This is a genomic window from Rhizobium brockwellii, assembly GCF_000769405.2.
GTDB lineage: Bacteria > Pseudomonadota > Alphaproteobacteria > Rhizobiales > Rhizobiaceae > Rhizobium > Rhizobium brockwellii.
The window spans coordinates 1-230686 of sequence record NZ_CP053440.1 but is presented as its reverse complement, the minus strand read 5'-3'; the positions used below and the strand labels follow the sequence as shown (position 1 = coordinate 230686).

The window sequence follows — 230686 nt, the reverse complement described above, 5'->3', positions numbered from 1 at the left end:
CAATGTCCTGAAGCTCGAAGACGAAGGATGTGGGGTTTTCAAGGTAGAGCAGCTTGGCGCCCGACAGCGCCTTGCGGACCTCGTCGTGGTCGGCGGGATCGACGAAATCCACCGCGACGCCGAGCCTGGCAAGCAGCTTCACCAGAAGGCGGTAGACATCGTTGTAGAGATGGCGGACCGCAACGACCCGGTCGCCTGCCTCAACATGGCTGAGAATTGTCGATGTAATGGCGGCCGTTCCGCTCGAGAAGGCACGTCCGTCCTCCGCGCCCTCGAGGCGGGCGACCAGGAGTTCGAATTCGCGGACCGTCGGATTGTCGCCACGCGAATAGATGTAGTTGCGCGTGCGGCCCGCGAAAACATCCTCCATCGCCTCGTAACTGTCATAGGTGAACAGCGACGTCTGGAAGATCGGCGGAGACACAGCGTTGAATGCCGCGGGATCGACAGGCGTAAAGAGATCGTCAGCGACCGCATGGGCGCCAAGGTCGTGCGGGTTGATCGACTGGTTCATGGTCATCCTCTCATGGACAAAAGCTGGGATATGGACGGATGGAGGTGAGATGGTCGGCGGAGCGCTGCCGGAGCGCACGAAGTGCCCTCACCAGGCAGACGGCCGACAGCAACCCGGTCAGGGCAGAGGCCAGGAACATTGCTGCCAGCAAGCCTGAAAAGCCGAAGAACGGCGGCAGGAGAGCCAGCAGCGGAAACAGAAGATATCCATTCTGCGCCAGACCGATAGCAACCGCCGCTTTCGCTCTGCCCTGAGCCTGGAAGAGGATCAGCACCGTTTGCCGCAGGCCGAACAGCAGAAGCGGAAGATGGGTTGCGACGATCGCTTGCGCCGCGATCCCGATCACCGTCGCATCGTCGGTGAAGAACGAGGCAAGCTCTTCGGAGAAGGCGAGCGCGGTGAGCCCATAGGCGCCACTGACCGCACTTGTAACCACTGTCAGGATGCGGGCTGCCGACAGCACCCGAGCTGTATCGCCTCGACCCCATGCAAAGCTCAGGATCGACTGGGCCCCGAGTGAAATGCCGAGGACGGGGAGTGTTCCCACAGCAAGCAGCCGCAAGGCAATCCCGACGCCGGCGATGCCGGCTTCTCCGTGATAGGTGCCGGCGAGCGATACCATTGCCGCAATCGCGCCTGCGGTTGCGAGACTGGTCAGCGTCGTCGGTGCGCCGACTGCAAGCACAGGTTTGAGATAGCCGATATCTCCCCACCGCCAGCCAAACGTCAGCCGGACCGTCCCAAGTCGCCTGGCGTGGTAAGCAGCATAGATGCAAAGCGCGACGAGCTGGGACAGGATGGTTGCGATTGCAACGCCCTGCAGGCCGAGGCCGAAGCCAAAGATCATGATCGGGTCGAGGATCATGTTCAGCGCAAAGCAGGCGACCAGCGTCCACATGCTGAAGCGAGCATTGCCCTCTGCGATCGCCACGAAATCGAGAATGATCTGCGCCATCGTCAGCGGCACCGAGGCCGCTATGATCATCAGATATTGCTGCGCGAGCGGCTGAAGGGCAGGCGTGGCGCCAAACAGCAGCAAATCTGGAAATGCGTGGATTGCGAGAGCGCTTGCCGCGCCGAAGACGACGCCGGCCGCAAGGCTGATCGAGGCAATGGCGCCGGCCCGGGATCGATTGCCGGCTCCGAGCATCCGCCCGACCTCGGTTGCGACACCGACGCCGATCCCTTCGCCGAAGGCGGCGACGAGCATGAGTACCGGCAGGACGATCATGATCGCCGCGATCTGGTCTTCACCGATCATTCCGACGAAGATCATGTTGATCGTGTGATGGGCGGCGTTGATCGACAGGCCGAACATCGCCGGCAGCCCAAGCCGAAGCAGCAGCCTGAAAAGCTCAGGACTGGCAAGGTCCTCCGGGGCGAGGCGCTGCCGTCTTCGGAAGCTGCCGCTTGCGTCGCTCATGTCGTTCATGATGCCGGCACCCAGAGACGATCGCCGAAGAAACGCTCGCGGCCAAGCATGACCAGGAGCGCCCGCTTATGCGGAAAATCGAAATGCTTGACCTTGGCAAAACCCGAACGGTCGAGGTTGCGGATCTGCTGTTCGTGACTGGCGCGCGGCTCGCCGACGATGCGCTTCGTGCGCGGATCGTCGAGGAAGATGAAATGCATCAGCGAAGGAAGCCATGCGCTGATCCATTTCTTGCCGCGATAACCGGGCTCGCCGATCGCGACATGCCATCCACGATCATAGTCGTCGGCGTCGTAGAAGGGACCGAGCCGGTTCTCTTTCGCCCAATAGACCTCGAAATAGCCGAAGGGAATGTCCGCGAAACTGCCGATCAGCGGCAGGACATGCGGATCAGCGATCCTCTCCTCCAGGATCTCGCGATGTTTGTCGATCGAACCCGCATCCTCCCAGATCGTGTTGACCTGCTCATCGTTCATCCAGCGATGAAATGCTGCAAGATCGGTCTCGGGATCGGCCACCGTGAAGGTGATTTCCCGTTCCAGCCAGGGGATGAAACGCCTGTAGATCGTGCCTTTCGGCTTTGCCGGTCGACGCGGATGATACCGGCCCGCGGTCATCTCCTGCACGGGCGGCAGCGGATAGGACAGCTGCGGCAGCCACAGCGATGGCCATTGCCACAGGATCGCCGAATCGAGCCTTCCGTCGGCATCCGCAATGTGTCTGGGAAGGCTTGCTTGATGCCCTTCGAAGACGACTGAGGTGATCGAGCGATCTTCTGCCGTCACGGCTTCGGCGGCCGCCATAAGAAGCTCCGGCGATTGCACCGGATCGCCATGGTAGAAGGTCACCGACGCGATGCCGGCCTCAACCTCGAATGCGGCTTCGTGGTGGCCGTAAGCGGTCTTGAGGTGGATCAGATTGGGGGCGAGGCTGACGTAGCTGCGCGACTGCAGAGCGCGCCTTTGTTTGACGGCATCGAAATCCATGATGTTCTCCTTGGCCGGTCGGGGGCCGGTCGGGCTTTTGGCGCTGCGAGTATGAAGCGTGCTCTTGTACCGATTTGGTAGAATGACGATCCATCTCCCGCTTGATTTAGGGATAAGCGAAGAAAAAAATTCTCATCAATTTTCTAAACTGCAGCCTGCCGGATCCGTCACTTGCGCATGGCCATCATCACCGCAGGAGCTGCGAATGGATAATCTTGACCCTCACGGCGATCTCTGGATCGCCGTCATCGACACCGAGCGTCGCTACTCGGTCTGGCCGCTGGACAAGCGGATTCCCCTGGGCTGGGAGCCGGCGGGTTTTGCCGGTTCGCGCCAACAATGCCTAGCGCATATTGCTGACGTCTGGGCGGATCCGCGCCCGCTCTCTTTGCGCTCGGCAATCGCCGGCGACGCGCGTCTCTGAAAACGGCTGGATGGCACGGATGAACAAGCAGATCACAAACTTTGCAGATGCCACCCCGACCGATGTCGCAACCGATGCGGTCTTCGAGAGCTTCCCGCTGACGATCGCGCAGAAGCGTATCTGGTCGCTGGAGCAGATCGGCAACGGCACCGTGTTTCCCGACCAGGTTATTTCGCTGCGATTGAGCCCGGCCGTCGGCGTCAAGACCATTGCCGGCGCCTGCCGGGCGCTCGTGGCGCAACATCCGTCGCTTGCCACCCGCTTCCGCAGGCTGGCGGGCGGCCGCGTCGAGCAATACTGCGGCGCATTGACCGCGGTGCCGATCGAGATTGTCGGCGAAGGCGCTGCTCTTGCGGAGGCCGATGCGTTGGCCGCCCAGAAAGCCTTCCGCGACGGGCGCTTCGATCTCCTTGCTGGTCCCCCGGCGCGTGTTCAGATTGTCTTGCTTGCCGATGGGCAGTCGCTTCTGACCATCGTGCTTCATCCCGTGATCTCGGACGATCGCGAGAAGTCTATTCTTGCCAGCTCCCTGACGCGAATTCTCGACGGCGCACCCGCCAGCGAAACGCAGCTGGCCGAAATCTTGGCCGGGACGCGGGAGGCTGAATGGCTGCAGACCGAGCAGGCGCAGGAATCCCTATCCTATTGGCGGAACACGATCGGTCTCGATTATTCGGCCTCGACCTTTCCCACCCGCTTCAACAGCGGCGGGCTGGCAGGTGTGGCTCGCGCTCAACATCGATTTTCGATCGAGCCGGGTCTCTGGGAAAAGCTCGGTCGACATGCGCAGCATAATGGATATCAGGTCGAGCGCGTGCTTCATGCCGCCTTTTGCGCGCTGCTGGCACGCTACAGCGGCAACTATGCTTTGCTGACCGGGCTCCTGATCGCGCGGCCGGAGAGGAAACACCTTGCGAACCGCGGCCGTGCCGAACAGGTCCTTCCCCTCATCCTGTCGCTGAAATCAAAAAGCTCTCTCGACGATGTCATCGCAGCGATCTCATCGGCAACGGAGGAGGGGCTCGCCCAGCTCGTTCCGCTGGAGCGCATCACCCAGGAGCTGGCCGTAGACGAAGCGGCTGCCCAGGAAGCCGTGGTCAAGGCCCTGTTCGAATTCCGCGAGCCGTATTCGATCCCCGGGCACGCAACCAATCTGGAACCGCTGGGCGCGCGCGCCGACAGCGAGCTTTCCCTGGTGATCGAAGCGGGTCTGGATGGGGCCGCATCCGGGCTGATCGATTATGCACAGGATCTCTACGACAGCGCTCTGGTTGGCCGTGTCTCCCGCCATTTCACCCTTGTGCTCGAGCAGATCGTCGCGCGGCCGAATGTGCGGATCAAGGATATCGAACTCGTCGGCAGTGACGAGCTCGACCAGTTGTCGGCGCCCTACGAAGACGAGGTGGTCAACGACGACAGGCCGGTCCACGAGCTGATATCAGTCCATTCACGCCAGACGCCGGAGAAGACGGCGATCGTCTACGGCGACGAGGAATGGAGCCATGGCTGGCTTGAGGCCAACACCAACCGTCTCGCACATCGCTTACGTCAGCTGGGTGTTCGCGCCGAGGTGACGGTCGCCATCTTCATCAAGCGCTCGCCCGAGGCGATCGTCGGGATCCTCGCGACGCTGAAGGCGGGCGGCGCCTATATCCCGGTCGAGCCCGACCACCCGCCGGTCCGCAACCATCACATTCTGCGCGATGGCGGCGTCAAGATCGTTCTGACCCACAGCTGGCTTCGCCATCGGCTGCCGGAAGAGCTCGACACCATTATCCTGGAACTCGACAAGATCGACCTCGACGGCGAGCCGGATACGCCGCTTGATGTGCCGATCCACAAGGATCAGCTCGCCTATGTCATGTACACGTCAGGATCGACGGGATTGCCGAAGGGCGTGGCCGTCGAGCACGGGCCGCTGACGCACCATCTGCAGAACACCTCGCGTGTCTATGGCATGAGTTCGGCCTCCCGCGAGCTGCCGTTCCTGCCTTTCAGCTCAGATGGCGGGCACGAGCGATGGATGAACCCGCTGATGGAGGGCGGCAGTATCATTCTTCCCGACCAGCCGCTGTGGACCCCGGAAGAGACATTGACGGCCATGCGCAAGCACGGCGCCAAAAATGCGAGCATTCCCACAACCTATCTGCAGCAGCTGGCGGAATGGGCCGACATCACCGACGGTGCGCCGCCGATGCGGCTTTACTCCTTCGGCGGCGAGGGGCTGGCGCAGCCGACCTTCGATCTTCTGTCGCGGGCGCTGAAATCGGAATGGCTGATCAACGGCTACGGGCCAACCGAAACCATCATGACGCCGATGGTCTGGAAGGTGAGGGCCGGCACGAAATTCCAGGGGGTCTATGCTCCGCTCGGCCGCGCTGTCGGGTTAAGGCGCGTCTATGTGCTCGACCCCGATCTCAATCCGTGCCCGATCGGCGTGACCGGCGAGCTCTATATCGGCGGCGAAGGTATCGCACGCGGCTACCTCGGCAAGCCGGACACGACGGCGGACCGCTTCATCCCCGATCCGTTCTTCACGGAGGGCGGCCGGCTTTATCGTTCCGGCGACCTGACGCGTTGGCGTGATGACGGGACCGTCGAATTCGTCGGTCGTGTCGACCATCAGGTGAAGCTTCGTGGTTACCGGATCGAACTCGGTGAGATCGAAGCGGCGCTCCTGCAGCAGCCCGGCGTCGGCGAAGCCCTGGTTGTCCTGCGCGATGGCGATGCCGGCGGCGAAAAGGCACTCGTTGCCTACGTCGTTCCCAAGAAAGACGAGACGTTGGACGTCGAGACGATCCGCGCGGGCCTCGAACGCAGCCTGCCATCCTATATGGTGCCGGCTGCGGTGGTCGAACTGGAGAAAATGCCGACCAATCCGAACAGCAAGCTCGATCGATTTGCGCTGCCAGCGCCACAACCGGTCAAACGCACCATCGTCGAGCCGGCGACCGCGCTCGAAGAGGAGGTGCTGGATGTCTGGCGGCAGGTTCTCAAGCTGGAAGCAATCAGCGTCGAGGACAATTTCTTCGCGATCGGCGGCAACTCGCTTGGTGCGATCCGCATCCTTTCGCAGCTGCGGCAGCGCCGGCCGAAAACCCCGCTCACCGTCGCCGATATCTTCAACAATCCGACCGTGCGCTCATTTGCCGGCGTGATGGAGCAGGGTGACCAACGGGATCTGTCAGAGGTGATCGTGCTGCGTGCTTCCGGCGCCAAGCCGCGGCTCTATTGCTTCCCAGGCCTTCTCGTCAGCACCCGCGAATACGTCAAGCTCGTCGACTATCTCGGAGCCGATCAGCCGGCGACCGGCTTCATTTGCCACTCGCTTTCCGAGAAAAAGGCCGTCGGCGCCCCGGTCGAAGAGATCATCGAGAGCTATGTCGACTATATCATGACGCATAGTCACGGAGCGCCCTGCTATTTCCTCGGCTGGTCGTGGGGTGGGCTTCTGGCCTATGAGGCTGCCCGCGCCCTCGGTGATCAGGTCGACGTCAGGATGATGGCGATGGTCGATGTTTGCGACCTCGGATCGGAATTCGCGATCGGCGCAAAGCCGAGGTTCCGGCCGGGCGAGCGCGATGAGCTTCATCGAGATGTGCAGGCATGGCTTGGAAGAACGGCGATGCGTCCCGAATGGGACCGGCTGCTGTCGACGATGGACGCGGATACTTACGACCAGTTCCTGCGCTTTGTCGGCGACGAAAAGGACCCGCTTCCAAACGACGGGCCTGATATCAGCAGCCGCGAGCATACCTTCTGGGTGCTTATCGACAATGCCCTGATCTTCCGCAAGCACCGGCTCGTTCCCCACGATGTGCCGATCTATCCCTGGGCTGCCGACGACAGCCTCAACCGCGGCCTCAACCTGATCGACTGGCGCCGCCTGTCGCCGCGGGCGCGTGCGGCCGAAATCATCACCGGCACCAACCATCTGCACATGATCGGGTCTCCCGCCTTCCACTCAAGGCTTGCCCTGCGTCTCAAGGAAACAGAGAAGGATATCGCATGACCGTCGCTTTTAGCCGCAGGGATGCCGAGCCGCTGGATATTGCTGGCATCGGCATCGGCCCGTCCAATCTGAGCCTCGCCTGCCTGTTCGAGTCGGTGCCCGAGATCGGAAGCCGTTTCTTCGAGCGGCGAGACTCGTTCGACTGGCATCCCGGCATGATGATGCCCGGCGTCGAGCTGCAATCGTCCTTTCTGAAAGACCTCGTCACCCCGGTCCTGCCGACCAGCCGCTGGTCATTCGTCTCCTATCTGGTTGCCCATAAGAGGCTCTACGCTTTCCTGAACGCCAATTATGAGGCCGTCCCCCGGCAGGAGTTTGCACGTTATCTCGCCTGGGTCGCCAACGGCGTGGACGGCCTGCGCTTTGGCACGGAGATCCGCGACGTCGAGCACCGCGACGACCGCTTCTTCCTGCGGTTCGACAATGGGCAGGACGAAGCGCGAAACCTGGTGATCGGCACGGGTTCTTCACCCTTCGTGCCTGACTGGGCAAAACCGTTTCTAGGCGCCGATTGCTTTCACAACAGCGAGGCCAAATCGCGTCTCAGCGATCTCGCCGCCGCCCGCATCGTCGTGGTCGGCGGCGGTCAAAGCGGTGGCGAGGTCGTCGAAGCCCTGCTTACCGATCCCGGTTCCATGACGGAGCTGACATGGATCAGCCGGCGTCATAATTTCGAGCCGATCAACGATACGCCATTTTCGAACCAGGTCTTCTCGCCGGAATACGTGCAGGCCTATCTGAAGCTCGGCGGCGAGCAGAAGCAGGCCGCTTTGAAGAACTCGATCCTGACCAGCGACGGCTTGTCGATTTCGACGATTCACTCGATCTACCGCCGCCTCTATGCCTTGCGTTATCTCGAGCCGAGCGCACTCAATGCCTCTCTGGCGCCCAATCGCGACGTGATTCAGATGGAGCGGAACGGCAATGCCTATCGGCTCATTGTCAGGAACCAATTCGATGGTGGAATCGAGGTGCTTCATGCAGATGCGGTGGTGCTGGCCACCGGCTACCGGTTCCGGTTGCCGGATGCTCTCGGCTCGCTGGGCGAAAGGATAACACTCGACAGAAACGGCTATCCTCTGCTCAATGACGACTACACGATGCAGTGGACGGGTCCGCGGAACAACCGGGTGTTTGCGCAGAATGCGGGGCGCTATTCGCACGGTATCGCCGACTCTCAGCTCAGCCTCGTGGCTTGGCGCAGCGCAACCATCGTCAATACCCTTCTCGGCCGACAGCATTTCGATGCGGAACCCGACAATGGGCAACTGGCCTGGGCGACGGAGACCGCTTCCACAATGCCTCATCAGCTCCGAGCCGGCTATTCGGACGGCATGCTATCGTCCTGAAATAGCCGTGTAGAAATGCCAGGGTGGCCGGATTGAGAGCAGGCAGCCAGCGCAACGACATGCTGGCTGCCGCTTTCGACCAGACGGTGATGCCATCGCCGATCGCAATCGCCGCCATCGACCATGACAGGGATGCCATCCTTCCAGGAAAAGGCAATGTTGCGAGGATCCTCGCGCAGCCCGACGCCGAGTGCCTTCAAATGGCTCTCCTTGAGCGTCCAAAGTGCAATGGCCGTGCGTGCGCGTTCGCGCGCAGGCAATTCCATCAGCCACCGCCGTTCATCTGCACTGCAATAGCTATCCACTGCCGCCTCCTCGATCTCGACGTCGGCGCGTTCACAGTCGATTCCTAGGTGATCACATCCTGAAGCGACAGCGACCGCCACAAGACCGTCAGCATTAGAGAGGCTGAACTGCGGCCTCTCACGCCCCTCAAGCCTCAGCTTGCCGTGCCTGTCCGCGGACAATACGAGCTTGCTCGGCGATGTCCCGGTATGCACGCTCAAAAGCCGCCGTAGCAGATACCGGCCGGCAATGAACGAGGCCCGATCCCGGTCAAACCGGTAGGTCGCGGCTCGCTCCCGTTCATCTTGTGAAAGCGAGGGCATCCAGCGGTTCACGTCGCCTTCGCTCTCGGAATACGGCCAAATAGCGATTTCAATGCCGGCAGGTTGATCTTCAGATTGGGGCATTTTTGCTCGTTGTGGCTGCTATTTCCCTGAATTTTCAGGAACTCTGGGTCGCAGCGCGTTTAATTGATCGCGGAAGTATTGGTCAACTCAGAAGATCTTCGGAAATGAAGCGGGAACATTTTTTAGTTAATACTAAATTATCGAATCCGGTGCGACATTTTGCATCAGCCGGCCCCCGGTCGATCCAAATGCCACTCGTGGAGACTCGCATGAAGCGCCCGAATATCAAACAGGCCCTGATCCTGAAGCTGTCGATCATAAGCTTGTTCATGGTCTGCCTGTCCTATGTCTCGCTGAGCACGATTTCGACACTTCGTGCCAATACCGAGCAGATCGGGACCTTCTGGATGCAGCGGCTTGTGACGGCCCGCGAGATCAAGGATGACTTCCTCGACCTGAAATTGGTCTATGCCCAGTACCTCCTGGAGGATACAGCAGAGGAGCGGAATGTCGGGCAGCAAAAAATCAACGCCGCCGGCGCCGCGCTGGACACGGTTGTCACCAAATACGAAAAAGGTGTCCGCACCGAGCGGGGGCGCGAACTGATCAATCAGATCAAGCCGGAACTCGCCAAATATCGCACGCTGGCAGAGCAAATGATCGCGTCTGAAAATGACGGGAAGACGCCCGAAGCAATCCGTCTCTTCAAGGAAAATATGGAGCCGCAAGCCGAGCTGGTGAACAAGGCGGTGGCGGATCTGGTCGCTTTCATTCTCAGCCAGGCCGAAGGCTTTGTGACCGCGAGCGGTGATTCCGCACAATCCGCTTTCCTGCTGACGGCCGCGATCGCAGGGCTGGCCGTGCTTCTTGCCATAGCCGGCATCTTCTTTGCGATTTCGGGCATCGCCAACCCAATCCGAAGCATCGCTTCCGCCATGAGGCGCTTGTCGGATGGCGATCTTGCCAGTGATATTCCCCATGCCGGTCGCGCCGACGAAGTCGGCGAAATGGCCGGTGCGGTTGAGATCTTTCGTCAGAATGCCCTCAACGTCGTCAGGCTCGAGAAGGAAGCCGCCGAATCCCGCAGCGAGAGCGAGGCCGCGCGCGCCGCAGCCCAGCAGCGCGCCGAACACGAGGCGGAACAGTTGCGCTTTGCGACCACGACTTTGGGCGGAGGTCTCCGGCGGCTTGCAGCAGGCGACATATCCTTCCAGCTTTCGGAGCAATTTGCGGCCGAATATGAAGCCTTGCGCGAAGACTTCAACGCCTCGCTCCGGCAATTGGGTGCGACGATCGGCGCAGTGCTCGAGACGGTGCACAGCATCGATAATGGTACCGGTGAAATTGCATCTGCCGCGCAGGATCTTTCCAAGCGCACCGAACAACAAGCAGCCTCTCTCGAGGAGACGGCTGCAGCCTTGGACGAGATCACGTCGAATGTGACGATGGCGACCAAACGCACCGACGAGGCGCGCAATGTGGCCAAAGAAGCCGATATCAGCGCTCAGCGGTCGGCAACGGTCGTCTCGCAGGCGGAACAGGCCATGCGACGCATCGAAGACAGTTCACAGCAGATTTCGAACATCATTGGTGCAATTGATGAAATCGCCTTCCAGACGAACCTCCTGGCGCTGAACGCCGGCGTTGAAGCCGCCCGTGCGGGAGAGGCGGGCAAAGGTTTTGCCGTGGTCGCCCAGGAGGTCCGCGAGCTTGCCCAGCGGGCAGCTCAAGCCGCTAAGGAAATCAAGGGCTTCATTCAAAAGTCATCGACCGAAGTGGAAAATGGCGTGAAACTGGTTCTCGAAACCGGAACGTCGCTGAAGTCGATCGGTGAGTACGTCGTCCAGATCAACCAACTCATGGATGCGATTGCCACATCGGCGCGCGAGCAGTCGACGGGACTTGCCGAGATCAACACGGCAGTCAATCAGATGGACCAGGCGACCCAGCAAAATGCCGCGATGGTCGAGCAGTCGACGGCTGCCGTTGCCTCATTGTCCTCCGAGGCAGGCCGCCTGCGCGATCTGGTCAACCAGTTTCAATTGGACGGCGACAAAAGCGCGGCGGACGGGCAGCGCAGCGGACGGGCCTTCGAAGGCAACAGGTCAATCCACCTGGTCGCTTCGCGGCGCGTGACGCAAAGATGAAACGCGGCTGACGTCAGATTAGGTGCCGCGGATATTGAACTGGCACCTGGACGATCCTCGGCCCCTCCGAGGCGGGTTGTCCCTCATCATTCCTCGCAACGCATCATCAGCGGCAGCGATATTCTCATATCCCGCCGCATCCTGTAGGGTCGCCGGATCTGCGGCCCTATAGGAAATTTCAGAGCGATCGATGAAGAAAACCTTCAATCCGGCCTCGGTGCGCCGGCCTTTCGGAAATTACAATCACGGCCTGCTGGTGCCGCCCGGCGCAGCGCTTCTGGTCACGTCGGGCCAGCTTGGTATCGGTCTCGACGATGCTGTTCCGAGCGACATCACTGCTCAGGCGGAACTCTGCTTCGAGGCGATCAAAGCGATCCTCGAAGAGGCGGAGATGAGTTTTGCCGATGTGATCCGCATTTCGGGCTTCGTCACCCGCCGCGAGGATTTCCCGGCCTATATGGCCGTGCGGGATCGCTATACGCTCGATCCGAAGCCGGTTTCCACCTTGCTGGTCATCGGTGGCTTTACGCGCCCTGAGTTCCTGGTCGAAGTGGAAGTGACGGCCGCGAAAATATTCTAGAATCGCTCCATCGCGTTTCCGACGCGGGCGAGGAACTTTGCCCGCGTCTCCGACGTGCAATTGTTCATGTCGTAATGGGCGAGGAACGTCACCGGTCTCACCGGATTGATCTGCGCCCTCAGCACGCGCTTGACGATCTTCTTCGGCGGATTGCCGGCTGCAAAGGCCCGGAAGGGCGTTGCGCCATAAGTCAGGACGGCGGCGAGCTTGCGGATGTGGCGCAGCCGCGATTCCACCTTGCCGTTGACCAGTTCGAAGGAAACGCCCGGCAGCCAGACTCGGTCGAAATATCCCTTGAGGATTGCCGGAAAGCCGAAGTTCCAGATCGGGGTGCAGATCACCAGCCCCTCGGCCGCCTTCAACCTTTCGACATGCGGTTCCACCAGCTTCAGATTTTCCGGATAGTCGTGATAGATGAGCCGGTCGCGGCGCGAGAGCACCGGATCGAACTGCTCTTCATAGAGGTCGCAGCCATCCACTGTATGCCCGGCCTTCTCAAGGCTCTCGACGGTCTGCCGGTAAAGCGCCTTGCCGTAACTTTCCTCGACCGGGTGAGAGTGGAGGACGAGAACCCTCATGAAGCCTCCATCAGGGCCGCCAGGCCGGGGAAGAGATAGTTCTTGCCGGCGTTGAAATCGAAATCGGGATTTTCCCACGCGATCATCTTGCCGGGATTGAGCAGGCCCTTCGGATCGGTTTCCTGCTTGAAGGCGAGCTGAACCGCATCGGTGCGCTTCATGCCGCCCTCTTCCAGCGTATAGCGGTGCGGGTTGAAGATCGGGCATCCATTGTCCTGGTGGATCTTGATGATCTCCTCCAGCCGCTCTTCGGTGGTATAACGCACCAGCGGCAGGCCCGAGCACTGGATCTGGCCGTCGAATTTGATGAATTCGAGATGACCCGGCACCTCGTCACCGAAGATCTCCACCATCTTGCGGACCTTGGCGACATGATCGGGTCCCGGATATTGAACCTGCAGATAGGTGAAGCTCGGGTCGACCTTCAGCGCACGCAATGTCGTGTGGTTCCAGGCAAGCTCGTAGGCATGCGGGATGCCGCGCATGCTTTCCACCTTGTCGGAGCGGAACATGATCTCGCCCTTCTGCGCCGCCGTGAAGGCAAGAAAGGCATCCATGGAGTGCGGTGCGATCATCAGCACGACGATCGATTGGCCCTGACGGATGTAGGGCTTGTGGCGGGTGAAATAATCGAAAGGAATGGGAGCGGCGATCGGGGCGATTTCCTTGACGAGGATGCCGTTGCACTTCGCCAGCGCGTCGGAGAAGCGCACCGCTTCCATGAAGTCGTCATAGCCGACGAGCACGTCGACCCAGTCATAGGCAGGTGCAAGCGGCATCTCGATCTCGGTGATGATGCCGTTGGTGCCGTAGGCGTGGCTCACCTTCTGGAGATCCCAGCCGGTGAGATCGAGGACGCGCGGTTCGGCCTCCATGGTGACAACACGCAGGCGCAGGATGTTGCCGAGGTCGCGCAAGCCGCCCCAGGTGATCGAGCCGACGCCGCCCGAGCCGCCGGCGATGAAGCCGCCGACCGTCGCCGTCTGCGCGGTGGAGGGGTGGAATCGCAGCTCCTGGCCGGAATGCGCCTTGGTCTGCTTGTCGAGCTGGGCAAGCACGATGCCCGGTTCGCAGATGACCCGGCCGGGATGGATCTCCTTGATCTTGTCCATGGCTGCAAGGTTCAGCACGATGCCGCCGGAAAGCGGCATGGCCTGGCCGTAATTGCCGGTGCCAGCGCCGCGCGGCGTGACCGGCACGCCATGGGCATAGGCGACCTTCAGCGTTCGAATGACCTCTTCCTCGGTCTTCGGCGTGACGACGAGATCGGCCGTTACATTGTCGAGCTGCGCCTTCAGGATCGGCGAGTACCAATAGAAATCCCGGCTCTTCTGGCGAACAAGCGCGGGATTGTCCTCAACGGCGATGCCCTCGAGTTCCTTTTTGATCTTCTGATAATCGGCCATGTCAGGCTCCAACGACGCTATCGAGTTCACGGTAATCCGGCAGGCTGCGGTCGATCACCTTGCCGCGGCGAAGCACGACGCGGTCAGCCTGGGGACGGGACAGGAATTCACTCCAGCGCCGCGCGCTGAAGAGCACGAGATCGGCCGGATCGCCGGCGGCGATACGGCCCTTGTCCGGTCGTCCGACGATGGCGGCGGGCGAGGTGGTGACGACGCGGGCGGCGGTATCGAGCGGATGGTCGAGATGCAGAATCCGCACGGCCTCGCGGAAGACCTCCACTGGATCGAGATCACCATAGGCGTAGAAGGGGTCACGGGTATTGTCGGATGCGACCGCGGTCGCGACACCGGCGGCGGCCAGCTCCTTGAACAGCGTGACGCCGCGCCAGCGCGGAGTGCGGCCGGGATAGCGATCCTGCAGATACATGTTGCACATCGGCAGTGAGATGACCGCGATACCTGCCTTGGCGACCAACGCGACGGTGCGCGCGGCGGTGTCTTCGTCCTGGCGGGCGAGCGAGCAGCAATGACCGGCGGTCACCTTGCCCTCGAACCCGTTGCGCAGCACGGCCTCGGCAATTGCCTTCAGCGTCTCGGCGCCACGATCATCCGTCTCGTCGACATGCAGATCGACATCCAGGCCCTGCTCCGCGGCAGTCCTGAAGAGCGTGTCGAGCTGCCAGACAAGCTCTGGCCCCATCCGGGTGACGCCGCCAAGCAGGCCGCCGTTCTGTCGGATTGTTGTGACGAGATCGGTAAAGAAGGTGCTGTCTGCCATGGCATCCAGCGGGAAGAGGGCGACCGCCTGCAGCGCGATCCTGTCCTTCCAGGCATCCCGGATTTCGGCAAAAACCTCGAAGGATATGCGATGCTGGGGCGCAAGCGAATCCAGGTGCGTACGGATCAGGCTGGTGCCATGGGCGTAGGCGGAGCGGAGCGAGAATTCCATGCGCCGTTTGACGTCTGCGGCTGACCAGTTGGCCTCCCGGTCGGCCCTGACGGCATCGAGCGCGCCCATGAAGCTGCCGTCGGGATTGGCCTGGCGCGGCCAGATATGGCCCTTGTCGAGATGGGTATGGATATCGGCAAAACACGGCCAGACCATGCCGTCCTTGAGATCGATCCTGGCATAATCAGCGGGTGCGGCGCCCGCAGGCCGGATGGCGGCTATTATGCCGTCGCTGATGACGATATCGACCGTCGCCAGCCCTTCGGTGACCGGCACGCCGACATGCTCGAGGGTGACGGCGGGCACTGTCGCATTGCTCAGCACGAAGCGGGCCGCATTCGGCGGGGATATGAAGGAATAGGTCATCAGTTTTCCCGTTTGATGCTGCTTTCATGCCAGCGATGAAGGCTCAGCCAGGCAATGAGAGTGGTGAGGCCGAAGATCGCTACGCCAAGCATGGAGAGCATCAACAGCGCCGCGAAGAGCCGCGGGATGTTCATCCGGTACTGCGCTTCCAGCAGGCGGAAGGCGAGACCGGAGCCGGCACCGGCGGAGCCCGCGGCAAATTCAGCGACGACGGCGGCGATCAGCGCGAGCCCGCCGCCGATGCGAAGACCGGTCATGAAATAAGGCTGGGCGGCCGGGATCTTCAGATGGATCAACGTCTGCCAGCGCGAGGCGCCATAGAGCTCGAAGAGGTTGATGAGGTTATGATCGACGCTCTTCAGGCCCTGCACCATGTTCGACAGGATCGGGAAGAATGCGACGAGGAAGGCGCAGATCAGCAGCGCGACCTGCGTCGACGGCGCATAGATCAGGATCAGCGGCGAGATGGCGACGATCGGCGTTACCTGCAGGATGACGGCAAGGGGATAGAAGGCAAGCTCGATCCAGCGCGATTGCACCAGGAAGATTGCAAACCCCACACCGCCAATCAGCGCCAGCATCAGCGAGATGAAGGTGATCTTGGTGGTGACCCAGAGGGCCGGCGCAAGCGTCCCCCAATCCGTCACGAAGGCGTTTGCCACAGCGGCCGGTCCTGGCAGGATATAGGGTGGCACGCCGGACAGTTTCACATAGGCGTACCAGACGAGGATCAACAGGGCGATGACGAGGAAGGGGATGGCGATGCGCAGCGCAAGATCGCGGCGCCTTGCGCTTGGTGTACCCTTAACGAGCAGCGGCGATATGTCTGTTTCGTCACTCATCAATGATCCCCTGCCGAATTGATCGCCCCGATCAGCGAATGCGATACCGTTTCGCAGGCCTTGCGGTATTCTTCCGAGGTGCGGTAGTGCGCGTCGCGTTCGAGGCTGGTGATCAGCGGGACGTCAGCGTGCACACGCCCGGGCCTTGCCTTCATCACGACGATGCGGTTCGAGAGATAGGCGGACTCGAAGACCGAATGCGTCACGAAAATCACTGTAATGCCGGTCGCCTTCCACAGCCGCAGCACGTCGTCGTTGAGCTTCTGGCGGGTGATCTCATCGAGCGCGGCGAAAGGCTCGTCCATCAGCAGCAGCTTCGGCTTCGTCACCAGCGCACGGGCGATCGAGACGCGCATCTTCATGCCGCCGGAAAGTTCGCGCGGATAGGCCTTGGCAAAATCCTGAAGGCCGACGGTGGTCAGTACTTCCATGATCTGATCATGCGCGGCTGCCTTCGAAACGCGCCTCAACCTCAGCGGCAGATGGACATTGTCGAACACGTTCTTCCAGGGCATCAACGTCGGCTCCTGGAAGACAAAGCCGATATCGCCCTCCGGCAGACCTCTGGAATTGATGCGCGAACTCGGCCAGTCGATCGTTCCCGAGGTGACATCGCCGAGACCGGCGATGATGCGCAGCGCCGTCGACTTGCCGCAGCCGGAAGGGCCGAGCAGGCTGACGAACTCGCCGCTTTCGACCGTGAGCGACATGTTCGAAAGGGCGACAGTGCCGCTGGAAAAGACCTTCGAAACCGACTGCATGACAACAAGCGGCCGCTTGCGCGTCTCTTTCGGGGATACCGCCTGGGCGTCTGCTGGGAGCATTGCTGTCTCGTTCATGCGGGGAGGATACGGCCCGCCACGTCCTCAATGGCGGACCAGGAGAGCCGTCGGGTCGGTCTACTTCTTCAGTGCCACGCCGGTGCTCTTGCAGACGAACTTCGTCGTAAACGCTTTGGTGTAATCCGTCTCCGGCTTGAAGACCTTGATCGCCACCATCTCGTCGAAGAACGTCTTGTAGTGCGCATCGGTGATGCAGCCGATGCCCTTGTCGAGGCTGTCGCCGGATTCGATGATGCCGTATTCCTTCATCTTGGCGATGGAGTAGGCGAGCTGGCCATCCGTCATTTCAGGATTATCCTTCTTGATCAGTTCGTTCGCCTTGGTGTTGTCGCCGTAGAGATAGTTGTACCAGCCTTCGATCGAAGCATCGACGAAGCGCTGCACGACATCGGGCTTGCCGTCGATCATCGCCTGCGTCGTCGTGATCATCGTCGAATAGGGCGAATAGCCGTTGTCGGCGAGCAGGAAGACCTTCGGCTCGAAGCCTGCCTGCTTCTGGATCTCGTAGGGTTCCGAAGTCAGGTACCCCTGCTGGGCAGAGTCCTTGTCTGCGAGGAAGGGGGCGGGACTGAAGTTATAGGGCTTGTACTGCTCGTCCTTGAAGCCTTTGAAGTTGGCCTTCATCCATTCGAAATAGGTGAGGTAGCCGTCCTTGCTGAGGAACAGCGTTTTCAGCTTGGCGAGATCCTCGAACTTGTCGACGCCGTTGCCTGGATGGGCGATTAGCACCTGCGGATCCTTTTGGAAGATCGCGGCGACATCGACCAGCGGAATGCCCTGTTCGACGGCGGATATCTCGCCCTGCGGGCCGCCCATGTAGAAATCGAGCTTGCCGGAGATCAGCAGAGCGCTGTTTGCAGCATTCGGGCCGCCCTGGACGATGGTGACGTCGAGGCCGTATTTTGCATAGGTGCCGTCGGCAACGGCTTGGTAGAAGCCGCCATGTTCCGCCTGGGCAAGCCAGTTCGTCCCGTAGCTCACCTTGTCGAGGGCAAGCGCCGGCGAGGCGGCGGCAAGCATCGAGGCGAGGCCGAGACAGCTCAGGAATTGCGTCTTCATCAGTGCTTTCAACATGGTCGGCAGTTCCCCTTTTGTGGCCGAGGGAAGCCTTGCTCGGCTCCCTTTTGAGGGAATTTGAGCCATTGCCATGCGCTTTGAAAAGCATCAAAATTCGTTCACATTGATGCCTTTTCGGCATCCCTGGAAAAGCTGAAGATAATTTGTGCGTCCTGCGCAAAATTTATGCATTGGAGAGATCATGTTGCACTCCAGACGCCTTCTTTACATCAACGAGATCGCCCGTTGCGGTTCGATCCGCAAGGCGGCCGCGCGCCTCAACGTGGCGTCTTCGGCGGTCAACAGGCAGATTTTGGCGCTGGAGGAGGAGATCGGGGCGCCGCTTTTCGAGCGGCTGCCGCGTGGCCTGCGGCTGACGGCTGCCGGCGAACTTTGCATCGAACATATCCGGGACGTGCTGAAGAATTACGAGCGCCTCGAGGGGCGCATCCGCAGCCTCAAGATGCAGCAGGCAGGGAAGGTGCGCATGGTGACGACCGTTGGGCTTGCCGCCGGGCCGCTGCCCGAAATCATCGCGCGCTTTCTTTCAGAACATCCGCGCGTCTTCGTCCAGCTGCGCAACGACACCGGCGGCACGACGGCCAGCCCCGTTGTATCCGGCGAAGTGGATATCGGTCTCGGCTTCAACATCCCCGCCACTCCAGGCATCCGCACCCTCGGAAATTTCGATATCCCGATCGGTGTCGTGCTGCCGCCGGGACATCACCTGATCGGCCCCGGGCCGATCAACCTCGCCGATGTCACCCAGGAAAAACTGGTTCTGGCGCAGCCAGGCACCAGCCTGCGCGAGGTGATCAACCTTGCTTTTGCGCGCCTGCCCATCTCGGTCGAGCCGGTGCTGGAAACTAATGCATCGGAGATGCTGAAACAGCTGGTCAAATGCGGCACGGGGCTCACGCTGCTCAATCCGCTCGACGTCATCACCGAATGCCGGCGCGGTGAACTCGTCTTCCGGCCGATTGCCGAGCCGCATGCGCGTTACCAGCAGATGAAGCTGTTTGCGCGCGCCCGCGCGCCCCTCGACGCGGCCACCAGCCTTTTCGTCGAATATCTGCTCGCCGAACTGCTCGGCCTGGTGCAGGAATTGCAGGCCAAGGGTCATATCCCACCCGATGTGAAACCCGCGGCTGAACCTATTTCACATAAAGATTTGAAAGCGGATAGGCCTTGAGGTCCTGGAGCAGCTCGACGAACCCCTTGACCTGATGGCGGCAGATCGCCTCGCCCTTTTCGGCTTTGGCGATCGAGGCATCGCCGACCACGCCGAAGGGATTGAGGTCATGCGCGATCCAGGCCAGCGAATGCGGCGGCAGAGGCTGAAGAAATTTGGACTGCTCCCGCATCCCTTCGGCCTTCGAGGCAAAGTTTTGAGCCTTGTCCATCCGCACCAGTTCGGGGCGGAAGTGCAGCATCAACGACGTCTCGACATCGCCGCCGTGGATGCCGTATTTGCTCTCGTGATCGCTGACCATGCCTTCCGGATGACCGAAACGGCCCCATTGCGTGGAGACCACCGCCATTTGATAGCGCACGCGCAGTTCGCGCGCCACGATGCTCATGATGTCGACATTGCCGCCGTGGGAATTGACGATCACCATCTTCCGCAGCCCGGCTTCGGCAACCTTTGCGCCAATCGCCGTCCAGACGGGGATGAGCAGCTCGGCACTGAGCGACAGCGTGCCGGGGCCGTAGATGTGTTCGTTGGCCTTGCCGATCTCCTGCGTCGGAAGGACCAGCATGTCCAGATCCTCCGGCCGCTGCCTCTTCAGCTCCGCCAGCATGCCGGTCGCGATGGCGACATCCGTTGCGATCGGCAGATGCGGGCCGTGCTGTTCCGTCGAGGCGATGGGCAGAACGGCAATCGTGGTCTCGGGGGAGAGGCCGGCAAAATCATATGTATTGAGCTCATTCCAGTAAAACGGCGTGGGCATGCGGTCTTCCCCTTTCGTCACCTGCTTCGATAGGGAGTAGGGAATAAAGCTAAGCCGGAAAAGCATCATTTTTTGCGCATGGCGCTGCTTTTTTTCGCGCGCATCGGCGGGAGTTACTCCGCCAGCGCTTCAGCATCCAAACCAACTTCATTGAAGTTGTAGCTCGCGGCATCTTATGACCGCGGCCCGGGGAATTCATGAGCCAGATCGATAACCGTATGCAACGGAACGGGCCTAATCAGAGGGCGGAATTGCACTACCTCAGCAGACGGCGTTGACGCGCGCCTATGTCCAACGAGCAAGGTGGAACAGTTCATGCCAAGCCAGACACAACTGGAACTTTCCCGTCGAGATCTACTTATCTCGTCGGCCGCAACGATTGCGGTCACCGGAGCCGTCGCGCCCGCGGCGGCACAGTCCCCAGGAAATGAAATGGCCTATACATCGAAAGTTTCCTTCGCGGTTAACGGTGAGAAGCGCGATCTCGAGGTCGACAACAGAACGTCGCTGCTCGACGCGCTGCGCGAGCACCTGCATCTCACAGGCACGAAAAAGGGATGCGACCACGGCCAATGCGGTGCATGCACCGTCATTGTCGACGGCCACCGCATCAACTCCTGCCTGACGCTGGCGGTCATGCACGAAGGCGATCAAATCACCACGATCGAGGGCCTCGGCCAGCCTGGAAACCTTCATCCGATGCAGACGGCCTTCGTCAAGCATGACGGCTTCCAGTGCGGATACTGCACGCCGGGACAGATCTGTTCCTCCGTGGCAGTGCTCGAAGAGATCAAGGCGAACATACCGAGCCACGTCACCGGCGATCTTACGGCTGAGGCGGCTGTCACTCCGGCCGAGATCCGCGAACGCATGAGCGGCAACATCTGTCGATGCGGCGCCTATTCCAACATTATCGATGCCATTTCGGAAGTCGCGGGGATCAAAGCATGAGAGCCTTCACCTATGAACGTGCCTCGTCCGTCGAGACCGCGGCCAAGGCGGCAGCCTCCAATCCTGAAGCCAAATTCATCGCCGGCGGCACCAACCTCCTCGACCTGATGAAGCTCGAGATCGAAACGCCGACGCATCTGATCGATGTCAACGGTCTCGGCCTCGACAAGATCGAGCCCACGCCGGAGGGCGGGCTGCGCATCGGCGCTTTGGTCCGCAACACCGCTCTTGCAGCTCACGAAATCGTTCGCCGCGACTACGGCCTGCTTTCCAGGGCGCTTGTCGCGGGCGCCTCAGGCCAACTGCGCAACAAGGCGACGACGGCCGGCAACCTCCTGCAGCGCACGCGCTGTCCTTATTTCTACGACCCGAACCAGCCGTGCAACAAGCGGCAGCCGGGCAGCGGCTGTTCCGCCATCGGCGGCTTCAGCCGTCAGCATGCAGTGGTCGGGGTAAGCGAGAGCTGCATCGCCACCCATCCGAGTGACATGGCCATCGCCATGCGGGCGCTCGATGCTGTTGTGGAAACGGTCAAGGCCGACGGCAGTCGTCGCGCGATTGCGATCGCCGACTTTCATCGGTTGCCGGGCGACACGCCTGATATCGAGACCGTTCTTCAGCGCGGCGAGTTCATCACGGCGGTCCTGCTGCCAACACCGATCGGCGGCAAGCACATCTATCGCAAGGTCCGAGACCGCGCCTCCTATGCCTTCGCGCTCGTCTCGGTCGGAGCCGTGATCCAGCCGGATGGAACAGGACGTGTCGCCGTCGGCGGCATCGCCCATAAGCCGTGGCGCATCGAGGCAGCCGAAGCCGAGCTGCCGAAAGGTGCGCGCGCGGCGGCAGACGTCCTTCTTGCCGGCGCCCGTCCGACCGAACAGAACCGTTTCAAGGTGGACCTGGTCGGGCGCACGCTCGCCGCGGTCATTGCCGAAGCAAGGGGTTGAGCCATGCAGTTCGATACGCCAGCGACAACCAACCCGATCGATAATCTGAAGGTTGTCGGTCAGCCGATCCATCGGATCGACGGCCAGCTCAAGACGACCGGCCGAGCGATGTATGCCTATGAGTGGCACGATCCGAATATGCGCTACGCCTATGGTTATCCGGTCGGCGCCGCCATCGCCAAGGGCCGCATCACGTCCATGGACGTTTCCGCCGCCAAAAAGGCTCCGGGTGTGCTTGCCGTGGTGACGACGCTCGACATCGGCGAGCGGAAGAAGGGCAAGTTCAACACCGCCAAGCTTTTCGGTGGCGACGAGGTTCAGCACTATCACCAGGCAATCGCGGTCGTCGTCGCCGAGACCTTCGAGCAGGCACGCGCCGCAGCCTCCCTGGTCAAGGTCGACTACGCCGAGGAAAAAGGCGTGTTCGATCTCGGTCAGGCAAAGGATTCAGCCGTCAAGCCGGATGAGTCGCAGCAGCCCGATACCGCGGTCGGCGACTTCGAGGCTGCCTTCAGGTCAGCTCCCGTCACCGTTGACGCGTCTTACACGACGCCCGACCAGTCTCATGCGATGATGGAGCCGCACGCATCGATCGCAGCCTGGAACGGCGAAGAGGTGACCGTCTGGACCTCCAGCCAGATGATCGACTGGTGGCGCTCCGACCTTGCAACGACGCTCGACATCGACAAGGAGAAGATCCACCTCATGTCGCCCTTCATCGGCGGCGGCTTCGGCGGCAAGCTGTTCCTGCGGGCGGATGCCGTGCTGGCCGTTGTCGGCGCGCGTGCGGTAAAGCGGCCCGTCAAGGTCGCCTTGCCCCGCCCCTTTCTCATGAATAACACCACCCATCGGCCGGCGACGATCCAGCGCATCCGCATCGGAACCGAGCGTGACGGCAAGATAACCGCCATCGCGCACGAAAGCTGGTCAGGCGACCAACCCGGCGGCCAGCTTGAGACCGCCGTCAATCAGACCCGTCTTCTCTATGCAGGGGCGAACCGGATGACCGCGATGCGGCTGGCGACGCTCAACCTCCCGGAGGGGAATGCCATGCGCGCTCCGGGCGAAGCCCCCGGACTGATGGCGCTCGAAATCGCCATCGACGAGATTGCCGAAAAAGTTGGGATCGATCCTGTGCAGTTTCGGATCATCAACGACACGCAGGTCGATCCGGAGAAGCCGCAGCGGCCTTTTTCCCAGCGCAATCTCATCGGCTGCCTCAAGCTCGGCGCAGAGCGGTTTGGCTGGGATGAACGGCGGAAGCCCGGTTCCAGGCGGGACGGCAACTGGCTGGTTGGTATGGGCGTTGCCGCCGCATTCCGCAACAACCTCATGCTTCCTTCCGGAGCAAGGGTAAAGCTCGACCGGGAAGGCGTCGTGACAGTCGAAACCGACATGACCGACATCGGGACGGGCAGCTACACGATCATCGCCCAGACGGCCGCCGAGATGATGGGCGTTGCGATCGACAAGGTCGCCGTCCAACTCGGCGACTCGCGTTTTCCGGTTTCTGCGGGTTCCGGCGGACAGTTCGGTGCGAACTCCTCCACGTCCGGCGTCTACGCAGCCTGTGTCAAGTTGCGTGAGGCCATCGCCAAGAAGCTCGGCTTCAACTCCGAAGACGTCATCTTCGAGAATGGCGCGGTCCGCTCGGGCAATCGTTCGGTGCCTCTTGCCGAGGCCGCCGGTCCGGATGGTCTTGTCGGCGAGGATACGATCAAATGGGGCGAGCTTACCGAGACGCATCAGCAATCGACATTCGGCGCGCACTTCGTGGAGGTCGCTGTCGACATCGCCACTGGGGAAAGCCGGATTCGCAGGATGCTCGCAGTCTGTGCGGCGGGAAGAATCCTCAATCCGATCACCGCCCGCAGCCAGGTCATTGGCGCAATGACGATGGGGGCCGGCGGCGCGCTGTCCGAGGAATTGGCGGTCGACACCCGCCGCGGCTTTTTCGTCAACCACGATCTTGCCAGCTACGAAGTGGCGGTGCATGCCGACATTCCGCACCAGGAGGTGATCTTCATGGACGAGACCGATCCGATGTCCTCGCCGATGAAAGCCAAGGGCGTCGGCGAGCTCGGCCTTTGCGGCGTCGCGGCGGCAATCGCCAACGCCGTCTACAATGCGACCGGCATCAGAGTTCGGCACTATCCGCTGACGCTTGACAAGCTCATCGGCGGCCTGCCGGACGTAGCCTGATGGTCTCGACGGCGGTCCCGAGAGCGGACCGCCGCCACTTCCTGTAGGATTTCCGATGGATCAGACACTTGCGCCCATCACGGCGCCAATTCCCCACAGGGCCTCGTCCACCGACGATCCTGCGGAACTGCTTCGCTTCGCGATGGACGCCCATGGTCTCGGCGCGGCGGCACTTGCGACCCTCGTCGACATTCGAGGCGGCGCTGCGCGTGCGCTCGGCGCTCATATGGCGGTTGCCGCAGACGGGCGGTTCTGCGGCTATGTCTCCGGCGGATGCGTCGAAGCCGCCGTCGCTTCCGAAGCGCTTCTGGCAATGGCGGAAGGACGGGATCGCACGGTCAAGTTCGGCGACGGATCGCCCTTCTTCGACATTGTCCTTCCCTGCGGCGGCGGGATTACCGTCGCAATCCATGTCCTGAAAGATGTCGGCGCTTTGCGCCATGTTCTGAAGCGTCTCGAACGCAGGCAGGCAGCCGGCCTTGCCTATTCGCCAGAGCGGCAGGTGCTCGAAGCGGTAGACCCACTGTCACGGGCGTGCTGGCTCGAGCGAGATTTCCTGAGCGTCTACCGTCCCCGCACCCGCGTCGTCCTTTCCGGGCAGACGATCGAAGCGCAGGCCGTCGCACGACTGGCCGAGGCTTCCGGTTACGACGTGATCGTCAGAGGACAGGGCGAGGGGGGCAGGGTCGCGGCCGACATGATCGACCCCTTCACGGCCGTTGTGCTCCTGCATCATGACCTTGACGCCGAAGCCGCCATTCTCGAGACCGCGCTTCACTCACCCGCCTTTTACATCGGCGCGCTCGGCAGTACCCGGACGCATCATCGGCGTGTCGAGCGATTGACAGCCATGGCTTTCGGAAAGGATGATATCGGTCGCATCAAGGCGCCCATCGGGATGTTCGGCCCGACGCGAGATGCAACCTCGCTCGCCCTGTCGGTTCTGGCTGATATCGCTGCGGCAAGACTGGTGGCTTATGCTTAAGGCGTCGGTCGCGATCGTCATTCTCGCTGCCGGCAAGGCAAGCCGGATGGGTGAGGGCGGGAGGCACAAGCTGCTGGCCGAATTCGACGGCGTGCCGCTCGTGCGGCGGTCGGCATTGACCGCGCTCGGTGCGGATGCAGCCTCCGTCATTGTCGTCACGGGCCATCGCCGGAGCGAGATCGATGCCGCGCTCGATGGGCTCGCTCTGACTTTCGTCGATAATCCCGATTACGCCAGCGGCATGGCGAGCTCGCTCAAAGCAGGATTCTCATCGAGGGACGCTGACAGCGCCGAAGGCATTCTCGTCATGCTCGCCGATATGCCCGGCATTTCCACGACGCATCTCAATGCCCTGATTTCCGCCTTTCGCAATGCGGGCGGCGAGGCCGTCGTGCGCGCCGTTTCGCAGGGCAAGCCCGGCAATCCCGTTATCCTGCCACGTTCTCTGCGTCAGGCAGTCCTCCGGCTTGAAGGCGATGTCGGCGCGCGCGATATCATCGCCACATCAGGCTTGCCTGTGCTCGATGTCGATGTTGGCGATGCAGCCCTGCTCGATGTCGATACGCCGGACGAGGTATTGGCCGCCGGTGGCGCAATGAACTGATGCGCGTAAAATACAGTGAGATGAGGATGATTTGACGCAACGGCTCGAGCTGGATTCTACGCGGCTTTGAATTCGCCACTCTCAGCCGCGGATATGCCAAGCCGTCATTCTTCAGCCAATCGATCAACGCACCGACTTGAATGCCTCTCGCAGTTCCTCAGCGAAAAGCTGGGGCTGTTCCCAGGCGGCGAAGTGACCGCCCATATCGACACGGTGGTAGTAATGGAGCGTGGGGTAGGCCTGCTTGCTCCAACTCTCCGGCGCCTGGTAGATCTCCTTTGGGAATACGCTGATTGCCACCGGGATCTTGATCTCTTTGGTCTTTTGAGCGTCGGAGCTGAAGTTGTTGTTGTTGTTTTCCCAATAGAACCGAGACGAGGATGCCCCAGTGTTGGTCAGCCAGTACAATGTGATGTCATTCAGCATTTCGTCCTTGGAAAAAACGCGCTCGGGAATGCCCTCGCTGTCGCTCCACTGCGCAAATTTTTCGTAGATCCAGGCAGCCAGGCCCGACGGCGAGTCGGAAAGCGAGTAGCCGATCGTCTGCGGACGCGTCACCATCACGGCTCCATAGGCGGCATTCCGGCCGAAGAAGGTGCTCAACGATTCATAGGCATCCCGCTCGGGCGCCGACAGTCCCGCAGGAGCCGGGTCTCCACTGTTGATCGCCTTGGTGAGATTGCCCGGAACGGTCGCCGGCATGTTGAGATGGATACCAAGCAAGCCCTTCGGTGCCTGGCGCGCCAGTGCGTCGGAGATAACGGACCCATGGTCGCCACCCTGGGAAACGTAGTGCGCGTAGCCGAGCCGCTTCATCAGGATGTCCCATGCTCGCGCAACGCGGTCAGGCCCCCAGCCAAGCTCCGTCGGCTTACCCGAAAAGCCGTAGCCGGGGATGGAAGGGATGACGACGTCAAATGCGTCCTCCGCTTTACCGCCATAAGCAGTCGGATCGGTAAGAGGGCCGATCGCCTTGATGAACTCGAAGGTCGAACCCGGCCAACCATGGGTCAGAATGAGCGGCAGGGCGTTGGGATGACGCGATCGCACATGGATGAACTGGATATCGACCCCGTCGATCGTCGTGATGAATTCCGGAAGTGCATTGAGCTCCGCCTCGGCTTTGCGCCAATCGTAATCAGTGCCCCAGTAACGGACCAGATCCTGGATGCGCGAAAGCTGGATGCCTTGCGAGGTGTCGCTCACGGTCTCCTTGTCTGGCCAACGCGTTTCGGCAATGCGCTTGCGCAGATCGTCAAGCTGTGACTGCGGAACGCGGATCTGGAACGGGCGGATCGTTTCGTCGGCCTCGATCGGCGTCGCCGGCCGGTCCGATGTGACGTCGGCGGCACTCGCTGGCACAAGGTAACCGGCTGGGAACAGCAACATCGGTCCAACCGCCATCGCCATTGCTCCGCGGGCAAGCCGGCGCCAGGCGAGAATATTGTCAAACTTCGTCATGAGGCACTCCATGTTCTTGTCGCCCAGGGCGACATTTTGTGACGGAGTGATGTCTGACGGGTCTGCGTATCTGGCATGTTTCAAGAAATGCCAAAAACGTATCAGAGTGTGAGGTGGCGGTTACGCAGGGGCGGGAAAGCGATCGTCAGGGAACGACCCGGGCTCCATGGCGCCCGATCATTGTTGCCTGCGGAGGCTGCCCAGCATAGCCTTGAATCCCGCAACCGCCCGCTTCGAAACCGCCTCCGGATTCTCGGCATTGGCGATCCAAAGCGCCATATGGCTGCTGGCGCCATTGATGAGGCGAGCGGCGGTTTCGGTGTCGATGTCGATGATCTCGCCATCGGTCTTGAGACCGTCGAGGCTGCGGGAGAGGGCGGCGATGCAGCCGGGGGTGTTCTGCCATTGCGAGATATCGCCGAGTACAGCCGGGCCATCGCGAAACATGATGCGCTGGATTTCAGGCTCAAGCGCCATTTCGATATAGGCGGAGCACTCGTCGACAAAGCCCTGCCAGCGCGTGGGAGCGGCGGCCGAGACCTCGTTCAGCCGCTCCGTCATTTCCGCATCGATTTCCATGATCACGGCCTGGAGCAGGCCCCTCTTGTCACCGAAGTGGTGATAGAGGGCCCCGCGCGTCAATCCCGCTTCACCGGTGAAATCGTCCATCGAGGCTTCCGCGTAGCCGATCGTGCCAAAGGCACGCCGCCCGGCTGCGATCAGTTTGCCGCGGGTCTCTGCGATCATCTCCTGGCGCGGTTTACGCATTGGCTTCTCCATTGGCATACGCCGCGTATCTTTTTTATTGACATACGTGGCGTATGCATTATCTAAACACATACGCTCCGTATATAAGTGTTCTATCCGATATCTGGAAGGATCGTCCCATGTCAAATCCGTATAGACAAATATTCGCGGCACCTGGGGCCGAGGGCTTCTCGGTTGCCGGCTTTTTTGCACGCCTTCCCATCGCCATGGCGCCGATCGGCATCGTTGCCATGCTCTCCCAGGCACATGGCGAATATTGGCTGGCGGGCGCCGTGTCGGCGACTTATGCGCTCACCAACGCGATGATCTCACCACAGATTTCGCGAGCGGTCGACCGGCTGGGCCAGACGGCAGTGGTCGTTCCCACAACCATCGTATCCGTGCTGGCGTTCATCGCGCTGATCACCGCGACCAACCAGAACTGGCCGGTGTGGACGCTGTTCGCCTCTGCCTTCCTCGCGGCGGCCATGCCGAGCATTCCGGCGCTGATGCGGGCGCGCTGGACGGAACTCTTTCGCAACCGGCCCGAGCTCAACACGGCCTTCGCGTTCGAAAGTGCCGCGGATGAACTGGTCTATATCTCCGGCGCCTCGCTGTCGGTCGGGCTGGCCGTCGCCTTATTCCCGGAAGCCGGCATGATGGTGAGCACAGCTTTTCTGGCGCTCGGGACAGCCGCCTTCATCGTGCAGCGCGGCACCGAGCCGAAGGTGCGTCATGTCGCCGGCGCGGCTTCGGTTGGCTCCGCGATCCGCCAGCGTCCGGTGCAGATCATCACACTCGCGCTGATCTTCGTCGGCGCGATCTTCGCAACTGCTGAAGTGAGTGTTGTCGCCATCACCAAGGAGCTTGGTCAGCCGAATGCCGCAAGCCTGGTCATCGGTGTCTATGCCCTCGGTTCGTTCCTGGTGGGCTTGACCCTCGGCGCGCTCAATCTGCGCATCCCCTTGCATCGTCAGTTGCTGATCGCTGTTGCGGCCCTCGCACTGACCTCGCTGCCGCTCCTCGTCGCCGGCAGCTCGGTAACTCTGCTTGCTATCGCCGTCTTCGTCAGCGGCATCGCGATCTCGCCGACCTTTATAACGGCCTTCGGACTGATCGAGCGTCGCGTGCCGGAATCGGTGCTGACGGAGGGCGTCACCTGGGTGATGACCGGCATCGGCATCGGCATGGCGCTCGGCGCCTTCGTCACGGGCTGGGTCGTCGACAGCTACGGTCCCCAGAGCGGATTCTGGGTGTCTGCAGCAGCCGGGGCCGCAACCGTCCTTATCATTGCGCTCGGTCAGCGCAAACTCTCGGGAGAGTGCACCGGCGGGGAAGATTGCGCGATGCCGGAACCGGCGCAATAGCAGGGCGGGCGATAGACAGGAGCGACGCAGGAGGGTTCACCGGCCAGCGGTTCGAAACCGTTCAAGGTGAAGGCAGTGGGTCAAGCCGCTTTTCGGGAGAACTCACGAGCTAAGTCGAGGAATGCTCGGACGCCAGCCGATAGATTTCGGCGTCCAGGATAGTATAGGCATAGCCCTGGATACGGCAGCGTCCAATCTTCTAAAACACGAACAACGCGCCCCGCCTCTATGTCCGAGAGAATGTCCTGTTCAAAGAGGTAGCCCACGCCGGCGCTTTCGAGCACAGCAGTCCGCGTAAGGCTGGCCTCATCGAGTGCGATTGGCCCCCGCACGTCTATCTGCACCGGCTCGCCGTCTTTTTCGAACCGCCATCGAAACAAGGAGCCGTCTGGCAGGCGAACACGAATGCACCTGTGATTGAGAAGATCCGGAGGCACCATGGGCTTACCATGTTTCTCGAAATACTCGGGAGACCCAACCACTGCGTGTCGCTGAGGCCGGCCGAGCGAAACGGCAATCATGTCGCTGGGAACGAGGCCTTCAACCCTGACGCCCAGATCGAACCCGTCCTTGACGATATCGACCATTTTACCCTCGGTAACGATATCGACATTCATGTCGGGATAGCGGCGCAGGAACTCCAGCACGAGCGGTGAGATGATGGCGCGCGCCGCAAATGGCGCTGCGTTGATCCTTATCGTTCCAGAAGGGGTCTCGCGGTGGGAGCGCACCAGATCCAGAGCAGCATGGAGATCCTGAAGCGTAGGCCCTACCTGCTGCACAAACAACCGGCCGGCATCCGTCAGCGACACACTGCGGGTGGTGCGGTTGAACAACCGCACGCCAAGTCCCGCCTCGAGCCTGCTTATCGTATGGCTCAACGCGGTCGTGGACATGCCGAGATCAATGGCCGCTGCTCGAAAAGTCCCGCGCCTGGCAATTGCAATGGCCGCTTCAAGTTCTTTCAGGCTGGCTAGCTCCATTGTCCCGACCTGTTCATCATCGCATGCCGGTTTATCCCACTTATTTATGCAATGGTCGAGGGATAAGTATTGATTAGGTTATGAGGAGAACACAATGGATATGCCCGGTATCATAGACACGTACTTTGAAGCAGACCGTCGCAATGACGCGGATGCGCTGCTGGACGCCTTTGCGGTCGAAGCCGTCGTCGAAGACGAAGGAGCGCGCCATCAAGGCGTCGCCGCAATCCGAGTATGGTGGGTGGCTGCGAACAAGGCGGCTCAGTACGTTGCTGAACCTTTGGAATGCACGGTCGACGGTGACAAAGCGCTCCTCCGAGCCAAGGTGAGCGGCCAGTTTCCCGGTAGCCCGGTGATGCTCACCCACGCCTTCACCATCAAGGACGACAGGATCGTCAGGCTGGAGATATTATAATGGCCGACTTTCTCAACCTGAGAGGCAAACGGGCCCTCATTACGGCTGGAACCAAAGGTACTGGTGCCGCGACCGTCAGACTGTTTCGGGAGCTCGGCGCGCAGGTGCTGACAGCCGCTCGGGCCCGTCCGGACAGCCTGTCGGAAGACCTGTTCGTCGAGGCGGACCTGACCACCGAAGAGGGATGTGCAATCGTCGCAGAGGCTACACGGCGGCTCCTTGGCGGCGTCGACGTCATCGTCCATATGCTGGGTGGCTCTTCAGCGGCCGGAGGTGGATTTTCTGCACTGTCGGAAGACGACTGGCATAAGGAGCTGTCGCTCAACCTTTTTCCAGCCGTTCGCCTGGATCGGCAACTGGTTCCGGACATGGTCGCTCAAGGAAACGGTGTGGTGGTGCATGTGACATCCATCCAGAGAGTCCTGCCGCTTCCGGAATCGACGACGGCCTATGCTGCGGCGAAGGCAGCGCTTTCCACTTACAGCAAGGCGATGTCGAAGGAAGTTTCGCGCAAAGGTGTTCGTGTCGTTCGGGTGTCGCCAGGCTGGATCGAAACGGAAGCTTCGGTCCACCTCGCAGAGCGCCTGGCGAAGCAGGCCGGAACAGACCTCGAGGGGGGCAAAAAGATCATCATGGACGGGCTGGGCGGCATTCCGCTGGGGCGTCCGGCAAAGCCGGAAGAGGTCGCAAACCTGATTGCGTTCCTCGCCTCGGACCGGGCTGCATCGATCACCGGTACCGAATATACAATCGATGGGGGGACAGTGCCAACAGCTTAGGCGCCGACATACACGGCAAATCAGGCGGGTGCGTCCCAGCCGCCGATCTGGGAATAGATCGCGTTGCGGAGATGGCGGACGTCGCGGTTCAGAGCGCCCAATTCCTGTGGCGTCTGGGTCGAAGCTGCAAGCAAGGTGTCGCTGAGACAACCAGCCTTGTGCTGTAATGCCCTGCCTTCGTCGGTCAACGCAATCAACACCTGGCGCTCGTTGCTCAGGTTTCTGGTCCTACGCAGCAGGCCGGATACCTCAAGGCGCTTTAGAAGCGGCGTCAGCGTGCTGGATTCCAGGGCAAGGGCATTGGCAATGGCGCCCACCGTCTGCCCATCCTCGCCCCACAGCACGTTGAGCACGAGGTACTGCGGGTACGTCAGGCCCAACTCATCGAGAAGGGGCTTGTAAGCACGCTGGATGGCAATACCAGCAGTGTAAATTGCGTAGCACAATTGGTCGTGCAGAGGGGGCGGGTCGTTATGGCGTGCGGTCATTGTGAGCTCCTGTAGACTCCATATAGCCCATGCTAGAGAGAAATTAAATATCGCGATAAGAATTATCTTGACGCGCAATCCAAAGTCTGCGAGCTTACATATATCGCGATAACAGTTATCGCAATTAACAAGGAGGTAGCCATGATACGCACGACCACCGTAGCCGCAATTGCTGCTGCAGCCTCACTGTCCGCTGCCGCATTGCCGGCGAACGCAGCGGACACTATCTCTCAAGACCAGTCGGTCAGAAACGTTGTGCTTGTCCACGGCGCCTTTGCGGACGGTTCTGGCTGGAAGGGTGTTTACGACAATCTCACCAAGCGCGGCTATCGCGTTGCGATCGTCCAGAACCCGCTGACCTCCCTCGAAGACGACGTTGCCGCCACCAAACGTGCGCTGGAACGGCAGGATGGTCCGGTCATTCTCGTTGGACATTCCTGGGGCGGCACGGTCATCACGGAAGCGGGCATCGACGCAAAGGTTGCTGGCCTCGTCTATGTTTCTGCTCTGTCCCCCGATGCCGGCGAGACAACGGCACAGCAATACCAAGGATTTGCTCCTGCATCGGAATTCGTCATTGAGACCACGAAAGATGGCTTTGGATATGTCAGCCCGGAAAAGCTCAAGGCTGGCTTTGCTCATGACGTCAGCGATGCGGATGTTGCATTCATGAGGGATGCGCAGGTCCCGATCAACATGTCGGCGTTCGGGACGAAGTTGGAAAATGCTGCATGGCGCACCAAGCCGAGCTGGGCCGTCATCGCTACCGAAGACAAGGCATTCGATCAGGCGATGCTGATCCACATGGCAGAGCGCATCAAGGCGAAGATCACCAAGGTTTCGGCAAGCCACGCCCTGTTCATGACGCAGCCGAAGGTGGTGGCCGATACCATTGATCAGGCCGCTAAGGCCGTCTCGGCGAAGAAGCAATGACAGACGTAGCCTCATCGGGACAGTCCGCACTGTCCCGATGACGACGAGCAGGGGCTGTCGAACCGAGCGAGGTCGGGCCGAAACGAGCACATGGAAGGCCGCACGATCTCGGACTGGGATCCATTGCCCGCATTCGCCCCCGGGATCCCCAGCAAATTCGCTATTGTTTTGAATCTATTCACGGAGGTAGTCACGTGAAGCTGAATAGTCATGACCAAAATGCACCCGAAAATCCGCCCATTCCTCAGCGCGAGGTCGGTGCTGTTTTCGACTTCATCGTTTGCGGCGCCGGGTCCAGCGGCTCCGTTGTCGCTGCGCGACTGGCAGAGGATGGGCACGCGAGCGTTCTGCTGCTCGAGGCGGGTGGGGACGATGCGGCCGAAACCGTTACGAACCCTGCGCAGTGGCCGCTCAATCTCGGCTCGAGCCGGGACTGGGGCTTTGTTGGACAACCGACCCCCGGCCTGGACGGACGACGTCTTCCTCTCAGCATGGGCAAGGGGCTCGGTGGCGGTTCGAGCATCAATGTCATGGTGTGGGCCAGAGGACACAAGGGGGACTGGGACCACTTTGCCGCTGAAGCCGGCGATGACGCGTGGGGCTATCAGTCTGTCCTCGGCTACTATCGCCGGATCGAAGATTGGCAGGGCGCTCCGAACCCAACGCGTCGCGGCGTCGGAGGGCCGGCATACGTAGCGCAGCCGCGGGCGCCCCAACCGATCGCAGAGGCCTTGTTGAGTGCGGCATCCACTATCGGCATTCCCGTCTACGATAGCCCGAACGGTGAAATGATGGAGGGACCGGGCGGCGCATCCATCGCTGAACTGCGGATCCGGGATGGCAAGCGGGAGTCTGTCTTTGGATCCTATGTCCGCCCGCTCATGTCGCGCTCGAACCTGACTGTGCTAACCGACGCACTGGTCACGCGGCTCATCTTCGATGGCAAGCGCGTTACGGGGATCGAGGCTCTCGTCGGTGATCAGCGACGTCAATTCATTGCGCGTTGCGAAACGGTACTGTCGCTCGGCGCGATCAACACACCGAAAGTGTTGATGCAGTCGGGCATAGGGCCGGAAGATGATCTGCAAGCCCACGGCATTCCCGTGGTCCAACATTTACCTGGCGTTGGGCGCAATCATCAGGATCACCTCGCATTCGGCTGCACCTGGGCATATCGAAAACCAGAAGCCGTCGGTGGCAGTGGCTGCGAAGCAAAACTCTACTGGAAAAGCGACGCGCGTCTCGCCCAGCCGGACATTCTTCAGTGCCAGCTGGAGTTCGCCGTGCCGTCGCCCATCGAGACGGGTCTCGAAACGCCGGAACATGGCTGGACGATGTTTAACGGCCTCGCCCAGCCGAAAAGCCGTGGTTGGCTTCGGCTCTCCGGCCCCAACGCAAGTGACCCTATCCTCATCGAACCCAATTCGTTGAGCGAACCAGAAGACATGGCTGCTGCCCTGGCCGCGGTGGAGCTATGCCGGGAATTGGGAAATAGCGACGCTTTCAAGCCGTTGGTAACGGCCGAGACTGCTCCGGGCGCGCGCAACAGATCAGGGATGATCGACTTTACCCGGCGTTCGGCGGTCACCTACTGGCATCAATCCTGCACAGCCAAGATGGGACGCGACAGTATGTCGGTGGTCGATAACGAGCTCAAAGTGTACGGTATTGATCGCCTTCGCATCGCAGACTCCTCGATCATGCCTCGCATCACCACCGGCAACACGATGGCGCCTTGTGTTGTCATCGGAGAGCGGGCGGCCGATCTGATCCGGGAAATGCATGGTCTTACGGACTCGAGCGGAGGGTTCAATCAGCCCATATGATGAAGATTTATGTGGAGCTCGGCGGCATACGTGGGCCGCCGAGCTTTTTGTAGTAACGGTTTGTATTGGTTCAAGGCGACCAACCTCACGGCACCTGAGCCCCACTCACGGCGACATAGACCGAATAAACCGACCGCGTCGCCGCGATAAACAGCCGGTTGCGTTGGGGGCCGCCGAAGGTGAGGTTGGCGACGGTCTGCGGTACGCGGATCTTGCCGATCAGCTTGCCCGTCGGGTCGAAGCAATGCACGCCGTCGGCGGCACTTGACCAGAGGTTCCCGTTGACGTCGGTGCGGACGCCGTCTGGGATGCCGTTGTCGATCAGGCAGAAGACGCGGCTGTTCGTGAGCCTGTTGCCGTCGACCACGTCGAAAGCGCGGATGTGACGTGGCAGGCTTTCGTCATGGCTGGCGGCGGAATCCGCCACATAGAGGATCGTCTCGTCGGGCGAGAAGGCGAGGCCGTTCGGCTGGATGAAATCCGTGACGACAGCTGCAAGCGCGCCTGTCGTCGGATCGAGCCGGTAGACGTTGCGCGTCGGTTGCTCCGGCTCGGCGCGAAAACCTTCGTAGTCCGACATGATGCCGTAGGTCGGATCGGTGAACCAGATCGAGCCGTCGGACTTCACCACCACATCGTTCGGCGAATTGAGCCTGGCGCCCTCGAAACGGTCGGCGAGCACGGTGATCAAGCCGTCGACCTCGGTGCGGGTGACGCGGCGCGTCCCATGTTCGCAGGAGATCAGCCGTCCCTGCCGGTCGCGCGTATGGCCGTTGGTGAAGTTGGAGGGTTGGCGATAGACGGAGACGCCGCTCTCGGGCGTCCATCGCAGCATGCGCTGGTTGGGAATGTCGCTCCAGAGCAGCTGGTTCGCATCGTTGAACCAGACGGGACCCTCCGCCCAGCGGCAGCCGGAATAGAGCTCGTCGAGGCCGGCGCTCGTTACGATCATCTGCCGGAAGCGCGGGTCGTGGATTTCGTAGATACTGGCCTCGGCCATGGCGGTCTTTCCGTTTATCGCATGCCTGCCCGGCGACCGCCGGCGAGCATGATGACGCTGATGATGATGAGGCCGGTCATGATCAGGCGAATGCCCGCGCCGAACCCGTAAGTATTGAGCATGGAGACGACCAGGAACATGAAGAGCGATGCGCCCCAGATCCCCGGCACGTTGGAATCGCCGCCGGCGACCGCCGTGCCGCCGATCACGACGACGGCGATCGACATCAGCAGATATTCCGTGCCCATGTTGAGCGCCGCGCCGCCGGAGAAACAGGCGAGCAGATAACCGGCGACCGATGCGAGCACGGCGCAGAAAAGGTAGGTGACGAAACGCGTGCCGTCGACCGGTATGCCTGCCATACGGGCGGCCGGCATGCTCTGGCCGATCGCCGAGATCCAGCGTCCGTAGATCGTCTTCTCGAGCAGGAACCAGGCAAGTAGCGAGATGAGGAATGCGACGATCGCCACATTCGGCACGCCGAGGGTGTTCGACGTGGTGAATTCCGCCAGCACGCTCGGCGGCTTGATGCGCAATCCGCGGTTCGTCCAGATCGCCGCGGACTGGACAATGAAGCTCATGGACAGTGTGGCGATGATCGGCGGAATGCGCAGCGCCTTGATGAGTGCATAATTGCCGAGGCCGACGACAAGGCCGATGATAATGGCGACGAGAAGGCCCGGCAGGATCATGCCGTTTTCGACATTCATCAGCTTCAGCGCCACCGTGCCGGCAAGCGTCATGGTGGCGGGAACCGAAAGATCGATATTGCCGGGACCGAGCGTGATGACGAACATCTGGCCGATGCCGACGATAACCGAGAAGGCCGCGAAGGTGAGGGCTGCCTGCGACAGGCCAAACGTACTGGCGCCGAGCGTCACCATGATCGTCAGGAACCAGACGACAAAGGCGGCAAGCCACGACCAGATCCAGGGTTTGCGGAATAGGCGCAGGAGCGGAGTCATCGGCGTTTCTCTCGCTTCTCCAGGCGGTTCAGCATCAAACGGAGGGCCAGCACGATGATCAGGATCGCGCCCTGAGCCCCGATCTGCCAGTCCGGCGAGATGCGCAGGAAGGACAGGAACGAGCCGGCGAGCGTCAGCGTCAGCGCGCCGATGACGGCGCCGATCGGGGAGACGCGGCCGCCAATGAACTCGCCGCCGCCGAGGATCACGCCGGCGATCGACAGCAGCGTGTAGCGCAGCGCGATATTGGCATCAGCCGAGGTCGTCAGGCCGACAAGGGCGATGCCGGCGAGCACGGCAAAGAGGCCTGCAAGACCGTAGGCGGCAGCGCGCGCCCCGACAATCGACCAGCCGGCGCGCTCGACCGAACGCTGGTTACCGCCAATGCCGCGCATCAGCACGCCGAGCGACGACCGCATGACGAGAAGGTGGGCGACCAAGGCGATGACGATGCTGGCGACAATCGCCATCGGCGCCAGCGGCGGCTTGACGGTCATCAGCCAGCGTACCCAGTCCGGCGCCTGCCCGCCCGGTGCCGGCAGCAGCAATACGGCAAGGCCGCCCCAGACGAAGCTCATGCCGAGGGTCACGACAATGGAGGGCAGGTTGCGCAGATAGATGACGACGCCGAGCGCCGCATAGGTTGCGATCGCGCCTGCAAGGATCAGCACGCCGATCACGGGAGCATCCCGCAGAAAGGTCGCGGTGACGCAGGCGACGAAGCTGACGAAGGCGCCCATCGAGAGATCGAGATCGTTGACCGCCATCACGATCATCTGGGCGATCGTCGCAAGCGCGATCGGCACAGCCAGGTTGAACAGCAAGTTGAGCCCGACATAGCTCATGGCGCGCGGCTGCAGCCAGAAGACGGCGGCAAGCAGCAGCGTCAGCGACAAGGCGGGAATGGCAAGACGCATGGCGTCGGACGACAGCCGGAACGTCATGCGGCGACCCCTTCGAAGGAGGCGGCGATGATATTCGTCTCGTTGACGGCGTCACCGGCGAGTTCGGCCGTGATGCGGCCTTCGCGGAAGACGTAGACGCGGTCGCAAAGGCGGACCTCGTCCATTTCGGTCGAGTACCAGATGAAGGTGCGGCCATGCGCCGCTTCCTCGCGGATGATCGCGTAGACCTCCTGCTTGGTGCCGACATCGACGCCGCGCATCGGGTCGTCCATCAGCACAACTGGCGCGCGCGTCGCCAGCGCGCGGGCAAAGAGTACTTTCTGCTGGTTGCCCCCGGACAGCGACAGGATGCGATTGTCCATATCGGGCGTGCGGATCTCGATCCGCCGCTTCCAGTCGGCGCCCTTTGCCTCTTCTTCGCCCGCGAGGATAAGGCCGCGCCGGGAGAGGTCACCGAGCGAGGCGATGGAGAAGTTGCGCAGGATGCTCCACAGCTCGAAGACGCCGTTGAGGCGGCGGTCGCCGGCGACGAAGGTGACGAGCGGATCGCGCTCAGGCAGCCAGTTGCTGGACTGCGCCGCATGCAGGGCGAGCAGGAGCTCGGTCTGCCCGTGGCCGGCCAGACCGGCTAGACCGATGATTTCGCCCTTGCGCGCCGCAAAGGGAAGCCCCTTCGCTTGATGAGACAGAATGAGCTGGGCGGTGGATTGTTCGCGGGCCGAGCGCTGCTTTGTCTCCTCCTTCGCAACGGTGCCCATCGCTTCGACGAGGCCGTGATGGTCGAAGCCCTGCGCCGGGCGCTCGGCGACAACGCGGCCGTCCTTCATGACGACGATGCGGTCGGCGGTTTCGAGGATCTCGTGCAGTATATGCGAGATGAAGATGACGGACCCGCCCGTGGCGATGAAGCGGCGGACATGGTCGAGCATCTGCCGGGCAAGGCTTGCATCGAGCGACGAGGTCGGTTCGTCGAGGATCACCAGCCGCGGCGCAATGCCTGCGTCGGAAAAGGCCATTGATATCTCGACCATCTGCCGCTCGGCGATCGAAAGATCCCCCACGGTCCGGCTGCTGTCGATGCCGTGGCCGGGAAAGACGGCGTCGAGGCTCGTCTCGATGATTTTTGCGGCGCGCCTGCGCCAACCGAAGCCACCGAGATGGCGGTGCATGATGCGCGTGTTCTCGACGATCGAAAGGTTGGGGCAGAGCGAAAGCTCCTGGAAGACGCACCGCACGCCGCGGGCACGCGCAGCGTTGATGCCATAACGCTCCAGCCGTTCGCCGTCGCTCGCCACACTTCCTTCATGCGGCGTGAGGCCGCCGTTGATGACGCTGACGATGGTGGACTTGCCGGCGCCATTGTGTCCGACGAGCCCGACGCATTCGCCCGACATGACGCGAAGGGTCACGCCATCGAGTGCCCTGACCGCGCCGAAGCTCACCTTGGCACCATCGACGGCGATCACCGCCTTCAAAACGTCATCCATGCTGCCCGCCATGCCTGCTTGCAAAAAATGCCGCGCGGCCATTGACGGCCGCGCGGTCATCGCCGGGAGATTTATTTTGCCGACTCGATGACCTTGATTGCGTCTGCCTGCGTGTATTCCACGTTGGCGACGCCGCCGGCCTGGGTATTGGCGAGGTTGGTTTCGAGATTGTCCTGGTCGATGCGCAGGAAGGGTACGACGAGGTCCTTCTTGACTTGCTTGCCGTCGAGGATCTGCTGCGCCACCCAGAAGGCGAGCGTGGAGACGCCGGGTGCGATGGACACCGACATGGTCTCGTAGCTCTTCGCGTCCTTCTGCTCCTTCCACCACTTCAGTTCGTCTTCGCGGTTGCCCATGATAATGACCGGCATCTTCCGGTCGGTCGCGGCAATCGCTTGTGCAGCGCCATAACCGTCGCCGCCCTGCGTCACCACGCCGGCGATGTCGGGCAGGCTCGGCAGGATGCCGGCAACAGCCTTCTGCGCTACATCCTGCGCCCAGTCTCCATGAACGGAGCCGACAATCTTGAACTGCGGGAACTGCTTGGCGCCGTCGTGAATGCCCGCCGAGATCTCGTCGTCGACGAAGACACCGGCAAGACCGCGGATCTCGAGCAGGTTGCCGCCGGCCGGAAGTTTCTTCGACAGGTATTCGACCTGGCTGCGGCCCATTTCCTTGAAGTCGACCGCGATGCGCCAGGCGCAGGGTTCGGTTACGATGCCGTCGAAGGAAACGACGGTGATGCCGGCGTCGCAGGCTTCCTTGACCGCGCCGTTCAGCGCCGTCGGCGAGGCGGCGTTCAGCACGATGGCGTCATAGCCCTGCAGGATCATGTTCTGGATCTGCGCGGCCTGTTCCGTCGCCTGGTTCTCTGCGGTGGTGAAAGGGTCGGCTGCGGCAACGGTGCCGGCCTTCACGGCTTCGCCCGTCACCTTGCCCCAGCTCGTCAGCATGGCCTGGCGCCACGAATTGCCGGCATAGTTGTTGGAAAGAGCGATTTTCTTGGCCGATGTCTCGGCAAAGGCGGAAACGGGCATCGCGGCGCAAGCAATAGCGGCCGATGCCAGAAGCATCTTACGGATTGTCATGTCTTCCTCCCTGATGATCGCGCTGGTCGGCGGATCGCTTCACTCCTGCCGGCCCAATTGGGTCCGAGTGAAAATTGTTCTTGCACTGAGCTTCCTCCTCTCAGTAAGGGCAGGATGCGGGAGATCGACCGGCCTGTACAGGGGCAAGGCGGCAATCCGTTTGCGGGATTTGCGCAACAAGCTGCGGGTTTACGCAAGACGGCGGCGCGTCCGCGGGCGCTTACTGGAAAGGGGCGCGGCGGGTTGAGGAGCCTGCTGCCGCCTCGGGGAGGAACTGACGATGCTGCATCTCGTACCCGCAGCCATGTTCGACCATTATCTCGGCATTTCCCGGCTGCTCGCGGGCCAGCTCGACTTCCGCTCGGCTATCCGTTCCGTCGCGGCCGAGGTCGCCCATATCATCCCGCACGACCATCTCGATGTCTGCGTGCTGCTTGAGGGCGGCAACTACCACACGGCCTATGAGACGGGCATCGAGACCGCTTGGGGCGGACTTGCCGGCGCGCCTGTTGTCAACAGCCCCATCCGTTCGCTGCTCTGGGGCGAGGTGGATTTTTTGCTGGCGGACGACGCCATGACCGACCCGCGTTTCCACTTCGAGGGCGCGTTTAAGCGGCCGATCGTCGAACAGTCGCTGAGGAGCCGTTTGCATGTGCCGATGAAGGTGCAGGGCACGATCATCGCGGCGCTCTCCTGTTCGTCTCACAGGGCGGGCGTCTATGCGATGGAGGATATCGAACGCGCCCGCATCATCGCCGACCTGCTGACGCCCTATTTCTTTGCGCTGCAGGCGGCCGAACAGGCGCAACGCTCGGCCATTGTCGAGGCGGAGGCCCGCGCCCGCGAGGAGGGTTTGCGGCAAGGTGCGCTGAAGCTTACCGAAGCCCTGGAGCAGGAACGCCAGCGCATCGGCATGGATCTGCACGACCAGACGCTCGCCGACCTGACGCGGCTCGCCCGCCGGATCGATCGGCTGTCGCGCAACGGCGAGGTGGCGCCCGAGACGCTGGAGCCGATCTCCCGTTCCCTGCAGCATTGCATGCAGGATCTGCGGCAGATCATCGAGCAGGCAAAACCCTCCGTGCTCCAGCTCTTCGGCCTTGCCCAGGCGATCGAACATCATCTGGACCGATCGACCCGCGACAGCGGATCGGGCATCGAATGGGGCCTTGTCGACGAGACGCACGGCGCACTGGAGCGACTGGAACCGACCGTCAGCGTCGCGCTGTTTCGGATCGCCCAGGAAGCGATCAACAATGCGGTGCGTCATGCCGCGCCCCTGGCCGTCACGGTGCGGCTTGAGGCCGACGAGGAGCGGCTGTCGATCGAAATCTCCGACGATGGGACCGGGCTCACCAAGGCGCGGGGACGGATCGGCGGCGGCATCGACAATATGAAGACCCGTGCGCGGCTGATTTCGGCGCGGTTCACGACCGGCCCCGGCCACAACAATCGCGGGACTGTGGTGCGCGTCGTGCTACCACTCGTACCAAACGACCCGCCGAGCGGGCCAAACTGAGGAGAAGGGCGCAATGAAGGTTCTGATCGTCGAGGACGACCCGCTGCACCGGTCCTATCTGCACGAGGCGGTCAACGCGGCTCTGCCGGAATGCGATACGGTGATCGAGGCGGAGAACGGAACCGTCGGCGAAAAGCTCGCTCGCGACCACAAGTCGGCGCATATCGTCATGGACCTGCAGATGGCGAACCGCAACGGCATCGAGGCGGCGCGCACCATCTGGAAGGAGCGGCCGGAGACCCGCATCCTGTTCTGGTCGAATTACTCGGACGAGGCTTATGTGCGCGGCGTCTCCCGCATCGTGCCGGATGGCGCCGCCTATGGTTATGTGCTGAAGTCCGCCTCCGACGAGCGGCTGAAGCTTGCGCTACGCTCGATCTTCATCGAGAGCCAGTGCGTCATCGACCGCGAGGTGCGGGGCCTGCAGCAGAAGAGCCTCGGCCAGACGAACGGCTTTACCGATTCCGAATACGAGATCCTCGTCGATATCGCGCTCGGCCTCACCGACCGGGCCATCGCCAAACGTCGGGGCCTGTCGCTGCGCAGCGTGCAGAACCGCCTGCAGCAGCTTTACGACAAGCTCGACGTCTACCAGAGCGCCGGCGACGACCACGAAGACGGCCGCTTCAATCTGCGCGCCCGCGCCGTTACCGTCGCTTTCCTGCGCAAACTCCTGAACTACAGCGCTCTGGAGCGGGCTGAGGCAGAGCTGCAGGAATGGCTTGAGGGAAAGTAGTTCCGGACTTGCGCGGAATGAACGGGGATCAGAGACTTGGTGCGGCCCAGCCGTTCACGGCGCATGAGCCAGCGCGATCGCATCGGCGGCTTCCTCGCAGCGATGGCTGAGCGTGCTGGTCGCCACTCGAATATGACTGCTTGGCAGGACGGAGAATTTGTTGCCCGGGTTGACGGCGATATTGCGTGCGGCGAGCGTCACCATCGCGAATGGTTCGGAGGCGACGGGCACCCAGAGGCACAGGCCCTGGCCTGCCGGTATCGGTATGCCCCGTTCGCCGAGCGCATCGGAAAGAGCGTCCCGCCTCTGCTGATAGATCTCGCGCGCCTCGCCGATAAGCTGCCAGGTTGCCGGATCGCGCAATAGCCAGGCGGCGGCACCTTGCAGGATACGGCTGGTCCAGCCGGCGCTGAAGGAACGGTAAGACTGGATCTGATCGACGATCGGCGCGGAACTCGACAGGACGGCGAGACGCAGATCCGGTCCGAGGCTTTTCGAGAGTGACAGGATATGGATCGTCCGCTCCGCAAATCGGTCGCCCAGCGACTGCGGAGGTGCCGCCGACACGTCGCCGACGCCGTCATCCTCGATGATAAGCGTATCGCTGTCTTCCAGCACATCGCCGAGTTGATCGAGGCGGGATGAACTGACCGTAACGCCGGTCACGGAATGCAGCCGCGGCTGGAACAGGAAAGCCGCCGGACGTTGCCCCAATGCCTCGCGCAGCGAATCCGGCAGGGGGCCTTCGCCGTCACAGGCGACAGGGATGATTTTGACGCCAAGATCTTCCAGAATATCGAGCAGCCGCATCGCGGTCGGATGTTCGATCGCGACCGACGAGCCCGAGGAGACCAGCGCATGCAATATCGTATAGACGGCGTTGTAACCGCCATTGGTGGCCAGAAAGGCTTCCGCCTGATAGGGCCATCGCTCTGAAACGGCGTCCTTCAACTCAGGGACGATCCTGCTGCGCTCATAGCTGTTGAGGTCATCGACGGACGCGCCATAGGCCATTGCTTCGGCGAGGCGCGGAAGAAGTGCTGCATCCGGCCCGGCTAAGGTGAGGTCGAGCACACCTGCCGCATAATTTCCCGAGCTGGCGAGACGTTCCGGCTTGGCGACAAAGCGGTCGCCGCTGACCCAGGTGCCGTTGCGCCCCCGGCCGCTGATGATCTTCTGCCGCCGCAATTCGCTCCAGGCCTCGGAGATCGTTGCCGGACTGACATGCAATTCGTAAGCGATATCGCGGATCGCCGGCAGGCGTGTCCCAATGGGCAGGACACCGGCACGGATCAGCGCGCTGGTTTCGAGAGCGATCCCCCGGATGCTGCGGTCGGCTATTTTTTCGGCAAACCAGGAGGCTTCGACCGAGTCGCCCATTTTTCTCTCACTTTAAATGTTCAATAACGTAATAACATTTGTACTCTATAATTTGAACATTTAATTTGCCCCTCGTCGAGCAATTTTGTGAGTTTTTGCATGCCTGTGACGCTTCGCATCGCCCTCCGGGACTGGGATTACATGACGCCGCTTGTACTCGGTGATGTCAGTTCTTCCCGTCTCGATATCAAAGTCGATCGTGTAGGTACGCTGGTCTCCAGCCTCGCCGATGACGCGGCGCATGACGCCGCGGAAATGTCCTTCAGCCGCTATTCGCAGATGCGTCATGACGGCGATGATCGGGTCATTGGCATGCCGAACTTCATCATGCGTGGCTTCCGCCATCGCTGCATCATCACCGCCAAGGCCAGTCCGATCCGCAAGCTGTCCGATTTGGCCGGAAAGAATATCGGCGTGACCGGCTGGCGTGATTCCGGAAATACCTGGACCCGTGCTGCGTTGCGCCGGGAAGGCGTCGGCGTCGAGGATGCGATGTGGTATGCCGGGCGCCTGACGGAGGCTCATCCGATCGTCGACCGTCTCGATGGTTTTGGACGGCCCGGCCGCATCGAGGCTGCTCCCGGCGAGCGCCCGATGGTCGATCTTTTGCTGGATGGCGGGCTCGATGCCGTGTTCACGCCTTTCATGCCGAAAGGTTTCTTTGATCAGGAATCGCCGCTCCGCCAGGTGCTGGATGATTTCCGCGCCGCTGAAGTCACTTACTTCCACGAAGTCGGCTACATCCCGGGCATGCATCTGATCGGCTTCAAGGCTGATATCGTCCAGGAGCATCCCTGGATCATGGATGAACTCAGCGAGCTGATCGACGAGTCCCAGCGTCTGTGGCTGGAAAAGCGTGAGAAATACGCAGACACCACGCCCTGGATGATCGACGAATTGCGCCGCTGCGCGGCCGACCTGCCGCCGACCTGGAGGGCCAGCGGGCTTGCCGAGAACGAGGCAATGATCGCCGACTTTGCCGAAGAACTTTACGAACAGAAAGTCATGCCGCGCCTTCTGACGCCCGCCGATCTGTTTCCGTGGCACGCCAAGGCGCGATGAACAAGGCCTGGGGAAACTCTTCGCAGGCCTCATCGTTGAACCACCATTTTCGCAAACCAAAAAAAGGGGAATGACATGCATTCGAAACTGATCGCTTCCGCCGCCCTGCTGGGTCTGATGATGACGACTTCGGTCTTCGCTGAGGAAACGGCCGTGCCAAAACAGACCGTCAACGATGCTCTTCACGCCCGCCTGCCGGAGAAGATCCGCACCGACGGCAAGATGATCTCCGTCAACAACGGTTCCTTTCCTCCCTATGAGATCGTCACCGGCACGAAATTGACCGGCGCCAGCGCCGATCTGACCGATGCGATCGGCCAGATGCTCGGCGTTACGATCGAGCACGAAACCGTCAGCGGACTGACCGCATTGCTCGCCGGCATCAATTCCGGCCGATACCAGTTCGCCTTCGGCCCGATCGGTGACTTCAAAACCCGTGAAGAGGCCAATGACTTCGTCGACTGGGTTCAAGAATACGTGGTCTTCTCCGTTCAGAAGGGCAATCCGAAGGCCATCGGTTCGCTCGACAGCGCCTGCGGCAATCGCATTGCTGTCATGGCCGGCGGCTCCGCCGAAAAGGTGATCCAGGCCCAGGTCGAAAAGTGCAAGACGGACGGCAAGCCTGCACTCGAAGTGCAGTCCTATACCGACCAGCCGAGCTCGATCCTGGCGGTCCGCTCCAAACGCGCCGACGCCTTTTTCTCCTCGCAGGCGCCGCTGACCTATTTCGTGTCTCAGGCAAACGGCCAGCTGGAACTGAGCGGCGTCGGCCAGAAGAATGGCTTCGACGACCTCTATCAGGGCGCCGTTGTGCCGAAGGGCTCGCCGCTCGGCCCCGTTCTGCTCGACTCGATCAAGGCGTTGATGGATAACGGCGCCTATGCCGCCATCATGAAGAAGTGGGGTCTTGAGAACAACATGATCAAGCAGCCCGGTCTCAATCTTGGTGGAGCTCTGCCGAAATGAGCAATGACCGCACGACTGCCGTATCGCCGTCTGGCGATGCGGACTTCCGGGATGTTGCTCATGCCCACAAGCCCTTTCAAACGGGCCGGCTCCTCTTGTGGGTGGTCGTGCTCCTGATTGCCGCGAACTTCCTGTGGATCGTCGCCCATAACGAGAATTTCGGCTGGCCTGTTGTCGCGGCCTATTTCTTCGATCCGACTGTCATCAGTGGTCTTTACGTCAGCCTAGGCCTGACAGTGGTCGCGATGGCCATCGGCATCGTGCTCGGCCTCGGACTGGCGATCGCCCGGCTGTCGAATGACCGGCTCGCTCGGTCGCTGGCATCGCTGTTCATCTGGTTCTTTCGCGGCACGCCGCTCCTGGTGCAACTGATCTTCTGGTACAATCTCTCGACCCTCTTTCCCGAACTTTCAATCGCCATTCCGTTTGGTCCGACGCTCGCCAGCTGGGAGACCAATTCGGTCATCACGCCGATGACGGCGGCGATCGTCGGCCTGGCCTTGAACGAAGCGGCCTACATGGCCGAGATCATTCGTGGCGGCCTACTCTCGGTCGATCGTGGCCAGTTCGAGACGGCGGAAGCCTTCGGCATGACCAAGGCGAGAGCGCTGTGGCGGATTATCATTCCTCAGGCGATGCGCTCGATCGTGCCGCCGACGGGCAACCAGCTGATCAGCATGATCAAGGCGACGTCGCTCGTCAGCGTCATCGCCATGGCCGATCTGCTCTATTCCGTCCAGTCGATCTACAATCGCACCTTCGAGATCGTGCCGATGCTGCTGGTCGCCGTCCTCTGGTACTTGCTTATCACTTCCATCCTCAATCTCGGCCAGAGCTATATCGAGGCCTACTACGGCCGCAGCGAACGGCGCAACAATACCGCCGCCGCCAAATCCGAGACCCTTGCCGAGGAGGCAAGCCATTGACCGGTGCCGAAATTGCAAAGCCTCTCGTCAGAGCCCGCAACGTCCACAAGTCCTTCGACCAGCTCGAAGTGTTGAAAGGGATCGACCTCGACGTCATGCCGGGTGAAGTCGTCGTCGTGCTTGGCCCGTCCGGCTCGGGGAAATCGACCTTCCTGCGCTGCATCAACCATCTCGAAGCCATCAACAAGGGGTTCATCGAAGTCGATGGCGAGCAGATCGGCTATCGCCTTCGCAAGGACCGGCTGGAAAAGCTGTCGAGCAACGGGATCGCCAGCCAGCGGCGCAAGATCGGCATGGTGTTCCAGCAGTTCAATCTCTATCCGCATATGACGGTGCTGCAGAACATCGTCGAAGCGCCGATCGGCGTGCACGGCGAAAGCCGCAAGGCCGCGACCGAGAACGCCATGCGGCTTTTGGAGCGGGTCGGCCTGTCGGAAAAGGCGGGTAGCTATCCCCGCCAGCTCTCCGGCGGCCAGCAGCAGCGCGTCGCCATCGCCCGCGCCCTGGCGATCAAGCCGAAGCTGATGCTGTTCGATGAGCCCACCTCGGCGCTCGACCCGGAACTGGTGGGCGAAGTTCTCTCCACCATGCGCGATCTCGCCAAACAGGGCCTGACCATGATCGTCGTGACCCACGAGATCGGTTTCGCCCGTGAGGCAGCCGATCGGGTGGTGTTCATGGACGGCGGCAATGTCGTCGAGATGGGCAAGCCCGAGGATGTCATCGGCAATCCGCAACATCCCCGGACCCAGGCTTTTCTGGCCCGCTTTCTCTGAACTGATGTCAGCTCGCTGCTTCGGCCCCCGGGGCCGGAGCATGGTTCTCGATCAATACTGGATGTTTTCATGCCCACGCTCGACAATGCCTATGCCCGCCTTTCCGATTTCGAAGCCATGGAGGCGGAGCTGAAGGCGACCCGCCGGTACCTGCACGCCCATCCGGAACTCTCCTTCGAAGAAGCGGAAACAGCGCGGTATGTCGCGGAAAAGCTGGAAGGCTGGGGTTATGACGTGACCCGCAATGTCGGCGGTCACGGCGTTGTCGCCCGCCTCAGCGCAGGTAAGGGCAGCAAGGGCATCGCCATCCGCGCCGATATGGATGCGCTGCCGATCGTCGAGGCAACCGGACTTGCCTATGCCAGCGGCACCCCCGGCAAGATGCATGCCTGCGGCCATGACGGCCATACGACCGTGCTGCTCGGCGCAGCCGAATATCTCGCCCGCACCCGCCGCTTCAGCGGCACGGTGACGCTGATCTTCCAACCGGCGGAAGAGGCGGGCAAGAATAGCGGCGCCCAGGCGATGATCGCCGACGGCCTGTTCGAGCGGTTTCCATTCGACGCCATCTTTGGCCTCCACAACCACCCCGGCGCTCCCGAAGGCACCATCCTGCTGCGATCCGGCCCGATGATGGCGGCGTCGGATACAGTCGAGATTACCATCAAGGGCAAAGGCGGCCATGCGTCGCGGCCGCACCTGACCATCGATCCCGTGGTCGTGGCGTGCAACCTCGTCGTCTCGCTGCAGACTATCATCTCGCGCAACCTCGACCCGACCCAGACGGCGGTCATCACCGTCGGCACGATCCATGCCGGCGATGCCGTCAATGTCATTCCTGAGTATGCCAAGCTCGCATTGAGCGTGCGCTCCTTCGAGCCTGGCATTCGCGACCTCCTGCAAGAACGCATCACCAAGCTCGCCCGCGCTGTGGCGGACGGTCATGGTGCTTCGATCGAGATCGACTACGATCGCGGCAATCCCGTCGTCGTCAACTCGCCTGCCGAGACGGATTTCGCCCGGATCGTCGCGGCGGAACTGGTCGGCGAAGACAAGGTCGCGACCTGCCCGCTCATTCCCGGCAGCGAGGATTTCTCGCACTTTCTCGAGCACAAGCCGGGCAGCTTCCTGCGTCTCGGCAACGGCATGAATTCCGCCATCCTGCATAGCCCCACATATGATTTCGCCGATGCCAGCCTGACGGTTGGCGCAGCCATGTGGGCAAGGCTCGCGGAACGCTACCTCCAGGATGACGCGTGAAGTCCCGGTCGCCAGCTTGACCGCGTCGCATTTGGAGCTTGCACTTTCTGTAGCGCAAAAGGATTTTGTAGCGAGAGCATCACTTCAACATCTCTCGCCGCAATCCAGGATGCGCAGCATGATTGCCAACTACAACGACGCCGGCCTCGACTTGTCTTACGATCTCGAATTTTACGCCCTGATGGCGGACAGCTTCGAACGAAGCGTGGGACGCAGCCTGACGCCGGAAGGCCAGGGTGCTGAATGGCTTTACGACCAGTCGCCCGCCGTTGTCCTTGCTCACAACACCGACGCCGATCCGCGCTTTATCTACGCAAACCGCGCCGCCCAGGCCCGTTTTGAATATTCATGGGACGAGTTCATCACTTTGCCATCGCGCCTTTCGGCGGAGGCACCAGATCGCGCGGAACGTGACAGGCTGTTGAATACCGTGGCGGCAAACGGCTTTATCGCCGACTACCGCGGACTTCGCATCGCCAAATCAGGGCGGCGTTTCTATATCGAGAACGCCATCGTCTGGGATCTCGTCGACAGCAGCGGACTCCGTCGCGGTCAGGCTGCGACATTCGGCTCCTGGCAAGACGTGCAGGCGGATTGAGCGCCGGCTGCGGAGACGCCGACGACGCGCCGGATATGTTTCCGCGATTTTACAAACCATGTCGTTTGCCATTTGGTTGCCAAAAAACCATGATTGCGTCACATAGATCGCACATCGACACTCGGCATTAAGAATTGGATCAACGCTGAATGCGCATAGCCTACGTTTTCTTTGGTGCATTTCTTGCAATTGCACAGTCCGCATATGCTGAAGTCGCATCACCGCCTGTTTTGGCGCCGCTAAAGCGACAGGCGCAAGCCGCTGAGTTGAGCGCACAATTTCTTTCGCGGTATAGCTACAAGCCCGTGCCACTCGACGACGCCTTGTCGGCCAGGATCATGGATCAGTTCATCAAGTCACTTGATCCGGACCGCATGCTCTTCCTGCAAGCGGACATCGACAAGTTCATGTCTGACCGCAGCGAGATCGATGATGCGATAGAACGGAAGGACTTGAAGATCCCGTTTGCGATTTTCAACGCCTATGAACAGCGCGTTGTCGACCGCATGAGCTATGCGCGCAGCCTGCTGAAGCAGAGCTTCGATTTCAGTGCGCAGGAAAATTATTCGGTGCTGCGCGATAAAGCGCCGTGGTCGCAGTCTGAAGCCGAGAGCAATGAGCTTTGGCGCAAGCGCGTCAAGAGCGACTGGTTGCGGTTGAAACTCGGCGGCAAAAACGACGCGGCGATTCGCGAAACGCTCGACAAACGCTATGAAAACATACTCGAGCGCGCTTACAAGTTTAAAAGCGACGACGTTTTCCAGTCGTTCATGGATGCCTATTCAACGTCGATCGATCCGCACACGGACTATTTCGGCGCGGCCGCTTCAGCCGACTTCAATGTCTCGATGAAGCTTTCGCTGTTTGGTATCGGTGCTGTACTTCAGGAACGCGACGACTACACGACGATCCGTGAACTCGTGCCTGGCGGGCCGGCGCAGCTGTCCGGCAAGCTCGCGGTCGGAGACCGCATCACCGGCGTTGGTCAAGGCAAGGATGGGGCGATCAAAGAAGTGGTGGGTACGCGCCTTGATGAAGTCGTGCAGATGATACGCGGGAAAAAGGACTCCGTCGTGCGGCTGGACATCCTGCCGGCAGATGCCGGAGCAGATGGCACGCATCGCGTCATCAGCCTGGTGCGCGATAAAATCAGTCTCGACAAGCAGGCTGCCAGGAAGACTGTGCTGTCCGTGAAGGCGGGCGACGCCACGCGTAAAATCGGGATCATCACGCTGCCGGTATTCTATGAGGATTTTGAAGCCAAGCGCAAAGGAGACCAGGATTACAAAAGCGCAAGCCGCGATGTCGCCAAGCTTCTCGACGAACTGAAGGAAGAAAAGGTCGACAGCGTTCTTATTGACCTGCGCAACAATGGCGGCGGTTCATTGGACGAGGCGATTGATTTGACCGGTCTCTTCATCGGCAATGGACCGGTCGTTCAGCAACGTGGCAGCGACGGCAAGATCGAGGTCAAAAGTGCTGAGCTTGCAGCGCCTGTCTGGGCAGGCCCGATGGGTGTCCTGATCAATCGCGGCTCGGCGTCGGCTTCGGAAATTTTTGCCGCGGCAATCCAGGATTACGGTCGAGGCGTGATCGTCGGCGAACCCAGTTTCGGGAAGGGCACCGTTCAGACCGTCGTCGATCTTGACCAGATCGTCCGCAACAGCAAACCCGAGTTCGGAGAGCTGAAAGTGACGATTGCCCAGTTTTTCCGGGTCAACGGCGGTACGACGCAGCTGCGCGGCGTGACGCCTGATATCAGCTTACCGGGACTTTCCGATCCGACGAGCTTCGGCGAGACCAGCTATGACAATGCGCTGCCGTGGGCGCAGATCAAGCCCGCGAACTACACGCCCTCCGACACTGTCTCGACGTTGCTGCCGACATTGCAAAGCCGCCATGATGCGCGGGTTGGAAGCGATCCGGATTTCCAGCGCTTGTTAAAAGACATTGCCGACCTCAAGGCACAGCGCGAGAAAGGGGTTATCTCCCTCAATGAAGCGGAACGTCGCAAAGAAGCGACGGCTCGCGAGAAACGGTTCAAGGATCGAGCGCAAGTAAGCGATGGCGAGGATCCGGGTGGAGATGATGGTCTGGAGGCCGGCGAGCGCAGCCTGAGCGCTGATATTGCCATCGAGAATGCCCGCAAGAACGCAAAAGACGTCCTGCTCGACGAGGCCGCCACCATTCTTGCCGACGAGGCGGATTTGCAGCAAGGCGGGCTAAAGGCAGCCACAAAACAAACGGGAACCACAAACGGAAAATAGTCATCCCGCGGGGGTAGGTCCTGTGACAAAATAACGGGACACGACCTTGTAACGACAATATCGTCGTTTGTCCGGACGCAAGTATGCGCCTGAAGCCTGCGACGCGCAATTGATCGATCGCACCGTCGAGCCGCTTGGTAAGAAAGCGCGAAAGCCATCCACTGGGGTTGCTGCTTGACGCTCCACGCACACGACTTCACACTCGCAGTGTCGAAGGTGAGTCGGACAGACTGTACCGTTTTTTCGCATCCGTTGCTCATCTCAGAGGGAGTTGTCAGCAGGGCCGATTGGTCCACGCGCCGACCGATACCGGCTGGTCGCAAATAGGATCGAGATTGATTGAGCTCGAACTCGCAGCCGCTCCTATTTGCTTGTGAGGTCGCGCCGTGGATAAAGTGCCATCAGCAGTCGATCCTCCTCGCGAAAGTCCGCGTTGGCACCGGAATTTCCCATTGCCGAGGAACCGCTGGTCCCTGCTTTGGCCAGGGCTTTTGATATCCATTTTGCTTCTTGCAGGCACCGTCGTTTCTTACCGTGAAATCCACCGCCTCGAAGATCCGGTCGGCCCCATTGAAAATCGAGCTCTCAATAAGGCTGCCCGATCATCTCGCATCGCCGCCCGCCCTGACCCGGCGGCTCCTTCTCCCCTCCCGCCGGCGTTGATACCGCTGCAGCTGATCGAGGTCCCGAAGCTGGAGTTGGCAAGTCAGTTTCTGCGGATGTGGCGCGTCTCGGGGTCGAACTTTTGCCGTGCTCTTCGAGAGGCCGGCATCGATATGAGCGAATGGAAAGCCGCATCGATGCGCAATCGCAGCTATGAATGTTATTTCCAGCGCATCTACGAACGGGACGAGGTGCGTCCACTCAGCTCGACCTTCCTTAAGGTTCGTGGAGATGAAATGGGCGATATTCTTGAGATCCGCGCCAAGATCATTGGGCCGACGACCGACGCCCAGGGACGTCTCTCCCCGGCCATCCTTCGCATTTTCGAGATCATTGTGAAGCAGGCGTGCTGGCGTGATTTCGAGGATACTCTTGCCTCGATCCAAAACCTTCAAAACGTTGAATACGAACGATTCGGCTCCTATCTCAGCTTCACGCGCGAAGCCGGCGGCGCAAATATCTTCAATTTTGTTCTTGGTCTTAAGGCGACTTCAAATTCGCAGGTGAAGACCAAGTCGTATTTTTCAACTGAGCGCTGGCTCCAAATGCCCGTCGTGCTCCAGCGAGCCTCATCCTCAGGGAGCGCTCGCGAACGTCCATATCAGCCAGCGCTCAATGACGGCGCAAGCACCCGTCACGATCCGAGATCAAGCTGGAACTGCGGCTGAAGCCGCCGAATGCATGGACAGGCCCGGAAAAGAACATATCTTCCAGGGGACCTTCCTTTCTGAAAGTCTCAAACCAAACAGCACGGGCACACATCCATGACCAAAGGCTCCGATCTTCTAGTGGCAGCGCTTGAGAACGAAGGTGTCGACCGAATTTTCGGCATCCCAGGCGAAGAGAACCTCGACGTCGTCGAATCCATCCGAAAGTCGTCGATTGAGCTCGTCCTCACCCGGCATGAACAGGCGGCGGCGTTCATGGCCGCGACCTATGGCCGCTTGACTGGAAAGCCCGGCGTCTGCCTGACGACGCTCGGGCCGGGTGCCCTCAACCTCTCGACGGGTGCCGCATATGCCTTGCTCGGTGCGATGCCGATGGTGATGATCACCGGTCAGAAGGGGATCCTCTCATCCCGCCAGGCACGTTTCCAGGTGGTCGACGTCGTCGCGTCGATGAAGCCGCTGACCAAGCTCGCGAGGCAGATCGTGTCGCCGCAGATGATCCCGACGACGGTCAGGGAGGCGTTCCGCATCGCCCAGGAGGAAAGACCAGGGCCGGTGCATCTGGAGCTTCCGGAAGATATCGCGGCCGAAGAGTGCCCGGAGGTGGCGCTGATTGCGCCGCATCAGCTCGAACTGCCGACGGCAAGCGACGCGGCGCTTAACCGTGCAGCCGCCCTCATCGCCGCGGCCAAACGTCCGCTTCTGATGTTCGGGGCCGCCGCCTCCCGTCCTCGCTCCACCTCCGACATCGCCCAATTCGTGATCCGCACGCGCATCCCGTTCTTCACGACCCAGATGGGGAAGGGAACGGTTCCAGGTGGAACCGAACTTTACATGGGCACCGCCGCGCTGTCGGAGCGGGATTATGTCCATGAGGCCATCGAACAGGCCGACCTCATCATCACGATCGGCCATGATACCATCGAGAAACCGCCGTTCATCATGGGCAAGGCCGGCCCGAAGGTCGTCCATATCGGATATCAGCCGGCGACTGTCGAGCAGGTCTATTTCCCGCAATCCGAGGTCATCGGCGACATCGGCCCTTCGCTGAAGGCGCTGGCCGATCGCCTCGAGGGCAAGCTGCCAAACGCGCAGGCGCTTCTCCATCTCCGGGAGCGCATTCTCGAGCGCATCGCCGCGCGGGCGACAGAGGATCGCTTCACGCCTCAGCGACTGGTCCACGATATAAGAGAAGTGATGCCGCATGACGGCATCCTGGCGCTCGACAACGGCATGTACAAGATCTGGTTCGCGCGGAACTACCGGACGCGGATGGCGAACACGCTGCTGCTCGACAACGCTCTTGCAACGATGGGAGCCGGACTGCCGTCGGCCATGGTTGCCTCGATGCTCTATCCGGAGCGGCGTGTCATGGCGATCTGCGGCGACGGCGGCTTCATGATGAACTCCCAGGAACTCGAGACGGCCGTCCGGCTGAAACTCAACCTCGTCGTTCTTGTCATCGAGGACAATGCTTACGGCATGATCCGCTGGAAGCAGGCGGTGGACGAATTCCCGGATTTCGGGATGACCTTCGGCAATCCCGACTTCGTCAAATATGCCGAATCCTACGGCGCCAGGGGAACCAGGGTCAATGATATCGGCCAGTTCAAAAAGGTTCTCGAAGGCGCGTTCTCCGGAGGTGGCGTCCATCTTGTAAATGTTCCGGTCGACTACTCGGAAAATGAACGCGTGCTGGTGAAGGAGCTTCGTGAACGGCTCCCCGCGATATTGGAGGCCTGAGATGCCGCTTACCATGAAGGTCTATCAGGCGTTCGACCGCGAGCCGATTGCAGACCTGCCGGCAGACGACGCGGCGGCGCTCGAGCGTAAGCTTCAGGTCGCCGCAAAGGCCTTTGCCGATCGCGACGGCTGGCTGCCCGCGCATCAGCGGATGGCAATCCTCAGGAAGGCGTCGGCGCTTCTGCAGGAGAACCGCGATCGCTTTGCGATGATGATCGCCCGCGAAGGCGGCAAACCGCTGACCGACGCAATCATCGAGGTGACGCGCGGGATCGACGGCCTCGTCAACGCGGCAGACGAATTGCGCAATTTCGGCGGCAAGGAAATCCCCATGGGGCTGACTGCGGCCAGCGCGAACCGATGGGCTTTCACCACCAAGGAGCCGATCGGCGTCGTGGCGGCGATATCGGCCTTCAACCATCCGCTCAATCTCATCATCCATCAGATCGCGCCGGCGATAGCGGTCGGTTGCCCTGTGATCGTGAAGCCGGCGGCAACGACGCCAATTTCCTGCATCGAGATCGTCAAGCTATTCTGGGAGGCCGGTCTCGATGAACGCTGGTGCCAGACCCTCATCACTGAGGACAACGCGGTTGCCGAAGCCTTCGCAACCGATCGTCGCGTGGCGTTTTTGAGCTTCATCGGCTCTGCAAAGGTCGGCTGGTACCTCAAGAGCAAGCTGCCGCCGGGCACCCGATGCGCGCTGGAGCATGGCGGAGCGGCACCCGTGATCGTCGATCGCAGCGCCAATGTCGATGCGATCGTCGGGACCATCGTCAAGGGCGGCTATTATCACGCCGGACAGGTCTGCGTGTCGGCCCAGCGCCTCTTCGTGCATGAAGATATTCTGGCTTCCTTCACCAAGGCTCTCGCCGCCAAGGTTGCAGCCCTGCATGTCGGGGATCCAACACTTGCGCAAACCGAGGTAGGGCCGCTCATCCTGCCACGCGAGGCAGACCGCGTCACGACTTGGATCAAGGAGGCGACGGACGCCGGAGCCAGACAGATCGGCGGTGGGCGGATGTCCGAGACGACACTTCTGCCTTCGGTTCTGTTGAACCCGCCTGCCGACGCCAAAGTATCCATGCTCGAGGTCTTCGGACCACTGACCTGCGTCTACGGCTACCGCGAGCTTGACGAAGCAATCCGCATCGCCAACTCGCTGCCTTATGCCTTCCAGGCAAGCGTCTTTTCCGCCGATATCGCGGTTGCTCTCAGGGCGGCGAAACGTCTGGATGCATCGGCCGTACTCGTCAACGACCACACGGCGTTTCGCACCGACTGGATGCCTTTCGCCGGACGCAGACAGTCCGGATACGGGGTCGGCGGCATTCCCTGGACGATGGAAGAGATGGCCGACGACAAGATGGTCGTGTTCAACCAGGTGACTTAGGGCCGAGGCGTCGATCAGCTGTTCGATCGCCATTGGCGGCCAACACCCTTGGATAATAGATGATGCCTTCGCCGACGTGGTCGGTCACCGCGTCTGCATAATTCCTGTACGGCGACGGGATGGGTGTCGTGCACCGCTCAAAATTAGACAAACATTGGATAACCGCTTGCTCGGCCAGGATGGACTTGCCTCGCCCATAGCCTGGAGGCATGGTCTGCCTCGGAACAACGGAATCATAAAACTGCGGACGAGAGGTCTTTGGCCATGCTCGAAAGCTCGCAGCGCATCGCAAACATGGCTGATTAATGTTTTCCTTCCTGCACAGTTCGGACCTGCATATTGGCAAGCGATTTGGCAATCTTCCGGAGGATTTGAGAGGGCGCCTGCGTGAGGCGCGGCATGGCGTCATCGCCAGGCTTGCCGGTGCAGCACGAGAGCAGGGCGCTGGTGTCATCCTGCTCGCCGGCGACACCTTCGATACCGAGACGCCGACGCCTGCCGTGCTTCGGCAAGCGCTTGGCGAGATGGCCCGGAATACACCACTGCGCTGGGTTCTGCTTCCGGGCAACCACGATTCGCTGCTGGCGGATCAGCTCTGGAGCGCGGCGCGCGGCGTGGTGCCCGACAATGTCATTCTGGCGACGGAAGCGGCGCCCCTTCCGCTTGGACCTGATGTCATCCTGCTGCCGGCGCCTTGCACGACCAGGAGGCCGGGCCGCGACCTGACCGAATGGATGACGGGTGCCGCCACGCCGGACGGCGCTATCCGCATCGGCCTCGCCCATGGCCCTATCCAGGAATTTTCCGAGGACGCCACGGCCACCAACGTGATTGCGCCGAACCGCGCGGCGCTGGCCGGCCTAGACTACATGGCGCTCGGCGATTGGCACGGATCGGTGGCGGTGGACGCCAGGACGTATTATAGCGGCGCTCCCGAGCCGGACCGTTTCAAGCATGACCGGCCAGGACAGGCGATGGTCGTTTCGATTGCCGGGCAGGGGGCGATGCCGACAACGACGGCGGTGACGACCGCCAGCTTTTCCTGGCAGACATTGCACCTTCCATTACTGGCATCGGAAGACGGTGTTGAAGCGCTGAAGGCCGCGTTGCCGGAACCGTTCGCCCGGCGACAAACCTTGTTGCGCGTCGCGCTGTCCGGCCGTGCCCGGTTGAACGGGCGGACGGCTATGATCAGCCTGCTGGAGCAGGTCGCGCCGGAATTTGCGCATCTGGAGATCGATTCCGACCTTCTTGGGACCGACTGCGAGAGCGATGATCTCGAGACCATCGACCGAGCCGGTGCGCTTCGCGATGCTGCGGAATTGCTGCTTGCCGAAAGCCTCGACGAGGCCCGTTCCGGCGACGACAGGAACGTGGCGCGCCAAGCGTTGATCCGCCTGTTTTCCTATTGCGAGGCGATCGATCGATGAAACTGACCGCCCTTCGCCTCCACAATGTCAAACGCTTCGCCGGCCGCGGCATATCAGTCGAAGGAATCACCGACGGCGTCAATGTGCTGAGCGCCGCCAACGAACATGGCAAATCAACCTGTTTCGAGGCGCTGCATGCCCTGTTCTTCCAGCCGCACAGCGGCAATCCAAAGAGCGTGCAGATGCTGCGCCCCTATAGCGGCGGCAATCCGATCGTCGAGGCCGATATCACGATCGAAGCCGGCCGCTACCGCCTGACCAAGCAGTTCCATAGCGGACGGCGCGCCAGCGTCACCGATCTCGGCAGCGGCCGGATCGTCGCCCAGGCCGACGAAGCCGAGGCTTTCATCGGCGATCTCATTTCCGGCGGAACCTCCGGCCCGGCAGGCCTGCTCTGGGTGCGCCAGGGCGTCACCGGCATCGAAAATCGCAGCAAGAGCGAGGAAGAGAACGACAAGCGGGTGCGCGAAAGCCTGCTGTCTTCGGTGCAGGGAGAGGTGGAGGCGCTGACGGGCGGACGCCGCATGTCGGCGGTGCTCGAAGCCTGCGAGGACGAACTCAATCGCCTGGTTACAGCAACGCTCCGACCGAAGGCAGGAGGCCGCTTTGCCGCCGCGCTCGATGAGCGTGACCGGTTGCAGGAGGAGGAGGCGCGGCTCGCCAAGGAGGTGGAGATGCTGCACGGCGCACTCGACCGCCGCCGCTCAGTGCAGGCGAGACTCGGCGAACTGGAAAACCCTGATGAGGAGGCGGGCCGAAAGACGGCGATTGCCAATGCCGAGTCGGTGCTCGAAGCCGCTAAACTGCATGACAGGGAACTCAAAGCGCTCGATGCCGAGGCAGCCTTGGCCGCCAGCCGCCGCGATGACGCGCAGCAGGCATTCGACCGCTTCCACACGGCATTGAACCGCAGCGTCGAACTCGCGCGGCGTTTCGCCTTGGCGGAAAAGGAGCTTTCAAATGCAGCCGAGCGACGCACCGCATCGCTTGTTGAAAGCGAGGCTGCAACGGCGGAGGTGCAGGCGGCCGAAGGGGAGGAGCGGTTGAACCGTGAACTGCTTGCGCGGCTGGAGGCAGCGCTACGTTCACGCCACGCCGCCGAGCGTCTGGCCGAGGTCCGTCTGCGTCTCGAACAGGCGGAAGCCGCGCGGCAGCAGATCGAGGACGGAGAGGCGGCGCATGCATTGCTTGCCATTCCAGCCGATGCGATCGAACGGCTTGAAGCGCTGGACATCAAGATCGTCGGCTTGCGCGCAGCCGCCGAAGTCGGCCTTCCCTCACTCAGGATCGATTACCTGAAGGACGTCTCCGGATTGGTAAGCATGGACCGCCAGCCTTTGCATGGGGGCGAGGATAAGAGCTTTGCCGGGATGGCGAGGCTCGACATAGCAGGCGTCGGCACCCTGACCATCCATTCCAGCCGGCAGGTCGATCACAATGGGGCGCTGGAGACCGCGGAAGCCACGCGCCAAACATTGCTTGCCAAGCTCGGTGTCGACAGTCTGCGGACGGCGCGGCAGCGCGATATTGCTGCGCGGAACAAGCAGGAGGAACTGGTGCGGGCGCGCCAGCGGCTCGCCGATCTCGCGCCGAATGGCATTGACGAGCTTCACCTCGACGCCGCACGCTTTGCCGAACTCAGCCAGGGTGCGGTCGAACTCGACGCCGACCCGGAAGAGGTGCGTGCCCGTCTCGCCGATGCGACGCGGCGCATCGAACTGGCGCGCAACCGGGCGCGGGAGGCGTCAGTGATGCGCACGGAAGCAGACGAGGCCACATTGCGCGCGCAGACCGAGCACGCCAGGCTTGGCCAGGAACGCGAGGCCATCGAAGCGGTCATCGGCCCCGAGTCCGGCCGAACTGAATTGCAGCAGGACCTTTTTCTCAAGCTTTCCAGCGCCAAAGAGCAGGTCGATGCTGTCGAACTGCGGGCCGGGCCTTTGCGCAGGGCAGGACGAGACCTCGCAGGCGCAGAGGCTGCCCTTGCCAGGGCGCGCTCGGTCGCCGACGCCGCGGGCCGCGAAATTGCCAGGCTTCGCGAAGAGCTTGCCGATCTCGGCGGTCAGATCCGCACCCGCTCGGACAGTGCGCTGGAAGAAAACTGGTCGGAAACGCGGGATTTTCTGGCAGCGGCGCGCGAGCAGGTGAAGCGTTTCGAAACGGAGGTCGGCGTGCTCGATCGCCTGCGCAAGGTGCTGACGGCGACGCGGGCAGCGGCGCGCGACCTCTATCTCAAGCCGGTCATGAACGAACTCGCCCCGCTGCTCGGCCTGCTGTTCGACGACATCTCGATCACCTTCGACGGCGACACCTTGCTGCCGCAGATCGTGCGCCGCAACGGCCTGGACGAGGATGTCGACCGGCTGAGCGGCGGCATGCGGGAGCAGCTCTCGGTGCTGACCCGCCTTGCATTCGCCCGGCTGCTTGCCCGCGACGGCCGGCCGGCGCCTGTTATCCTCGACGATGCGCTTGTTTATTCCGACGACGACCGGATCGAGCGGATGTTCGATGCGTTGCACCGCCAATCGCGCGACCAGCAGATCCTCGTCTTCTCCTGTCGACAGCGCGCCTTCGCCAAGCTTGGCGGCAACGTGCTCACCATGCAGCCTTGGCAGCCGGATTAGAAGGTTCTACACTCAGGCGGGGACTGCTCCTCGCTCAAGCCATAGATACGCGGCAGCCGTCCAGGAAAAGCCGAGGCCACCGCAGCCTTGGCCGGTGACCGGGTCGAAATATTCGGCAAAACCCTCCGTTTCGATCGCTGTGATGGTGGATCGCCGCAACTCTTCGGCGACATCCGCGTAGCCATTGCGCTTGAGGCCGTCGATCAGTAGCCAATTGATGATCGCCCAGGCGGGACCGCGCCAGTAACGCTTCGGCTCCCAGCTCGCAATGCCAGGCTTCGTCGTCGGAAAGGCGACCTTGAGATCCTTGGACCAGACCTTCATTTCCGAAACCAGCGCTTCGGCAACCTGCCTGTCGAAGTCCAGCGAGAGGAGGGGGATGAAGCCGGCTTGCGTTGCAGCCTCGACATCTTCGCCGGAGATCAGGTCTCGCGAGACAAAGCGGGCAAGGTCCGGCCGCCATTGGGCAATCATCGCCTTGCGGCTGCGGTCGTTGAGGGCGGCGATCTCGATCGCGTCCTCCGTCCGGCCGAGGAGGCGGGCGAGGTGTTCGAGGTCTTCGCCGGCCTTGAGCAGGATGGCGGTCGTCTGGATCTCGGCGACCTTGAAGGACGCCTTTTCCCATTGTTTGGCCGGATCCCAGCCGCAGGCGGCATAGGTATCGACGAGATGAATGAAGCGGCGGTAATCCTCGTCGCGCGGACGCATGTCGGCATCGACATGGCCGGTATCCTTGCGCACCACAGGCGTATCGGTGGTGGTGGGCACGCGGGCGAGCGCGATGTCCCAGGCCGGAGAGTTGTCGCTGCCGCTTTCCCACGGATGTAGAAGCGCGACGAGCCCGGTGCCTTCGGGATCACGGGCGGAATACCACCAGCGATGCCATTTCAGCGCCGCCTCGTAGAGGGGCAGGGTGCGCTCTTCGGCGCCTTTGCCGGCAGCTTCGTGCAGCTTGCGCAGTGCGATCGCGAAGACCGGCGGCTGGGTTATGCCGGAGGTCGGGATCGTATGCTCAGTGCGCCAGACGTTCGGTCCCGGGAAATAGGTTTCGCTCGGCGCGTGGAAGACGATATGCGGGATCATCCCGTCCACCCATTGGCCTTCGACCAGCCGCTCCAGCTCGCGATAGGCGCGATCGATATCGTAGAGCGCGAAGCCCATGGCGACGAAGGCGGAATCCCAGTTCCACTGGAAAGGATAGAGCCGGTCTGTCGGCACCGTATAGCCGCCGCGATCGTTGGCGGCGAGGATACGCTTCGCCTGGTCGATATGCGTGTTCATTCTGGATGCTCCGGTATTCTTAGGCCAAAACGGCCGGAAAAGACTTGCCGCTTTCGGGTGAAAGCCAGGTGATGCGCTTCCGGTCGAGCTTCAGACCGATCGTGTCGCCGCTCTTTACGGTTTCCGAGGCCGGCAGGATGACGCGCACCGGCTGGTCGTGGATCGAGCCGGTCAGAAGCAGGTGCGAGCCCATCGGTTCGGCAACGCGTACCCTCATTTCGAGACCCTGCGGCAGCGGCGCAAGTTCGACGGCTTCGCCGCGCAGGCCCAGGATCACTTCATTGCCGGACCCCTGCGGCGCGGCAAGCTGCTCGGCGCCTGCCGCCACTTGGCTGTTCGTCACCGGCACCTTGATGAAATTCATCGGCGGGTTGCCGATGAAGCCGCCGACGAAACGTGTTGCCGGGTGGTTGTAGATCTCGACCGGATGGCCGACCTGCTCGACCACGCCGCCATGCATGACGGCAATGCGGTCGGAAAGGCCCATCGCTTCGGTCTGGTCGTGGGTGACATAGATCGTCGTGGTCCCTGCCGATTGCAGCACGGTCTTGAGTTCGGTGCGCATTTCGAGGCGGAGCAGCGCGTCGAGGTTCGAAAGCGGCTCGTCCATCAGCAGCACCTTCGGTTCGACGGCAAGGGCGCGAGCAACCGCGACGCGCTGGCGCTGGCCACCGGAAAGCTTGTTCGGGTAGCGGTCGAGATATTGCTCGATATGCAGGAGGCCGGCGGCCTTCTCGACCTGCGCCTTCACTCTGGCGTCGTCGGCCTTCTGCATCCGCAGCCCGAAAGCGACGTTCTCATAGACCGTCATGTGCGGAAAGACGGCGTAGTTCTGGAACACCATCGCAAGGCCGCGATCCTTGGGAGGCAGGCCGATCACCGACTTGTCGCCGATGCGGACATCTCCCGATGTTGCCGTCTCGAGGCCGGCGATGATGCGCAGCAGCGTGGTCTTGCCGCAGCCGGATGGACCGAGCAGCGAGACGAATTCGCCGTCGTTGATCGTCAGCGAGACCTCTTTCAGCGCCTGGAAGGCTCCGAAGCTCTTGCGGATGCGGTCGATGACAATGTTGGCCATATCTCTGGTCCCGTTACTTGGAGGAAATGCCCCAGATCGCGAAGAGGTAGCGCCTGACCGCGAAGATGAAGACAACCGAAGGAAGGATGAGCATCAGCCCCCCGGCAAAACGGTAATGCATCGGGCTTTCCGACAGCACGGTCAGCAGGTAGGCGGTCAGCGTGCGGTTGCGCACCGTCAGCACCGAGGCGGCAAAGACCTCGTTCCACGAGATGACGAAGGCAAAGACCGCGGTTGCTACGATGCCGGGAAGCGCCAAGGGTGCCACTATCTTGAAGAAGGCCTGGATGCGGGTGCAGCCGAACACCCAGGCGGCTTCCTCCAACTCCTTGGGCACGCCGAGGAAAATGCCCTGGGTGACGAGTGCCGCAAAAGGCAGCGCCAGCACCGTATGGATGAGGCCGACGCCGAGGATCGTATCGTAGAGGCCGAGCCGGATGAAAGATACCGTCAGCGGTAATGCCAGGATTGCCAGCGGAAAGGCGCGGGTCAGCAACACCAGCAGGCGGTAGCTGTCCTTGCCGCGGAAATCGTAGCGGGCGAGCGCATAACCGGCCGGCGCGCCGAGCAAGATCGAAAGCGCCACCGTGATGCCGGCTGCCCCCAGCGAATTGAGAAAGGATTGGACGACGCCTTCGGTTTTCAGAAAGAGAATGAAGGGCTCCAGCGACATGCCCGTGGGAAGACCGGTCTTCGGCCAGATGTAGACGCCCTGCCGACCACCAAGCGCGCCGAGTGCCACCAGATAGATCGGCACCAGCACCCAGGCACAGAGTGCGGCGATGCCGCTCCAGAGAAGCCAGCGGCGAGAGGAGACGAAGCCGGCGGCTTTGGGTGTGTCCGCAGCCGTGCTGATTGTATCCGTGGTCATGGCAGGCGCTCCGGGTCGACTTTCAAGGCCTTCAGATAGATGAGCGTGGCGGCAAGCGAGATGATCATGATCAACACCGCGTAGGCGGCGGCAACGCTGTAATTCTGGTTCTGGTTCTGCCAGTTATAGGCCTCGCCGACGAGGACCGGAAAATTGCGCCCGCCGAGCGCATAGACCACCGCAAAGACCTCGAAGGCGAGCACGGTGCGCAGGATCAGCGCCGATTGCAGGGCGGGACGGATCAGCGGCAGCGTGATGCGCCAGAAGCGCGTCCACGGACCCGCGCCGAAGATTTCGGCGGCTTCCTTGAACTCCTTCGGCACCTGGTTGAGACCGGCGACGATGATGACCATGACGATGGCCGTGCCGCGCCAGATTTCGGCAACCGCAATGGCGAGGAAGAGCGCGACCGGCGTCTGGTAGGAGAGCCAGCTTGCCTGCCTGCCGATGATGCCGAGGCCGAAGAGCAGCGAATTCAGATAGCCGGTATTCTGCAGGATCGACAGCCAGACGAGACCGGCGGCGAGATCGGAAATGCCGAGCGGGATCGTCCAGATCCACAGGATCGTCTCACGCCCGCGGCCGACCTTGGCGACCATCGTGCCCATGGCAAGCGCCAAGGCGATCTGCACCGGCACGACCGCGATCGTCAGCAGGAAGGTGTTCTTCACCGAACGGGTGAAATTGATGTCGGTTACCATGCGCTCGGCATTGGCGAGCGATGGCGCGCCATTATCCGACACCGCCAGCCAGATCGTCTGCACCAGCGGCACGACAAACAGCAGTGCCAGGAAGGCGACGGATGGCAGGATCAGCAGATAGGGGATCCAGGGTCGGCTATTGGTCATCGGCTCCCGCCTCGACGAGCAGAGGGTTGAAAGAGCGCCCGGGCATTTCGCCCGGACGCTTCATGGGCAGATTTATTCGACTGGGCAGGGGCCGTCGCTCTTGGCATCGGGCGCCCAGCAGGCAGCTTTCGTATCGGCCATCAGCTTGGCCATTGTCGCGCCTTGGGCCTTCAGGACGTCTGCGACGGGCTCGTTCTGCAGTACGATGCGCTGGAAACTGTCCATATAGACCTTGTTGAACTCGCCGCCTTTGTCGCCGAGGCCGACCGGGAGCAGCGAGATGACCGCGTCCTTGGAAGCCTGGGTGGCCGTGACCGCACCGGCGAGCAGGGCGACGCCGGCATCGAGATCCGGCGGCAGCTTGATGTTGAGGGTCGGGAAGAAGCCGACCTTGGAGGCAGTCAGGAGCTGCGTCTCCGGCATGGAAAGGTGCTCGATGACCTTTTCCGCGCCGGCCTTATCGGGTGCACCCTTCGGAATGGCGAGACCGGCAACGACCGGCATATAGCCGCGGCCCTTCGGACCCGCAGGCGCCGGGAAGACGACATAATCGTCAGGTGCTGCGGAAATAGCATTCTTCAGGCGGGCGATATGGTCCCAGGCGACCATGACTTCGCCGGCAGCCAACGGCTCCTGCATGAAGTCGTAGCTGGTCGAGTTCGGCGTCACATAGGCCCATAGCGCCTTCAGCTTCTCCCAGCCGGCGGCCGCATCGGCACTCTGGAAAGTACGTACGACGCCGCCGGTGAAGGACGGATAGAAATAGCCCTGGAAATAACGCGCCATCAGGCCTTTCGGGCCGGCGGGAAAGCCGATCTGCGGCTGGCCGGTTGCGTCCTGCATATTCTTGCCCCACTCGATCAACTGATCGTAGTTCAGCGCGTTCACGTCGGCGCCGGCAGGCAGGTATTGCAGCGCTTCCTTCTTGGCGGCCATCACATAGGTCGCCTGCATCCACGGGATGTACTGCTGGGTCGACTTGCCGAGCTTGCCGAGGTCGAGCAATGACTGCGGCATGCCGCTCGCTGCCAACTTCTTGGCGAGATCGTCAAGCGGCTCGAGCGTGTCCTTGTCGGCGAGCGGCGAGAGCTCGCCATGCAGTGCACCGACGAGGCTGACGGTGTGCTTGCCGGCCTGGCGCTCGGCTTCCATGCGGACAGCAAACTGCGGCGGCTCCTCGACCACGTAGTCAACCGAGCCGACGTCCTTCAGGAGTTCCTCGCGAACGACGGTCGCCTCCTCGATCGGACGAAGCTGGGTGGATACGAAAACGGTCTGGGCCAGCACCGGCGAGGCGAAGGCCAGCACCGTGGAAGCCAGAATTCCAAATGACATGATATGTTTCATCTTCTCCTCCTTCATTGTTCTTTGTTTGAGATGCACTGCTGTCTATGCCGCCTTGGCGGGACGGCGATGGCTGTCGCGATCGACGAATTCGATCGCGTGAAGCTCCTGGAGTTCTTCGGCAGGTTCGCCGGCAATGGCGCGCAGCAGAAGCGAGGCGAAGTTCGCGCCGAGGTTTTCGCCGGTCATGCGCATGGTCGAGAGCGGCGGGCTTGTGAAGGCGCCCATCGCCAGGTCGTCATGGCCGACAATGCTGATCTGATTGCCGCCATCGACCTCGCGTAGCGCCCGGAGCGCTCCGATCGCCATTTCGTCGGTGGCGCAAACGAGTGCGGTCGGACGCGAGGGTTGGCGCAGAAGTTCGAGTGCGGCGAGATAACCGCCCTGTTCCAACGGCGCGCCTTCGGCGCAGAGGTCGGTCGCAAGGCCGCATTCCTCCATCGCCGCCCGCCAGCCACGGCAGCGATCATGTGCGAAGTAATATTCCTGCGGGCCGGCGATGTGGCCGATACGGCGGTGGCCGGCAGCATGGAAGCGCAGCGTCGCGGCCCGGAAGCCGGCAAAACCGTCGCCGTCGATATAGGGATGGGGCAGCAGGCTTTCCGTGCGGCCGTTGGTGACGAACGGAATGCCGCGCGACTGCAGAAATTCGACGCGCTCGTCCTTCCGTTTGGTGCGGACGAGAAGCATGGCGTCGACGCGGCGGCCATCGACGAAGCGGCGGCAGATGTCGAGTTCGCTCTCGCCACGCGGCACCGGCGCAATCACCAGATTGAGGCCGGCAGCGGCAAGATGTTCGGCACAGCCGGACAGCATATCGAGGAAATGCGGAGGGCCGATATGGCCAGGATCGCTCGGCAGAGTGACGGCAACGAGCTCGGCGCGCTGCCTGCGGAGGCGACGGGCCGAAGCATTCGGCCGGTAGCCGACCTTGTCGGCAGCCTCACGAACCCGTTCGCGCGTGGCGGCCGACACATCGGCATAACCGTCGAGCGCACGCGACACCGTGGTGATCGACAGTCCGAGCGATTGCGCGAGTTGTTTGAGATTAGCCAAGATATTCCTCCCGAAGTGAGAAAAGATTCTCCAAAACGTTTTGGGAGTCAAGCCAAAACGTTTTGGATGTCGTGCCGACGTCGTGCCTATGACCTTCCAACACCAGCAGAGAGCTCGCAGAGATATGCGAAGAGGCAGGCTATTTTCAGCGCAGCCTGGGCGGGACCACTATCTTGTGGATCTGGATACGCTCGGGAAGTTCGCAAAGTAGTTCTGCGTCTCGCTCCAGATGATGAACCTGCCGTGGATCGCCTTTTGTAAACGCGGTCATCGATTCCATATCGGCCCAGTACGAAATTGTCGTGAACCACGTCTCTTCCTCACGGTCTTCGCGCAACAGTTGAACGTCGAGTGCTGTCTTTAGCAGTGGAGGAATTCCCTCCGCGCGGTTGTAGGCTTCATACTCATCAGCGAGTTCCGGCTTCGTGCGGCCACGCCAGATACGAGCTATGGTTGGAACTTTCGTCATGTTCTGCTCCCAGTGACATCTGAATTGAGCAAGCCGACGGCGAGGAAATCCCGCACGAGCGGCAGGGCATCTGGAAAATGTGTCGTCCAAGCCCAATGGAAAGTGCCCCCGATGCGGCGGGGATAACCGAAGGCTTGCTTTGGGCAGCAAGGTGGCTTCGAATGAGCTCTCGCTCAATCGGTAAGCTTGAGTGTTGCCGTAAACTGCGTCCCTTCCAGGCGATTGTATCTCGCCTCGCCATGCAGTTGATTTACGAAGGCTTTGATCAGCCGCGTCCCCATCCCGGCGCTGTCCGATCGGCCATCGAATCCAATCCCGTCGTCAGCGACGGTAAGTTGGGATTCCTCTCCTTCGGTCACGCGCAGCATGACGCGAATGTTTCCGGATGCCCGGCCGTCGAACGCGTATTTCATGCTGTTGGCGATCAACTCGTTGAGCAGGAGGGCAAACGGCGTTGCCTTGTCGGCTGCGATCACGATGTCGTCGATTTCAAAGTCAACGGAAACGCCGCGACCATGGACGTCGACGAGCGTCCTGACGAAGGATGGAATGAATTCTCGAGCAGATATTCCGCTAAACTGGTCGAAGCCGTACATCTGCTCGTGAACTGCGGACATCGCAGAGATCCGCTCATTTAATTTTTGAACGGCCTCCGGTTCAAAACCCTGCAAGCGCAGCAGGGCCATCACCGTCTGCAGGTTGTTCTTCACGCGATGGTGTATCTCGCGCATGAGCGTTTCATTCGATCGCAACGCATCCGCAAGCTGCCTTGTGTGCAATGTGTCCACCTTGATGAGGTTCTGAATCCACAATGCAGCTGCCAATGCGCCGACAAGAGCGAAAGCGACCAGCAAAGCCGCGATTTTGGCATCCTCCCAAAAGGGCTGCATGATCACATGGATATCTGCCGAAGCAATGGCCACAAAAGGGGTGCGTTCGAGGATTCGGTATCCGACCAGGCGGTCTTCGTTGTCGACTGGCGACACGGAGCGATATGTGCCTGATGTCGCCTTCCTCATGTAGTCGGTAAACAGCTTGTGGTTTCGCATATCGACTGGTCCGGCGGGTTCCGGGTATCGGGCGATAAGTTGCCCGTCGCGTCTTATGAGGCTGACAATCGAGTTCTCGCCTATCGCGACCGCGTCCCATATTGGCCTTAGGATGCTCGCGTCGAAGGCAATCACGGCGACGCCGGCGAACACGCCATTTCGTTCGAGCCTGCGGCTGAAGACGAATATCTGCCGCTGGGAAAGGCGGCTGATGATCAGCGGGGACGTATATTCGTCAGCACCGTTTCTGAGCCGAACGAAGTAGTCGCGGTCCGTAACATTGATCGGCCGGATATTGCGATCATTTGAATAGAGCGTTTCTCCATCGGCCCCTATGACATAGGCAGTCGCCTGAGGAGGAAGGTCATAGACGGCAGCGTCGAGATCGCGCACGCGAGCCGGGCCGGGCAAAGATGTACTCGGCCCCAGAGCATCATCAATTCGGTGCAGAGTCTCCCGGGCAAGGGAGTTCAACCAGTTCGCGTTTGCTGCAACAATTTTGGAAGCGGCGCTCACACGCTCATCGCCCCGGCGAACGACTGTCTCGTAGCTGGATATGAGCCAGAGCGACAAAAGGGTGGTCAGTGACAGAAACATCAGCGCGATGATCGCGAGCGATGCTTTTCCTACGGAGCCAACGTATTTATCGCCACCGATCATCTTTTAGGCCAATTTCCATTGTGCGGCGACGGCCAGATGGGGACATTGCAACGCATTCCGAACCATATCCGATAAGCTGATTTCTGACTCTCGAAAATTATGCAGTGCTCACCAACTCGGCGCCCTCAAAGGCACGACTGAGGATTGTATTTCATAATCGTCTTTAGAGAATGACCGTGACATCGGTCAATCTCACTCCGTTCGAGAAGGAGGTCAGAATGGTGGCGAAAACCTTTCGTACCCTGACGCTCGCCACGACAGGTCCTGAACTGATCATTCGGCGTCTATTCGATCAAAATCTAATTAACAGCGTAACCTGATTTGAAAGTCGGTTTGCTAGGCAGGATCTCCTTCCGGGAAGTGACGCCATGATCCTTGAGTTGCAGAATGCCATTCTGGAAATGATTGCCAAAGGGGAACCGCTGGCAGCAACGATCGAGCAACTTTGCCTCAGGGTTGAGGCCGCCGTTCCTGGGATCATCGCTTCGGTGCTGACGTTCGACGGGAGCCGTCTTCACACACTTTCTGGCCCCTCCCTTCCGCCTGACTATTCAGCGGCTGTCGACAATCTTGAAGCCGGTCCCTTTGCCGGCTCCTGCGGCGCTGCCGCCCATTTCGGAGAAGCGGTCGTTGTCACCGATATCGAGACCGATCCTCATTGGCAGGATTTCAAGTCCCTGGTCCTTCCGCTCGGGTTGCGGGCTTGCTGGTCCAGTCCGATCAAGAGCGGCGACCGGGTGATCGGCACTTTCGCCTTCTACTATCGAGACCACCGCGGTCCGAAGGCCGTCGAACGGGACCTCGCCGAGGCTTGTGTCCATCTCTGCACGATCGCCATCGATCGCGAAGAACGGGTGATGGAACGTCAGCGACTGACATACAGCGACGCTATGACTGGACTGTCGAATCGCGCTCGTTTCAACCAGCTTCTCGCCGAAGATCTACCTCGATCCCGGCGCGCCTGGGGCATCTTGCTTGTTGACATCGACAACTTGAAACTCGTGAACGACACGTTCGGGCACGCAGCCGGCGACGCATTGATTCAAGTGGTTGCAGACCGGGTCGCCACGACAGCAGGCGCCAAAAACACCTTTAGGCTCGGTGGAGACGAGTTTGCTGTCATTGTATCGGGCGACAAAGATCTTGATCTGAAGGCGAGGGCGACCGATATCCTCGCAGCACTGTCTTCTCCTTCAACCTGCGACGGTCATGTCGTCTTTCCCGCCGCGACGATTGGCGGCGCGTTGGCTGAGATGGAAACAAACCCTAACCAGACCCGCCAGAACGCCGATGTGGCGCTCTATCATGCGAAAGAACACAACCGCGGCCGGTACGTGCAGCACTATCCCGGCCTGGGCACCGCCCTGACCCGACGCTTCAGGGCGGTTCGCGATGTGGGCGTCGCCCTGGAAGACGATCGGATCGACGCGCATTACCAGCCGATATTGCGTCTGGATACTCGGGAAATTGTCGGTTTCGAAGCCTTGTGTCGAATGACCACGCCTTCCGGCGAAATCATAGCCGCAGCGCATTTCCATGAGGCGACGAAAGACGCCCATATTGCTGCTGAGCTGACTCAACGGATGTTGCTGAGGGTTGCGAGGGACATCCGCAGCTGGCTCGCCCGAGGCCTTCCTCTCCAGCATGTCGGCATCAACCTGTCCGCCGCAGATTTTCGTGGCGGTAATCTGCAAGACAGGCTGTGCCGAATTTTCGGGGAAGCGGAGGTCCCTCTCAAGCATGTCATCCTCGAAGTGACGGAATCGGTTTATCTCGGACAACGGGACTATGTCGTCGCGGACGAGATAAAGGCTCTGCGGTCCAAGGGCTTACGGGTTGCCCTCGACGACTTCGGCACGGGTTACGCATCTTTGACCCACCTGCTGACGGTGCCAGTCGATATCATCAAGATCGACAAGTCCTTCATCGACCGCATGGTGCCGGGCGACGCTGGGACCTTCATCGTTGAGGGCCTGATCGGAATAGCTGACAAGCTAGGAATCCGGGTCGTCGCAGAGGGGATTGAAACAGAATCCCAAGCTGTTCAATTGAGCCAGCTCGGCTGCAAGCTCGGACAGGGCTATCTGTTTTCGAAAGCAGTCGATCGAACGGTTGCCGCGGCCATTTTAGAGCAGCATGGACAACAGCTCAACCAAGACAAGACCCGTGCCGGAGCCCTATAGCCTGAGCGAGGTTTTCGCGCTCGGGCCAGCCCCGGATACCTGAGACAACGCTTGAGTACCAAGATCATTTTGAACGGATCAGAGATGCGAAAACGGATACATGTCAGCCAATTGCGGGTAGGAATGTATGTCGAGGACGTCGAAATCGAGGGGGAAGACAGGACACGCCGGTTCAAACCGTTCCTGATTTCGGCCGCCGGTCAGGTCGAGAGTTTGATGGCAAACCGCCTGATGACTGTTGTTATCGACGTCGGAAAAGGCGCGGATGTCGACTCAGGCGGGGCACAGGACATCGACCGGGCTGCGTTTGACGCCCAGCTTCGTGCCGTGTTTTCGGCAAAGGATATCAAGCAGGCGAGGGAATGCGTCGAGGATACGAGACCGCAGATCCGTCATATGCTTGCCCATGCCAGGATTAAAGCCTCTTTCGCCAGTGATGCGGCAAGCGCAGCCGTGGAGCGGATCATGTCGGCAGCCTTCGACAATGCCGGTGCGCTGATCGCAGTCGCGAAGCTGAAAGAAAAAGATGAGCTGACGTTCCTCCACTCGCTGGCGGTTAGCGCATTGATGATCACCCTAGGGCGCAGCCTCGGTCATGGAGAAGAGGATGTGCGGGTATTGGGACTGGGCGGACTGGTTCACGATCTTGGAAAAATGGCGCTCCCGGACGACATATTGACGAAACCCGGTAAGCTGACGGCCGAGGAAATGGATCTTGTGCGCGGGCATCCTCAGCGGGGATATGAGCTGGTTTCCCATGTCGCCCATGTCCCGAAGCCGGTGCTCGACATCTGTCGCTACCACCACGAAAAGTTCGATGGCTCTGGCTATCCTGGTCGCCTCGCCGGAAAGAAAATCCCTTACGTCGCCCGGCTTGCGGCGATTTGTGACGTTTACGAAGCGCTGACCACCATCAGGCCGTATAAGCGCGCCTTCTCACAAGCAGAGGCGATCAACATGATGATGAATTCGCCGGGCCATTTCGATAGCCAGCTTCTTTCCGCATTCGTGTCAAAAATGGTAATCAGCGGGACGCTCCACTAAAGCCGTACGGCGGTCGCACTGGGGGACCATGGTCAGAAGTGATATTCTGCGGGCAGGGGCGATCTTGCTTTCCGCGATCATCGTTGGTGGCGCGATCCTCATCCGTCCCTCCGATTTTGATCGATGCCTGGCGGTGATTTCCGCCGAGATCTATCGCCGGGACCAAACCGCGACACTGGATCCGCGCGAGGTCGAAGCGCAAGCCGCACGCATCTGCTCAGGTAGTGAGCCGAAATAGGGGAGCACCCAGAGCCATCACGACCAGCACCCAGAGCCATCACGACCTCGTCGGTTTGAATCCCGTCAAGGCGCCGGAGTGTTCTGGGAGTTCACCGCTTCTCGGAAATGACGGGGAGTCGTACCCGTTCGCTCCTTGAAAATCTCGTAGAAGCGACTGCTGGAACCAAACCCGCAGTCAAAACCGATCTGGAGGACCGGATCCTCCGTGTCTGTCAGCAGCTGCATCGCCCGGGCAATCCGATGTCGGGTCAGGTATTCGTTGACTGATATTCCCAGAACCTTTCGGAATGCGTTGTTGGCGGTGCTTGGATGCATGCCCGCAAGCTTGGCGAGATCGGGTACGCTCACCGGATCTGCGTAGCGGGAATTGATGAGGTCGATCAGCAGCTCGACGCGTCGCACCGCGTGGCCAGCCAACGATGTCGGAGAGACATGGGTCAGCGAATTGTCGATTTCAGCATTGTCCAGAATCAGGCGACGTATTCGCAGTCGAACCTCCTCCACGACCAATTTCCGCCTTGCCGCACTGCCGAATTGCCATTCCTTTTCCCATCGCGGGAGTGTCAACGCATCCATCGTTTCCGGATTTTCCTGCGCCAGAAACCTCCCCTGCATGATCGACTGCCTGGCCTTTCTGTTCACCGGCAGACCAAGGAAATCGATAAGGGGGAGATAGAGGCATACGAGCGGCGCATTTTCGGCAACAGCGATCGTCTGATGCGGAATTGCGGCCCAGAATAAAACCAGGCGGCCGGCCTCAACCTGTTCCTGCCTTCCATTGAAAAGGTAGGTCATCTGGCCTGCCATGAGCAGGTTTAATTCAACGTGGTCGTGCCAATGCGGTGCCGCCATCGCATCAGCGATGTGACGCTCGATCAGGAACTCCCCTCGGGATCCAATCCATTCGCCGCGGCTTTGGGTATGTTTCATGTGTCCAAGACTCGAATTCCGGAATTAATAGGCCGATGCCGGGAGGAAATTCTGACCTAGAAGGAGCAATAAGCAATCACAACCGATAGGGAGATTGCAATGCCGAAGATTTGCCTGGTAGGCGCTGGTAGCACCGTTTTTGCCCAGAACATTCTGGGAGACGTCCTGTCCTCGCAGAGAGGCGGCGACTACATCATCAGCCTCTTCGATATCGATCCAGAGCGACTGAAGACGTCAGAGATCGTCGCTCGCCGGATCTGCGAGTCGCTTAAGCTTTCAAGCGTCAGGATCGACGCCACGCTCGAGCGGCGGGAAGCGCTGCGCGGGTCTGATTTCGTGATCCTCATGATGCAGGTCGGTGGCTACAAGCCGGCTACCGTCACGGACTTCGACATTCCAAAAAAATATGGCCTGCGTCAGACGATCGCCGACACTCTTGGCATCGGCGGCATTTTCCGCGGTTTGCGGACGATACCAGTCCTTGAGGCGATCTGCCGAGACATGCAGGAGGTTTGCCCGCGGGCTCTTCTGATGCAGTACGTCAACCCGATGGCCATCAACTGCTGGGCAATCAAGGATCTGGCCCCGGAAATCCGCACCGTCGGCTTGTGTCATAGTGTGCAGCACACCGCCGCGCATCTCGCGCAATGCCTCGGCGAGGACATTGCCGAGGTGAATTACGTTTCGGCTGGGATCAATCACATCGCCTTCTTCCTGAAATATGAGAAAGTTCATAGCGACGGACGGCGGGAAGACCTTTATCCGAGACTGAACGCTCTCGCCGCCAATGGCCGCGTTCCACAGGACGATCGGGTGCGGTTCGATGTGCTCAAACGGCTCGGCCACTTCGTCACCGAATCCAGCGAGCATTTCTCCGAGTATACCTCCTGGTACATCAAGGAGGGACGGGGGGATCTGATCGATCAGCTCAATATTCCCTTGGACGAATACATCCGGCGCTGCGAGGTGCAGATCAAAGAGTGGCATGCCCTGCGCAAGGAACTGGAAGGCGGCAAGCCGATCGAGGTGTGCCGCAGCAATGAATACGCGGCCGGCATCATTCATGCCGCGGTAACCGGCAACCCGGCGCTGATATACGGCAATGTCCCAAACAACGGCCTGATCGAGAATCTGCCCGATGAATGTATCGTGGAAGTGCCTTGCCATGTCGACAGAAACGGAATTCAACCGATCCGGGTCGGTCGGATCCCCTCTCAGCTTTCCGCCGTCATGAACTTGAGCGTTTCCGTGCAGCAGTTGACGGTCGAGGCGGCTCTCACAAAAAACCGCGAGCGCATCTACCAAGCCGCTCTGCTCGATCCGCACACGTCTGCGGAATTGTCTCCAGACCAAATCTGGACCCTTGTCGACGACCTGATCGACGCGCACGGCGATTTGTTGCCGAGATATCAGTGAGATCCCGCGGGTAAGCCAGCTACAAGCACTTGGTGCGGATGGCAGTTCATTCGTTTTAGACGCGCCGTGAATTCTCGGCGCGTCTTTTTCATTTCCAGATTTCATCCAATAAATCAAAAAACGTCAGAAAATTGATTGACACTGATCACTTGAAATGAAAATGTGACCGAAATTGAGAGCGATCGTGAGGGAGGTTTTCGTTGAGCCAGGCAGTCGGAGTGAAGGTCGATCGACTGGATGCCATTCGCAGCCACCTTTACGCGAACGGCTTTTCGACCATCCAGGCGCTTGCCGATGCGATCGGAGCATCGCTTGCCACGGTTCGCAGAGACCTGCAGATCCTCGAGCAGGAGGGCGCCATTGATCGCGTGCATGGTGGAGCGCGCATTGCCGAAGGATCGTCGGTTGAGGTTGCCTTTCAGGAGCGCGAAAAGCGCCATCTATCAGCCAAACGGGCGATTGCCACCACGGCCTACGACCTGCTTCATCCACGTACGGCAATCTTTCTCGACGCGGGAACGACCGTTCTGCAGCTTGCGCGCCTCGTTCGCATCAACCCCATGCCGCTCAGGATATTCACCAACGGCCTGACGGTAGCGCAGGAATTCCTGAATATTCCGAATTTGGAAGTGGTGCTTCTCGGCGGTCAGCTGCGTAGCGAGAATGCGTCGCTTGTCGGACCCCAGGCGGAGGCAATGCTGGAGACATTATGGTTCGACCAGCTCTTTCTTGGCGCCAGCGCCATCAGCTCCGACGGTGCGATTTATAGCGTGGACAGTGCGGAAGCGAGCCTCAACCGGCGCATGCTGGCTCGGTCGGCCAATCGTTTCGTCCTGGCCGATTCCTCGAAATTCGGAACCACGGCGACTTACAAGGTCGCCCCGCTGGACACCGCGAAAGTCATTACCGATTCCGGGCTTTCGCGGCATTGGCGCGAGGAGCTTGTCAATTTCGGCGTCGACGCGACGATCGCCGACCTGAGGGCGAAAGAGTGAGCGACGCGCTGATCCTCGGCATCGACGGTGGCGGAAGCAAGGTGCTGGTTGCCCTCGCGGACAAGCGCGGCCGGATATTGCGGCGTTCCCGCGGCCACGGGGTCAATCCCATGGACAATCCGAATTGGCTCCAGGAGCTGGAGCAGCATCTCCTTCCGTTTCGCGATGAAGGAAATCTGGCGGCCGTCGCCGCAGCGCTGCCCGCCTACGGGGAGGTTGAGCGCCTGTCGGTTCTACAACGGGATGCGATCGAGCGCCTGTTCCCGAACATCCACCGGCGTGTCCTCAACGACGTCGACGCGGCGCACCTTGGTGCCTTTGCGGGCGAGCCGGGCATCCTCATTCTTTCCGGCACGGGTTCAATGGCATGGGCGCGCAACTCTGAAGACCGCTCGGCGCGCACCGGCGGCTGGGGAGATCTCATCGGCGACGAAGGCAGCAGCCATTGGGTCGGGCAGAGGGCGCTTAACCTTGTCAGCCAAAGCTTGGACGGGCGTGCTCCGGCAACAGCTCTCGCAAAGGCCTTGTTTGACCACCTTCGCATCGACCCGAGCAATGCCATGAATGGCCTCGGCGATTGGGCCAGCTCCTTGGCAAACCCACGGGCGGACATTGCAGCAATTTCGGCCCTCGTCGATCAGGTCGCACTTGGCGGCGACAATGGGGCGATCGCGTTGATCGAGCAGGCCGCCGATGAATTGGCGAAGCATCATGAGGCAATTTCCGGCCATTGTGATCCGGATGCCGACTGGACCTATGCCGGCGGTACTTTTTCGAGCCAGCTTCTTTTGAAGGCGCTTGAACGCCGAATTGGCAGGCCTCCGGCTTTGCCGAAACTTCCCCCCATTGGCGGCGCGCTCCTGGCTGCCGCCCAGCTTCTCGACTGGCCGTTAGACGACGGCTGGTTCGGGCAAATCGTGGCAACGGCCGAAGGCGGTGACCGCGCATCCCAGTGAATTGAGCTCAAGAATAATGAAGGATGGGAACATGCATAAATTGATCTTGCCTCTACTTGCATCAGCAGCTCTGGTAATCGCCGTACCCGCTCTTGGCCAGGACGCCAAGCCGCTTGCCGGCCAGTCGATCACGGTGCTCATGCCATCGCCGCAGGGACCGAACATCGCCTCTGACTTCGAGGCCGAAACCGGCATCCACGTCGACCTGCAGACCCTATCGTGGGACGACATCCGCCCGAAGCTGGTGACCGCTTTGGTTGCCGGTACAGCGCCAGCGGATGTGACCGAATTCGATTGGTCCTGGACCGGTCAGTTCAGCGCCGCCGGCTGGTATATGCCGCTCAACGACGTGATCGACGCCGACACGTTGAAAGATATCGGCGTTGCCAAGATCTTCACGGTTGACGGCAAATTATTGGGAATTCCCTACACCAACGACTTCCGGGTGATGCTCGTCAACAAGAAGCATTTCGCGGATGCAGGCATCACCGAGACGCCGAAAACATTGGACGCCCTGGTCGCTGCAGCCAAGAAGATCAAGGAAAAAGGCATTGTCGAGTATCCGATCGGCCTGCCGGTTTCGGCAACCGAAGGCGCGTCAACGAGCTGGTACCTGCTGACCAAGGCCTTCGGTGGCGAACTCTTCGACAAGGACTTCAATCCGCTCTTCACCTCGCCGGATTCGGCTGGTTACAAGGCGCTTGCTTTCGAATTGATGCTTCTCAAGGAAGGGCTGGTCGATCCGGCGTCTACCGGCCTGAAGGACAGCCAGATCAATGAGGGCATGTTCGCGCAGGGCATCACCAGCATCATGATCTCCGGTGAGCCTGGTCGTCTTGGCCAGATGAACGATCCGAAGCAGTCGAAAGTCGCCGGCCAGGTAGAGGCGATCCTCGTGCCGACGGCAAGCGGCGAGACGCGCAGTTTCGGCCTTCCGGAAGCGCTGGCTATTCCAAACGTCTCTACCAACAAGGAGGCGGCGATCGCTTTCGTCAAATGGTTTACCAGCAAGGACTTCCAGAAGAAGAATGCCGTGAACGGCTTCCTGCCGACACGCACTTCGGCGCTTTCCGAACTGAACGAGTCCGGAAAGCTGAACAGCGGTGACGCTCTCGTGGCGCAGTCCAAAACCGTTGAGCCGCTGTTCCCGCAGGGCACGCCGCCTTGGTATCCGCAATTTTCCAGCGGCGTTAACACAGCGATCAACAGCGCTGCCAAGGGACAGATGAGCGTCGACCAGGCGATGGAGGCCATCGCTTCCGCCGCCAAGCAGGCAATGGCGCAATGACCGCTTTGGCCTCCGAAGGGGCCACGAGCAAACGTGGGGTCGGCTTCAACGCCGACGCCACACTCGGCTTGCTGTTGGTGTCGCCCATCGTTCTCACGATGGCAGCTCTGGTCTTCTACCCGATGGGAAGAACCGTCTGGGACAGCCTGCACAGGGTCAACCCCATGCAGGCCGGCACGCCATTCGTCGGTCTGGAGAATTACAGCCGAATGCTGTCGGATGGCCAGCTCGCGACGACCTGGAGCAACACGCTCATGTACGTTGTTCTGGCTGTTGCCGCCGAAACCGTGTTCGGCGTTCTTGCCGCCGCTCTCATCAATCAAATCAAGGTCGGGCGGCAGTGGGTGCTCGCAGCGGTGATCTTGCCCTGGGCGCTGCCCGGCGTTGTGAACTCGGTCATATGGCTTTGGATTTATCAACCGGGCGCGGGCCTGTTGAACGGCATTCTTTCGGCGCTCGGGCTCCCCTTCGAAAATCACGTCTGGTTCAACGATCGCACCAGCGCCATCGTCGCCGTAACGATCGTCCACGTCTGGCGCATGATGCCTTTGACCATCGTCATCGTCCTTGCCGCGATGCAGAGCATCCCTGCGCATCTCTATGAGGCTGCGCGGATCGATGGGGCCACGCGCATTCAGATGTTCGGATGGGTAACCCTTCCGCTGGTTCGCAGTGCGATCGCTGTCGCCATGACCAACGCAACCGTGAACGCTTTCAATCTCTTCGACGAGGCCTGGGTTCTGGCGGGTGCCAGCCTCGAGACCCGACCGGTGCTCGTCCAGATCTACCTCGAAACCTTCCAGAATCTCCGCTTCTCGTATGGCATGGCGCTATCAGTCGTGATCACTCTCGTGTCTCTGCTGATTTCGCTGGTCTACGTCCTTCGTGTCTATCGCAACACACGGTTCGACTGATGAGATCCACCATTGCCTATCGAATGATGATTTGGACCGGTGTCGTCGTCCTGTTGATCTGGTCTTTAGGGCCGATCTACTGGACCATCGCGAGTTCGGTTACTCCAAGCGAAGACTTTTCGACCCGACCGATCAACTTCTTTCCGCAGCACTTTACGCTGGATCACTACTCCCGGCTGCTCGGCATCAATATTGCGCGGATCGGAGGTGTGGAGGTATTCAAACAGTTCCGGGCCGCGTTGCTCAATAGCGTGGTGACCTCAATCGCTGCCACCTTGCTTTGCGTCGCGATATCCTCTCTTGGAGCGTACGCGTTCACCAGGCTTCAGTTTCCTGGCCGGAAAGTGCTTTTTATCGCTGTCGTCGCGACTCTGGCCATTCCTGCCTACGCAGTCTTGATCCCGCTCTATCAGATCATGATTAAGCTGCATCTTGTCGATACCTATGTGGGCGTCTCGCTGATCTATGTCTCGGCCTTCCTGCCCCTGTCGCTATGGCTGCTGCGGAGCGTGTTCGAAGCTCTTCCGATCGCATTGGAAGAGGCGGCGCAACTCGACGGAGCCGGCCGGCTCTACATCTTCTTCAATATCGTCCTGCCGCTGGCCGGACCGGGTCTGACGGCAGCGGCAATCCTTACGTTTCTGGGTGCCTGGGGACAGTATCTCGTACCGCTCATTTTTTCGCCGCAGGCGACGAAGCCGCTAACGGTTCTGATCCCGGAATTCGTAACGAAGAACTTCATCGACTACGGGCTCATCACAGCGAGCGGCTCGATCGCCATCGTCATCCCCGCCCTCGTCGTCATCTTCCTCAACCGTTACCTCGTCAGCGGCCTGTTGGCTGGTTCAGTCAAATAATCGGAGACTTCATGAACACGACCGAAAAAGTCATTTTCGAGCAATTTCCCTACTGGGAGAAGGCGATCGGCTCGAATTCAGCTATCGATAGGGCGGAGCTCCTCGTCTTCGTCGGCTGCGGCACGTCTTTCAATCTTGCACTTTCGCTGGCAGCCTATGCCAATATGGCCGGACGAAGGGCAATCGCGGTGCCCGGCGCCGAATGGCAAAACCGGCCGTCGGCTTTCTGGCCGGAGTGGCGCAACACGCACGTCGTCGCGCTTTCCCGCAGCGGCGAGACGACAGAAACGGTCGCCGCGGCAAAGGCAAGCCGGGCCGCCGGCGCCTTCGTGACGGCGATAACCGTCGAACCGGAAAGCTCTCTGGCGAAAAATTGCGATCGGATGATCGCGGCCGAAACCCATCCGGACGAAGGGATCGTCATGACGGTATCGGCGAGCCTCATGGTCCTTCTCGGTTTGCAGATGATCGGGCAGAAGGTTCCTGCCTCTGTCGTGAATTCGGCCCGCCAGCTTGCGAGCGCTCTCGATGCCGCGCTTCCTGGAATTATCGCCGACCGGTCGCACTTCGTCTTTCTCGGTGGGGGCCCCCTCTTCGGCGTTGCCCTGGAAGGAGCGCTCAAGCTCATGGAAATGAGCCAGATCATGACCCAGGCCTTCCATCCGCTGGAATACCGGCATGGGCCGATCAGCCTCGTCGACGGCAAGACGGTTGCGGTCATGCTGTACAGCTCCGACCAGAGGGAGGCGGAAACGAAACTGGCGGGAGAACTGAGAGAAAAAGGCGCGGTCGTCATCGGTATAGGTGGTCCAGGCGATCTGGAACTCGCCGTTGATGTCGATCTGTCGCTTGCGGGTCTCGTTGTCCTTCCGGCGCTGCAGGTCCTCGGCGAACGGGCCGCGCAGGCTCGGAAAATCGATACGGTCTCTCCCCGTCACCTGACGAAAGTCGTGACGCTCGCATGACGAGGATCGAAGAGAACCGGCAGATCGCGCTGCGAAAGCTTTTCGGCGTCCGAAACCTGCCTTTTCCACATGGCGTCACTTCGGTCTGCTCGGCTCATCCGCTGGTCATCGAGGCAGCCCTTCGGCGTGCCGGCATGGAGCACCGGGCGGTCCTCATCGAAGCCACCTGCAATCAGGTCAATCAGGAAGGCGGCTATACCGCGATGACGCCTGTGGACTTTCGCCGGTTCATCGAGAACGTCGCCGCAGCGACTGATTTTCCAGCCGAACGCATCATTCTGGGAGGCGATCATCTCGGCCCCAACCCATGGAGGACGTTGGCGGCCGAGGAGGCAATGCTGCGCGCTGCGGCTATGGTGACGGCCTATGTCGAGGCAGGGTTCGAAAAGATTCACCTGGACACGTCGATGGGCTGTGCCGGTGAACCGGCGGCGCTCGATGACGAATTGACCGCGGCGCGGGCCGCTCGATTGGCAAAGGCCGCGGAAGAGGCCGCTCTTCGTTCAGGCCGCCGTCCGCCGGTCTATATCATCGGAACTGAGGTGCCGCCTCCAGGTGGCGCAACGCACGCACTCGAAGACATCGAAATTACGCGGGCCGATGCGGCGATGAAAACCCTGGCGGTTCACCGGGCGTCGTTTGCCGAAGCAGGTTTGGCGTCGGCAATGGAGCGGGTCATTGGGATCGTGGTTCAGCCGGGCGTGGAATTTGGCAACACGGACGTGGCGCTCTACAAGCCTGAACGGGCCAAGAGCCTCATTGGTTCGCTGGACGACATGCCCGGCTTGGTTTTCGAAGCACATTCCACCGACTACCAACCGGCCGAAGCCTTGTCTGCTCTCGTTGACGGCGGCTTTGCAATCCTCAAGGTCGGACCAGGGCTGACTTTCGCGCTGCGCGAAGCGCTGTACGGTCTCGATACGATCGCTGATGTACTTGCAGGGAAGACGCCACGAACCGGACTGGTGACGACCATGGAAAAAATCATGGTTGAGCAACCGGCAAGCTGGGCGGGCCACTATGGCGGCAGTCCCGATGCGGAGCGACTGCAACGGCATTTCAGCTATAGCGATCGAATTCGCTATTACTGGCCGGATCCTCGAGCATCCGCCGCAGTCGGCGAATTGTTCAGCCGGCTTCCTGATGAAATTCCCGAAACTCTGATCAGCCAATATCTCGGCCGACTCTATTCTGACGTGGTGTCAAAGCGGGTCGCTCCGAAGGCCCGCGAGCTCTGCCTTGCTGCGATCGACGCGGTATTGGCGCCTTATTCAGCCGCCACGGCAAGCCGATGAGCAATCGACAGCCGTGTCAGACGAGCGGCTGCGTCCCGAAGATATCAACATTCAGCCGGAGAAAATTATGGCGTCAGTAAGTGTGGCGAATGCCCGCAAGAGCTACGGTCACTTCGAAGTTCTGCATGGGGTGGACATTGATATCCAAGACGGCGAATTCGTAATCCTGGTCGGTCCGTCCGGGTGCGGGAAGTCGACATTGTTGCGGATGATCGCCGGCCTCGAAGAGATTTCAGCCGGCCGGATATCGATCGGCAGCAAGGTCGTGAACAATGTCGCGCCAAAAGAACGCGATATCGCGATGGTTTTCCAGTCCTATGCGCTCTACCCCCATCTGACCGTCGAGGCGAATATGGGTTTTTCGCTGAAGCTGGCGAAAGCACCCAAGGAACAGACCAGGCAACGTGTTCGGGAGGCCGCTGAAATTCTCGGGCTCGAGCATCTGCTCGACAGATATCCGAAAAATCTGTCGGGTGGCCAACGCCAACGTGTGGCGATGGGCCGTGCGATCGTCAGAAATCCGCAGGTCTTCCTGTTTGACGAACCATTGTCGAACCTCGACGCAAAGCTGCGGGTGCAGATGCGTTCGGAAATCAAGCAACTGCATCAGCGACTGAAGACAACGACCATTTACGTCACCCACGACCAGATCGAGGCGATGACGATGGCTGATCGGATTGTTGTGATGCGGGACGGCTTCGTCGAGCAGATAGGCTCGCCGCTCGATCTCTACGACCGGCCGGCAAACCTTTTCGTGGCGGGCTTCATCGGTTCGCCGGCGATGAACCTTATTCGAGGCCAGGTCAGTACTTCGGGGCCGCTGGAGTTGATCGTGGATGGCGGAGGTAGGTTGCCGCTGCCGGAAGCAGCGTCATTGGAACGCGGGGCGCAGCTTATCTACGGCATTCGCCCCGAACATCTCACAATCGGACACGGTGCTGTTGCCGCTGAGGTCGTTCTCGTTGAGCCTACCGGTGCTGAGGTCCAGATAACCACGAAGTTTGGCGCCGATCACCTCGTTGCGACCGTAAGAGAACGCCTTGATCTGCGCGCCGGCGATCAGATCGTCGTTGCCCCAGACCTTAGCAAACTGCATCTGTTCGACGCAAAAACCGAAAAGCGGTTGAGGTCCGTCTAACGTGATAATTTTTCCGGACCGGGGGAACGTAACATGCCGACGGGTTCGCTGCAGGTCAGCGTTCAAGGCTGCCAGCGGCGGCAATGATCTCCGCCGCGGTCGGGAAGATGGAGAGGCTGTTCGGTCCGTCGAGCGCCTCGATTTGTGCCCAGCCGATGGTGCCGTTCGCATTGACCAGGAAGTGACCGACGAGTTGGGTAGCGTGGTTCGCGAAGATCGCATGGTCGGCTTCGTCAAGCTCAAACCGGTCCTTGGCGTTGAGTACGGTGTTGGCTTCCATCGGGTGCAGAGGTTTCGGCAACTCGTCCGTGGGGTTGATGCGTGCCGCCTGGAACTGCGCCATCGTTGCGCCATAGGGCCATTCGGGCTGCTCGCAGCTCCCTTCCGGCAGGAACTCGACATGCGGCACACCGTAGGCTCGATGCGTGCGGCAGTCCGGGTCACACAGAAGTGTTATTGGCGTCGGCCGGTGGCGGAAATACAGGCGGGCACGTTCCACCGGCGTGTTGATAACGGCCACGGTCTCCACACCGGCGGCGCGCAGGGTCGGCTGTACGCCGGCAAGCTGTTCTAGCTGGCGTCGGCAGAACGGGCAGTGCAGCCCGCGAAAGAACCCGATCACGAACGGGCGACCGCTCAAGTCGGCGAAAGAGACGATTCCGTCGAAGTTGGCCGTGGCGAGTGCAAAGGCGGGGGCGGTTTCTCCTGGTTGCAGCGGGCGTTTCTGGTCTCCCATGGAATAATTCCTTTGTCGTATCGCCGAGGTGGACGACCGAAATTTAACTATACCACTTGTCGTAAGAAGGCCCAGCGTTCGATGTTGAGATCGCCGAATGTGGTTCGGTATGCCATTTGCCGCTCTGACCGGCGTCGAAGTTGACCCTTTCATTGAACCGCCTGATGTCGTCGAGAGCTTGCCGGTATCGATCGCCGTTCCTATCTTATTTAGAACAGACTAATGGAGCAACGAGATGGCGGAGCTTGTGGCTGAAACTCTATTCGACACGACGATCGAGATCATTCCTCCGGAAGACACAAAAGAACAACCAGAAAGTGCTGCTTGCCTTTGCTGCAAGCGCCGGTGTCGGTGGATGGACGATGACGGCTGCGGCATCTGTGAGGAATGCCTAGCCTCGTGATCGACACAAGAAGGGCACAAGGCGATGGTCATCCGTAGCGCCGGACTTCTGATATACCGGCGCATTTCCAGAGACATCGAAGTCCTTCTCGTCCATCCGGGCGGTCCTTTCTGGGCCAGGAAAGACGAGGCTGCGTGGTCGATCCCGAAGGGGCTGGTCGAGCCTGGAGAAGACGAGCTCGCGGCGGCAATAAGGGAGACTGCCGAAGAGCTGGGTGTAGCAATCGATGGCAGGTTCACACCGTTGGGCGAATATCGACAACCTGGCGGAAAGATAGTTATCGCGTGGTCGATCGAAGCCGATCCGGTACTGGACGTGAATTCGACACAGAGTTCCGAATTTCAAATGGAATGGCCACCGCGGTCAGGCCGGGTAAAGAGCTTTCCGGAGGTCGATCGCGCGGGGTGGTTTTCCCTGTCCGACGCAGCCATAAAGCTCGTGAAAGGGCAGCGATCAATGCTTCCCGGCCTCCTGACACATCTGGAACGATCGGCTCGAAGTTTTTGATTGAGCCGTCATCTCGCTGCACTCATGCGTAAGGTGCGCGGCAGCCATGAGTTGCTTCTGAAGACAACCATCCTATCTGACAATCACCGCCATGTGACTGAAATCGAGAAATTGGAGCTGCGATCCGCCTTGGGCACGCGCGAGGAGACAATCATGAACGGCATTTCCAAAACCCTGAACGACATGACGCTTGTCGAACGCTCGAGCTTGCTCGACACCGTCGCCGACGCCTTGGAAGCAACGGCCGAGGAGGCAGAAGGTGAGGGCGACGCCCGCTTCGTCGCCAACTCCATCTGCGTCGCGAATACGATTCGCGGACTATCCGGCGATCTCACGCCGCGCGATCTGCAGGCGGCCGAGTTGCTCCTCGAGCAGGGCATCATGCTCGTTCACCAGTTCTCGAACCGGGCGAAAACGAACGGAGTGGTCCACTAGCGGGAGGTGAGGGCGGCCCTCTAAGCAATGTGCTGTGTTAGTGTGGACGGCGGCCGATGGATTGAGATAAAGCCGTTAGTCCGCGCTGGGGATAGCGGATGCCGCCGGCCCCTGGTGAGAACGAGTGGTCTCCGCCGCGGCAAAAACCGTGGGCGCGGGAGATTAGCAGACACGCCAGGAAGGCTTTATTTCCAATGGATTGCCGGTTCAACGCGCTTTATCGAATAGCCGATATAGCAGGGTTCACCTTTGTTCGACCAGGAGAAGCGTGATGCAGCCTGGTCGAACAGGCCTTGCCGTATGCATGATGGTGGCCGCCGCTTTTTTAAATAGTCTCGACGCAGTCATCGTACGCTTGCTGGCCGGCGAGGTGCATCCATTGATGATCGGCTTCTTCCGGGCGTTTTTCGGACTTCTTGTCGTCACGCCCTGGATCGTGTCACGGGTCGACCTGAAAGCCTCTCCCTATCGTGTTCTGCATGTCGTGCGCGCGGGTCTGAAGCTTGCCTCACTGGTCGCATTGTTCGTCGCCTTTGCGCACGCGCCACTCGCCGATGCCACGGCAATCAATTTCACCATGCCGATGTTTCTCGTTCTCGGTGCGTGGCTGGTGCTCAAGGAACATGTCGGCATCTCCAGCGTGGGCGGCATTGTCGCAGGTTTTGTCGGCGTCATGATCATCATTCGCCCTGGAGCGTCCGGTTTCGACCAATGGCTGCTTTTTGCGCTGGCAGGAGCGGTTTTGACGGCGGCCAGCCAATTGATGCTGCGGCGGATGGCATTGAGAGATAGTGCCGACCGGCTGGTTGCATGGAATCTGATAGCGACGGTACCGCTTGGCCTGATCGTCATGCTGCCGGTCTGGTCGATGCCGAGCTGGAGCCAACTCGCACTGCTTGCCCTCCAAGGAGCACTCGGCGCACTCAACATGACGCTGATCACGCGTGCCTTCGGCATGGCGACCGCAAGCGTTCTGGCACCGCTCGACTTTCTCCGACTGCCCGTCGTGGCCCTCATGGCCTTCTCATTTTTCGCGGAAGTTCCGGCCGCACAGACGTGGATCGGCGCGGCGGTGATCATCGGCGCCGCCATCATCGGAACCCGCGGCATGACATGGCGACGCAAGCCGCCGGTTGATAAGCCCTGATCATTTTTGGGGTTCACAAAAATTCTAGATGCACTAATATTTCAGTTGTAGTGACTGATTGTGGAGCCGTGCCTATTGCCGAGGGGTATAACAGGCGGCTTCGGCACCGACGAAGACGAGAGATCACGACCCCTATGGGTTTCACTCGGGAGGAGTGGCATGAAGAGTTTCATCGGCAAACGTGCGATCGCCAGTGGCGTATCGCTCGTGGTGCTTATCGTCATCGTGTTCTTCCTCTCCCGGCTGACGGGCGATCCGACCGACCTCTATCTGCCGATCGATGCGACCACCGAAATGCGCCAGCAATTCCGAGAGATGAACGGTTTCAACGATCCGTTGATCATCCAGTTCGGCCGTTATGTCTCGGATCTTGCCCAGGGCAATTTCGGTCAGTCACTGCGACAGGCCCGTCCGGCCATGAATGTCGTGCTGGAGGCCTTCGTCTGGACCTTCTGGCTGGCTGCCATCACCATGGCGCTGGTCACGGTCGCCGCGATCATCATCGGTTCTCTGGCAGCCTTTCGCGTCGGCGGCGTCTTCGACCGTCTTGCCACTTTCTTCTCGCTGATCGGCGCTGCGGCGCCGGATTTCTGGCTGGCCATCGTCGCGATCGTCATTTTCGCCGTTAAACTGCATGTCCTGCCGACATCGGGAACGGGAACTTTCTGGCACTGGGTCCTGCCGGTCAGCGTGCTGTTCATCCGGCCTTTCGGCCTGATCCTGCAGGTGGTCCGCGGCTCGATGATCAGCGTTCTGTCTTCCGCCTATGTGAAGACTGCCCGCGCCAAAGGGGTCCGCTCGAACTCGATCATCTTCATTCACGGACTGCGCAACGCCATGCTGCCGGTGATCACAGTCATCGGCGACCAGGCGGCCGCCATCTTGAACGGTGCCGTCGTCGTCGAGACGGTGTTTGGCTTTCCTGGAATCGGCAAGCTGATGATCGATTCCATCCTGCTTCGCGATTTCGCCGTCGTGCTGGCCGTCATCATGGTCTCGGCACTGGCGATCTTCATCATGAACCTGTTGATCGACATCGCCTATGCGCTGCTCGATCCGCGCATCCGGTATTGAGCGATGACGATGGCCGACACACAAATCCTCGCCGAGAAAAAACCAAGCGGTCCGACCGGGCGCTGGCTGACGATGCTGTGGGCGGACAAGCTCGCTTTTTTCGCGGCTCTGTTCCTCTTGATCGTTCTGCTTTGTGCACTGTTTGGCCCGTTCCTGCTGGAGGCCATCGCCACTAAGCAGAACCTGCGGGGCCGCAACGCGCCGCCCTTCGATATCACCCGCGGATTGCTTTATGTCCTCGGCGCCGATGCGCTGGGCAGGCCGCTTCTTGCCCGCGTTATCGTGGCGGCGCAAAACACCATCCTGGTTGCCGCGGCAGCCGTGCTCGCATCATCCGTTGTCGGTACAGCGCTCGGTCTGGTCGCGGGTTACAGCCGCTCTTCTGCTGCTCAATGGATCATGCGCCTCGGCGACGTCATCATGTCCTTTCCGTCGCTGCTTCTGGCGGTGATCGTGCTCTACATGCTCGAGCCCTCGGTCACCAATATCATCCTCGTCTTGGCGATCACCCGCATTCCCATCTATCTGCGCACCACGCGCGCCGAAGTGCTGGAAGTGCGCGAGCGGATGTTCGTGCACGCGGCGAAGGTCATGGGAGCATCGTATCGACGCATTGTCTTCCATCACATCCTGCCAGTGATCTTCCCCACGCTGGTGACCATCGCGACGCTGGATTTCGCCTTCGTCATGCTGGCGGAATCCTCCCTGTCATTCCTCGGGATCGGCATTCAGGCGCCGGAGATCACCTGGGGTCTCATGGTTGCTCAAGGACGACCCTATCTCACCAATGCCTGGTGGCTTTCCTTCTGGCCCGGCCTTGCAATCATTCTGACGACGCTGTCGCTGAACCTACTGTCGAATTGGCTGCGGATCGCACTCGATCCGACGCAACGCTGGCGCCTTGAAATGAGGGGCAGGAAAAATGGCTGAACATATTTTGGAAGTGCGTGACCTCTCGGTCGAGTTCCACACCGTCGGCGGGACCGTCAAGGCGGTGCAGGATGTCAGCTGGCATCTCGATCGCGGCGAGACGCTGGCGATCCTTGGGGAAAGCGGTTCCGGCAAGTCCGTCTCGGCCTCGGCGATCATGAACCTGATCGACATGCCACCCGGCAAAATCACCAGCGGCACAATTCTCCTCAACGGTCGCGACATGCTGAAAATGACGCCCGAGGAGCGACGTTCGATCAACGGCGCCAAGATCGCCATGATCTTTCAGGACCCGCTCGCCCACCTCAATCCGGTCTATCCGGTCGGCTGGCAAATCACCGAGATGATGACGACGCATGGCCAGTCGGCGGAGCGCGCAGGTGCGAGGGCGCTCGAATTGATCGGGCGCGTCGGCATAAGCGATCCGCAGGCGGCGATGCGAAAATATCCGTTCCAGTTCTCCGGCGGCCAGCGGCAACGCCTGATGATCGCCATGGCGATCGCCTGCAAGCCCGATATCCTGATCGCGGATGAACCCACCACCGCGCTCGACGTGACGGTGCAGGCGCAGGTGCTCGAACTTCTGCAGGAGTTGCAGCAGGAATCCGGCATGGGCCTGTTGCTGATCACCCATGATTTGGGCGTCGTTGCCGAGATCGCCGACCGGGTCGTGGTGATGAATTCCGGCTGCGTCGTCGAAACCGGCAATGCGGCCGAAGTCTATCGCAACCCGCAGAACGCCTATACGAAGAAGTTGATTGCCGCCGCACCCGGGAAAGGTGCGATGGCTCAAGAGCGTGACCGGCAGGGCGAACCGCTGCTGCGCGCAATCGGCTTGAAAAAGAGTTTTGGCGCATTCCAGGCCCTGAAGGGCGTGGACTTCGTCATCATGCCCGGCGAGACGGTTGCCGTTGTCGGCGAGAGCGGTTCCGGCAAGTCGACCCTTGCCCGGGCGATCGTTCGGCTCGACGATCCTCAGGAGGGCCAGGTTCTCTATCGCGGCAACGATCTGCTTGCGATGACCCCGAGAGAAATATTCGGGCTGCGTCGCGATTTGCAGATGGTTTTTCAGGACCCGACGCAGTCCCTCAACCCGCGGATGAGCGTGTTCCGGTTGATTTCCGAGGCCTGGGTCATTCACCCGGATATCCTACCGAAGGCAAGATGGAAGGAGAGAGTGGCCGAGTTGCTGGTCAAGGTCGGCCTGAAACCGGATATGGCCGACCGGTATCCACATCAGTTTTCCGGCGGCCAGCGCCAGCGCATCGCGATTGCCCGTGCGCTCGCGATGGAGCCGAAACTGATCATCTGCGACGAGGCGGTTTCGGCGCTCGACGTGTCGATCCAGGCACAGGTGATTGCCCTGCTTGAGGGCCTGCGTCGCGAATTCGGCCTGTCCTACCTCTTCATTGCGCACGACCTGCCGGTGGTTCGCGATTTCGCCGATCGTGTCATCGTCATGAAGGCCGGCGAGATTGTCGAGGAGGGGCCGGTGGAACAGATCTTCACCGCGCCCTCCCACCCCTACACGCAGGCGCTTCTTGCCGCGAGCCTCGATCCCGATCCGGAGATCCAGGCCACCCGACGCGCCGCCCGCCAACGACAGGAAGGACTCGTTTCCGCATGAAACCCGATGTCATCGTCGCCTATCCGCTCCGGCCCCATCAGATGGCGATGCTGGAGGAGACCTACACGCTGCACCGGCTGGATCTCGTCAAAGGCGAAGAGCGGGATGCTCTCTTGCGGGAAGCCGGCCCGATCGCTTCCGCGCTGGTCTGCAACGGCCATGTGACAATCGACGAAGCCCTGCTTTCGAAATTGCCGGCATTAAAGCTCGCCGCCTGCTCCTCGGCCGGCTACGACCAGATGGACGTCGAGGCGATGACACGGCGCGGCATCAAGCTCACCAACACATCCGAGGTGCTGTGCGACGACGTTGCCGATATGGCACTGCTTCTGATGCTGGCGGCACGCCGGCGCCTGCCGGAAGGCGATCGCTATGTGCGCTCCGGCGATTGGGGAGAGAAGGGCATGATGCCGCTGACGACATCGACGTCTGGCAAGAAGGCCGGGATCGTCGGCCTCGGCCGCATAGGGATGGCGATTGCCAAGCGATGCGAAGCTGTCGGGCTGGCGGTCGGCTATTATGGAAGGACGAAGAAAGCCGGCAACGATTTTGCCTATTTCGACACGCCGGTCAAACTTGCGGACTGGGCCGATATCCTGATCGTCGCGACCCCTGGCGGGCCCTCGACCGAAGGGTTAATTTCGGCGGACGTGCTCAATGCGCTCGGACCGACGGGCAGCTTCATCAACATTGCCCGGGGCACCGTGGTCGACGAGCCGGCCTTGATCAAGGCCTTGCAGGAAAGGCGGATCGCCTCGGCCGGCATCGATGTCTACCTCAACGAACCCAATCCCGATCCGCGCTTCGCAGCGCTCGACAATGTCGTGCTCTATCCCCATCACGCCAGCGGTACCGAGGAAACCCGTGACAGGATGGCGCAATTGACGGTCGACAACCTTGCCGCCTTCTTCGCAGGCAGGCCGTTGCTGACGCCGGTCAATTGACTTCGACAAAACCCGCGGCGCCAGATCAGACGAAGTAGTCGGGGAACTCCTTCCTGAGGTCTTCCACTTTTGCAACGGTGCGGCTGAGATGTTCACGGATCGCGTCGACCGCACCCTGTTCGTCGCGAGCGGCAATCGCATCGATGATAGCGTGGTGCCCATCGAGAATGCTGACGATCTTGCCCTTCTCGGGCAGATGCAGACGACGAATACGCTCGAGATGGCCGGAGCGCTCGCGTATCAACTGGTGGAGGCTGCTGCGCTTGGCGCCTGCGAACAATGTCTGGTGAAAGAGCTCGTCGAGTTCCTGGAAGATCGCGATCTGATCGGCATCGTCGGCGACTGCCGTCTGCATCTTGATGATCGACCGGGCGCGGGTAATGACGCTCGGATCCGGATCCGGATCGGTTGCGAGGCGGCGGCAAACTTCCGTTTCCAGCGCCACGCGAAGGAAATGTGCCTCGTAAATCTGCAGGACGTCGATCCTGGTCACCACAGTGCGGGACTGCGGGTAAATGCGAACCAGCCCCTCCTGTTTGAGAAGCTGCAATGCATCTCGGATCGGAGTCTGGCTGACTTCATAAGTCTCGGTGAGTTCGGTGCGCGACAGCGTGGTGTCCGGCGGCAGCTGAATGGTGATGATGCGCTTTCGCAGATCATCATAGACCCGCTGGACCGTGCTGCCGGCAACGACCGGAAAACCGGGTGCGGTCAGGCCGAATGTGGAGGCGAACTGGGAATTCATGTGAGGCGTCCTTTTCGACTCCATTCATAGCTTTGCACGACCTAATGCACAAGAACGCAAACTTTCCATTGATATATATGTCAAACTAAAATATCAGTTGGTGCAAACGCTGAAATAAGCAAGCGAAAAGGTGGGAGAGAGCCGTGACCGCGAGGAAAACCTACGAGCAATTGCGGTCCGCCCGATGGATGCTACCGGATGATCAGCGCTCGTTCGGCCACCGGTCGCGAACCATGCAGATGGGTTACGCGCCGGAGGACTGGCAGGGAAAGCCGATCATTGCCGTGATCAACACCTGGTCCGATGCCCAGCCGTGCCACATGCATTTCCGGGAACGCGCCGAATGGGTGAAGCGCGGAATTCTTCAGTCGGGCGGTTTCCCCATGGAACTGCCCGCTCTTTCCCTTTCCGAAAACTTCGTCAAGCCAACCACGATGCTCTATCGCAATATGCTGGCGATGGAGACTGAGGAACTGCTGCGCAGCCATCCTGTCGATGGCGCCGTTCTGATGGGTGGCTGCGACAAGACGACACCCGGCCTTGTCATGGGCGCAACCAGCATGGGTATTCCCTTCATTTATCTGCCCGCCGGCCCGATGCTTCGCGGCAACTATGCCGGCAAGACGCTAGGCTCCGGTACCGACGGCTTCAAATATTGGGACGAGCGGCGTGCCGGCACGATCACCCAGGAGGAGTGGCAGGGCATCGAAGGCGGAATCGCCCGCAGCTACGGCCATTGCATGACCATGGGCACGGCGTCGACGATGACGGCGATCGCCGAGGCCATGGGATTGACGCTGCCCGGCGCATCCTCGATCCCGGCAGCCGACGCCAACCACCAGCGCATGTCGGCGGCCTGTGGCCGCCGCATCGTCGATATGGTGTGGGAGGATCTGACGCCGGACCAGATCATCACTCCGGCCGCCGTCGACAACGCGGTCACGGTCGCCATGGCGACCGGTTGCTCCACCAATGCCATCATTCACCTGATCGCCATGGCGCGGCGCGCCGGCGTCCCGCTGGAGCTCGATGATCTCGATCGCATCGGTCGCACGACGCCGGTTCTCGCCAACATCCGGCCTTCCGGTTCGACCTACCTGATGGAGGATTTCTTTTATGCCGGCGGCTTGCGCGCCCTGATGAAACAGCTCGGCGACAAGCTGGATCCCACCGCGATCACCGTTATGGGAAAACCCTTGGTGGATGGTCTCGACCAGGTGAAGATCTACAATGACGACGTTATCCGGCCATTGTCGAACCCGGTCTATCACGAAGGCTCGCTGGCCGTGCTCAAGGGGAACCTCTGTCCCGACGGCGCGGTTATCAAACCGGCGGCCTGCGACCCAAAATTCCATCGCCATTGCGGCCCGGCGCTGGTCGCCGACAGCTATGCGGAGATGAAGAAGATCATCGACGATCCCGACTATCCGCTGACGCCGGACACGGTTCTGGTACTCCGCAATGCCGGCCCCCAGGGCGGACCGGGCATGCCGGAATGGGGCATGATCCCGATGCCGAAGGCGCTGTTGAAGCTCGGCCTGCGCGACATGGTGCGTATCTCGGACGCCCGCATGTCCGGAACCAGTTTCGGTGCCTGCGTGCTGCATGTCGCACCGGAATCTTATGTTGGCGGGCCTTTGGCGCTGCTGAGAACGGGGGACATGGTCGAGCTTGATATTCCGGCACGCAGCCTCAATATGCTGGTTTCCGAAGAAGAGATCACAGCGCGGCGGGCCGCCTGGGTGGCGCCGACGCGGCATTACGAGCGCGGTTACGGCTTTATGTTCTCCGGCCATATCGAGCAGGCCGACAAAGGCTGCGACTTTGATTTCCTGACGACGGAATTCGGTGGCAAGACGCCGGAACCGGCTATCAACTGAGGCACTACGATGTTTGTTCCCGATCGACGTACGATTCCCGCACAGCCACCCAAGGCTGGCTTCGCTGCCGGTCCGTCCAAGCTGGACGCCATCCGATCGGTCACCCTGTCGCTCGTTTACCTGCCTTTGGCGCGGCCGATCAGCGATGCCAAGGTTTTGACGGGCCGGCAGAAGCCGCTGACGCAGGTGGCCTTTCTATTTTGCGAGATCGTCTCCGAGGCCGGCCATAGCGGTCTCGGTTTCAGTTACTCGAAGAGGGCAGGCGGACCTGCCCTTTATGCACATGCCTGCGAGCTTGCCGACAACCTGATCGGCGAAGACCCCAACGATACGGCACGCATCTGGGACAAGCTCTGCTGGGCTGGGGCCTCGGTCGGCCGCTCCGGCATTGCAACACAGGCAATCGCCGCCATCGACATCTGCCTCTGGGACCTGAAGGCGAAACGCGCCGGCCTGCCGCTCGCAAAACTGCTTGGCGCCCATCGCGACAGTGTCGCCTGCTACAACACCTCCGGCGGCTTCCTGTCATCGACCGTCGAGGAAATCCGCGATGCCATCGACCACTCGATCGCTTCCGGCATCGGCGGCATCAAGATCAAGGTCGGACAGCCAGATCCGATGATCGACCTTCGCCGACTTGATGCGGTGACCAGCCATATCGATGGCCGTGTCCCGCTGATGGTCGATGCAAACCAGCAATGGGACCGCACGACGGCGTTGCGCTTCGGCCGGCTGGTCGAACCGCTCAATCTCGAATGGATCGAAGAGCCGCTCGATGCCTATGACGCCGAAGGCCATGCGGCGCTGGCGCGGGAACTTGCCACACCGATCGCCACCGGCGAAATGCTGGCCAGCGCCGACGAGCACATGGCGCTGATCCGGGCCGATGCGGTCGACTTCATTCAGCCAGATGCGCCGCGTGTCGGCGGCATCACGCCCTTTCTGCGCATCTGCACGCACGCCGAGGCGAAACGCATGCGCCTGGCCCCGCATTTCGCCATGGAAATCCATCTGCACCTGGCGGCCGCCTATGCGCATGAGCCGTGGGTAGAGCATTTCGATTGGCTGGCGCCACTGTTTAACGAACAACTTGAGATCAAGGATGGCCGGATGATCGTGCCAGCACGTACGGGGCTCGGTTGCAGCCTAACAGGCAAAGCCCGCGACTGGACCGTGGAAACGTGCAGCTTCGGCGTCTGAATGAGAACGAGGAGAAGGAAATATGAACCCCGCAACCCGTGAAAAACTGATGGGTGTCTCCGTCGCGACGCTTTGTTCGGCGCTGTTCAAGCGCGGCCTGAGAAACCAGACGATCCAGGATGTTCGGCCGGTGCAGCCGAAGGGCCGCAATATGGTCGGACCGGCCTTCACGCTGCGTTACATGCCGGCGCGTGAGGATCGCAATGCGATGAACGTCTTTCGAAACCCGAAACATCCGCAACGGCTTGCCATCGAGACTTGCCCGGAAGGCTCTGTTCTGGTGATGGACAGCCGCAAGGATCCGCGAGCAGCCTCCGCCGGCGACATCCTGATTACTCGCCTGATGATGCGCGGCGGTGGCGGCGTCGTCACGGATGGCGGCTTCCGGGACGCCATGACCATCGGCGGCCTCGATATCCCCGCCTATCACCATCGTCCCTCCAGTCCGACCAACCTGACGCTGCACGAGGCAATCGACATCAATGTGCCGATAGGCTGTGGCGATGTGGCGGTCTTCCCGGGCGACATCATGGTTGGCGACGACGACAGCGTGATCGTCATCCCTGCCGAGATTGCCGACGAGATCGCCGATGAAGCGGTAGAGATGACCGCTTACGAGGATTTCGTCACGGAACGTGTCAAGCAAGGTCACACGATCATCGGCCTCTACCCGGCCACCGACGAAAGCAATCTGACGCTCTTTGCCGAATGGCGGAAGGTGAATGGCCGCTAGAGCATGATGCCGAAAAGTGTGAGCGGTTTTCGGACGACATCATGCTCTAACTATTTAATTTAGAACAGGATCCAGATTTTGGGCAGACCTGGCCTAAAATCATCCTGTTCCAAGGCGGCGCACCTTGGACAACACTTCACGCATCAGGACGGAGCGGGGCTCCGCCGAGGAGAATAACAATGAGCTGGACCCCTTCAGGCAGGCATTTCATCGCCGGCGAGTGGATTGCCGGAACGACGACATTTCAGTCCGAGCCGGCGCATGGGCAGGCACATGACTTTGGTGTCGGCACAACGGAACTGGTCGACCGCGCCTGCCGCGCTGCCGAAGCTGCTTTTGCAGCATTTTCGGCAACGACATGCGAGGAGCGCGCCATTTTCCTCGAGGCAATCGCCGAGGAGATCGACAAGCGCGGCGAGGCCGTCACCCTCATTGGAACGCAGGAAACCGGGCTTCCGGAGGGCCGGCTCAACGGCGAACGCGCTCGCACCACCGGCCAACTCAGACTGTTTGCCGACCATATCCGCAAGGGCGCGCATCTTGACGCCCGCGTCGATGCGGCCCAACCCGATCGGCAACCGGCGCCGCGGCCCGAGATCCGTCTGGTGCAGCGGCCGATCGGCCCGGTCGCCGTCTTCGGCGCTTCGAATTTTCCGCTGGCATTCTCGACGGCCGGCGGCGATACGGCGGCCGCGCTAGCGGCGGGCTGCCCGGTCGTGGTGAAGGGACATTCAGCCCATCCCGGCACAGGTGAGATCATTGCCGAGGCGATTGCAGCCGCTGTCGAGCGCACTGGAATGCCGGCCGGCGTCTTCAGCCTGATCCAGGGCGGCCGTCGTGATGTCGGAACGGCCCTGGTGACGCATCCGGCCATCAAAGCTGTCGGCTTTACCGGCTCGCTTGCCGGCGGTCGTGCGCTCTTTGACCTTTGCGCCCAGCGCCCTGAGCCGATCCCCTTTTTCGGGGAACTCGGCAGCGTTAATCCGATGTTCCTGCTGCCAGCCGCTACCGCTGCCCGGGCAGAGGCGATCGGTTCAGGCTGGGCCGGTTCCCTGACGCTTGGTGCCGGCCAGTTCTGCACCAAACCCGGTATCGCCGTCGTCGTCGACGGGCCGGAGGCGGACAAGTTCACCAGTGCCGCCAAGGCGGCCCTTGAAAAGGTGGCGCCGCAGACGATGCTGACCAACGGCATCGCCACGGCCTATCATGACGGTGCCGACCGGATGCGGGCAAGCAATGCCGTCGCGCCGGTTCTTGCTGCAAAGAGTGCTGGCCGCGACGCAGCGCCGAACCTGTTCGAGACCAACGGCTCGGCCTGGCTTGCCGATCACTCCCTCAGCGAAGAGGTGTTCGGCCCTCTCGGCCTCGTCGTGCGCGTCGACTCGCCTGAAAAGATGCTCGCCCTTGCCGAAAGCTTCCAGGGACAGCTGACCGCGACGATCCATATGGACGACGCCGATCTTGGCCTTGCCCGCGACCTGCTGCCGATCCTCGAAAGGAAGGCTGGTAGATTGCTGGTCAATGGCTTCCCAACCGGCGTCGAGGTTGTCGATTCCATGGTGCATGGCGGACCCTACCCGGCCTCGACCAACTTCGGCGCAACCAGCGTCGGGACCATGTCGATCCGCAGGTTTCTGCGCCCCGTCGCCTACCAGAATTTCCCTGCCGGCCTGTTGCCCCAAGACCTGCGCAACTGAAACCGAGGAGTGCCAAATTGATTGCCCCGACGGTACTTCGCGAGATCATTCGCAACGGCCTGCTGTCTTTTCCCGTCACCCCTTTCGATGCCGAGGACCGGTTTGCCGCCAGGCCGTTTTCAGCGCATCTGGAATGGCTGTCATCGTACCCCGTTGCCGGCCTGATCGTTGCCGGCGGCACCGGTGAGCTATTCTCGCTGACGCCGGGCGAGGTGGTTGAGGTGGTAAAGGTCGCCCGCGCAGTGTCCGGCGATGCGCCTGTTATTGCCGGATGCGGCTACGGCACGCGCATTGCCTGCGACATGGCCCGCGAGATCGAGGCGGCCGGTGGCGACGGCGTTCTTCTGCTGCCGCATTACCTGACTGAGGCGCCGGCAGATGGAATCGCCGCGCGTGTACGGGCTGTCTGCAAGGCCACCAGTATGGGCGTTATCGTTTATAATCGTGGCCAGGCGCGGGTTTCGGCCGAGCAGCTTGCTCAGCTTGCCGACGAATGCCCAAATCTGATCGGCTTCAAGGACGGTACCGGCGATATCGATACGGTGCGCCGTGTCACGATCGCGCTCGGCGACCGCCTTTCCTATATCGGCGGCATGCCGACACACGAACTGTTTGCCCAGGCCTATCGCGGAGCCGGCATGCCGACCTATTCCTCGGCGATCTTCAATTTCGTGCCTGAAACGGCACTGAAATTCCACAAGGCATTCCTCGCCGGCGACGACGCGGCCTGTGAGCAGATGCTGCGCGATTTCTACTATCCCTTCGCCCGCATCCGCGATCGCAAGGCCGGTTATGCGGTATCCGCGGTCAAGGCAGGCGTGCGTTTGCGCGGCTTTGATGCCGGTCCGGTGCGGGCGCCGCTGACGGATCTGACCGACGAGGAAGTCGAAATGATGCGCGAACTGATTGCTTCGGCCAAGTAAAATTTCGCGCGCCAGACAAGGTTGACGGCGCCGCACTTTGGGATCGCCAGAGTTGAAGGTTGTCGCCAACTAGTATATTAGTGCACTTGTGCTTTACTTAGCTATTGAGGAGATGGATGCCGGAGCACCGGAAACGGGACGCAGATCTACTGTGAGGAGCGCCAAGGGCGCATGGGAGGAGAACGAAATGAAACTGCATTTGTTGGCTGCCTGCTTTTCAACAACGGTGCTCACGCTGAGCGGCGGTATGGCGTACGCTCAGGATGCCAAGAGCAACGTCACTATTGTGCTTGCCGAAACCGTCGATGTCGTCGAACCCTGTATGGCAGCGCGCCAGGACGTCGGCCGGGTCATTTCTGAAAACGTCAACGAGATGCTGGTGGAATTCGACTACGTCAACGGCGGCCTCAAACCCCGCCTGGCGACAGAATGGTCGAAGATCGATGACGACACCTGGGAGTTCAAGCTGCGCCCGAATGTCAAATGGCACGATGGCAAGCCGTTCACCGCCAAGGATGTCCAATTCACCATCGAGCGCAACAAGAACAAGAAGCTCAGCTGCGAGACCGGCGGCAAATATTTCGGCGGCACGGAATTCAGCTTCGAAACGCCCGATGCCAACACGATCCGCATTACGACAAAACCGGCGCAGCCGATTCTTCCGCTTCTGATGACGGTGATGGCTGTGGAATCGGCCGAGGCGACACCAGCCGACGAATTCACCCGCCAGCCGATTGGCACCGGCCCTTATACGTTCGACAAATGGGAAATCGGCCAGTCGATCGTGCTGAAGCGCAATCCGGAATATTGGGGGGAGAAACCCCAGGTGGAACAGGCGACCTATCTGTTCCGCTCCGACAGCGCCGTTGCTGCCGCCATGGTCGATGCCGGCGAAGCCGATATCGTTCCGGCCGTATCCGTACAGGATGCCACCAACAAGGAAACCGATTTCGCCTATCCGAATTCGGAGACGACATCGCTGCGCATCGATACGCGCGCAGCACCCCTTAACGACCGGCGCATCCGTGAAGCGATGAACCTTGCCATCGATCGTCAGGCGATGCTCGGAACGTTGTTCCCCGAACAGGCGAAGATCGCGACACAGCTCGTCGTGCCGACCACGATCGGCTACAATGCCGATATCCCCGCCTGGCCCTATGATCCCGAAAAAGCAAAGGAACTTGTCGCAGCAGCGAAAGCGGACGGCGTCCCCGTCGATCAAGAGATCCGCATCATCGGTCGCAACGGGCAATATCCCAACGCCACCGAAGCGATGGAAGCGATGATGGCAATGCTTCAGGAAGTCGGCTTGAACGTAAAGCTCGACATGTATGACGTTTCCGTGTGGAACGGCTACTTCGTTGCACCCTTTGTCGCCGACTCCGGTCCGACGCTGACCCAGTCGCAGCACGATAATGCGACCGGCGACCCCGTCTTCACCGCATTCGTGAAATACGCGACCGACGGCTCGCACTCCATGGTTCGCGATCCCGCCGTCGACGCGCTGATCGCCAAGGCAACGTCTGCCACCGGCGACGAGCGCACGAAACTCTGGAAGGAGCTTTTCGCCAAGGTGAACACCGAAATCATCGCCGACATCCCGATGTTTCACATGGTCGGTTTCACCCGCGTCTCGCCGCGTCTCGACTTCAAGCCGACGATCGCGACGAATTCCGAACTGCAGCTGTCGCAGATCCGCTTCAAGTAAGCCGGTATGCCGCACTTAACCACGGGCCGCCGCAAATAGCGGCCCGTGCTTTCCATGACGTGAGGGAGAATGCCGATGCCCCTGATTGACCGCATTGCCCTGACTCAATTCGCAAAGCAGATATTGACCCGCGCCGGAATGGAGGCCGACAAGGCCGAAACGACTGCCGCCGTCCTGGTGGAAGGCGACATGATCGGCCACGAAACCCATGGCGTCAGCCTTCTGAACTGGTATGTCGAGGCGTTGGATGACGGCTCGCTGGCAAAGTCCGGCAGCTATGAGGTCGTCAATGACCGCGGCGCAGCCTTTGTTTGGGACGGCAAATCCTTGCCCGGTGCATGGCTGCTGACGAAGGCGATCGAGCAGGCCTGCGAACGGGTCGGCGATCATGGCGTCGTCACCGCCGCGATCCGAAACTGCCACCATACCTGCGCTCTTTCAGCCTTCATGCGGCAGGTAACCGACCGGGGCCTCATCGTGCAGCTGTCGGTCTCGCATCCCGCTGCAAGCCGCGTTGCGCCCTATGGCGGCACGAAGCCGCTTCTGACGCCCAACCCGATGGCGGCCGGCTTCCCGACATCTGCGGATCCGATCCTGATCGACGTCTCGGCCTCGATCACCACCACGACCATGACGCAAAACCTGGCGAAGGCCGGCAAGAAATTTCCGGAGGCCTGGGCTGTCACCGCTGCAGGCGAGCCAACCGATGATCCGCGCGAGGTGACGGAACGGGGCGGGACAATGATGCCTCTTGGCGGCCAGTTGAAGGGGCACAAGGGTTTTGGGCTCGGACTGATCGTCGAGTTGCTGGGGCAGGGGCTTTCCGGCAAGGGACGGGCCAACACGCGGTCCGGTGTCTTTTCGCAAAGCGCTTACCTTCAGGTCATCGATCCCGCCTTTTTTGCCGGACTCGATGCCTTTACAGCGCAGTCTGACTTTCTCGCCTCTGCCTGCCGCAGCAATCCTCCCGCGCCCTGGAACAATGGCCCCGTTCGCATGCCGGGCGACAGCGCAGCGCGAAAGCGCCGCTCGGCGCTGGAAGAGGGCGTGCCGGTCGGTGATGCAGCTTGGCAAAAGCTTTGCAAACATGCCGAGATTCTAGGCTTGCCTATTCCCGACGTCGCCGCGTGAGGAACACATCTCTACTTCGAAACTTCTTATCGGTCGCCGCAATGCCCGGTGTCAGGTGCAATCAGATCGGCCAGACCAACAACAGGATCGGCACACTGACGACCACCACAATGAGCGAAAGCGGCAGACCCAGTCGGGCGTAGTCACCAAATCGATATCCGCCCGGTCCCATCACGAGCGTATTGCATTGGTGTCCGATGGGCGTGAGGAAGTCACAGCCGGCTCCAATTGCCACCGCCATCAGAAACGCATCGGGCCTGAAGCCCAGCTTCTCGGCAAAGGTCGCGGCGATCGGGGCCATGACCAGAACCGTCGCTGCGTTGTTCAAAAACGGGGTTACGGCCATGGCCGCAACCAGGATCAGAGCCAAAGCGCCGAAGGGCGGGAGCATTTCGGCGGTGCGCGACAGGAGGTCCGCGATGATGTCGGTGGTCCCTGTGGTCCTGAGCGAGTCGCTGATCGGAATGAGAGCGGCCAGCATGATCAGAATGGGCGCATCGAGATGCTGATAAACTTCCCGCAAGGGAACGGATCCGGTGACCACCATCAGAAAAGCGGCGGCGAAGAACGCTGTCGCAACGGGAATGCCTCCGAAGGCTGTCGCCCCCATCGTTGCCATCAGGATAATGACGGGAATCATGCCGTTGCGGGCGTTGCCGAGCTTCATATCTCGTTCGACCAGCGGCAAACATCCCCATTCGCGAAGAAGATCCGGCAGTTTCTGCAAGTCGCCCTGCAAGACCACGACGTCGCCATTGCGGATCTTGATCTCGCCCAGACGCTCGGTGAAGCGCCTGTCGCGGCGGCTGACGGCAAGAAGGTTGAGTCCGGTATTGTGGAAGAGAGAAACGTCTTTTGCGCTGACGCCGATCAATCGGGAATGTTCGCCAACGATAGCTTCAACAGAACTGATATCTTGGCGTGTCTCGGGCTCGTGTTTACGGTCGGACAGTTGAAGCTTGGCTTCACTGACGATCTTGTCGAGGGCGCTCTGTTCCCCCTCGATAATAAGAAGGTCGCCATCCTTGAGCACCGTGTCGGGAAGGGGCGTTCGTCTTTGGCCGTTGCCACCGATAATCGCAGTCACCATCGCATCGCCGCCCGCCGGCTTCTGCAGCCAGCTGACGGACCGCCCGATCGCCCCTGATGGCGTGGTGACCTTGGCCTCGGTCGTGTAGTTTTTGATCGCCACCGCCTCATCCATCGACGTTTCGACCCGTGATCTTTCAGGCAGCAGCTTGTAGAACAGCGCCAGAAAGACAACGCCGGCTACAGAGAGCGCCAGGCCGACAGGCGTATAGTCAAACATCATGAACGGCTGCCCGGTGATCTCCTCGCGCACCCGGGAAACGATGATGTTTGGCGACGTGCCGATCTGCGTCATAAGCCCTCCGAGCAGAGAGGCGAAAGACATCGGCATCAGGAACATCGACGGTGATACGCGTGATTTCCGGGCCATTTGCACAGCGACCGGGATCATGATCGCCAGCGCACCAATGTTTTTGATGAAAGCCGACAGGGCTGCGACAATGGCAACCAGAATGATCAGCTGCATCCGTGGCCCGCGTCGTTCGGGAGAAAATCTGCGCAAGGCGACATCCATGATCCCCGATCTGGATATCGCCGCACTGACGATGAGCGCGCTGCCGACGATGATAACAATGTCATCGGAAAAGCCGGAAAAAGCATTCTTGGCGGGGACGATGCCGACAATGATTGCAGCGAGAAGGGAGCTTACTGCGACTATATCGTATCGATAACGACCCCACAGGAACGCGCCCATCATCAGCGCGATGATGAATAGAGATAGCCATTGATCAGCGCGCATGTTTGCATCCCGGTGGTAGCAATTAACGTTTGAAGCAAGAGAACGATACGACGAGACGGAGACATTTTTTTCTCGTCTATACCCAGCCGTTTTATCCGCTGACGGCTGGAGGAGCACCCTGATGGAACTTCCAGCCGTCAGGCGGCATTTCGCTGTCGGGGTTACTTTCGGGAACGACCATGGCCAGTGACAAACTATCGACCTATCGGTCGAAGCGCGACTTTCAAAAGACGGCGGAGCCGAGCGGCGATACGCAGCTCGCCCGCAGCAATCGCCGTCGCTTCGTGATCCAGAAACATGATGCCACCCGGCTGCACTACGACCTGCGGCTCGAGCTGGATGGCGTCTTCAAATCCTGGGCGGTCACCAAAGGCCCGTCTCTCGACCCGCACGACAAGCGACTGGCAGTTGAGGTCGAGGATCATCCGCTCGACTATGGCGACTTCGAAGGCACCATTCCGAAAGGTCAGTATGGCGGCGGGACGGTCATGCTCTGGGATCGGGGCTATTGGGAACCGGAAGGAAATAAGAGCCCCGAGCAGGCCCTCGCCAAGGGTGACTTCAAGTTCACCTTGGAAGGCAAACGCCTGCACGGCAGCTTCGTGCTGGTGCGCATGCGCAATGATCGCAACGGCGGCAACCGGACAAATTGGCTGCTCATCAAACACCATGATGAGTTCTCTGTCGAAAATAATGGCGAAGCGATCCTCGAGAAGAACGACACCTCTGTCGCCTCCGGCCGAACCATGGAAATGATTGCCGCCGGCAAGGGACGAAAGCCCAAGCCTTTCATGGTCGAGGGTGGCGACGTTCAGGCTGATGCCGTCTGGGACAGCAATCACGGACTGGCTGCCGAAGAGCGAAAAGAGAACGCCGGAGGCGGTCGGAAATCGAAACCGGCCACAAAAGTCGATCTGCCGGATTTCATTGCGCCGCAGCTCTGCCAGACCCTGGAACGCCCTCCGGCCGGCACCGGCTGGATTCACGAGATCAAGTTCGACGGTTACCGGATCCAGATGCGGGTGCTGGATGGTGAGGCGACGCTGAAGACCAGGAAAGGGCTCGACTGGACGGCCAAATATCCCGAGATCGCCCAGGCGGCATCGACACTGCCCGATGCGATCATCGACGGCGAGATCTGCGCCCTCGACGATCATGGCGTTCCTGATTTCGCGGCCCTGCAGGCGGCCCTTTCGGAAGGCAAGACCGGCGAACTCGTCTATTTCGCCTTCGATCTTCTCTACGAGGGTGGCGACGACCTGCGATCTCTGCCGCTCGTCGAGCGCAAGACGCGGCTTCAAAGCCTTCTGTCCGACGCCGGCGATGATCCGCGCATCCGTTTCGTCGAGCATTTCGACACCGGCGGTGATGCAGTTCTCCGGTCTGCCTGCAAACTCTCGCTGGAAGGCATCGTCTCGAAAGAGGCGGATGCACCCTATCAATCCGGCCGTACCGAAAGCTGGGCGAAGTCGAAATGCCGCGCCGGCCACGAGGTGGTGATCGGCGCCTATGCCAAGACCAACGGGAAATTCCGATCCCTGCTGGTCGGCGTCTACCGCGGCGACCACTTCGTCTATGTCGGCCGCGTCGGCACAGGATATGGCGCGAAGAAGGTTGAAACGCTGCTTCCGAAGTTGAAAGCGCTCGAGACGGCAAAGTCGCCGTTCACCGGCATCGGCGCGCCGAAGAAGGAGGCCGAGGTCACCTGGCTGAAGCCCAAGCTCGTGGCGGAAATCGAATTCGCGGGCTGGACCGCCGACGGTATTGTCCGGCAGGCGGCCTTCAAGGGATTGCGGGACGACAAGCCGGCCAAAGAAGTCAAGGCCGAACGGCCGGCAAAGCCCGCGCAAACTGACGTGCCGCAGCCGGCCATGGAGGCGAAGGCTAGACCCGTCCGCAAAAAAGGCGCCAAGGCGGAGGTCATGGGGGTGCTGATCTCAAACCCGGACAAGCCGCTGTGGCCGGATGCCAATGACGGCAAACCTGTCAGCAAGGAAGAGCTGGCCCGTTACTACGAAGCCGTCGGCTCCTGGCTGATCGAGCACATCAAGGGACGGCCATGTTCCATCATCCGCGCGCCCGACGGGATCGGCGGCGAGCAGTTTTTCCAGCGCCATGCGATGCCCGGCACCTCGAACCTTCTCGAACTGGTCAAGGTTTTCGGCGATAAAAAGCCCTATCTGCAAATCGACCGGGTCGAAGGCTTGGCTGCCGTCGCCCAAATCGGCGCCGTCGAGCTGCACCCCTGGAATTGCGAACCGCATCAGCCTGAGGTGCCCGGCCGGCTCGTCTTCGACCTTGATCCAGGTCCGGACGTGCCATTCTCCGCGGTCGTTTCGGCAGCCCGCGAAATGCGGGACCGTCTCGACGCGCTGGGTCTGATCAGCTTTTGCAAGACGACTGGCGGCAAGGGTCTGCATGTCGTCACGCCACTCGCAGTCAACAAGCGCAAGCCGCTTTCGTGGGCGGAAGCGAAGAGCTTCGCACACGACGTCTGCCAGCAGATGGCGCGCGACAATCCCGATCTCTATCTGATCAAGATGACGAAGAGCCTGAGGAACGGCCGGATCTTCCTCGACTATCTGCGCAATGACCGCATGGCGACGGCCGTGGCGCCTTTGTCACCGCGCGCCCGATCGGGAGCCACCGTCTCCATGCCGCTGACTTGGACGCAGGTCAAATCAGATCTGGACCCCAAGCGCTTCACTATCCGCACCGTTCCGACCCTGCTGTCGAAGTCCACTGCCTGGGAAGATTACGGCGATGGCAAGCGTCCGCTGGAGCAAGCGATCAAACGGCGCGGCAAGGCTTCCAAGGCGGCTTGAGTATCTGAGTGATTTCTCTGCGTGCCGATATTGCCCTTCACGAAATTGCTCCAAATAACTGTGGAATCGATCGAGGACATCCAAGCGTTGACAATCGCTTGCCCCTGAGGTCTACTGGCCCACTTACCGGACCAGCAGACCTCAGGGGGAGGGGATGGCGATGGATGTTCGGGCGATGCTCGAAGACGACGTTGCGACGCTTGGGGGAGCGCCGAAGAAGTCGATGAAAGACTTCGTCGTCCAGAAGATTGCGACCTTCATCGCCACCGGCATCCTCAAAGCCGGCGACCCGCTGCCCAGCGAACGGGAGCTCGCTTCCGCGCTTTCCGTCAGCCGCGAGACCGTCCGCGGCGCGATCCTGATCCTTTCTACGCATGGAATTCTCTCGGTTGCACAAGGGACGCGAACGGTCGTGGCGTCAGAGGATGTCGGCGAATTGGCGGTCCAGACTGCGCGGTATCGCGACATTGCGGCCTACAGTCTTGACCATGTTCACGAGGCGCGGCTGCTGATCGAAGCACAGGTCGTCAGGGCCGCGGCGGTCAAGATGGAGCCGTCGACCCTTGATTATCTCCGCAAGTCGATCGCAGCACAGGAAGCCGCCTGCGACGATCCCGTCCGTTTTTTGATCTGCGACCGAGAATTTCACACCGCTATCTACCGTTCCAGCGGCAATGCGGTGCTGGCCGACATGGCCGCCGATCTCTATTCCTATCTTCTCAGCCACCGAAGGCGCGTCGTATCGCAGCCCGGAACGATCGCCACGAGCATCGCCGATCACCGGTTGATCCTCGCTGGCTTGGAGACGCGGGACCCGGATGCCGCATGCGCGGCCTTCGCGATCCACGAAACCCGTATTTATACGACGACCAAATTACTCTTCTCGTAGTTCGCAGGGAGGCGAAACACGATGCATATTCTCATTATCGGAGCAGGAGGAATGATCGGCCGGAAGCTCGCCGCCACACTGGGGCGCAGCAGTTCCCTCGGCGATCATGCAATCACCCGCCTGACGCTCGCGGATGTCGCGGCTCCGCCGGTGCCGGAAGGCGCCTCCGTGCCGGTGGAGGCACTGGCTGCCGATATTTCCGAAAGCGGCGCAGCGGAAGCCCTGGCGGCTCGCCGGGCCGACGTGATCTTCCATCTCGCCGCGATCGTTTCCGGTGAAGCCGAGCGCAATTTCGACCTCGGCTACAAGGTCAATCTCGACGGCACGCGATTGCTGTTGGAAGCGATCCGCCGGGAAGGAAGCCGCCAAGCCTATGTTCCCCGGTTCGTATTCTCCTCGTCGATCGCGGTCTATGGCTCGCCGTTTCCCGATCCCATTCCCGATGATTATGTGCTCGCACCTCTCACCAGCTACGGAGTCCAGAAGGCGATTTCCGAGCTTCTGCTTGCCGACTATTCGCGGCGCGGCTTTATCGACGGCGTCGGAATCCGGTTGCCGACCATCGTCATCCGGCCGGGTGCGCCGAATGCCGCCGCATCGGGCTTCTTTTCCGGAATCCTGCGTGAACCGCTCGCAGGCCAGCGGGCTGTTCTTCCGGTCGAAGAAACGGTCAAGCACTGGCTGGCAAGCCCGCGTTCCGCCATCAAGTTCCTGATCCATGCGGCCACACTCGACACGGCGGCGCTGGGTGTTCGGCGCACGCTCACCATGCCGGGCGTCGCCGCTACCGTGGCCGACCAGATTGCCGCCTTGCGCCGTGCTGCCGGTCCCGAGGCGGCGGAGTTGATCGATCGTCGCCGCGACGAGGTCATTGAAGGGATCGTCGCCGGATGGCCGAAGTCCTTTACGCCCGAACGCGCGACGCAACTGGGTTTCGTCGCCGAAACCACGGTGGACGAGCTGATCGAGGTCTACCTCGCCGAAGATGCTCCGGGTGCGTCCGGATGAGATTGGGCTGGGCTAAAACCGCCCCATAGGAGGAGAGTATCGCCCGGGCACACCCGCATATGCGGGATTGCAGCGGCAGAAGGACTTGAGAAGATAAGGCCGCCGGCAAGATATACGAAATTACGAATACATAGCATGTAGCGCTCGATTTCTGGGAGGAGTGGGTATGGCAGGCGTTCAATTCGCGGATGTGCGGAAATCATTCGGGGCATTTCCGGTCATCAAAGGCGTCGATATCGACATTGCCGACGGGGAATTCGTGATCCTGGTCGGCCCGTCGGGTTGTGGAAAATCCACTCTTCTGCGGATGCTGGCGGGACTTGAGAATATTTCCGGCGGCGAGATCAAGATCGGCGGGCGCGTGGTCAACACGCTGCCGCCCAAGGACCGCGACATCGCCATGGTGTTCCAGAACTATGCGCTCTATCCGCATATGACGGTACAGGAGAACATGGGCTTCTCGCTGATGCTGAACAAGGCGCCGAAGGCGGAAGCCGAGAAGCGGGTGAAATATGCCGCCGGCATCCTCGGTCTCGACAAATTGCTCGACCGTTATCCGCGCCAGCTATCCGGCGGTCAGCGCCAGCGTGTCGCCATGGGGCGGGCGATCGTCCGCGATCCGGAAGTCTTCCTGTTCGACGAACCGCTATCCAACCTCGATGCGAAGCTGCGCGTCGCCATGCGCGCCGAAATCAAGGAACTGCACCAGCGGCTGAAAACGACGACGGTCTACGTCACCCACGACCAGATCGAGGCCATGACTATGGCCGACAAGATCGTCGTCATGCATGACGGCGTTGTCGAGCAGATCGGCACGCCGCTCGAGCTTTACGACAAGCCGGCCAATCTCTTCGTTGGCGGGTTCATCGGCTCGCCGGCGATGAACATGATCAAGGGCCGGCTCGATCCCGAAAACCCCACAAGTTTCAGGGCATCCGACGGCACTGCGCTCCCGGTCGCCAATCCGCCAGCCGACGCCATCGGCCGCGACCTCGTCTACGGGCTGCGCCCGGAATACATTTTACTCGATGCCAACGGGCTGCCCGGCGAAATCGTGGTGATCGAGCCGACCGGCTACGAGACACATCTTATCCTCAGGCTCGGCGGCAGCGACCTCAGCTGCGTCTTCCGCGAACGCGTCAGCGCGCGGCCGGGCGAGACCCTGCGCGTTGCGATCGACGCCGCGCATGTTCATCTCTTCGATGCCGAGAGCGGCCGAAGATTGACCGACTGACGCCGTCCAGCGGCTGCGCGGGGCGGAGGAGCCCCGTCGCCCGCAGGCCGGCAGCACCCCGTTTCAGGGATGCAAGGACCGACGTTCACCAAGCGGGAGGTGAACGTCGGGGAGTTCGCACCCGCTTTTTGAAGAGGAGGAATATCATGAGTTTTAAGAGACGTGACTTTCTTGCCGCCTCGGCTGCCGTTGCCGGCGCCGCCGGCCTCGGCATCAGGCCGACCTTCGCGCAAGCCGAACCGACCTACACACCGGAAAGCGGCGCCAGCCTGCGGCTGCTACGCTGGACACCTTTCGTCAAGGGCGACGAGGAGGCATGGCTTGCCAACACCAAGAAGTTCACCGAAGCGACCGGCGTCGAGGTGCGCATCGACAAGGAAAGCTGGGAAGATATCCGCCCGAAGGCGGCCGTCGCGGCCAATGTCGGCTCCGGCCCGGACCTCATCATGTGCTGGTTCGATGACGCCCACCAGTATCCCGACAAGCTGGTCGACCTGACCGAACTCGCCAACTATCTCGGCAACAAGTATGGCGGCTGGTATGACGGTGTGAAGGGCTATGCCGCGCGCGGCGACACCTTCATCGCCATGCCGCTGGCGGCAATCGGCAATGCGGTGGTCTATCGCGACACTCACGTGAAGGCAGCCGGCTTCAGCGAGTTCCCGAAAGACACGGCGGGCTTCCTCGAGCTTTGCAAGGCGATGAAAGCCAAGGGTACGCCGGCCGGCTTCCCGCACGGCAAGGCCGTCGGCGACGGCAACAACTACGCCCATTGGCTGCTTTGGAGCCACGGCGGCAAGATGGTCGACGAAGGCGGCAAGGTGACGATCAACAGCCCGGAAACGCTGGCGTCGATCAACTATGCCAAGGAGCTCTATGCGACCTTCATTCCGGGCACGGAAAGCTGGCAGGACGTCAACAACAACCGCGCCTTCCTCGCGGGCCAGGTGTCGCTGATCGCCAACGGCGTCTCGGTCTATTACACGGCCAAGAACGACCCGAAGCTCGCCGAGATCGCCAAGGACATCCGCACGACGAATTTCCCCGTCGGCCCGGTTGGCCAGAGCGTCGAGCTTTTCCAGACGAGCTCACTGCTTCTCTTCAAGCATACGAAGTATCCGGAAGCGGCGAAGGCCTACATCAAGTTCATGATGGAAGCCGACCAGATGAATGCCTGGATCCAGGGCTCAAGCGCCTATTGCTGCCAGCCGCTCAAGGCTTTCGCCAAGAACCCGATCTGGACATCCGATCCGATCCACGCGCCTTATGCACGTGCCTCGGAAAAGCTGCGTCCGAACGGCTATGCCGGCCCACTTGGTTATGCCTCGGCAGCGACCATGGCCGATTACGTTCTGGTCGACATGTATGCGGCCGCCGTCACCGGCCAGATGTCGCCCGAAGATGCGATGAAGGAAGCTGAACGCCGGGCAAACCGCTACTATCGCGTCTGAGCCACGCTTCAAAGCAAGCGGCATGCCGGCTTCGGCGTGCCGCAAGCACCCTGCGAGTTCAAAACGCAATCTGGAGATAAGCAATGTCGATGGTGAATCCGGAGGATAGACGCGGGCCGATCTCTTCGCTCCTGCAGAACAACAATGTGCTCGGCTTCCTGTTCATGTTGCCGGCGGCGGTGTTCCTCGTCTGCTTTCTCACCTATCCGCTGGGGCTCGGCGTCTGGCTCGGCTTCACCGATACGAGGATCGGCCGCGACGGCATCTTCATCGGGCTGGAGAACTACCAGTTCCTGATGGACGACAGCGTCTTCTGGCTGTCGGTCTTCAACACCATTCTCTATACCTCCGTTGCCTCGGTGCTGAAATTCGCGCTCGGCCTCTGGCTGGCGATGCTGCTCAACCAGCATCTGCCGTTCAAATCCTTCTTCCGGGCCATCGTGCTGCTTCCCTGGGTGGTGCCGACGGTGCTTTCGGCGCTGGCCTTCTGGTGGATCTACGATTCCCAGTTCTCGATCATCTCCTGGTCGCTGATGCAGCTCGGGCTGATCAGCGGACCGATCAACTTCCTCGGCGATCCCATCAATGCGCGCATATCCGTCATCGTCGCCAATGTCTGGCGCGGCATTCCCTTCGTGGCGATCTCGCTGCTTGCGGGGCTGCAGACGATTCCGGCGTCGCTGCAGGAGGCCGCCTCGCTCGACGGCGCCACGAACTGGCAGCGTTTCCGCTATGTGACGCTGCCGATGTTGACGCCGATCATCGCCGTTGTGATGACCTTCTCGGTGCTCTTCACCTTTACGGATTTCCAGCTCATCTACGTGCTGACCAAGGGGGGACCCGTCAACGCGACGCATCTGATGGCGACGCTATCCTTCCAGCGCGGCATTCCAGGCGGTCAGCTCGGCGAGGGTGCGGCCATCGCGGTCGCCATGGTGCCCTTCCTGCTCGGCGCCATCATGTTCAGCTTCTTCGGCCTGCAACGGCGCAAATGGCAACAGGGCGGCCAGGATTAGGGTCAGGGTTAGGGAGAGTGACGATGTCGATAAATTCAAACGCCGCCGATCAGGTCGTGACCGACAATGCCGAAGGTATGAGCTATCTGAACCGCCTGCCGCGGCGGATCGTGATGCTCTACCTGCCGATGGCCGTCTTCGTCGTCGTGCTGCTCTTCCCGTTCTACTGGATGGCGATCACCGCGGTGAAACCGAACGATCAGCTGACCGACTACAGCAACTACAGCCCCTTCTGGGTCGTGGGAGCGACGCTCGATCACATCAAATACCTGTTCTTTGAGACATCCTATCCGGGCTGGCTGTGGAACACGATGCTGGTCGCGGTCTGCTCCACGTTCCTTTCGTTGGTGGCGTCAGTCTTCGGGGCCTATGCCATCGAGCGCGTCCGCTTCACAGGCTCCCGTTCGGTCGGCCTCGTCATCTTCCTCGCCTATCTCGTGCCGCCGTCGATCCTCTTCATCCCGCTTGCCTTCATCGTCTTCAAGCTCGGAATCTACGACTCGCGGCTGGCGCTGATCTTCACCTATCCGACCTTCCTCATTCCCTTCTGCACCTGGCTGCTGATGGGCTATTTCCGCTCGATTCCATTCGAGCTGGAGGAAAGCGCGCTGGTGGACGGCGCCAACAGATGGCAGATTCTCACCAAGATCATTCTACCGCTCGCCGTGCCGGGGCTGATTTCGGCTGGCATCTTCGCCTTCACGCTGTCCTGGAACGAATTCATCTATGCGCTGACTTTCATCCAGTCCTCGGAAAACAAAACCATCCCGGTCGGCGTCCTGACCGAACTGGTGCGCGGCGACGTCTTCGAATGGGGGGCACTGATGGCGGGCGCATTGTTCGGCTCGCTCCCGGTGGTCATCCTCTACTCGTTCTTCGTGGACTATTACGTCTCATCGATGACCGGGGCGGTGAAGGAGTGACATTCTACCGCGGACACGCCCTTGCTTCCCGCAGCAACTGGGTGCTACCGGTGCGCAGTAGCAATGATAGGCGTGTCCGCAGCTTAAATGGGATCAGCGGCCGTCCCATCATGTATCGAAACCTCGTCTTGCCGAGATCGAATAATTGTAAATTGCCGCGTAGCTCGTCGATACGAGCAGCGGAAATGCGATGGTCTTGAGTATTTCCGGCGTACCGGTCGCCGCATGGATTGCCACGAGAATGCTGGCTGAGCCGAGACAAGCAATGACAGGCGGCGCCCAAAATCGTGCGGATCCGACGAAGCGCTTTGAAAGCCAGTCGATCACAGATTTCAGGAAAAGCGTCAGGCAGGCGGAAATCGTACCCTGCACTAGGCCGGCATAGAGCGGCAATGGCATGGCGTGCGCGCGATTGGCGAAAACCGCCCAGCTGCCCATTGCCAAAAAGGCGAAGAGAACGTGGACAACGCCGCTGCTGAGAAGCCGGTGGAGTGCATTCGGCATCACATCGACCACCCGTAGCGCACAAGATGGCGCAACAGGGTCAGAGCCTTTTCTTCATCGCGGCGCGCAATATATCGTTGATCCGATCCTGCCAACCAGGGCCATCTTCCTGGAAAAAGGCAAGCACATCACTGTCGATCTTGAGCGAAACAAACTCCTTGGTATTCGGCAGCGCCGGCCGCTCAACAGCCTGTTCCGGCTTCTTCTTCGCGGGTTTGAACAACGCTTCGGCAGCATCCATTGGATTGACAGGTCTGCGGGGAGAGTTTGCCATCGATGTGACTTTCTATTGCCTGTCGGAGCGACATATGAGCGGCATACGGGATGTCGGCCGCTTCGTCGACTATATATCTTGTTTTACGACACGGGGATTTAGCCGACCTGCTCGATCGCCAGCGTGCCGGCGGCAGAAACCACTTGTCCTTGCGCTTCCGGTCGTTCGCCTCGGTGACCGCGTAAAGCCGTCGGCTATGATCGGGAAGCGGCTTCACAAGGTTTGCATTGCCGGCAGGTTCTGGATGCCAGACCTGCCGACAATCTGATCGTCAATCAGCCTTTTTGCGATACAGCAATGTCATGAGCGCGAGGACGCATCCCAAGACTCCGACCGATGCGAAGATGTAGAAGTTCCACTGTGGAGCCAGGCCTGCACCCAGAACCGCGCCGCCGATGGCCGGTCCTATCATGCCGCCGATACGGCCGATGCCGAGCGAGAAGCCAAGGCCGGTTCCGCGGATCTCAACCGGATAGAGGTTTCCAACGAGAACGTTGGCGAGGATCTGCGTACCGATCGTTCCCGTACCGGCGAGTGCGACGAGACCATAGACCTGGAGGCCCTGATCCACCTGCGTCAGCAGCCAGATCGAGCAGGCTCCGAGAAGAAACATGCCTGCCACGACTATTTTGACGTTTCCGCGGTCGGCAATCCTTGCGCCGATCAGGAGGCCGACGGCCGCTCCGAGATTGAGCGTTACGGAGAAGAGCAGGGCAGAACCGATGTCATAGCCCATCTTGTTCATGATGGTCGGAAGCCAGTTGACCATGCCGAATGTGAGCAGAAGCGAACAGAAGTGGATGCCCCACGCATTCAATGTCGGCAGCAGGCGACCTTCGGAAAACAACGAGCGGATGCCGACCTGGCGTGACGCAACGGGCCTGGCTACGGGATTGGGCAGCCCGTACTGGTTTGCGATCTGGTTGGCTTCGGTCTGGCGGTTCTTCGTTGCCAGCCATTCGGGGGACTCGGGGATGAGGCGGATGAAGAAAGGCAGAAGCAGGATCGGTGCACCGCCGATAATCATCAGTGGACGCCATCCGTATTTCTGTATCAGCAGCATTCCGAGGATACCCGAGATGATGCCGCCGGCCAGATAACCGAGAAGAGCAATCGAATAGGCCATTGCCTTCCGTTTCGGCGGAGAAAACTCGATGATCAAAGCGGTTACCGTCGGAAAAAGAGCGCCAAGGCCCAGGCCGGCGAGAAAGCGTGTTCCCTCGAAAGCGAGAAAGTTCGGCGCAAGACCGCTGCCGATCATCATCACGGAAAAGCTCAGCAGACTGCCGATGATGACCTTGCGACGACCTATCCTGTCAGCAAGTGTGCCGGCAACGAGTGCGCCCAGCAACATACCGAACAGGGTGATGGAAGCAGCGCGTCCGACCATGCCCGGCGTCAGGCCCCAACTGGCTTCACCGAGCAACGCCGGCGCGACTGCGCCGTAAACGATCAGGTCGTAGCCGTCGAACAGGATGAGCAGACCGCAAAGGGCGATGATAATATTCGGGCTGCGAACGCGTTCGTTGATAATAGCGAGATCTTGTATGGCCAATTTTCCCTCCCCATACATTTGCGTACAGGAGTACGCTCCTGCCAGCGGCAGGTCCGCGTCGATCCGTGTACAAATCCTCCTGGATCGTTGCCGGCGTGGTTCCTCCCAGCGCCAGACTCACCCGCAAACGGGCCATGTCAAGACAACGATGACACGCTATTAAATACTTGCGAATAAAATATTTGCAACTGCAAACTTTTCAGCTCGCAACTTTTCCCTTTCCGGACATTGCCGGCAGGTTGCTGTGCATGCGACGCAGCGCCTTCTTCAGTGCTGCGACCTCCTCGTCCGACATGTCCTGAACCGCGGTGCGTTCAAGCTCGACGGCAAGCGGCATGAGCCTTTCGGTCAGCGCCTCGCCCTGCGGGGTCAGCCTTACGATGACGATACGGCCATTATCTTCCGGACGTGTTCTCGACACCAGCTTGCGCTTGGCCAGTGTGCCGACGAGGCGCGAAAGCGTCGAAATCTCGACAGAGACGACGTCGGCGAGATCTCCAAGGGTGCTTTCCCGGCGCTCCTTGAGCATGGCCAGAACCCGGTACATCGCCACGCTGAGATTGTCTTCGGCGATTCTCTGCGCGAATACCTCGGCTATCCGCACGCCGGCGCGATTGAGAAGATACGGAACGGAATCGGTAAGTTTGTACATGTCTCTGTCTGCTGGCGGGATTTCGCTTGCTGAGGGCTCTCTCCGACATGCACCTAAATTACCGGAATGACAACACGATTGGCTTTCAGCAGTCGAGAAAGGCTGAGTAAGGCAAGCATTTTCCCGCTCAATTTATAAACTTGCATTGACAATAGTTGCATATGCAATAATCTAAATGCCGAGGAGACACGGGAGGAAATCATGTCTGCCACTGCTGCCCTTGGCATAGCGCCGGCCCCTGCACCCATCAGCGATGCGTTTCGATCGACCATGCGCCGTTTCCCGGCGACGGTGACGGTCATTTCAGCTTGTCGCAACGGTGCGGATCATGGAATGACGGCCACCGCCGTCACATCACTTTCGATGGATCCGCCATCTCTTATAATCTGCCTGAACAATCGCACCTACCTGCATGACATGCTGCTTGAGGTGCCGGAATTCGCAGTCAGCGTTCTGACCGACAGGCAGGCAGCCGTATCGGAAGGGTTCAGCGGCAAGATTGCGCCTGAGCGTCGCTTCGACGCTGCCGATTGGGTTCGCCATGAGCGCGGCATGATGGTGCTGGGCTCCGCTCATGCCTCGGTTGTCTGCCGCCGCATGGGCGCAGTTCCCTACGGAACGCACACGATCTTCATCGGGCAGGTGGTGGATACACGCCATTCCGAAAATACGATCGCGCTGATGTACGAGAATTCGAAATATTGCGCGCCACAGCACGCGCTTCCTGCATCCCAGAACTGAAGGTAGTTCCATGAACAATACAGCCGCCCTGTTTCCCGCCTCGGCGCGGGTCAAGACAGCATGTCTTGCAGATCGCATCGCCCCGGTGCTGGACGAAATCCGTGCCGGCGCCCGCGATACCGAAAAATCCGGTCGTGTGCCGGCGCGCTCTGTCGATCTGCTGCGCTCCGCCGGCTATTTCGATATCGTCAAGCCGGCCCGTTTCGGCGGCGATCAAGGATCGTTTGCCGAGCTTGTCGATGCAAATATCGAGCTGTCGTCGGCCTGCGCCTCCACCGGCTGGGTTGCCGGCCTGCTTTCCGCGCATCAATGGCTCCTCGCCATGTTCGATGAAAGGGTTCAGCAGGAGGTGTGGGGCAGCAATCCGGATGCGCTGCTATGCGGTTCCTATGCGCCGGTCCGCATGGCGGAACGCGTCGAGGGTGGCTTCCGGCTATCCGGCGATTGGGCCTTTGCGAGCGGATGCGAAAATGCCCAATGGGCGCTCTGTGCGGCGATCATTCCGCCAAACGGCGAGGGTGAGCGTCCTGTGCCGGCGTTCCTTCTGGTTCCCGCCGACGACTATACCATCGCCGAGACTTGGGACGTGGTCGGCCTCGCGGGCACCGGCTCAAAAAGCCTGATCCTCAAGGATGTCTTCGTGCCGGAATACCGCATATTGAGCTTTCCGGATGCGACCTCCGGCAGAACGCCGGGCGGACGTGGCTATAAGGGTATCGGCCTTTTCAACATTCCGCTCCTCATGGGGGTTCCGTTCTGCCTCGGCAGCGCCGCCGTCGGTGCGGCGAAGGGCGCACTGGATAGCTATATCGACCAGATCGGGACCCGTGTGACACGTGGTGCAGTTGCCGGTGGCAACAACAAGATCGCGGAGTTTCCGACGATCCAGCTTCGCGTGGCGGAAGCCTCCGCATCCGTGGATGCCGCCCGCGAAATCATTCTGCGTGATATTGCCCGGGCGCAGCAACTAGCCCAGGCCCGCGAGGATGGCACCGGCGAGATCACCGAAGACGATCGGATTCTCGCCCGTCGGAGCCAGTCCTTTGCGGTCAGCCTGGCCCTTCGAGCCGTGGAAGCACTCAATGCGTCGACAGGCGGCCTCGGCCTCCAGATGTCCAACCCCGTCCAGCGTGCATGGCGCGATGCAAATGCCGTCGGGCGCCACATTTCCATGAACTGGGATGCCGTGGGCACCATGGCCGGCCAGCAGCTGCTCGGTCTTCCGCCCAAGGGCCAATTCTGATCCGCCATCCCCATTATTTCGATTCAAGACAGGAAAGAGAGCATATCGTGCAAGGCAAGATCGCGCTTGAAGAACACTTCGCCATTCCCGAGACGCTGCAGGATTCGGCTGGATTCGTGCCGGGCGACTACTGGACGGAACTGTCCGCCCGTCTTCTCGATATCCAGGAAAAGCGTTTGCGGCTGATGGATGCCCACGGCATCGAGAAGATGATCCTGTCGCTGAACGCTCCGGCCGTGCAGGCGATCCCGGATAGGGCAAAGGCCCTGGAGATTTCCCGACGCGCCAACGACTTTCTGGCGGAGCAATGCGTCAAGAACCCGAACCGCTTCCTGGGATTTGCAGCATTGCCCCTGCAGGATCCGGATGCCGCAACACAGGAATTGCAGCGTTGCGTGACGACGATGGGTTTCGTCGGTGCATTGGTCAACGGCTTCTCGCAGGAAGGCGACGGAACGACGCCGCTCTACTACGACCTGCCGCAATACCGACCGTTCTGGGCCGAAGTCGAAAAACTCAATGTTCCCTTCTATCTGCATCCGCGCAACCCGCTGCCGCAGGATAGCCGGATCTATGCTGGCCATTCCTGGTTGATGGGTCCGACATGGGCGTTCGCGCAGGAGACTGCCGTCCATGCGCTGCGCCTGATGGGATCCGGCCTGTTCGACGAACATCCGGCTTTGCGGATCATCGTTGGCCACATGGGCGAGGGACTGCCATATATGATGTGGCGCATCGACAACCGGAATGCGTGGGTCAAGGTGGAAAAGAACTATCCGGCCAAACGCCGCATTGCCGATTATTTCAACGAGAATTTCTACATCACGACGTCGGGGAACTTCCGCACGCAATCGCTGATCGATGCTATGCTGGAAATCGGCGCGGACCGAATTCTGTTCTCAACAGACTGGCCATTCGAGAACATCGACCATGCTGCAAACTGGTTCGACAGCACGACCATCTCCGAAGCCGACCGGCTGAAGATCGGTCGCACCAACGCGGTTTCACTCTTCAAACTCGATCGATAGCATGGTTGCACCTTTCAGATACACGGTCAGCACGGCCCAGGTGATCTTCGGGAGCGGCTCGTTGAACCGTCTCGCCGAGGCGATTGCAGGGCAGGGCGGCAAACGCGCCCTGATCCTTTCGACCCCGCACCAGAAAGCGGAGGCTGAACGCATCGCTGCTTCCCTCGGTCCGCTTGCGGCGGGACTATTCCACGATGCGACGATGCATACGCCGGTCGATGTGACCGAGCGCGCGATGGCGGCCTATAACGCAGCCGGCGCCGACTGCGTCGTCGCGATCGGCGGCGGATCGACGATCGGTCTCGGCAAGGCAATCGCCTATCGCAACGACGCGCCACAAATCGTGGTGGCAACGACCTATGCGGGGTCGGAGGTTACACCGATCCTCGGCCAGACAGAGAACGGGCAGAAGACGACGGTCCGCGGGCCCGGCATCCTGCCCGAAGTGGTGATCTACGACCCTGAATTGACATTAGGATTGCCGGTCAACATCAGCGTCAGCAGCGGGCTCAATGCGATGGCGCATGCGGTCGAAGGTCTCTATGCACAGGATCGCAATCCCATTTCGTCGATGATGGCGGTCGAGGGCTTGCGCGCGCTGAAGCAGGCTTTGCCTCAAATCGTCAATGCCCCTGGGGACATCGAGCCGCGAAGCGAAGCGCTTTACGGTTCCTGGCTGTGCGGCACGGTGCTCGGAGCGGTTGGAATGGCTCTGCATCACAAGCTTTGCCATACGCTGGGCGGTAGCTTCGACCTGCCGCATGCCGAAACCCATGCGGTCATTCTTCCCCATTCTGCTGCCTACAACGCTGAAGCCGCAGCGGATGCGCTAAAGCCCGCTGCCGATCTTTTTGGCGGCTCGCTGGGCAGCAGTCTTTACGATTTTGCCGCTTCGATCGGCGCCCCCGTGGCGCTGCGAGATCTGGGTATGAAGGAAGCCGATCTGGATCATGCAGCGGAACTCGCCGCGCAGAACCCCTACTGGAACCCGCGCCCGATCGAACGGAAAGCGATCCGGGCTTTGTTGCAGAGCGCCTGGGAGGGCGCGCGGCCGCGTTAGTGCTTTAGGAGGATGGCCACGTGCCTGAATATTTCACCGAAGAGAGATCCGTGGAAGCAGTCAACTCGCGGATGGGGCAGGGCGTTGATCCGCGCCTTGCCGAAGTCATGGCGTCGCTCGTCAAGCACCTGCATGCCTTTGCCAAGGATATCAGCCTGACCCAGGAGGAATGGGAGCTGGCCATCGGCTTCCTGACCCGTACCGGCCATCTCTGTCATGATGAGCGGCAGGAGTTCATCCTGCTCAGCGATACGCTGGGTTTGTCGATGCTGGTGGATGCGATCAACAACCGGCGTCCGCCAGGCGCCACGGAAAATACCGTGTTCGGACCGTTCCATGTCGAAGGTGCGCCCGTACGGCAGATGGGTGAAAACATCTCGCTCGACGGCAAGGGCGAGAGCTGTCTCTTCGTCGGGCGGGTGCTGGATCTTGACGGCAATCCGATCGAGGGAGCCCGGATCGATGTATGGTCGGATAATTCCGATGGCTTCTACGACGTCCAGCAGCCGGATATCCAGCCGAAGTGGAACAACCGGGGCATCTTCGTCACCGGCGCAGATGGCGCCTATAGCTTCGTCGGCATAAAGCCGGTTTCCTATCCGATTCCGGATGATGGTCCGGTCGGCCAGATGTTGACGTCCCTCGGCCGCCATCCCTACCGTCCTGCCCATACCCATTACCTAATCACGGCTTCAGGTTATCGGAAGCTGGTCACCCACACTTTTGTCGGCAACGACCCCTATCTGCAATCCGATACGGTGTTTGGCGTCAAAAACAGCCTGGTCGCGCCTTTCGAGCGTGTCGATCGTCCGACGATCTGGCGCTCCGATTTCGATTTCGTGCTGACGCCGTCGGAGAATAGACAATGATCGTCGCCCGCTACGCGATATCCGACCGCGGCAAGGCTGCCGAACGCTCCCGATTGATCGAGGAGCATAGGGCCTATCTGCATGGCGCGGCGATTCGCATCCTGCTGTCCGGACCTTCTGCACCGCCGGCGGAAGGCAAGGGTTCCACCGCAATCGTAATCGCGCAAGTCGAAACGCTCGCCGAGTTCGAGGCCTTCAGCGCAGGAGACCCCTTTGTCCGCTCCGGCGTTTACGCGAGCGTCGACATATTCGAATGGCGGCCCAGTTTTGGGCTTCTTCTGGAGAGTCTCTGATCGGCGTTTTAACCTGCTGAAAGCGATCAGATCCAGAGCATGATGCCGAAAAGTGTGAGCGGTTTTCGGACGACATCATGCTCTAACTCTTTAATTTAGAACAGGATTCAAATTTTAGGCCGACTCGGCCTAAAATCATCCTGTTCTAGGTCATATCGAAGACAGCGGCGTTGTCTTGAACCTCGCGCAGCCCCTTGTACGAGGCATGGCGGAGATTGCCGTCATCCGTCCAGCCGCGAAACTCGATCTCGGCGATCAGCGTCGGCTGCACGAGGACGAGGCGCTTGCCATTCAGCGGAACGACCGGCCGGCTCGTCTTCAACCGGTCCAGCGTCTTTTTCAGGTATTCAGCATCGCTGGCACTGAAGCCGGTTCCGACGGAGCCAACGTAAATCCAGTCGAGGCCTTGTCTGCCGGCCAGCAGCAGCCTGCCGATGCCGCCGCGGGCGGATGCGGACTGCTCGTAACCGACGATCATGAAGCTCTCACTCTGGACGCATTTGATCTTCAGCCAGTCGCCCGTGCGGCCACTGCCGTAGGGTCGGTCGCGATGCTTGGCGATGATGCCTTCCAGATAATGATGGCAGGCGTGCTCGAGAAGGTCTTCGGCCGGCAGCTCTATCTTTTCGGAAATGCGGATCGCCTGATCATCGCCTTCCGGTATCAGGTCTTCAAGCAGGTGCCGGCGTACGTCGAGCTCGGTGCCGGTCAAATCGTGTCCATCGAGATAGAGAAGGTCGAAGGCGACGAGGATCGACTCGGTCGATGCTCGCTTGCCGCCCCGCCCGCCGAGCGAACGCTGCAGGGCGCCAAAATCCGAGCGGCCATGATCATCGAGCACAACGGCCTCGCCATCGAGGATCGCGGTCGTTACGCCAAGCCGTTTCGCTGCGGCGGCGATGGTGGGGAAGCGGTGGGTCCAGTCATGGCCGCCGCGGGTGATGACCCGCACGCCCTTCGGCTCAACGTGGATTGCCAATCGATAGCCATCCAACTTCACCTCATAGAGCCAATCCGGCCCAACGGGCACAGTTGGCTTCAGCAGCGCGAGACAGGGCTCGACGCGCGACGGCATAGGATCGAAGGGCAGACTGGGCTGGTCCGGATCGCGCTTGCGGATCGGACGAGACTGCAGCGTTGACTGAGATTCGTCGAGCAAGGGCAGTGGGCGGCGCGGACGTTTCATGATTAAGTCTGACGCCTCCTCGATCGGTTTTCCACTTCGACCGGCTTGCGCCGAGCACTCATGATTCTGATGACATTGCTCGGTGCCGGCCCTTGCTTTTCGCTGGTCTTGGGCTTTGCCCTGTACCGCTTTTTCATCTGTTTCTTCTTCGCTTCGATGGCAACAACGCGACTCAACCGAATCATTCGGCCGATTGTTCCGAGGCGAAACGAATCTCAATTCAAAGACTTAACGCGGAGATGCCTCCCGTATTCCAAGTCCCGAATTCGCTGCCGGATCTGGATCGGGCCGAGCAGTCGTCCCGGTGCGGCCTCAGTTGCATCGAACACGCTCCGGCCCGGCATCAGCGTCAGCATTCCTCAACGGGCGCTGTACTTCGCGTCGAGATCATCCATGGCCTTGACGTTACCGGCAGAACGGCCGTTCTCGTCGAAGGTCTGGGCAAGAAACGCATCAGCGATCGACTTTGCAAGCTCCGTTCCGATGACGCGGGCTCCCATGGTGATGATCTGCGCATTGTTGGAAAGCGCGGCACGCTCGGCAGAATAGGTGTCGTGCGTCAGGGCGGCGCGGATGCCCGGAACCTTGTTGGCCGAGATGCAGACGCCGATGCCGGTGCCACAAACGAGGATCGCCTTGTCGTAGGTGCCGTCGATGACGCCTGAGGCAACGCGGTCCGAGAGGTTGGCGTAGAAAGGATCGGCACCGGCGCTGGTGCGCGAGACTTCGTACACGTCGAAGCGGTCCTTCAGATGGTCGGCCAGAACCTTGGCGAGGCCTTCGCCGGCGCTGTCTCCTGCAATGGCAAGCTTCATTGTCTTTCTCCTCAGAGTTTGGCGGCGCATCTGGCCAGGATGTCGAGGTAACCTTCGACATTCCAGGCCGAACGGCCGATGAAGAGCCCGTCGATATGCGGGCTCAAGATCAGTTCTTCGCAGTTCTGCGGGTTGACCGACCCGCCATAAAGGCAGGGGATCTTCCGGCCCAGCACAGCTTCGGCAACGGCGATGATTTCAGACTGGCGCGCATCTGCATAATCTGCGGTCGCCGGGATGCCCTTCTCGCCGATCGCCCAGACCGGCTCGTAGGCGAGTAGGATTTCGGCAGCCTTTTGGGCGCTGGAAAGTTTCGATAGCGCGCCGCGCACCTGGGTTGCGAGGATGTCGGCAGCCTTTCCGCTTTCGCGGTCGAAAAGCGTCTCGCCAATGCAGATCAATGGAATGAGACCGTGGCGAACGGCCGCTTCGGTCTTCAGACCCACAGTCTCGTCGGTCTCTCCAAAATGTTCGCGCCGCTCGGAATGGCCGAGCTCGACGAGATCGAGATTGCAGTCCTTCAGCATTGCCGGCGAGACTTCGCCGGTCCAGGCACCCTGGTCGGCCCAATGCATGTTCTGCGCGCCGACCTTCACCGAGGTCTTGGCAAGCATCGCCTTGACCTCGCGGACGGCGGTGAAGGGCGGAATGACGAAGCGCTGGATGCGCGGGTCGCGTGCGGCATCGGCAGCTTCGAGACCGCGGGCGAAGTGTTCGGCTTCAGCAAGCGTCTTGTTCATCTTCCAGCTGGTGCCAATCCAGAAGCGCGGCGTTTCGGTCATGTCGGATCCTGCGTTGATGCAATGGTGAGCGTGATGCCCGCCTGCTCGAATTCCTCCAAGACAGCAGCATCGGGTGCGCTGTCGGTGATAATCGCGTCCAAATCGGCCAGATCCGCCATGACATGCAGGGCGGTGTGGCCGATGCGCTGATGATTGACCAGAAGGCAGGTCCTGGTCGAGGACGCGATCATTGCCCGCTTGGCGCGCACGACGTTGTCGTCCATGTGATAGGCCAGCCTGCCGCTGACGGCAGGCGTTGAAATGAAGGCAATGTCGGCCCTCAGCCGCGACAATGCCTCCTCGGTGACGACGCCGAGATAGGCGTTGAATTTCGCCGAGTAGATGCCGCCAAGCGCAATCAGGGTGATGCCGGCTTCGCCTTTCAGCCGCTCCATGATCGCCGCATTGTTGGTGATCAACGTCAGCGGCCGCTTCTGCAGCAGCATTTCGCCAAGCACGGCCGCCATCGAGCCGTCATTTACCATCACCGTCATCCCCGGCTCGACCAGTTCCAGTGCGGTCTGCGCCATGGCCAGCTTGGCCTCGTTGCCCTGGCGCTCGCGAATGCGGAAGTCGCTTTCGAACTGCGTTCCGGCATCAATGGTCGCACCGCCGCGAACCTTGCGCAGGACGCCCGCCTGCTCGAGATCGTCGAGATCGCGATGGATCGTCATCTTTGACACGGTGAAGCGATCGGCAAGGTCGTCGAGATCGACGGTCTTGTTTTCGACGAGCAGGTTGACGATCAACTGCTGCCGCTCTTCCCGCCTCATGCCCGCTCTCCACCCTCGTTTGATGTTAAGATAACGGAACACACGTGATAATCAACATCACTTATGTTATTTTGCGATCAAATATTGTTGCTTTCGATCGCTACTTCAATAATGCCTGCGCGGTTCGCTCGTCGGTGATCAGCCCGAAAAGACGCCGACTATTCAGAATTGCCTGGATGGCCGGCACTTTCGACTGTCCGCCCGCCAGCGCCACGAGCCGCTCTTTCTTGGTCTTGGGAAAAGACGCGGAGAGCGTGCGCGCCGTCAGCGCGGTGTCAAGGATATGGCCATCGGCGTCGAAAAAATGTCCGAGGATTTCGCCGACGCCGCCTGCCGCGGCAATGTCGTCGATTTCACCGGGTTCAACCATGCCGGACAAGACGAGCTGCGCCTCGGCATCGACAGTTCCCAGGCCGACGAGCTTCAGATCGGCATTGTTGGCAAGGTCGAAGACCTCCTTGACGGCACGTTGCGCCTTCAGCACTTCGCGGTCCTCGCCGGTATTGGCGAAAAAGGGAACCGGCATGACATAGGCATGGGCGCCGGTCTTTTCGGCGATGCGATGCATCACGTCATAGGGATTGGCGCCGTAGTTTCGTGTCAGCCCCCCAAGCAAGGAGACGAAACGCAGGTTCTTCGCGCTCACCCTCGGCATATATTGGACGGCGGCGGAAAGCGTGCGGCCATGACCAAGGCCGATGACCGTATTGTCGCCGCGCTCGATCTCGCGCTTGAGATAACCGGCGCCGGCATGGCCGAGTGCGCGCAGCGGCAAGCCTTCCTCGCCGAGATCGGGTGCGACCTCGCAATATTGAAGCCCAAACCGTTCCGAAAGCCGCATCTCCAGCTCGACGCATTCGACGATATCCCCGTCGATGGTGACTTTGACCACGCCATCGGCAACCGCTCTTGCGATCAGGCGATGGGCCTTCACCGACGGCACGCCGAGGCGGCGCGCAACGTCGGACTGCGTCAGACCACCGGCATAGTGAAGCCAGGCAGCACGCACGGCAAGCGTATCATCGGCGTCCGTCATCACGGCTCCTTTTCGAAGGTCCTGCGGCGATTCCGCCGTATCGCAGTGCTGCCTTTTAAAGATCTCCGCCTCAGATGTTCAAGTCGGCGACGCCGGTGTCGATATGCGGCGCCCAGAAGGCGACGCTTTCGGCAATCTGCGGGATGACCTGGCGATCGTTCGGCTCGCGTTCCTTGAAGGAGAGTTCCAGGCAGATCTCATTGTCCTTTGCTCCACCTTCGGCCAGCGCCTGCAACAGAGGTGCCGGCTGGATGCGGCCCTTAGCGTTGAATTCGGCGGTAAAGGGCCGGTGCCCGCCCTTGTCCATCAGGCTCTGCTTGATGTGCATGATCGGCGACACCGGCGGGACGGCGCGCGCCCAGGCATAGGGGTCGTAGTCGTCGGGATTGGCGGAGGTGATGTCGCCATGATCGATATCCGCCATCATCCACATCGGAATGGCCATGCCGGCCGATGTCAGCCGCTCCTGCAGCGACAGGCAAGCGCCGATCGTCTCGCCGAACTCGCGGCCGATGCTCATCGGCTCCCAGAACATGTAGGAGAGGCCTGCGGCGCGCGCGTGCTCGGCGACATCAGCCCAACAATCGATGGCGATCTTGATCAGTTCCTCGCGTCTGGCCGGATCGTCGAAGTCCTTATAGGTGAAGATCGCAAATTGCGTGCCGACAGAGTGGCCGCCGAGATCGGCGGTGATGTCGGCAAAGGTCTTAAACCAATCGATGTAGTAGCGGCGCACATCGGCATCCGGATGTCCGAAATGGTTGAGACGCCCATAGGGGCCGGTCATGCCCGAGGTGACCCGTACCCCCGTGCGCTTCAGCGCAGCGCTCATCGTGCGCGTCAGGCGGCGGATGATCGGCGCCTGCCAGCTCGGATTGATGAATTCGTGGGTAAGCTGGAGGTCGCGGATCCGCAAATCACGCGCCACCGTGTCGATGAGGTCGTCTGGGTCGGCGAAGCGATTCACCAGCGGATTGGTATTGAGCGAAAGGGTCAGCGGCATGGCGGCATCCTTCAGGCGGCGGCAAGGCGGGTGGAAGCAAACCACTCGCCAAAGACCGCGCGCTCCGCTTCGTTCAGATGGAGATAGTGTTTGGTGCGGCGATAGAGGATGTCGTCGGCCGTTTCGGCCCATTCCGTGGCGACGAGATAGCGGGCCTCGGCCTCGTAGAGCTGTCCGCCGAAATGCCGCCCGAGCGCTTCTAAGCCCGTCGCGCCGGCAACCACATTCCTGGCGCGGGCGCCATAGAGACGGCCGTAGTGATGCACGAGCTTGCGCGGCATCCAGGGATAGATATCGCGCAGGCTATTGGCAAAGCTCTCGTAATCGGCATTCGGAATTTCGCCGCCGGGCAGCGGCGCTTTCTCCGTCCAGTCGCCTCCCATGTTCGGGAAGATGTGCTTCAGGCGCTGCATGCCGCGTTCGGCGAGCTCGCGAAATGTGGTGATCTTGCCGCCGAAGACGTTGAGCAGCGGAGCGCCGCCTGACTCGTCGAGATCGAAGACATAGTCGCGGGTAACGGCGGACGGATTACCCTTCCCATCGTCAAACAGCGGACGCACGCCGGAGAAGCTGTGCAGCACATCCTGCCGACGCAGCTTTTCCTTGAAGTAGCGATTGACCGCCTTGAGCAGATACTCGATCTCCGTCTCGTCGGCGGCAACATCCTCGGCCCGGCCTTCGTACGCGATATCGGTCGTCCCAATCAGCGCCTTGTCGCCCTCGTAGGGATTGATGAAAATGACGCGTTTGTCGTGGTTCTGCACCAGATAGGCATTGGCGCCCGCCCAGAACTTCGGCACGATGATGTGGCTGCCCTTGACGAGGCGGACGTTGCGGCCGGAGTTCGAACCAGCGACGCGATTGATGATGTCCATCACCCAGGGGCCGGCGCAGTTCACTAGACATTTGGCACGGAAGGTTCGCGTCTCTCCCGTGGCGTTGCTTTTGGTGACCACGGTCCAACCGCCATTCTCGCGACGGGCCGACACGGCCGGCGAGCGGGTCAGTACCAGAGCGCCGTTTTCCGCTGCGCTGACCGCATTCAAGGTCACGAGGCGGGCGTCGTCGACCCAGCAATCGGAATATTCAAAGCCGCGTGTGTATTGATCGAGGATCGGCGTGCCTTCCGGGTCGCGGAGCAGGTTGAGCGTGCGCGTCCCAGGCAACTTCTTGCGGCCGCCGAGATGATCGTAGAGGAAAAGGCCGAGCCGCACGAGCCATGCGGGGCGATCCTCAGGGCTGTGCGGCAGGACGAAGCGCATCGGCCAGATGATATGCGGCGCGGCATTGAGCAGCACTTCACGCTCGATCAGCGCCTCACGTACCAAGCGGAATTCGTAATATTCGAGGTAACGCAGGCCGCCATGCACCAGCTTGCCCGAGCGCGACGAGGTTCCCTGGGCCAGATCGTCCTTTTCGCACAGCACGACCTTCAGGCCGCGGCCGGCAGCATCGCGTGCTATCCCCGCGCCGTTGATGCCTCCGCCGATGACGAAGAGATCCAGGAGTTCGAGTTCAGTCATGTCATGCTCCTTCGATCCTGCTGCATCAGAATTACGCGCCCAGCGGCGACGTCGTCGCGGCTTCGGCAAGCTTATCCCAGGCGGGCGCCATTGCCTGGCGCACATCGGTATAGGCGGAAAAGAGCCGGTCGAACCGATGGGCCTCGCTGGCGTCCGTTGTCTCCGGATCGCCGAGCAGCGGCGTCACCCAGTCGGCTATGCAATCGTCCATGCTGGAATAGACGCCGACAGCCACCGCGGCCATCATCGCCACGCCGGCCGCCCCCGTCTCTTCGCGGCGCGACTGGCGGATCGGTGCGTTAACGGCGGCCGAGAGTGAACGGCGAAGAGCGATGGAGCGTGTTGCCCCACCCGTGACCCGCAGCTCTTCGGGCATCGCACCCATCGCCGCGTAGCAGTCGCGCGTGGCAAGCCCTAACCCTTCGACCACGCTGCGCAGCAAGTCGGGGAAGCCGTGACGCATCGAAAGCCCGGTGAAGCCCGCGCGCGCATTGGCGTTGACGAAAGGCCCACGTTCGCCCGCTTCGGAAATATAGGGATGGTAAAGTACCGACCCCGGTCGGCTTTCTGCAAACCAGCCGTCGATGCGCGCAATGAGGTCTGCATGCGAAGCAGGCTTGCCGGCCTCGGCCATCAGATAGGCGGCGACGTCGAGGATCCAGTCGATGTTGATCGTGGCGCCCATATTCGTCTGGACCTGAGTGACGATGCCGGGGATGGGCAGGGCGATCACATAGCCGGTGCCCTCACGATTGAACTGAACGTCGGCAACGGACTTGGCGCGCAAGTGCACGCCGGTCGAGCCGATCGTCGAGCAGGCGGCGTTGCGAGCGCCGCTGCGCACGCCTGCACCAAGCGCCGTCATCACCATGTCGACATAGCCGAGACAGACCGGCGTTCCGGCAAGAAGCCCGCAGGCCTTCGCCGCCTCCGATGCCAGCGGGTGGCTGATCTCGCTGCCGTCGATGATTTCGGGCAGGAGCCTGCGTCTGTGGTCAAGGCCGAGCGCGTCGATCACGACGGCATCATACTGGCGCGTCCTGAAATTGCCGAAGGTGAAACTCGCCTCCGATGGATCGGTTGCCCGCACGCCTGTGAGGTTGAGATAGAGCCAGTCCTTGCAGTGCAGCGCCGTCTCCGCCCGATCGAGAAGATCCGGCGTGAAGCGGTCCATATGGGCAAGCTGCGCGCCCTGCTGGCAAGTGTTGAGGCCGGTGCCGGTTGCTTCGAAGCGGGCACGGTTCTGGGTTCCGCCGGCAAGCGACGTGACTGTCGGCGCGGCGCGCGCGTCGAGCCACAGCCAGGCATCGGCAACCGGCCTATTGCCGCGGCCGACGAGCCATGTGCCGTCGCCCTGTCCGGTGACGGCGATGGCTGCGGTGCGTGACGCAAGATCAGGGACATTTTCGCCGAGACCACGCAACGCACTGGCGCAATCGAGCCAGGTCTGATCGAGCGACTGCGTTGCCGAGCCATCGTCTCCGGTGGTGTATCTGTTGCGAACGGAGGCCGTGGCAATCTGGCGTCCGGACAGATCGAAGGCGACGGCCTTGATGACCGAGGTGCCGGCATCTATGCCAATGATGATCTTCTGGGTCGATGTCATTGCAGGCCTATCTCGCCACCATCACAAGCGCCGCGGCAGGCAATACGCACATCAAATTCATCTGAAGTCCTCCCGATCCCTAAACTCTGGGATGTCATCCGGCTGCCAACCTCGGTCCTTTAACGGGTAGCGGCAAGCGCGCCGCCTTTGGCAAATCCCAGATCTGGCGTGCAGCCGAAACCTCCCTAACTTCGCTCGAAAACATAACATAAAGATACCACAATGCCAGTAAGATTTTTCTGGCGATGTAATTTTTTTCATCTAAAATGAGAGAGCGAGGAGTTTACTTCCGCGCCACCTGGCTATCGGCGTGCAGCATCGAAAACGGTAATGCGCGCAATGCTCGATCTGTAAAATTTTGCATTTAAAACAGAGAGATGTTGCCATAATTCGGTAGAATGACAAGCGTGAAGTCGTCTGCATTTGCTGTCACTTTTTGCTGCACCGCAGCGTGATGAACAAGATGTGAGGTCGTGCATTTCAGTCGAGTTGCCGCGAAAGTGCCGTTGACAGTTTATAAAATATATAACATCATTTACGGCATAAGTAACATACTTCTATCACGGAAGTGCGCTTCCTGATGGAGAATTTGCAGGCTCAGGCGGTTGGAGGAGACACCCGCCGGTCTTGTTGAGGAGGCTTCCAATGCGAATTTTCGTCCAGAGTTGCGCTCTTGCGGGTGGCCCGCCGGTTTCTGTTCCGGTGCGGCGCAATGCTTCAGCGCGCCTGCGATCATCATCGCGCTAGCGCTCTCCATCTTGCCATTCCAAGCCAAAGGCCGTCCAGACATGAGTACCTCGCCCGATCATGCAGCATCAAAGCCGAGCAGCGGCAATCGCGGGCTCCTTGTCAGCGCGGCGTTGGCGGTGGTCGTCGTTGCAGCGATCGCGTTCGATACGACGGTCGTCAAGATCGGTTCCGAAAACGATGTCCGCCAGCAGGCATTCTCTCCAGAAACCTTCGGCGCCGAGCAGTTCCCGAAGATCAAGGCAAATGTCGAGGAGCGGGCCGTTGCGGCCGCCGATCTCGCGGCCGCCATTGCCGCCGACAAGAAGGCGGCGGCCGAGAAATACGGCACTGCGACGAGCACCGGACCGGTCATTCCCGTCACGCTGACGGGCGTTTTCGGCGCCCGCAAGTCGAACACCAACGAAATGAAGATCGATGGGTTGCCTCCCGAGACGGTGGTCCGTGTCCAGACCGGCCCTGCGGTCAACGGCACGGACCTCCGCGATGCAACCGGCACCATCGAATTCGGCCAGTTTACCAACCAGATCCAGTATCAGGATGCCGGCTCGGCCATCAATAACGAGATGAAGAAGGCGGTTTTCGCAGGCCTGGATGCTGACGCCCTGGACGGAAAGCAGGCGACCGTGGTCGGCGTCTTCAAGCTCATCAACCCGAAGAACTGGCTCGTCACGCCGGTGAAGGTCGAGCTCAAATGAGCCAGCCGCAACGCAGCAACGGGGCGAAAGGCGAGGTCGTTCTCGCTGCCCGCAACATCGCAAAATCCTACGGCAGCGTTCACGCCCTCAAGGGAGTGAACTTCGACATCCATCGCGGCCAGGTCACAACGCTGTTCGGAGAGAACGGCGCGGGCAAGTCGACCTTGATGAAGATCCTTTCGGGTGTGGCGCAGCCAAGCTCCGGCGAGATCATTCTCGACGGCTCGCCGATCAGCTTTAGCTCGTCGACCCATGCGCGCGAGTGCGGCATCTCGATCATTCACCAGGAGCTCAGTCTCGCCCCCAATCTCAGTGTTCGTGACAATATTTTCATGGGCCGGGAGATCATCAAGGGCGGTGTCGTCGACTTCGCTGAAGAGGAGCGTCAGACCCGGGCGCTCATGGAAGAGCTCGAGGAAGACATCGATCCGCTGACGCGCGTCGAGGATCTTCGCCTCGGCCAGCAGCAGATCGTCGAGATTGCACGAGCCCTCTCCGTCAATTCCCGCATCCTGATCATGGACGAGCCGACCTCGGCGCTGAGTGCGACGGAAGTGGAAGTGCTCTTCAAGGTCATCCACGACCTGACGAGCCGCGGCGTGTCGATCGTCTACATCTCGCATCATCTGGAAGAGGCGCTGCAGATCACCAATCACGCCGTCGTTCTGCGCGACGGAAACATGACGGCCTATGCCGAGCGCAAGGATATCGATCTCGAATGGATCGTCCGCAACATGGTCGGCGAGAACTTCGACCTTGGCAGCCCGCCGCAAGGTCACCCGTTCGGTGACGTCTCGCTTTCCATCGAAAACCTCAGTGTCCCCGGCCCCTCCGGCGCTGCCTATAATGCAGTCGATCGTCTGTCTCTCAAGGTGCGTGCCGGTGAGATCGTCTGCATCTACGGGCTGATGGGCGCCGGGCGCACGGAATTGCTCGAATGCATTGCCGGACGTTTGCGCGCAAGTGGCGGACAAGTTCTGCTCGAAGGACAGGACGTCAGTGGGCTCAGCATCGCCAGGCGCATTGCCAGCGGTCTCGTGCTTGTTCCCGAAGATCGCCAGCGAGACGGCCTCGTCCAGACGATGACGGTCGGTTCCAATCTGTCGCTTGCGAGTATCCGCGCCTTCACCAAAGGGCTTTTCACCTCCGGCCATCGGGAGCGCGATCTCGTCAATGACGCGATCCGGCGGGTGCATGTGAAAACCGATGGCGGTGCGGCTTCGATCGGCTCGCTCTCCGGCGGCAACCAGCAGAAAGTCGTCATCGGCAAGATGCTGGCAACCCAGCCGAAGGTCATCTTGCTCGATGAGCCAAGCCGCGGCATCGACATCGGCGCCAAGGCGGAAGTTTTCAAATTGCTCGCGGAGCGCGCCAAGCAGGGATTGGCGGTCATCTATTCGACGTCCGAAGTCAATGAATGCCTGAGTATCGCACACCGCATCATCGTCATGCACCGTGGCAGGATATCGGCCGAGTTCGGCTCGGATGTCACCAAGGAAAAGATCATGGCCGCCTCCGGCGAAGCCGTGATCGCGCACTAGCCTGGATTATGGAGCACTGATTATGTCAGTCACGAACGTCACCGAAAAGAAATCAGTTTCCAGCGGGCCGAAGCGCAATACCAATATCGTGCGTCTCATCCTGGAGGGCCGGGCCTTCTTCGCGCTGATCGTCATCATCGCGGTCTTCTCGTTCCTGTCGCCCTATTACTTCACGCTGAACAACTTCCTGATCATGGCGTCGCACGTCGCGATCTTCGGCATTCTGGCGATCGGCATGCTGCTCGTCATCCTGAATGGCGGCATCGACCTGTCGGTCGGCTCGACGCTGGGGCTTGCAGGTTGCATCGCCGGTTTCCTGATGCACGGCGTCACGCTCACCTATTTCGGCGTCATCCTCTATCCGCCGGTCTGGGCCGTCGTCGTCATCACATGTGCGCTCGGTGCGCTGGTCGGTGCGGTCAACGGCGTGCTGATCGCCTATCTCAAGGTGCCGGCCTTCGTCGCCTCACTCGGCGTGCTCTACGTGGCCCGCGGTATCGCGCTGCTGATGACCAACGGCCTGACCTACAATAATCTCGGCGGCCGTCCGGAACTCGGCAATACCGGCTTCGACTGGCTCGGCTTCAACCGGCTAGCAGGCATTCCGATCGGGGTCATCGTGCTTGCGGTTCTCGCCATCGTTTGCGGCATCGTGCTGAGCCGCACCGCCTTCGGCCGCTGGCTCTACGCCTCAGGTGGCAACGAGCGTGCCGCCGACCTCTCCGGCGTCCCGGTCAAGCGCGTGAAGATCATCGTCTATGTGCTTTCGGGCGTCTGTGCCGCGATCGCCGGCCTGGTCCTCTCCTCGCAGCTGACCTCCGCCGGTCCGACGGCAGGCACAACCTACGAACTGACGGCGATCGCAGCCGTGGTCATCGGCGGCGCGGCGCTGACCGGCGGCCGCGGTACGGTTCGCGGCACCATGCTCGGCGCCTTCGTCATCGGCTTCCTTTCGGACGGCCTCGTGATCATCGGCGTCTCGGCCTACTGGCAGACCGTATTTACCGGCGCTGTGATCGTTCTCGCCGTCCTCATGAACAGCATCCAATACGGCCGCCGGGTCAAATCGTCCTGACGGCTGAGACCGAAACTTATCCACGACGGCAGGCTGGAGTCCAGGAAAGCCGATTGGGGAAAGCAACGCCGGATCACCGGCAATAACTGAGCTCACGAATGGGAGAGAGACTATGTTTAAGAAAGGCATGCGCATACTTCTGGCCGCCGCGGCCGTAGCACCGCTTCTTGCAAGCTCGGCTTGGGCAGCGGGCATGATGACGATCATCGTCAACGATCCGTCGAATCCCTATTGGCTGACGGAAGGCAATGTCGCCAAGGCAACTGCCGAAAAGCTGGGCTACACGGCCTCGGTCAACGCCCACAAGGGTGACACCAACACCGAAAGCAACCTGATCGATACGGCGATCACCAACAAGTCGGTGGCGATCATCCTCGACCCGGCAAATGCCGACGGTTCCGTCGGTGCGGTCAAGAAGGCCGTTGCTGCCGGCATCCCGGTCATCCTCGTCAACGCCGAAATCAACCAGGAAGGCCTGGCGAAGGCGCAGCTTGTTTCCAACAACGCCCAGGGTGCCGCCCTCGGCGCGCAGCAATGGGTCGAAGCGATCGGCGACAAGGGCAATTATGCGGAACTCTTCGGCGCTCCGTCCGACAACAACGCCGCGACGCGGTCGAATGGCTACGAGACTGTCCTTTCGCAGTATCCGGATCTGAAGAAGGTCGCCAAGGAAGTTGCCAACTGGGACCGCACCCAGGGCCACAACAAGATGCAGTCCATGCTGCAGGCCAACCCGGATATCGTCGGCGTCATCTCGGGCAATGACGAAATGGCGCTCGGTGCGATCGCCGCACTCAAGGAAGCCGGCAAGCTCGCCAATGTGAAGGTCGGCGGCTTTGACGGTTCGCCGGATGCCGTTGCTGCCATCAAGGCGGGCGAACTCCAATACACCGTCCTCCAACCGGTTGCCGTCTTCTCCGAAGAAGCCGTCAAGCAGGCCGACAGCCTGATCAAGACGGGTAACACGGGTGCCAAGAGCGAGAAGCAGCTCTTCGATTGCCTGTTGATCACCAAGGACAACATCGACAAGTACACCGGCCCGTTCGTCCTGGCGCAGTAAACGGTAAAGGGCGCTCGCAAGAGCGCCCTCATTTTCATGCTGGAAGCGATGGCCGACGATCCACCGCCGGTTGCGCTTCGCCTTTTTGCCTTGGCGCGGCAATCACTGTACGAAGCTGGGATCCATAATTCAGCGACAGGGGTGACCCGTGACACAGAAGACCAGCCGGGACGACGATCTGTTGGACCAGCTCACCAGCGACAGCCGGCAGACGCGCCAGATCGCGCGCCGCCGCATGATTGCAGAGGCCGTGATGGGTGAAGGCTCGATGCGGATTGAAGACCTGACGGACCGCTTTGGGATCAGCCTGATGACGGCTCACCGCGATGTCGATGAACTCGTCAGCCGCGGCCTCTTCAGGAAGACGCGCGGTATCGTCACTGCGGCGGCGACCAATCTCATCGAATCCAGCGACGTCTACCGCTCCAACCGTCAGTCAGCCGAAAAGAAGCTGATCGCCGAGGCGGCAATGCAATTCGTCGAACCGGGGCAGGCAATCTTTTTCGACGACTCGACCACGGTTCTTCAGATGGCGGCACATCTGCCTTCGAAGGCGCCGGTCACCGCAATCACCAATTCCCTGACGCTGATGAATGCGCTAACGGGCCTGCACGACGTGACGCTGCTCGCCCTCGGCGGCCAATATTACAATTGGTGCAATGCCTTCATGGGCCGCATGACCATCAACGAGATAAAGGCTCTCAGGGCCGATGTCGCATTCATCTCGATGTCTGCGATCAGCGACGGCACGGTGCTGCACCAGTCCCCTGAGACAGTCGATACCAAGCGCGCCATGTTCGATTGTTCCGTAAAACGCATCCTGCTTGCCGATCATACCAAGTTCGAACGGCGTGCACTCCACAGTTTCGCAGCACTGGATGAGTTCGACGTCGTCATCGTCGACGAAAAGACCCAGCCGGTGCATATCGACCGCATGCGGTCCAGAGATATCAACGTGGTCATCGCCAAGGGCGCCGGAGGGCGCTCCTGACGGCGCGGGCCCGTTGCCCTCGTGAGGTAAACCTGAATGCCGACACTGCTCGGGATCGATAGTGGTCTGACAGTCACCAAGGCCGTCATCTTCGATATCGACGGCACGCCGCTTGCAGCCGCTCGGCGCCGCGTCACGCAGTTCATTCCGAAGGCCCGCCATATCGAGCGCGACATGGATGAATTGTGGAACGCGACGGCCGATGCCATCCGCGAAGCGATTTCCCTTAGCGGGCGCCCCGCAAGCGACATAGAGGGCATTGCCGCTACCGCGCATGGAGACGGCATCTACCTGCTCGATCACACCCGGAAGCCGCTCGGCCGGGCCATTCTCTCGCTGGACAGCCGGGCAGCGGCGATCGTCGACCGGTGGGCGAAAAACGAGGTCGCCGACCGGTCGATCGAACTGACGGGACAGATCCCGCACGTCTCCGCGCCATCGGCATTACTTGCCTGGATTCGCGACATGGAGCCTGAGCGCTACAAGCGCATCGGCCATTTCTTCAGCTGCAAGGACTGGCTGCGGTTCTGCCTGACCGGGATCATCGGTACGGACCGCACCGAAGCGAGCACCTCCTTCACCAATGTCAAAACCCAGAACTACAGCGAGGACGCCCTGCGGCTGTTTGGCTTGCAGGATCTCGTCCACGCCCTGCCGCCGGCCTCGCGCTCCGACCAGATCGTCGGACGCGTGACCCGTGAAGCCGCGCAGCTGACGGGCCTTGCCGAGGGAACGCCTGTCGTTGCCGGTCTGCACGACGTCACGGCCTCGGCGCTCGGGGCGGGGGGCTATGCCAAGGGCGTTGTCGCGGTCATTGCCGGGACCTATTCGATCAACGAGACGCTTTCGTCGGAACCGCGTGTCGACCGGCGCTGGTTCTGCCGCAACGGGATTGCGCCCGGCATCTGGAACAGCATGTCGATCTCCCCCGCATCGACAGCGAATTACGACTGGTTTCTGGATACGCTCTGCGCTGCCGAGCGAACGAATGGCGAGGTGCAAGGCAACTCGATCCACGCCCTGCTGGCGCCCGAGATCGACGCCGCCTTCGAGCGCCCCTCGACGGCGCTCTTCCATCCCTATCTGTTCGGCTCGCCTTATGGCGCAGCAGCCAGCGCCGGCTTCTTCGGGCTCGGTGGATGGCACGACCGCGGCGACATGCTGCGCGCCGTGCTAGAGGGTATCGCTTTCAATCATCGCATCCATGTCGACGCGCTTCGCGACGGCTTTGCCTTCGATCAGGCGCGGCTCGCCGGTGGCGTCTCGCGCAATCCTGCCGTCGTGCAGATGTTTGCCGATGTGCTTGGCATGCCGGTCACGGTAACCGAGACGGATGAGGCGGCCGCCTGGGGCGCTGCGCTTTGTGCCGGGTCGGGCGCCGGTATCTTTGTCGATCCGCAGAGCGATCCACGCGACACCGCCTCCATTGCGAAGACTTGCCGGCCGGATGCGGCGCGTAGCGCGGATTATGAAAAGCGTTACCAGGTATTCCGCGAGATTGCCGACGCGATGATCCCCCTTTGGCCTAGGATTGCCGCGCTTGCGCCGGAGCAATCGGCAAACTGAAAAAACAAATGCTTGCTGCGGCGGGCGATTTAGGACGATGAGCATGACCCCCGATTTGCAGCAGCGCTTCTCGAACCTCGGCGAGAACGATATCGACGTTTTGATCATCGGGGCGGGGATCAACGGTGCCGGCCTGTTCCGCGACCTCTCGCTACAGGGTGTCAACTGCCTGATCGTCGACAAGGCCGACTTTGGCTCCGGCACCAGCGCCGCACCATCGCGGCTCATTCATGGCGGCCTGAAATATCTGGAAACGGGTGAGTTCGGACTGGTTGCGCAGTCGACGCTTGAGCGCAACCTCCTGCTCAAGAACGCGCCGCATTGCGTCGAGCCGCTGCCGACCTTCATTCCGGTCTTTTCCTGGACGCGCGGCATCTGGGCAGCGATCCGGACGCTCCTTGGGTCGAAGACGGCGCCACGCAGCCGTGGCGCGGTTCTCATCAAGATCGGGCTTCGGCTCTACGACTTTTTCGGTTCGCGCGACCAGGTCATGCCGCGCCACCGGTTGATCCTGAAGAAACAGGCGCGCAGGGAAATGCCGCATATTACCCCCACCATCGTCGCCGGCGGCATCTATTACGATGCCAAGATCAGCAGGCCGGAGCGGCTCGTCTATGAGCTCGTGCGTGATGGTCTCGATGCGAATGCGACGAGCCTCGCGACAAATTTCGCGACACTGGCTGCCGTTTCAGAAGGGCGCTTGACCTTCCGGCAGCCCGATGGTCGCGAGTTCAGCGTCGCTCCCAAGCTGGTCGTCAATGCGGCAGGTCCCTGGATCGATCAGGTCAACACTTTGCTCGGCGCTCCATCGCACCTGATCGGCGGCACGAAGGGTTCCCATATCCTGCTTGACCATCCCGAATTGGTGCGAAGCCTCAACGGCCACATGATCTATTTCGAGGCCGACGACGGCCGCATCTGCCTGGTCTACGACTATCTCGGGTTGGCACTGGTCGGGTCGACCGACATTCCGGCAGGTGATCCGGACAATGTCTCCTGCGAGGAGCCGGAAACGGAGTATTTCCTCGAAAGCATGCGCTCGCTGCTGCCGACGCTTCGCTTCGATCGCGATCAGATCGTCTACAGCTATAGCGGCATCCGCCCGCTACCGGCATCGGATGCGGCCGCACCGGGGCTGATCAGCCGCGATCACTCTGCGCCGGTAAAGGAGCCGGAGAGCAGCAGACCGTTTCCGATCATTTCGCTGGTCGGAGGCAAGTGGACGACGTTCCGCGGCTTTGCGGAAGAGGTCGCCGACACCGTTCTCACCCGGCTGCAGTGCAGCCGCAGCCAGTCGACACGCTATCTGGCGATCGGCGGCGGTAAGGCCTTTCCGGCTGATGCCCAGCAACGTAGCGCCTGGATCAAGGATACCGCGTCACGCAGCGGCGTTGCCGCCGAGCGTGCCGACGAACTGCTCCGCCGCTACGGCACGACGGCCGCAACCCTGCTTTCTTCTGCTTCAGGCTATACCGACGAGCACCGCCTGACGGGTGCGCCGCGCTACAGTCTCCGGGAAATCGACTGGATCGTCCGGAACGAAATCGTCGTCCACCTGTCGGACATCGTGATGCGCCGCACGACGCTTGCGATCGAGGGGCGGTTGACGCTGGCAGGCCTGCGGGAAATCGCCGGCGTTGCCGGGGCAACGCTCGATTGGGACGGCGAACGAACGGCAAGCGAAATTCAGGACGTTGTCAGCCAGCTGAGCCGCTTCCACGGCCAAGCGCTGACAGGCAAGGTTGCCGCCGAGCCGGAAAAGACACCGCGCCCGGCGTCGGGCTAACCGAGTTTCAGGAGAAAGCCGGATCGAGGGAACCGGACTTGTAACGCTTCGCCATTTCCGAAACGGGAAGGGGCTTGATGCGGCCGGCCATGCCGGCAGTGCCGAACTGTTCGAAGCGCTCCTTGCAGAGCTTGGTCAGCGCCGTCATCGCCGGCTTCAGATATTTGCGCGGATCGAACTCGCTTGGGTCCTCTTGCAGCACGCGGCGGATCTGCCCGGTCATCGCCATTCTGCCGTCGGTATCGATATTGACCTTGCGAACACCGTTCTTGATGCCGCGCTGGATTTCCTCGACCGGCACTCCCCATGTCGGTTTCATCTGCCCGCCATACTTGTTGATGATCTCCTGCAGTTCGATCGGGACCGACGACGAGCCATGCATGACGAGATGTGTGTTCGGGAGCTTACGGTGAATTTCTTCGATGACGTTCATCGCCAGTACCGAACCGTCCGGCTTGCGGGTGAACTTGTAGGCGCCATGCGATGTGCCCATCGCGATGGCGAGCGCGTCGACCTTGGTTTCGCGCACGAACTTCACCGCTTCGTCCGGATCGGTCAGCAGCTGGTCATGCGAAAGCTTGCCCTCGGCGCCGTGGCCGTCCTCGGCCTCGCCCATGCCGGTCTCGAGAGAACCGAGAACGCCGAGTTCGCCTTCCACCGAGATGCCACCGAAATGCGCCATATCAGTCACCATCTTGGTGACGCCGACATTATACGCCCAGTCGGCGGGCGTCTTGGCATCCGCCTTCAGTGAACCATCCATCATCACCGAGGTAAAACCCGCCTGGATCGCCGTCATGCAGTTGGACGGATCGTTGCCGTGATCGAGATGCACGCAGACCGGAATATGCGGATAGATTTCAACGACGGCATCCATCATGTGCTTCAGCATGATGTCATGGGCATAGGCGCGGGCTCCGCGCGACGCCTGCATGATAACCGGCGCCTGACATGCGTCCGCGGCCTCCATGATGGCGAGCGCCTGCTCCATGTTGTTGATGTTGAAAGCGGGAACGCCGTAACCTTCCTCCGCAGCATGGTCGAGCAGTTGCCTCAGCGTAATGCGTGCCATCCAAGATTCCCCCATATCGATGGTCGATCGAAACGCCGCCATCTTTTCGAAACTAGAGCCCGGGCGTGAGCCGTTCAAGCGTCTTATTTTAATAGGCAAAATGGCATAGGAGGAGGAATGTAACAAGCGGCAATAACAATATCACAAACAGTATGATATTTCTCAAGAGTCATTTCGCATGCACGAGCCGAATGAAATTCAGTGCCTATGCTGAAGAGATGAGGCGTCATGCCCCTTGCCGGTGATGGCGAGAACTCTTCAACAGACACCCGTGCGGCCGCTTGGAATATCCGGCACCGGGTCAGATGAGACCATATTGTTCCGCCTTATTGCGCAGGAACGGCAGGCCTTTGTCCATGACCTCTTCCATATCGCGTGCAACGGGGCGCCAGACGGCTAGGCCATAGGCGACCTCAGGCGGCATGTTGATGAAGCTTTCCATCGCAAGTCCGCCCTTGAAGCCGATTGCCGCAAGCGCGGCATAGATCGGATCCCACGGGATGTTGCCGTAGCCCGGCGTGCCGCGGTCGCTTTCGGAAAGATGGATGTACTTCAGGTGATCGCGGGCGATCAGGATGCCGTTTGCCGCACCCTTCTCCTCGATATTCATGTGATAGGTGTCGAGGTGAACGAAGATATTGTCCGCGCCGACACGCTCCACCATGTCGACGGCCTGCTGCGCCGAGTTGATCAGGTGGTTCTCGTAGCGGTTCACGGCCTCGACGCCGAGTTGGATGCCATGCTTCTTCGCATGCTTTGCCGCGGCATCGAGCACCTTGGCGATGTTGTCGTATTCGCCCTGCGTCGGTGGCACGCCGGTGCGCTCGCCAATGCCGCCGAAGATGACGCCGGACAGGGCCTCGGCGTTCATTTCTGCGGTCTTTTCGATTGCAACCTTCAGGTGCTGGATTGCCGCATCCGGGCGGACCGAGGCCCAGGCATGTTCCGGCAGGCCGAGCGAGCAGACGGCGCGCAGCTTGTTCTTTTCAAGCAGGTCGCGGGTGTGTTTGGCATCGACGGCAGGCGCATTCAGCAGCGCGATCTCGATGAAATCCATCTTGTAGTGCACGGCTCCGGCAATCGCCTTCTCGGCGCCTGCGCGGTCCCAGTTCATGGTCCACATGCTGGTGTGAACGCCGAAACCTTCCATGGTCGTATCTCCTATTTCACGATTCTGATGAACTTGGCCGAGAACCATCGCAGCACCATCACGACGATGAGCAGGATGCCCCAGACGGCAGTGGTGAGGTGCTGGTTGGCGCCGAGCAGGTTGAGCCCCGACGAGAGAAGCTGCAACACGACGAGCGCCACAAAGACGGGTAGGACGCGGCCGAAGCCGCCGAATGGATTGATGCCGCCGAGGAAGCAGGCGAGCACGGTGATCAGCAGATAGGACTCGCCGTGGCCGACGCGCACCGAATTGAAGCGCGCAAGCATGATGATGCCGGCAACCGCAGCCACCACGCCGGAGAGCATGTAGACCAGCACCAGGACCTTGCGGGTGTTGATGCCGGAATAGCGGGCAGACTCGATATTGGAGCCGATCATGTAGGTGGAAAAGCCGAGCTTGGAGCGCGAGAGCAGGATGTGGCTGGCGATCACGCAGGCGATCAGGATCAACAAAGGTACCGGGATGCCGAGGATGCTGCCGTGGCCGATCGGAGCGACGAAGGTGGGGAAGCCCGAGATGTCGCCGCCGCGCGTCAGGAACTCGCCGAGGCCGCGCAGGAAGATCATCATCGACAGCGAAACGAGGATCGGATGGGCGCGGGTAAAGGCGATGACGAGACCCATGATCAGGCCGCTTGCCGCGCCGACGGCGAGCGCCAGAGCCGAGCCGAGCAGGAAAGCGCCCGGGCCGGCATCGATGCCGCCATTGGCCTGCAGCGTCCAGGCGAGCGTCAGGCCGGCGATGTTGGCGGTGAAGGTAATCGCAAGGTTGAGGCCGCCGGTGAGGATCGGCATCAGCATGGCAAGCGTCAGGACGCCAAGCTCTGGAAGCTGAAAGGCGACCGATCCGAAGGTCGCGCCTGTCAGAAAATGCGGCGAGGCGAAACCGAAGACGACAAGCACCGCCGCCAGCGCGGCGAGGGGACCGGCCATGTCGGCCCCGAAGATGGCGTTGAAGCGGGCGGCGAGCGCGTTCATCAGCCCTCTACCCTGTCTGCGGGCCTGTTACCGGTCGATTTGCGGGTCGCAAACACCGGCACCAGATTGCCGATGCGAGCGCTCGACAAGGTGATCGCAACGAGGATGATCGCGCCGACGATCATCTTGAAGGCGAAGGGCGAGACGCCCATCAGGTTGAGTCCGTTCTGGGTGATCGAGACGAGCAGCACGCCCAGCACGCAACCGAGCACGGAGCCCTTGCCGCCGCCCAGCCGCGCGCCGCCGAGCACCACTGCGGCCAGGACATCGAGCTCGCGGCCATAAAGTGCGTTCGGCACGACCTCCTGCGCATAATGCGCCTGCATGAGACCGGCGATGCCTGCCATCAATCCAAGCCAGCCGAAGGCGATGAACTGCATGGCGCCGATATTGATCCCGAAGCGGCGCGCGCCTTCCGGATTGTCGCCGAAGGCATAGAGCTGCCGACCGGTCGTCGTGCGGGTAATGAAGAGCCAGGTGGCGAGCGTGCAGACGGCCATGACGACGACCGGCAAGGTGATCTCAGCCCAGCTCCCATCGGCCATTTCGCGCTCGTAGATAATGACGCGGCTCGTCAGCCAGTCGGGCAGATTGTAGATCGACACGCCCTTGGTGAAGAACATCAGCAGGCCGAAATAGACGTTGAAGGTGGCGATCGTCGCGACGATCGAGATAATGCGGAAGCGATGGATCAGGAAGGCGTTGATCATGCCGAGCACGATGCCGATGCCGGCCGCAATCAGGAAGCCGGATAGCCATCCACCCCCGCCGATCCGCTCGAGCGCAAGTGCGGTGACATATTGCACGATCGAGGCGGCGACGGCGAAGGAGATGTCGATCCCGCCTGATATCAGCACCACGAGCAGGCCGACGGCAAAGATGATGTTGACCGCGCTGATATTGAGCAGGTCAAAGGCGTTGCCGAGCGTGAAGAAACGGTCGGTCGTAAAAGCGAGGACAACACTCATCGCGATGATGACGGCAAACAGCACGAATTCAGTCGTATAGGCCAGGAACAGCTTACGCATAGACCGCTGCCTCCAGGTCCTTCAGTGTGGTCGCGCGGGGATCGTGCCAGCCGGCGATCCGGCCCTTTTCCATATGGATGATCCGATCGGCGTTGAAATAGACCTCCGGCACCTCATCCGAGATGAGGATGATCGCAAGCCCCGCCTCAGCGAGGCGGGCAACGATTTCGAAGATACCGGCGCGCGCGCCGACATCGACGCCGACGGTGGGCGCATCGAGGATCAAGACCCTTGGATCGGTGGCGAGCCATTTGGCGATCGCGACGCGCTGCTGGTTGCCGCCCGAAAGCGTCGAGATCGCATCGCCCTGCTTGCCAATCTTGATGCCGAGATCGGCGATCCAGCGCGCGACGAGCGAGCGCTTCTTTTCCGGCGAAATGAGCCGGCCACTCAGGATACGGTTGAGCGAGGCCATGACCAGATTATCGGCGATGGATTGCGGTTGGTTGAGACCAAGCGAAAGGCGGTCTTCGGAGAGATAGGCGACACCTGATGTGATCGCCTCGCGGTTGGAGGCAAAGCGCATCGGCTTTCCCTCCAACACGATCGTTCCGGCCCCGGGCCGGCGCATGCCGAACAGTGTCAGCGCAAGTTCGGTGCGCCCTGCGCCGAGCAAGCCGGTGATCCCGAGCGTCTCCCCACGGCGCAGATCGAAGGAAATGTCCTCGAACTCGCCAGGCCGGGAAAGCTTGCTGACGGAGAGCAGGACCGGGTTCTGCGATACGTTGCGGGCGCGAACGTTCTGGTCGAAGGTGCGGCCGGTCATCAGCTCGGTGATCTTAGACTGGGTCATGCCCTCCACCGGATAGACCCCGACCAGCGCGCCATCGCGCAGCACCGTAATGCGAGAGGAGATGTCCAGCACTTCGGCAAGGCGGTGGCTGACGAAGACAACGGCAACGCCCGAGGTCGACAGTGTGCGCACGATCGCCAACAGATGATCGGTCTCGGACTGGGTGAGCGAGGCGGTCGGCTCGTCCATGAAGACGATGCGGGCCTCTCCGACCAGCGCGCGGGCAATGGCGACGATCTGGCGCTGTGCGATGGCGAAGTCCTTGAGGGGTCTGTCGACGTCGAGTGTGACGCCAAGTCGGGCGAGCGCCTCCTCGGCTATTCCGCGGATCGCGGCATAGTTGACGAAGCGCGGGCGCGAACCGGAAAGGGTCTGGAAGGCGATATTCTCAGCCACGCTCATCTCCGGAAAGAGCGCGAGGTCCTGCCAGATGATCTGGATGCCGCGGGACTGGGCCATGCTTGGCGTCATGTGGGATATCGTCTCGCCGTCGAAGACGATCTCGGCGCCGTCTGCGGGCCGATAGACACCTGATATCACCTTGATAAGGGTGCTCTTGCCGGAACCATTCTCGCCGGCCAAGCAATGCACCTCGCCAGGCAAGACTTCGAAGGAGACATTTTTCAGCGCCTTCACACCGCCGAATGTCATGTTGATGCCGCGAAGCGTAAGAAGCGGCTGGGCCTTCACACCATCATCCGATGCCATGCTCATGCCGGTTGCCTGTCCAGTCGAATGCCATGAAAGGTCAATGGTCCAGCCATGGCCGGATACCGCTCTTTTTCCCGAACGTCGGGCCGGTCCATGTCGACCGGCCCGACACCCGGGGAGGGGGCCTCTTCAGAGGCCCATTGCTGCCAGGTCGTCGACCGTATCCTTGTTGATCGGCAGCAGTTGATCGACGATGATGTCGTTACCAACAGGCTTGATCACGCCGAGACCCGGAATGTCATCACCTTCCTTGACGCTCTCGCCCTTGATCAGGCGATCGGCGAGCGTGACGAAGACTTCGCCGGCCTGTTTCGGATTCCACATGAAGCCGCCCGATATTGCACCTGATTTGATCAGCTTCTGGCCTTGGCCTGGCGAGAACGGGCCGAGCACGAAGATCTTGCCCGTCTTGCGGCGTTCCTCGATAGCGCGCCCGGCGCCGATCGGACCCTGGCTGCCGAAGGCGAGGAAGCCGGTCAGATCCGGATGCGCAGCGATGAGATCGAGCGCCGTCGAGCGGCTCTTGTCGACGTCTTCCGCCACGCCGTAGCGCTCGCCGACGAGTTTCATGTCTGGGTAGTTTGCCTTGATATAGGCGATTGCGGCGTCCGCCCAGGCATTGTGGAGCGGCACGGTCAGCGAACCGACGAAGACGGCATATTCGCCTTTGCCGCCCATTTTCTCGGCGAGTAGCTTGCCATGCGCTTCACCGAAGCCGGTGGCCGATGCGAGTTCGAAATTCCAGTCGGCGCCCTTCTGCGAGGGTGATTTCATGCGTAATGACCTTGATGCCGGCGGCCTGCGCCTTGGTGAGCACGGGCTCGAGCACCTTGGCATCGTTGGGCACCACGCCGATGACCTTGACGCCCTGGGCGATCAGATCTTCGATGGCGCGCACCTGCAGCGCCGGGTCGGCACTGGTCGGGCCGATCATGAAGGCATCGACGCCCAGTTTCTGGCCCTGTTCCTTGATGCCAGCTTCCATCGCATTGAACCATGGAATGCCGCCGATCTTGACGACAACGCCGACCTTCGGTGCGTCCTCTGCAAACGCGACCACCGCCCCGGCAAGCGACAGCGATGCGGCAAATGCCGCTACGATAAGTCTCCTCATCTTCACTCCTCCTCAAGGTCGCTCATACGAACGACGACCACCGGCCGGTTTGCGGCAGGTTGTTCCTGGTTGCTTCTTGGCGAGGGAATACCCTTGCCTCCCGTCCCGCCTCCTCCGGCGAACCATCTTTTGCACAATCGATCTTTCTTTTTTGCACAATCGATGGTGCAATGACTATCGATCAAGGTGGGGCTTTCGTCAAGAGGGGTTTGTTTCTAAGGGAAGCGACAACGGAAAGGCGATATATGACCGACATCAGCAAGAAGAAGGCGACGATCTACGATCTCTCGATCCTATCGGGTGCGTCGCCTTCCACCGTGAGCGCCGTGCTGAACGGAAGCTGGCGGAAACGGCGTATCAAGGAGGCGACGGCGCAGCTGATTCAGAAGCTGGCAAACGAGCACGGCTATACGGCAAATCTGCAGGCCCGCGGCCTGCGTTCGTCCCGCTCCGGCCTCGTCGGTCTTCTGCTGCCGGTGCACGACAACCGTTATTTCTCCTCCATGGCGCAGTCTTTCGAGGCGCAGGTCAGAAGCCGCGGCCAGTGCCCCCTCGTCGTCAGCGCCTGTCGCGACCCGGAGGAGGAGCGCCAGGTCGTCGAGACACTGATCTCCTATTCGATCGACGAACTTTTCATCGCTGGCGCAACCGATCCGGACGGCGTTCACAAGGTCTGCGAAAAGGCAGGGCTGAAACACGTCAACATCGATCTGCCCGGCACGCTGGCGCCGTCGATCATCAGCGACAATTATGAAGGTGCGCGCATGCTGACACAGGCGATCATCGAGCGCGCGCAGAAGGATGGACCACTTTCGCCTGACGATCTGTACCTCTTCGGCGGCCGCAACGATCATGCCAGCCATGAGCGAATTCGCGGTTTCCGCGACGTAAAGCGCGCATTGCTGGGCGCGGATCCGGACGTCTGCATCCAGCCGACCGGCTATTCCCCTGCCATGACGGCGCGCGCCTTCGAAACCTTCTACGAAGGCCACGGAAAGCTGCCGCGCGCATTCTTCGTCAATTCCTCGATCAATCTCGAAGGGCTGATGCGCTTCCTCGCGCTGCACCCGCATGAGACCTTCGCCGACATCATCGTCGGCTGTTACGATTACGATCCCTTCGGCTCCTTCCTGCCTTTCCCCGTCTTCATGATCCGGCAGGACAGCGAGGCGATGATCACCAAGGGGTTTGCGATCCTCGATGCGGACCGCGGACCGCCAATCACGCATCTGGTGCGGCCGACCCTCGTCCCACCGCGCACGGCGCTGACCGGCCCACTCGATGCGCTGAAAGATATCGAGTAATGCGTCTCGCCTCGTTGGAAAAGCTGGGCTGACGGAGCAACAGACTCTTTCATGCCGATCGCGTTGGTATCGACAACTGCCTTTTCGGATCTAGCTTTCTGTGATGCGGCGATCTTCATCGGAGCCGACGGAAAGCTGCTTCCAGTCCAGGTCTTCCTGCAGCTCGAGATATTGCGTCGCGCCGATCTGGTCTGTGTCGCGCAATTCCTCCAGCCGCTGGCGCTGGGCAAGAACGGCGGCGATCGTCAGGTGACGGCGGCGATCGAGCGGCGAGGTCTCGTTTGCATCGGTTGATGCGGTCCAATGATCCTTGCAGATCGTCCGGATCGCTTCGGCCTCAGTGCCGCCTTCCTTCTCGAGCCGCTGAAAGGCCGCTTCGGCGAGCGATTTTCGGGCCGCCTTGAGTTCATCCTGGACTTCTGCCTGCCGACCGAGTTTCAGGAAATGGATCATCGGCGCCAAGGTCGCCCCTTGAATGACCAGGGTCGCGAGCACCACCGTGAAGGCCGTGAGCACGACCAGGTCTCGCTCGGGAAAGTCGGCGGGGAGTGCGAAGGCCGTCGCCAGCGTAACGAGGCCGCGCATACCGGCCCAACCTACCAGCAAGGTTTCCCCGGATGTGAAAGGCGCCAATTCATGGCCGCTTCGGTGGCGAGACGCGACGACGGCGTGAAGCAGGAACGCCATCGCCATACGCGCCAGGATGACGCCGACCACCACGATGGCGGCAAATCCCATCGCCCGCTGAAGCTCTTCAGCCGACATCCCCTCAAGGATGCGGCGCGCCTGCAGCCCCATCAGCAGGAAAGCCACCACGTTCAACAGGAAGACGACCGTCGTCCAGACCGCGAAGGAATGCACCCGCATCCGTGGCGAATCCTCGACCGAAGAAAGAGTAGCGATGGTCATTGCGCTCGCCACGGTGGCAAGGACAGCCGACAAGTGGAGATGCTCGGCGATCAGCCAGGTCGAAAAGGCGTAGACGAATTGAAGCAGGGTTCCGCCGACCGTGTTTTCGGTTATCGGTCGAAGCCGCGAGACGACAAAGCCGAAGGCGATACCGAACAGGATTCCTCCGGGTGCGGCGAACCCCACCTGAAGTGCCGTCCCGGCATCCAGCCCACCCCGCGCCTGGACAGTGAGCGCGGCCCCGAAAAGCAGCAGTGCGGTCGCATCGTTGAACAGGCTTTCTCCCTTGAGCAGGGCATCCACACGGCGGGCGACGGGCAAATTGGAAAGGACCGCCGTGGCGGCCGCGGCATCGGGCGGCGCAACGATTGCGCCCAGCGTGACCGCAACCGCAATTGGAAGCCCGACAGTCAGCATGCTGATCGACACGACCACGCCTGTCGTGACGAGAACGGCGACGACGGCATAGAAGAACAGCGGCAGCAGCATGCGCCGCGCCGCACCCACCGGGAAGTCATAGGCCGAGTCGACAAGGACGGGCGCGATGAACAAGGCGAGCGCCGTCGGTGGATCGATCGGGATCGCGGGCGCGCCGGGCAGCATCGCCACGGCGACGCCAGCGGCAGCCAGGATGCCGGGGTAGGGCAGGCGCGTGCGACGGGTCACCTGCAGCAACAGGATGGCAACCGCCAGCAATGCGACAAGTGTCTCGAAGAACGTCATTTGAGCATACTAGCAGGCTTTCGGGCACATTGAAGCGGGTGCAGCCCCGATGTAAAGCTTGTGTCGTATCAAGCTGCTGACGCAGCCGCGGAGGGCGACGATGGACTACGAGGTTGCGATTGTCGGCGCTGGCGCAGCCGGGATTGCAGCGGCAAAAAGCCTGGCCGATGCCGGGCGCTCGGTCATCATCCTGGAGGCCAGCAACCGCGTGGGTGGACGGGCCTGGACAATCGAACTGGCCGGAATGCCGCTGGATATGGGTTGCGGCTGGCTGCACTCTGCCGAGCGCAATCCTCTCGTCGCCATTGGCCGTGGGGCCGGGTTCCATATCGAGCGCGGGCCGACGGCGTGGCAAAGGCAGTGGCGCGATCTCGGCTTCACGCAGGATGAGCGCGCGGCGGCGGCGGCGGCTTGGAACGCACTTAAGAAGCGGATGCGGGCCAGCCCCCCCGCCAGCGACAGGGCGTCAGACGCGCTGGAGCCCGGCGGCAAATGGAACGCCTACTGCCAGTCCTTGAGCGGATATCTGAACGGCGTACCGCTCGATCGATTGTCGATCGCTGACTTTCTTGCCTATGACAATGCGGCGACCGACGCCAATTGGCGGGTGCACGAAGGTTATGGAAGTCTGATCGGAGCATCGGTTCCGAACGTGGCCTTGCGCCTTTCGACGCCCGTTCGACGCGTGGCAATGACCGCAAACGGCGTCCGACTGGAGACCGACCGCGGTCCTGTCACATCAGGTGCCGCGATCATCACCGCATCGACCACCGTTCTGGCCCGCGGAGCCATTATCTTCGACCCGGAGGCCGACGATCACCTCCATGCCGCAAGTCAGCTGCCGCTCGGCCTCGCAGACAAGCTGTTTTTGGAGCTCCATGGCAATCATGGTCTAGAGCCGGAAACCCATCTGCTCGGCGACCCGCAAAATGCCGAGACCGGCAGCTATTACATCCGGCCGCTCAGCCGGCCGGTCATCGAAGGCTTCTTTGGCGGAAACGGCGCTGTCGTCATCGAACGCGCGGGTTTGCTGGAGGCATTTGCCTTCGCACTCGACCAGCTGTCATCACTGCTCGGCAGCAACATCCGCCGCCACCTGCGGCCCCTGGCGGCCTCTTCCTGGTGTCGTACCGATTGGATAGGCGGCTCCTACAGCCATGCGCTGCCCGGCCATGCGGACGCACGTGCAGTCCTGGCCCGTCCGGTCGGCGACCGACTGTTTTTCGCCGGCGAGGCGACGCACCAGTCCGACTTTTCGACCGCGCATGGCGCATGGGAAAGCGGGTTGCGGGCCGCCGATCAGGCTGCCGCTGTTCTAACACCCTCATGATATAGCAGGGTGCATCTCGTGACCCTCAACGCAGCGATACCACTGGCCGACCATCACCAGCTGGCAGAATTTCATGATTGCCCGGTTCGGATTGTTCATGTGGAACTATAGATCGTTTCTGCTGACAGTGTCGGCATTCCGTCGCTATCTAAGGTTCAATTTAGCCGAAACTGCCAGGGCCATTGCCCGGCGACTGACCCCCAGTTTAGAAAACACATTCTTAAGGTGGAATTTCACCGTAGGCTCGGAAAGCCCGAGCGCGCGGGCGATTTCTTTGTTGCTCTTACCTTCGTGCAGGCAGAGCAGGACCTGTTGCTCGCGTTGGCTGAGAAGATTTTTGCCGCCGGCAAGAGGACCCTTGATCCGGCGGCCGTTATCGGCGGGTTTGCCGAAGGCGCTTTTTTCACCCTGGCCAATTATGCGACCGATGAAGTCGACGGCATCGGCACTGAAGACCTTCAGGCCGAAACGCCGCACGATCGCCCGAACGACCGTGGAGAATTCGAGTCCCTCGTCCTGGAAAAGCTGGGTCACCTCGTGCGAGCGGGCACGCGCGATCGCCAGCTGGAAATATTCGAGCGCCTGGGCATGCCGGCCGTCGTTCCAGGCGGCAACCGTTGCCAGGATTTCCGCCGCCAGCAGGTGATAACCGCTGCCGTTCGCGCGGCTTCGCGCCATCACGATCTCCAGATTGGCGAGCCCTTCGCCCGGTCGTCCCTGGGCTTTGAGAAGGCGCGCTTGTGCAACGAGGAAATCGCTTTCCTCGCGCCACGTCCAGAAGCGCCCGAGTTCGGGATCGCGCAACGATGAAACCAACCGCTCGGCGAGAAGCACCGCCGATTCAATCAGGCCGGTCTTCGAGAAGATATCGACGCGCATGATGTCGGCCGCAATCTTCAGGCGCGGCAGCGCGCGTTCGACGGCGACCTCTTCTGCCTTGTCGATCGCTGCCATTGCCGTATCGAGACCGCTCAGCCGCAGCCGGCTGCGGGCCAGCAGCGAAAACATCCGGGAATAGATATCGACCCAGCCCTCGCCCTGGACCACGGCATTGACGGCTTCCCCAAGGCTCCTTTCCACCAGCGCTATCTCGCCCTGGAGGTAGAGAACATCCGCCGTCGCCACGCGGCAGATCGCTTCGAGATTGACGTCGGTCCACTGCGCGCTTTGGATCAGGTCCTGCGCCTCCCGGCAGAAAGTCAGCGACGCCGAGAAGTTGCCGGCGAGCGTATTGACCAGCCCCAGATGGATCAGCATGAAGATCTGGGCATAGGCCGTCTTTTCCTCGCGATAGTAGGCCAATGCCTTCAAGGCACTCAGCCGGGCGAGGTCGAGATTGCCGCGCCTGGTATAAGCGATGCACAGATGGTTGTAGATCCAGCCGAGCTCCCAGGTCGATTGCGGCGAGAAGCCTGACGCCATTCGTTCGAGATGCAAGATCTGCGCATCGTCGAGATGAAGATCCTCATAGATATCGACCAGCCCGTCGATGTGATCGAGCGTCGATGCCTCGATCGTCAGGAACTCATCACCATGCAAGGCCCGGCCTTGCTTGATTGCTTCCATCCGCTCGCGAGCCGCCTTGATGTGCCCCTTCTTCGCGAGGACCAGCACATAACACAGTGACAGGCTCGGAGATTCGTGGATGACGCCGGCGGGCAGGTCGTCGATCAGATGTTCGAGCACTGTGTGGCCGGCCCGGATGAAGAGATTGACGCCGCCGGCCTGCCGGATCGTCTGTGCGGCGAGCGAAAAGTTGCCGGCACGCGCCGCATGCGAAACGGCCCTTTCCAGGAACGCGCGCTCGGCAAACCAGATCGCCGCGATGGAGTGCAGCCTTGCCTCGTCGGTCTGGGGATCACCGGCAAGCTCGGTCGTCAGGCACTTCCGCACGATCGGATGAAGCCTGTACCAAGCCGCACCGGTCTGGCTCTTTTCGATCAGCGGGCTCATATCCTCGAGCAGTCGAAGGTCATCTGCCTGCAGATCGGTGCCGGAAAGATGGCTTGCCAGCTCCAGCGGGAATTCCTCCAGGATCGACGTGACGCATAGCGTTCGGCGAAGCGCCGGCGACAGCGGACGCAGGATCGCTTCGTCGATATGGCGGAAAAGATCGGCATGTTCGCCGGCCAGCAGCCTGTCGCGCTCGTCTGTACCGCCGCTCTCCATCACGCCGAGCGCGATCTGCGTCAAGGCCGGCCATCCACGGGTAGCGCGTACGAAGTTTGCGACGTCACCGGTGTTGATGTTGCGTGGAAACAAGCTGCGGATCTCGTTGCGGCTGAAGGCGAGGTCGACGGCGTTGATCTCCGTGACAAGGCCGCGCACCCTGAGGCGAGCGAGCGGCAGCGGCAGTTTCTGCTGCGATGCGCAGACGATCCTCAGATTGTCGGGGGCACCTAAGAAAAATCCGTCGAGGAAAGCCTGCACGTCGGGTGAGGAAGCGATATCGAGCTCGTCGATAAACAGGATTGCGCCGCTTTCCCCGTCGGCGACGATGTCGAACAGCTCCCGCAGGGAGGCGGGAGGCTGTGGGGCGCGGATGCCGAGCGCCAGGCAAAGATCGGCTAGCAGTTCGGCAGGCCGGCCATGCGAGGGGTCCAGCGTGATCCAGCCGCAATGCCCGACGCCACCATCGAACAACGACTGAAAATACTCGGAGCCGGAAGTGACAGCCTCATATCCTGCCTTGAGCAGCGCCGTCTTGCCGAAGCCAGACGGTGCATGGACGACGACGATCTGGCGCGCCAGACCGTCACGGATCTTCGAAAGGGGAAAGGGACGATCGATGGCCGTGAACAGCATGCGCGGCGGGCGAAAACGGGAACCTAGCGTCTTCAGTTCGCCGCCGCCGGGGCGACTTGCAGTTTTGCCTTCGGAACGACTGTGATGCATCCAAAAACGCCTCGCTCATTCGACCATCCTAACTAGCGAGCTTTAAGAAGCATATCCCGTGCCAGCCCAGATCTAACCGGCTTCGAGCGGTGCGTAATTCTGCGTCAGGCCGAAGGCGGCGGGCCCGAAGACGTCCAATGCCTCCGGTGTGCGCATGATCGGCGGCACTTTGACGCCAAGCACGTTGACCCGCTGGCCATAACGCAGGCGTTCGGTGGTTATCGGTTCGGCAGTATCGGCTTCGAGGATGCAGATGAGATCCGGCACGATCGCCAGCACCCTGCCGTCTTCCTCAGCTACCAGATTCTCGTTCTGGATCTGGATGCGCACCGGCCTGCGGCTTGTGTCGAAAGGTTCGATCGTCACGACGCCGACCGACCAGCCGTTCTGCTCGCGCCGCGAGACGTCGACCACCTTTCCCGAGGCCAGAAGGCGCGCGGTCTCGTAATGCGTTCCGGAGAAGAATTCGATCAGGTCGGCGAGCGGATCGCGATGCGCGGCAAGCGCCAGCCGGATGGTACGCCCGATGCCGATGGCAAGCGACATCGTTCCGGGAACGGATACGCGACGGGTCGTGCGGCCATCCATGCCGTAATTGACAATGTAGGACTGGCCGCCCATGCGGATCGTCACGCCGCGAGCGAGCCATTCCGCCTTGGCCGCACTTTCCGTCTCGATGATGACGACGTTGCCCTGCTCGTCGGCGACGGTCACGGGTGCGGCAGGCACGCCGTAGACGTTGAAGGTCTCCATTTCGAGCTGCGGAAAGGCACGGCCCATGCCGTCCGCGTCGATAACCGGGAGCCGGCATTCCGCCGCCAGCATGATCGGCACCATTGAGTTGATGCCGCCGGCCTCGAAGGGGATGATCGCCCCCATCGCCTTGCCGACACGCTTCTCGTAAGCCCTGAGCGCAAGCCCGATCTCTTCGCCGCTCGGCATCTTCTCGATCAGGATCGTTGGCGCCCCCATCGCGCCGCAGGCGGCGACCTCGATGCCATCAGGCACATCGTCGAGCGGCAGAAGATCGACAGGACCGTGGCGTTCGATCGCCGCTTTCGCCATGAGTTTGCCGATATAGGGATCGCCGCCGCCGCCGGTGCCGAGAAGGGCCGCGCCGACCGCCAGATCGTCGATATCCTCGTTGGTGATGATTGCCATGTGTTCAGCCGATCTCTTCGATGGAAATGAAGGGTTCCTTCAGCCCGAAGCAGGCAGGGCCGAAGACATCGAGCGCCTCCGGTGTCCGCATGATTTCGGGAACGGAAACGGCAAGCACGGTGACGCGCTGTCCGTAGCGCAGGTTTTCGCTGGTGATGGGTTCGGCCGTTTCCGTGTTCATGATGCAGATGAGATCGGGCACGATCGCCTTCACCTTGCCGTCGACGCGGGCGATCAGGTTCTCGTTCTGGATCTCGATCTCCATCGTCGAGCCGAAGGGCGGCAGCCCGCCGATCGTGACGCGGCCGATCGAAAATCCTGCCTTGGTCGCGCGCATGACATCGGTGATCTTGCCGCCGAAGATGATGCGCCCGTAGCGATAGAGCGTCGAAGGCAGAAAGCCGAGCAGCGCCTCGATCGGGTTCTCGTGCGAGGACTTCGCCTTGCGCAGGACTTCGCCGATGCGGATGGCAAGACTCAGCGTGTTCGGGATGGCGGTGCGTTTGACGTCGGCGCCCGACATCGCATATTCGGCGATATAGGCGCAGCCACCCATGCGGATGGCGACGGCGCGCGAAAGCCATTCCATCTGGCGGTTATCGACCGCTTCGATGACGGCACAATCGCCATATTCGTCGCTGACGGCCATCGGGCTGCCGGATACGCCGTAGACGCCGAAGGTTTCCATTTCGAGAAAGGGAAAGGCGCGTCCCATGCCGTCTCCATCGACGATCGGCAGGCCGAGGCGGGCGCCGACGACGAGCGGGATCGTCGAGTTGATGCCGCCGATCTCGATCGGCATGGTCGCCTGCGCCTTGCGACCGAGATGGCGTTCGAGCCGCTGTAGCGAAAACATCGCCTCCTCGCCGCTCGGTATCTTCTCGACCAGCACGGTCGGCGCCCCCATCATCGCAGTTGGAATGACCAGCATATCGTCGGCCAGTTCCTTGGGGTCGATGATGTTCACCTCGAGCCCTTCGTCGAGGCATTGCTGGACCATCAGCCGGCCGACATAGGGATCGCCGCCGCCGCCGGTCCCGAGAAATGCCGCGCCGACGGCGAGGTCGCAGAGTTGTTGACTGTTGAGCTTCATAGGGTCCTCATCCGATCACGAGATCGCCGATGGCTTTGACGCGGATGCGCGTCGCACTGCCCGGCAGATAGGCGAGCGGCACCTCCTCGATATCCATGATCTTGACCGTTCCGGCCTCTGCACCCGCCTTGACTGCGCGCTCCTCGGCCTCCCTCTTGGCGCCGCCGAGCACGATGTCGCGGGAGGTACCTTCGAGCGAGAAGATGCGGTCGACCTCGCCGCCGACCTGCGCGATCGCAGCGCCGATCGCATTGGCAACGGAGGCGTTCTCAGGACGGATGACGCGCGACGCGGAGGGCAGGTCGCGCGAGATCAGGATCGAGCCACCACCAACCAGAATGACAGGCAGGGGTTCGGCGCTCGTCTTCATCCGGTCGACGGCCTCGTCGGCCATGCGGTGGATGGTATCGAGCGCCGTCTCGATCGTCCTTGCCGGGATATGAGCGACACGCGAACGGTCGCCGATATCCTCCAGGCCGGCCGCGACGATGATGTCTGTCGTGGTCAGGGTATCGCCGCCGAAGATCAGGGCGCGCGAGGTGATTTCGTAGCCGACCGAATCCGGGCCGATGCGGGCGCCGTCGTCGCGCACGATCGAGCCGCCGCCGAGACCGATGGCGAGCACGTCGGGCATGCGGAAATTGGTTCTGACCCCGCCAATATCGACGGCGACGGCGGATTCGCGCGGGAAGCCCTGCATCAGCATGCCGACATCCGACGTGGTCCCGCCGATATCGACGACCATCGCCTCCTTCTCGCCGGCAAGCATCGCCGCGCCGCGCATCGAATTGGTCGGGCCGGAGGCGAACGTCAGCACCGGATAACGCTCGACGTAATCAGGCACCATCAGTGTGCCGTCGTTCTGGCTGATATAGAAGGGTGCATTGATCGCAAGCTCCTTCAGCGCGTTGCGGAAGGAGTTGACGACCTTGCGCGACAGGTCGGCGAGCGATGCATTCATCACCGAGGCGTTTTCGCGTTCGAGGAAACCGACCCGGCCGACTTCGTGGCTGAGCGATATCGACAGACCGGGGATCTCGTTACCGAGAATCTCGGCAGCCCGCAGTTCCATGTCGGGTGTGACCGGCGAGAATACCGAGGTGATCGAGGCCGCCGTGAGGCCGCGGCTGCGGATTTCACCCGCGATGCGCAGGATTTCGGGCTCATCGAGCGGCGCGATCTTGCGGCCGTCGAATTCGTTGCCGCCGCGCACCATGAAAGTGTGGCGGCCGAGCGTGTCGGCCAGATCCTTCGGCCAGTCGGTCATCGGCGGCAGTGCCTTGGTCGCCGGCAGGCCAAGCCTGATAGCCGCGACTTCGAGCAGCCGCTTGCGCTCGACGACGGCATTAGTGAAATGCGTCGTGCCGATCATCACCGCTTGGATTTCCGCAACCGAAACGCCGGTCATCGACAGCACTTGCTTCAGCACGGCGACAATACCGGAACCGACATCGCTGGTGGTCGGGCTCTTGCAAGCGCCGAGCACCAGCGGGCCGTCCATCAGGGCAGCATCGGTATTCGTGCCGCCTACATCTATTCCAATACGCATCATGACCTCCGTGAGAATATGCCTGGCCGTGGCACCGGAGCGGATGGCTCCGGTGCTGGCGATGATCGTTGTTTCCGTGTTGCTTCAGGCGACAAGCGCCTCGGATCGGTCGGGGTCCCACCCGACCGTGACTGCAGCGCCTGGGGAAAATCGTTCGGTGCGGGACTGGTTCTGGCGCTCGGCGACGATCTCCTGCGAGCCGACTGCCAGCCGGTAGCGTACCAGCGCACCCTGGTACGTCTCGCTGAGAACGGTTGCGGGAAGGCTGACGCCGGATGAGCTGTCCGGACCGATGATGACGTTCTCGGGGCGAACCACCAGCTTTGCCGCCTGTCCGGCGGCAAGGCCTTCAGGACCGCGCGTCGGTAGCACGGCTCCCTCCAGCAGCACCGTCATGCCTTGCCCGTCATTGGCGTCGACCGTGACATCGATCACGTTCGAATGACCGATGAAGGTGGTGACGAACAGCGTCTTCGGTCGCTCGTAGATTTCCTCGGGCGTTCCGACCTGAACGATGTGCGCCTTCTGCATGACGCCGATGCGGTCGGACATCGTCAAGGCCTCGTCCTGGTCGTGGGTCACATAGACGGTGGTGATGCCGAGCTTCTTTTGCAGATCCTTGATCCAGTATTTCATTTCCTCCCTGAGGCTTTTGTCGAGCGCCGACAGCGGCTCGTCGAGGAGGAGGATGCGGGGCTCCGTCACCAGCACGCGGGCAAGGGCGACGCGTTGCTGCTCGCCGCCCGACAGCTGACGCTGGAAACGCTCTTCATATCCCGAAAGCCCGACCTGGCGCAGCGCGGCGGTGACACGCTTGCGGATCTCCTCCTTCGGCAGCTTCCGAAGCTTCAGGCCGAAGGCGATGTTGTCGGCAACGTTCATGTGCGGGAAGATCGCATAGTTCTGGAACACGATGCCGATGTCGCGTTTCTCCGGCGGCAATCTCGTCACGTCGTCGCGGCCGATGAGAATCTCGCCGCCGCTCGGCGGCACGAAACCAGCGATCATCCGGAGCGTCGTCGATTTTCCGCATCCGGATGGGCCGAGAAGAGAAAAGAACTCTCCTTCGGCGATGTGCAGGTCGATGCCGGCGACCGCGACGCTGTCGCCGTAGGATTTGGCGAGCTTTTTCAGATGGATATCGGACATGCGGCGAAGGCTCTCCTGTTATGAAGATGAGCAGCGGGTGGCGTGGAAGCCGTCCGCTGCCGCTGTATCAGCTGGCGAAAATGCCGTTGACCGTTTCGACGATGTCGTCTTCGTTTTCGAGGTAGGAATTCCAGTCCGGCACCCAGAAACCCTTGATGGCGTCGGCGCTGTTGACGACGCCGGCCTTGGCGAGGTTGTCGGGCAGGACCGCGTTGCTGACCGTCGGGCGCAGGTAGAATTCTTTGCCCATATTGCCGATGAAGGTCGGATCGAGGGCGCGGTCGAGAAGAGCGAAGGCGAGCTTCTTCTGCATCGGTTCGGCGTAGCGGCTGATCGTATAGGTCTGCGTCAGGATCGGCTGCTGTTCGGTCCAATACCAGAAGGCGAAGGGGGCGCCCTTGTCGCGGGCCTGCATCGGCTCGGCATCGTCGAGCACGGCGACTATTACTTCGCCGCGGTCCATCAGCGTCTGCATGTTGCCGGTGAAATCGGAGATCTTGGCCGGCATCAGTGCCTTCATCGCTTCGTAGCCGGCGTCAAGATCGTACTGATCCTTGCCGAAAATACCGCAGGCGACGAGGAAGAAGTCCATCTGCAGCGTGTTCGAGGTGATGTAGGTGCCGCGCTTGCCGGCGAATTCCGGCTTCCAGAGATCCTTGAACGACGAGGGCGGCGGCGAAACCAGATCGGTGCGATAGGCATAACCATACTGGTTGAAGGCCCAGGTGACGCCGACGCCGTTGGCGGTGGCGAAGGGCCACAGGTTCTTGGCGTTCGGTACGTTCGGCAGCAGTTCGTCGAGTTTCAAGAAGAAATCGCCGGCCTTTGCCGTCTTGAACATCTCCGGCAGGTTCCAGTTGGTGATGTCGAGCGGCGGCTTCTCGGCGCCGCCGGCGACGAATTTCGGGAACCAGGGCCAGGTCGAGTCATACTCGATCTTGCAGTTGAACTCCTTCTGAAAGTCAGTCAGCAGATATTTGTTGACCAGCTCACCCCAGGGGCCACCCCATTCGCCGACGCGCAGCACCGCGCCGCCGGCATCAAAGACCTTGCCGTCGAAGGCGACATCCTGCGACCAGGCGTGATTGATGTTGAACAGGGGCAGTGTTGTGGCAGCGACGCCCATCTTCAGGATCGTGCGGCGGGTATGCCCTGTCGTTTTCTCAGTCATGAAGTTCCCCTTTTTGCTCTATCATTGATGTGAAGGCGTAGCGGTATTCATCCCCCGAAGGTGCGTTTCAGGTTGACCAGTCTTGAGGTTAGGACGGTGGAGAGAATGACGAGCGCGATGGCGAAGATGCCCGCGGCGGCAGCCGTCGGCTCGAACTGGTAGCGCATGGAAACATACATCGCGATCGGCAGCGTCTGCAGGTTCGGCGTCGACAGGAACAGCGTGACTTCGAACTGGCCGAACGAAACGATGAAGGCGAAGATCGTGCCCGCCGAGATCGCCGGTCCGATGATCTTCAGCGTCACCAGCCGGAAGGCGGTGAAGGGCGACGCGCCAAGGCTGCGGGCGGCCTCTTCCAGCGAGCGGTCGAAGCCGACCAGCGCCGCCGTCACCGTCGCGATGACGAAGGGGCAGGTGACGATCACGTGGCCGATGATCAGCCCCGGCATGGTGCGCGCAAGGCCGATGCCGGTGGTCACGTAGAAGACATAGAGGGCAAGGCCGAGTACCACGCCGGGCAGCACGATCGGCAGCATGAAGAAGCCGCGCAGGATGCTGGAGGTACGGCTCTGGGAGCGTGTCAGATAGATCGCCGCCATCGTGCCGATCACGGTCGAGATCAGCGTCGAGACCAATGCGATCATGAAACTGACACCATAGGCCGAGAGGAACACCGGTGAGGTCAGGAACGCCTGTATCCAGCGTAGCGACAGACCCTCCGGCGGAAAGGTCAGGTAGTCACCCGAGTTCAGGCCGGCGAGCACCACGATGAAGACCGGCACCAGGAGGATCGCCAGCGACAGCAGCGAAATGCCCTTGAAGGCAATGGGGATGGCGGATTCTTCACGCATCAGGTACGCCCTCCCGAGGTTCTGACCGCGGCCTGGTGATAGATCGCAACCGCTGCGATGCTCGTCACGAAGAGCACGACGGCGATGGCGGCGCCGAACTGCCAGCGCCCAACCTCGGCGATCTGCTGGTAGATATGGATAGGCAGCACCATCACCTTCCAGCCGCCCATCAAAGCGGGCACGACGTAGGAGCTGATCGAAAGCGCAAAGACCAGAAGCGTGCCGGCGAGGATGCCGGGCATGGAGAGCGGCAGCACGATGGTGACGAAGGCATGCCAGCGCGAGGCGCCGAGGCTGCGCGCCGCCTCCTCCAGTGAGGGATGGATGGCTTTGATGATGCCGATCAGCGACAGCACCATGAAGGGCAGGGTGATCTGCACCAGCCCGACGATGACGCCGAAGACATTGTACATCAGCGGCAGCGGCGTCGTTATCGCCCCGACCCTCAAGAGAAATCCGTTGATGAGGCCGTTATCGCCGAGCAGCACCATCAGCCCGTACATCCGGATGACCATGTCGAGCTGCATCGAGGACAGCACGAGGATCATCAACAGCGTGGCGCGGCTCGGCTTCACCGTCTTTGCGATGACGTAGGCGAGGGGATAGCCGAAGAACAGGCAGGCGGCGCCAACGATGGCGGAAATCCAGATCGAGCGCAGGATCGATTCATAATAGCTCGCCCGTGTGAAGATGCGGACGAAATTGTCGAAGGTGATCTGGCTGTTGAGGGCGATGACGCCGGCGACGGACTTGTTGAAGGCGAGCCCGAACAGTGATGCGGTCGGGATCACGAAGAAGACGAGGAAGACAAGGAACGCCGGGATGACCAGCCACCACAGGCGGAAATCCTGAAAGGCGGCGGTCGATCCTTTCCGCTTTTCCGTTTGTGTCATGGTGCCCGTTTGCGCAATCGCCATCTCTGTCCTCTCAATGGAACGTCCAGCGTTCTCTCATTCGGCCGCAAGCGGCATGGGCAGATGAATATAGTCGTAACCGAGCAACTGTTTTTCGGGCGGCTGCGGGAAGGTCAGCTTGCTGTGGGCAAGGTTCGAACGCACAAGCGCAGCGGCAACGGAAACGGCGGCAGGGATAGGGTCGATGACAGGCACGTCGATCCCGTGCGCCAGAAGCCCCTCGCGCAGGGCGAAGGCGCAACCCATCAGGCCGGTGCAGCCGAAAACGAGCGCTTCGGCGCCATCTTCCTCGACGGCCCGGATGCCTTCCTTGATCAGCATCGCCTTCGTCCGGTCGAGGTCTTCCTCGAGTTCCAGAACGGGAATATCGACGCTGCGCACCGAGGCAAGCTTGGTCGAAAGGCCGGCGACTGCCGCGGTGTTTTCGAAGGATGCCCGCAGCCGGCGCATGACGGTGAGGACGGAAAATCGATGGCCGAGCATCGCCGCAAGATGCATGCCGGTCTCGCAGGGTCCGAGCACCGGGATTGTCACGGCTTCCCGCGACGGCCTGAGACCCGGATCGCCCATGCAGTCGATGATGACGGCATGGACGCCTTCATTCTGCGCCTTGATCGCTTCGGCGATCGTTCCCGGCACCGACAGGGCAGCCTCGAATTCGCTCTCGATCGATCCCGGTCCGGCCGTAATCTGCGCGTGGCTGACCTTGATGCCGGGATATTCCAACGCCCGGAGATCGGCGACTTTGCGAAATCCTTTGGTGACGATCGGTGACACCACGCGAATTTCTACGACGCTATCCTGCACGGCCGGCCTCCTTGATGCGCAATTCGCTCTGGGCAATTCATGGGCTTACGGTGCCGCAGTCCGCCCCGGCTTGGAAGTTCGGAAATGAGTAGGTGCGGAAGTGATTCGGATGGGTCATCGGCCGGTACGGATGGCAGCGAACCAATCCGAATGGATAGGGTGCTCTAGAAAAAATGATTTTAAAACAAATACTTCTCGACCCACCGATTCCAGAAGCATCGCATTCCAGTGTGAAAATCTGCCGCCATCAGGGGGTTTGACGAGGCCGAGCAGACGAATAACCCTGCATCGACGACAGCAGATTCAAGACCGCCTGCTCATCACGGGGGAATCGTGCCATGCCTTCGGCCAAAGCCGCGCCTTCCGCATCATCCTTCCAGAACCGCGCCAGAACGGCGTGGCGCCTGTTTGCGAATTTCGCCTATGACTATCGCCGTTTCCGCCGCGCCTCCTTCATCGATGGCGCACAGTCGCGCGAAAACCGGCGGGCACATATCCATCTCCTGGCGCATATGCTGGAATACGGAATGTCCCTTTCCAATCCGCGCAATGGCTTCGGCATGGACAAGGTGCGACTGTTGGCGGCGGAGACGCGCGGCTATATCGAGCAGCACGGCCGCGACGCCTCGGCCGATATCGGCCTTTCCGTGCTCTCGGCCTATGTCGCCTTCAATGCGGAGCAGGGCGATGTCAGCGAGGCACAGGCACTGCTGGACGATCTGCTCGTCGTCGCCGGCGCCGGGCACAATATCCGGCCCGGCGGCAGCGAAGCGGTCAGTGCAGCCGAGATCGTCAGGCACGCGCGGATGGATTTTGTCTCCTTCATGGAGGCACGCCACAGCGTGCGCCAGTATGACGGCAACAGGACAGTCGCGTTCGAGAAGATCGAAAGAGCCATCCGTGCGGCCCAACAATCGCCTTCGAGCTGCAACCGGCAGACATGCCGCGTCTACGCCTTCACCGAGAAGCCGTCGATCGCCCGCGTTCTCGCCCATCATGATGGCAATCGCGGCTTCGGCGAGCAGCTCGGCGGCGTATTCGTCGTGACGGTCGACCTGTCGCACTGGAATACGGTCGGCGAACGAAACCAGGGATGGGTGGACGGCGGCATGTTCGCCATGACGCTGGCGCTTGGCCTCCACGCGGAGGGACTGGGCGCCTGCATGCTGAACTGGAGTGCGGCGCGCGAGCAGGATATCAAGATGCGGACCTGCGTCGGCATCCCCGACAACGAAATCATCATCACGCTGATCGGTTTCGGTGAGATGCGCGAGGATTTTCGCGTGCCGGTATCGGCCCGAAAGCCGATCGACATGGTCCTGACGCACGAACCACCGCTCCGGTAGGCGTCAATCGTCGAGCGATCGGCGGCGCTCGACACCCTCGGCAAGATCGCGTTGAGACCCAACGTCAGGACGAGGAGCCTGATGAAATGGCTGCGCTTGCTCCAAGAGAAGCGGTTAGCCGGCAGCTTTATCATTGGCAGGCTGTCTGGTTGGAGCGGGTCATGACATCATCGATCGATTTCGATTGCCGAAGCTGCGGAGGCTGCTGCTCCTTTTCGCCGACCTGGCCCAGATTTTCCACCGAAACAGACGCTGCTCTCGCTTTGCTGCCGGCGCATTTCGTGGCCGCGAACCAGCAAGGAATGCGTTGCGACGGTGCGCGCTGCTCCGCACTGATCGGTCGCGTCGGTTCAGAGACATCCTGTCAAGTGTACGATCTTCGGTCTGACGTCTGCCGCGCCTGCGTCCCAGGGGACGGCGCTTGCTTGACCGCGCGTGCGTTCTTCGGGATCGGTCAGCCAAGTTTGCATCCTGATCACATCGATGCACGTTTGCCAATCAACCGAGATGAGTAGCTCGGCCCCCGCGCCAATGTTGACTGTGACCACGATTGCGTCCTAGACGCTGCACTCTGAAACCGGCTGTGGCGGTTCAGCACCCGCGGTAACACCCCAACCTTCGGCGCAGGCGCTACCGTCTGTAGATTTTCGAGGGTTTTGCTTCCACCTCGACCCCGCGGTGGCGTCACCGGTTCACATCCCTTCAAGAGCACTAAACGGGCGGGGCCTCGGCTGAGTCGTACCGGTTTACAACGATTGCTTCGAGTCTTTCTCGCAACACCTGAGCGGGAACTGTAATCTTGGACGGATTTGGCTGGATTAGAGCGATTCAGTTACGGTATCCGTAGGACTGCGAAGCGATTTGCGCGAGCGGGACAGCTGGAGACAGCACGTCCGCATCTCCTAAAGCAGGACCTTGATGAACGCGGATATGATAGCCGCCTGGGCGGTGGAAAATGGATTCCATGCGATGGATTCCGGGAATTATCGTCGCCATGACAATGCAGGCGTGATCACGATCGAGATAAAGAGGATGTCATTCCTCCTCATCGATGAGAGGCAAGGATTGCGACCGCGCCTCATATCGCGGTTGTTCAAAGACATATCCCTCACAGGCGGGAACGGTCGCTTGCAGGGTCTTCTTCTTGACCGCAATCCCAATCATTGAGCGCTCACGCTATCCCCCAGCCCAGCCAATTCAGGTGGCGGATCGTGGCTGACGCCGATGAGCACCGTCGCAAACGTTCAACACTTTCAATATTTCTTCTTGCGAACGATCTTGTTGCCGCGGGGCCCGCTCACGACCGGTGTTCGGTCGCGGTTTTCTGCAAGCAGGTTCCGCCAGCGTTCCAGGCGATCGGCGACCAGGGCACCGCTTGCGACAGCTGCCTGGACCGCGCACCCAGGTTCATGGGCATGGGTGCAATCGCGAAAGCGGCAAAGCGGCGCCAGTTCAGTTATTTCAGCAAAGAGGGTGTCTATACCGTCGGCACCATCACTCACGTAAAGCGTTCTTATTCCCGGCGTATCGATGACCCAGCCGCCGCCTGAAATTGCATGCAGGGATCGCGCCGTGGTGGTGTGTCGGCCCTGCGCGTCATATTCGCGGATGGTGCCTGTCTTTTGCTGTGTGTCAGATTCAGGCCCGGTCATGGTGTTCACCAGCGTTGATTTTCCGACACCAGAAGATCCCACCAGCGCAACCGTCTCGCCAACGCCGCACCAGGGCCTTAACAGGGAAATGGCGTCCGCGGAGCGCCCATTCAAGGCAATGACAGGCAGGTTGCGCTGTAAAGCCTCGGCTTGCGCCTGGAATATGCCGGCATCTTCCGCGGTGTCAGCCTTCGTCAGCACAATCACCGGATTGCTCCCGGCCTGGTTGGCCATGATCAGGTAACGTTCCAGCCGAGCAAGATTAAAATCGGCATTGCACGAGGTCACGATCAACAGGGTGTCGATGTTGGCGGCAACAAGTTGCTGGCCACGCCCGCCTTCCGGGCGTCGTTGAAAGACGCTTTTTCGATCGAGACGTCTGATAAGCATGTCAGTCAGTGCATCGGCAAGAACCCAGTCGCCCACCGCGTAATCACCAGTACTGGTATTGGATGGAAATTCGAGTCCGACCGGCCCGGTGACATCGATTGCCTCGATGCGTGCCCGGTGAACTGAAGCGATGCGTCGGGGGATCAAATCCGCTTCGCTGGGCTGGACCTGGTCCGCGAAGAATTCAGACCACCCAAGCAGTTCCAATGGTGAAGAAAGTTGGGAGCTGGTCAAATCTTGTTCCACTTTCAGTAAGGCTGCCATAAAGGGTTTTTAAATGATCTTCCGTGGCGTTTCGCCTAGCTGCGTGGATGATCTTGGCAACGAGGTTGCGTAAGCGGCAGCTTCGCCGGGGTAGGGGAAATCGTCCCCGAGCTGACGGTCGCCATCGTAGACTTTGAAGGCAGGCCCCTCAACTTCAACGATCTTATAGCCGTTCACGTATTCGAACTTCGGTGTTTTCCAGCCCATCAAAAGCTCTCCTGTCGGGTCCGAGGGTTGTCTCTGAAGATGGTGCCAAGACCTCATACTCGGCGGTCTATGACCTATCAGGTGCTTCACGATTAGCCAACGCCCGTTCGATCCCGTTCAGACCACCGTTCGTCTGAAATTCGACAAGGAGCCACCGCCAAGCTGTTTTACAGGTGATCAATGGGGCACGATGGCGAGGGCGATCGCCCAATCGACGTGGTCGAGCCCGCCGGCCCAGATAGCTTTGCCGTCAACGAACTCGGCGGAAAGCAAGTGGCCTCGGCCCTGCGCCCGGATTTGTCCCGACCAGAACGCGCGACCGATCTTCAATCTCGCAAGGCGATCTATTTCGACCAGCAGAGCCGGCCGTATTACTTAGGGAGAGCACCAAGCACGCCGCTACGACGTGCTCGTTTGGGCTTTTCGCTAAACCAATCGCGCGGCCGGAAAACGGCAGCACGGTCCGTTACCCGTTGACGCTCCGAGCAGTCGCAGCGCTACCGCCGCCGGCAGCCCGGCGCGAAGCAAGCGCCTTGGCCGAAAAGAGCGCGTAAATGATCAGCGGAAGGCAAACGAGATAGGATGTCCGGATGCCAGCATGTTCGGCAATGAAACCGAGCAGCGGCGGCGCCAGGAAAAAGACGACAAAGCTCATTTGGCCGAGGGCGGCGACGTTGAGATACGCCGCGCGATCTGTGCGTTGGGCCGCGGCCGAGACAGCGAGAGGATAGACCGCGCTGCAGCCGGCGCCCATCAAGGCAAAGCCCGCCAGCGCGACATAGGGATGCGGCGCCCCCGACACGGCGCAGATGCCGATGGCCGAAAGAACAAGCAACATCGTGGCGACGGCCCGCGCGCCAAACCGATCGACCAGCGGATCGACGAACAGGCGCGCCAGCGCCATGCAGAAGGTAAAGAGCGTCAATCCCAGTCCGCCAATGAAGGGCTCGACCGAAAACACATCGCGCATATAGATCGCCGACCAGTCGATCCCGGCGCCTTCGACGAGAAAGGCCGCGATGCCGATCACGCAGAGCGGCATTAGGCCCCAGGTGGGAAGCGCTACCAGCGGTGCCTTGCCTTCATGCAACGCGATCCGCGCCGGTGCATTCCGCATGCCGGAAATCGCCCAGATGCCGATGACAAGAACCGTGACAAAGGTCGCGGCGAGATGGACTTCCATCGAAATGCCGGCCTGGCGGACGACCGAGGAGACAAGCGCTGTGACGAAGAAGCCGAGGCTCCAGAAACCATGCGCCCTGTTCATCACCCCGCGTCCTAGCTGCGCTTCGATGCGGTCGATCTCAACATTGAGATTGATCTCCAGCGCCCCGGCGAGCAGCCCCTCGACGAAGAGCACACAGAACACGACCGGCGCCGCACCGATCCACGGCACCAGCGACAGGAGCGCAGACGTGCCGAGAACAGTAATGAATGCCGTCGTACGCGCGCCGAGCCGGGCGATCAAGGGCGAAGATAAAGTCAACGAAATCAAGGCGCCGATCGCAGCCCCTATCAGCGTCAACCCAAGCTCGGACTTGTTGACGCCAAGTGCAACCTGCAAATCCGGCATCCTCGACAACAGCGCCCCCAGCGAAACAGCGAAGAGAAAGAAGCAGACATAGATCCGCTGCTGCGGCGCGATTTTCATGATGCAACTCCGAGGATTGACGCGTCGAAGCAAAACACGCGCGTATGGACCGGGGATGTCTATCTCACAGGGTCTAAGATCGAAACTAGTTTCTGAGGGAATGCGTCGGAGAAGGTGATCTTAGGGACCGGCGCGATTTGCCTAGCCGCGGTGACGTGGCTTGCCGTTTGATCAAGCTTGCAAGCTTGCCGCCGCGATTTCGAACGCGAGCTTCGTACCGCTTGAGAGCAAGAACCATGTGCTCGTGCCGGACGAGGCCTGCGTGCAACGTGTTTCAAGCCGAACTTGCTGCCTTCCTCGGGCAGGATCGGTCGATGCAACCGCGCGCGGTTCGTGGGGCTATCTCACATCAAGCCTCCCAACATCTCCTTTGGTCCAAACCAGGTGCGTCGCTTTTCGCCGATAGAGAATGAGGAACTAGTTTGACAAACTTTGCCAATTTCAGTTAGCTTGTGCGCAGTATGGAGGCTCGAATGGCTACTATGAACGTATCTTTACCAGACCCAATGAAAGATTGGGTCGAGGCTCAAGCGAGGACCGGGCGATATTCCAATGCCAGTGACTATGTGCGCGACTTGATTCGCAGGGACCAAGCACGCAGTGATAAGATTGCTGCCATGCAGCGCTTTGTCGACGACGGTCTCAAAAGTGGTGTTGGCGGTCGTTCGAAGGACGAACTCTTTGCAGCGGCAGTCGCGCGCGCGGAACCTACCCGCGGCAGCAGATAATGCGTTTTAGCCTTTCTGTCGAAGCGGAAGAGGACATTATTGCAATCGCCGAGCAAAGTGTCCGCATTTTCGGATCCGCACAGGCTAGGAGGTATCATGACGAGCTGTTCGCGGTGCTTGACCTGATCGCCGCGAATCCGCGAATGGCGCGTGAGCGAGATAATTTCGCCGCACGTTAGGATCCATCCGTTCAAAGCGCATCTCGTTGTCTACCGGATCGAAGAGAACGGAGCCATTTTCGTGATCCGAATACGCCATGGACATGAAGACTGGGCCGGCGATCCTGGTTAGGCCTCGCCGCTTGAGAGCAAAAGCACAGTTGCATCGGGTTCATGTAGCCAGGAATGTACCGCGTCTCAAATGAGCTGGCATCCATAAATCATTGTTATCCCACGTGATTGGGACAACGGGTCTGCGCTCGGTTTCCTTCTATGCGAGGCCCCTCGAAAAGTTAAGGGTCTCGGCGATAGCTCGCAAATCCAAAAGCCAGGCAGTATCCATCTCACCCTCTCACTTACGGCATCAATTGAAGCCGAAACGGCATTGGACCGTCAATCGCTTGTTCGCGAATGTTGAGGAACGCCGTTGTTGGAGACGACGGCAATGGGAGGAAGAAATGAAGTCACCATCGATCTCGGTCACCTCGCAGGCTTCGTTACCCTTGCTGCCACGCTGCCCAGCTTTCATGCCATTCCCACCGCAGGTCTCATCCTCCTGCTCGGCGTCGATCGCTTCATGAAACTCATCGGCAACGGGGTTGAAACAATAGCCATCGCCAAGTGGGAAGGGGCTTTTGACCGGGCCGCCGTCGACGCCGTCATCGCCGAACAAGCGGGGAGGTTCCCCACCGGATCACTGTTGTCGCTCACGAAGCCCAGCACTAGCCAGACATCCAAATGTTCAGAAACCGGAGAGCAAAATGCGTATCTTAGACGTCTGCGAAGTTACTAAGCCCATCGCGTCGCCCATCCGCAACGCCTATATCGACTTTTCGAAGATGACGGCTAGTCTCGTTGCTGTCGTGACCGATGTCGTCAGGGACGGCCGCCGTGTCGTTGGCTATGGCTTCAACTCGAACGGTCGTTATGGCCAGGGCGGCCTGATCCGCGAGCGGTTCAAGGACCGCATCCTGCAGGCAGACCCGAACAGCCTGATCAACGACGCCGGCACCAACCTCGATCCGCACAAGATCTGGTCGACCATGATGATGAATGAAAAGCCTGGCGGTCACGGCGAGCGCTCCGTGGCTGTCGGTACCATCGACATGGCCTTCTGGGATGCTGTTGCGAAGATCGAGGGCAAGCCCCTGTTCCGCATGCTGGCCGACATGAAGGGCCGCGAGGCGAACCCCAGGGTCTTCGTCTACGCCGCCGGCGGCTACTACTATCCCGGCAAGGACAACAGCGCGCTTCGCAAGGAGATGCGCGGCTATCTCGACCGCGGGTACAATGTCGTGAAGATGAAGATCGGTGGCGCCTCGATCGACGAGGACCGAGGCCGCATCGAATCCGTGCTGGAAGAAATCGGTTCCGAGGCGAAACTCGCGGTCGATGCGAACGGCCGCTTCGATTTGGAGACCGGTATCGCCTACGCCAAGATGCTGCGTGACTACCCGCTTTTCTGGTACGAGGAAATCGGCGATCCGCTCGACTACGCCTTGCAGGCGGCCATCTCCGAATTCTACGACGCTCCGATGGCAACCGGCGAGAACCTCTTCTCCCACCAGGATGCCCGCAACCTGCTTCGTTACGGCGGCATGCGCGCCGACCGCGACTTCCTGCAGTTCGACTGCGCCCTGTCCTACGGTCTCGTCGAATACCTCCGGACCCTCGACGTCCTGCGCCAGTTCGGTTGGTCGCCGTCCCGCTGCATCCCGCATGGCGGTCACCAGATGTCGCTCAACATCGCGGCCGGCCTCGGTCTCGGTGGCAATGAGAGCTATCCGGATCTCTTCCAGCCTTACGGCGGCTTCCCGGACGGCGTGAATGTCATCGACGGGCACATCACGATGCCGGAGTTGCCAGGCATAGGCTTCGAAGGCAAGTCTGACCTTATCAAGGTCATGCGCGAACTCGCCGAATAGTCGCGTGTTCCGGGGGACCAGGACGGTCGCGTGATCGCAATGAAAAACATAGTCTAACGAACTGCGGTTCGCCGAGCGCGCGTACGCCTGTACAAACACTTAGTTCCATAAGCTATCTTATGCGATATTTGTTTGTAAGGGCTATTTAGTAATGCGACAGTTGGGCCAGTTAGAGATGCGACAGTCTCGCCTCTCGACGTTCTGGTCAATGCCAACGTCGGGAGCAAGGATGACGACCTCCAGTCTGGTCGAGACCGTGAGCGGTCGGAGTCGTCATGTCCTTTATGATCACCATGTCGTAGAAAGAGTTGCAATGGATGTAGCCGGGGTGGGTTCTAGTTTGAAGCGCGACTTGCGATAGATAACAGCGATTGTCGCTCGCAAGGAAAGCACACGGATACTCTAGCTGACGCCGAGAAATTGCTTCAGCTCTGCCGTCTGCGGATTGGCGAAGACGTCCTCCGGCTGGCCTACTTCGTGGACACGGCCCTGATGCATGAAGACGACGCGGCTGCAGACGTCGCGGGCGAACTTCATCTCGTGGGTTACCATCAGGAGCGTCATTCCCTCGGCCGCAAGCTCGCGCACGACGGCCAGAACTTCGGCGACCAGTTCCGGATCGAGCGCGGAGGTAATCTCGTCGCAGAGAAGTGCGGTCGGCTGCATGGCGAGCGCGCGGGCGATGGCGACGCGCTGCTGCTGGCCGCCCGAGAGCTCGTCGGGATAGGCGTCGAACCTGTGGCCCAGCCCTACCCGCTCCAGCATCTTGCGGGCGGTAGCCTCGGCTTCGGCCTTCGGGGTCTTCTTGACCACGGTCTGCGACAGCATGACGTTGCCGCCGACGGTCAGGTGCGGGAAGAGGTTGAACTGCTGAAAGATCATGCCGACCTTGAGGCGCAATGCCTTCAGATGCACTTCGTCATCAAGGAGCTGCGCGCCGGCTACGGAGATGGAGCCGTCGGTGATGGTCTCCAGGCCGTTGATGCAGCGAAGCAGGGTCGATTTGCCTGAACCGCTCTTGCCGATAATAGCGATGACTTCGCCAGCCTCGACATCGAGATTGATGCCTTTCAGCACCTTGGTGGTGCCGAAGCTCTTGCGGACTTCAGTGATTTCGATGAGCGACATTGAGCTTCCTTTCCAGGATCTGGCTGCTTTTCGACAAAGGCCAGCAAAGGGCGAAGTAGATGAGGGCGACGAGCCCGTAGACGGTGAAGGGCTGGAAGGTGGCATTGGTGACCACCGTGCCGGCTTTCGACAATTCAACGAAACCGATGATCGAGGTCAGCGCCGTTCCCTTGACGATTTGAACGGAGAAGCCGACTGTGGGCGGTATGGCGACCCTCAGCGCCTGGGGCAAGATGACGTAACGCATCTGCTGCAACCGGCCCATGCCGAGGCTGGCGGAGGCTTCCCATTGACCCCTCGCGACCGCTTCGACGCAGCCTCGCCATATTTCGGCAAGGAAGGCGGCACTCCACAGGGTGAGCGCCAATCCCGCAGCAAGCCAGGCCGGCACATCTATCCCGAAGAGGCCGAGACCGAAAAATGCGATGAAGAGCTGCATCAGCAGCGGCGTGCCCTGGAAGAGCTCGATATAATATTTCGCGAGTGTCCTGAATGCCTTGCGCTTGCTGATACGCAGAAACAGCAGCCCCAGTCCGACCGCGCCGCCGCCGATGAACGAGACGAGCGAAAGCAGGATCGTCCAGCGGGTGGCGAGCAGCAGGTTGCGCAAAATGTCCCAGAGTGTGAACTCGATCATCGCGCCGCCCTCCTCGGGAAAATGAACCCGCCGACCACCGCCAGCACCTGCCGGAGCAGGATCGCCAGCACAAGATAGATGGCTGTCGAGACGATGTAGGCCTCGAAGGCGCGGAAGGTTCGCGATTGTATGAAATTCGCAGCAAAGGTCAGATCCTCGGCGGCGATCTGCGACACCACCGATGAGCCGAGCATGACGATGACGACTTGCGACGACAGCGCCGGCCAGATGCGCTGCAGCGACGGCACGAGAACGACATGCCGGAAGGTTTCGAAACGCGTCATGGCAAGGCTCTCGCCTGCCTCGAACTGACCCTTCGGAGTCGCCTGGATGCCAGCGCGGATAATCTCGCAGCTATAGGCGCCGAGGTTGACGACCATCGCGAGGTTGGCGGCCGTCAATTCGGAAAGCTTGAGGCCGAGCGACGGCAGACCGAAAAAGATGAAAAAGAGCTGGATCAGGAACGGCGTGTTGCGGATCAGTTCGATATAGGTCGCAACGACAGGCTTCAACCAGGCCGGGCCGAGCGCACGCACCCAGGCACAGAAGATGCCGAGCGAAATGCCGAGCACGCCGCCGATCGCGATAAGCTCCAGGGTGATCAGTATGCCCTTGATGATCTCAGGATAATATTCAAGCAGCCAGCCGAATTCGAAATGATAGCTCAAGGAATTGTCCCCTCTTCTGGCGACGGAGCGTCACGTCATCCCGCGCGCAGGCGCGGGATGACGTCCGTGAGACCGAGTCCCTTACAGATCCGACGGGAGATCGGCGCCGAGCCACTTCTGCGAGATGGCGTTGAGGGATCCATCGGTTTTGGCGGCAGCGATAATGCCGTTTACCTTCTCCAGAAGAGCCGCCTGTTCCTTGTTGAGACCGATGTAGCAGGGCGAGTTCTTGATGAGGAATTTCATCTCAGGGCGCTTGGGAGGATTTTTGGCGAGGATCGCAGCGGCCACGACATTGCCGGTCGCGATGGTGTCGACCTGGCCGGACAGGAAGGCCGAGATGGTGCCATTATTGTCCTCGTAGCGCTTGATCGTCGCATCGGCCGGCGCAATCTTCGTCAGTTCGAGGTCCTCCACGGCGCCGCGCGTAACACCGATGCTCTTGCCTGCGAGATCTTCCACCTTGGCGATCGAAAGATCGGCCGGCGCGAACACGCCATTGAAGAAGGGGGCGTAGGCCGTGGTGAAATCGATCACCTTTTCGCGCTCCGCATTCTTGCCGAGGCTTGATATGACCAGATCGACCTTATTCGTCTGCAGATAGGGAACGCGGTTGGCGCTGGTGACCGGCACGAGTTCGGTTTTGACACCAAGCTTTTCGGCAATGAGATTGGCCACATCGATATCGTAGCCCATCGGCGCCATGTCAGTGCCGACGCTGCCAAAGGGCGGGAAATCCTGTGGGACGGCGACCCGCAGCGTACCGCGCGCCGTGATGTCGGCGAGAGCATCGGCGTAAGACGCGGAGCCGAAGCCGAAGGTTGCAGCCAGGGTCGCCATTGCGAAGAAGACTCGTCTTGTCAGCATGTTTTAATTGCTCCTTTGAAGTTGTGGTTTTTGGGGTCCGGGAGTTGGGGACACAGTCTTGGGAGGAAGTGACAGGGAACTGCGCAGTTCCGAGAGCGGGTCCGGGCGTGTGGTGAGGTCGAGCCCCATTTCCACTTCGTCCAGATGTTCGACAGAGAGTTCCGCAGCTCTGACGAAATCGCCCGCTTGCATGGCCTCGAAGATGCGGCAGTGCCCGTCATGGGACTGTGCGGCATGAAATTCAGACTGATAGAGCATCGAGATGAGGATCGTCCTCGCTGTGAGATCGCGAAGGATATCGACGATGATGGCGTTCCCGCTCAATTCGGCGATGCGGATGTGGAAATCACCCATCAAATAGGTCAGGCGCTGGCGGTCGCCCGCTGCCATTGCGCTTTTTTCCTCGTTCAGATGCGCGTCGAGCGCGTCGTGCCCCTCGCCTGTCAGCACGCGCATGCTGCGCAGCAATCCGGCCTCGATGACGCGCCGCGCCTCATAGACCGCAATCGCCTCTTCAGCGGACGGCTCGACGACAAACCAGCCACGTCTCGGACTGACATGTACGATGCCGCGTGTTTCCAGGCGCATCATGGCTTCACGAACGCGGGTTCGAGACACACCGAAGAGCGCCGCCAGCTGGTTTTCGCTGAGACGCGTCCCGGGCCGAATTTTGGCTGAAAGAATCCCGGAGACGATCGTCTCCTCGATGGTCTTCTGCGTGGTCTCAGATGTCTGGCTATCTTGCATACAAGACAGGAAGGCAAAGCTCGTGCCAAAATTCTGCGTTCAGGATTTCCAAGATGTCTCCGATCCCTTCCCCCTGAAATTTGCACGCTGGGAATGCAGACTGCGAACAAATTGAGCGAGTGCCCGCAATTCCTTGCAAACCCCGATCAGCGTCGGCCGCCCAAAGCGGACAAAGCCCCTTCCCTCTCGAAAAGTTGCTTGCGGTTAGACCACTTCGGCTTATATGGTCATGATAGTCACTATAGTCAGGATATAGCGAATGCAGCCATCACGACCAGAGGATAAAAGTTGGACCGTCGCCAGTGCGAAGGCCAAGCTGTCTGAGGTTATCGAACGCGCGCAAGCAACACCGCAAACGATTATGCGCAATGGTAAACCAAGCGTCGTCGTCGTTTCGGCCGAGGAATGGCAGCGGAAGACTGCGCGCAAGGGCACCCTTGCAGAGTTTCTGATGCAATCGCCGCTGCGTGGCGCCGATCTGGACCTCGAACGGCAGCGCGACGAACCGCGTGATTTCCAGCTGTGAGACTTCTGCTGGACACCAATGTGCTTTCCGAGGTGACAAGGCCGCGTCCCGATGCCCATGTCCTACAATGGCTGGACAGTCTCGACGAGGATCGCTCATTCATCAGCGTCGTATCGATCGCCGAGATCCGGCGTGGTGTTGCGTTGATGGAAAGCGGTCGGAAGCGCGATGCGCTGGCTGAATGGCTTGCCCAGGACCTGCCGCAGCGCTTCGAGCAGCGCGTCATCCCTGTGGACCAGCCGGTTGCGATAGCCTGGGGCGACCTGATGGGGCTCGCAAAGCGAAGCGGACGCGGCTTGTCGTCAATGGACGGCTTGATTGCCGCCACCGCGATTGCCCATGATCTCACCCTCGCCACCCGCAATATAAAGGATTTCGAGGGCTTTGGGATCGAGCTTGTCGACCCTTGGGCCGAGCGCCCGTGACGATCCGCAGAGCGGACGGTCACGGGATCTCTCTGTTCGTCTAGTTGAAACTCGAGGTTTTGAGGAATTCCGCCAGCCGTTCGGTCTTCGGATGCACGAACATGTCCTTCGGATCGCCTTCCTCGCAGATGACGCCCTGGTTCATGAAAATGACCCGTGACGAAACGTCGTAGGCAAAGCGCATCTCGTGGGTCACGAGCAGCATCGTCATGCCATCGGCGGCAAGTCCTTTGATCACCTGAAGCACTTCGCCCACCAGTTCCGGGTCAAGCGCGGAGGTCACTTCGTCGAACAGCATCAGCCTCGGCGACATGGCGATGGCGCGGGCGATCGCGACGCGCTGCTGCTGACCGCCGGAAAGCTGCCCGGGATAATGGTTCGCGCGGGCGGAAAGGCCGACACGATCGAGCCACTTTTCCGCGATAGCACGAGCATCCGGCTTCGTCATTTTCTTCACCTTGACGAGGCCGAGCATGACGTTTTCAGCGGCACTCATATGCGGGAAAAGATTGAACTGCTGAAACGCCATGCCGGTCAACGCGCGTTGGCGTGCAATCTCTTTCTCGCTCTTGCGGCGCCGCGTCGCGCCTTCAGCGCGGTAGCCGATCTCCTCGCCGTCGAGGCTGATCGTGCCGCCCTGGAATTCCTCGAGCATGTTGATGCAGCGCAGCAAGGTGGTCTTTCCGGAGCCGGACGAGCCGATGATGGAAATGACTTCACCTTCCAGCACGGCGCAATCGACGCCCTTGAGGACTTCGTGGATGCCGTAAGTCTTGCGCAGACCCTGGATGTCGAGAATGGTCTTGGCCATCGGGGGAACTCCTCAGGACGGCAGGGCGGTCTTGCGCTCGACATATTTGCCGAAGTGCTCGATGCCGTAGTTGATGATGAAATAGAGCCCGCCAGCCAGGAAATAGAACTGGAGGCTCATGAAATTGCGGGAGATGATCTCCTGCGTGCGCAGGAGAAGCTCTGCGACGCCGATGACGGAGAGCAGCGTCGAGGCTTTCACCATCTCGGCCGCCGTATTCACCCAGGCCGGCAGGCACTGGCGCATGGCCTGCGGCCACAGCACCGAGGTGAAGGTCTGGGTAAAGGTCAGGCCGATCGCCTTGGCGGCTTCGGTCTGCCCCTTCGGGATCGCCTGAAGCGCCCCGCGCACGATTTCGCCGACATGGGAGGAGCAGAAGATGGCAAGGGCAAGCACGCCGGCCGAGAACGGCCCAAGATCGAGGCCGACGGCGGCGGAGACATAGTAACTCGCCAGCACGAGCACGAGCACCGGCGTGCCACGGATGATATCCGTATAGGCGCGCACGGCCAGACGCAAAACAACGCCGCCATAGACGAGCGCCAAACCGACGAAAACGCCGAGTATGGAACCGGCGAGGATGGCCAGCAGGGAGATCGACACGGTCACGCCGATGCCGTTCATGATGACGTATCGGGCGATCCAGAGTTGTTCGAGAAAAGTGTGGGACATCGGCTTATCTCGGCAGGGCCAGACGGCGCTCGACGAAGCGCATCACGGCGGCGATGAGGAAACAGGTCGCGACATAGAGGGCCGAGGTGACCATCCAGGTCTCTATGACACGGAAACTCTCGACATTGATCTTGCGGGCAGCAAAGGTCAGTTCGGGCACGGCGATGGCAGCGGCGAGCGAGGTGTCCTTGAAGAGCGAGATGATCGTCGAGGACAGTGATGGCAGCACGTTGCGCAGCATCAGCGGAGCGATGATGGAGCTGCGGATCTGCATCCCCGTCAGGCCGATGGCAAGCCCCGCTTCCGTCAATCCTCTCGGAATTGACAACAGACCGGCGCGGAAAACCTCGGCCAGATAGGCGCCGGAATAGAGGGACAGAACCAGGACGAAGCTTTTTATCTTGTCGAGGCGCAAACCCATTTGCGGCAGCGCGAAAAAGACGAAAAGAACCAGGACGAGAATCGGCAGGTTGCGGATGACAGTGACATAGATCCGTGCCGGCACGACCGCAAAGCGGTTTTTGGACGTCAGCGCGAAGGCCACCACAAGGCCGATCGCGGCCCCGATCAGGATCGAGATCACCGCAAGGCCGAGACTGAGCGTGAGCCCGCTCAAAAGAAAATCGAAGTTGCGCCAGACGGCAGCGAAATTCAACGTGTAACCCATACGGGCCGCCCTTTCAGACCAGAGCATGAGGCCGAAAAATATGAGCGGTTTTCGGACGGCATCATGCTCTCACTCTTTAAATGCGGAACGGGAAACATGTCCCGCTCCGCATGGCTGCTACTTGAACTCGACCGGGAAGCCGATCTGCGGCGGCGCCAGATCCTTGCCGAACCAGGTCTTGAAGGACTTGGCGTAAAAGTCGAATTCAACGCCGGTCATGGCTTCGTGCAGGGCGGTGTTGACGAAGTTCAGCCAATCCTGATCGCCGCGCTTGACGGCGCAGGCGTAGGTCTGCGGATTCCAGCCGTAGCCGGCATCTTTGTAGCGGCCCGGATTCTGCGTCATGTACCAGGCGAGCGACGACTGGTCGGTGGCCACTGCATCGGCGCGTCCCGATTCCAGCGCCTGATAGATCAGGTCGACGGAATCGTACTGGTCGACGGTCGCCTCCGGCAACGCCGCATGCACCATCGCCTCGGCATATACGTTCTGGAGAACCGAGATGGTGACGGAGGAACCGGCCGCCTTGAGGGCTGCGTAGTCGGCATATTTTCCGTCCGCCTTGAGCATCAGGCCGACACCCTCGCGATAATAAGGAATGGTGAAGGCAACCTGCTGGGCGCGCTCGCCGGTAACGGTCATGAACTGGCAGGTGATGTCGACTTTGTCGGTGGTGATGTTCGGGATGCGGGCGTCGGAGGACTGGTTCACATATTCGATCTTCTCAGGATCGCCGAAGAGCGCCTTGGCGATGATATGGCCCATGTCGACGTCGAAGCCCTGAAGTTTGTCGTCGGCGCTTTTGAAGTGCCAGGGCGCATTGGTGCTGCCCGTGCCGAGGACGAGATGGCCGCGGGCCAGCACTTCATCGAGCTTGCTGCCGTCGGCCAGCGCAGGGGTGGACAACAGAGCGGCGACGGCCAGCGACATCACGCCGGTGCGAAAGGAAATGGTCATGGCGTTCCCCTTATGGATGGTTCCTATTATTCCAGTATAATGGACGCGTGTCTGTTTTACTGGAACAATGTTATCAAGTGCCATCATGGGTGAATTGTCAATGGGTCATGCCGAAAAAACGCGCAGTAGCGCGCGTGGCGATTTTTTCGGCAGTGCAGCATTTTTCCTTTTGTTTCGGAGGCTCAACATCATGGCCTCCCGCTCAGCGATTTGGGGGCCACGCCGAACCCCCTTTTCGGTGGGCTGATGACGTGCCCGCCGGTGGGCGAGGTGGAAGATGCCATCCTCAGAGCCGGCGCCTCAGGCTCCGGCTGCTTTACCTACGGCTTCCCTCGCCACATGTCGCGGCAAAATCGAGTCCGCCCCAGAGGCTCCGCCTGCCCCTATATGGGCGCGCATCGCTACCGGTCGCGAGGCACGTTGAGCGGCCCGACGACATTGTAGAAATCGCCCTTGTGCCCGATCGGACAGCCAGGTGGTCGATTTCTGTCCATCAAAATGGCTTTAAAAGCGTTCGCCTTGGAGGAAATCGAACCACGGAACAGTGGATCGACCGCGGAAGACTGCGACCCTCACGGCAGCGCGCCGCCCAGACTACTATCCGAAAGAGCGAAGGCCCTTCTGTGGATCTTCCGAATTCTCCGCACAAGGTGGATTGAATGCAGATAGGTATCCGCCAACATGTTCGCGGTCCATTGGCTTGCTAAACAAATAGCCCTGGAGGGTGGTACAGCCCATGTTCAGCAAGCACATTGCCTGCCGATGGCTTTCCACACCTTCGGCAGTGACCTTCATATTAAGCTTCCGCGCCAGATTGAGCACCAGTTCAACGATTGCGAGGCTCGATTCATCTACGAGCATGGTGTCGATAAAGCTCTTGTCGATTTTGATGATATCGACAGGCAGGCTCCGCAAATGTGTCAGCGACGCATAGCCCGTCCCGAAGTCATCGAGCGCCACGGCCAAACCTTTTTTTCGCAAACGTTGCAGCGTTGTTGCAACAGTGTCTTCCAAGCCCTGCAGGAAGACAGTTTCCGTCACTTCAAGCACAAGCTTATCAAGCGGGATACCTCTCGAAGCGAACGCTCCTACGATCCGGCTTTCCAGGTCGCCCCTCATGAAATCGGAGGCGCTGACATTGAGGCCAACCCGTCCGAACTTCAGCCCTCGGTCCATCCATTTACGGATATCGGTCGCGACATGATCGAGCATGCGCGTCGTAATGTGATGGGAAACGCTTGAGTCTGTGAAGGCCTCATGAAATTGCGCCGCCGATACGACTGATCCATCGGAACGTTGCATTCTCACAAGCGCTTCAAACGCCCATACCTGACCGTCGGCGCAACTAACGATTGGCTGATAGTGCGGCACCATTCGCTGTTCGGTAAGTGCCAACTCCACCTCTCGAACGATCTGAATGCGATGGGCTATCCTCGAACGCAGGCTGGGCTCATATTGAACGTAGCTGCCGCGCCGTGTTTCTTTGGCGTGATACAGGGCGAAGTCTGCGTTTTGCGAAAGCGTCGCCGCATCTATTTCACCTTCTGAAATCGCGCCTCCCACGGTTATCGTCGGACTTATCTTTGATCCCGCCACCTCCAGAGGGCGGCCGATATATTCAATCAAATGTCGCGCGAGTGAACGCATTCCCCGCGAGTTTGCAGGTGCGTCCAGAACAACTGAGAACTCATCGCCGCCAAGGCGAAACACCCTTCCGCGCCTTCCCAAGCGCGCGTCCAAACGTGACGCTATGCCTTTCAGCAGCAAGTCACCAGTCGCATGGCCAAGGATATCGTTCACTTGCTTGAGGCGATCGACGTCGATCAGCAACAAACCGATGGAGGCGGCGTCCGTCGCTGCGAGCCTCTCCATATGAGCATTGTATGCTGCCCGGTTGGCAAGTCCGGTAAGCGGATCGGCATTTGCCGCCTGGAGCAGACGTTGCTCATAGCGCACTTTTTCGGAAACATCCTGAACGATGCCAAACAAGCGTCTTGGCTCGCCGTGCAGGTGTTCAATATCGCTGACCACGCGAATCCATCGTTCCTCGCCTTGTGGCGTTATGATGCGATACTCTTTGTCAATGCCGGTCTCCGAGCCATTCAGGAGGTTGCGAATCCTGCGTCTGACGCTGTCACGCTCTTCGGGAGCATAGCAGCCGATCACATCCTCCGAGGTCATCCGTTTACCGACCGGCAATCCGACGGTGCGGTAAATCTGGTCCGACCAGATGATCGTGCCAGTGCTAAGATCCATCTCAAAGCCACCGACTTTGGCAGAGCGTTCGGTCTGTTCGAACCGAGCCTGCTTCAGCTCCAGCTCACGTTGCTGCTCTTTCAGCAGGCTTTGTTGACGATGCTCCCGAATAAGGCCCACGACGACGCTTGCTAAATTGCGAAGCTGTTCGAGATCCTGATCGCCGAAGCAGCGGGTCTTCGTGTCGAGGACACAAAAACTGCCGTAGCAAGTCTCTCCTTCCAAAAGCGGAACCCCCGCATAGAATTGGACGGAACACTCGTTCACGAATGTGCTTTCGCTAAAGCGGAAGTCTTTGCCGGCATCTTCAACGACGAGCGGTGATCTTGTTTCCACGACGTGGCCGCAAAAGGAATGCTCGCGTGACGCCTCTTTCAAAGTGAAGCCTTGCTGGGCCTTGAACCACTGCCGATCCTCGTCGACGAACGAAACCAATGCCATCGGCATATTGAATATACTGCAGGCCAGACGCACGATAGCGTCGAACTCTGTCGTCGGCGGTGTATCGAGAATGCTTGCCTGGTAGAGAAGGTTTAATCTTTCATCTTCAGCAAGGGACATCCGACCTTACTCCTCGCAGTGCTGCGTGACGCGGAGTGAGACCCTTCATGGATCATGGAAGCGGACGAACTTGCCGCCGACGGCAACTTCCTGCGTTGATCAGAACTCTTCCCAATCAGACTTGAGCGCGGCGGCCGCCGATCCGCGCTGGACGGACGCGGCAGGTGAGGTACGAACGACTTTCAAAGCCGTCGGTGCGGCGGCGTGGTGATCCGTCTGCGCGAACGACGACCTCGATCTCGGTGCATCGTCAAAACGGAACTGTTCAAGAAGTTTGAAAAGCGCGGCGGCCTCTCGTGCGAGCCCATGGCTTGCCGCGGTCTGCTCCTCGACCATCGCGGCATTCTGCTGCGTCCCCTGATCGACGGTGTTGATGGCCTGGTTGATCTCGCCGAGTGCAGTCGATTGCTCGCGCGCCGCCTCGACGATCGCCGTGACGTTGGCATTGATTTCGTGAACCTGACCGGCGATTTCCTGAAGTGCGGACCCGGCATTCGTGACGAGGGCGACGCCGTTTGCGACATGAGAACCGGACGCCGTGATCAAGCTCTTTATCTCCTTCGCAGCTTTCGCCGACCGCTGCGCCAATTCGCGGACCTCCTGGGCAACGACCGCAAAACCTTTGCCGGCCTCCCCTGCTCGTGCCGCCTCTACGCCGGCATTGAGCGCCAAAAGGTTCGTCTGGAAGGCAATCTCATCGATGACACCGATGATGTTCGAAATTTCGCGCGACGAGGTTTCGATCTGGTCCATCGCACCGATCGCGTCACGAACCACCTGGCCGGAATGCTCCGCATGATCTTTGGTGCGCGCCACGAGTTGACCGGCCTCCTCGGCGCGGCGGCTCGAATCCTTGACCGTCGTCGTGATTTCCTCAAGGGCGGCCGCCGTCTCTTCGACGGATGCCGCTTGCTGCTCGGTACGCTTTGCCAAGTCGTCAGCCGCGGTGCGGATTTCGTTGGAACCGGCCGATATCGCCTTGGCATTTTCGGCAACCGTTGCCATCGCGCCCTTCAACTTCTCCGAGGCGCTGTTGAAGTCAGCACGCAGCCTTTCCAGTGAAGGAATAAAAGGCTTCTGGATCGTCTGCGACAGGTCGCCGTCTGCAAAATTCGTCAGGCAACGGGCGAGTTGTTCGACGTTCTCGACGCGCGCCGTGACATCGGTTGCGAACTTCACGACTTTGAACACTTTTCCGTTCAGGTCAAAGATCGGATTGTAGGAAGCCTGGATATAAACCTTCCGTCCGCCCTTGCCCACACGCATGAATTCGTCGGCAACCAACTGGCCGCCCGCAAGTTTCCGCCAGAATTCCTTGTAGGCCTCCGACCTCGAGTAGTCGGTTTCACAGAACATCGAATGATGTTTGCCCTGGATTTCAGCCAGCGAATAACCAAGCGCAGTCAGGAAATTATCGTTCGCAGTCAAGACTTCGCCGGCCGGCGTGAATTCGATTATCGCCTGGGCCCGAGACAATGCGTCAATCTTGCCCGCATCCTCGGCAGATTTCAGCTTCTGCGCGGTGGTATCGGTGGCAATCTTGACGACCTTGACCGGCTTCCCGCGTCGGAACACAGGATTGTAAGATGCTTCTATCCAGACCTCGCGCCCGCCTTTTCCAACCCGCTTATATTGTTGTTGATCGAATTTCCCGGCTGACAGCTTCGTCCAGAAAGCCTTGTATTCTGCCGAGGATGCATAGGCAGGTTCGACAAACATGCTGTGATGCTTTCCGACAATCTCCCTCAACTCGTAGCCGAGCGCTCTGCAGAAGTTTTCGTTCGCAGTGAGGATCCGGCCCGACAAGTCAAACTCGATCATGGCTTGCGAATTCGACAAAGCGGCAAGAACCGCGACAGCATTTGCACCACGATCAAGAATATTCACTGGCAATCCCCCTAGATTTCACTGCTGTGTATCCAGCCATGCCCCGAATATTCGCTTATCATCATTAATGGATATTTAATTATGAATGAACGTGCAGGTATGTTTTCGTTTCTAATGAGCATTGTATCAGTAAGCCGGGTCGTGACGACGCGCGTGGGCGCAACGGGCCGATCCCTGTCATGCATTGGGCGATAAGGAATTTCCGTTAGGTTCTCCCGGACCGCCGGCCTATCGGCCACTCAACCGCTTTTCAATTGCGCCATAGCAAGCAGCGTATCGGCGCTTATCGTCGCCGAGCCGGTCAGGATCGAAAGTGCCGTCGACGTGGTGCCTGTGCCGTTGGCCATGTCATACATGGCGGTGAAGCGTTTGATCAGATCATCGACTTTGTCAGGATCCGACAGATCCTTGATGTCGATGAAGTTGTCGATCATCTCAGCTTGCTTGTCGACGTCCATGTTCGAGACGTAACTCGACAGGTTGAAGGTCGTGGTAAAGAACTCGAAGAGCGCGCTGTCGCCCAGAATGTCATAGGCGTTCGAGATCTCCGGCGCCTTGCGCTGGAAGTAGAGGGCAAGGCGCACGCCGGTGTTGTTGTCGCCTTGGTCGTCTTCGAGCGTCAGCCTGACATAGGCGTCGATCGTCTCCAGCACATCGCCGCGCTGCTGCACAGTCCCGGTCGGATCAGCGGAAATATTGCCGTCCTGATCGAAATTGAACGCGCCGACGAGTTCGGCGAAACGATTGTCGTCCAGCTTGTTGACATAACTGTCTTCGTCGTCGAGATCGGAAGAAAACATCTTCTCCAACGCGTCAGACGTGACATCATCAGGATCGAGCCCCTTCGCCTCGAGCGCGAAGGAAACCAGGCGATCGTCGGCCAGAAATTCGCTGGCCGTGGTGATCGTCGCCATCTGCTCGCGAAAATAGGTGATCTCCTCATCCGCCGCATCGGTCGCTTCGGTAAGTTCGTCACCCTTGAGGTACCGGATCTTGTTCTGCTTGTAATAGGCAGCGTAGTCGTCGACGACAGATTCCGACATGGCCTGCAGCGGAACGGTCACGTCGCCACTGCTGTCGAAGTTGAGGGCCTTGCGAAAGGCGACGAACCGGTCGTCCTTGAGGCTGTTGACATAGCTTTTGGAGTCGGAGGGATCGCTCTCGAGAATTTTCCGGACCTCGCTTTTGGAAACGCTGTCCGGGTCTATGTCATAGGCTCGCAACGCCATTTCCCACAGTTCAGGGAGATCGTCGTTGTCGTCATCGTCGTCGTCATCGTTCGACACCAGGAAATCGTCGATTGACGTAACGCTGGCGATGCGCGTCGTATAGTTGTCGGTGGCATCTTCCGTGCTGGTATTGGCGACCAACACCTCATAATTTTCATCGAAGGCTGCCGTGGTCGCGGTGATCTGATCCGATGTCTGGGCCGTGTCGCCATCGGCAAGCGCGCCCTCCTCATCGAAATTGAAGGCGTCGTGCAGGTCGGACAAGCCGATCGCGTCGGCGACGTCGGCGCTTTTCAGCGCCGCGGAAATGAAGTTATCGGTCTCGCTATCGGTAAGCCCATAGGCAGTTCTCAGATAGGAAACCAGTTTGTCGTCGCTCATCAACTCATCGACGGAGGTCACGTTGCCGATTTGCGTCGCGAAATAGGTGTCATAGGCCTCCCCGGTTTCCGAGGAAGCTGTCGTCGCCGAGGCCACCGCATAAGCGCTTGTGACCAGCGACATCTGATCTTCCGACATCACGTCGCCGTCGGTCGAGCCGTCCTCGGTGAAGTTGAAGGCCTTCGCCAGGTTGACATAGACCGCGTCGTCGAGCTGGTTGACGAAACTATCGGCATCGTCGAGATCGCTCGTCAAAACACTCTTCAGGAAGCTGCTCGAGGTATATTCGGTGCTGAGACCGAAAGCCGTCAGCACATAGTTCTTCAGCTTCGAACTCGACAGGAGATCGTCGACCGAGGTGATCGACGAGATATTCTCTTCGAAATAGTCCGTCGCGTCTGCAATGTCGTCCGCCTCGGTGTCGAATGACTCCTCATAAGCATCGAGCAGATTGTCCCGCTGGACGTCCGATTGCGCCGTCTTCGTCTCGCCGGCGAATTTGAAAGCAGCGGCAAACTCGGCATAGCGGGTGTCGCTCAAGCTGTTGGCGAAGCTCGAAGAATCGCTGAGGTCGCTCTCCAGCACCTTCTTCATGAAGGCCTTGGCATAGGTCATGTCTTCAAGGCCGTAGGCCTTCATGGCATAGGAATAGAGCTTGTAATCGCCCATGAATTCATCGACTGTCGTGACCTTGCCAATGTTTTCCTTGTAATAGCTGCTGTCGCGGGCAACCGTTGCCTGTGAAGCCACGTTCGAGAGACTGGCGCCCAGATTTCGCGCGACCGCGAGATAGCTCACATAGGTGGAAACCAACTTCTATCCCTTTCATGAGCACGGCACCGCGCGCGAAAGCCTGCCGGCAGCCACGGGTGAAACTTCTGGTGTTTGCTGAGATGTTGCCGCCGCTCATGGCGCATGCGGACCGCATTCATGCGGCCGAATCAACTTAATGGAACTATATGGTACTGCAATTCTTGCAAAATGCAATTGGACGTCAAAAGTCGAGGGATCGCCGCCTTACCAGGTCACGCGGCGCCGACGCCTGCGGCAAAGATTGCAATGCAGCGCCGGAGATGGGCGAGCAGTGCCGCCCGGTCAGGCCAGGCCTGAGCGCGCCCTTCCGGCGGACCCATGCCGCCAAAGATCATATCCATCAGCATCCGGGCTCCGCTGGCCGGATCATCAAGCGACAACCTGCCTTCCGCCCTGCGGTCGCTCAGCCAGTCGGCAAGGTCCTGCCGGCTGGCAAGCATGCCTTCACGCTGCAGAATGTCGACGAGTTCGGGAAACTGCCCCGCTTCGCGAAAGACGAGTTGCAGGAAACCGGCACGGTCCGCATCCTTGTCCTCATCCATATCGATCATGAAGATACGTTCGAGGCTCTCGGCGATCGAGAGATCTTCAGCAGGCCGCGGCAGGTCGAGCATCAGGCGCCGATGTGCGCCGACCACGGCGGCAAACAGCTCTTCCTTGCTCTGAAACAGCTTGTAAAGCGTCTGTTTTGAAACACCCGCCTCGCTGGCGACGACTGCGGTCGTGCTACCGGCGTAACCGTATTTTACAAAAACACGGCGGGCAATTTCAACGATATGCACCCGCTTGTCATCGTCACTTGAGACTTTCGGCCGGCCGCGCTTGCGCGGCTCATCTGCGGGCTCGTCGACAACATCCATGATGATCTAGACCGCCTCATCGAGGCACAAGCCAAAGGCCGCAGAAAGGCGACTACGATTTCTGAGGGGCGATTTTTTCGGTTGTGGCATTAGCAATTTCGATTTAGAGAACTAATCAGTTCTGTAATGCGTTGCATCTCTCACCCTCTACCGATGGAGCGCTTATGACGACCATTTCTGCCGCAACGTCGATCTCTTCCTATTCCTATAGCAAGAGTTCGACGTCAGCATCCCAGGACACCCTATCCTGTAATACGGTTTCGGCAAAAAAATCAACCGCAAGCCAGCAGCTTAGCGAAGACGCGACCAACAGCGCCGAGAAACTCATGTCGCAGTTGATGTCGTTGACGATGAACGGCCTCGCCGGTCAGTCCGCTTCCAGCGAGCAGCAGGACGGCGGCGCAGACATGGACGTTGCGCAGCTGGACAGCGATGGCGACGGGTACGTGAGCAAGGCCGAGTTCGTCGCAGCCCGGCCGTCCGATGTGTCGGAGGATGAAGCCGGCACGCTGTTCAACAGCTTCGACAGCGAAGGTTCCGGCTCGCTATCGGTCGATGCGCTGACCGAGGCCATGTCCGCCCAGCAGTCGGAACGTGCCGAGGGGCCGCCACCCCCGCCACCTTCCGACGATGACGAACTTGCATCCATGCTCTCCGATCTCGATACCGACGGCGATGGGCAGGTGAGCAAGGCCGAGTTCGTTGCAGGTCGGCCGTCCGATCTGAGCGAGGACCAGGCCGGCACGCTGTTCGACAGCTTCGACAGCGAAAGTTCCGGCTCGCTATCGGTTGATACGCTGACCGAGGCCATGTCAGCTCAGCAGTCGAAACGTCCCGAAGGACCGCCGCCGTCCGCTGACGATGACGATGACCAGTTTGCATCCCTGCTCTCCGATCTCGATACGGACGGAGACGGGCTTGTGACATTGGACGAGTTCATGGCGGGTAAGCCGGACGACGTCACCGAAAGCCAGGCGAGCCAGCTCTTTAGTCTGCTCGACACGTCAGGCACCGGTTCATTGTCTGCACAGTCCACGAGCTGACGGTCGTTAAGCCGTCGCCATTGCGGTCGCTGGAGGATCTGCACTGAGACGGTTTTAAAGCGAGCCGGCAGAGCCTTCAGTCGGGTCGCTTGCGAAGTATGGAAACGTTCGAATGGTGCGCCGTCCACAGGCGCACGGATAACCAGCGCGCGGATGAGCCGAAGCGCCTATCGCCATCACGGGGTCAGCCCAGACAATCAGATCATCGACCGGTGCCGGCCTTTGCCAGGCGCCAGCGATGTCGTGCGCCCGCCATCCGGGCCCTGGAAGCCCCTCGTCACATGGCATGTTCCCAAACCTTAAAGGATCGAGCCATGAGCATTTTTGGAAGCATGAAAACCGCCGTCTCCGGCATGAGCGCCCAGGCAAACCGGCTCAGCACGGTTTCCGACAATATCGCCAACGCGAACACCACCGGCTACAAAGCCGTTTCCACGTCCTTTTCGTCGTTGGTTCTGCCGTCTTCCTCGGGCAATTATAATTCAGGCGGCGTCCAGACCTCTGTGCGTCAGGCGATTTCTCAGCAAGGGGACATTTCCTATACGACCTCGGCCTACGACCTGGCGATCTCGGGAGATGGGTTCTTCATCGTGGAAAGCGCCGATGGCACGCCGGTGCTCACCCGGGCCGGCGACTTCTCGGTCGACAGCGACGGCAATCTCGTCAACGGCGCCGGTTTCACGCTCATGGGATACTCCTATGATTCCGGCGTGCCGGCGGTGGTCGTCAACGGCTTCGACGGCCTGGTGCCGGTCAACGTATCCCAATCGGGCTTGAGCGCCGTCGCTTCGAGCAGCGCCTATTTCAGCGGCAACCTGAATTCCGAGGCGACTGTCGTCACCGATACCACGACGCTGCCGAGCGCCAACACGGCCAGCGTCACCGATGACACGCAGAAGATGTCGCTGGTTGCCTATGACAGCCTCGGCGGCACCGTTCAGTACGACTATTACTTCACCAAGACCGGCGTCACGACGGACGCGGGCGGTGCGGTCACCGGCAGCACCTGGGAGGTCGCGGTTTACCGCAATGCCGATGCATCTACCGGCAGCACGACGTCCTTCCCCTACTCTTCCGATGCCGTGAGCGTTGCAACGCTGTCTTTCGACGCCGATGGCCAGCTGACCTCCGCAACCGACACCGACATCGTCGATCCGGTGACGGCAAAGACGATCACCATGGACTATTCCGACTTCACCCAGCTTTCCTCCGACTTCTCGGCGACGGGCTCCGCAGACGGCCAGGCCGCAAGTGCCGTGAGCTCGGTCTCCATCGGTACGGACGGCGTGGTGTCGGTCTCCTATGCGAACGGGGCGACGAAGGCTCTCTATCAGATCCCTCTCGCGACGGTCGCCAGCCCCGACAATCTGACGCTGCTCAGCGGCAACGTCTACAGCGCCAATGGATTGTCCGGCGTCACGGTCACCGGCTTCCCACAGACGAACGGGCTTGGTTCCATCCAGTCCGGTGCTCTCGAAAGCTCGAATGTCGACCTCGCCGGTGAACTGACGGAGATGATCGAGGCGCAGCGCAGCTATACGGCCAATTCGAAGGTGTTTCAGACCGGCTCCGATATCATGGATGTCCTCGTCAATCTGAAACGATAGGGAGGGCGCCGGCATGTCGCTCACCTCCGCCTTGAACAGCGTGCAAAGCATCTTTAACACTACCGGCCAGCAAAGCAGCGTCATCTCAACGAATATCGCCAATGTCGGAAATTCCGACTATGTGAGACGGGAGGCGTCGGTTACGACGTCTCTTTCCGGCGCCCAGGTCGTCAGCATCAGCCGGGCGCAGGAAACGGCGCTGCTTGCCCAGTATTTGCAAACGAATGCCAAGGACAGCGCCCAGCAGACGCTGGTGACCGGCCTCGAAAGCCTGAAGTCGCTGGTGGGCGGCAATGACTACGAGACCTCGCCGAGTACCTATCTCACGGCATTCCAGCAGGCGCTCCAGACATTCGCCACATCCCCGAGCAGCACGACAACAGCGCAATCGGCCGTGACCGCCGCGCAGGATCTTGCCAATTCGTTGAATACAGCAAGCGACGGCGTCCAGTCGATCAGAGCCGAGGCGGATGCGGAGATCGCCACACAGGTCTCCACCCTGAACACGCTGCTGTCGCAGTTCGAGGCGGCCAACAATGCGGTCAAGCTGGCCACATCGACCGGCACCGATACATCCTCGGCGCTCGACGAGCGTGAAAAGCTGCTGAAGCAGATCTCCTCGATCGTCGGCGTCACCTCAACCGTGCGCGACAATAACGATATGGCGCTCTACACCTCGGATGGTACCGTGCTGTTCGAGACCATTCCCCGCACCGTCACGTTCTCGTCGACGGCAACCTACGTTGCCGGAACGGAAGGCAATTCCATCTATATCGACGGCGTTGCACTCGACGCCGGCGAAGGATCGACGACGAGTGCCTCGGGCAGCCTGCAGGCGCTGCTGCAGCTTCGCGACGAAATCGCCCCGACATTCCAGGCCCAGCTCGACGAGATCGCCAAATCGCTCGTCCAGAGCTTCTCGGAAACCGACGGCAGCACGAGCGCGCCGGGACTTTTCGTGTGGACGACGGCGTCGGGCGTAACCGGGGCAACACCTGCTGATTCCGACGATACGACAGGGATCGCCTCCACTATCTCGGTCAATCTAGCCGTCGTCACAAGCGAGGGCGGCGATGCGACGAAGCTGCGCGATGGAACGATCAGCGGCATCACCGATCTCAACACCTCGGGAGACAGCGGCTTCTCGGACAATCTCGATGCCCTGTATCAGGCGTTGACGGAACAGCGCTCGTTCTCTTCCGACGCCGGTCTCTCCACGTCGCAAAGCCTGACGGACTACGCCAGCGCCTCCATCGGCTGGCTCGAACAATATCGAAGCGATGCCACGTCGGCCTCCGAAACAACGGCTGCGGCCTTGTCACGCTCCGACGAGGCCTATTCCAACGAAACCGGCGTCAACCTCGACGAGGAACTGACGCTGCTTCTCGACATCGAACAATCCTACAAAGCAGCGACGAAGATCCTGAACGTCATCGACGAGATGTTCCAGTCGCTCCTCGACATAGCGAGCTAGTCATGAAAGCATCTTTTGTCTCATCATCGGCGATGCAGAATGTTTTGCGGCTCACCATCAGCCAGTCCCAAAACAAGCTGCAGCAGGCCTCGACGGAAGCGACCACAGGAACCTACGCCGATATAGGCGTGTCCCTCGGCGTCGGCGCTGCAAAGTCGATCAATCTCACCAGCGCCATCGCCCAGGCCGCCTCGTTGAAGACGAGCAATGCCGTCGTCGAATTGCGGATGGACGCATCGCAAACCGCCCTTTCGAGCCTCAAGGATGCCGGGGACAGTCTGGTCTCGAACCTGACCGCGCTCCAGGCGAGCCAGGATACGACGAGCATCGCCGTTGCCCTGCAGACGGCGAGCGCCACGATTTCGCAGCTGGTCTCGACGGCAAACACGTCAGTCAATGGCGAGTTCCTGTTCGGCGGAACGAACCTCGACAGCCAGCCTCTGACCGATCAATCCTCGGCGGTCTCGGATACGATCGTTTCGGCTCTGAACGACTATGCAACCGGTCTCGGAAAAGACGTCAACGAGTTGACAGGCGAGGAAATCGGCAGCTTCATCACCGACACGGTAGAGCCGATGTTCGCCGAGAGCGCCTGGACGGACGCTTCCGAAGGCTGGTCGACCGCTTCCAGCACCGATATGACGAGCCGGATCAGCGGATCGGAAACCATCACCTCGTCGACCAACGCCAATTCCGAAGGCATGCGCTATCTCGCTCTTGCCTCCGTCGTCGTCTCCGCCCTCTTCGGTCAGGATCTCAGCTCCGACGCGCAGAGCGCCGTCGCATCCAAGGCGATCGCCTATGCGGCGCAGGCGACCGCCGGCATCGTGACGCAGCAAAGTGAGCTCGGCCTTTCACAGGAGCGGCTCGAAAAGGCAAACGACGCCCTCGATGCTCAATCCACTCTGCTTCAGGGAAACCTTGTCGATCTCCAGGGCGTGGATGCCTACGAGGCTTCGACGCTCGTCAACCAGCTGCAGACGCAACTGGAGACAGCTTACACGCTCGTCTCGAAACTCCAGGGTCTGAGTCTGGTCAACTATCTCTGACGGATTGAAAATGCGGGAATTCAAGCGGATGCAAATACCGGCCCTAACGAGGGAACCCAACACGACGTGTTCCGAAATCGTGGCGGAGGCGGCCTTCGCGCTCGCCTCCGGCATCATCGATACGATCCCCTTCGTCGGCAGCAAACTCGACGAACAACAGACGCGGGCATGGCCGCGATCGGGTGTCTTCACGGATGACGGTGTCGAGATGACCGGTACGCCCCCTGAAATATTCGAGCTTTGCGAGCTGCTGGCAGCCCACATCGAGAAGGGCACATCATTCGACGTTTTCGAGGTTTTCCACAAGATTGCGCGCATCGACCGGCTGATCGACTGGCGCCATGGCGCAGTGCTGTCACCCGAACCGCATCCGGTAACGCATTGACAGAAGGCGCAAAATATCTTCCCAATGGCGTCGCGACCACGGCCGTGCCGCCAGCAAGCATGGCATAGGCCGGTCTTGCATATGGCTTGTCCGTTGCGGCAGTCTGGACTTTCCCATAGGGGAGACTGAGGACGATTGCCGAAGGTCTGCCGGCAATGGTCTTTCAGAGACCGAGTGTGTTCTTGATGTCGAAGCCGCGCGCGAAGCTACCCTTCTCCGAAGAGACCTTGCAGGCCATGCTGATCCGCGTGCTTCGCCCGCTGGTCAAGCTCGCACTCGCCTCCGGCTTCAACTTCATCTCGTTTTCGACCGTTCTTCGCCGCCTTTATATCGAGGTCGCAGAGAAGGAATTCGCACTGCCGAACAAGAACCAGACGGACAGCCGCATCTCGCTTCTGACCGGCATTCACCGCAAGGACGTCAACCGGCTGCGCGGACAGGTGCTTGCGGCATCCTTCCTCACCACCGGCGTTTCGCAGACGAGCCGTATTCTCGCCAGATGGCTTGCCGATCCGTTTTATTGCGATGCGGAGGATCAGCCGAGCGCCCTGCCCCGCACCTCCAGCGACGGCGGTCCGTCATTCGAGAGCCTGGTGAGCGACATCACCAAGGACGTCCACCCCCGCTCCATCCTGGACGACTGGCTGGATAAAGGCATCGTCGTTCTCGATCAGAACGGCTGGATCCAGCTCGACCTCTTATCGATCGTCCCCAATGCAGGTGACGAAGCCCGCCGGCATTATTTTACGCGCAACCTCCGTGACCATGTGCAGGCGTCGGTCATGAACCTGATCAACGAGCCTCCACCCTACTTCGAACGTGCGGTTCACTACGACGGGATGTCCCCCGAGCTGTCGGCCCGGCTCGACGAGATTGCGCGTCAGGAAGGAATGGCGCTGCTTCTGAAACTCAACAAGATCGCCCATCAGGCCATCAAGGATGATCCTGGCGGCAACAGCCGCTGGATCGCTGGACTCTATGTCATGACCGAGGAGGATGAGGCCGATCTTCAGGCAGACGCCGCCTCCAAGACGGAGACAGGCGAATGACCCCGTCGGCGATCTCGAGAAGGCAATTTCTGCTGGCCGGAATAGCGCTTCAGGTCCTGGTGCCCAAGATTGCCGCCGCGCAGCCGACGGGCACCAGCGATCATGGCATCGGCGGATCCGGACTTTCCATCCAGGGCGGTGGGGAGAACGAAGATCACGGCATCGGCGGAACGGGCATCGTCGGGACCATCCAGGGCTTTGGAAGTATCATCGTCAACAACATCCACATACCGTTCAGCGCGACGACACCGATCGAAATCGACGGCCGACGCGTTCGCGCGAGCGCGATGAAGGTTGGTCATGTCGCCCGGGTGCTGCTGACGGGCGGACTTGCCGCCCGCATCACCATCGCCAGCGAAGTCCAGGGCCGCATCGACCGGATAGACAAGACCGGCATGACCATATTGGGGCAAACGATCGACACGACGGGTGTCGCGACGAAGGGTCTGCAGAAAGGCAAGCGGGTCGCCGTGTTCGGCATCCGCAAACCTGACGGTGCGATCATTGCCCGACGCATCGAGCCCCGCTCCGTTTCCGAAGGCGCCCATGTTCGTGGCGTCCCCGTCAAGAGCCGCAATCGCGTCCTGATCGGCGGCCTTTCGCTTGGAAGCACGCATGGATACCTGGCCGGCAAGCAAACGCTCGTGCGTCTCAAGGCTGTCGCCGATCGCTTGATCATCACGCGCATTCAGGCCGAACCCGTGGTGCCGGGCCTCAAACGGGGCATCGTCAACCTCGAGACCTTCCGGCCGACGGATAAGGACGGGCCGAGCGTAGGACCCAGAGGCTCCGCGCCTTTCGGCTCGATGCCGCTGTCGCCTGATGGTCATGGCTTCGTCGATGTCGGCGTCCGGGACTCAAGCAGAATGACAGGCTTTCCCGACGGGCGCATTCCGGACGGCTTCGGTTCGCGACCGCCAGGTGGCCCTTCGGATCGACCGCCGCCCGATCATCCGCCCTTCGGCAGAGGCGGGCCGGACCGAGATTTTCGCGCTCCGGATAGAGGCGGGGCGCCACCGCCGGACGGACCGCCTCCTGGGCCGCCGCCTCCGGGGCCGGGTCCGCACTGAAAACGCTGTCATCGGCATTGACAAATGGGAAACTTTCCCATTTATTGTTCGTGCGAATTCTGCTTCGGGTGATTCCAGGGAGGGTTTGCCGATTGGCTAACGTGTCCGCCCCACACCCGCTAGCCAATCGTTTGATTTTCAATCGCTGCTGACTGCCGAGCCAAACCGTCATCACCAAGAGGAATCAGGAATTGCTTTTGCTGGAACGCGAACCGGACATGTCGATGGAGATGGACGAACCATCCGTCGTTGCAACCTGGGAAAACCGCGCGCAAATACTCGAAATCATGAGCAGCGCGCACGAGATGAGCCAACAATTTCAAAATCTCTGGAAGAGCAGCGGCGGAACGGGCCGGCTCAGCCAAGACGATACGGATAAGTTGGTCGAGTTGCTGCGGCAGATCGGCGACCTTAATGAAACTCTCATGCGATTGGCCTGAAAGGCGTCAGGTACGACCGCCAAGCATGCTTCGGGAATTCAAAATTGCCATGGTGAGATCAACTCAAGACCTGTGGTCGCAAAGTCCCCCAGGTTTCGCGTCGCAAGTCGACCGCCATTAACCCGAGCAATAGCGGCTATCATGCCATCCGGAGCCGACATTCCACGCCCTTGACGAGCAGCAAGGCCCCTGATGTCGCCATAAGCAAGAGCTGGCTCTTCGGTCAGACCGAAAATCCGGTCCGCGAAGCGACGGCGCCAGTCGGAGAGCCCCCTGTTCGAGGCGTTCGCCTCGCTGATCGGGTCGGATCTTCTGGATACCAAAAGCTATTTCCGCAATTGTCACCGCCGGCAACGCCAATTCTGCATCATGACGGACCAGCCATGTGATCACTGCCTCGTCGGTCGACTTTTTAGGTTTCCGATATGACATTGGTATCGAGGAAGATCAAAGTTCGATGCCCCTATGCGCCTGCCTGTCCTCTTTGAGGACTGAATTCAAAGTCGATATCCGTGCCACTTTGCTGTGAAAGACAAGCATAGAAGGTCGTGGCCGCCTCGCAGTCGGTCCCCCGTATTTCATACGATTCGAGAGCCCGCTCAACGATGTCAGCTATTGAGCGATTTTCGCGCCGGGCAAACCGATGTGCAAGATCGCGTGCCTTCGCACTGCGCACGGAAAGTTGAGGTTCGGCCATGTCGGCCTCCTTTCATCTGCATGTAGCAGCAGTCCGCCAGCCATCAAGATGGCAGATGATGGCTGGATACCACAAGTATTCCCGGTCCTGATTTTGTTCCGATGTCAAAAAGAATTAACCATATTTCAGTGTTCTTTCGACATAATACTTCACGAGGGATCAGGCATCTCAGACAGAGAAGCCGTATCATGTGGGAGACAGTCCTTGGCATTCACCATTGCCCGCAGTCTGGTTGCGTTCGGTGTCGCCGTTTCGGCAGGCCTTTTCATGTCGATCGGGTTGCAGCAATCGGCGCTCGAACGGCTGAAAGTCAACGGGCCGGTGTACGAACAGGTCGTCTACGGCAAGGATCTGATCGCCGATATTCTGCCACCGCCACTGTTTGTGGTGGAATCCTACATGCTGTCCTTCGAAGCGAGCAAATTTCCAGAGCTCACAGAAACCAATCTTGCCAAGATCGCAAATCTCAAGGCCGCTTACGACGACCGCCGCGCCTATTGGAAAACCACCCGGCTGCCGCAGGCTTTGAAGGACGAGCTTGAAAACGATGTCATCGCCAAAGGCGATGCATTCTGGGGAGTGATGAACCGTGAGATCATCCCGGCCCTGAATGCCAAGGACGAAGACAAGGCGCATGATGCGATCGAGCAGTTGCGCGTCGCCTTTCATTCGCACCAGGACGCGGTCGAGAAACTCGTTGCCAATTCCGACGCCTTCCTGAAGGGCGAGGAGCGCAATGCGGCCTCGGAGATCGTCACCTGGACGATCTATGCGGGTGCTGCAGGCTTCGGATCGTTCGCGCTGCTGCTGGTGGGGCTTTATCTCCTGCGACGCCGGGCGATCGTGCCGCTCGATGGCATGAAGGCCTATATGGGCAATCTTGCCGAAGGCGATTTTTCGACCGACGTTCCCTATGCCAACCGGTCCGACGAGATCGGCGCCATGTCCAACGCCGTCGCGGTATTCCGCCGCAACGCACTTGAGCGGCAGGACGCACAGAAGCGTGAGACCGCACTTCGCGATGCGGAATTCGAGCGTGAACGCAGCCAGCTGGCCGAAAAGGCCGCCGAGGAACAGATCCGCGAAGCGGTGATCGATCAGCTGACCTACGGCCTGGAACAGCTATCGACCGGCAATCTCGATTGCCGGATCAAGACACCCTTCGCCGCTGCCTACGAGACTTTGCGCGCGAAGTTCAACGACAGTATGGACGCGCTTTGCGCTTCGATGGCGGAGATCGCCCAGACCTCCAAGCAAGTGGGCAGCTCCTCGGCCGGCATCACCGATGCAGCCGACAGTCTTGCGTCGCGCACCGAACAGCAGGCCGCGATGCTCGAAGAGGCGACAGCCGCGCTCGATGAAATGAATATTAAGGCCAAAGACGCCTCCGACCATGCCGGCAGGGCGACAGGCATGATGGCCGAGACCCGCACCAGCGCCGAACATTCGGCAGCCGTCGTTCGCGAAGCCATCGCCGCCATGGAAAGGATCGAAGGCTCGTCCTCCCAGATTGGCGCCATCGTCAATGTCATCGATGAAATCGCCTTCCAGACCAATCTTCTGGCGCTCAATGCCGGGGTTGAAGCAGCGCGCGCCGGCGAAGCAGGCAAGGGTTTTGCCGTTGTCGCACAGGAAGTACGCGAACTTGCCATGCGCTCGGCCAACGCCGCCAAGGAGATCAGAGCTCTGATCTCCACCTCCTCTGCCCAGGTCTCCACCGGTGTGGACCTCGTCAACCGCACCGGTAAGGCGCTGCTGGAAATCGAAGGACAGGTCAAGCAGGTTGCCGGCCTGATCGCCCGCATCGTTTCGGTGTCGTCCGAACAGGCGGTAGCAATCGGCGAGATCAATGCCTCCGTCAACGCCCTGGATCAGGTCACCCAACGCAACGCGGCCATGGCCGTCGAAACCGCCTCGGCCTGCCGGGCGCTCGGCAGCCAGACGCAGACGTTGGAGGGAGTCGTCAACCGCTTTCAGGTCGATGCTGGAGCCAGCACGTCCAGACCGCAGAAAGCTGCTTGACGCGTCAGCGGCTTCCTACCACTCCACAGGTGAACCTTCTTCGGTCTGCGGCGTTTCACGGCCATGGAAAATCATGATGGCGCAAAGCTTTCGAAGACGACGCGACCGTTCGCGCCAAAAGGTCGCTGATGCCAGCCTCCGCCAGCACGAAACACCTGACGTCCATCGAACTCGGAAGAATTCGGCGCGCCGTCGGCATAGCGCGCCTGATGGATACCGCGGTCAGACTGCCTGTCATCGGCGTGCGTATCGGTGCGGATTCGGTTCTCGGCCTCATCCCCGCCATCGGCGACATTGCCGGATCCCTCATCGGTCTTTTCATCATCGATGAGGCAAGACGTCTCGGCATTCCCACCCACAAACTCGCCCGCATGGCCGTCAATCTCGGCATCGACGCCGCCGGCGGAACGGTTCCGCTGCTTGGCGATCTCTTCGACGTCTATTTCAAATCTCATCGTCGAAACGTCGGCATCATTCTCGACCACTTTGGGATCAGCGAGGACGAGCTGAACCGGCGCATTTGACGAAGCCTGTCGCCTCGAGGGTCTGGATCAGGTCCGAACGCCCTTCCCTGTCAGAAACGCCAGAGCCGCTGCGCCGACGAGGCCCGAGTTCTGGTCCAACGCCGCCAGCATTACCCTGACATCCTTGAATGCCGGCATTGCCCATTGCGTGATGTAGCCTTGAATGCCGGGTTGGAGCCGGTCGAACTCGTGGGAAAGCCCGCCTCCCATTACGATGATATCGGGACTGAAGATATGGATCAGGCTGGTGAAGCCGCGGCCGAGAATTTCCGCTTCCTCGTCAATCAGTTGATTTGCCAGACGATCGCCGTTTCTGGCGGCGGCAAAAACGCTGCGGCTGTCGATGGTGCCGCCATCGCTGCCGATCGTCGTCCCGCTCGATTCCATCGCTCTCATTTGGGCGCGTTGCGCAAAAGCCGTTCCGGATCCGTAGGCCTCGAAACAGCCCCTGTTGCCGCAGGGACAAAGTTCTCCGTTCGGCACGACCGACATGTGCCCGACATGGGCTGCCATGCCCTTGCGGCCGCGCACGACGCGACCATCCGACACAACGCCACCGCCAATGCCGGTGCTCACCGTGACATAGACCAGATTATCGAGCCCCTTGCCGGCTCCGAACTGCCACTCGCCGATGGCAGCGGCAATCGCATCGTTCTCGAGGTCGACCGGAAACGGAAACCGCTTCTGCAACTCCGCCTTCAGCGGAAAGTCGACAAAGCCGGATAGGGTCGGGATATTCGAAGCGACACCGGCGACCGTATCGAGCGGGCCTGGAGCGGATACGCCGACGCCCACCACCGAAGCGGGGTTCGATGCTGCAAGCAGTCCATCGGTCAGGCCGCAGATTTGGGCGAGAACGCGGTCGGGGCCTGCCAGCGCATCCGTCGGTTCGGCTGCGCGCGCCAGGATGCTGCCCTGCTCGTCGACGAGGGCAGCGCGCACCTGCGTCCCACCGAGGTCGATTCCAATGGCAACCTGCTGCATGTGAAGACCATGAGTTAGAGTGCGCGCACCCATGCCATCCGCTCGTCGAGCGATGGCGCATTGAAAGCCAGCGAACCGAAGACCACCGTTTCCGCACCCGACTGGCGCAGAAGCGGCACGGTGTGCTCGCGAATACCGCCGTCGGCCGCCAGCACGATCCGATGCGCCGCACCGCAACCGGCGATGATTTGCTTAGCTTGTTGAAGCCGCGCTCCGGCTTTTTCGTCGAGACCCTGGCCCTTCACGCCGATCGCCGTGCCGAGCAGCGTCACAAAGCGCAGCCGGGAAGCATATTTCTCGACGCGTTCGACAGGGGTGTCGACCTTGAGCACCATGCCGGCTGCGACACCGCGGCGATCGAGAAGATCGAGAGCTTCGGCGGCGACGCTTTCGTTTTCAACGTGAAGACTGATCAGGTCGCTGCCCGCATCGGCGAACTGCTCGATCTGCGACAGAAGGATGCTGTCGGCAACCATCAGGTGAACATGGATCGGGCGCGAGGACACTTTGCGCACGCCGGCAACAAGATCAGGGAAAAACAACATGGCCGGCGCGAAATGGCCATCGGCGACATCGATGTGGAGAATGTCGACGTAAGGATCGACACGCGCCAGATCATCCGCCAGACGTACGAGATCGGCCGACCAGACCGAGAATTCGGCAATCAGGCGATCCTTTGGAAGATCGGTGATCCAGGACTTGGAGGGGGTCGTCATTGTTTCAGAGCTCCTTCAGAAAATGGCCCATGGCAAGCCGGAAGTCGGCGACGTATCGCGGGCGGCTCTCGGTCTTCGGCGTGATCTGCACGAAACGCGCGCCGGCGATCCGTTCGGCAAGAGCACGCGCATAGCTGAGAGGATGAATGCTGTCCCGATCATGGCCGATAACCAGCGTCGGTACGGTGAGATTGCCGACGTCCTCGTCGGTCACATCAGGACCGTCATTAGAAATCCTGGTGAGCAGTTCGGCGGTCACATCCAAAGGCGTGCGGGAGAAAAAACCGGCAAGCGAGGCCAAATTGTCCGGCGCCTCGGCGGCGAGCCGCGCGCCCACCGGCCCTGCAAGGAACGCGGTCTTTGCGTCATCCGGCGGCAGAGTTTTCAAAAGCCGCCCGACTTCGGCGTTGGGTGCCATATTCTCCGGCGTGGATGCCGTCAGCCAGGCGGGCCTTGCGATGATCAGAGCCTTGACGAGATCCGGTCGCTTGACCGCCAGACGTAAAGCGATCGCCGCGCCCATCGAGACGCCGCCGATCACGATCGGCGGCGTAAGGTTTTTTTCGATATAGGCGGCGATATCATCGCAGAAGGTCGCGATCGACAGTTGCTCCGGATCGCCGGCTTGGGAATGGCCGTGGCCGCGCGCTTCGATCGTAACCCGGCGAAAACCCGCTTCGAGCGGAAAGACCTCATCGGTCTGCGTCGCGTCGCCGCATAAGCCATGCTGGAATATGACGGACGCGCCCTCGCCCGCCATATCGACATTGAGAATGGTCCCATCGCTGGTTTCGAACGGTTGAGCCCGTCTCATCTTCCTGCCCCCGCAGCTTCGCCGCTGAGACTGCTCTTCAGGAAGGTCGCCGCACCGGCCGCCTCCGAAGCCGAAAGACCATGTGTCACGAGACTGCCCTCGAAGCCGATCGCCTTGAGACGGCCGAGATAATGCGCGTAGTCGAGCACACCTTTGCCGGCGGTCGCAAACCGTCCGTCCGGATTGCGATCTTTCGCATGCGCCATGACAATCCGATCGGCCAGGAGGTCGATAGCGGAAGAGACAATGTTCCGCTGCTCATCCAGCGTCGCGACCTCGAAGAGATTGGCCGGATCGAGCACGACCTTGATGCGGGGGCTCTTCAGTGCCGCGATCAGCCGATAGGCTTTCTCGGCCGAGTTGACGACATTGGCAAGCTCGGGCTCGATGCCGAGATCGACATTGTAGCGCTCAGCGATCTCAATGGCCGTCCCCATGGCCTCGAGGAGATCCCGCCAGGCCTCCGGCGTGTCGTTGTCGGCATGCGCCTTCCACTGGTCGATGGGGTCGCGCGTGCCGGTGCAGAGCGTGATCAGTGCGCTCGACATGCCGGCGCAGCGATCGGCCAGCGTTGCCAGTCTGCGAAGTCCGGCCTCGCGAACGGCGGGATCCGGATGGATCATGTTGAAGGTGCCGGAAACTGCGACGATTTCGACGCCGCTGCTCAGCGCCGCTTCGCCGACTGCGCGGGCCTGGGCTTCGGTAATCGTCTCCGGCATCGGCGCAAGGCCCGAGCAGGCCATATTATATTGGGCGCAGGTGAACCCGGCTGCGGCGACCGCATTGAGAACGGTTGCGGGTTCCGTTCCCTCGAAGGTCTTTGCGAAGATGCCGAGCTTCATCACACGCCACCCGTGACGTCGGACAGCGCAACCGCCTTGCCGCTTTCGGCGGAACGCGCGACGGCGACCATGGCCCGGACGGATGCCAGGCCATCATCGATGTCGGCGCCTTCCATCACGGCGCCATCCAGAATGGTGCGGGCGAAGCCTTCGACCTGACGACGATAGAAATGGCCGTCGGCACCGAGGACGCGATAGGTCGCGCCGTCCGCTTCCCGGAAAATGTCCACCTCGCTGGTCTTGTAGTACCATGGGTTATAGGTCTTGCCCAAAATGCTGCCGTTCTTGCCGTAGATCTGGAAGCCTTCGTGCCAGTCCATGCGCACCTGGACGGTAAGATCGAGATGGCCCAGCGTGCCGGAGGCAAATTCCACGTCCACGAACCAGCACCAGATACCGGCGCGCTCGGACAGGCGAGCGTTGACGGAGACGATGTCGCCGGCGAAATACCGTGCCGTGTCGATCAGATGGCAACCGTGCGCAAGCATGTAGTAACGCCGCAGGTCGGCTTTCGGATTGGCGGAGGGTTTTCGCGCATTGGCGCTGGTGACGATCAGCGGCTGGACCGCATCGGTCATCGGATAGCGATGCGTGCTGTCGCAATACCATGCTTTCAGAGCAACCATCTCGCCCATTTCATCGCGGATGAAGGATTTGGCAGCCTGCAGCCCCGCGTCGAAACGCTTCATATGCCCGACCTGAAACACCTTTCCCGACGTGTCGACCACAGCCTTCAGTTCAAGGCATTCCTCGATGGTGACACCGACGGGTTTTTCGCAGAGGACATGTTTGCCTGCCTGAAGGGCGCGAATGGAAGCCGGGACATGAAAGGCATCGGCGGTCGCGATGACCACGGCATCGAGGTCGGGATCGGCCAGCATCTTATCGTAGTCGTCATAGGTTTTTTCCGCCCCATGGGTGATGGCCATACGTTCGCGGAGATCTTCGGCAACGTCGCAAATCGCATAGAGGTCGGCATTGGCTGCCTTCGTGCAGCTCTCGAAATGCGCGGCCTGGGCAATCTGGCCCGCTCCCAATACGCCGATGCGGAGACGTCGTTCCTGTTTTGCTGGCATCGATAAGCCCTTTAAGTCGGATACTGAAGTTGAACGCTGGTTTCGGCGTCGGACGGAATGCTTTCAAGACATCGAACGTCGCCGACGGCTTCTGGCCGGACTGCCAGCAGCGCGCGCCGGCTCTCCCTCGTCACGTCACAGCGCCATATGCGTTTGAGGGTGGAAAAAGTGCAGTTTCGCCGGGTCGATGGCCAGATCGATCGATTGGCCTGTCTCGACCGCGCTGACCGCTTCGAACCGCGCGACTGCATTGGCGGCCCCGCTCAGGTCCTCGACGGCATCGGGGTCGCCCGAGTCGATGCGGACCGCGTCGATCTTCAAATGCACGATCAGCTCGGAGCCAAGCTCCTCGATCGATTTCACGACAACCGGGATCGTCGGATGGGAGGCTCCTGACGGCAACCGGCTGTCGTAGAGGTCCTCGGGCCTGACCCCAAAGATCACGTCCCTTCCCTCGAAAGCAGATAGACCGGGAGCGCGCTCGAAGGCGCCGCCGGACAAGGGAATCGAGAAGCCCGGCAGATGGATCCGTCCGCCCGCCAGACGCCCTTCGAAAAGGTTCATCGACGGCGAACCGATAAAGCCGGCGACAAACGCATTGACCGGGCGGTGATACAGAGCCTTGGGCGTATCCACCTGCTGAAGCACACCGCCCTTCAGCACCGCGACTCGATCGCCCATGGTCAGCGCTTCGGTCTGGTCGTGCGTGACGTAGATCGTCGTCACGCCCAGCTGTCTCTGCAGGCTGGCGATCTCGGCCCGCATCTGAACACGCAGCTTCGCATCAAGGTTCGAGAGCGGTTCGTCCATGAGGAATGCCGCGGGCTCGCGGACCATGGCGCGGCCCATCGCAACGCGCTGGCGCTGGCCGCCGGAAAGCTGTGCGGGTTTGTTGCCCAGCAAGGGTTCCAGCTGCAGGATCTTGGCGATCTCGTGCACGCGCTTGGTGCGTTCGGCTTTGTTCTTTCCGGCCAGCTTCATTGAAAAGGCGATGTTGTCGAAGACGGTCATGTGCGGATAAAGCGCATAGCTCTGAAAGACCATGGCAATGTCCCGGTCCTTGGGCGCGAGATCCACGACGTCCTGACCGCCGATGCTCAATGTTCCGCTGCTGATTTCCTCAAGCCCGGCAATCATGCGCAGAGCGGTCGATTTTCCACATCCGGACGGCCCGACCAGAATCAGAAACTCGCCATCATGGATCGTCAGGCTCAGATCCTTGATCGCATGGTAGCTGTTTCCATAGGTCTTGCAGATTTTGTCGAGTACAACCACAGCCACGTCTCGTCCTCCCGTACCAGTCCGGATCACATCTTCAAACGGCTCCCCGCCGTCTCCGATCCTTTCGACAAGAAAGCTCAGGACTGAGCGTCAAAGTCAATAAAAGAATCGAGGATAGCCGGCCATAGATCACCAACATCTCTTAATATATATTTGAAAAATATAGATATTTTCCGATAAATTAAAAATCAATTGCGGAATTATATTTTTTATCGCGCGTAACTTTTACGGTCGAAGTCACAGCTGTTTGAATGCGATTCAATGACACGTCACCCGTGAGGCTCTGTTGGGGCGGTCGACCGGAGCCGGCACCCATCGCCGCCCGCGCTCATTCTTGACGTCCGGGAATCGGGAGCGGCGCGGGCGCATCCTCCGCCGCCATCCATGCCAGGCACATCAGGTGATCTGGCAGGCCTCGGCGCCCTCCCCGTGCGGTCACGGAAATGGCGGCAGCCGCTGTGGCATAGGCAATGCAATCAAGCGGGCTCTCACCCCTAGCGAGGGCAAGGGCGTAGGCACCGTGAAAGCAATCCCCGGCGCCGGTCGTGTCGACTGCCTGAACCTGAAAGGCCGGCACATGCCACCGGGTCGCATCGCCTTTCTGGCGGAGGTAAGTCCCTCGTTCACCATCAGTCAGGACAACCGCGGATCGATCCGCGGACCAGAGCTTGTCCAGGATCATCGTGGGATCACCCTCGCCGGTGTACTCCCGCCCGAAGGCAAGCGGCAGCACCAGGTGGTCGGCGAAAGCCAGGATCCGGTCGGTCGCGGCGCCGACCGTCCATTCGATATCGGCAACCACGGCTAGGCCCAAAGCGCGTGCGCGCGCTACGACACTTTCGGAGTGCGTGGCATAGCCGTCGATCAGCAGTACCGGGGCCTTCATCAGAACGTCGTCGGGCAGCGCATCTGACGTGCCGTGCAGCACATCGTCGTCATAAGCGATGAACCGGTCGCCGTCGGGACCAACCGTGATCACGGAGCGGATCGGCGCGGCATCAGCGTGGCGGGGAGCCAGCGATATGTCGACGCCGTCCCGCTCGAGTTCACTGCCCGCCACGTCGGCCGCCCGCTCATCACCGAGCCAGCCGATGAAGCCGGCCTGACCGCCGAGCCGAGCGACGGCAACAAGGGCCGTCGCCACGTTGCCGCCATGGTCCGTGGCACGCTTCGTCACTTTTCCCTTGCCGGCCGTCAGCCCCCGATCGACATAGATGATGTCATCGATTGCCAGAGCGCCGAAGCCCAGAACCTGGAAAGGGTGCGACACGTCTCAAGCACCGGCCGCTGCCAGCGCATCCTCCGGCGCCATCCCGTTGTGAATGACGAACTTGAAGGCGCGCGCGGCCATGGTGGTATCGCCGTGACCCCAAAGGTTGCGACCGACGACCGCGCCTTTGGCTCCGGCGCGCAATGCTTCCGACGTCTGGACGAGCGCTCCGAGCAGCGTATCTGTCTTCGGGCCGCCGGCGATCACGACTGGAATCGGGCAGGTCGCAACGGTCTCGCGGAAGGATTCGAAATCGCCGGTATAGCCGACCTTGATCACGTCGACGCCGGCCTCGAAGCCGATGCGCACCGCATAGGCAATCTCATCCGGGGTGAACACGATCTTGCCGCCGTCGGAGAAATCACGGGGATAGACATGGGCGACGACCGGCATCTCGAAGCGGGCGGCGGCGTTGACCGTATCGGTGAGCCAGCGAATGTACTCTCCTTCGGTGGCGCCGCGCACGGGAATGGCGACAGCCAGTGCGTCCGCACCATAACGCACTGCGTCTTCCGGGGTCGCAATGAGCTGGCGAATGCGGTCGTCGGCGGTAAAGCAACCGCCCTGGATGACCAGCGCTGCCTTTCCGGCATATTCCGACCAGAGGTGGCGCGCCGCGCCGGGCTGGATACTGATGTAGTCAGGCCCCCCCGCCATGACGCGTCTGAGCGCACCCGGCAGGTCGGCAAGCCCGCCCTCACGCACATTGCCATAACCGACAAAATGATCGACGGCGCCTCCGAACAGATGACCCGATGGGTTCGAGAACAGGCGTGCGAGGCGGATTTTGGTTCCGAGACCCATGGCTAGACTTCCTTTGTGATTGCCGGCTTTGTGATTGCAGGCTTGCGATTGCCGGCACCGATGCTGGAAAAATCCTAACTCGAAAACAAACAAACATTCAATATTTCGATTTCTTTCGTTTTTACATGAATGATGAATTTTTGACGTGCATTTTCGTCACCATGCGTCTATTTTTGTAGCAGGAGCCGTAGGATAAGGCGGCGAACTTTCGTTTTTCAAAAGTCATACGGTCGCAAAGGGCGACAGGTCGGGATCACATATGCTTGCAGAGCAGAGGCGGCAGCAGATCATGCTGGAACTTCAACGGGTCGGTCAGGCACGCACCCGCCAGCTCGCGGAATTCTTCGAGGTCTCGGAAGTGACTATCCGCTCCGATCTCGAAATCATGGACGCCAAGAAGCAGCTGATCAAAACGCATGGCGGGGCAATCGCCCTGCCGTCCGACTCTCCGGCAGCGGCCTTCGAGGAACGCATGCAACGCAATTTCGATGCGAAGCGACGCATCGCCCAGATGGCTGCGCGACAGATCATCGACAATCAGTCGATCGTCTTCGACAGCGGTTCGACCCTATTACAGGTGGCCATGCAGATGCCGCCGGTCAGCAACGTCGTGGTTGCGACGACGGCGATGAACATCGCCCAGCATCTGATGTACCGGCCAGGGCTCGATGTACATATGATCGGCGGCCGCGTATTTCCAAGCACCGTGAGCACGATAGTACAAGATTCCGACAAGGCGGTCGGCGGCCTGGTCGCCCACCAGGCTTTTGTCGGCGCCCACGCGATCGATCAGGCCTTCGATGTCGTCGATGTCTCCGAGGACGTGGCACGGACCAAGCGCAACCTGGTTCGCATGGCCCGGCGTGTCGTCCTGGTGGCGGATTCGAGCAAATTTGACATCGGCGCCTCCTCCAAAGCCTTCTCGCTATCGCGCGTCGATCTGATCATCACGGACAGCAACATGCCGCACAGCATTCGCCACCGGCTGGACAAGCTGGGCGTGGAGGTTCGCTACGCGTGACCTGCAGTCCACCTGTCCATTTCAGACGAGAGCCGGGAGAGACTTTGGCGCGGGCCGAAGGCCCCGGTCGATTCCGAGGAAAGCGAGATGGGCTAATATCCCAGACGTCGAAGCGTCTCGCGGTTCGCTCGAACGGCCGCGGCAGGATCGGTTCCGGCATGGTCCGATTCTTCTTCCACCACGATCCAGCCGGTAAAGTTCGGCGCATCCCGAACGGCGGAAATCACGGCAGGCACATCGCAGACGCCTTCGCCGAGCATAGCCCAGGTCCCTCCGGCGTCGACATCCTTCAGATGCACGTAACGGATCCGGTCCCGGTGGGCCGCCAGCGTATCGCCGACCTGCTGGCGGCCACGCAGGATATGGCCGGTATCCGGCACCCAACCCACTTGTGGATCCAAGAGAGCAAACAGTTGATCATAGTCGCTCCGCGTGAACAGCAGCGTGTTGTGGTGCGAGGAAGGATGGACAGCTACAGCGACGCCAGCCGACTGTCCGATCTCGGTCGCACGATTGTAGCACTCGGCCGCAATGGCGAATTTCTCATCGCGCGGACCATCCGAGACGACCGTCGCCGATCCCATCGATATCATCGCGCCGGGAAAATTCGCCGCGAAATCGACCCATCGCCGCGCCGCGTCGAGATCGGAGGCAATCTTTTCCGCCACCGTGAAGCCGCTGGCGGAGCCGAAGGCAAAGGAGATCAGCGTCAAACCGGCATCCGTCAGGGTACGGACAAAGTCGGCAGGCTTGAGCGCGTAGTGACCGATCATCGTGTCGGTGATTTCGATACCGGCATATCCGCCGTCGGCAATGGCGCGCACCAGATCGTCCGGGCCGCCGCTCCAACCCGTGCCCAGCATCTCCCAGGTGAATGTTTGGCAGCCGATCTGCAGCTCAGCATTTTTCATATCGCGATCCTGACCTATTCGTTGATGACAGCCGCGAAGCCGGCGGCTTCCCCGCGCGGGCTATCCTCGGGGGCTTCGCCGGCCTTGCCAAACCCCTTCCGCCTGGAGAGGCGGCCGAAGAGCGGAACGGCGGTCTCTTCGGCGGGGATTGCGACGCCAGCGTCTTGCCACTACCTACGGTCAAATGTTACCGTGCGTCAATATATTTTATTCCTTGCGATTAAAATGTAACACACTCCTCAACCCTTCGCACCCGCAACGGCAAAATCAGGTTCTTAGATGGCACAGACCAATGACATGAAACTCAGGATCGGCGTTGTCGGATGCGGCAATATTTCGCTTGCCTATATGCGCAACGCACCGCTGTTTTGCGGCGTCGAAATCACCGCATGTGCAGATCTCAACGCAGACGCCGCCAAGCGTCGCGCGGCGGAGTTCAATTTGCGCGCGGCTGACGTCGATAGCCTCATTGACGATAGGAACATCGACCTCGTCCTCAACCTGACGATCCCGGCTGCGCATTTTGACGTTTCGATGCGCGCTCTGTCGGCAGGCAAGCATGTCTTCACGGAGAAGCCGCTCGGCGTCACGGCCGCAGAAGGACGCCGCTTGGTGGATGCCGCCGACGCCAAGGGCCTCATGCTCGGCTCGGCGCCAGACACGTTCCTCGGCGCGGCCGGACGCCATGCCCGGCGGCAGATGGAAGCCGGCGCGATCGGCAAGCCGGTGACCGGGACAGCCTTCATGATGGGGCGCGGCATGGAGCACTGGCATCCGGATCCCAGCTTTTATTACCAGGCCGGCGCGGGCCCGCTCATGGATATGGGGCCTTATTATCTCACGATGATGGTCAATCTGATGGGGCCGATCCGCCGTGTGCAGGCCGTCACCACAAGCGGGCAGGAAGAGCGACTGATCACGGCGGAGGGACCCAAGCAGGGCACCACGTTCAAGGTCGGCACGCCGACCAGCGTGCTGTCGCTGCTGGAATTCGATTGCGGTGCTACAGTCACCTTCGGCACCTCCTGGGACGTATTTCGCCACTCCAACCATCCCATCGAACTCCACGGCACCGAAGGCTCGCTGCGCCTGCCCGACCCCGACAATTTCGGCGGCTCCGTCGGGCTCTCCGGCCGGGGCGCGCCCTGGCAGGAAACGGATACATCAGGCGAACTTTTCGGTGCCGTCAATTGGCCGATCACAGCGCCTGATCGTGCCAACTATCGCATGCTTGGTCTTGCCGATCTCGCACGCGCAATCATCGAAGGCCGTAAGCCGCGCGCTTCGGGCGATCTCGCGTTGCATGTGCTCGAAGTCATGGAAGCGATCCTGCGTGCCGGCGAAACCGGTGCCGCGCAGACCATTTCGGGTATAGTCGCGCAGCCGAGGGAATTGCAGGAAGACGAAGCGAGGAGTTTGCTGGCATGACACAACTGGATGAATCCGCCAAACGCGCGCTTGCATGGCCGGGCGATCCGGAAACGCCGGTCGAAAACTGCACGCCAGCGCTGGCGCGGCAGCAATATCTGGATAGTTTCGCAGACATCCAGCGGCCGCTCGAAGACGTGGCCGAGATCCTGGAAAGGCATTTGGGCGCAATCAGGTTGAAGATATGGCGCGGACGGACCGCGCCGTGCCAGGCCGCACCCACCTTGCTTTATCTCCATGGCGGCGGCTTTGTGATCGGCGCGCCGGAAACCCATGAGGATATCTGCCGGACGCTTGCCAACATGGTAGGCGCCGTCGTCGTTTCGCCCGACTATCGCCTCGCCCCGGAACACCCCTTTCCCGCTGCCATTGACGATTGCGCCGCCACACTCGTCTGGATGACGGAGCAGGCGGATGCGCTGGGCATCGATCCCTTGCGAATTCTCGTCGCCGGCGATAGCGCCGGCGGCAATCTGGCCGCCGTCGTCGCCCTGCTGGCGCGGGACGGACAGGTGCCGCCTGTCATCGGACAGGCGCTGATCTATCCGGTGACCGACCAGTTGCAGACAAGCGACAGCTACTCACGTTACGAAGAGGATTTCGGCCTGACGGCAGCCGCGATGAAATGGTTCCGAGACCGCTATCTGCCGGACGCCGCGAGCCGGTCGGACTGGCGCGCCTCGCCGCTGAACGTAGCGTCGCTGGGGGGCGTGGCGCCGGCTCTTGTGATCCTTGCCGGACATGACGTGCTGTTCGACGAAGGGGCCGCTTATGCCGAGCGGCTCAGCACCGAGGCGAAGGCAACGACCCGGACCTGGCCCGGACAGATCCATGGCTTCGTGTCGAAGAGACGGGCCATTCCGGAGGGGCAAGAGGCTCTCGAAGTCATCGCAACGGCATGGCGCGCCATGGACCCAGCACTTGCCCGTTGACGCGGGAACCCGCCCAGTCTCAAGCCGACTCGCGCATGACCAGCATCGCTTCGAGGATCACCTTGTTCGTCGCAGGGGTGGTTCCATCATCCTCGCTCTCGATATGCGACAGCAAAAGCTCCACGGACTTCGCGGCGATCTCGGGCGCGTTCTGGGCCATGGTCGTCAGCGACGGGCAGGTATATCGGCTCAGCGGGTGATCGTCGTGCCCGGCGATGCGCACGTCGCAAGCGTCGTTCCGGCCGATTTTCAGTCCCGACGCGAATGCGGCTGCCATCGCGCCGAAAGCGAAGCGGTCGTTGGCGCATAGCAGCGTTTTGCCGGGAAGACCGCCATTCGCAAGAATTCTCTGCATCTGCTCGTATCCGAGACGCTCGAATTCCCAGGAAGGTGGCGCGTCGCAATCGATGACGAGCGGGGAATGCCCTTCCCTCGCCATGGTCGCGCGGTAGCCCGCCTGCCGCTCGCCGGCATTTTCGGTCATATGCGGAATTTCCAGGAAGATCGGCGGCTCACCGGACCGGCAGAGATATTGCACAATGGCTGCCATGCTTTGCGCGTTGTCGTTGCCGACATAAGGAAGGTCGGCGTCGGCAGGATTGTCGAAGCAGACGACCGGGATGGCATCCCTTAATCTTTCCAGCGCGGAACGGCGAGAGCCGGCCCCGAGCGGCGCCACGATCGCACCGGCAACCTTCAGCGAGAGCAAGGTCCGGACGGCCTCCGCCTCCAGCTCCGGCCGCGTGTGCGACGAGATTTGGACGGGCCAGAATCCCTTTTCACGCAGCTCCAGCTCGATCAGCGACACGACCTGCACATAAAAGGGATCCGACATAGTCGGGACCAGAATCCCGATATTCCTGGTCCGCTTGCGATTGAGATGCCGCGCGAAAAGGTTCGGCTCGAAATTCGACTTCTTGAGAGCCGCCTCGATACGCTTGCGGGTCACCTCCTTGATCTGCGAGGGATCATCGAAATATTTCGACAAGGTCGGACGCGATACGCCGGAGGCGCTCGCGAAGTCGTCCATCGATTTATAACTTTTCTTGGCCATTCAATTCCTTATTGGCGGGACGACGACAACTGATCGGGAACGACTTCGCACTCAACGGCAATCCGCCGACGCGCCAAATCACGCATTCGGCAATTTGTACAGGGCGATCTTCGTTTTCCGGGATTGTCGAAAATCAACGCATAACCGGCGTGATCCGTCACTTTTGTGCAGGTTCTGCCCTCCCTTTCGAAAATCGAAATATCCCTTCATTTGCGACTTGTGCAGTCTGCGCCGCGAGGTTGCAAAAGGCGCTTGTTTCAGCACCCAAAATTCGAAAATTTGCAGTGAAGAAGCCGGGTGCCACGCTTTTCATTTTGTTGGGTAAACTTTCATTTGTTTACGAAAGTAAAGAAAAAATGCGTCACAAGCAATACAAATGCTGCAGAAAAACGCTGATGATGTCAATCAATTTTATGATTTTCTATCAATGATTTAACGCAACACGCACGGTGAATGCCGGCCTCACATCTTTTCCTGATCGCAGTTCTTCATTGACAGATAGGGGCTTCAGGGAACCTACTTTGCCTACGATCTTGAGGAGGATCGATTAACTGACAATCTTTGGGAGGCACAAATGAATATTAGAAAATTCGGCGTGACGATGCGGGCTGCCGTGGCGGTATGGGCGCTCTGCGCCACGTCGGCATTTGCCGACACCACCATCGAGTTCATTCAATGGTGGGAACCCGAAATGCCGTCGGGCGCTTTGCGCGGCATCATGAACGATTTCGAAGCCAAAAACCCCGGCATCAAGGTGACGTTGGTCAGCGGTCCCTATGCCACAACGCGCGACCAGATCGTCGTCGGCGCAGCCTCCGGAACGCTGAGCGATGTGGTGGGCCTCGATGGCGCCTGGGTAAACGGGCTTGCCAAGCAGGGCGCGATCGCCTCCATGGACGAACTGATGGAGAAGGCGAAATACGACAAGAGCCAGATCACCGATATCGTCAAGGTCGATGGCAAGAGCGTGATGTTCCCGCTGGCATCCTTCGTCTACCCGGTCTTCGTGAACCTGGATATCTCCAAGGCCGCCGGCGTCGACAAGTTGCCGACCACGCGCACGGAATTTGCTGAAGCCGCGAAGAAGATGACCGACGCCTCGAAGAACCAGTACGGCTGGGTTCTGCCGCTATCGCTGCAGTCTCCGAGCGGAATCCAGAACGACGTCATGTCCTGGGTCTGGGCCTCCGGCGCCTCGATGCTGAAGGACGGCAAGCCTGACCTCGAAAATGACGCCGTCGTCGGCACGCTCGATTATCTTGCCTCGCTCAACAAGGAAGGCGTGATTTCTCCCGGCATCTTCGCCAAGAAGGAACAGGACAAGGTCGAGGAATTCGTCAACGGCCGCGTCGGCATGATGGTGGATTCCCTCGCCCATGTGAACCTCATCCGCGAGCGCAATCCGAAGCTCAACTTCGGCATCTCCGCCTTGCCGGCCACTGACGGCTACACCGGCAAGCGCGGCATGCCCTATGCCTCCTGGGGCATCGGCATCAGCGAAGGCAGCCAGCACAAGGAAGAAGCCTGGAAGCTGGTCGAATACTTGATGAGCCCTGACGTTAACGGCCGTCTCGTCTCGATTGCCAATGCCTTCCCCGGCAACGTCCATGCCAAGCCGGACTTCGTGGCCTCGGACCCGATTTTCGCGGAAGCTTTCAAAATCTTCCAGAGCGGCTATCCTGCCAACGAATTCGTTGGTCTTCCGGTTGCCGAAGAGCTGATGCGCGACATGAACGTCGAAGTCCAGAAGATGTTCGACGGCGGGCAGTCAGCCAAGGACGCAGCTGCCAATACCCAGAAGGCGTGGCTTGCGAAGTTCTAAGCACGTCGCTTTCACGATCACCGGCAGCGCAGCCTTGCGCTGCCGGTGCAAGTCGTCAAATCTCGGCAGAATGGAAAGTCACAGCTCATGAATCACTCGGCTACGGCTCTGGTCGCCGCGCATGCCAAAGCGCGAAGAAAAGGATGGCTTCGTTACAGCACCTTGAGGAAGCTGGTCCCGTATTTCTACGTGTCGCCGGCGACCCTGCTGCTTGTGCTGCTGATGCTGTTCCCGATGGTGATGGTCTTCAAATATTCTCTGATGGACGGCGCCATCATGAAAAAGACCGCTGCCTTCGCAGGGGTCCAGAACTATGTGACCATCTTCGAAAATCCGGTCTTCTGGCAGTCGGTCGCGCAGACGCTTTATTTCACCATCATGAGCGTCGTCTTCCACTTCATTATCGGCCTGGCCTTTGCGCTGCTGTTGAACACCAACCGCGTCGATCCGCTTATTCGCAGCATTCTGCGCGTGCTCTTCATCCTGCCCTGGCTGTTCACCGCCGTCATCATCGCCATCATCTGGCGCCTGCTGCTCGACCCGAACGGCGTCGTCAACAGTGTGCTGATGGCGCTCCATATCATCAACTTCAAGGTCGAGTGGTTTTCGTCGACGCGCACCGCCATACACGCTTTGACCTTCGCAAACATCTGGGCGGGTTATCCGCTTTACATGGTCAGCCTGCTCGCCGGCCTCCAGGGCATTTCCAAGGAGCTTTACGAGGCGGCCGGCATCGACGGCGCCAACGGACTCCAAAAGTTCTGGTACATCACCATTCCGCAGCTGATGCCGATCATCATCAGCATCGCGCTTCTCGATTTCATCTGGACGATGCAGGTTTTTCCGCTGGTATGGATGACGACGGGCGGCGGCCCGATCTACTCGACGGAGGTGCTCTCCACTTTCACCTACAAGCTCGCCTTCTCGCAGTATGAATTCTCGCTGGCTTCGGCGAGCGCGATGATCATCCTCATCATCTCGATGAGCGTCACCTATTTCTACATCAAACACCAGCAGCGCAGGTGACCGTCATGGCAAAGCGTTCCTTCAAAAGCTCGGTATTGCCGACCATCCTGACCTATCTCGGTCTGGCGATCGGCCTGGTTTTTTCGGCTTTTCCGATCGTGTGGATGTTTTTCAGCTCGCTGAAATCGAATACGGAAATCTTCGCCCTTCCGCCGCGGCTGTTGCCGGATGATTTCACGGTGGCCGCCTATCTGACGATTTTCAACGATCCGGTGAAAGTGCGGTTCTTTATCAACAGCTACTTTGTCGCCGGCGTCGTCACCGGTCTGACCCTCCTCGTCGCGATCGTGACCGCCTACGGCTTCAGCCGCTATCAGTTCCGTTTCAAGAACACCTTGAACATCTTCATCATCAGCACCCAGACCGTTCCGCCGATTACCCTTCTCATTCCCTATTTCGGAATGGTGGTCGCCTTCAGGATCTTCGATACCTATCTGGCGCTGATCCTGACCTACATGGTCTTCACGCTGCCTTACGCCGTCCTGTTGATGACAGGCTATCTCAACACGCTGCCGAAAGAGCTGGACGAGGCCGTCCTGGTCGACGGCGGTTCGAGCTGGACGGCGCTTTGGCGCGTCATCGTTCCGGTCTCCATCCCCGGGATCGTCGCCACCGCGGTCTACACCTTTCTGCTCGCCTGGAACGAATTCCTCTTCGCGCTGACGCTGACAAAATCGATGGACCTCAGGACGGTCCCGATCGGCATCCAGCTTCTGATGGGCCAGCACGCCTTCGAATGGAACGAGATGATGGCGATGAGCGTGCTCGGTTCCCTTCCCCTCCTGGTCCTTTATCTGGTTGCTCAACGCTACTTCCTGGCAGGCATGACCGCCGGCTCGGTCAAAAGCTGACGAGACGTCTCAGAACCTGCGCCAGCCGCGTCCAAGATCGTTTGGGCAATATCGGCAAAGCCAAGCCCGGCGGGCTGCGAGGAGACCCATTTCGGCGCGTATTGCAATTGTGAAAGAACCGGGATGATGTTGTTGACCCCGAAAGAGTTGCGGATAAAGCCAAACATCGGTGCATCGTTTCGAGAGTCACCGACGAAGGCGGTCACGGCAGCTGTTTGATCGGGATCGATACCGAACATCTCGGTTAAAACGCGCTCGCTCATCGAGCGCTTATTGTAATCGCCGATCCACGTGTTGATGTGGATGGAGCTGATCGCCACCGTTCCGCCCATGGCTCTAATGCTGGATGCCAGATCTTCGACCTCATACGGTTCCTGACCGTGAATGTCGATTGCGACATCCGCCAGCCGGAAGACCTGGTCGTGGGCAATTCTGAACGTCCGGCTATTTTGCGAGATCAGCTCTTTGATCGTCTGCAGGTGCTGGCGCTGGCGCTCACCCTGTAGGGCGCCATCCTCCCAATAGTCGAACACCACTTCGCCGTCCTGACGGGTGACGCAATATGCGCCGCTTTCGCCGATGACGGCAGCCACAGGCCAGGCGCGGACGATATGTTCGCACCATCCGGCTGAGCCGCCCGTGACCGGCACGACGGCAATTCCCGCCCGGCTGAGATCCCAGAGAGCTTCGTAGGTTTGCGGCAGAAGCTTGCCTTCGGTGGTCAGGGTATCGTCGATGTCGGTGAACAGGTAGCGCACATCCCGCAACTCGCGAGCTGATGGCGCCAGGTCTACGTAGCTCATGTCATGTCCTCGCTGCATGTGACCACGTCCAAGCCGCTCTCGGCGAGAGCATTGGTGGCGGCCGCTTCGCCAGGCAGCCGATCGGTGTAAAAACGGGCGAGTTTGCTGAATGGCGCAACACGCACGGAAGCGTTTCGCGTCCACTTGCTGACGTCTGCGGCCAAAATCTGCGTTTGCGAATTCTCAAGGAGGGCATTGGTGATTTGGGCTTCGCTATAGCTGAAATCCATCAGACCGTTGAGCGGGCTTAAAGCGCCCGCGCCGACGACTGCGTAAGTCGCATAGAATTTTTCGACGAACCTGATCACATCCGTGCCCACCACGTCGCGATCGTCGTGACGCAAAAGACCGCCCGTCAAATGCACCTCGACACTCGGCGCGTCGCAAAGGCTCAAAGCGACGTGGATGTTGTTGGTGATCACCGTCAGACCCTGGTGATCACGCAGCGCCTCGGCAACGAACCGAACCGTGCTGCCGATCCCGAGGAACACTGTCGCGTCTGCCCCTATGTCGGCGGCGACGCGCTTGGCGATCAGCCGCTTGGCCCGTCGGTTGAGCTGGGCGCGAGCATTGAGTGAGATGTTGCTCCCCGCGACCGGCAAGTCGACGCCGCCGTGGAAGCGGCGTGCGTGCCCGAGATCGCATAATGCATTGATATCGCGACGGATCGTCTGCGTCGTAAGATCATACCGACGTGCCAGTTCCTCGATGTACTGAACACCTTCCGTTTCGATCAGCGCAAGGATCTCACGTTGTCGGCTCGATATGATCCGCTGCCCCATCGCCGCTCCTTACGTGAGGTAGACACTGGGGTCGTCTGTTATCACACCGGTCAAACCCACATCCCAGAATGATGCCAGCCGCCTGGGATCGTTGCAGGTCCACGCCCGCACCGAGATGCCGCGACGCACGGCCTCCTCGAGAAACCCGATACTCAGGGCCTTGTAGTCGAGATGGATGGTCTTTGCGGGAATCGACCGAAGGATATCCAGCCAATCCGCAGGCAGCTTGCTCCACAGCATGGCGAGTTCGTAGCTTGGATCGATCTCATACATTCCCTTCAGCGCAGCGGCATCAAAGCTTGAGATCATGATCTTGGTGTGCGCCGCCCGCGCCTTCAGATGTTGATCGACGACTTTGACCAGTTGGTCGAGTGACCTATGATGGGCATGCTGCTTGATCTCGACATTGGCGTTGAGACCGAGTTCGCCCAGCGCGGAAACAACGCGGGCCAGCGTCGGCAGTGGTTCGCCTTTGAATTTCGGGCTGAACCATGAGCCAGCGTCGATGGCGCCGAGATCTGACGCGGTGAGGTCGGCAAGATTTCCCTTCGACGAGGAACAGCGATCGATGGAAACGTCGTGGATGACGACCGGGGTCCCGTCGGCAAGAAGTGCAATGTCGAGTTCGACCCATTCCGCGCCTTGTTCATCGGCCGCCCGGAAAGCGGCAATGGTATTCTCGGGCGCAATGGCAGAGGCGCCTCGATGCGCCTGAACCTCACTGCGTCTCGGGCCGGATCGCGGCTCTACGGTCGTCATCGTCTCATCTCTTTCGTCGTCTTCTGGGGTGGGTGGAGAAATAATAAACCGAAGTCAATCTGTGCGTTTTCCGGTATCGCGATTGAAAGGATGCATTGCGCCGACACGTGCGAAGACGTCGATATTCGCATTCTCGTTGAAATCCGGACGACCCGGTACGGTCAGGACGACCGTCTGCTGGCCCCCTCCCAATCGCACATGCAGATGGCTTTCTCCCCCAATTGGCTCGAGCAACTCGACCGTTGCATTGAGACGAACGGAAGGCTCAACCGGCTTGGTGACGAGCAACGCGTCCGGGCGAAGGCCGACCATGTCGGTGCCGGCGGGCAATGCCAGGGCACTTGCGCTGTCGGCTGCCCTGAGGACGTCGATCGGCACAAGATTCATAGGCGGTGAGCCAATGAAGCTGGCGACAAACAAACTCGCCGGGCGATCGTAGACCGCTACGGGAGTGCCGACTTGTTCGACAAGACCTCCGTTCATGACGACCAGCCGGTCTGCCAGCGTCATCGCTTCAAGCTGGTCATGGGTGACGTAGATGCTGGTGGTCTTCAGGCGCCGTTGCAACCGGCGTATTTCAACGCGCATCTGCACCCGCAATTTGGCATCGAGATTGGACAGAGGCTCATCGAACAGGAAGGCGGCCGGCTCGCGAACGATCGCGCGCCCCATCGCAACGCGCTGGCGCTGCCCGCCGGAGAGCTCGCGAGGTTTACGATCCAACATCGGACCGATTTCGAGGATCTCGGCAGCCTCCGCCACACGGCGGTTGATTTCCGCCCGTTCGGTGCCGCGATTTTTCAAACCATATTCGAGATTTCCGCGTACGGTCATATGCGGATACAGCGCATAATTCTGAAAGACCATGGCGATATCGCGGTCGGCGGGCTCTGCCTTGTTGACATTGCGGCCGGCAATCTCGACATGGCCCTCGCTGATCGTTTCCAGCCCGGCAATCATGCGAAGCAAAGTTGATTTACCACAACCCGAGGGGCCGACGAGCACGATGAGTTCGCCATCCGCAACAGACAGGTTGATGCCTTTGACCGCCGGGACGGTGCCATAATTCTTCTTGACGTCGATGATGTTGATCGTTGCCATTTCATTTCTCCGTTTCGACCAGGCCTTTGACAAAAAGGCGTTGCATGGCGACGATGACGAGGACAGGTGGTAGTGCGGCCAGAATGACCGCTGCCATCACGAGGTTCCAGCGCGGTTCGGCATCGGCAACCGCTGCCATGCGCTGGATTCCCATCACGACGGTATAGAAGCTCTGGTCGGTCGTTATGATGAGCGGCCAGAGATACTGGTTCCAGCCGAGCACGAACAAGATGATGAAGAGCGCCGCGATATTGGTGATCGACAGCGGCAGCAGAATATCCCGGAAGAACTTCATCGGCCCTGCCCCATCGACACGGGCAGCCTCCATGAGTTCGTCGGGGACAGTCAGAAAGAACTGACGAAACAGGAAGGTTGCCGTTGCCGATGCGATCAGCGGAATGATGAGGCCGCCGTAATTGTTCAGCATTCCGAGATCGGCGACGACTTTGTAGGTCGGCACGATGCGCACCTCGACCGGCAGCATCAGCGTGATGAAGATCATCCAAAATGCCAAGGTCCGGAACGGAAACCGGAAATAGACGATAGCAAAGGCCGAAAGGATCGAAATAGCGATCTTCCCGACGGCGACGCCAACCGCCATGATCAGCGAGTTGATCATCATCGGCCCGATCGGCGGCGCCCCCGAGCTTGTCATTCCAGAGGACAGCATCGTCGAATAGTTCTCGATGATGTGGCTTCCCGGAGTCAGCGGCACGACGCCTGACAGGAAGTCGTTTGGGCCGTGGCTCGATGCGATGAAAGCCACGTAGACCGGAAATACGACGATCGTGACGCCAATGATGAGGACAAGGTGCGCCAGGAAATTCAGGAAAGGGCGATTTTCAACCATCCTCGGGATTCCTCAATATTGCACGCGGCGTTCAATGAAACGGAATTGGACCGCGGTCAGAGCGATGACGATCACCATGAGAATGACCGACTGCGCCGCCGACGAACCCAAATTCAGTCCGATGAAGCCGTCGAAATAGACCTTGTAGACAAGGATCTCGGTTGCACGCGCCGGTCCGCCTTGGGTGGTAGCATGAATGATGCCGAAGGTATCGAACATCGCGTAAACGATATTGATGACGATCAGATAGAAGGTTGTCGGTGAGATCAGCGGGAACACGATCGTCCAGAAACGCTTCACAGGACCGGCTCCGTCGATGGCCCCGGCTTCCTGAAGCGAACGCGGGACGGATTGCAGCGCAGCCAAGAAGAACAAGAAGTTATAGGAAATCTGCTTCCACGTCGCCGCGATGACGATCAGGACCATGGCATCATCTGCATTGATCAGATGGTTCCAGTTGATCCCCATCGCCCGCAACATATAGGCGACGATACCGATCGACGGATTGAACATGAACCACCAAAGAATGCCGGCGATCGCGGGGGCGACGGCATATGGCCAGATGAGCAATGTCGAATAAATTCGAGAGGTGCGCAACACGCGCATCGCCGCTGCAGCCAGGAGCAGCGCGATCGCCGTTGAGAGGACCGTCACAAGAATGGCGAAGATGAGCGTATGGCCAAAGGCATTGATGTAGATCGGATCGGCGAAGAGCCGACGGTAGTTTTCGAACCAGACGAAGGTCGTTTTGAAACCGAAAGCGTCCTGGCGCAGGAAAGATTGCCAGAATGCAGTTGCCGCGGGCCAGAGGAAGAATACCACGGTCACGAAAATTTGGGGTGCGATGAGCAGGTAAGGCAAAAGCTTGTTGGGAAATACGGTCCGTTTGGTTTGCATAGGCCCTCACACTGACGGATGGGAAACGGGGGCCGGTCTCTCACCAGCCCCCGTCGCGAAGCCCATTAGTTGGCGGACTGGAAATCGCGGAGCTGTTCGTTGCCTCGTGCGACCACGGAATCAACCGCTTCCTTCGCCGTCTTCTTCCCGCCCAGCAAGGCAGCAAACTCATCGTCGATGATCCCACGCACCTGGACGTAGTTGCCGAACCGAATACCCTTCGAATTGTCGGTAGGTGTCACCCGCGTCAGTTGCTTGATGCCGATATCTGCTCCGGGATTCTTCTCGTAATAGCCCTGGTCCTGGCCCAGCTTATACGCAGCCTCGGTTATCGGCAGGTAGCCCGAGAACTGATGCCAATCGGCTTGGACTTCCGGCTTCTGCAGGTAGGTGAAGAATTTCGCGACCCCCTTGTACTCCTCTTCCGGGCGACCTTTCAGCGTCCAGAGCGTGGCGCCGCCGATAATCGAATTGAGCGGCTGCGGAATGACGTCGTCATAGTAGGGAAGCGGCGCAAACCCGACCTTGAAAGCCTTTGCGTTGTTGATGACACCGGCCCGGCCGGCCGAGGAATTCATGTACATCGCGCATTCCTGAGAATAGAACATCGGAGGAGCGTTATCGCCACCGCCAGGTCCGCCGAATTTGAAGAGCCCCTCGTCCTGCCACTTCTTCAGATTGCCCCAATGGCGAATCGTCAGATCGTTGTTGAAGGTGAATTCCGCATCCAAGCCGCCAAAACCGTTTGCCTTGGTGGAGTAGGGCTTGTCATGCAAGGCATTGAGATTTTCGGTCTGGATCCATGAGATCCAAGCGCTGGTAAAGCCGCATTTGGCTGCGCCGGACTTCATGATCGTCCGCGAAAAGGCCTCGACGTCGGCCCATGTTTTCGGCGGTGTTTCCGGATCGAGCCCCGCCTTTTTGAAGACGTCCTTGTTGTAGTACATAATCGGCGTCGAGGAATTGAACGGCAAGGACAAGACGTTGCCGCTGGTGTCCGAGTAATAGCCGACGACCGGGGCAATGAATTTGCTCTGGTCCCAGGCCTCCCCCTCGTCTTTCATCAACTGGTAGACGGGATAGACCGCACCTTGTGCTGCCATCATCGTGCCGGTGCCGACTTCGTAGACCTGAACGATTGCCGGCTGCTGGTTGGCACGAAATGCAGCAATGGCGCCGGTCAGCGTCTCATCATAGGTGCCTTTGAATACCGGGACGATCTCGTAGTCAGATTGAGACGCGTTGAACCCCTTGGCGATCTGTTCAAGCTTCGCGCCATTCTCGCCACCCATTGCGTGCCACCACTGGATCTTCGTGGCGGCCATGGCCGGAACGGATAACGAAAGGCTGGTCAGTCCTGCGGACAGGAAAAAAGCGATCTTGTTCATTCTCACTCCCACTTGTTGTCGGTTCATAGCCTCCCGCTACGAACGTGAGCCGATCGTAACAGGCGAGTTTCACTTTGCAAATATGGAATGTTCATATGAACATCTGATGACACCAAGCCCTACGGTCATATAGGGCGGCTGGCTGGAAGTATGAGTTGAGTGGCCGATCGATTTGCACGCTGGCCCAGCTTTGGGATGGCTCGCATGATCCCCAGAAAGTCCCCATGACACCGGCGTTTAGCGGCTTTTCACGGGCAGCGGCGTGCTTTGTGGCAGTTTTGCGACACTCGATAGAGCGCAGATGCTGAACTGGTTTCCGAAAACCGATGCCGCGGCAAGATCGCCTCTTCGATTTGTTCGCCCAACACGCAAAGACCGTCGTCGGTGCGGCCGATACCCTCCAGTTTGTGTCCGCCTCCCTCATTCCCTCGGCCATACGGGCAATGACGCTCAAGAGACGATGGGCATCATCGACGTTTGCTATATTCGCAAGGATAGTTGGCGGGTGATTTCCATGTGCCGCTCTTGGTCGTCCTTTCATGCCAAAGTGCAATAGCACTCGGCACGCTCTTCGGCGGCTGGCGGATGGTCCACGCCATGGGATCGAAGATTACGCGTCTCAACCCAATGCAGGCCTTTGGTGCCGAAACAAGTGGAGCTCTGACATTGGTTGGCGCAACCTGGCTAGGCATCCCGGTTTCGACCACACATACGATCACCGCTGGGGCTTGGCGGGCAACATTGTTGTTGCCTGGGTTGTCACACTCCCCGTCGCTGCGATCATTTCAGCCTTAGACTATTGGCTTTCGGACCTCTTCCATTAACGATCCCTCATCTTGGTCATCGGCACCTCCCAATCCCGCAGGCCATCGCAGACTTCGGCTCTGCTGGGCGCGCCGGTACGACCGCCGAATACCTGGCATTTGAGCGCCGCCGCCATGGATGCCCAGCGCATCGTCTCTTCGATCGGCAAGCCTTCGGCGACAGCCAGCGCGAAAGCGCCATGAAAGATATCGCCGGCTGCGAGCGTATCGACCGCCCTCACCTTCGGAGCGGCAAGATGGACGACTTCGCCGGTTCGGTCATCGAACCAGAAGCAGCCATTTTCGCCAGCCGTGACGCTGATGAAAGCTTGCTCGAACTTTCGTTTCAGCAGGCCGACGACCTTCGCCAGCTCGGCAGTTCCGGCAAGCCGCTCGGCGGCCGGCTGCGAGAATACGATGTGGCTGGCCGTCGGTGCAAGCATCTCGATCACACCATCGCCTGCAACGTCGCCATCGAGAATGGCCGGCTTTCCCGCCTCTCGGGCGGCCAATAGCGTCCGCAATGCAAGCTTCGGCCACCGGACGTCGACCAGCACCGCATCGAAAGCAGAAACATCCTGTTGCGTGACCGGCTTGACCGTCTCGTGCAGACCCGCATCGTAGAAAGGCACAATCAAGCGCTCGCCCTGGTCATCGATAAGAATCGTCGAGACAGCCGAGCGGGCGCCTGCCACACGCGCCATGCCGCTCGTGTCTATGCCGCTGTTACTGAGGTCAGCGATGATGCGGTCGCCGCTGGAATCATCGCCGACTGCACCCCAGAGACTGGCATCGCCGCCCAGCCGGGCGACTGCAAAGGCCGCACTCGATGCCATGCCTTCGGCGATCTGGAGCATATCATAGGGCAGAATTTTGCCCTGGCCGGTCGGCAACGTGCGCACCCGAAACAGGGTGTCCATAACCGCCGCGCCGACACACAAAACGCGGCGCTCCCGACCGTGAGGCTGCTCGAAGGCAGAAGAAGTCGTCAAAACCGTTGTCTCACCCGCTCACTTGACGGCTCCGGCCGTCAGGCCGGCCACGATCTGCCGTTGCGCAAACACCGTCAATATCAGCACAGGCAAGGTGACGATCAACGCCGCCGCCGCCAACGGACCCCAACTGACCTGCTCGAACGAGAGCATGTTGTAGACCGCGACCGGAAGCGTGCGCGTCTCGCGGCTGGCAAGCACGATGCCGAAGACGAAGTTGTTCCACGAGAAGATGACCGACAGGATGAAGGCAACGACGATGCCCGGCCTTGCGATCGGCAAGGCGACCAGGCGGAAAACTTGCCAGGGTGTCGCGCCGTCGATGCTTGCAGCCTCCTCCAGCTCCATCGGCGTCGTCTCGAAATAACCGATCATGATCCACACGACGATCGGCACAGTGACGACGAGATGGATGATGATCTGCGGCATGAGCGTGCCGAGCAGGTTCAGCCACTGGAACAGCAGGAAGAGCGGGATCAGGAAGGAAAGGCCGGGCGTCATGCGCGCAATCATGATGACCATCGCAGACTTTTCAGCTTTCAGGCGCGCGATGCCATATCCGGCCGGCACGCCGATCAGCAGCGCCAGAAGCGTGGCGGCACCCGTTACCAGCACCGAATTCCAGAGATATAGGAAGAAGTTATTCTCTTCGAAGACCTTCAGATAGTTCGACCAGGCAAAGCGCTCCGGGATGAAGATCGGCGGATAAGCGCCGTTATCGATTTCATATTTCAGCGACAGCGAGATCATCCAGAGGAAGAACAGGACGACCGGCGATATCATCACCAGGGCAACAAACAGCAGTCCGATGCGATCGAGCGTCTTGCGCTTCATCAGCGTGCCTCCCCGTCGGACCAGTTCGCGCGCTGCCGCAGCATCATCAGGACGAAGGCGAGCAGGACGATGAGGATGAAGAAGACAACCGCCATCGCAGATCCATAGCCAATATCGTAGTAGGCGAAAGCAGTGTTGTAGAGATAGATGTTGATCGTTTCCGACGCTGTGCCTGGGCCGCCCTGGGTCATGGCGTAGATGATGTCGAAACTTTTCACCGCATCGATGCTGCGGATCATCACGGCAATCATCAGAAATGGCGCGATCATCGGCAGCGTCAGATAGCGAAATTTCTGCCAGACATTGGCTCCGTCGATTTCAGCACTTTCATAGGGCTCGCGCGGAACCGCCGCCAGACCACCGAGCACGATCAGCATGATAAGCGGCGTCCACTGCCACGTCTCGACCAGCACTAGCGATGGGATGACGCTGTTCTGATTATAGATCCACTCCTGCGGGCCGATGCCGACGAAGGAGAGAAGATAGTTGAGGACGCCGAGCTGCGGGTGGAACATCATCGTCCAGACGAGGGCGATGGCGACGGGCGTCGCCATCATCGGCATCACGAATATGCCGCGCAGAAGGCCGCGCAACGGAAACTGCGTATCGAAGATCAGCGCGGCGAGCGTCCCTAGGAAAAGGGGCGCCACCACGGAGAGCGTCATATAGAGCACCGTATGCCACAGCGAGTCCCAGAAGCGCATGTCCACGATCAGGCGGGCATAGTTGTCCAGTCCCGCAAAGACCTGGGACTGGCCAAGCGTCCAGCTGTTGACGCTCATCCAAAGGGTAAACACCCATGGAAAAACGATGACGGCCGCAATGACGATGAGCGCCGGGATGACGAAAGGCCAGTAGTTGGGAGCAAACCGATCCGGTTTGCTCCTTCCTTTCGACGTCTTGGCCACTGCGGCCGTTTCGATGCTTGTCGAGGCCATTATCCCTCGCTTTTCGCCAGGACGGGTTCGAACTGTGCCGTCGCTGCCTTCAGCTCGGTTTCGGGGTCGGCGCCGCCGATCATGTTGGTGAGACCGACACCATAGACGTCGCGGAACTCGGTAACCGGAATGATGACCGGCAGCGCGAGCTGCGAGATCTTGCCGGAACCGACGACGGCATCCAGCCAGGCGCCCGGCATCTTGACGCCTTCGCGTACCTTCGCATCCTCGAGGACGGACTGGCGGAAAGGAACGCCGGCGCCGGCCTGCAGCAGACGTGCGCCCATTTCATGCGAAATAGCCCATTGGCAGAAGAGGTACCCGGCTTCTTTCTTCTGGCTTGCCGCGACGACGCCAAGCCCGTCGCCGAAGGTACCTGCGGCCTGTGCCTTCGGGCCTTTCGGCATGATGCCGTAACCGACCTGGCCGACGACGCGCGACTTTTCCGGATTCTCGATCGGCGGCGCAAAACCGACGCCATCCAGCCACATGCCGATCTTGCCCTGCAGGAAGGCAGATTGTGCCTCGGCCCAGTTGAAGCCCGAGACGCCGGGAGGAGCGGTCTTGGTCATCAGTCTTTGGTAAAGCTTTGCCGCATCGATCGCTTCTTGCGATGTCGTGCGCAGCTTGCCATCCGGGCCGAGCGGGCTTGAACCATAGCCAAGCAGCAGCGACGTCCAGACCGGCGTATTGGCGTTCTTCAGGCCGCGGGCGACGAAGCCGTAGGTGTTGGTGGAAGGATCGGTGAGCGCCTCCGCAGCACTGGCGAGTTCTTCGAACGTCGTCGGATAGGCCAGCCCCTTCTTCTCGAACAGCGCCTTGTTCCAATAGATGATCCAGTAGTCGACCGAGAATGGAAGCGAACGCAGAACGCCGCCCGGGTCTTTGGCAAAAGTCAGGCCAGCTTCGGCGAAGTCGCTTTCAACCAGAGACGGGTCGGTCAGAGAGGGGTCCTTGAGAAAACCGCCGATATCGGCAAGCCAGCCGCCCTTTTCGAACTGCCGCTTCTGGACATGATAGCTCATGTGCACGACATCGAAGCTCGGCTTGCCAGAGCTCAGCTCGATGGTCGTCTTCTGACGCTGCTGTTGTTCGGGCGTCGCTTCGGCATTGACCTTGATGCCGGTGAGCTCCTCGAATTCGGACAGGTACTTCAAAAGTATTTCGCTGCGCGGGCTCTTGACCAGGTTGACTTCGAGCGTCGTGCCGGCAAAGCGCTTCCAATCGACCGCAGCCGATGCCAGCCGCACGCCGAGCATGCTGCTGGCGCCAAAAGCGGCCGTACCCGCCAGAAAGCCGCGCCTCGTCGGGTTCGAAAACGATGACATGTGGTACCTCCTCCTTTTGCCGGCGATCTCCTCAACCCGGCTGTTTATTTCCGATTATATCCTGAGCGCACGATCTCTTGCATGATTGATATGTGCGACAAGGCTGTTGACGGCGTCCTCCGCCGATCGTCGTTCGATCGCCTCGAGCACCTTGAGGTGCTCACCCATGACAGGTCCGACGTGACCATCGATACGAAAACGGTCCTGACTGATCAGGCGCATCTTGATCGAGTTCACCCGGTAGGCGTTCGAGATGATGGTATTTCCCAAAGCATCGATAAAGGCGTCGTGCATGCCCCAATCGACAGCTTGCGCGTGAACCTCCAATTCGTGCGATCCATCCCCGTTTCGAATGGCGTCGGCGATATCCCGATGCTGTTTCAAAAGCTTGGCGATCGTCTCGTCAGATGCGGAGCGGGTGAAAAGCGCGACCGCTTCCTTCTCCAGGAACACGCGCAGCTGGAACGCCTCGCGAATAAGGTTCAGGTCGATATGAGCGATCTGCAAACCCCGCTGGGGCACCGTTTTGATCAGCCCTTCGGCTTCGAGCCTCGGGATGAGTTCGCGGATGGCACCAAGCGTCAGCCCTGTCAACTCGACGAGGCGACGCTGCGAAACGAACTGGCCGGGGCGCACGTCACGCGCAAGAAGGTGGCGTGTGAAACTCTCATACGCCTTTTCCCGCAGTGTCGGCTGCTCGTCCGTTCCGTCCATCGCCTCTCCCAGAAACATCTCCGACCTATGCCGCTTTCGAGCGGAAAAGAGTGTCGAACGCAAGTGCGAGTTGCGCCTGCCCTTCGCCGGATATTGAAACGAGTGGTGGCCGAACCGCAAGCCAGATTTCATCCGACGTCAGGTGAGCGACCATCGCTTTCACAGCGGCGGTCACCGGAAATTTCAGCAGTTCGGCCACGAAATCCTCGACGCGAGGATCGTCCTTGCCTTCTTCCGCCATCAGCTTGACTTCGCGAGGTACGAAATTCGCCATGCCGGAGATCGCACCCTGGCCGCCAAACCGCACACCCTTCGCCAGGTGACGTTCGTCGCCAACCAGGATGACGAGATCGCCATGCGCCTTCAGCAGCTTTTCCGTAAAAGGCCAGTCGCCGGAGGAATCCTTGACGCCCGTAACGACATTGGGAAAGTCGGTCCGTAGCCGACCGACTAGCGATACGCTCAACGGAACCATGGTGACCGAGGGAATGTTGTAGACAATAATGTCTCGCGCCTTGTCGCCCAGGATGGCGAAGACAGCCGAAAACCACTGGAAGACACCGTCGTCACTCACGTTCTTGAAATAAGACGGCGGAGCAAGAAGGATATTGCGGGCTCCCTTGGAAAGCGCATGACCGGCCTGCATCGCCGCATCCTCGGCCGCGTCGACCAGCACGCCGACGATGATCTGCTTTGCTGCTATTCCGCTATCAAGCATGGAAGCGAGAATACGCGCACGTTCCTGCGTGCCGATGGAAGAACCTTCACCGGTCGTCCCGAACAGAGTCACACTCGAGCAGCCGGCCGCGAGGCTCCGCCGTGCCTGCTCGATCATCGCCTCGATCGCGATATCGCCATTGCTGTCGAACGGCGTGGCAAGAGCAACCGAGAGCCCGAATTTTTGTGTCAACTATGCTTCCTCCCAATGAACGGATCAGATGTAGCAAACTAACATGTTAGTTGTAAAGAGGTGATTGCGCACTGCTTTGTTACCTGACTACCAGACAGTCGTTTACTCGCGATCAACTCGCCTGCCTCGCCGTCGGCCCATTCGCCCGCGCGAGCGCCATCAGCATCGGTCCGATTGCAAACTCGCCTCTTTCGGTCCTTCGGGTCAGATCTCTGAGATAACCGCCGGGTGAGTTGATGTGCCCTCCCCTCTCCAGGATGCAGGCGATCACGGTGGCGGCGTTTTCCGGCCCCATGCCCGAGCAGGCTTCCTCATAGGCCGAGGGACTGACGCCGAGCATCGAGCGCACGACGACGGCAGCCGACATCAGGTCTCGCCAATTGCCGATGCTTCCGCCGGGCCCATAGTCGAGAATACTGGGGCAGGCTTGGAGGACGAGGCCGAGCGGGAAGGATTTCAGGCCTGGTCCGGCGCCCGGATCGGCCGCGCCTCCCGCCCTGTTGCTCATCCCGACGGAAGGCTTTTGCTGTTTCAATCTTTGCTCCTCCAGCGGCCCGGCGTTCGGGTTGTTATCGGCCGCTGCCTTTTCGCCCTGCTTCGTTTCGAAGCTTGGTTCAAGTTCATAAATGGAGTCGGGTTTTGAATTCTGTTTGTGATGCTCAATTTGAGACTCATTGGCGTCTATTTTTTGTGTTTTTATCCGTCTTTCCAGCATGTTGACGATCTCTGCGCGCAGCAGCCCCATCTCATCGAGCAGCGGTACCAGATCTTCGGCTGTCGCCACGCGTGGAATCCGGGCGAGAAGCGTTCGAAACATCGCCGAAATGCCTTCCCAATCACCGGAAACCCCTTCTTCGAGTGCCGTCATGATCAATTTGGAAATGTCACGCCGGCATAGCGTCAGGCGTTCCCTGGTCACTCGCAACAGCTCCCGGTCGGTTACGGTCCGGGCGGCCAGGCTTTCGATCTCGGCAGCACGTGCCAGAAGCGGTGCGACACTGAAGCCGAAGGCCTCGCCGACGGCCCCTGCCCTGTCGCGGCGCGCATAGCGCTTTCCATTCGGGCTGTCCTTGCGCAGGATCAGGCCGGCCTCGACCAGGACGGCAAGATGCCGCCTGAGGGTTGCCGGCGTCATGCCGCGGGCGCGCAACGAAAGCTGCGCATTCGACGGGAAGACAATCAGTCCCTTTTCCTCGGAGATTTCGTCGTCAGGGTAGAAGGTCAAAAGCGCGTCGAGCACCGTCAACGCCCGATCGGTGACGCCAAGCGCCGGCCGTGCTTCGCAGATCGCCCTGAACAGCTTCCATTTGCTGCGTTTCATTCCCGGCTCGATGGTCTCGGCCAGTTGCTGGCTTGCCAGCATGCCAAGCGACATCGGCCGCCGCCCAAAGGGCGTCGTCACATATCCACTCTCCATTTGCCTTCACCTTCGTTTAGGCAAAAGAAAACCATCCACCAATTTGGTGCCTAAGACGCTTGACTGTGATTCGGGGAAATGCGATTCTCGATGTGCTTAAGATCTGAGAAGGGCTTCCACGACGGCGTCGTTGGGGGCCTTTTTCTTTTGCGCGCTACGCTCCTCTGTCCTTGTTGAACTCCTGGAACAGGCCCTTCAGCCTTTCCTGGACGAATTGATCGAAACCGGGCGCGGTCTTGCCGTCGAAGACGAAGGTCGCACCAGATGCTGTCTTCTTGATCATGACAGGCACACCGCTAACCTCAGATTTGGCCACCGCCGGCTTCGGAGCAGTCGTCTTCTTCGTTGCCAGAACGAGTGCCCGCTGAAACCGCTCGTCGCTCGAAATTTTGCGCGCGTCGTCCGCGGACAACTCCGCGATGATCTTCTCGACGTCGGCTTTCTCAAGCCGCTCGCCGAGTTCCAACCATCGCCGGCGGCCGATATCAGGTGCTGCACCGATGGCGTTGACAAGCCCCAGGGGGACCTGTCGTATGACGATCAGCATTCTCGACAGCGCCGCCTTGTCCACGCCGAGGGCCGCCATAATGACATCGCGGCCAAAGCTGCGTTCCTCGAGCCGCGATGCGAAGAGCGCACGCTCGATGTAGGAGAGATTGGTTCGAGCGCTGTTTTCCTGTCCCTGGCTGACGACCAGCTGACCGTCGGTGAGATCGCGAACGACCGCACGCACCCTGATGCCGATTTCTCTGGCGGCAGCCAGGCGACGATGGCCGTATGCGACCTGATAGCGTCCCCTGGTTTCGGGATGTGGGCGGACAAGGATCGGAACCTGCTGCCCGTGTTCGCGGATCTGCTCGACGAGCTGCGCGAGTTCAGCCGCATCGATCGCCAATCGGTCGCTGACGAAGGAAGCGTCGATCAGGCCAGGATCGAGCTCGACGATAGTCTGGCCGGCGGCGAGCTGCCGTTCCAGTTCACTCGCCCGCTCCATTTTCTCGGTAATGTTGCCGAGCGTCTTGGTAATGCCGCCGACAGGCGCGGCACTGCGCTCCTGCGGCACGAATCCGGCGATCGGACGATTGTCGCGCGGTGCGACTGCGTCCATCCTTTCCGGGTTCGGAGCGGAAATTTCGATGAGGTTCTTGCGCGCCATCTATCTATTTCCTCCCCCAGGTGGAGCGAATATGCGCCTCGATCTCGCCATTCACGAGGTTGAGGGATTCCAGCGCCCGATCGTAGGTTCCGCGTGTGAACTGCGACCGCTCGACCTCGTAGAGAGTCTGCTTGGTGACGCCGGCATCGGCGACCGCCGTCGACTTCACCATGGCATTGTGGAGCATTCGATTGCCGAAAATCGCCCGCATGAAGCCGGTCATCTGGCTCTGCGGTCCGTCGTTCGGTTCGAACCGGGTCACGAGATAGCGCATCCAGTCATAGCTGGTACGTCCGCCAGCCTTTTCGACGACCGACATCAGCTCACTCGTCATCGTCAGAAACTGCGACATCGACATGACATCCAGCATCTGCGGGTGGACCGTGATCAAGACCGAGGTTGCCGCGCAGAGCGCCGACATCGTCAGGAACCCCAGCTGCGGCGGGCAGTCGATGACGACGACATCGTAGAGGCTTTCGATCTCCGTCAGGACCTCGCCGATGCGGGCAAAGAACATCGTCTCCGCCGTCCCCGACGCCATCGCCTTCGGCGTCTCATGCTCGAATTCCATCAGCTCGAGATTGCCCGGAATGAGATGCAGATTGGGCGTGTAAGTGGCGCGCACGATGTCGGCGATAGGGCGCGGATCCTCATATCGGATCGCACCGTAGATCGTTTCGCCCTCTCCGACATCGAACTCCGGCTGATGACCGAACAAGGCGGATAAGGAGGCCTGAGGATCGAGGTCGACGGCGAGCACGCGGTAACCCCTGAGCGCCATGAACTGCGCCAGATGGGCGGCCGTGGTGGTCTTGCCCGAGCCGCCCTTGAAATTCATGACGGAGACGATCTGGAGCTTTTCCCCCGGCCTGCGGGCCGGCACATATTTCGGCGTCCCGTTTCGCTCGTCGAGGACCCGGCGAATTCGATCCATATCGATTGCACTGTAAAGCCGCCGTCCGTTTGCGAGCGGATCGGGCCCATGGCCGTCGGCGGCCACCTGGCGGAGATAGCCTTCGCCGATACCGATGAAGGCCGCAGCTTCGGCCGGCGAAAATGTTCTGATGGTCTTTTGCGAGAGCGGGGGGAAGATTTTTGCCTGATGCTGCTGAAGTTGATAGGATAACTCCTTCGCATCCGTTGCCAGAAGCGACGGGAGATGCTCTTGATCGTCCTGAAGAGCAAGACTCGGCTGCAT

Annotated in this window: 206 protein-coding genes and 7 pseudogenes (1 of these 213 cut by a window edge); 106 read left to right on the top strand and 107 right to left on the bottom strand. The window is 60.5% G+C overall.

Going from position 1 to position 230686, the window contains the following annotated elements:
* The 3 genes in view from RLCC275e_RS24660 to RLCC275e_RS24650 are tightly spaced (at most 10 nt apart) and all read right to left on the bottom strand, a layout consistent with a single transcriptional unit that may run on beyond the window.
* On the bottom strand, nt 1-514 hold the beginning of the coding sequence (locus RLCC275e_RS24660) for a PLP-dependent transferase (RefSeq protein WP_033183089.1). 674 nt of this gene lie to the left of the window's left edge; the window shows 514 of its 1188 coding nt (coding positions 1-514); its start codon is at nt 512-514; its stop codon lies beyond the left edge, outside the window.
* A 10-nt stretch (nt 515-524) separates the two neighbouring features.
* The gene (locus tag RLCC275e_RS24655) at nt 525-1946 is read right to left on the bottom strand and encodes an MATE family efflux transporter (RefSeq protein WP_130707967.1); all 1422 of its coding nucleotides are present in this window, start codon (nt 1944-1946) and stop codon (nt 525-527) included.
* Nucleotides 1943-2932, bottom strand: a complete 990-nt coding sequence (locus RLCC275e_RS24650; protein WP_033183090.1) for a GNAT family N-acetyltransferase — start codon at nt 2930-2932, stop codon at nt 1943-1945. The genes RLCC275e_RS24655 and RLCC275e_RS24650 overlap by 4 nt, the downstream gene beginning before the upstream one ends.
* Nucleotides 2933-3137: 205 nt before the next feature.
* Between RLCC275e_RS24650 and RLCC275e_RS24645 the strand changes: the two genes are divergently transcribed.
* Genes RLCC275e_RS24645 through RLCC275e_RS24635 form a run of 3 tightly spaced genes read left to right on the top strand, consistent with a single transcriptional unit; the run spans nt 3138 to nt 8717 of the window.
* Nucleotides 3138-3356: an MbtH family protein gene (locus RLCC275e_RS24645; protein ID WP_033183091.1), complete on the top strand. Its 219-nt coding sequence runs from the start codon at nt 3138-3140 to the stop codon at nt 3354-3356.
* Between the two features lie 19 nt (nt 3357-3375).
* Entirely contained in the window at nt 3376-7368 is a 3993-nt protein-coding gene (locus RLCC275e_RS24640; RefSeq protein ID WP_033183484.1) for a non-ribosomal peptide synthetase, read from the top strand.
* Nucleotides 7365-8717: a lysine N(6)-hydroxylase/L-ornithine N(5)-oxygenase family protein gene (locus RLCC275e_RS24635; protein ID WP_033183092.1), complete on the top strand. Its 1353-nt coding sequence runs from the start codon at nt 7365-7367 to the stop codon at nt 8715-8717. Before RLCC275e_RS24640 ends, RLCC275e_RS24635 begins: the two co-directional genes overlap by 4 nt.
* Here the strand turns inward: RLCC275e_RS24635 and RLCC275e_RS24630 are convergent.
* Nucleotides 8690-9409 (bottom strand): 4'-phosphopantetheinyl transferase family protein, encoded by a 720-nt coding sequence (locus tag RLCC275e_RS24630; protein ID WP_033183093.1) that lies wholly within the window; start codon nt 9407-9409, stop codon nt 8690-8692. The genes RLCC275e_RS24635 and RLCC275e_RS24630 overlap by 28 nt on opposite strands.
* 209 nt (nt 9410-9618) lie before the next feature.
* Here RLCC275e_RS24630 and RLCC275e_RS24625 point away from each other — a divergent pair, with 209 nt between their 5' ends.
* Together RLCC275e_RS24625 and RLCC275e_RS24620 are read left to right on the top strand one after the other, a co-directional pair.
* Nucleotides 9619-11496, top strand: a complete 1878-nt coding sequence (locus RLCC275e_RS24625) for a HAMP domain-containing methyl-accepting chemotaxis protein (RefSeq protein ID WP_033183094.1) — start codon at nt 9619-9621, stop codon at nt 11494-11496.
* Between the two features lie 190 nt (nt 11497-11686).
* Complete coding sequence (locus RLCC275e_RS24620; RefSeq protein WP_033183095.1) at nt 11687-12076, top strand: RidA family protein; 390 nt, start codon at nt 11687-11689, stop codon at nt 12074-12076.
* On the opposite strand, the gene RLCC275e_RS24615 is transcribed toward RLCC275e_RS24620, so the two are convergent.
* From RLCC275e_RS24615 to RLCC275e_RS24590, 6 genes are all read right to left on the bottom strand, one after another.
* Complete coding sequence (locus RLCC275e_RS24615) at nt 12073-12654, bottom strand: NAD(P)H-dependent oxidoreductase (protein ID WP_033183096.1); 582 nt, start codon at nt 12652-12654, stop codon at nt 12073-12075. The two genes, RLCC275e_RS24620 and RLCC275e_RS24615, sit on opposite strands and share 4 nt — an antisense overlap.
* Complete coding sequence (locus RLCC275e_RS24610; RefSeq protein WP_033183097.1) at nt 12651-14060, bottom strand: FAD-binding oxidoreductase; 1410 nt, start codon at nt 14058-14060, stop codon at nt 12651-12653. Before RLCC275e_RS24610 ends, RLCC275e_RS24615 begins: the two co-directional genes overlap by 4 nt.
* A 1-nt stretch (nt 14061) precedes the next feature.
* Nucleotides 14062-15375, bottom strand: a complete 1314-nt coding sequence (locus RLCC275e_RS24605; protein ID WP_033183098.1) for a cytosine deaminase — start codon at nt 15373-15375, stop codon at nt 14062-14064.
* Nucleotides 15375-16217, bottom strand: coding sequence for an ABC transporter permease (locus RLCC275e_RS24600; protein WP_033183099.1), 843 nt, complete (start codon nt 16215-16217; stop codon nt 15375-15377). Before RLCC275e_RS24600 ends, RLCC275e_RS24605 begins: the two co-directional genes overlap by 1 nt.
* Nucleotides 16217-17041, bottom strand: coding sequence for an ABC transporter ATP-binding protein (locus RLCC275e_RS24595; protein WP_033183485.1), 825 nt, complete (start codon nt 17039-17041; stop codon nt 16217-16219). Before RLCC275e_RS24595 ends, RLCC275e_RS24600 begins: the two co-directional genes overlap by 1 nt.
* Before the next feature lie 75 nt (nt 17042-17116).
* On the bottom strand, nt 17117-18133 hold the full coding sequence (locus RLCC275e_RS24590; RefSeq protein ID WP_033183100.1) for an ABC transporter substrate-binding protein: 1017 nt from the start codon (nt 18131-18133) through the stop codon (nt 17117-17119).
* A 184-nt stretch (nt 18134-18317) separates the two neighbouring features.
* On the opposite strand from RLCC275e_RS24590, the gene RLCC275e_RS24585 reads away from it, so the two are divergent.
* A complete protein-coding gene (locus RLCC275e_RS24585) occupies nt 18318-19307 on the top strand; it encodes a LysR family transcriptional regulator (RefSeq protein WP_033183101.1) in 990 nt (329 codons plus the stop codon).
* Here the strand turns inward: RLCC275e_RS24585 and RLCC275e_RS24580 are convergent.
* Nucleotides 19270-20136 carry a creatininase family protein gene (locus RLCC275e_RS24580; protein WP_033183102.1) on the bottom strand — a complete coding sequence of 289 codons (867 nt, stop codon included), beginning with the start codon at nt 20134-20136 and terminating at the stop codon, nt 19270-19272. The two genes, RLCC275e_RS24585 and RLCC275e_RS24580, sit on opposite strands and share 38 nt — an antisense overlap.
* 234 nt (nt 20137-20370) lie before the next feature.
* Between RLCC275e_RS24580 and paoA the strand changes: the two genes are divergently transcribed.
* From paoA to RLCC275e_RS24555, 5 genes are read left to right on the top strand one after another with little or no spacing between them, the layout of a single operon-like run.
* Nucleotides 20371-21018: an aldehyde dehydrogenase iron-sulfur subunit PaoA gene (paoA, locus tag RLCC275e_RS24575; protein ID WP_130707968.1), complete on the top strand. Its 648-nt coding sequence runs from the start codon at nt 20371-20373 to the stop codon at nt 21016-21018.
* A complete protein-coding gene (locus RLCC275e_RS24570; RefSeq protein WP_033183104.1) occupies nt 21015-21965 on the top strand; it encodes an FAD binding domain-containing protein in 951 nt (316 codons plus the stop codon). The genes paoA and RLCC275e_RS24570 overlap by 4 nt, the downstream gene beginning before the upstream one ends.
* Nucleotides 21966-21968: 3 nt before the next feature.
* Nucleotides 21969-24167: an aldehyde oxidoreductase molybdenum-binding subunit PaoC gene (gene paoC / locus RLCC275e_RS24565; RefSeq protein ID WP_033183105.1), complete on the top strand. Its 2199-nt coding sequence runs from the start codon at nt 21969-21971 to the stop codon at nt 24165-24167.
* 55 nt (nt 24168-24222) lie between these two features.
* The gene (locus tag RLCC275e_RS24560; RefSeq protein WP_033183106.1) at nt 24223-25152 is read left to right on the top strand and encodes an XdhC family protein; all 930 of its coding nucleotides are present in this window, start codon (nt 24223-24225) and stop codon (nt 25150-25152) included.
* On the top strand, nt 25145-25756 hold the full coding sequence (locus tag RLCC275e_RS24555; protein ID WP_033183107.1) for a nucleotidyltransferase family protein: 612 nt from the start codon (nt 25145-25147) through the stop codon (nt 25754-25756). Before RLCC275e_RS24560 ends, RLCC275e_RS24555 begins: the two co-directional genes overlap by 8 nt.
* A gap of 123 nt (nt 25757-25879) precedes the next feature.
* On the opposite strand, the gene RLCC275e_RS24550 is transcribed toward RLCC275e_RS24555, so the two are convergent.
* Together RLCC275e_RS24550 and RLCC275e_RS24545 are read right to left on the bottom strand one after the other, a co-directional pair.
* Nucleotides 25880-27217, bottom strand: coding sequence for an epoxide hydrolase family protein (locus tag RLCC275e_RS24550; protein WP_033183108.1), 1338 nt, complete (start codon nt 27215-27217; stop codon nt 25880-25882).
* 177 nt (nt 27218-27394) lie between these two features.
* Nucleotides 27395-27985 carry a TetR/AcrR family transcriptional regulator gene (locus RLCC275e_RS24545; protein ID WP_033183109.1) on the bottom strand — a complete coding sequence of 197 codons (591 nt, stop codon included), beginning with the start codon at nt 27983-27985 and terminating at the stop codon, nt 27395-27397.
* 119 nt (nt 27986-28104) lie between these two features.
* On the opposite strand from RLCC275e_RS24545, the gene RLCC275e_RS24540 reads away from it, so the two are divergent.
* On the top strand, nt 28105-29331 hold the full coding sequence (locus RLCC275e_RS24540; protein ID WP_033183110.1) for an MFS transporter: 1227 nt from the start codon (nt 28105-28107) through the stop codon (nt 29329-29331).
* A gap of 80 nt (nt 29332-29411) precedes the next feature.
* Here RLCC275e_RS24540 and RLCC275e_RS24535 read toward each other — a convergent pair whose 3' ends face one another.
* Nucleotides 29412-30314: a LysR family transcriptional regulator gene (locus RLCC275e_RS24535; protein WP_033183111.1), complete on the bottom strand. Its 903-nt coding sequence runs from the start codon at nt 30312-30314 to the stop codon at nt 29412-29414.
* A gap of 94 nt (nt 30315-30408) precedes the next feature.
* On the opposite strand from RLCC275e_RS24535, the gene RLCC275e_RS24530 reads away from it, so the two are divergent.
* Nucleotides 30409-30729, top strand: coding sequence for a nuclear transport factor 2 family protein (locus RLCC275e_RS24530; RefSeq protein WP_033183112.1), 321 nt, complete (start codon nt 30409-30411; stop codon nt 30727-30729).
* Nucleotides 30729-31508, top strand: a complete 780-nt coding sequence (locus RLCC275e_RS24525; protein WP_033183113.1) for an SDR family oxidoreductase — start codon at nt 30729-30731, stop codon at nt 31506-31508. The genes RLCC275e_RS24530 and RLCC275e_RS24525 overlap by 1 nt, the downstream gene beginning before the upstream one ends.
* A 20-nt stretch (nt 31509-31528) precedes the next feature.
* On the opposite strand, the gene RLCC275e_RS24520 is transcribed toward RLCC275e_RS24525, so the two are convergent.
* Nucleotides 31529-31996 carry a MarR family winged helix-turn-helix transcriptional regulator gene (locus RLCC275e_RS24520; protein ID WP_011649065.1) on the bottom strand — a complete coding sequence of 156 codons (468 nt, stop codon included), beginning with the start codon at nt 31994-31996 and terminating at the stop codon, nt 31529-31531.
* A 141-nt stretch (nt 31997-32137) separates the two neighbouring features.
* Between RLCC275e_RS24520 and RLCC275e_RS24515 the strand changes: the two genes are divergently transcribed.
* Together RLCC275e_RS24515 and RLCC275e_RS24510 are read left to right on the top strand one after the other, a co-directional pair.
* The gene (locus tag RLCC275e_RS24515; RefSeq protein ID WP_033183114.1) at nt 32138-32929 is read left to right on the top strand and encodes an alpha/beta fold hydrolase; all 792 of its coding nucleotides are present in this window, start codon (nt 32138-32140) and stop codon (nt 32927-32929) included.
* A 194-nt stretch (nt 32930-33123) separates the two neighbouring features.
* Nucleotides 33124-34755, top strand: a complete 1632-nt coding sequence (locus RLCC275e_RS24510) for a GMC family oxidoreductase (protein WP_033183115.1) — start codon at nt 33124-33126, stop codon at nt 34753-34755.
* Between the two features lie 85 nt (nt 34756-34840).
* Here RLCC275e_RS24510 and RLCC275e_RS24505 read toward each other — a convergent pair whose 3' ends face one another.
* The 5 genes from RLCC275e_RS24505 to RLCC275e_RS24485 form a co-directional block, all read right to left on the bottom strand.
* Nucleotides 34841-35755, bottom strand: coding sequence for an SMP-30/gluconolactonase/LRE family protein (locus RLCC275e_RS24505; protein ID WP_033183116.1), 915 nt, complete (start codon nt 35753-35755; stop codon nt 34841-34843).
* 14 nt (nt 35756-35769) lie between these two features.
* Nucleotides 35770-36720, bottom strand: coding sequence for an ABC transporter permease (locus RLCC275e_RS24500; RefSeq protein ID WP_033183117.1), 951 nt, complete (start codon nt 36718-36720; stop codon nt 35770-35772).
* The gene (locus RLCC275e_RS24495; protein ID WP_033183118.1) at nt 36717-37664 is read right to left on the bottom strand and encodes an ABC transporter permease; all 948 of its coding nucleotides are present in this window, start codon (nt 37662-37664) and stop codon (nt 36717-36719) included. Before RLCC275e_RS24495 ends, RLCC275e_RS24500 begins: the two co-directional genes overlap by 4 nt.
* Entirely contained in the window at nt 37661-39112 is a 1452-nt protein-coding gene (locus RLCC275e_RS24490) for a sugar ABC transporter ATP-binding protein (RefSeq protein WP_033183486.1), read from the bottom strand. Before RLCC275e_RS24490 ends, RLCC275e_RS24495 begins: the two co-directional genes overlap by 4 nt.
* 71 nt (nt 39113-39183) lie before the next feature.
* Nucleotides 39184-40200, bottom strand: coding sequence for an ABC transporter substrate-binding protein (locus tag RLCC275e_RS24485; protein ID WP_033183119.1), 1017 nt, complete (start codon nt 40198-40200; stop codon nt 39184-39186).
* A 280-nt stretch (nt 40201-40480) separates the two neighbouring features.
* Here RLCC275e_RS24485 and RLCC275e_RS24480 point away from each other — a divergent pair, with 280 nt between their 5' ends.
* Together RLCC275e_RS24480 and RLCC275e_RS24475 are read left to right on the top strand one after the other, a co-directional pair.
* The gene (locus RLCC275e_RS24480) at nt 40481-41719 is read left to right on the top strand and encodes a GAF domain-containing sensor histidine kinase (RefSeq protein ID WP_033183120.1); all 1239 of its coding nucleotides are present in this window, start codon (nt 40481-40483) and stop codon (nt 41717-41719) included.
* 13 nt (nt 41720-41732) lie between these two features.
* Nucleotides 41733-42455: a response regulator transcription factor gene (locus tag RLCC275e_RS24475; protein WP_003562390.1), complete on the top strand. Its 723-nt coding sequence runs from the start codon at nt 41733-41735 to the stop codon at nt 42453-42455.
* Between the two features lie 54 nt (nt 42456-42509).
* On the opposite strand, the gene RLCC275e_RS24470 is transcribed toward RLCC275e_RS24475, so the two are convergent.
* Entirely contained in the window at nt 42510-43835 is a 1326-nt protein-coding gene (locus RLCC275e_RS24470) for an aminotransferase-like domain-containing protein (RefSeq protein WP_033183121.1), read from the bottom strand.
* A gap of 99 nt (nt 43836-43934) precedes the next feature.
* Between RLCC275e_RS24470 and RLCC275e_RS24465 the strand changes: the two genes are divergently transcribed.
* From RLCC275e_RS24465 to RLCC275e_RS24410, 12 genes are all read left to right on the top strand, one after another.
* On the top strand, nt 43935-44897 hold the full coding sequence (locus tag RLCC275e_RS24465; protein ID WP_033183122.1) for a substrate-binding domain-containing protein: 963 nt from the start codon (nt 43935-43937) through the stop codon (nt 44895-44897).
* A gap of 75 nt (nt 44898-44972) precedes the next feature.
* Entirely contained in the window at nt 44973-45863 is an 891-nt protein-coding gene (locus tag RLCC275e_RS24460; RefSeq protein ID WP_033183123.1) for an ABC transporter substrate-binding protein, read from the top strand.
* The gene (locus tag RLCC275e_RS24455) at nt 45860-46789 is read left to right on the top strand and encodes an amino acid ABC transporter permease (protein ID WP_033183124.1); all 930 of its coding nucleotides are present in this window, start codon (nt 45860-45862) and stop codon (nt 46787-46789) included. The genes RLCC275e_RS24460 and RLCC275e_RS24455 overlap by 4 nt, the downstream gene beginning before the upstream one ends.
* Entirely contained in the window at nt 46786-47565 is a 780-nt protein-coding gene (locus tag RLCC275e_RS24450) for an amino acid ABC transporter ATP-binding protein (RefSeq protein WP_033183125.1), read from the top strand. Before RLCC275e_RS24455 ends, RLCC275e_RS24450 begins: the two co-directional genes overlap by 4 nt.
* 69 nt (nt 47566-47634) lie before the next feature.
* Nucleotides 47635-48825, top strand: a complete 1191-nt coding sequence (locus RLCC275e_RS24445; RefSeq protein ID WP_033183126.1) for a M20 aminoacylase family protein — start codon at nt 47635-47637, stop codon at nt 48823-48825.
* Between the two features lie 118 nt (nt 48826-48943).
* Nucleotides 48944-49423 carry an MEKHLA domain-containing protein gene (locus tag RLCC275e_RS24440; RefSeq protein ID WP_033183487.1) on the top strand — a complete coding sequence of 160 codons (480 nt, stop codon included), beginning with the start codon at nt 48944-48946 and terminating at the stop codon, nt 49421-49423.
* A gap of 149 nt (nt 49424-49572) precedes the next feature.
* Nucleotides 49573-51690, top strand: a complete 2118-nt coding sequence (locus RLCC275e_RS24435; protein WP_033183127.1) for a carboxy terminal-processing peptidase — start codon at nt 49573-49575, stop codon at nt 51688-51690.
* Between the two features lie 452 nt (nt 51691-52142).
* The gene (locus RLCC275e_RS24430) at nt 52143-53021 is read left to right on the top strand and encodes a DUF6030 family protein (protein ID WP_033183128.1); all 879 of its coding nucleotides are present in this window, start codon (nt 52143-52145) and stop codon (nt 53019-53021) included.
* A gap of 96 nt (nt 53022-53117) precedes the next feature.
* Nucleotides 53118-54764: an acetolactate synthase large subunit gene (locus RLCC275e_RS24425; protein ID WP_033183129.1), complete on the top strand. Its 1647-nt coding sequence runs from the start codon at nt 53118-53120 to the stop codon at nt 54762-54764.
* A gap of 1 nt (nt 54765) precedes the next feature.
* Nucleotides 54766-56157 carry an aldehyde dehydrogenase family protein gene (locus RLCC275e_RS24420; protein WP_033183130.1) on the top strand — a complete coding sequence of 464 codons (1392 nt, stop codon included), beginning with the start codon at nt 54766-54768 and terminating at the stop codon, nt 56155-56157.
* A gap of 305 nt (nt 56158-56462) precedes the next feature.
* Nucleotides 56463-57587 carry a metallophosphoesterase family protein gene (locus RLCC275e_RS24415; RefSeq protein ID WP_033183131.1) on the top strand — a complete coding sequence of 375 codons (1125 nt, stop codon included), beginning with the start codon at nt 56463-56465 and terminating at the stop codon, nt 57585-57587.
* Complete coding sequence (locus RLCC275e_RS24410) at nt 57584-60211, top strand: AAA family ATPase (protein WP_033183132.1); 2628 nt, start codon at nt 57584-57586, stop codon at nt 60209-60211. The genes RLCC275e_RS24415 and RLCC275e_RS24410 overlap by 4 nt, the downstream gene beginning before the upstream one ends.
* Nucleotides 60212-60223: 12 nt before the next feature.
* Here RLCC275e_RS24410 and RLCC275e_RS24405 read toward each other — a convergent pair whose 3' ends face one another.
* The 8 genes from RLCC275e_RS24405 to RLCC275e_RS24370 form a co-directional block, all read right to left on the bottom strand.
* Nucleotides 60224-61492, bottom strand: a complete 1269-nt coding sequence (locus RLCC275e_RS24405; protein WP_033183133.1) for an MGH1-like glycoside hydrolase domain-containing protein — start codon at nt 61490-61492, stop codon at nt 60224-60226.
* A gap of 19 nt (nt 61493-61511) precedes the next feature.
* Nucleotides 61512-62570, bottom strand: a complete 1059-nt coding sequence (locus RLCC275e_RS24400; RefSeq protein WP_033183134.1) for an ABC transporter ATP-binding protein — start codon at nt 62568-62570, stop codon at nt 61512-61514.
* Nucleotides 62571-62583: 13 nt separating this feature from the next.
* Complete coding sequence (locus RLCC275e_RS24395) at nt 62584-63441, bottom strand: carbohydrate ABC transporter permease (RefSeq protein ID WP_033183135.1); 858 nt, start codon at nt 63439-63441, stop codon at nt 62584-62586.
* A complete protein-coding gene (locus RLCC275e_RS24390; RefSeq protein ID WP_033183136.1) occupies nt 63438-64289 on the bottom strand; it encodes a carbohydrate ABC transporter permease in 852 nt (283 codons plus the stop codon). The genes RLCC275e_RS24395 and RLCC275e_RS24390 overlap by 4 nt, the downstream gene beginning before the upstream one ends.
* Before the next feature lie 72 nt (nt 64290-64361).
* Nucleotides 64362-65636 (bottom strand): ABC transporter substrate-binding protein, encoded by a 1275-nt coding sequence (locus RLCC275e_RS24385; RefSeq protein ID WP_032995791.1) that lies wholly within the window; start codon nt 65634-65636, stop codon nt 64362-64364.
* 42 nt (nt 65637-65678) lie between these two features.
* Nucleotides 65679-66689, bottom strand: coding sequence for a LacI family DNA-binding transcriptional regulator (locus tag RLCC275e_RS24380; protein ID WP_003562420.1), 1011 nt, complete (start codon nt 66687-66689; stop codon nt 65679-65681).
* A gap of 145 nt (nt 66690-66834) precedes the next feature.
* Nucleotides 66835-67158: an antibiotic biosynthesis monooxygenase family protein gene (locus RLCC275e_RS24375; RefSeq protein WP_033183138.1), complete on the bottom strand. Its 324-nt coding sequence runs from the start codon at nt 67156-67158 to the stop codon at nt 66835-66837.
* A gap of 173 nt (nt 67159-67331) precedes the next feature.
* Nucleotides 67332-68867, bottom strand: coding sequence for a sensor histidine kinase (locus RLCC275e_RS24370; protein ID WP_033183139.1), 1536 nt, complete (start codon nt 68865-68867; stop codon nt 67332-67334).
* 368 nt (nt 68868-69235) lie between these two features.
* On the opposite strand from RLCC275e_RS24370, the gene RLCC275e_RS24365 reads away from it, so the two are divergent.
* From RLCC275e_RS24365 to RLCC275e_RS24355, 3 genes are all read left to right on the top strand, one after another.
* On the top strand, nt 69236-71050 hold the full coding sequence (locus RLCC275e_RS24365; protein ID WP_033183140.1) for a putative bifunctional diguanylate cyclase/phosphodiesterase: 1815 nt from the start codon (nt 69236-69238) through the stop codon (nt 71048-71050).
* 84 nt (nt 71051-71134) lie between these two features.
* On the top strand, nt 71135-72094 hold the full coding sequence (locus tag RLCC275e_RS24360) for an HD-GYP domain-containing protein (protein WP_171816971.1): 960 nt from the start codon (nt 71135-71137) through the stop codon (nt 72092-72094).
* Between the two features lie 64 nt (nt 72095-72158).
* Nucleotides 72159-72332, top strand: a complete 174-nt coding sequence (locus RLCC275e_RS24355) for a hypothetical protein (RefSeq protein WP_226532360.1) — start codon at nt 72159-72161, stop codon at nt 72330-72332.
* 65 nt (nt 72333-72397) lie between these two features.
* On the opposite strand, the gene RLCC275e_RS24350 is transcribed toward RLCC275e_RS24355, so the two are convergent.
* Nucleotides 72398-73264: a helix-turn-helix domain-containing protein gene (locus tag RLCC275e_RS24350; RefSeq protein WP_033183143.1), complete on the bottom strand. Its 867-nt coding sequence runs from the start codon at nt 73262-73264 to the stop codon at nt 72398-72400.
* 99 nt (nt 73265-73363) lie between these two features.
* Between RLCC275e_RS24350 and RLCC275e_RS24345 the strand changes: the two genes are divergently transcribed.
* From RLCC275e_RS24345 to RLCC275e_RS24305, 9 genes are all read left to right on the top strand, one after another.
* The gene (locus RLCC275e_RS24345; RefSeq protein ID WP_033183144.1) at nt 73364-74680 is read left to right on the top strand and encodes an alpha-glucosidase/alpha-galactosidase; all 1317 of its coding nucleotides are present in this window, start codon (nt 73364-73366) and stop codon (nt 74678-74680) included.
* Nucleotides 74681-74880: 200 nt separating this feature from the next.
* A complete protein-coding gene (locus tag RLCC275e_RS24340) occupies nt 74881-75675 on the top strand; it encodes a DeoR/GlpR family DNA-binding transcription regulator (RefSeq protein ID WP_033183145.1) in 795 nt (264 codons plus the stop codon).
* Complete coding sequence (locus RLCC275e_RS24335) at nt 75672-76631, top strand: N-acetylglucosamine kinase (protein WP_033183146.1); 960 nt, start codon at nt 75672-75674, stop codon at nt 76629-76631. The genes RLCC275e_RS24340 and RLCC275e_RS24335 overlap by 4 nt, the downstream gene beginning before the upstream one ends.
* Before the next feature lie 31 nt (nt 76632-76662).
* Nucleotides 76663-77919 (top strand): ABC transporter substrate-binding protein, encoded by a 1257-nt coding sequence (locus RLCC275e_RS24330; RefSeq protein ID WP_033183488.1) that lies wholly within the window; start codon nt 76663-76665, stop codon nt 77917-77919.
* A complete protein-coding gene (locus RLCC275e_RS24325; RefSeq protein WP_033183147.1) occupies nt 77916-78833 on the top strand; it encodes a carbohydrate ABC transporter permease in 918 nt (305 codons plus the stop codon). The genes RLCC275e_RS24330 and RLCC275e_RS24325 overlap by 4 nt, the downstream gene beginning before the upstream one ends.
* A gap of 23 nt (nt 78834-78856) precedes the next feature.
* Complete coding sequence (locus RLCC275e_RS24320; RefSeq protein ID WP_171816972.1) at nt 78857-79690, top strand: carbohydrate ABC transporter permease; 834 nt, start codon at nt 78857-78859, stop codon at nt 79688-79690.
* Nucleotides 79691-79701: 11 nt separating this feature from the next.
* Nucleotides 79702-80655 carry an SIS domain-containing protein gene (locus tag RLCC275e_RS24315; RefSeq protein WP_033183149.1) on the top strand — a complete coding sequence of 318 codons (954 nt, stop codon included), beginning with the start codon at nt 79702-79704 and terminating at the stop codon, nt 80653-80655.
* Nucleotides 80652-81950: a D-tagatose-bisphosphate aldolase, class II, non-catalytic subunit gene (locus RLCC275e_RS24310; protein ID WP_033183150.1), complete on the top strand. Its 1299-nt coding sequence runs from the start codon at nt 80652-80654 to the stop codon at nt 81948-81950. Before RLCC275e_RS24315 ends, RLCC275e_RS24310 begins: the two co-directional genes overlap by 4 nt.
* Before the next feature lie 67 nt (nt 81951-82017).
* On the top strand, nt 82018-83088 hold the full coding sequence (locus RLCC275e_RS24305; RefSeq protein WP_033183151.1) for an ABC transporter ATP-binding protein: 1071 nt from the start codon (nt 82018-82020) through the stop codon (nt 83086-83088).
* Nucleotides 83089-83143: 55 nt separating this feature from the next.
* Here RLCC275e_RS24305 and RLCC275e_RS24300 read toward each other — a convergent pair whose 3' ends face one another.
* Nucleotides 83144-83824, bottom strand: a complete 681-nt coding sequence (locus tag RLCC275e_RS24300; protein WP_033183152.1) for a redoxin domain-containing protein — start codon at nt 83822-83824, stop codon at nt 83144-83146.
* 427 nt (nt 83825-84251) lie between these two features.
* Between RLCC275e_RS24300 and RLCC275e_RS24295 the strand changes: the two genes are divergently transcribed.
* The 7 genes from RLCC275e_RS24295 (at nt 84252) to RLCC275e_RS24265 (ending at nt 90891) form a co-directional block, all read left to right on the top strand.
* Entirely contained in the window at nt 84252-84734 is a 483-nt protein-coding gene (locus RLCC275e_RS24295; protein ID WP_033183153.1) for an NUDIX hydrolase, read from the top strand.
* Between the two features lie 153 nt (nt 84735-84887).
* Entirely contained in the window at nt 84888-85169 is a 282-nt protein-coding gene (locus RLCC275e_RS24290; protein WP_028742461.1) for a hypothetical protein, read from the top strand.
* 271 nt (nt 85170-85440) lie between these two features.
* On the top strand, nt 85441-86316 hold the full coding sequence (locus tag RLCC275e_RS24285; RefSeq protein ID WP_033183154.1) for a DMT family transporter: 876 nt from the start codon (nt 85441-85443) through the stop codon (nt 86314-86316).
* A 159-nt stretch (nt 86317-86475) separates the two neighbouring features.
* Nucleotides 86476-87390, top strand: coding sequence for an ABC transporter permease (locus tag RLCC275e_RS24280; RefSeq protein ID WP_033183155.1), 915 nt, complete (start codon nt 86476-86478; stop codon nt 87388-87390).
* Nucleotides 87391-87393: 3 nt separating this feature from the next.
* Nucleotides 87394-88320: an ABC transporter permease gene (locus RLCC275e_RS24275; protein WP_171816966.1), complete on the top strand. Its 927-nt coding sequence runs from the start codon at nt 87394-87396 to the stop codon at nt 88318-88320.
* Nucleotides 88313-89947 (top strand): ABC transporter ATP-binding protein, encoded by a 1635-nt coding sequence (locus RLCC275e_RS24270; RefSeq protein ID WP_033183157.1) that lies wholly within the window; start codon nt 88313-88315, stop codon nt 89945-89947. Before RLCC275e_RS24275 ends, RLCC275e_RS24270 begins: the two co-directional genes overlap by 8 nt.
* Complete coding sequence (locus RLCC275e_RS24265; protein ID WP_033183158.1) at nt 89944-90891, top strand: 2-hydroxyacid dehydrogenase; 948 nt, start codon at nt 89944-89946, stop codon at nt 90889-90891. The genes RLCC275e_RS24270 and RLCC275e_RS24265 overlap by 4 nt, the downstream gene beginning before the upstream one ends.
* 25 nt (nt 90892-90916) lie before the next feature.
* Here the strand turns inward: RLCC275e_RS24265 and RLCC275e_RS24260 are convergent, their stop codons facing one another.
* Nucleotides 90917-91636 carry a GntR family transcriptional regulator gene (locus tag RLCC275e_RS24260; protein WP_033183159.1) on the bottom strand — a complete coding sequence of 240 codons (720 nt, stop codon included), beginning with the start codon at nt 91634-91636 and terminating at the stop codon, nt 90917-90919.
* A gap of 143 nt (nt 91637-91779) precedes the next feature.
* On the opposite strand from RLCC275e_RS24260, the gene araD reads away from it, so the two are divergent.
* The 7 genes from araD to RLCC275e_RS24225 all read left to right on the top strand — a co-directional run bounded on the left by araD (nt 91780) and on the right by RLCC275e_RS24225 (nt 100908).
* Nucleotides 91780-93516 (top strand): L-arabinonate dehydratase, encoded by a 1737-nt coding sequence (gene araD, locus RLCC275e_RS24255; protein ID WP_033183160.1) that lies wholly within the window; start codon nt 91780-91782, stop codon nt 93514-93516.
* Between the two features lie 9 nt (nt 93517-93525).
* Nucleotides 93526-94716, top strand: coding sequence for an L-talarate/galactarate dehydratase (locus RLCC275e_RS24250; protein WP_033183161.1), 1191 nt, complete (start codon nt 93526-93528; stop codon nt 94714-94716).
* Between the two features lie 22 nt (nt 94717-94738).
* The gene (locus RLCC275e_RS24245) at nt 94739-95449 is read left to right on the top strand and encodes a ribonuclease activity regulator RraA (protein WP_033183162.1); all 711 of its coding nucleotides are present in this window, start codon (nt 94739-94741) and stop codon (nt 95447-95449) included.
* Between the two features lie 179 nt (nt 95450-95628).
* A complete protein-coding gene (locus RLCC275e_RS24240; protein ID WP_033183163.1) occupies nt 95629-97146 on the top strand; it encodes an aldehyde dehydrogenase (NADP(+)) in 1518 nt (505 codons plus the stop codon).
* 17 nt (nt 97147-97163) lie between these two features.
* Nucleotides 97164-98069 carry a 5-dehydro-4-deoxyglucarate dehydratase gene (locus RLCC275e_RS24235; protein WP_033183164.1) on the top strand — a complete coding sequence of 302 codons (906 nt, stop codon included), beginning with the start codon at nt 97164-97166 and terminating at the stop codon, nt 98067-98069.
* Nucleotides 98070-98256: 187 nt separating this feature from the next.
* On the top strand, nt 98257-99777 hold the full coding sequence (locus RLCC275e_RS24230) for an ABC transporter substrate-binding protein (protein WP_033183165.1): 1521 nt from the start codon (nt 98257-98259) through the stop codon (nt 99775-99777).
* A 69-nt stretch (nt 99778-99846) separates the two neighbouring features.
* Nucleotides 99847-100908: an Ldh family oxidoreductase gene (locus RLCC275e_RS24225; RefSeq protein ID WP_033183166.1), complete on the top strand. Its 1062-nt coding sequence runs from the start codon at nt 99847-99849 to the stop codon at nt 100906-100908.
* Nucleotides 100909-100969: 61 nt separating this feature from the next.
* Here the strand turns inward: RLCC275e_RS24225 and RLCC275e_RS24220 are convergent, their stop codons facing one another.
* Nucleotides 100970-102736, bottom strand: coding sequence for an SLC13 family permease (locus tag RLCC275e_RS24220; protein ID WP_033183167.1), 1767 nt, complete (start codon nt 102734-102736; stop codon nt 100970-100972).
* 179 nt (nt 102737-102915) lie between these two features.
* Between RLCC275e_RS24220 and ligD (RLCC275e_RS24215) the strand changes: the two genes are divergently transcribed.
* The 7 genes from ligD (RLCC275e_RS24215) (at nt 102916) to RLCC275e_RS24185 (ending at nt 112082) form a co-directional block, all read left to right on the top strand.
* Nucleotides 102916-105561 carry a DNA ligase D gene (gene ligD, locus RLCC275e_RS24215; RefSeq protein ID WP_033183168.1) on the top strand — a complete coding sequence of 882 codons (2646 nt, stop codon included), beginning with the start codon at nt 102916-102918 and terminating at the stop codon, nt 105559-105561.
* 160 nt (nt 105562-105721) lie between these two features.
* A complete protein-coding gene (locus tag RLCC275e_RS24210) occupies nt 105722-106450 on the top strand; it encodes a FadR/GntR family transcriptional regulator (RefSeq protein WP_033183169.1) in 729 nt (242 codons plus the stop codon).
* A gap of 21 nt (nt 106451-106471) precedes the next feature.
* Nucleotides 106472-107458, top strand: coding sequence for a D-erythronate dehydrogenase (gene denD, locus RLCC275e_RS24205; protein ID WP_033183170.1), 987 nt, complete (start codon nt 106472-106474; stop codon nt 107456-107458).
* A gap of 166 nt (nt 107459-107624) precedes the next feature.
* Nucleotides 107625-108692, top strand: coding sequence for an ABC transporter ATP-binding protein (locus RLCC275e_RS24200; protein ID WP_033183171.1), 1068 nt, complete (start codon nt 107625-107627; stop codon nt 108690-108692).
* A 146-nt stretch (nt 108693-108838) separates the two neighbouring features.
* Nucleotides 108839-110143: an ABC transporter substrate-binding protein gene (locus RLCC275e_RS24195; protein WP_033183172.1), complete on the top strand. Its 1305-nt coding sequence runs from the start codon at nt 108839-108841 to the stop codon at nt 110141-110143.
* Nucleotides 110144-110226: 83 nt separating this feature from the next.
* On the top strand, nt 110227-111159 hold the full coding sequence (locus tag RLCC275e_RS24190) for a carbohydrate ABC transporter permease (protein WP_003562463.1): 933 nt from the start codon (nt 110227-110229) through the stop codon (nt 111157-111159).
* A gap of 23 nt (nt 111160-111182) precedes the next feature.
* Complete coding sequence (locus RLCC275e_RS24185; RefSeq protein ID WP_033183173.1) at nt 111183-112082, top strand: carbohydrate ABC transporter permease; 900 nt, start codon at nt 111183-111185, stop codon at nt 112080-112082.
* Between the two features lie 108 nt (nt 112083-112190).
* On the opposite strand, the gene RLCC275e_RS24180 is transcribed toward RLCC275e_RS24185, so the two are convergent.
* From RLCC275e_RS24180 to RLCC275e_RS24160, 5 genes are all read right to left on the bottom strand, one after another.
* On the bottom strand, nt 112191-112586 hold the full coding sequence (locus tag RLCC275e_RS24180) for a hypothetical protein (RefSeq protein WP_033183489.1): 396 nt from the start codon (nt 112584-112586) through the stop codon (nt 112191-112193).
* 40 nt (nt 112587-112626) lie between these two features.
* Nucleotides 112627-112860 (bottom strand): BrnA antitoxin family protein, encoded by a 234-nt coding sequence (locus tag RLCC275e_RS24175; RefSeq protein WP_033183174.1) that lies wholly within the window; start codon nt 112858-112860, stop codon nt 112627-112629.
* Nucleotides 112861-113131: 271 nt separating this feature from the next.
* On the bottom strand, nt 113132-114433 hold the full coding sequence (locus tag RLCC275e_RS24170) for an MFS transporter (RefSeq protein WP_171816967.1): 1302 nt from the start codon (nt 114431-114433) through the stop codon (nt 113132-113134).
* A gap of 181 nt (nt 114434-114614) precedes the next feature.
* Nucleotides 114615-115067: a MarR family winged helix-turn-helix transcriptional regulator gene (locus tag RLCC275e_RS24165; protein WP_003562469.1), complete on the bottom strand. Its 453-nt coding sequence runs from the start codon at nt 115065-115067 to the stop codon at nt 114615-114617.
* A 53-nt stretch (nt 115068-115120) separates the two neighbouring features.
* Nucleotides 115121-115369: a hypothetical protein gene (locus RLCC275e_RS24160; RefSeq protein WP_165402845.1), complete on the bottom strand. Its 249-nt coding sequence runs from the start codon at nt 115367-115369 to the stop codon at nt 115121-115123.
* On the opposite strand from RLCC275e_RS24160, the gene RLCC275e_RS24155 reads away from it, so the two are divergent.
* The 6 genes from RLCC275e_RS24155 to RLCC275e_RS24130 are packed head-to-tail and all read left to right on the top strand — an operon-like array spanning nt 115269 to nt 120301.
* The gene (locus RLCC275e_RS24155; protein ID WP_003562470.1) at nt 115269-115808 is read left to right on the top strand and encodes a flavin reductase family protein; all 540 of its coding nucleotides are present in this window, start codon (nt 115269-115271) and stop codon (nt 115806-115808) included. The two genes, RLCC275e_RS24160 and RLCC275e_RS24155, sit on opposite strands and share 101 nt — an antisense overlap.
* A 10-nt stretch (nt 115809-115818) precedes the next feature.
* Complete coding sequence (locus tag RLCC275e_RS24150) at nt 115819-117051, top strand: flavin-dependent monooxygenase (protein ID WP_033183176.1); 1233 nt, start codon at nt 115819-115821, stop codon at nt 117049-117051.
* Nucleotides 117052-117098: 47 nt separating this feature from the next.
* The gene (gene tsdA, locus RLCC275e_RS24145; RefSeq protein WP_033183177.1) at nt 117099-118079 is read left to right on the top strand and encodes a gamma-resorcylate decarboxylase; all 981 of its coding nucleotides are present in this window, start codon (nt 117099-117101) and stop codon (nt 118077-118079) included.
* A 1-nt stretch (nt 118080) separates the two neighbouring features.
* Nucleotides 118081-119139, top strand: a complete 1059-nt coding sequence (locus RLCC275e_RS24140; protein WP_033183178.1) for a maleylacetate reductase — start codon at nt 118081-118083, stop codon at nt 119137-119139.
* Nucleotides 119140-119159: 20 nt separating this feature from the next.
* A complete protein-coding gene (locus RLCC275e_RS24135; protein ID WP_033183179.1) occupies nt 119160-120008 on the top strand; it encodes an intradiol ring-cleavage dioxygenase in 849 nt (282 codons plus the stop codon).
* Complete coding sequence (locus RLCC275e_RS24130) at nt 120005-120301, top strand: YciI family protein (protein ID WP_033183180.1); 297 nt, start codon at nt 120005-120007, stop codon at nt 120299-120301. The genes RLCC275e_RS24135 and RLCC275e_RS24130 overlap by 4 nt, the downstream gene beginning before the upstream one ends.
* A gap of 145 nt (nt 120302-120446) precedes the next feature.
* On the opposite strand, the gene ligD (RLCC275e_RS24125) is transcribed toward RLCC275e_RS24130, so the two are convergent.
* The 9 genes from ligD (RLCC275e_RS24125) to RLCC275e_RS24085 form a co-directional block, all read right to left on the bottom strand.
* A complete protein-coding gene (ligD, locus tag RLCC275e_RS24125) occupies nt 120447-121487 on the bottom strand; it encodes a non-homologous end-joining DNA ligase (RefSeq protein WP_130707972.1) in 1041 nt (346 codons plus the stop codon).
* Between the two features lie 359 nt (nt 121488-121846).
* On the bottom strand, nt 121847-122302 hold the full coding sequence (derI, locus tag RLCC275e_RS24120) for a D-erythrulose-4-phosphate isomerase (protein WP_003562478.1): 456 nt from the start codon (nt 122300-122302) through the stop codon (nt 121847-121849).
* 11 nt (nt 122303-122313) lie between these two features.
* A complete protein-coding gene (locus tag RLCC275e_RS24115; protein ID WP_033183183.1) occupies nt 122314-123084 on the bottom strand; it encodes a triose-phosphate isomerase in 771 nt (256 codons plus the stop codon).
* Nucleotides 123081-123857 carry a DeoR/GlpR family DNA-binding transcription regulator gene (locus RLCC275e_RS24110; RefSeq protein WP_033183184.1) on the bottom strand — a complete coding sequence of 259 codons (777 nt, stop codon included), beginning with the start codon at nt 123855-123857 and terminating at the stop codon, nt 123081-123083. The genes RLCC275e_RS24115 and RLCC275e_RS24110 overlap by 4 nt, the downstream gene beginning before the upstream one ends.
* A 100-nt stretch (nt 123858-123957) precedes the next feature.
* Entirely contained in the window at nt 123958-124893 is a 936-nt protein-coding gene (locus tag RLCC275e_RS24105; protein ID WP_033183185.1) for a sugar-binding transcriptional regulator, read from the bottom strand.
* A 70-nt stretch (nt 124894-124963) separates the two neighbouring features.
* On the bottom strand, nt 124964-125896 hold the full coding sequence (locus tag RLCC275e_RS24100; RefSeq protein ID WP_033183186.1) for a sugar phosphate isomerase/epimerase family protein: 933 nt from the start codon (nt 125894-125896) through the stop codon (nt 124964-124966).
* Nucleotides 125897-125907: 11 nt separating this feature from the next.
* Nucleotides 125908-127419: a glycerol-3-phosphate dehydrogenase gene (locus RLCC275e_RS24095; RefSeq protein WP_033183187.1), complete on the bottom strand. Its 1512-nt coding sequence runs from the start codon at nt 127417-127419 to the stop codon at nt 125908-125910.
* Nucleotides 127420-127450: 31 nt separating this feature from the next.
* On the bottom strand, nt 127451-129025 hold the full coding sequence (locus RLCC275e_RS24090) for an FGGY-family carbohydrate kinase (protein WP_033183188.1): 1575 nt from the start codon (nt 129023-129025) through the stop codon (nt 127451-127453).
* A gap of 535 nt (nt 129026-129560) precedes the next feature.
* The gene (locus tag RLCC275e_RS24085) at nt 129561-129764 is read right to left on the bottom strand and encodes a hypothetical protein (protein WP_245485136.1); all 204 of its coding nucleotides are present in this window, start codon (nt 129762-129764) and stop codon (nt 129561-129563) included.
* 49 nt (nt 129765-129813) lie between these two features.
* On the opposite strand from RLCC275e_RS24085, the gene RLCC275e_RS24080 reads away from it, so the two are divergent.
* The 7 genes from RLCC275e_RS24080 (at nt 129814) to RLCC275e_RS24050 (ending at nt 138489) form a co-directional block, all read left to right on the top strand.
* Complete coding sequence (locus RLCC275e_RS24080; RefSeq protein WP_033183490.1) at nt 129814-130470, top strand: DUF2291 domain-containing protein; 657 nt, start codon at nt 129814-129816, stop codon at nt 130468-130470.
* On the top strand, nt 130467-132011 hold the full coding sequence (locus RLCC275e_RS24075) for a sugar ABC transporter ATP-binding protein (RefSeq protein ID WP_033183189.1): 1545 nt from the start codon (nt 130467-130469) through the stop codon (nt 132009-132011). Before RLCC275e_RS24080 ends, RLCC275e_RS24075 begins: the two co-directional genes overlap by 4 nt.
* Nucleotides 132012-132033: 22 nt before the next feature.
* Nucleotides 132034-133086: an ABC transporter permease gene (locus RLCC275e_RS24070; protein WP_033183190.1), complete on the top strand. Its 1053-nt coding sequence runs from the start codon at nt 132034-132036 to the stop codon at nt 133084-133086.
* A 112-nt stretch (nt 133087-133198) separates the two neighbouring features.
* Nucleotides 133199-134146 carry a D-ribose ABC transporter substrate-binding protein gene (locus RLCC275e_RS24065; RefSeq protein WP_033183191.1) on the top strand — a complete coding sequence of 316 codons (948 nt, stop codon included), beginning with the start codon at nt 133199-133201 and terminating at the stop codon, nt 134144-134146.
* A gap of 148 nt (nt 134147-134294) precedes the next feature.
* On the top strand, nt 134295-135137 hold the full coding sequence (locus RLCC275e_RS24060; RefSeq protein WP_033183192.1) for a DeoR/GlpR family DNA-binding transcription regulator: 843 nt from the start codon (nt 134295-134297) through the stop codon (nt 135135-135137).
* Between the two features lie 36 nt (nt 135138-135173).
* A complete protein-coding gene (locus tag RLCC275e_RS24055) occupies nt 135174-136703 on the top strand; it encodes an FGGY-family carbohydrate kinase (RefSeq protein WP_033183193.1) in 1530 nt (509 codons plus the stop codon).
* A 37-nt stretch (nt 136704-136740) separates the two neighbouring features.
* Nucleotides 136741-138489: a glycerol-3-phosphate dehydrogenase/oxidase gene (locus tag RLCC275e_RS24050; RefSeq protein ID WP_033183194.1), complete on the top strand. Its 1749-nt coding sequence runs from the start codon at nt 136741-136743 to the stop codon at nt 138487-138489.
* 7 nt (nt 138490-138496) lie between these two features.
* Here RLCC275e_RS24050 and fba read toward each other — a convergent pair whose 3' ends face one another.
* From fba to RLCC275e_RS24020, 6 genes and pseudogenes are all read right to left on the bottom strand, one after another.
* Nucleotides 138497-139561: a class II fructose-bisphosphate aldolase gene (gene fba / locus RLCC275e_RS24045; RefSeq protein ID WP_033183491.1), complete on the bottom strand. Its 1065-nt coding sequence runs from the start codon at nt 139559-139561 to the stop codon at nt 138497-138499.
* 301 nt (nt 139562-139862) lie between these two features.
* The gene (locus tag RLCC275e_RS24040) at nt 139863-140711 is read right to left on the bottom strand and encodes a sugar phosphate isomerase/epimerase family protein (RefSeq protein WP_033183195.1); all 849 of its coding nucleotides are present in this window, start codon (nt 140709-140711) and stop codon (nt 139863-139865) included.
* Nucleotides 140712-140722: 11 nt separating this feature from the next.
* On the bottom strand, nt 140723-141709 hold the full coding sequence (locus RLCC275e_RS24035) for an ABC transporter permease (protein ID WP_033183196.1): 987 nt from the start codon (nt 141707-141709) through the stop codon (nt 140723-140725).
* Nucleotides 141709-142737 (bottom strand): ABC transporter permease, encoded by a 1029-nt coding sequence (locus tag RLCC275e_RS24030; RefSeq protein ID WP_033183197.1) that lies wholly within the window; start codon nt 142735-142737, stop codon nt 141709-141711. Before RLCC275e_RS24030 ends, RLCC275e_RS24035 begins: the two co-directional genes overlap by 1 nt.
* The gene (locus RLCC275e_RS24025) at nt 142730-144244 is read right to left on the bottom strand and encodes a sugar ABC transporter ATP-binding protein (RefSeq protein WP_033183198.1); all 1515 of its coding nucleotides are present in this window, start codon (nt 144242-144244) and stop codon (nt 142730-142732) included. Before RLCC275e_RS24025 ends, RLCC275e_RS24030 begins: the two co-directional genes overlap by 8 nt.
* Nucleotides 144245-144370: 126 nt before the next feature.
* Nucleotides 144371-145355 (bottom strand): annotated as a pseudogene (locus RLCC275e_RS24020) (autoinducer 2 ABC transporter substrate-binding protein).
* 245 nt (nt 145356-145600) lie between these two features.
* Here RLCC275e_RS24020 and RLCC275e_RS24015 point away from each other — a divergent pair.
* On the top strand, nt 145601-146659 hold the full coding sequence (locus RLCC275e_RS24015) for a LacI family DNA-binding transcriptional regulator (protein WP_033183199.1): 1059 nt from the start codon (nt 145601-145603) through the stop codon (nt 146657-146659).
* A gap of 90 nt (nt 146660-146749) precedes the next feature.
* Here the strand turns inward: RLCC275e_RS24015 and RLCC275e_RS24010 are convergent, their stop codons facing one another.
* Nucleotides 146750-148291 (bottom strand): cation:proton antiporter, encoded by a 1542-nt coding sequence (locus RLCC275e_RS24010; RefSeq protein WP_033183200.1) that lies wholly within the window; start codon nt 148289-148291, stop codon nt 146750-146752.
* A 100-nt stretch (nt 148292-148391) separates the two neighbouring features.
* On the opposite strand from RLCC275e_RS24010, the gene RLCC275e_RS24005 reads away from it, so the two are divergent.
* Nucleotides 148392-149621, top strand: a complete 1230-nt coding sequence (locus RLCC275e_RS24005; protein ID WP_033183201.1) for a flavin monoamine oxidase family protein — start codon at nt 148392-148394, stop codon at nt 149619-149621.
* Nucleotides 149622-149765: 144 nt separating this feature from the next.
* Here RLCC275e_RS24005 and RLCC275e_RS24000 read toward each other — a convergent pair whose 3' ends face one another.
* The 9 genes from RLCC275e_RS24000 to RLCC275e_RS23960 all read right to left on the bottom strand — a co-directional run bounded on the left by RLCC275e_RS24000 (nt 149766) and on the right by RLCC275e_RS23960 (nt 161211).
* Nucleotides 149766-152516 (bottom strand): helix-turn-helix transcriptional regulator, encoded by a 2751-nt coding sequence (locus tag RLCC275e_RS24000; protein ID WP_033183202.1) that lies wholly within the window; start codon nt 152514-152516, stop codon nt 149766-149768.
* A 72-nt stretch (nt 152517-152588) separates the two neighbouring features.
* Entirely contained in the window at nt 152589-153677 is a 1089-nt protein-coding gene (locus tag RLCC275e_RS23995; protein WP_028742496.1) for an S-methyl thiohydantoin desulfurase family protein, read from the bottom strand.
* Nucleotides 153678-153681: 4 nt separating this feature from the next.
* Nucleotides 153682-154770 (bottom strand): S-methyl thiohydantoin desulfurase family protein, encoded by a 1089-nt coding sequence (locus RLCC275e_RS23990; protein WP_033183203.1) that lies wholly within the window; start codon nt 154768-154770, stop codon nt 153682-153684.
* 7 nt (nt 154771-154777) lie between these two features.
* Complete coding sequence (locus RLCC275e_RS23985) at nt 154778-156319, bottom strand: hydantoinase/oxoprolinase N-terminal domain-containing protein (protein WP_033183204.1); 1542 nt, start codon at nt 156317-156319, stop codon at nt 154778-154780.
* 84 nt (nt 156320-156403) lie between these two features.
* A complete protein-coding gene (locus RLCC275e_RS23980) occupies nt 156404-157468 on the bottom strand; it encodes an ABC transporter ATP-binding protein (protein WP_033183205.1) in 1065 nt (354 codons plus the stop codon).
* A 67-nt stretch (nt 157469-157535) separates the two neighbouring features.
* A complete protein-coding gene (locus RLCC275e_RS23975; protein WP_033183206.1) occupies nt 157536-158639 on the bottom strand; it encodes an ABC transporter substrate-binding protein in 1104 nt (367 codons plus the stop codon).
* 47 nt (nt 158640-158686) lie between these two features.
* Nucleotides 158687-159490 carry an ABC transporter permease gene (locus RLCC275e_RS23970; RefSeq protein ID WP_033183207.1) on the bottom strand — a complete coding sequence of 268 codons (804 nt, stop codon included), beginning with the start codon at nt 159488-159490 and terminating at the stop codon, nt 158687-158689.
* Nucleotides 159490-160407 carry an ABC transporter permease gene (locus RLCC275e_RS23965; RefSeq protein ID WP_033183208.1) on the bottom strand — a complete coding sequence of 306 codons (918 nt, stop codon included), beginning with the start codon at nt 160405-160407 and terminating at the stop codon, nt 159490-159492. Before RLCC275e_RS23965 ends, RLCC275e_RS23970 begins: the two co-directional genes overlap by 1 nt.
* Before the next feature lie 33 nt (nt 160408-160440).
* A complete protein-coding gene (locus RLCC275e_RS23960; protein WP_003562510.1) occupies nt 160441-161211 on the bottom strand; it encodes an aspartate/glutamate racemase family protein in 771 nt (256 codons plus the stop codon).
* Between the two features lie 338 nt (nt 161212-161549).
* Between RLCC275e_RS23960 and RLCC275e_RS23955 the strand changes: the two genes are divergently transcribed.
* The 3 genes from RLCC275e_RS23955 to RLCC275e_RS23950 all read left to right on the top strand — a co-directional run bounded on the left by RLCC275e_RS23955 (nt 161550) and on the right by RLCC275e_RS23950 (nt 163724).
* A complete protein-coding gene (locus RLCC275e_RS23955) occupies nt 161550-162557 on the top strand; it encodes a nitroreductase family protein (RefSeq protein ID WP_033183209.1) in 1008 nt (335 codons plus the stop codon).
* A 161-nt stretch (nt 162558-162718) separates the two neighbouring features.
* A complete protein-coding gene (locus RLCC275e_RS34330; protein ID WP_082229831.1) occupies nt 162719-163072 on the top strand; it encodes a YkgJ family cysteine cluster protein in 354 nt (117 codons plus the stop codon).
* Between the two features lie 403 nt (nt 163073-163475).
* Entirely contained in the window at nt 163476-163724 is a 249-nt protein-coding gene (locus RLCC275e_RS23950) for a hypothetical protein (protein WP_003562512.1), read from the top strand.
* 86 nt (nt 163725-163810) lie between these two features.
* Here RLCC275e_RS23950 and rsgA read toward each other — a convergent pair whose 3' ends face one another.
* From rsgA to RLCC275e_RS23935, 3 genes are all read right to left on the bottom strand, one after another.
* Complete coding sequence (gene rsgA / locus RLCC275e_RS23945; protein ID WP_033183210.1) at nt 163811-164863, bottom strand: ribosome small subunit-dependent GTPase A; 1053 nt, start codon at nt 164861-164863, stop codon at nt 163811-163813.
* Between the two features lie 9 nt (nt 164864-164872).
* The gene (locus RLCC275e_RS23940; protein ID WP_130679135.1) at nt 164873-165070 is read right to left on the bottom strand and encodes a hypothetical protein; all 198 of its coding nucleotides are present in this window, start codon (nt 165068-165070) and stop codon (nt 164873-164875) included.
* 466 nt (nt 165071-165536) lie between these two features.
* Entirely contained in the window at nt 165537-166721 is a 1185-nt protein-coding gene (locus RLCC275e_RS23935) for an MFS transporter (RefSeq protein WP_033183211.1), read from the bottom strand.
* A gap of 160 nt (nt 166722-166881) precedes the next feature.
* Here RLCC275e_RS23935 and RLCC275e_RS34700 point away from each other — a divergent pair.
* The 5 genes and pseudogenes from RLCC275e_RS34700 to RLCC275e_RS23915 all read left to right on the top strand — a co-directional run.
* Nucleotides 166882-167062, top strand: a pseudogene (locus RLCC275e_RS34700) (alpha/beta fold hydrolase); the annotation flags it as partial.
* A 132-nt stretch (nt 167063-167194) separates the two neighbouring features.
* Complete coding sequence (locus tag RLCC275e_RS23930; RefSeq protein ID WP_033183212.1) at nt 167195-167449, top strand: type II toxin-antitoxin system ParD family antitoxin; 255 nt, start codon at nt 167195-167197, stop codon at nt 167447-167449.
* Nucleotides 167449-167740: pseudogene (locus RLCC275e_RS23925) on the top strand (type II toxin-antitoxin system RelE/ParE family toxin). Before RLCC275e_RS23930 ends, RLCC275e_RS23925 begins: the two are co-directional and overlap by 1 nt.
* 354 nt (nt 167741-168094) lie before the next feature.
* Nucleotides 168095-168400 (top strand): annotated as a pseudogene (locus RLCC275e_RS34325) (hypothetical protein); the annotation flags it as partial.
* A complete protein-coding gene (locus tag RLCC275e_RS23915; protein WP_033183213.1) occupies nt 168369-169532 on the top strand; it encodes a mandelate racemase/muconate lactonizing enzyme family protein in 1164 nt (387 codons plus the stop codon). The pseudogene RLCC275e_RS34325 and the gene RLCC275e_RS23915, both read left to right, overlap by 32 nt.
* A 402-nt stretch (nt 169533-169934) precedes the next feature.
* Here the strand turns inward: RLCC275e_RS23915 and RLCC275e_RS23910 are convergent, their stop codons facing one another.
* The 5 genes from RLCC275e_RS23910 to RLCC275e_RS23890 all read right to left on the bottom strand — a co-directional run bounded on the left by RLCC275e_RS23910 (nt 169935) and on the right by RLCC275e_RS23890 (nt 173579).
* Nucleotides 169935-170660, bottom strand: coding sequence for an amino acid ABC transporter ATP-binding protein (locus RLCC275e_RS23910; protein ID WP_033183214.1), 726 nt, complete (start codon nt 170658-170660; stop codon nt 169935-169937).
* On the bottom strand, nt 170638-171297 hold the full coding sequence (locus RLCC275e_RS23905) for an amino acid ABC transporter permease (RefSeq protein WP_003562519.1): 660 nt from the start codon (nt 171295-171297) through the stop codon (nt 170638-170640). Before RLCC275e_RS23905 ends, RLCC275e_RS23910 begins: the two co-directional genes overlap by 23 nt.
* A complete protein-coding gene (locus RLCC275e_RS23900; RefSeq protein WP_033183215.1) occupies nt 171294-171965 on the bottom strand; it encodes an amino acid ABC transporter permease in 672 nt (223 codons plus the stop codon). The genes RLCC275e_RS23905 and RLCC275e_RS23900 overlap by 4 nt, the downstream gene beginning before the upstream one ends.
* Nucleotides 171966-172046: 81 nt before the next feature.
* Nucleotides 172047-172832 (bottom strand): transporter substrate-binding domain-containing protein, encoded by a 786-nt coding sequence (locus RLCC275e_RS23895; RefSeq protein ID WP_003562521.1) that lies wholly within the window; start codon nt 172830-172832, stop codon nt 172047-172049.
* A gap of 3 nt (nt 172833-172835) precedes the next feature.
* Entirely contained in the window at nt 172836-173579 is a 744-nt protein-coding gene (locus RLCC275e_RS23890) for a GntR family transcriptional regulator (RefSeq protein ID WP_033183216.1), read from the bottom strand.
* A 259-nt stretch (nt 173580-173838) separates the two neighbouring features.
* On the opposite strand from RLCC275e_RS23890, the gene RLCC275e_RS23885 reads away from it, so the two are divergent.
* Together RLCC275e_RS23885 and RLCC275e_RS23880 are read left to right on the top strand one after the other, a co-directional pair.
* Entirely contained in the window at nt 173839-174105 is a 267-nt protein-coding gene (locus RLCC275e_RS23885) for a type II toxin-antitoxin system Phd/YefM family antitoxin (protein ID WP_003562523.1), read from the top strand.
* The gene (locus RLCC275e_RS23880) at nt 174102-174530 is read left to right on the top strand and encodes a type II toxin-antitoxin system VapC family toxin (RefSeq protein ID WP_003562524.1); all 429 of its coding nucleotides are present in this window, start codon (nt 174102-174104) and stop codon (nt 174528-174530) included. The genes RLCC275e_RS23885 and RLCC275e_RS23880 overlap by 4 nt, the downstream gene beginning before the upstream one ends.
* Nucleotides 174531-174570: 40 nt before the next feature.
* Here RLCC275e_RS23880 and RLCC275e_RS23875 read toward each other — a convergent pair whose 3' ends face one another.
* From RLCC275e_RS23875 to RLCC275e_RS23840, 8 genes are all read right to left on the bottom strand, one after another.
* Nucleotides 174571-175341, bottom strand: coding sequence for an amino acid ABC transporter ATP-binding protein (locus tag RLCC275e_RS23875; protein WP_003562525.1), 771 nt, complete (start codon nt 175339-175341; stop codon nt 174571-174573).
* 12 nt (nt 175342-175353) lie between these two features.
* Nucleotides 175354-176013 (bottom strand): amino acid ABC transporter permease, encoded by a 660-nt coding sequence (locus RLCC275e_RS23870; protein WP_011648868.1) that lies wholly within the window; start codon nt 176011-176013, stop codon nt 175354-175356.
* A 4-nt stretch (nt 176014-176017) separates the two neighbouring features.
* Nucleotides 176018-176680, bottom strand: a complete 663-nt coding sequence (locus tag RLCC275e_RS23865) for an amino acid ABC transporter permease (protein WP_033183217.1) — start codon at nt 176678-176680, stop codon at nt 176018-176020.
* A gap of 117 nt (nt 176681-176797) precedes the next feature.
* Entirely contained in the window at nt 176798-177637 is an 840-nt protein-coding gene (locus tag RLCC275e_RS23860; protein WP_003562529.1) for a transporter substrate-binding protein, read from the bottom strand.
* A 597-nt stretch (nt 177638-178234) separates the two neighbouring features.
* A complete protein-coding gene (locus tag RLCC275e_RS23855; RefSeq protein WP_071414352.1) occupies nt 178235-180454 on the bottom strand; it encodes an EAL domain-containing protein in 2220 nt (739 codons plus the stop codon).
* Nucleotides 180455-180553: 99 nt separating this feature from the next.
* A complete protein-coding gene (locus RLCC275e_RS23850; RefSeq protein ID WP_033183218.1) occupies nt 180554-182341 on the bottom strand; it encodes a methyl-accepting chemotaxis protein in 1788 nt (595 codons plus the stop codon).
* A 239-nt stretch (nt 182342-182580) separates the two neighbouring features.
* The gene (locus tag RLCC275e_RS23845; protein ID WP_033183219.1) at nt 182581-184764 is read right to left on the bottom strand and encodes a DUF1217 domain-containing protein; all 2184 of its coding nucleotides are present in this window, start codon (nt 184762-184764) and stop codon (nt 182581-182583) included.
* Between the two features lie 212 nt (nt 184765-184976).
* Entirely contained in the window at nt 184977-185624 is a 648-nt protein-coding gene (locus RLCC275e_RS23840) for a TetR/AcrR family transcriptional regulator (RefSeq protein WP_033183220.1), read from the bottom strand.
* Nucleotides 185625-185788: 164 nt separating this feature from the next.
* Between RLCC275e_RS23840 and RLCC275e_RS23835 the strand changes: the two genes are divergently transcribed.
* The 8 genes from RLCC275e_RS23835 to RLCC275e_RS23800 all read left to right on the top strand — a co-directional run bounded on the left by RLCC275e_RS23835 (nt 185789) and on the right by RLCC275e_RS23800 (nt 193741).
* The gene (locus RLCC275e_RS23835) at nt 185789-186667 is read left to right on the top strand and encodes an EF-hand domain-containing protein (protein ID WP_033183221.1); all 879 of its coding nucleotides are present in this window, start codon (nt 185789-185791) and stop codon (nt 186665-186667) included.
* Nucleotides 186668-186981: 314 nt separating this feature from the next.
* The gene (locus RLCC275e_RS23830) at nt 186982-188274 is read left to right on the top strand and encodes a flagellar hook protein FlgE (protein WP_033183222.1); all 1293 of its coding nucleotides are present in this window, start codon (nt 186982-186984) and stop codon (nt 188272-188274) included.
* A gap of 13 nt (nt 188275-188287) precedes the next feature.
* The gene (gene flgK / locus RLCC275e_RS23825) at nt 188288-189748 is read left to right on the top strand and encodes a flagellar hook-associated protein FlgK (protein ID WP_033183223.1); all 1461 of its coding nucleotides are present in this window, start codon (nt 188288-188290) and stop codon (nt 189746-189748) included.
* A 2-nt stretch (nt 189749-189750) separates the two neighbouring features.
* Nucleotides 189751-190797, top strand: coding sequence for a flagellar hook-associated family protein (locus RLCC275e_RS23820; RefSeq protein ID WP_033183224.1), 1047 nt, complete (start codon nt 189751-189753; stop codon nt 190795-190797).
* A 10-nt stretch (nt 190798-190807) separates the two neighbouring features.
* Nucleotides 190808-191182: a hypothetical protein gene (locus tag RLCC275e_RS23815; RefSeq protein ID WP_018245725.1), complete on the top strand. Its 375-nt coding sequence runs from the start codon at nt 190808-190810 to the stop codon at nt 191180-191182.
* A 155-nt stretch (nt 191183-191337) separates the two neighbouring features.
* Nucleotides 191338-192231 carry a DUF6502 family protein gene (locus tag RLCC275e_RS23810; RefSeq protein WP_033183225.1) on the top strand — a complete coding sequence of 298 codons (894 nt, stop codon included), beginning with the start codon at nt 191338-191340 and terminating at the stop codon, nt 192229-192231.
* Nucleotides 192228-193301 carry a DUF5666 domain-containing protein gene (locus tag RLCC275e_RS23805; protein ID WP_033183226.1) on the top strand — a complete coding sequence of 358 codons (1074 nt, stop codon included), beginning with the start codon at nt 192228-192230 and terminating at the stop codon, nt 193299-193301. Before RLCC275e_RS23810 ends, RLCC275e_RS23805 begins: the two co-directional genes overlap by 4 nt.
* 191 nt (nt 193302-193492) lie before the next feature.
* Nucleotides 193493-193741 carry a hypothetical protein gene (locus RLCC275e_RS23800; protein ID WP_003562543.1) on the top strand — a complete coding sequence of 83 codons (249 nt, stop codon included), beginning with the start codon at nt 193493-193495 and terminating at the stop codon, nt 193739-193741.
* A gap of 38 nt (nt 193742-193779) precedes the next feature.
* On the opposite strand, the pseudogene RLCC275e_RS23795 reads toward RLCC275e_RS23800, so the two are convergent.
* Nucleotides 193780-194192: pseudogene (locus RLCC275e_RS23795) on the bottom strand (type II toxin-antitoxin system VapC family toxin).
* Nucleotides 194189-194438 (bottom strand): annotated as a pseudogene (locus RLCC275e_RS23790) (plasmid stabilization protein). The pseudogenes RLCC275e_RS23795 and RLCC275e_RS23790 overlap by 4 nt, the downstream one beginning before the upstream one ends.
* A 204-nt stretch (nt 194439-194642) precedes the next feature.
* Here RLCC275e_RS23790 and RLCC275e_RS23785 point away from each other — a divergent pair.
* Both RLCC275e_RS23785 and RLCC275e_RS23780 read left to right on the top strand, forming a co-directional pair.
* A complete protein-coding gene (locus tag RLCC275e_RS23785) occupies nt 194643-196460 on the top strand; it encodes a methyl-accepting chemotaxis protein (protein WP_033183227.1) in 1818 nt (605 codons plus the stop codon).
* 128 nt (nt 196461-196588) lie between these two features.
* Nucleotides 196589-196984: a DUF4112 domain-containing protein gene (locus RLCC275e_RS23780; RefSeq protein ID WP_033183228.1), complete on the top strand. Its 396-nt coding sequence runs from the start codon at nt 196589-196591 to the stop codon at nt 196982-196984.
* Nucleotides 196985-197011: 27 nt separating this feature from the next.
* Here the strand turns inward: RLCC275e_RS23780 and RLCC275e_RS23775 are convergent, their stop codons facing one another.
* The 8 genes from RLCC275e_RS23775 to RLCC275e_RS23740 all read right to left on the bottom strand — a co-directional run bounded on the left by RLCC275e_RS23775 (nt 197012) and on the right by RLCC275e_RS23740 (nt 204771).
* Entirely contained in the window at nt 197012-197968 is a 957-nt protein-coding gene (locus RLCC275e_RS23775; RefSeq protein WP_033183229.1) for an ROK family protein, read from the bottom strand.
* Nucleotides 197969-197982: 14 nt separating this feature from the next.
* Nucleotides 197983-198684, bottom strand: coding sequence for a ribulose-phosphate 3-epimerase (locus RLCC275e_RS23770; RefSeq protein ID WP_028744137.1), 702 nt, complete (start codon nt 198682-198684; stop codon nt 197983-197985).
* A 4-nt stretch (nt 198685-198688) separates the two neighbouring features.
* Nucleotides 198689-199498, bottom strand: coding sequence for an alpha/beta fold hydrolase (locus RLCC275e_RS23765; RefSeq protein WP_028744136.1), 810 nt, complete (start codon nt 199496-199498; stop codon nt 198689-198691).
* Nucleotides 199495-200340 (bottom strand): sugar phosphate isomerase/epimerase family protein, encoded by an 846-nt coding sequence (locus RLCC275e_RS23760; RefSeq protein ID WP_028744135.1) that lies wholly within the window; start codon nt 200338-200340, stop codon nt 199495-199497. Before RLCC275e_RS23760 ends, RLCC275e_RS23765 begins: the two co-directional genes overlap by 4 nt.
* On the bottom strand, nt 200340-201416 hold the full coding sequence (locus RLCC275e_RS23755) for a Gfo/Idh/MocA family protein (RefSeq protein WP_028744134.1): 1077 nt from the start codon (nt 201414-201416) through the stop codon (nt 200340-200342). Before RLCC275e_RS23755 ends, RLCC275e_RS23760 begins: the two co-directional genes overlap by 1 nt.
* A gap of 135 nt (nt 201417-201551) precedes the next feature.
* Nucleotides 201552-202697: an ABC transporter ATP-binding protein gene (locus RLCC275e_RS23750; RefSeq protein WP_028744133.1), complete on the bottom strand. Its 1146-nt coding sequence runs from the start codon at nt 202695-202697 to the stop codon at nt 201552-201554.
* A 328-nt stretch (nt 202698-203025) separates the two neighbouring features.
* Nucleotides 203026-203967, bottom strand: coding sequence for a PfkB family carbohydrate kinase (locus RLCC275e_RS23745; RefSeq protein WP_028744132.1), 942 nt, complete (start codon nt 203965-203967; stop codon nt 203026-203028).
* A 3-nt stretch (nt 203968-203970) separates the two neighbouring features.
* Nucleotides 203971-204771, bottom strand: a complete 801-nt coding sequence (locus tag RLCC275e_RS23740) for a beta/alpha barrel domain-containing protein (protein WP_028744131.1) — start codon at nt 204769-204771, stop codon at nt 203971-203973.
* 259 nt (nt 204772-205030) lie between these two features.
* Here RLCC275e_RS23740 and RLCC275e_RS23735 point away from each other — a divergent pair, with 259 nt between their 5' ends.
* The gene (locus RLCC275e_RS23735; RefSeq protein ID WP_028744130.1) at nt 205031-205792 is read left to right on the top strand and encodes a DeoR/GlpR family DNA-binding transcription regulator; all 762 of its coding nucleotides are present in this window, start codon (nt 205031-205033) and stop codon (nt 205790-205792) included.
* Between the two features lie 92 nt (nt 205793-205884).
* Here the strand turns inward: RLCC275e_RS23735 and RLCC275e_RS23730 are convergent, their stop codons facing one another.
* Complete coding sequence (locus RLCC275e_RS23730; protein ID WP_028744129.1) at nt 205885-206703, bottom strand: sugar phosphate isomerase/epimerase family protein; 819 nt, start codon at nt 206701-206703, stop codon at nt 205885-205887.
* Nucleotides 206704-206982: 279 nt separating this feature from the next.
* On the opposite strand from RLCC275e_RS23730, the gene RLCC275e_RS23725 reads away from it, so the two are divergent.
* Nucleotides 206983-208131 carry a Gfo/Idh/MocA family protein gene (locus RLCC275e_RS23725; protein WP_033183230.1) on the top strand — a complete coding sequence of 383 codons (1149 nt, stop codon included), beginning with the start codon at nt 206983-206985 and terminating at the stop codon, nt 208129-208131.
* Nucleotides 208128-209063: an alpha/beta hydrolase gene (locus RLCC275e_RS23720; protein ID WP_033183231.1), complete on the top strand. Its 936-nt coding sequence runs from the start codon at nt 208128-208130 to the stop codon at nt 209061-209063. Before RLCC275e_RS23725 ends, RLCC275e_RS23720 begins: the two co-directional genes overlap by 4 nt.
* Nucleotides 209064-209082: 19 nt before the next feature.
* Here the strand turns inward: RLCC275e_RS23720 and RLCC275e_RS23715 are convergent, their stop codons facing one another.
* Nucleotides 209083-210117 (bottom strand): LacI family DNA-binding transcriptional regulator, encoded by a 1035-nt coding sequence (locus RLCC275e_RS23715; RefSeq protein ID WP_033183232.1) that lies wholly within the window; start codon nt 210115-210117, stop codon nt 209083-209085.
* A gap of 11 nt (nt 210118-210128) precedes the next feature.
* On the opposite strand from RLCC275e_RS23715, the gene RLCC275e_RS23710 reads away from it, so the two are divergent.
* The 4 genes from RLCC275e_RS23710 (at nt 210129) to RLCC275e_RS23695 (ending at nt 213816) form a co-directional block, all read left to right on the top strand.
* The gene (locus tag RLCC275e_RS23710) at nt 210129-210548 is read left to right on the top strand and encodes a hypothetical protein (RefSeq protein ID WP_130707983.1); all 420 of its coding nucleotides are present in this window, start codon (nt 210129-210131) and stop codon (nt 210546-210548) included.
* Between the two features lie 143 nt (nt 210549-210691).
* Complete coding sequence (locus RLCC275e_RS23705) at nt 210692-211939, top strand: ABC transporter substrate-binding protein (protein WP_012755531.1); 1248 nt, start codon at nt 210692-210694, stop codon at nt 211937-211939.
* Between the two features lie 87 nt (nt 211940-212026).
* On the top strand, nt 212027-212965 hold the full coding sequence (locus tag RLCC275e_RS23700) for a carbohydrate ABC transporter permease (protein WP_033183233.1): 939 nt from the start codon (nt 212027-212029) through the stop codon (nt 212963-212965).
* A 5-nt stretch (nt 212966-212970) separates the two neighbouring features.
* Nucleotides 212971-213816 carry a carbohydrate ABC transporter permease gene (locus RLCC275e_RS23695; RefSeq protein WP_033183234.1) on the top strand — a complete coding sequence of 282 codons (846 nt, stop codon included), beginning with the start codon at nt 212971-212973 and terminating at the stop codon, nt 213814-213816.
* Here the strand turns inward: RLCC275e_RS23695 and RLCC275e_RS23690 are convergent.
* From RLCC275e_RS23690 to ugpB, 7 genes are all read right to left on the bottom strand, one after another.
* Nucleotides 213774-214619, bottom strand: coding sequence for an HAD-IIB family hydrolase (locus tag RLCC275e_RS23690; protein WP_033183235.1), 846 nt, complete (start codon nt 214617-214619; stop codon nt 213774-213776). The genes RLCC275e_RS23695 and RLCC275e_RS23690 overlap by 43 nt on opposite strands.
* Entirely contained in the window at nt 214616-215401 is a 786-nt protein-coding gene (locus RLCC275e_RS23685; RefSeq protein ID WP_033183236.1) for a DeoR/GlpR family DNA-binding transcription regulator, read from the bottom strand. The genes RLCC275e_RS23690 and RLCC275e_RS23685 overlap by 4 nt, the downstream gene beginning before the upstream one ends.
* A 9-nt stretch (nt 215402-215410) precedes the next feature.
* A complete protein-coding gene (locus RLCC275e_RS23680; protein ID WP_171891365.1) occupies nt 215411-216160 on the bottom strand; it encodes a glycerophosphoryl diester phosphodiesterase in 750 nt (249 codons plus the stop codon).
* Between the two features lie 54 nt (nt 216161-216214).
* Nucleotides 216215-217261 (bottom strand): sn-glycerol-3-phosphate import ATP-binding protein UgpC, encoded by a 1047-nt coding sequence (locus RLCC275e_RS23675; protein WP_033183237.1) that lies wholly within the window; start codon nt 217259-217261, stop codon nt 216215-216217.
* Between the two features lies 1 nt (nt 217262).
* A complete protein-coding gene (ugpE, locus tag RLCC275e_RS23670) occupies nt 217263-218111 on the bottom strand; it encodes a sn-glycerol-3-phosphate ABC transporter permease UgpE (protein WP_003562583.1) in 849 nt (282 codons plus the stop codon).
* Between the two features lie 12 nt (nt 218112-218123).
* A complete protein-coding gene (gene ugpA, locus RLCC275e_RS23665) occupies nt 218124-219008 on the bottom strand; it encodes a sn-glycerol-3-phosphate ABC transporter permease UgpA (RefSeq protein ID WP_033183238.1) in 885 nt (294 codons plus the stop codon).
* 65 nt (nt 219009-219073) lie between these two features.
* Nucleotides 219074-220396 carry a sn-glycerol-3-phosphate ABC transporter substrate-binding protein UgpB gene (gene ugpB / locus RLCC275e_RS23660; RefSeq protein WP_026160235.1) on the bottom strand — a complete coding sequence of 441 codons (1323 nt, stop codon included), beginning with the start codon at nt 220394-220396 and terminating at the stop codon, nt 219074-219076.
* 398 nt (nt 220397-220794) lie between these two features.
* Here ugpB and RLCC275e_RS23655 point away from each other — a divergent pair.
* Nucleotides 220795-221220, top strand: a pseudogene (locus RLCC275e_RS23655) (inorganic phosphate transporter); the annotation flags it as partial.
* Here the strand turns inward: RLCC275e_RS23655 and RLCC275e_RS23650 are convergent.
* The 9 genes from RLCC275e_RS23650 to repA form a co-directional block, all read right to left on the bottom strand.
* Complete coding sequence (locus RLCC275e_RS23650) at nt 221217-222191, bottom strand: sugar kinase (RefSeq protein WP_033183240.1); 975 nt, start codon at nt 222189-222191, stop codon at nt 221217-221219. The pseudogene RLCC275e_RS23655 and the gene RLCC275e_RS23650 overlap by 4 nt on opposite strands.
* Nucleotides 222192-222209: 18 nt before the next feature.
* Nucleotides 222210-223025 (bottom strand): carbohydrate ABC transporter permease, encoded by an 816-nt coding sequence (locus tag RLCC275e_RS23645; protein ID WP_033183241.1) that lies wholly within the window; start codon nt 223023-223025, stop codon nt 222210-222212.
* Nucleotides 223025-223963, bottom strand: a complete 939-nt coding sequence (locus tag RLCC275e_RS23640) for a carbohydrate ABC transporter permease (protein WP_033183242.1) — start codon at nt 223961-223963, stop codon at nt 223025-223027. The genes RLCC275e_RS23645 and RLCC275e_RS23640 overlap by 1 nt, the downstream gene beginning before the upstream one ends.
* Nucleotides 223963-225291 (bottom strand): ABC transporter substrate-binding protein, encoded by a 1329-nt coding sequence (locus RLCC275e_RS23635; RefSeq protein ID WP_033183243.1) that lies wholly within the window; start codon nt 225289-225291, stop codon nt 223963-223965. Before RLCC275e_RS23635 ends, RLCC275e_RS23640 begins: the two co-directional genes overlap by 1 nt.
* 54 nt (nt 225292-225345) lie before the next feature.
* Entirely contained in the window at nt 225346-226023 is a 678-nt protein-coding gene (locus RLCC275e_RS23630; protein ID WP_018245752.1) for a GntR family transcriptional regulator, read from the bottom strand.
* Nucleotides 226024-226030: 7 nt separating this feature from the next.
* Nucleotides 226031-226915, bottom strand: coding sequence for a dihydrodipicolinate synthase family protein (locus RLCC275e_RS23625; RefSeq protein ID WP_033183244.1), 885 nt, complete (start codon nt 226913-226915; stop codon nt 226031-226033).
* Nucleotides 226916-227027: 112 nt separating this feature from the next.
* The gene (gene repC, locus RLCC275e_RS23620; protein WP_033183245.1) at nt 227028-228332 is read right to left on the bottom strand and encodes a plasmid replication protein RepC; all 1305 of its coding nucleotides are present in this window, start codon (nt 228330-228332) and stop codon (nt 227028-227030) included.
* A 154-nt stretch (nt 228333-228486) separates the two neighbouring features.
* The gene (gene repB, locus RLCC275e_RS23615) at nt 228487-229488 is read right to left on the bottom strand and encodes a plasmid partitioning protein RepB (protein ID WP_033183246.1); all 1002 of its coding nucleotides are present in this window, start codon (nt 229486-229488) and stop codon (nt 228487-228489) included.
* A gap of 4 nt (nt 229489-229492) precedes the next feature.
* Nucleotides 229493-230686 (bottom strand): plasmid partitioning protein RepA, encoded by a 1194-nt coding sequence (gene repA / locus RLCC275e_RS23610; protein WP_033183247.1) that lies wholly within the window; start codon nt 230684-230686, stop codon nt 229493-229495.

Excerpts from the sequence above, each read along its gene's own strand:
- RLCC275e_RS24160 (WP_165402845.1), bottom strand. The coding sequence starts at position 115,369 with ATGACCGTCACCGTCGCCGGGAAACGGCGCATGGTCGATCGAAACGCA.
- RLCC275e_RS23760 (WP_028744135.1), bottom strand. The coding sequence starts at position 200,340 with ATGAAGCTCGGCATCTTCGCAAAGACCTTCGAGGGAACGGAACCCGCA.
- RLCC275e_RS23715 (WP_033183232.1), bottom strand. The coding sequence starts at position 210,117 with ATGGCCAAGAAAAGTTATAAATCGATGGACGACTTCGCGAGCGCCTCC.
- RLCC275e_RS23725 (WP_033183230.1), top strand. The coding sequence starts at position 206,983 with ATGGCACAGACCAATGACATGAAACTCAGGATCGGCGTTGTCGGATGC.
- RLCC275e_RS23965 (WP_033183208.1), bottom strand. The coding sequence starts at position 160,407 with ATGGCGATTGCGCAAACGGGCACCATGACACAAACGGAAAAGCGGAAA.
- RLCC275e_RS23940 (WP_130679135.1), bottom strand. The coding sequence starts at position 165,070 with ATGGGCTGGAAAACACCGAAGTTCGAATACGTGAACGGCTATAAGATC.
- RLCC275e_RS24605 (WP_033183098.1), bottom strand. The coding sequence starts at position 15,375 with ATGACCTATTCCTTCATATCCCCGCCGAATGCGGCCCGCTTCGTGCTG.
- RLCC275e_RS24015 (WP_033183199.1), top strand. The coding sequence starts at position 145,601 with ATGACCGACATCAGCAAGAAGAAGGCGACGATCTACGATCTCTCGATC.
- ligD (WP_130707972.1), bottom strand. The coding sequence starts at position 121,487 with ATGAAACGTCCGCGCCGCCCACTGCCCTTGCTCGACGAATCTCAGTCA.
- RLCC275e_RS24155 (WP_003562470.1), top strand. The coding sequence starts at position 115,269 with ATGTCTGCCACTGCTGCCCTTGGCATAGCGCCGGCCCCTGCACCCATC.
- RLCC275e_RS24265 (WP_033183158.1), top strand. The coding sequence starts at position 89,944 with ATGAAACCCGATGTCATCGTCGCCTATCCGCTCCGGCCCCATCAGATG.
- RLCC275e_RS23885 (WP_003562523.1), top strand. The coding sequence starts at position 173,839 with ATGCAGCCATCACGACCAGAGGATAAAAGTTGGACCGTCGCCAGTGCG.
- RLCC275e_RS23870 (WP_011648868.1), bottom strand. The coding sequence starts at position 176,013 with ATGTCCCACACTTTTCTCGAACAACTCTGGATCGCCCGATACGTCATC.
- RLCC275e_RS24405 (WP_033183133.1), bottom strand. The coding sequence starts at position 61,492 with ATGAACACGCATATCGACCAGGCGAAGCGTATCCTCGCCGCCAACGAT.
- RLCC275e_RS23995 (WP_028742496.1), bottom strand. The coding sequence starts at position 153,677 with ATGGCAATCATCACCAACGAGGATATCGACGATCTGGCGGTCGGCGCG.
- RLCC275e_RS24600 (WP_033183099.1), bottom strand. The coding sequence starts at position 16,217 with ATGAGTGACGAAACAGACATATCGCCGCTGCTCGTTAAGGGTACACCA.
- RLCC275e_RS23735 (WP_028744130.1), top strand. The coding sequence starts at position 205,031 with ATGCTTGCAGAGCAGAGGCGGCAGCAGATCATGCTGGAACTTCAACGG.
- RLCC275e_RS24360 (WP_171816971.1), top strand. The coding sequence starts at position 71,135 with ATGCGAAAACGGATACATGTCAGCCAATTGCGGGTAGGAATGTATGTC.
- RLCC275e_RS24035 (WP_033183196.1), bottom strand. The coding sequence starts at position 141,709 with ATGAACGCGCTCGCCGCCCGCTTCAACGCCATCTTCGGGGCCGACATG.
- RLCC275e_RS23640 (WP_033183242.1), bottom strand. The coding sequence starts at position 223,963 with ATGGCCTCGACAAGCATCGAAACGGCCGCAGTGGCCAAGACGTCGAAA.
- RLCC275e_RS24345 (WP_033183144.1), top strand. The coding sequence starts at position 73,364 with ATGCCGAAGATTTGCCTGGTAGGCGCTGGTAGCACCGTTTTTGCCCAG.
- RLCC275e_RS24165 (WP_003562469.1), bottom strand. The coding sequence starts at position 115,067 with ATGTACAAACTTACCGATTCCGTTCCGTATCTTCTCAATCGCGCCGGC.
- RLCC275e_RS23855 (WP_071414352.1), bottom strand. The coding sequence starts at position 180,454 with ATGTCCCTTGCTGAAGATGAAAGATTAAACCTTCTCTACCAGGCAAGC.
- RLCC275e_RS23765 (WP_028744136.1), bottom strand. The coding sequence starts at position 199,498 with ATGAGACGGGCTCAACCGTTCGAAACCAGCGATGGGACCATTCTCAAT.
- RLCC275e_RS24285 (WP_033183154.1), top strand. The coding sequence starts at position 85,441 with ATGCAGCCTGGTCGAACAGGCCTTGCCGTATGCATGATGGTGGCCGCC.
- repC (WP_033183245.1), bottom strand. The coding sequence starts at position 228,332 with ATGGAGAGTGGATATGTGACGACGCCCTTTGGGCGGCGGCCGATGTCG.
- ugpB (WP_026160235.1), bottom strand. The coding sequence starts at position 220,396 with ATGAACAAGATCGCTTTTTTCCTGTCCGCAGGACTGACCAGCCTTTCG.
- RLCC275e_RS24525 (WP_033183113.1), top strand. The coding sequence starts at position 30,729 with ATGGCCGACTTTCTCAACCTGAGAGGCAAACGGGCCCTCATTACGGCT.
- RLCC275e_RS23985 (WP_033183204.1), bottom strand. The coding sequence starts at position 156,319 with ATGCGTATTGGAATAGATGTAGGCGGCACGAATACCGATGCTGCCCTG.
- RLCC275e_RS24365 (WP_033183140.1), top strand. The coding sequence starts at position 69,236 with ATGATCCTTGAGTTGCAGAATGCCATTCTGGAAATGATTGCCAAAGGG.
- RLCC275e_RS24490 (WP_033183486.1), bottom strand. The coding sequence starts at position 39,112 with ATGGATGACGTTTTGAAGGCGGTGATCGCCGTCGATGGTGCCAAGGTG.
- RLCC275e_RS24400 (WP_033183134.1), bottom strand. The coding sequence starts at position 62,570 with ATGGCCAACATTGTCATCGACCGCATCCGCAAGAGCTTCGGAGCCTTC.
- RLCC275e_RS23815 (WP_018245725.1), top strand. The coding sequence starts at position 190,808 with ATGCGGGAATTCAAGCGGATGCAAATACCGGCCCTAACGAGGGAACCC.
- ugpE (WP_003562583.1), bottom strand. The coding sequence starts at position 218,111 with ATGGTTGAAAATCGCCCTTTCCTGAATTTCCTGGCGCACCTTGTCCTC.
- RLCC275e_RS23780 (WP_033183228.1), top strand. The coding sequence starts at position 196,589 with ATGCCAGCCTCCGCCAGCACGAAACACCTGACGTCCATCGAACTCGGA.
- RLCC275e_RS23730 (WP_028744129.1), bottom strand. The coding sequence starts at position 206,703 with ATGAAAAATGCTGAGCTGCAGATCGGCTGCCAAACATTCACCTGGGAG.
- RLCC275e_RS24435 (WP_033183127.1), top strand. The coding sequence starts at position 49,573 with ATGCGCATAGCCTACGTTTTCTTTGGTGCATTTCTTGCAATTGCACAG.
- RLCC275e_RS24625 (WP_033183094.1), top strand. The coding sequence starts at position 9,619 with ATGAAGCGCCCGAATATCAAACAGGCCCTGATCCTGAAGCTGTCGATC.
- RLCC275e_RS24095 (WP_033183187.1), bottom strand. The coding sequence starts at position 127,419 with ATGACTGAACTCGAACTCCTGGATCTCTTCGTCATCGGCGGAGGCATC.
- RLCC275e_RS24245 (WP_033183162.1), top strand. The coding sequence starts at position 94,739 with ATGAACCCCGCAACCCGTGAAAAACTGATGGGTGTCTCCGTCGCGACG.
- RLCC275e_RS24040 (WP_033183195.1), bottom strand. The coding sequence starts at position 140,711 with ATGGAAGGTTTCGGCGTTCACACCAGCATGTGGACCATGAACTGGGAC.
- denD (WP_033183170.1), top strand. The coding sequence starts at position 106,472 with ATGCATATTCTCATTATCGGAGCAGGAGGAATGATCGGCCGGAAGCTC.
- RLCC275e_RS24465 (WP_033183122.1), top strand. The coding sequence starts at position 43,935 with ATGCCTGTGACGCTTCGCATCGCCCTCCGGGACTGGGATTACATGACG.
- RLCC275e_RS24130 (WP_033183180.1), top strand. The coding sequence starts at position 120,005 with ATGATCGTCGCCCGCTACGCGATATCCGACCGCGGCAAGGCTGCCGAA.
- RLCC275e_RS24230 (WP_033183165.1), top strand. The coding sequence starts at position 98,257 with ATGAAACTGCATTTGTTGGCTGCCTGCTTTTCAACAACGGTGCTCACG.
- RLCC275e_RS24085 (WP_245485136.1), bottom strand. The coding sequence starts at position 129,764 with ATGATGATCGCAGGCGCGCTGAAGCATTGCGCCGCACCGGAACAGAAA.
- RLCC275e_RS24455 (WP_033183124.1), top strand. The coding sequence starts at position 45,860 with ATGAGCAATGACCGCACGACTGCCGTATCGCCGTCTGGCGATGCGGAC.
- RLCC275e_RS24220 (WP_033183167.1), bottom strand. The coding sequence starts at position 102,736 with ATGCGCGCTGATCAATGGCTATCTCTATTCATCATCGCGCTGATGATG.
- RLCC275e_RS24275 (WP_171816966.1), top strand. The coding sequence starts at position 87,394 with ATGACGATGGCCGACACACAAATCCTCGCCGAGAAAAAACCAAGCGGT.
- RLCC275e_RS23955 (WP_033183209.1), top strand. The coding sequence starts at position 161,550 with ATGCCTTCGGCCAAAGCCGCGCCTTCCGCATCATCCTTCCAGAACCGC.
- RLCC275e_RS24305 (WP_033183151.1), top strand. The coding sequence starts at position 82,018 with ATGGCGTCAGTAAGTGTGGCGAATGCCCGCAAGAGCTACGGTCACTTC.
- RLCC275e_RS23890 (WP_033183216.1), bottom strand. The coding sequence starts at position 173,579 with ATGCAAGATAGCCAGACATCTGAGACCACGCAGAAGACCATCGAGGAG.
- RLCC275e_RS23875 (WP_003562525.1), bottom strand. The coding sequence starts at position 175,341 with ATGGCCAAGACCATTCTCGACATCCAGGGTCTGCGCAAGACTTACGGC.
- RLCC275e_RS24560 (WP_033183106.1), top strand. The coding sequence starts at position 24,223 with ATGGATCAGACACTTGCGCCCATCACGGCGCCAATTCCCCACAGGGCC.
- RLCC275e_RS24185 (WP_033183173.1), top strand. The coding sequence starts at position 111,183 with ATGTCGATAAATTCAAACGCCGCCGATCAGGTCGTGACCGACAATGCC.
- RLCC275e_RS23720 (WP_033183231.1), top strand. The coding sequence starts at position 208,128 with ATGACACAACTGGATGAATCCGCCAAACGCGCGCTTGCATGGCCGGGC.
- RLCC275e_RS24140 (WP_033183178.1), top strand. The coding sequence starts at position 118,081 with ATGGTTGCACCTTTCAGATACACGGTCAGCACGGCCCAGGTGATCTTC.
- RLCC275e_RS24210 (WP_033183169.1), top strand. The coding sequence starts at position 105,722 with ATGGATGTTCGGGCGATGCTCGAAGACGACGTTGCGACGCTTGGGGGA.
- RLCC275e_RS23980 (WP_033183205.1), bottom strand. The coding sequence starts at position 157,468 with ATGTCCGATATCCATCTGAAAAAGCTCGCCAAATCCTACGGCGACAGC.
- RLCC275e_RS24445 (WP_033183126.1), top strand. The coding sequence starts at position 47,635 with ATGCCCACGCTCGACAATGCCTATGCCCGCCTTTCCGATTTCGAAGCC.
- RLCC275e_RS24110 (WP_033183184.1), bottom strand. The coding sequence starts at position 123,857 with ATGAGGCGGGAAGAGCGGCAGCAGTTGATCGTCAACCTGCTCGTCGAA.
- RLCC275e_RS23675 (WP_033183237.1), bottom strand. The coding sequence starts at position 217,261 with ATGGCAACGATCAACATCATCGACGTCAAGAAGAATTATGGCACCGTC.
- RLCC275e_RS24180 (WP_033183489.1), bottom strand. The coding sequence starts at position 112,586 with ATGCCGAATGCACTCCACCGGCTTCTCAGCAGCGGCGTTGTCCACGTT.
- RLCC275e_RS24535 (WP_033183111.1), bottom strand. The coding sequence starts at position 30,314 with ATGGAGCTAGCCAGCCTGAAAGAACTTGAAGCGGCCATTGCAATTGCC.
- RLCC275e_RS24005 (WP_033183201.1), top strand. The coding sequence starts at position 148,392 with ATGGACTACGAGGTTGCGATTGTCGGCGCTGGCGCAGCCGGGATTGCA.
- RLCC275e_RS24370 (WP_033183139.1), bottom strand. The coding sequence starts at position 68,867 with ATGATCGGTGGCGATAAATACGTTGGCTCCGTAGGAAAAGCATCGCTC.
- RLCC275e_RS24350 (WP_033183143.1), bottom strand. The coding sequence starts at position 73,264 with ATGAAACATACCCAAAGCCGCGGCGAATGGATTGGATCCCGAGGGGAG.
- RLCC275e_RS23970 (WP_033183207.1), bottom strand. The coding sequence starts at position 159,490 with ATGCGTGAAGAATCCGCCATCCCCATTGCCTTCAAGGGCATTTCGCTG.
- derI (WP_003562478.1), bottom strand. The coding sequence starts at position 122,302 with ATGAAGCTTGCCATTGCAGGAGACAGCGCCGGCGAAGGCCTCGCCAAG.
- RLCC275e_RS24410 (WP_033183132.1), top strand. The coding sequence starts at position 57,584 with ATGAAACTGACCGCCCTTCGCCTCCACAATGTCAAACGCTTCGCCGGC.
- RLCC275e_RS23830 (WP_033183222.1), top strand. The coding sequence starts at position 186,982 with ATGAGCATTTTTGGAAGCATGAAAACCGCCGTCTCCGGCATGAGCGCC.
- RLCC275e_RS23835 (WP_033183221.1), top strand. The coding sequence starts at position 185,789 with ATGACGACCATTTCTGCCGCAACGTCGATCTCTTCCTATTCCTATAGC.
- RLCC275e_RS24250 (WP_033183161.1), top strand. The coding sequence starts at position 93,526 with ATGTTTGTTCCCGATCGACGTACGATTCCCGCACAGCCACCCAAGGCT.
- RLCC275e_RS24485 (WP_033183119.1), bottom strand. The coding sequence starts at position 40,200 with ATGACAATCCGTAAGATGCTTCTGGCATCGGCCGCTATTGCTTGCGCC.
- RLCC275e_RS24055 (WP_033183193.1), top strand. The coding sequence starts at position 135,174 with ATGCCGACACTGCTCGGGATCGATAGTGGTCTGACAGTCACCAAGGCC.
- RLCC275e_RS24555 (WP_033183107.1), top strand. The coding sequence starts at position 25,145 with ATGCTTAAGGCGTCGGTCGCGATCGTCATTCTCGCTGCCGGCAAGGCA.
- RLCC275e_RS24415 (WP_033183131.1), top strand. The coding sequence starts at position 56,463 with ATGTTTTCCTTCCTGCACAGTTCGGACCTGCATATTGGCAAGCGATTT.
- RLCC275e_RS24440 (WP_033183487.1), top strand. The coding sequence starts at position 48,944 with ATGATTGCCAACTACAACGACGCCGGCCTCGACTTGTCTTACGATCTC.
- RLCC275e_RS23860 (WP_003562529.1), bottom strand. The coding sequence starts at position 177,637 with ATGACCATTTCCTTTCGCACCGGCGTGATGTCGCTGGCCGTCGCCGCT.
- RLCC275e_RS24115 (WP_033183183.1), bottom strand. The coding sequence starts at position 123,084 with ATGACCGAAACGCCGCGCTTCTGGATTGGCACCAGCTGGAAGATGAAC.
- RLCC275e_RS23705 (WP_012755531.1), top strand. The coding sequence starts at position 210,692 with ATGAATATTAGAAAATTCGGCGTGACGATGCGGGCTGCCGTGGCGGTA.
- RLCC275e_RS24635 (WP_033183092.1), top strand. The coding sequence starts at position 7,365 with ATGACCGTCGCTTTTAGCCGCAGGGATGCCGAGCCGCTGGATATTGCT.
- RLCC275e_RS24655 (WP_130707967.1), bottom strand. The coding sequence starts at position 1,946 with ATGAACGACATGAGCGACGCAAGCGGCAGCTTCCGAAGACGGCAGCGC.
- RLCC275e_RS24070 (WP_033183190.1), top strand. The coding sequence starts at position 132,034 with ATGTCAGTCACGAACGTCACCGAAAAGAAATCAGTTTCCAGCGGGCCG.
- rsgA (WP_033183210.1), bottom strand. The coding sequence starts at position 164,863 with ATGGCAGCCTTACTGAAAGTGGAACAAGATTTGACCAGCTCCCAACTT.
- RLCC275e_RS23630 (WP_018245752.1), bottom strand. The coding sequence starts at position 226,023 with ATGTTTCTGGGAGAGGCGATGGACGGAACGGACGAGCAGCCGACACTG.
- flgK (WP_033183223.1), top strand. The coding sequence starts at position 188,288 with ATGTCGCTCACCTCCGCCTTGAACAGCGTGCAAAGCATCTTTAACACT.
- RLCC275e_RS23935 (WP_033183211.1), bottom strand. The coding sequence starts at position 166,721 with ATGAAAATCGCGCCGCAGCAGCGGATCTATGTCTGCTTCTTTCTCTTC.
- RLCC275e_RS24195 (WP_033183172.1), top strand. The coding sequence starts at position 108,839 with ATGAGTTTTAAGAGACGTGACTTTCTTGCCGCCTCGGCTGCCGTTGCC.
- RLCC275e_RS24295 (WP_033183153.1), top strand. The coding sequence starts at position 84,252 with ATGGTCATCCGTAGCGCCGGACTTCTGATATACCGGCGCATTTCCAGA.
- RLCC275e_RS24385 (WP_032995791.1), bottom strand. The coding sequence starts at position 65,636 with ATGAAACATATCATGTCATTTGGAATTCTGGCTTCCACGGTGCTGGCC.
- RLCC275e_RS24300 (WP_033183152.1), bottom strand. The coding sequence starts at position 83,824 with ATGGGAGACCAGAAACGCCCGCTGCAACCAGGAGAAACCGCCCCCGCC.
- RLCC275e_RS23895 (WP_003562521.1), bottom strand. The coding sequence starts at position 172,832 with ATGCTGACAAGACGAGTCTTCTTCGCAATGGCGACCCTGGCTGCAACC.
- RLCC275e_RS23695 (WP_033183234.1), top strand. The coding sequence starts at position 212,971 with ATGGCAAAGCGTTCCTTCAAAAGCTCGGTATTGCCGACCATCCTGACC.
- RLCC275e_RS24080 (WP_033183490.1), top strand. The coding sequence starts at position 129,814 with ATGAGTACCTCGCCCGATCATGCAGCATCAAAGCCGAGCAGCGGCAAT.
- RLCC275e_RS23865 (WP_033183217.1), bottom strand. The coding sequence starts at position 176,680 with ATGGGTTACACGTTGAATTTCGCTGCCGTCTGGCGCAACTTCGATTTT.
- RLCC275e_RS24025 (WP_033183198.1), bottom strand. The coding sequence starts at position 144,244 with ATGAGCATGGCATCGGATGATGGTGTGAAGGCCCAGCCGCTTCTTACG.
- RLCC275e_RS24395 (WP_033183135.1), bottom strand. The coding sequence starts at position 63,441 with ATGACCACGGATACAATCAGCACGGCTGCGGACACACCCAAAGCCGCC.
- RLCC275e_RS24645 (WP_033183091.1), top strand. The coding sequence starts at position 3,138 with ATGGATAATCTTGACCCTCACGGCGATCTCTGGATCGCCGTCATCGAC.
- RLCC275e_RS24580 (WP_033183102.1), bottom strand. The coding sequence starts at position 20,136 with ATGATGCTTTTCCGGCTTAGCTTTATTCCCTACTCCCTATCGAAGCAG.
- RLCC275e_RS24075 (WP_033183189.1), top strand. The coding sequence starts at position 130,467 with ATGAGCCAGCCGCAACGCAGCAACGGGGCGAAAGGCGAGGTCGTTCTC.
- RLCC275e_RS24105 (WP_033183185.1), bottom strand. The coding sequence starts at position 124,893 with ATGACGGACGCCGATGATACGCTTGCCGTGCGTGCTGCCTGGCTTCAC.
- RLCC275e_RS24500 (WP_033183117.1), bottom strand. The coding sequence starts at position 36,720 with ATGACTCCGCTCCTGCGCCTATTCCGCAAACCCTGGATCTGGTCGTGG.
- RLCC275e_RS24225 (WP_033183166.1), top strand. The coding sequence starts at position 99,847 with ATGCCGATGCCCCTGATTGACCGCATTGCCCTGACTCAATTCGCAAAG.
- RLCC275e_RS24065 (WP_033183191.1), top strand. The coding sequence starts at position 133,199 with ATGTTTAAGAAAGGCATGCGCATACTTCTGGCCGCCGCGGCCGTAGCA.
- RLCC275e_RS23685 (WP_033183236.1), bottom strand. The coding sequence starts at position 215,401 with ATGGGGCAGCGGATCATATCGAGCCGACAACGTGAGATCCTTGCGCTG.
- RLCC275e_RS23755 (WP_028744134.1), bottom strand. The coding sequence starts at position 201,416 with ATGCCAGCAAAACAGGAACGACGTCTCCGCATCGGCGTATTGGGAGCG.
- RLCC275e_RS24570 (WP_033183104.1), top strand. The coding sequence starts at position 21,015 with ATGAGAGCCTTCACCTATGAACGTGCCTCGTCCGTCGAGACCGCGGCC.
- RLCC275e_RS24280 (WP_033183155.1), top strand. The coding sequence starts at position 86,476 with ATGAAGAGTTTCATCGGCAAACGTGCGATCGCCAGTGGCGTATCGCTC.
- RLCC275e_RS24520 (WP_011649065.1), bottom strand. The coding sequence starts at position 31,996 with ATGACCGCACGCCATAACGACCCGCCCCCTCTGCACGACCAATTGTGC.
- RLCC275e_RS24650 (WP_033183090.1), bottom strand. The coding sequence starts at position 2,932 with ATGGATTTCGATGCCGTCAAACAAAGGCGCGCTCTGCAGTCGCGCAGC.
- RLCC275e_RS24620 (WP_033183095.1), top strand. The coding sequence starts at position 11,687 with ATGAAGAAAACCTTCAATCCGGCCTCGGTGCGCCGGCCTTTCGGAAAT.
- RLCC275e_RS24615 (WP_033183096.1), bottom strand. The coding sequence starts at position 12,654 with ATGAGGGTTCTCGTCCTCCACTCTCACCCGGTCGAGGAAAGTTACGGC.
- RLCC275e_RS23690 (WP_033183235.1), bottom strand. The coding sequence starts at position 214,619 with ATGAGCTACGTAGACCTGGCGCCATCAGCTCGCGAGTTGCGGGATGTG.
- repA (WP_033183247.1), bottom strand. The coding sequence starts at position 230,686 with ATGCAGCCGAGTCTTGCTCTTCAGGACGATCAAGAGCATCTCCCGTCG.
- RLCC275e_RS24550 (WP_033183108.1), bottom strand. The coding sequence starts at position 27,217 with ATGACGAAGTTTGACAATATTCTCGCCTGGCGCCGGCTTGCCCGCGGA.
- RLCC275e_RS23930 (WP_033183212.1), top strand. The coding sequence starts at position 167,195 with ATGGCTACTATGAACGTATCTTTACCAGACCCAATGAAAGATTGGGTC.
- RLCC275e_RS24585 (WP_033183101.1), top strand. The coding sequence starts at position 18,318 with ATGTTGCACTCCAGACGCCTTCTTTACATCAACGAGATCGCCCGTTGC.
- RLCC275e_RS24460 (WP_033183123.1), top strand. The coding sequence starts at position 44,973 with ATGCATTCGAAACTGATCGCTTCCGCCGCCCTGCTGGGTCTGATGATG.
- RLCC275e_RS24495 (WP_033183118.1), bottom strand. The coding sequence starts at position 37,664 with ATGACGTTCCGGCTGTCGTCCGACGCCATGCGTCTTGCCATTCCCGCC.
- RLCC275e_RS24270 (WP_033183157.1), top strand. The coding sequence starts at position 88,313 with ATGGCTGAACATATTTTGGAAGTGCGTGACCTCTCGGTCGAGTTCCAC.
- RLCC275e_RS24150 (WP_033183176.1), top strand. The coding sequence starts at position 115,819 with ATGAACAATACAGCCGCCCTGTTTCCCGCCTCGGCGCGGGTCAAGACA.
- RLCC275e_RS24610 (WP_033183097.1), bottom strand. The coding sequence starts at position 14,060 with ATGGCCGATTATCAGAAGATCAAAAAGGAACTCGAGGGCATCGCCGTT.
- repB (WP_033183246.1), bottom strand. The coding sequence starts at position 229,488 with ATGGCGCGCAAGAACCTCATCGAAATTTCCGCTCCGAACCCGGAAAGG.
- RLCC275e_RS24390 (WP_033183136.1), bottom strand. The coding sequence starts at position 64,289 with ATGACCAATAGCCGACCCTGGATCCCCTATCTGCTGATCCTGCCATCC.
- RLCC275e_RS23680 (WP_171891365.1), bottom strand. The coding sequence starts at position 216,160 with ATGACGACCGTAGAGCCGCGATCCGGCCCGAGACGCAGTGAGGTTCAG.
- RLCC275e_RS24375 (WP_033183138.1), bottom strand. The coding sequence starts at position 67,158 with ATGACGAAAGTTCCAACCATAGCTCGTATCTGGCGTGGCCGCACGAAG.
- RLCC275e_RS24190 (WP_003562463.1), top strand. The coding sequence starts at position 110,227 with ATGTCGATGGTGAATCCGGAGGATAGACGCGGGCCGATCTCTTCGCTC.
- RLCC275e_RS24515 (WP_033183114.1), top strand. The coding sequence starts at position 32,138 with ATGATACGCACGACCACCGTAGCCGCAATTGCTGCTGCAGCCTCACTG.
- RLCC275e_RS23805 (WP_033183226.1), top strand. The coding sequence starts at position 192,228 with ATGACCCCGTCGGCGATCTCGAGAAGGCAATTTCTGCTGGCCGGAATA.
- RLCC275e_RS24470 (WP_033183121.1), bottom strand. The coding sequence starts at position 43,835 with ATGGGCGACTCGGTCGAAGCCTCCTGGTTTGCCGAAAAAATAGCCGAC.
- RLCC275e_RS24320 (WP_171816972.1), top strand. The coding sequence starts at position 78,857 with ATGATGATTTGGACCGGTGTCGTCGTCCTGTTGATCTGGTCTTTAGGG.
- RLCC275e_RS24000 (WP_033183202.1), bottom strand. The coding sequence starts at position 152,516 with ATGCATCACAGTCGTTCCGAAGGCAAAACTGCAAGTCGCCCCGGCGGC.
- RLCC275e_RS24290 (WP_028742461.1), top strand. The coding sequence starts at position 84,888 with ATGAACGGCATTTCCAAAACCCTGAACGACATGACGCTTGTCGAACGC.
- RLCC275e_RS24100 (WP_033183186.1), bottom strand. The coding sequence starts at position 125,896 with ATGCCGCTGACCCTTTCGCTCAATACCAATCCGCTGGTGAATCGCTTC.
- ligD (WP_033183168.1), top strand. The coding sequence starts at position 102,916 with ATGGCCAGTGACAAACTATCGACCTATCGGTCGAAGCGCGACTTTCAA.
- paoC (WP_033183105.1), top strand. The coding sequence starts at position 21,969 with ATGCAGTTCGATACGCCAGCGACAACCAACCCGATCGATAATCTGAAG.
- RLCC275e_RS23905 (WP_003562519.1), bottom strand. The coding sequence starts at position 171,297 with ATGATCGAGTTCACACTCTGGGACATTTTGCGCAACCTGCTGCTCGCC.
- RLCC275e_RS24200 (WP_033183171.1), top strand. The coding sequence starts at position 107,625 with ATGGCAGGCGTTCAATTCGCGGATGTGCGGAAATCATTCGGGGCATTT.
- RLCC275e_RS23700 (WP_033183233.1), top strand. The coding sequence starts at position 212,027 with ATGAATCACTCGGCTACGGCTCTGGTCGCCGCGCATGCCAAAGCGCGA.
- RLCC275e_RS24630 (WP_033183093.1), bottom strand. The coding sequence starts at position 9,409 with ATGCCCCAATCTGAAGATCAACCTGCCGGCATTGAAATCGCTATTTGG.
- RLCC275e_RS24595 (WP_033183485.1), bottom strand. The coding sequence starts at position 17,041 with ATGCTCCCAGCAGACGCCCAGGCGGTATCCCCGAAAGAGACGCGCAAG.
- RLCC275e_RS24030 (WP_033183197.1), bottom strand. The coding sequence starts at position 142,737 with ATGCGTAAGCTGTTCCTGGCCTATACGACTGAATTCGTGCTGTTTGCC.
- RLCC275e_RS24640 (WP_033183484.1), top strand. The coding sequence starts at position 3,376 with ATGAACAAGCAGATCACAAACTTTGCAGATGCCACCCCGACCGATGTC.
- RLCC275e_RS23915 (WP_033183213.1), top strand. The coding sequence starts at position 168,369 with ATGCGTATCTTAGACGTCTGCGAAGTTACTAAGCCCATCGCGTCGCCC.
- RLCC275e_RS24170 (WP_171816967.1), bottom strand. The coding sequence starts at position 114,433 with ATGTATGGGGAGGGAAAATTGGCCATACAAGATCTCGCTATTATCAAC.
- RLCC275e_RS24325 (WP_033183147.1), top strand. The coding sequence starts at position 77,916 with ATGACCGCTTTGGCCTCCGAAGGGGCCACGAGCAAACGTGGGGTCGGC.
- RLCC275e_RS24090 (WP_033183188.1), bottom strand. The coding sequence starts at position 129,025 with ATGACATCGACCCAGAAGATCATCATTGGCATAGATGCCGGCACCTCG.
- RLCC275e_RS24480 (WP_033183120.1), top strand. The coding sequence starts at position 40,481 with ATGCTGCATCTCGTACCCGCAGCCATGTTCGACCATTATCTCGGCATT.
- RLCC275e_RS24310 (WP_033183150.1), top strand. The coding sequence starts at position 80,652 with ATGACGAGGATCGAAGAGAACCGGCAGATCGCGCTGCGAAAGCTTTTC.
- RLCC275e_RS24330 (WP_033183488.1), top strand. The coding sequence starts at position 76,663 with ATGCATAAATTGATCTTGCCTCTACTTGCATCAGCAGCTCTGGTAATC.
- RLCC275e_RS24240 (WP_033183163.1), top strand. The coding sequence starts at position 95,629 with ATGAGCTGGACCCCTTCAGGCAGGCATTTCATCGCCGGCGAGTGGATT.
- RLCC275e_RS23635 (WP_033183243.1), bottom strand. The coding sequence starts at position 225,291 with ATGTCATCGTTTTCGAACCCGACGAGGCGCGGCTTTCTGGCGGGTACG.
- RLCC275e_RS24530 (WP_033183112.1), top strand. The coding sequence starts at position 30,409 with ATGGATATGCCCGGTATCATAGACACGTACTTTGAAGCAGACCGTCGC.
- RLCC275e_RS23740 (WP_028744131.1), bottom strand. The coding sequence starts at position 204,771 with ATGGGTCTCGGAACCAAAATCCGCCTCGCACGCCTGTTCTCGAACCCA.
- RLCC275e_RS23775 (WP_033183229.1), bottom strand. The coding sequence starts at position 197,968 with ATGCAGCAGGTTGCCATTGGAATCGACCTCGGTGGGACGCAGGTGCGC.
- RLCC275e_RS23840 (WP_033183220.1), bottom strand. The coding sequence starts at position 185,624 with ATGGATGTTGTCGACGAGCCCGCAGATGAGCCGCGCAAGCGCGGCCGG.
- RLCC275e_RS23975 (WP_033183206.1), bottom strand. The coding sequence starts at position 158,639 with ATGACTGAGAAAACGACAGGGCATACCCGCCGCACGATCCTGAAGATG.
- RLCC275e_RS24505 (WP_033183116.1), bottom strand. The coding sequence starts at position 35,755 with ATGGCCGAGGCCAGTATCTACGAAATCCACGACCCGCGCTTCCGGCAG.
- RLCC275e_RS23810 (WP_033183225.1), top strand. The coding sequence starts at position 191,338 with ATGGTCTTTCAGAGACCGAGTGTGTTCTTGATGTCGAAGCCGCGCGCG.
- RLCC275e_RS24050 (WP_033183194.1), top strand. The coding sequence starts at position 136,741 with ATGAGCATGACCCCCGATTTGCAGCAGCGCTTCTCGAACCTCGGCGAG.
- RLCC275e_RS24540 (WP_033183110.1), top strand. The coding sequence starts at position 28,105 with ATGTCAAATCCGTATAGACAAATATTCGCGGCACCTGGGGCCGAGGGC.
- RLCC275e_RS23645 (WP_033183241.1), bottom strand. The coding sequence starts at position 223,025 with ATGAAGCGCAAGACGCTCGATCGCATCGGACTGCTGTTTGTTGCCCTG.
- ugpA (WP_033183238.1), bottom strand. The coding sequence starts at position 219,008 with ATGCAAACCAAACGGACCGTATTTCCCAACAAGCTTTTGCCTTACCTG.
- fba (WP_033183491.1), bottom strand. The coding sequence starts at position 139,561 with ATGGCACGCATTACGCTGAGGCAACTGCTCGACCATGCTGCGGAGGAA.
- RLCC275e_RS24260 (WP_033183159.1), bottom strand. The coding sequence starts at position 91,636 with ATGAATTCCCAGTTCGCCTCCACATTCGGCCTGACCGCACCCGGTTTT.
- RLCC275e_RS23820 (WP_033183224.1), top strand. The coding sequence starts at position 189,751 with ATGAAAGCATCTTTTGTCTCATCATCGGCGATGCAGAATGTTTTGCGG.
- RLCC275e_RS24475 (WP_003562390.1), top strand. The coding sequence starts at position 41,733 with ATGAAGGTTCTGATCGTCGAGGACGACCCGCTGCACCGGTCCTATCTG.
- RLCC275e_RS23770 (WP_028744137.1), bottom strand. The coding sequence starts at position 198,684 with ATGACGACCCCCTCCAAGTCCTGGATCACCGATCTTCCAAAGGATCGC.
- RLCC275e_RS34330 (WP_082229831.1), top strand. The coding sequence starts at position 162,719 with ATGACATCATCGATCGATTTCGATTGCCGAAGCTGCGGAGGCTGCTGC.
- RLCC275e_RS23910 (WP_033183214.1), bottom strand. The coding sequence starts at position 170,660 with ATGTCGCTCATCGAAATCACTGAAGTCCGCAAGAGCTTCGGCACCACC.
- RLCC275e_RS24175 (WP_033183174.1), bottom strand. The coding sequence starts at position 112,860 with ATGGCAAACTCTCCCCGCAGACCTGTCAATCCAATGGATGCTGCCGAA.
- RLCC275e_RS23990 (WP_033183203.1), bottom strand. The coding sequence starts at position 154,770 with ATGAAGCTCAACAGTCAACAACTCTGCGACCTCGCCGTCGGCGCGGCA.
- RLCC275e_RS24545 (WP_033183109.1), bottom strand. The coding sequence starts at position 27,985 with ATGCGTAAACCGCGCCAGGAGATGATCGCAGAGACCCGCGGCAAACTG.
- RLCC275e_RS24590 (WP_033183100.1), bottom strand. The coding sequence starts at position 18,133 with ATGTTGAAAGCACTGATGAAGACGCAATTCCTGAGCTGTCTCGGCCTC.
- RLCC275e_RS23950 (WP_003562512.1), top strand. The coding sequence starts at position 163,476 with ATGAACGCGGATATGATAGCCGCCTGGGCGGTGGAAAATGGATTCCAT.
- RLCC275e_RS24315 (WP_033183149.1), top strand. The coding sequence starts at position 79,702 with ATGAACACGACCGAAAAAGTCATTTTCGAGCAATTTCCCTACTGGGAG.
- RLCC275e_RS24420 (WP_033183130.1), top strand. The coding sequence starts at position 54,766 with ATGCCGCTTACCATGAAGGTCTATCAGGCGTTCGACCGCGAGCCGATT.
- RLCC275e_RS24425 (WP_033183129.1), top strand. The coding sequence starts at position 53,118 with ATGACCAAAGGCTCCGATCTTCTAGTGGCAGCGCTTGAGAACGAAGGT.
- RLCC275e_RS24010 (WP_033183200.1), bottom strand. The coding sequence starts at position 148,291 with ATGACGTTCTTCGAGACACTTGTCGCATTGCTGGCGGTTGCCATCCTG.